Below are 221,965 nucleotides of genomic sequence, written 5' to 3'. Positions count from 1 at the left end.
ACCGCGCTCGGCGCGCTGCGCCCGATGACCAGCAACGGCGCCCCGATCGACTTCGAGGACCCGGCCGACGACGCGGTGTTCGGCGTCTCCCAGGTCGAGCACTTCTCCTGGAAGGGCATCCTCGACTTCTCCACCTGCACCGAGTGCGGCCGCTGCCAGTCGCAGTGCCCGGCCTGGAACACCGGCAAGCCGCTGTCGCCCAAGCTGCTGATCATGAGCCTGCGCGAGCACGCCTTCGCCAAGGCCCCGTACCTGCTCGCGGGCGGTGGCAAGGACATGGAGGGCGAGGAGAAGGCGAGCAGCGAGCAGCTCAAGGACGTCCCCGCGTCCGCGCTGGCCGAGGCCGAGCGCCCGTTGATCGGCACCGCCGAGGAGAACGGCGTCATCGACCCGGACGTGCTGTGGTCCTGCACCACCTGCGGCGCCTGCGTCGAGCAGTGCCCGGTCGACATCGAGCACATCGACCACATCGTCGACATGCGCCGCTACCAGGTGATGATCGAGAGCAGCTTCCCGACCGAGGCCGGGACGATGCTCAAGAACCTGGAGAACAAGGGCAACCCGTGGGGCCTGGCCACCAAGGCGCGCCTGGACTGGGTCAAGGAGCTGAAGAAGGAGACCGGCATCGAGGTGCCGGTGATCGGCGAGGACATCGACCCCGCCGAGGTCGAGTACCTGTACTGGGTCGGCTGCGCGGGCGCCCTGGAGGACCGGGCCAAGAAGACCACCAAGGCCTTCGCCGAGCTGCTGCACACCGCGGGCGTGAAGTTCGCGATCCTCGGCAAGGAGGAGACCTGCACCGGTGACTCCCCGCGCCGGCTGGGCAACGAGTTCCTGTTCCAGATGCTCGGCGCGCAGAACGTCGAGACCCTGAACGCCGCGCTGGAGGACGCGCCGACCAAGCGGATCGTCGCCACCTGCCCGCACTGCTTCAACACCATCGCCAACGAGTACCCGCAGCTCGGCGGCCACTTCGAGGTCATCCACCACACCCAGCTGCTGCAGCACCTGATCGACGAGGGCAAGCTGCTGCCGGTGAACCCGGTGGAGGGCCTGATCACCTACCACGACCCGTGCTACCTCGGCCGGCACAACAAGGTCTACACCCCGCCGCGCGAGATCATCGGCAAGGTGCCCGGCCTGCGCAACGAGGAGATGCACCGCCACAAGGAGCGCGGCTTCTGCTGCGGCGCCGGCGGCGCCCGGATGTGGATGGAGGAGCGGATCGGCAAGCGGATCAACACCGAGCGGGTGGACGAGGCGCTCTCCCTCAACCCGGACATCGTCTCCACCGCCTGCCCGTTCTGCCTGGTGATGCTCTCCGACTCGGTCAACGGCAAGAAGAACGAGGGCGCGGCCAAGGAGCACCTGAAGGTCGTCGACGTGGCCCAGCTGCTGCTGGAGTCGGTCAAGGCCATCCCCGCCGCCGACGCGGAGCCGGTGGACGCCTGACGCCCCCGCGCACCCCGGATCCCGGACCCCGGACGCCCGCCGCGGCTCCGGGGTCCGGGCGCGTCCGGGCCCGGATCGGGAGACGTATCCGGGCGCATCCGGGCAGATCGGCCCACTGCCGCCCGCCGGGCCGGGCGGCCGGGGCACGGCGCCGGACGCCGCCGCGGCACCGGTGCGCCGGGTCGCACGCCTGCTCGACCGGGGTGGTGGTACGGGGACGATATTCGAGCAAATAGAGTGTGCGGCGGAACCACGGGAAGGGCCGGTTCCGTCGGAGGCCATGGCACGCTGCCCCGGCCAGTTCATCGAGCGAGCGCACCGGACCCTGTCGTGCCGGGCCGCCGGATTCGACTACGGGAGACAACACCATGACCCAGGCGATCATGCTGGTCGGAGGCAAGGGCACCCGCCTCCGTCCGCTGACCACCCACACGCCGAAACCCATGCTGCCCGTGGCGGGGGTCCCGTTCATCGCGCACCAGCTCGCCCGGGCCGCCGCGGCCGGCGTCACCCGGGTGGTGCTCGCCACCTCGTACCTCGCCGAGGTCTTCGTCGACCACTTCCAGGACGGCAGCCCCTACGGCATCGAGCTGGTCTACCTCACCGAGGAGGAGCCGCTGGGCACCGGCGGCGCGATCCGCAACGCCGCCTCCGGCCTGACCTGCGGCCCGGACGAGCCGGTGCTGGTCTTCAACGGCGACATCCTGTCCGGCCTGGACATCGCCGCCCTGCGCGACGGGCACAGCGCCTCCGGCGCCGACGTCACCCTGCACCTCACCCGGGTGGCCGACCCGCGCGCCTTCGGCCTCGTCCCGACCGACCCGGACGGGCGGGTGCTGGCCTTCCTGGAGAAGCCCGAGACCCCCGAGCAGATCGTCACCGACCAGATCAACGCGGGCTGCTACGTCTTCACCCGCTCGGTGATCGACCGGATCCCGGCCGGCCGCGAGGTCTCGGTCGAGCGCGAGACCTTCCCCGAGCTGCTGGCCACCGGCGCGCTGCTGCGCGGCGTCGTCGACACCTCGTACTGGCTCGACCTGGGCACCCCCGGCGCGTTCGTCCGCGGCTCGGCCGACCTGGTGCTCGGCAAGGTCGACTCCCCGGCCGTCCCCGGCCCCACCGGCGAGGCGCTGCTGCTGCCCGGCTCGGTCGTCGACCCGGCCGCCGTGCTGAGCTCCGGCACCGTGGTCTCCGAGGGCGCCCGGATCGGGGCCGGTGCCATCGTCGAGGGCAGCGTGGTGCTGCCGGGCGCCCGGATCGAGGCCGGCGCGTACGTCAAGGACTCCATCGTCGGCGCCTACGCCGGGATCGGTGAGCGCTGCGCGCTGGACGGCGTGGTGATCGGCGACGGCGCCGTCCTGGAGGCCGAGAACGAGCTCCCGCCCGGCCTGCGGATCGCCTGCGGCACCCGGCTCCCGGTCGGCGCCGTGCGGCTGTCCGCCGGCCCCGGCGGCTGCGAGGCCGGCCTGAGCAACGCCGCCGCGGTGCACGCGCCCGGCGCCGGCGTCGTCGGCTGACCTCCCGCACCACTTCGCACGGCCTTCCGCGGGGCCGGGGCGCACCGTCACAGGACGGCTGCAATCCGGCCCCGCCGCCATGATCACCCGACGGGGGGTCAGCCGTTGCGGGTACCGTCGAGACGTGGCTGGCAATCGACACGACGACGGACGGGGCGCCGACCCCCGGCACGGCTGGGGCGCCCCGCAGGGCGACCCGTACCCGGGCGCGCCCACCGGGGTCCCCGAGTACTTCACCGCCCCGCACCCCGGCCCGGTCGGCCCGGGCGACCAGCCGGGCCACACCAGGGCCTTCGCGGTCGGCGAGCAGCCCTACGGCGAGGCCCCCTACGGCGAGGCCCCCTACGGCGAAGCCCCGTACGGCGACCAGCCGGCGTACCCGTACGGCGGCCAGGACGGCTACGGGTACGGCTACGACGACGGGTACGGCGGGGGCCACGGCGGCGGGCCGGGCCAGGACGGCTACGGCCAGGACGGCTACGGCCAGGCCCCCGGGCCGGCCGACAACGTGGCGGTCTACCGGGCCGGCGGCCAGGCCGCGCCGCACGCGGGCGGGCCCCGGCTGCCCTGGCGGCAGCTGCTGGTCGGGATGTACCGCAGCCCGAGCGCCACCTTCGACCGGATGCGCGACCACCAGGTGTGGCTGCCCGCGCTGTGCGTGTCGCTGCTGTACGGCGTGCTCGCGGTGTTCGCCCTCGACGCCACCTACGACCAGGTGGTGCACTCCGCCTTCGCGGTCGCCCTGTGGGCGATCGGCGGCGCCGCGCTCGGCTTCACGCTGGCCGGCGGGGTGCTCTCCGCGGTCACCTACGTGCTGGCCCGGCAGTTCGGCGGCGACGGCCCCTGGCAGTCCACGGTCGGCCTGGCCGCGCTGATCAGCTGGACCACCGACGCCCCGCGGCTGCTGCTCGCGCTCTTCCTGCCGATCGGCAACCCCGTGGTGCAGGCGGTCGGCTGGGCGACCTGGGTGGGCTGCGCGGTGCTGCTGACCGTCATGGTGCGGCGGATCCACGACCTGCCCTGGGGCAAGGCGGCCGGCGCCGCCGCGGTGCAGCTGCTGGCGCTGCTGGTGCTGATCAAACTGCCCACCCTGGGCTGACCGGAGCGGCCGTCCGGCTTTGTAGGGTGGGGTGTTCGGCCCACCCTCACTTCCCGTCCGGAGCCCGCGCATGAGCCTGCCCACCACCCACGTCAGCTTTCCGGCCGGGGAGGTGACCGGCGAGTCGCCGGTCCTCGCCGTGCACGACCTGCCGGACGGCCGCACCGCGGTGGTCACCGCGGCGACCCCGTTCCACCCGGTCGACCACACCTGGCCCGACCAGCCCGCCGACCTCGGCACCCTCGCCGTCGACGGCACCGTCCACCCCGTGGTCGACTGCCTGACCGGCGCGGCCGGGCCCGGCGGGGAGTTCGCGGTCGGCGCCGACATCCCGGTCCGGCGCGGCGACGAGGAGTGGTCCTGGCTGGTGCTGCACGTGCTGCCCGGCGGCGCGCTCGGGCCCGAGGCGGTCGGGCGCACCGCGGCGCTCGCCGTCGACGCCGAGCGCCGGGCCGGCCTGTCGGCCGCGCACACCGGCTGCCACCTGCTGGCCCTCGCCCTGAACGGTGCGCTCGCCGACCGCTGGCGCAAGGACCCGGGCCGCGCCGACGCCCTCGGCCACCCCGACTTCGACAGCCTCGCCATGGACAGCTCGGTGATGGACACCGCCGCCAGCACCGACACCTACCGGATCGGCAAGTCGCTGAAGAAGAAGGGCTTCACCGTCGACGCCACCGACACCCTCCCGGCACTCGCCGACGCCCTCCCCGCCCTCACCGCGGACGTCAACGCCCGGCTGGCCGCCTGGGTCGCCGCCGACGCCCCGATCGGCATCGACACCCCCGGCCCCGAGCTCACCGCCCGCCGCCGCTGGCACGCCGAACTCCCCGAGGGCCCCGCCGCCATCGCCTGCGGCGGCACCCACCTGCACCGCCTCGGCCGGCTCACCGCCCTGCGCGCCGAGCTGACCCTCTCCGCGGACGGCACCGAACTCGTCGCCGTCACCACCCCCGCCCGCGCCTGAGCGCGCGCACGCGGCGAGGGCCGGCCCCGTCCGCCGGGACCGGCCCTCGCCGCGTGCGCCCCGATCAGACCTCGGTGCGGTGGAAGTTCAGGTAGGAGCGGGACGGCGTCGGGCCGCGCTGGCCCTGGTAGCGCGAGCCGTAGCGCTCCGAGCCGTACGGGTGCTCGGCCGGGGAGGACAGCCGGAACAGGCACAGCTGCCCGATCTTCATCCCCGGGTACAGCTTGATCGGCAGCGTCGCCACGTTCGACAGCTCCAGCGTCACGTGCCCGCTGAAGCCCGGGTCGATGAAGCCCGCCGTCGAGTGCGTCAGCAGGCCGAGCCGGCCGAGGCTCGACTTGCCCTCCAGCCGGGAGGCCACGTCGTCCGGCAGCGTGATCACCTCGTAGGTGGAGGCCAGCACGAACTCGCCCGGGTGCAGGATGAACGCGTCGTCGTTCTCCGGCTCGACCAGCCGGGTCAGGTCGGGCTGCTCCTCGGAGGGGTCGATGTGCGGGTAGCGGTGGTTCTCGAAGACCCGGAAGAAGCGGTCCAGTCGGACGTCGATACTCGACGGCTGGACCATCGACGGCTCGAACGGGTCGATCACGACCCGCCCCTTGTCGATCTCGGCACGGATGTCGTTGTCGGAGAGCAGCACGCCCCCGAGGGTACGTGCCACGGGGCGGGCGCCCAAAAGCGCCCGCCCCGTGGACCGCTCCAGCTCACCCGCTACGCCAACGACTCCGCCGCCACCAGCCGCAGCCCGCGGGCCAGCTCGTCCGCCGACAGCTCCGAGACGTCCGCCGGCACCGAGCTCCGCAACCGCCCGCACCGGGGGCACCGCAACAGCCGCCCCGGGCCCAGCCGGCCCTCCTGCAAGTGCTGCATCGGAAACGCCGCCGTACTGAACACGTGCCCCTCGGCACAACGAACCACGGTGCGCTGCTCCATCGGTCCCCTTCCCACGCTTCCGCCGACAGCGTCACATTAGGGGATCTACCGGACGCCCTCCGCCCAGGCTCGCCGCCGCGGAAACCCTGCGCTCACCGCCCGGCGCCATGGGGTACAGTGGTCCTTGATCGGGCCGTCACTGACGGGCCGTCAGCTGCGGGCGTAGTTTAATGGTAGAACATGAGCTTCCCAAGCTTAGAGCGCGAGTTCGATTCTCGTCGCCCGCTCCGCAGAGAGCCCCCAGGCCACCGGCCCGGGGGCTCTCGTCGTTTCCGTACGGCGGTCGGCGGGCAGCGGGCGGTGGGTGCGGTCGGCGGGGCTCGTGGGTCCCGGGGGTGGTGTGGGGGCTGCTTATGCTGGAGGGTCAAGATTGTTCGGGGAGCGGCGAGTTAACGGCTGAGCGATTCCTGGAGGTCGCGGTGGGTGTCTGTGTGATCGGGGCGGGGCTGTCGGGGCTGGCGGCGGCGTACGCGCTGCGCGAGCGCGGGCTGGACTTCGTCTGCCTGGAGAAGTCGCCCGGGGTGGGCGGGATCTGGCGGCGGCCGTCGGCGGGGGAGCCGGGGCCGGCGTACCGGGCGCTGCACCTGAACAGTGCGAAGCAGCTGACCGGCTTCGAGTCCTTCCCGATGGGGGAGGAGATGCCGCTGTACCCGAGCCACCGGGACATGGCGGTGTACCTGCGGGAGTTCGCCGAGTGGGCGGGGCTGCTGCCGTACATCGAGTTCCGCACCGAGGTGGTGTCGATACGTCAGGACCCGCACGGCATATGGACGGTGGTGAGCCGGGACGCGCGGGGAGTGGAGAGCAGCCGGACCTTCGACCAGGTGGTGGTGGCGTCGGGGCACCACGACGTGCCGCTGCTGCCGAACCCGCTGCCGGCGGGCGCGGAGACGTTCACCGGCCGGGTGCTGCACTCGATGGACTACGTGGACGGCGCCGAGTTCGCCGGGCAGCGGGTGGTCGTGGTGGGCCTGGGGGCGTCGGCGGTGGACATCGCGGCGGACGTGTCGCGGCACGCGGAGCGCACCGTGCTCTCGGTGCGCAACGGCCAGCACGTGGTGCCCAAGCAGCTGTTCGGCATGTCGGTGGACATGATCGCGGTGGCGCCGTGGTTCAGCTCCAAGTCGCTGCCGGAGCAGCAGGAGTTCATCGAGGAGGCGCTGCGGGTGGCCCGCGGCCCGCTGACCGAGTACGGCCTGCCGGAGCCGCCGAACCGGATCTTCCAGTCGCCGGTGACGGTCTCGGACGAGATCCTGCAGCGGATCCGGCACGGCGCGGTCCGGCCGCGTCCGGGCATCGCGGAGCTGTCCGGGTCGACGGTCCGCTTCACGGACGGGAGCGCCGAGGAGGCGGACGCGCTGGTGTTCTGCACCGGCTTCGGCTGGACGATGCCGTTCCTGCCGGCGGACCACCCGGCGGGCGGGCGGGGCCCGGTGCGGCTGTACCGGCGGGTGGTGGACCCGGAGCGGCCGGGGCTGTACTTCCTGGGCCTGGTCCGCCCGGTGGGGTCGATCACCCGGCTGGTGGAGGCGCAGGCGCGCTGGGTGGTGCGGCTGGTGACCGGCGAGTCGCTGCTGCCGGGCGCCGACGTGATGGCCAAGGAGGTCGACGGCTACCTGGAGGGCATCGGCCGCCGGTACGGGCTGTCGGCGGGGGCCTCGGTCCAGGTCGACGTGAACGGCTACCTGCGCCAGCTGGCGGAGGCGTAGCGCCTGGGCCGCAGCGGAGGGTTCCTCGGGATGCCCGTGATACAGGGGGTCACGGGGTTTCCTCCGGCAGCTGCGGCCGTCGGCGGACGGCGGGGGAGCGGCGGTGCGGCGGGTCAGCGCACCGGCCGCGGTCCGCCCGGCCGTCCGCCGGGCGGGCGGACCTGGTACGCCTCGGAGGAGAGGTAGGCGGTCAGCCGGGCGGCGCGCCCCTCCTGGTGGACCATGGCCAGGTAGGCGATCAGGCCGACGCCGTCCTCCAGCCGTCGCGGGGTGAGGGCGCCCAACGAGTCGCGGAGCACGGCGGGGTCGATCCCGTACCGGGTCAGCAGGGTCTCGGCGCGGCCCAGCACCTCGCGGTCGTCGCGGGCGTAGTCGCGGACCGGGACGTGCAGGGTGAAGCCGCTGGGGCGGTCCGCCGCCGGGTCGGTGAAGGCGTGGCAGGTGAGCACGGGGCGGCGGTCGAAGACGCCGTCGCGGCCGGCCGGCAGCCCGGAGGCGGTGTGCAGGAAGGCTTCGGTCTCGGCGGGCGAGGGGCCGTGGGCCATCCGGTTGAGCGTGCTGACGGCGGAGGCCCGCAGCTCGTGGTGGGCGGTGTACAGCTTCAGCCGGGGGGTGTCCCAGTCGCCGAGGTCGAGGGCGAGGAAGACCAGCCGGTCGGCGGGCGGGAGGCTGTCGTACGCCCGGTGGTGGCCGAGCCGGCGCAGGGCCTCGCGCACGGTGGCGCCGGCCCGGTCGGGGCCGGACGCGGAGGGGTTGAGGTAGGCCTTCATCCGGGGGACGCCGCCGGGGGACAGCTCCAGGGCGATCCAGAGCGCGAAGCTCCCCTGCGGGTCGTCGGGGAGGAAGAGGTCCTGGATCAGGTCGAGTTGGTCGGTGGCGATGTCCCAGCGGCGGGCCAGTTCGTGCACCGCGCGCAGGGCGAGCCGGCCGCTCTCGCCCAGGGTGCCGAAGCCGCTGGCCGGTTCGAGCAGGATCCGCAGCGAGGGGGCGGTGCCGGCGGACAGCGAGAGCGAGAACTCGACGGGGGTGTGGTCGTCGGAGAGGAAGGTCCGGACGGCGGGCGGCAGGTCGAGCGGCCGGTGCACCACCGGGCCGAGCGCGTCGGTCAGGGCGCGGGCGTAGGCGGCGGAGTCACCCGCGTCCAGGCCCACCAGGGCGCACAGGTCGAGGAGTTGACGGGCCGTGTGGCCGCCGACGGTGCGTCCGGACGGTCTGGGCGGCAACAGAACTGTCCCCCGGCCCAGTGGCCGGGGGACGTCGGTGCGGAGAGGGCGGCCGCCGGGAGCGGTGGGCCCTGGGAGGAACGGGCTGCGGGTCTCGGCGGCGTCTTGGGATATGTGGTCCACGACACCCTCCTGTTCTCCGGTCATCGGCGCCATGGCATATGGCGCGGGCATTCGCGCTGATTACCCGGGTTTTTCAGGGTTCATGCCGGAATGACGGGGAGACAAGTGTTGTGAAGGTCACTTGGACAACCAGTTGAGGAACTGGCTCCAACGTCCACCCTTTCCGGCGGGTTGTGCGGCCGGGGCCGGCTTGGCGGACTCGGCGGGCTGCGGGCGCTGGGCCGACTCGCTCGGAGTGAACCGGACGGGCAGCGAGACCAGCGCGCGGTTGAACGGGCCGGGGCGCCAGCTCAACATCTGCTCCGGGACGGCGAGTTCGATGTCCGGCAGCTTGTTGAACAGGTTCTCCAGCGCGGTCATGGCGATCTGCCGGGCCGGGTCCTTGGACGGGCAGGCGTGCGGTCCGGCGCTCCAGGCCAGGTGGGCCCGGCTGCTGGCGCGGCGCTCGGCGGCCAGGATCGGGCTGCTGTTGGCGGCCGCGTAGCTGACCAGCAGCAGGTCGCCGGCCTGGACCTTCTCGCCGGCGAACTCCCCGTCGGCGGCGGGGTAGTGCGGGCCGAGGTTGGAGATCGGCGGGTTCTCCCACAGGGTGTCGTCGATCGCCTCGTCGATCAGACCGCCCTGGTGCGCGTAGGCGTCGTGGGTGAGCAGCCGGTGCAGGGTGTTGCCGAGCAGGTTGCCGAGCGGTTCGACGCCGGCGCCCAGCAGCAGCGAGAGCTGGTGGACCATCTCCTCGTCGGAGAGCTTGGCGTGGTGCTGCAGCAGCCAGGAGGTGACGTCCTCGCCGGGCCGGCTGCGCTTGAGCGCGATCAGCTCGCCGACCGCGCCGAACAGCACCTGGGCGGACTGCTCGGCGTTCACGCCGTCGAACATGCCGGAGATGCCGAACATCACCCGGTCGCCGATGTCGGCGGGGCAGCCGAACAGCTCGTTGAAGACGAACAGCGGCAGCTGCTTGGCGTAGGCGCTCAGCAGGTCCGCGGAGCCGCGGTAGCCGAACTGGGCGAGCAGGAAGTCGGAGACCTGCCGGGTGCTGCGGGCCAGCCGGCGCTGGTCGATCCGGGCCATGCTGTCGGTGATGGCCTGACGCAGCCGCAGGTGCTCGGCGCCGTCCGAGAACAGCGCGTTCGGGCGGTGCACCAGCAGGGGCAGCACCGGGCTGTCCATCGGGACCCGGCCCTCGTTGAGCTCCCGCCAGCGGCGGGAGTCACGACGGTAGGAGGTGGGGTCCTGCAGCAGTTGCAGGGCGGCCGAGTACTCGGTGACCAGGGTGGCGTTCACCCCGGGGGAGAGCTCGACCGGGGCGGTCGGGCCGTAGTGCCGGAGGTAGTCGTAGTACGACTGCGGGTCGGCGGCGAACTCCGGTCCGTACAGCGGCACTCGGCCGCCGTGGGCCGGGCACCCGGGCGGGGGTACCGGGGCGGAAGACTGAGCGTCCATGGCTGCGTGTTGCTCCTAGCTGGCGCGGTCCAGCAAATAGCGGACGAGAGTGGTGAGTGCGGCGGCCGACGATTTCTCGTTGCGCGCGTCGCAGGTGACGACCGGGGTTTCGTCGAGCAGGTCGAGGGCCTCCCGCAGCGCCCGCTCGGCGCGCTCCGGGTTTCCGTCGAAGTGGTTGACGGCGATGGCGTAGTCCAGCCCGTACTGCTCGATCAGGTCGATGACGGGGAAGGAGTCGGCGAGCCGTTCGGGGTCGACCAGGATCAGCGCGCCGAGGGCGCCGCGGGCCATGTCCTCCCACATCTGGACGAAGCGGGTCTGCCCGGGGGTGCCGAACAGGTAGAGCACCACGCGTTCGCTGATGGTGAGGCGGCCGAAGTCCAGGGCGACCGTGGTGGTGGTCTTGCCCCGGACGCCCTTGAGGTCGTCGACGGCCTCGGCGGCCTGGGTCATGGTCTCTTCGGTGGACAGCGGTTCGATCTCGGAGATCGAGCCGATGAAGGTGGTCTTGCCGACGGCGAAGTGTCCGACGACCAGGATCTTCACGGCGGTCTGGGTGGCACCTCCGGCGACGTAGTCGTCGGTGGTCAGCCCGCCCCGGTCATCCGAACTTGCGGTGAAGCCCATTGAGCACCTCCTCCAGAAGGTCCTTGTCGGCGTTCCGGGCCCTCGGGACCGGCGGACGGGTCATCAGGTGGCCGCTCTCGGTGAGCGCGGCCAGGACGATGCGGACCACGCCCAGCGGGAGCCGGGTGTGACCCGCGACCTCGGCGACCGAGAGGTAGCCGGCCGAGCAGATGTCCAGCAGGCGCTGCTCCTCCGGGGTGAGCCGGGTGGGGCGGCGGCCTTCCTCCGGGGTGGCGGTGACCAGGGTGATCAGGGACAGCTGCTGCTCGTCGGGCAGCTCCCGCCCCTTGGTGATGATGTAGGCGCGGACTAAGTCCACGGGCTCGAACTCGAAGTCCTCGCCGCTGCCCCTCACCGGCGGACCCCCAGGTCCTCGCGGGGCGGCGCGGCGAGGAACTTGCCGAGCTGGCCCACGAGTTGCTGCATCCGGAAGGTGATGTCCTGCATGTCGACGTCCGGCAGCGCGGAGACGCCCAGGTAGGCACCGTCACCGGCGGAGATCAGGAACACCCAGCCGCCGTCGAACTCGACCAGGGTCTGCTGCCAGCGCTGCGTCGGGTTGTCGCAGAAGAAGCCGAGCGAGCGGCTGAGCGACTGCACGCCGCTCATCGCGGCGGCCACCCGGTCGGCGTTGTCCTTGTCGATGTCCCTGGTGCGGGCCATCAGCAGGCCGTCGGCGGAGATCAGGACCGCGTGCAGGGCCCCGGGGATCTCCAGCGCGCTGTCGAGCATCCAAGACAGATCGTCGTTCACGAGAACTCATGCCCTTCACTGCTTGCACCGCGGGTGCTGGTCGTCTGGTTCGCGTCGTCCCGCTGGGTGGCGCGACCGGACCTGGTGCCGCGCTGGAAAGCCCCCAGCATCGCCGCGGTCTGCGCCCCGGAGCGGGACGCGGGGGCGGCGGGCGCTGCGGGCGCGCCGTAGGGGGCGGATTCGGCCGTCGGGACGATCGCCATCGGCCGCTTGCGGCGGCGGATGGGCAGGCCGTCGTCGGTGGAGCCGAACGACTCGATCGCCGCGGGAGGGACTGCGGCGGCGGGCAGCGGGACCGGCTGTGCCGCCGGTCGGGCGACGGGTGCGGGCGCCTGGCCCTGGACGGGTGCCTGGGGCTGGGCGGTGCCGGGGGCGGGCTGCTGGGGGCGCCGCTCCGGCATGTTGGTGAGCAGCTCGTGCGGCAGCAGCAGCACCGAGCGGACACCGCCGTACGGGGAGGAGGAGTCCACCGAGACCTCGAAGCCGAAGCGCTCGGAGAGCACGCCGATCACCGCGAGGCCGAACTGCGGCGGGTTGCCGAGGCCGCCGACGCCGGTGACCCGGTCGGTGGTCAGCAGCCGCTCCGCGCGGGCCCGTTCCTCGTCGTTCATGCCGACGCCGGCGTCGTCCACCACGACCACCACGCCCTTGGGCACGGTGCGGATGTTGACCTCCACCACGGTGTCGGGGCTGGAGTACGAGGTCGCGTTGTCGAACAGCTCGGCCAGCGCCAGGGCGACCGGCTCCACCGCGCGGCTGGAGATGCCGAAGTCCACCTGGGAGAGGATCTCCACCCGGCGGTAGTGGCGGATGCGGCCCTGCGCGGAGCGCACCACGTCGTACACCGAGGCGACGTCGCGGTGGCGGCCGAGCCAGCCGCCGCACAGGACGGCGATGGACTGGGCGCGGCGGCCGAACTGGGAGTTGGTGTGGTCGACCTCCAGGAGGTCCTGCAGGATCACCGACTCGCCGTACTTGACCTGCAGCCGGGAGAGGATCAACTGCTGTTCCGCCGCGAGGCCCTGGAGCGTCCGCATGGCGGACTTCAATACCGTTTTGGTTGCTTCGTCCGCTTGTTCCTGAGCGGAGGCGACCGACTGCGTATAGTGGTGTTCCAGGTCGGTGTAGTGCTCCCGGAGCCCGTCGATCTCCTGTCGGAGTGCCGCGGCTGCCTTGCGCTGGCGGACCACGACGAGGATCGCGGCGGCCAGGACGAGGAAGAGAACCCAGAGCAATGGGTTCGCTGTGTATTTCGTCATAAGACTCTCTTCAGGCGACTGGCGGCCGACTGCTGAATCCCCGTCATCGCAGGGTGAACCCGCCGCTCCCCCAAGCGGGATGATCGTATCATCGGGCGAACAGGTGAACGATCGTCCACATCGGCGTGAAGATGCGTCTGCACCGAAGTGGACAAGGGGAGTTGGAACCGCAGGTCAGCGCCCTGATCGATCGTCAGTACCCGGTCCGATCCGGCCCCGCGGCCGCTCCACCGCCTCCCACCGGGCCATTTATCACAGGGCGGGCCCCGATCGGGGGAGCAACGCGCGAGTTCCGGGTTTTTTCCGACGCGGCGTCAAGAAGTGCGCCACCATGCGGTCCGGCCGGTACCGGCCGGAGAACGCCACGCCGCGCAACCTGCCGTTAAGGTGCGGACACACGATCCACCCCTCCCGCCGCGGGGCCGGGGCCGCCCCCGACCGCCCCCGGGCGGCCGAGCACGAGGTCTCCATGGAATCCGTCACGTATGTGCACCTCGCGGGAATCGGCAACTCCGGCCCCGGGCACTGGCAGTACCGCTGGCACGCCGCCGACCCGCGCACCGTCTGGGTCGAGCACGACTCCTGGGACGACCCGGAACGCGACGCCTGGGTCGCCGACCTGGACGCCGCCCTGCGGCGCACCCCGGGACCCAAGCTGGTCGTCGCCCACAGCCTCGGCTGCAACACCCTGGTGGAGTGGGCCGCCGACCACACCGACCCGGACGTCGTCGGCGCGCTGCTGGTCGCCGCCCCCGACCCGCACGGCCCCGCCTTCCCCGCCGGGGCCACCGGCTACCACCGCCCGCGCCCCGCGCCGCTGCCCTTCCGCACCCTCGTGGTGGCCAGCGCCGACGACCCCTACGCCACCCTCGACCACGCCCGGGCCACCGCCGCCGCGCTCGGCGCCGAACTCGTCGAGGCCGGCCGGCTCGGCCACATCAACGCCGCCTCCGGCCTCGGCGACTGGCCCGACGGCCGCCGGCTGCTCGGCCGGCTGCTCCCGTCCGCGGGCTGACCGGTCGTCAACGGCAGTTTGCAGGAGCCCGGTTCAGCGGCCGGTGGACCCGGGCCCGTCGTCCGGGTCGGCGAGCAGGAACGGCAGCAGGCCGCGTTCCAGCAGGGTGCTGCGCCAGGCGGTGCGGGCGTCCGCGACCTGCTGCTCGTGCTGCGGGTCGCCGGCCGGGTCGGTGCGCCGCCAGACGGCGGTGAGCAGCAGGCCGAGCAGTCCGACCAGCGCGCCGGCCACCGCGACGGCGACGGTGGTCCAGGCGGCGGCGCGCAGTTCCCCGGCCGGTCCGGCGTGCGGGCGGGACAGGTCGAGGACGGCGCCGAGCAGGAAGAACACGGCGGCGGCGCTGCCGCTGACGATCGGCACGATCAGGGCCAGCGCGCCCAGCCAGCCGGTGAGCCGCTCGCGCGGGTCGGCGGTCCGGGCGGGCGGTTCGGGGACGGTGTCGCGGAGCTGCCGGTAGGCCAGGTACTCGGGTTCGGCGGCGGCCAGGATCCGGGCGGAGTGCTGCCGGGCCAGGGTGCGCAGCCGGGCGGTCCGCCGGGGGTCGTCGGCGAGCGCGGCGCGCACCGCCGGGTCGGCCAGGGCCCGGCCGAGGGCGTACTCGAAGTCGGCCCGGTCCTGTTGGGTGGGGCCGCTGCCGGTGTGCGGGTCCATCGCCGATGTCCCCCCGTGAGTGGTGGAGCGCCCGGCGGTCGGCGCGGGCGGGGTCGGTGCGGGTGCGCGGGTGCGCGGGTGCGGTCGCGGGCTCAGCCGTAGGTGAGGTCGGCGCAGGCGTCCTCGTCGGCGGAGCGGGCCTGGCTGACGCTGGTGGGCAGCGGGCCGGTGGGCACCGGCGGGGCGGCGGTGGTGCCGCCGGCGGCGTAGTCGGCGCCCAGGGTGAGGGAGATGCCGGCCTGGCCGCCGGCCTGCAGGACGGCGCCGGGGAAGAGCGCGGCGACCTTCTCGGCCTTGGCCTTCTCGCCGGCCCCGTACTCGACCAGGGTGCTGCGGTGGGTGCGGGAGGAGGCGTTGGCCCGGCCGGTGACGGTGAACCCGGACTCCTCCAGGGCCTGGGCGGCCCGGGTGGTCAGCCCGGCGGTCTCGGTGCCGTTGTAGACGGCGACCCGGACGCCGGCGCCGTCGACCTTGGCGGGCGCGGTGGTGGTGGGCGCGGCGGGGCTCGGGTCGGCGGCGGCGGGGCTCGGGGCGGTGTCCTGCCCGTCCAGGGTGCGGTCGGCCTTCAGCGCGGCCCACAGCTGGTCGGCGTCGGGGTGCAGCAGGGCGACCCGTTCGCCCTGGTAGCGCCAGGGGACGGTGAGGAACTTGATGTCGTGCAGGTCGACGTTCTTGAGCGACATGGCGAAGTCGACCAGCTTGCCGGCCGAGCCGAGGCCCTCGTCCACGGTGAGCGCCTTGGTGGCGGCGTCGGCCAGCGGCAGCAGCGTGGTGGGGTCCATGCCCTTCGCCTTGACCTGCTTGATCAGCGAGGAGAGGAAGGCCTGCTGGCGCTTGGTGCGGCCGATGTCGGAGCCGTCGCCGAGGCCGTGCCGGATCCGGACGTAGTCGAGCGCGGCCTGGCCGGAGATGGTCTGGTGGCCCTGCTTGAACAGCTCCTTGCCGCGGTGCCCGAGGTTGGGGTTGAGGTCGCCCTCGTAGACGGCCTTGGGCAGGCAGACGTCGACGCCGCCGACCGCGGTGGTCATGTCGGCGAAGCCCTGGAAGTTGACCACCATGGTGTGGTCGATGCGCAGCCCGGTGAGCTTCTCCACGGTGTTCTGGGTGCAGGCCGGGTTGCCCTGGTCGGTGTCGCCGACCGAGAAGGCGCTGTTGAACATGGCGCTGGGCTGGTCCTTGGTCCAGGTCTTGTTCGGCAGCATGCAGGGCGGGACCTCGACCAGCGAGTCGCGCGGGATGGACACCCCGACGGCGTGCCTGTGGTCGGCGTAGACGTGCAGCAGGATCGCGGTGTCCGAGCGGGCGCCGCCGTCCTGGCCGCCGCCGAGGTCCTTGTTGCTGCCCGCGCGGGAGTCGGAGCCGATCAGCAGCAGGTTGACGGGGGTGCGGCCCTCGGCGTCGGCGCTGGCGGCGGCCGGGCGCTCCTTGCTGAGGCCGTCGCTGCCGAAGGTGCTCAGGTTGCCGTTGAGCCGGTAGTACAGCAGCCCGCCGGCCAGCACGGTCAGCGAGACGGTGCCCGCGGTGGTCCACAGCGCGATCCGCCGCACCCGGTGGCCGCGGCCGCGCGTGCCGCCGTGACCGGTCCTCGCCCTGCGTGCGGACATGACGCCCCCTCACCCGTTGCCGCCGACCGAACTTCTACAAGGCTGTAGAAGTCGAGCGAAGCATACAAACCCGGACGGGTGAAGTCACACCCGTCCTCGCCCGGCCCCCGGCGGACCGGCCGGACGGGGCACCGCCACCCGCTCGGCCCAGTCCCGATCGTGGCGGCGGCCGAGCGTTCTCACACTCGGTGACGGGGGCGCCATCCACAGGAAGAGGGCATCATGCACACCGGTCTCCGTCGGATCGCCGTCGCGGTCACCGCGGCCTCGCTCGCCGCGGGCCTGGCCGCCTGCGGCAGTGCCAAGCAGTCGTCTGGCTCCTCGGGCTCCTCGGGCAGCGCGAACCAGGCGGTGAAGATCGGCCTGCTGCTGCCGGAGTCCAAGACCACCCGGTACGAGCAGTTCGACCGCCCGCTGATCGAGGCGAAGATCAAGTCGCTGGCGCCGAACGCGCAGATCGACTACTACAACGCCAACCAGGACGCGACGCAGCAGCAGACCCAGGTGGACACCGCGCTGACCAAGGGCGACCAGGTGCTGATCCTGGACGCGGTCGACTCCAAGGCGATCCAGTCCTCGGTGCAGAAGGCGCACGACGCGGGCGTCAAGGTGATCGCCTACGACCGGCTCGCCCAGGGCCCGGTGGACGCGTACGTCTCCTTCGACAACCACAAGGTCGGCGAACTGCAGGGCGAGGCGCTGGTCAAGGCGGTCGGAGACAAGGCGTCCAGCGGCCAGATCATCATGATCAACGGCTCGCCGACCGACCCGAACGCGGCCGACTTCAAGGCCGGCGCGCACAGCGCGATCGACGGCAAGCTGAAGATCGGCAAGGAGTACGACACCCCGCAGTGGGACCCGAACACCGCCAACCAGGAGGCCGCCGCCGCGATCACCGCGATCGGCGCCCCGAACGTGGTCGGCGTCTACTCCGCCAACGACGGCATGGCGGCCGGCATCGCCACCGCCCTCAAGGCGGCCAACCTGAGCGTCCCGCTGACCGGCCAGGACGCCCAGCTCGACGCGGTGCAGCGGATCCTGGCCGGGACGCAGACCATGTCGATCTACAAGCCGTACAAGCCGGAGGCGGACGCGGCCGGCGAGATGGCGGTGCAGCTGGCCCAGGGCAAGAGCCTGGGCGCCTCGCTGAAGCCCACCACCTCGACCAACGGCAGCGGCACCAAGGTCGACTCGCTGCTGATCGCCCCGACCGTGCTCACCAAGGACAACATCAAGTCCACCGTGATCGCCGACGGCCTGTACACCGCGCAGCAGATCTGCACCCCGGACTACGCCTCGGCCTGCCAGGCCGCCGGGATCCAGTGACCGCCTTCCACCGGAGAGGAGGTGGTCGCGGTGGCGGGTGAGACCGTACTGGCACTGCGGGGCATCTCGAAGCGGTTCGGCGCCGTCCAGGCGCTCACCGGCATCGAGCTGGAGGTGCGGGCCGGCGAGGTGGTCGCGCTGGTCGGCGACAACGGCGCCGGCAAGTCGACGCTGGTGAAGACCATCGCCGGGGTCAACCAGCCGGACGAGGGGGTCATCGAGTGGGAGGGCCGGCCGGTGTCCATCCACCGGCCGCAGGACGCCCAGCACCTGGGCATCGCCACCGTCTACCAGGACCTCGCGCTGTGCGACAACCTGGACGTGGTCGGCAACCTGTTCCTCGGCCGGGAGATCAAGCAGTTCGGGCTGGTCCTGGACGAGGTCGCCATGGAGAAGCGCTCCCGGCAGCTGCTGGACACCCTCTCCATCCGGATCCCCAGCGTGCGGATCCCGATCGCCTCGCTCTCCGGCGGACAGCGCCAGGTGGTGGCGATCGCCCGGGCGCTGATCGGCTCGCCCAAGGTGGTGATCCTGGACGAACCGACCGCCGCGCTCGGCGTCGAGCAGACCGCGCAGGTCCTCGACCTGGTCGAGCGGCTGCGCGACCAGCGCCTCGGGGTGATCCTGATCAGCCACAACATGGCCGACGTGATGGCGGTCGCGGACACCGTCGCGGTGCTGCGGCTGGGCCGCAACAACGGGGTCTTCGACAAGCACTCCACCAACCAGGAGCAGATCATCTCGGCCATCACCGGTGCCACGGACAACGCCGTGACCCGCCGGCAGGCCCGCGGTGAGGGAGGCGAGCGATGAGCGGGGACACCCCGGAGCCCGGGCACCGGCCGCTGCCCGAGGACTCCATGCCGGCCGGCGGCGTCAACGCGCCCGTGCCGGTCGCCGCGGAGGCCACCCCGGCCGTCGACCCGCGGCTGATCGTCCGGCAGGAGGGCCTCAAGGGCTACCTGATCGAGTTCAAGCGGCGGCTGACCAGCGGCGAGCTCGGCTCGGCCCCGGTGGTGGTCGCGCTGATCGTCATCTGGGCCGTGTTCGGCTCGCTGAACAGCAGCTTCCTGTCCGCGCAGAACCTCTCCAACCTCTCCCAGCAGATCGTCGGCACCGGCATGATCGCGCTCGGCGTGGTGTTCGTGCTGCTGCTCGGCGAGATCGACCTGTCGGTCGGCTCGGTCAGCGGCCTGTGCGCGGCGATCTTCGCGGTCATGAACGTCACCCACGGCGTCAACCAGTGGGTGGCGCTGCTGTCCGCGCTGGTCGGCGGCGCGGTGGTCGGCCTGGTGCAGGGCCTGTTCTTCGCCAAGGTCGGCGTCCCGGCGTTCGTCGTCACCCTGGCCGGCAACCTCGGCTGGAACGGCCTGATGCTGCAGATCCTGGGCGCCAGCGGCACCGTCAACCTGTCCGGCAAGGACATCGTCTCCCGGCTGTACTCCACCATCTACGGGCAGCAGATCGCCGCCTACGGACTGGCGGCGGCCGGCGTGGTGCTCTTCCTCGGCTCCTCGCTGCTGGACGCCCGGCGCCGCCGGGCCTCCGGCGTCCCGTACCGGACGCTCACCGACATCCTGGTGCGCAGCGCGGCGCTGGCCGTGGTCGGGTTCCTGGTGGCCTACACGCTCAACCAGTACAAGGGGCTGCCGCTGGCGCTGCTGGTGTTCGTGGTCTTCGTGGTGGTGCTGGAGTTCGTGCTGCGCCGCACCCCGTACGGGCGGAAGGTGTTCGCGCTGGGCGGGAACATCGAGGGCGCCCGGCGGGCCGGCATCAACGTCTCGCTGGTGCGGATCACGGTGTTCATGATCTGTTCCACCATGGCGGCGATCGGCGGCCTGTTCCTGGCCGCGCAGATCCAGTCGGCCTCGCAGACCTCCGGCGGCGGCAACCTGCTGATGAACGCCATCGCGGCGGCCGTCATCGGCGGCACCAGCCTGTTCGGCGGGCGGGGGTCGACCTGGTCGGCGCTGCTCGGTGCGCTGGTGATCGGCTCGATCCAGTCCGGGATGAACATCCAGGGACTGAGCAACGCGATCCAGTTCATGATCACCGGTGCGGTGCTGCTGGCCGCCGTGGTGATCGACTCGCTGGCGCGGCGGACCCAGAAGTCGGCCGGGCGGGCGTAGCGCCTCCGAGCGGTGAGATCCCCCGTCGGCCCGGTGGCCGGCGGGGGATCAGTGCGTGCGGAGCAGTCCCAGGTGGACCACGGTGACCTGGGCCAGGTCCAGGTCGGCGTCGCGGCGGTGGCGGCGGGCCTCGGCCGACTCGGCGCGCTCGATCGCCTCGCGGCGGGCGTCCTCCTCGGCGGCGGCGTCCACGATGAACAGGTGGCGGCCGGAGCGGATCTCGTTGGCGTGCGGAATCTCGACGCACCAGCGATGACGGCTCTGGGTGGCGTTCATCGGCCTTCCTCTCCCGGCGCGTCCTCGTACCGGCACATGAGGTACTACTGCTGCCCTAGACCATAGGTATAGGCCAATTCGTCCGTCAAGAGGACGAGCAGAACGTCAAATAATCCGTTCAACGGTGAAAATGGTCGGAGAGTCCGCTACCGTTCCGTGCATGACAGCCCCCGCCACCCCGGCCCCCTCGGCCCGCCGCCTGCGCACCCGGGCCGCCCTGCTCGCCGTCCTCGGCGAGCACGGCACGCTCAGCCGCACCGAGATCAGCCGGCTCACCGGGCTCTCCCGCTCCGCCGTCAGCAGCGCCGTCACCGACCTGCTCGACGAAGGGCTCGTCAGCGAGACCACCGCCACCGCGGCGACGACCGCCGGCCGCGGCCGCCGCGCCGCCGCCGTCACCCTGCGCCGCGCCCACGCCCTGGTGCTCGCCTTCGACTTCGGCCACACCCACGTCACCGCCGCCGTCGCCGACACCTCCGGCACCGTCCTCGGCGAAGCCACCGCCCACCTCGACGTCGACAACCACCCGCGCGAAGTCCTCGAAGCCGCCGAGACGCTCGCCCGCCAGGCCCTCGACGCCGCCGGGCACCGCCTCGACGAGATCACCGCCATCGCCGCCGGCATCCCCGGCGCCCTCGACACCCGCACCAACGTGGTCCGCGCCCCCTCCACCCTCTCCCAGTGGATCGGCATGGACCCCGCCGCCGAACTCGGCCGGGTCTTCGACCGGCCCGTCACCGTCGGCAACGACGCCGAGATGGGCGCCCGCGGGGAACGCGCCCACGGCACCGGCGGCACCGTCAACGACCTCGTCTACGTCAAGGCCTCCACCGGCATCGGCGCCGGACTCCTGCTCGACGGACGCATCTACCGCGGCGCCAGCGGCATCTCCGGCGAGATCGGCCACATCCAGCTCCCCGACACCGGCACCTGGTGCCGCTGCGGCAACCGCGGCTGCCTGGAGTCCGTCGCCTCCATCGTCGAGGTCCGCCGCCGCCTGGCCCACGTCCTCGCCCCCGGCGCCCGCCCCGGCGAACACGTCGACCTCCCGCCGCTCGACCGGCTCGCCGACATCCCGGCCGCCGCCCGCGTCATCGGCGAAGCCGGCCGCACCATCGGCCGCGTCCTCGCCGACCTGGTCAACTGCCTCAACCCCGCCGCCATCGTCATCGGCGGCGAACTCGGCCAGGCCGGCGCCCCGCTCGTCCACGGCATCCGCGAGTCGGTGGACCGCTACGCCCAGCCCGCCGTCGCCGAAGCCGTCGAGATCCGGACCAGCCGGCTCGGGCTGCGCTCGGAGCTGTACGGGGCGATCGACGCTGCGGTGGCGGTGGCGGTCGGGGGGTGAGGGCCGCTGCGCGGGGGCGGCGGGGGGAGGGGAAGAAGGGCTCCTGGGGTCGTTGAGGGCCGGGCAGGCCGCTTCGGTCGCGCTGCGGGTGGGGTCGGTGCTCCGGAGCCGACGGGGTGCGGCGGGGCTACTGAGGGAGGGCGTGGGCGCGTTCGGTGAGGTAGCGGCGTTCGGGGAGGCTGGGGGCCAGGGCCGCGGCGCGGTGGAAGGCGGTGGCGGCGGCGGGGGTGTCGCCGGTGCGGGAGAGGAGCTCGGCGCGGACCGCGTGGTAGCGGTGGTGGCGGTCCAACTCGGCTGAGAGCGCGTCGAGTTCGGCCAGGGCGGCGGCCGGGCCGCGGACCTCGGCCAGGGCCACGGCGCGGTTCAGCGCGGGCACCGGGCCCGGGGCGACCCGGAGCAGCAGGTCGTACAGGGCCAGGATCTGCGGCCAGTCGGTGGCGGTCACGTCCGGGGCCTCGTCGTGCAGCGCCGCGATCGCCGCCTGCAGCTGGTACGGGCCCACCCGGCCGGCCGGTAGGGCCCGTTCGACCAGGGCGGTGCCCTCCGCGACCGCCGCCGCGTCCCACCGGGTGCGGTCCTGCTCGGCCAGCGGCACCAGCTCGCCGTTCGGGCCGGTCCGGGCCGGGCGCCGGGCGTCCGTCAGCAGCATCAGCGCCAGCAGGCCCATCACCTCGGCGTCCCGCGGCAGCAGCCGGTGCAGCAGCCTGGTCAGCCGGATCGCCTCGTCGGACAGCCGGGGGGCCGTCAGGTCACCGCCCGCGGTGGACGTGTAGCCCTCGTTGAAGACCAGGTACAGCACCTGCAGCACCTCGCGCAGCCGGCCGTCCGCCTCGGCCGGGGCGGGCAGCGCGAACGGCAGGCCCGAGGAGCGGATGGTCTGCTTGGCCCGGCTGATCCGCTGCGCCATGGTGGCCTCGGGGACCAGGAACGCCGCCGCGATCTGCGCGGTGCTCAGGCCGCCCACCGCGCGCAGCGTCAGCGCGATCCGGCTCGGCGCGGTCAGCGCCGGGTGGCAGCACAGGAACAGCAGGGCCAGCGAGTCGTCCCGGTCGGCGTCCGGGTCGGCGTCCGCCGGGCGGCCGAGCAGCTCGGACTGCGGGGTGGCCAGGAACAGCCGCTCCTCCCGCTCCCGGCGGGCCCGGTCGGCCCGGACCAGGTCCACCAGCCGGCGCGAGGCGACCGTCACCAGCCAGCCGCGCGGATTGGCCGGCCGCCCCTCCCGCGGCCACTGCTCGGCCGCCGCGAGCAGCGCCTCCTGCACCGCGTCCTCGCAGGCGTCGAAGGCACCGGCGTGACGGCGCAGCAACGCCGCTAGGACCTGCGGCGCGAGTGCGCGCAGCAGGTCCTGGTCGGCGGCCGGGACGGTCGGGCTCACTTCGCCTCGTGCAGGATCGGCCACAGTTCCACCGGTTCGCGGTCGGCCCACGGCATGTCGGCGGCGATCGCCAGGGCGCGCTGCTCGTTCTCGCAGTCGAGCAGGTAGAAGCTCGCCATGTACTCCTTGGTCTCCAGGTAGGGGCCGTCGCTGACCGCGGGCAGGCCCTCCTGGCGGCGCACCAGGCGGCTGACCGCGGCGTCGCCGAGGCCGTAGGCGCCGATCAGCTCGCCGGTCTCCTGGTAGCGCTTGTTGAACGCGTCCTGCTGGGCGACCGCTTCGGTCCAGCCCTCGGTCGACAGGGCGGCCCACTTCTCCTGGTTGCCGTACGTCATCAGCAGGTACTTCACGGGGACCACTTCCTCGGTTCGTTCGGGCGGTTCGTGCTTGCGTCCATTGGTCGGAGCGGGGAGGAGGGTTCTCTACATGCTGCCGAAGATTTTCCGAGGAAGTTCTGACCGGCGGTGTTTCCGCAGGTCGGAGGGGTGTTCGTCGGGCCGGTCCGGCCGCGCGCAGCGCCCCCGCTGCTGCGCACCGGGTGGCGGGTCAGGCGGTGGGCGGGGTCCAGACGTACGGGGTGGTGGTGGTGACGGCGTGCATGCCCAGGCGGTTCAGGATGGGGGCGCTGTCGGGGGAGGCGTCGACCTGGAGGTAGCGGATGCCGTGGTCGAGGGCCCAGCGGGCGCGGTGGGCGACCAGGGAGCGGTAGATGCCGCGGCCGCGCCAGGCGGCGAGGGTGGAGCCGCCCCAGAGGCCGCCGAACTCGCTGCCGGGGGTGCGGTTGAGCCAGGCGGCGGAGACCACCTCGGGGCGGGGGGTGTCGGTCTCGGCGACCAGGACCAGGAAGTCCGCGGGGCCGTTCGCGCGGGTGGCGAGGTCGTCGGCGAGCCAGGACCAGTCCTCGCCCCAGACCTCGCTCTCCATCGCGGCGATCCGCCGCATGTCGGCGGGGGAGGTGACCCGGCGGACGGTGACGCCCTCGGGGGCGGGGGTGGGGGTGGCGAGTTCGGCGGCGAGGCCGACCAGGACGGTCTCGGGCTCCTCGCCGACGAAGCCGGCGGCGGTCAGCCGGGCCGGGAGGTCGGCGGGGAGGTCGTGGCCGCGGGTCTTCCACTCGACGCTCTCGCCGCGGGCGGCGAAGAACTCGCGCTGGCGGACGATGAGTTCGTCGAGCGCGTCGCCGCGCAGGCCGAGGTCGGGCCGGGGCGAGGTGACGAAGCCGCGGAAGCCGCCGTACTTGCGCAGCAGCGGGCCGTCGCTGTCGTGGGTCTCGTCCTCGGCGCGGACGCCGAGGCCGCGCATGTGCTCGTCGTAGGCCGCGAGCAGGGCCGTGGTCAGTTCGGTCATCAGGCGAGCCTAACGATCATCGTGGGGCGGCGGACAGCGGAAAAGGGGCTGGCGTTGACGTCGGGGTGAAGGTCTAGCGTCGTGGCATGCGGATCGGCGAGTTGGCGCAGCGGGCGGGGACCACCACCAGGGCGCTCCGGTACTACGAGTCGCGGGGGCTGCTGCCCGCGCGGCGCGGGGGGAACGGGTACCGGGCGTACGACGAGGAGGACCTGCGGCTGCTGCGGCAGATCCGGGTGCTCCAGGACTTCGGGTTCGAGCTGGAGGAGACCCGGCCGTTCGTGGAGTGCCTGCGGGCGGGCCACCCGGAGGGCGACTCGTGCCCGGCCTCGCTGGAGGTGTACCGGGCGAAGCTGGCCGAACTGGACGCCATGGTGGCCCGGTTGAGCGAGGTCCGGGAGACGGTGGCGGGGCAGTTGGCCCGGGCCGAGGCGGCCCGGGACGCGCTGGCCGGGGCCGGCGGCGGCGAGCCGCGCTGCGAGCTGGTCCGCACCGAGGAGTGACGACGACCGACGACAGGAGGACGCGATGGGTGGCGTGGACAGTGTGACGGACCGGGACTTCGCCGAGCGGGTGCTGGCGGCGCCGGGGCCGGTGCTGGTGGAGTTCACCGCCGACTGGTGCCCGCCGTGCCGGCAGCTGGCGCCGGTGCTGGCGGAGGTGGCGGCGGAGCAGGCCGGGCGGTTGGCGGTGGTCGCGCTGGACGTGGACGCGAACCCGGAGACCCGGAACGCGTACGGGGTGCTGTCGATGCCGACGCTGATGGTGTTCAAGGACGGCGAGCCGGTGCGCTCGCTGGTGGGAGCGCGGGCGAAGAGCCGCCTGCTGCGGGAGCTCGACGACCTGCTGTAGGCGGGTGAGGTGTGCCACAGGGCGGGGCCGGGGATGGCTGCGGAGGACTCTCGCGTTGTAAAGTGCAACTAAATAATAGTTGTACTTCCCAACCATGGAGTCGTGATGTCCTCGGTGTCAGCGGTGTCCCGCCCCGCCCTGCGGCACGTCCTCACCCACCTGGTCACACCGCTGCTGATGTGCCTCGGCATGGGGATCGCCTACCTGTCCGCCTTCCACGCCCCCGCCCCGCACCAGCTGCCGGTCGCGGTGGTCGGACAGGGACCGCAGGCCCAGGTGCTGGCGCAGACCCTCAAGGACAAGGCCGGCGACGGCCTGGACGTCACCACCGCGGCCGACTCCGACGCGGCCCGGCAGCGGCTGCTCGACCGCGACCTGGTCGCCGCGTACGTGCCGGACGCCGACGCGCCGACCCTGCTGGTGGCCACCGCGAACTCGGAGACCTCGGCGAGCGCCGCCGAGAAGGTGTTCACCCAGGTCGCCGCCCACCAGGGCAAGCCGCTGGCCGTCCAGGAACTGACCCCGCTGCCGGCCGGCGACCCGACCGGGCAGGGCCTGTTCTTCCTGCTGGTGGCGCTGAGCATCGGCTCCTACGGCTCGGTCGCGGTGCTCGGCGCGGCCGGCGCGGCCCTGGCGATGCGGGTGCGGGCCCTGCTCGGCCTCGGCGTCGCCCTGGTGGTCAGCCTGCTCGGCACGGCGCTGGCCGGACCGGTCTTCCACCTGGTCGACCACGGCCTGCTCGGCGTCTGGGCGATGAGCTGGCTGTACTCGGCGGGCATCGTCGCGATCGGCACCGCCCTGCACGCTTTCCTCGGCCGGTGGACCACGCTGACCATGATGGCGCTGTTCGTGATGCTCAACTTCACCAGCTCCGGCGGCATCTTCCAGCCCGAGCTGCAGAACGGCTTCTACCGCGCCCTGCACTCCTTCTGGAACGGCGCGGGCTTCCTGGAGGGCGTCCGCGACCACGTCTACTTCGGCGGCCGGGCCGGGCTCGGCGGCCACGTCGCCACCCTGTTCGGCTGGCTCGCGGCCGGTGCGGTGCTGCTCCTGGCGGCCGCCCGCACCGAGCGGAAGCGGGCCCTCGCCCCGGCCCTCGCCCCGGCCCCGGCCCCGGCGCCGGCCGTCGTGCCGGGCGCGGAACAGGCCGCCGAGCAGCCTGCCGATCGGTCCGTCGAGCAGCTTGCGGCGGAGGCCGCCGAGGAGGAGATGGAGGAGGCGGTCGGCGTCTGAGCGCGGCTACCCCTACCGTGGTCGGCAACACCGCACGACGAAGGAGCCACGCCATGCCCGACCGCGACGCCGCGCTGGAGACCATCCAGCGCGAGCTCACCGCGTTCGCCCGCCGGGCCCGCCACAAGGCAGCCCAGCTGCACCCCGAGCTCTCGCTGGTCACGTACAGCATGCTCGACCTGGTCAAGGAGCGGGGCTCGTGCCGGGCCGCCGACCTGGCGTCGCACTTCATGCTCGACAAGTCCACCGTCAGCCGGCAGGTCGGCGCGCTGGAGCGGCTCGGGCTGCTGGGCCGCCAGGCCGACCCGGACGACCAGCGCGGCCAGCTGCTGCACCTGACGGAGGCCGGCGAACAGCTGCTGGCGGAGGCGTACGAGCAGCGGCGGCGGGCCTTCACCGACCGCTTCACCTCCTGGGACGACGAGGACCTGGACCGGTTCGCCGCCTACCTGATCCGCTACGGCGAGTCCGAGTAGCCGCCCGCGGAAGGCGGTGGCCGGGGCCGGGCCCGAGCGGCTTGACCCTCACGTCGCGTCAGGCCCCAGGCTGGTCGCACAGCGGCGGGAAGGAGGGAAACGCGATGGACGAGGGCTACACGGTCGGACGGCTGGCGGCGATCGCCAGGGTCACGGTGCGCACCCTGCACCACTACGACCGGATCGGGCTGCTGTCGCCGAGCGACCGCACCCCGGCCGGCTACCGGCGCTACAGCGAGGCCGAGCTGGACCGGCTGCAGCAGATCCTGTTCTACCGCGAACTCGGCTTCCCGCTGGAGGAGATCGCGGCGATCCTGGACGACCGGACGGTCGGCCCGAGCGAGCACCTGCGCCGGCAGCGCGAGCTGATCGGCGACCGGATCCGCAAGCTCGAGGAACTCGCCGCGGCGGTCGAGCGAGCGATGGAGGCGAGGACCTTGGGGATCCAGTTGACCCCGGAGGAGAAGTTCGAGGTGTTCGGCAAGGACTACCAGGAGGACTGGGAGGACGAGGCCCAGCAGCGCTGGGGCGAGACCGACGCCTGGAAGCAGTCCCAGCAGCGCACCGCCCGCTACACCAAGGCGGACTGGGAGCGGATCAAGGCCGAGACCGACGGCATCAACGACGCCATGGTGGCGGCGCTCACCGCCGGCACCGCCCCGGACAGCGAGCAGGCGATGTCGGTCGCCGAGCAGCACCGGCGGCACATCGGCCTGAACTTCTACGACTGCGGCCCGCAGATGCACCGCTGCCTCGGCGACATGTACCTCGCCGACCCGCGGTTCACCGAGACGTACGAGAAGCTCGCCCCCGGCCTGGCCCAGTGGCTGCGGGACGCGATCCACGCCAACGCGGACCGGCTGGAGCGCGAGCAGCGGCAGGGCTGACGGCCGCCCGGCGTCGGGCGGCCGGTCCCCGGGTGGTTCGGCGCTCGGGCGGCCCGGCGTCAGGCGGCCCGGCCGAAGGTGCGCCGGTAGGCGGTCGGGGAGGTGCGCATGGTGCGGCCGAAGTGGTGGCGGAAGGTCGCCGCCGACTCGAAGCCCACCGCCGCGGCGATCTCCTCCACGCTGCCCTCCGGCGACTCCAGCAGCGGCAGGCTGGCCGCGATCCGCTGGATCGCCACCCACCGCATCGGGCTGACCCCGTTGCGGGCGGTGAAGTGCCGCAGGTACGAGCGGTCGGACATGCCGGCCGCCCGGGCCAGCAGCGGCACGGTCAGCGGCCGGGCGAGGTGGTCCAGCGCCCAGCGCATCGAGCGGGCCACCCCGTCCTCCGGCTCGTCCACCGGCCGCACCGCCGCCTCGATGAACTGCGCCTGCCCGCCGTCCCGGTGCGGCGGGACGACGAAGCGGCGGGCGACGGTGTTGGCGACCTTGGCGCCGTGGTCCTGGCGGACCAGGTGCAGGCACAGGTCGATGCCGGCGGCGCTGCCCGCGCTGGTCAGCACCTGGCCGTTGTCGACGTACAGCACGTCCGGGTCGACCCGGACGTGCGGGTAGCGGCGGCGCAGTTCCGGCGCGTACCGCCAGTGCGTGGTGGCGGGCAGGCCGTCCAGCAGGCCGGCGGCGGCCAGCGCGAAGGCGCCGGAGCAGATCGAGACCACCCGGGCGCCGCGGGCGTGCGCGGTGCGCAGCGCGGCCACCACGGCGGGCGGGACGTCGCCGTGCGGGTCGGGCACCCCGACCACCACGACGGTGTCGGCGGCGGCGAGTTCCTCCAGGCCGTGACGGGGCGTCAGGGAGAACCCGCCGACCGCCTCCAGCGGGTGGCCGGGGCGCTCGGCGCACACCCGGACGTCGTACCAGGGGGCGGCCAGCAGCCCGGCCAGCTCGGGCCGGGCGAGGGCGAACACCTCGACCACCACGCCGAGTTCGAACGGGGCCATGCCCGCGAAGGCGTACACCGCGACGGTGTGCACCGGCGCCGGGCGCCTTCCGATGGTGATGGGCACGGGCTCGGCCATGTGGTGCTCCCGGGGCGGCCGTCGGCGGTTTCGCGCCGAGTCTAGCCGTCCGGGACGCCGGCCCGCCGGGAGCGGCGGCGGGGTGGGCGGGTGCGCACGGACGGTGGCGCAGGCTGATCGGACGGGGGCGGACGGCGGCGGAAAACCTTTGGAATCGGGAGACAACCTCCCGGGAGGATGAGGAGTCATCACATCGGGGTCCGGTGCGGCCGTTCCCCGTCCTCTTCCACCACCATGTCCGGAGAGCGTCAGATGTCCATGTTCCGTCATGCCCGTTATGCGAAGAACCTCCCGACCTGCGCGGCCTGCTCCGGTTGGGGCCGACGCCACTGAGCACGACGGAGCCCCCGCCGGACCGGCCGGACGGGGGCTTCGGTACGTGCCGCGCGGGCGGTCAGGCGGTCAGGCCGGCCATCCAGGACTCGACCTCGTCGGCCTGCCGGGGCAGGGCCGCGGAGAGGTTCTCGTGGCCGTCGGCGGTGACCAGGATGTCGTCCTCGATCCGGACGCCGAGGCCGCGGTACTCCTCGGGGACGGTCAGGTCGTCGGCCTGGAAGTACAGGCCGGGCTCGACGGTCAGCACCATGCCGGGCTCCAGCAGCGCGTCCACGTACTGCTCGCGGCGGGCGTGCGCGCAGTCGTGCACGTCGAGGCCGAGCATGTGGCCGGTGCCGTGCAGCGTCCAGCGGCGCTGCAGGCCGAGCTCCAGGACCTTCTCCAGGTCGTACACCGAGGCGTCGATCAGGCCCCACTCCAGCAGGCGGGCGGCGAGCACCCGCTGCGCGGCGTCGTGGAAGTCGCGGAACCTCCCGCCCGGCCGGACCGCGGCGATGCCGGCCTCCTGGGCCTCGTACACCGCGTCGTAGACCTTGCGCTGCAGCGGGGAGAAGCGGCCGTTGATCGGCAGGGTGCGGGTGACGTCGGCGGTGTAGAGGGTGTGGGTCTCCACGCCCGCGTCCAGCAGCAGCAGTTCGCCGGGGCGGACGTCGCCGTCGTTGCGGACCCAGTGCAGGGTGGTGGCGTGCGGGCCGGCCGCGGCGATCGTGCCGTAGCCGACGTCGTTGCCCTCGACCCGGGCGCGGCGCCAGAAGGTGCCCTCGATCCAGCGCTCGGAGGAGGCGACGGCCCGGTCCAGCTCGCGCACCACGTCGGTGAAGCCGTTCACGGTGGCGTCGCAGGCGGCGCGCAGCTCGCCGATCTCCCACTCGTCCTTGACCAGGCGCAGCCCGGACAGGAACACCTTCAGCTCGTCGTCCTTCTCCTCGTCGAGCCGCTCGGCGAGGGCCTCCTCCAGCGCGGCGTCGTAGCCGCGCACGATCCGGGTCGGGACGTCGGCCGCGGCCAGCTCCTCGGCGGCCTTGCGGACGTCCCGCACCGGCAGGCCGTACAGCTGCTCGGACTCGGCCAGCGAGTGGCGGCGGCCGACCCACAGCTCGCCCTGGCCGCTCAGCCAGAACTCGCCGTTCTCCCGGTCGGAGCGCGGCAGCAGGTACAGCGCGAACGCGTGGCCGCCGTCGACCGGCTCGCCGACCAGGACGGCGTCCTCGGTCCGGTTGCCGGTCAGGTGGACGTACTCGCTGGCGGCGCGGAAGGCGTACTCGGTGTCGTTGGCCCGGGTGCGCAGGTTGCCCGCGGGGACGACCAGGCGCTCGCCGGGGAAGGCGGCGGACAGCTTGGCGCGGCGCTCGGCCGCGTACGGGGCCTGGACGTCCGGCTGCAGGCCGTGCAGCTCGGTGTCGGCCCAGCCGGAGCGCATGGACGCGGCGAGCTCGTCGGAGATCTCGCCGTACAGGCCGTTCTTGCGGCTCTTGACCGGCTTCTCGGCCTCCTCGCCCTCGACGGAACCCTCGGGGTTCTCGGACACCGCCGGGCTGCGGTCCTCGGTCACTACGTCGCCTCCTTGCGCGCGCTACCGCCCGCCCGTCCCCGGGTCGCGGGGCGTGCGGGCGGATGTCGCCCCCATGGTACGTAGGGCCGTTCGAACGGAGGAAGGGCGTCCGGGGTCCGGCCGGGGCTACTCGAAGCGGGCGGCCAGCAGCACCAGGTCGTCGGTGCCGGGCTCGCCGCCGCCGGCCTGCTCCAGCAGGTGGGCGCAGAGCCGGTCCGGGTCGAGCCGGACGTCCCGCGGGGCGTCGGCGGCGGCCCGGCGCAGCGCGCTCTGCCCGGCGTGCAGGGCGGGGGCGAAGCGGCGGGCCAGGCCCTCGGTGTACAGCACCAGCACGTCGCCGGGCTCCGCGGTGAGCTCCACCCCGGGGGCCTCCCAGCAGCTGAGCATGCCCAGCGGCGCGGACAGCGAGGTCTCCACGAAGTTGGCGCCGTAGCGGGTGAGCAGCACCGGCGGGCAGTTGGCGGCGCCGGCCAGCGCGATCCGGCGCTCGGCCGGGTCGACGCAGGCGTAGACCGCGGTGGCGGAGCGGGTCGGCTCGGTGGTCTTCAGCAGCAGTTCGAGGTCGCCGAGCACCGAGACCGGGTCCTCGCCCTCCAGCACCGCGTAGGCGCGCAGCGCGGCCCGCACCCGGCCCATCGCGGCGGCCGCGTCGGTGCCCGCGTGCGGGCGGCGCCCGGGCCGCCGCCGAGCACGCTGCCCACGGTCAGGCCCACGGTGTCGTCGGGCAGCGCGATCGCGTCGTACCAGTCGCTGCCGGCGGCCCGCTCCAGCGCGGCGGGGACGCAGCGGGCGGCCACCTTCAGGCCGGTGCGGGCGGGCAGGTGGCCGGGCAGCAGCGAGCGGCGCAGCGTCTCGGCGGCGCGCACCGCCCGGTCCGCGGCCAGCTGGCGGGCCAGCAGCGGGGCGGCGAACTCGCAGTAGCGGCGCACCAGGTGCTCGCGGCGCTCGTCGGGGCTGCCGGGCTCGTCGTAGAACCAGGCGGCCGCGCCGAGCACCTCCTCCGCGGGGCCGGTGGCCAGCGGCAGGGCGTAGCAGGCGCCGAGGCCGAGCTGCTCGGCGACCTCGCGGAAGCGGGGGCCGACCGCCGGGTCGGCGGCCAGGTCGGCGATCAGCAGCCGGCCCTCCGGGCCGGGGCGGCCGAGCAGCCCGGCGAACGGGCCGTGCTCGACCGGCACGGTCTCCAGCGTGCCGAGCGTCGCCCGGTCCAGGCCGAGCCCGACCGGGCGGGCCGGCTGGCCCTCGGAGCCGGGCGGCAGCGTCACCACCAGGCCGCGGCGGGCGCCGAGCAGGGCCGCGCCGGAGTCCAGCAGCGCGTCCAGGGTGCCGGCCAGGCCGTCGGCCCGGGCCAGCAGTTCGAGGTGCTCCTGGAGGCTGGTGAAATCGGACAGCCATCCGGCCAAACGGTCCTGCAGGTCGGCGGCGGGCACCTCGCCGAGCTCCGGGAGCAGCAGCGGGTCGGCCGCCGGGGCGGCCGGGGCGGGCGGCAGCGCCGTGGCGGCGGGCGCCGTGGACGTCAACGGGTGGACGTCGGTCATGTCGCAACTCCCCACAATCCGGAACGTGTCACGCAAGACCACCGAGACCGACCGAAACGATGTCTTTACTCACTACTCGGCATGTTTCCCCCACTTGTACACAGGCCGATCGGGGCATGTCCAGGAGTGCGGCGGCCGAACGTGCCAGGGATCGTATGCGCAGGCCGCCGGGGTGCCACCCGGGGCGACCCGCACTCACTCGTACGGTGGAACCGGGGGGCGCCCGGCCGCGTCCATCCGGACGTATGGGGGATTCTCGTTCCAGCAGCGGGTAGCCGAGACGCACACGCACCGCCCGCCACCCCGACCACGCCGATCCGAACGATCAGACGATCGCACCGACCGTGCCGTGCGCCCCGATGGACGCGGAAAGGAACGAGCCGCCATGCGCCCACCCCGCCGAGAGCTGCTGCCGGAGCGCGTCGGCCGGTGGTGGCCGGGCCGCCGGAGCCGTTCGCTGGCGCTCGCCGCCGCCCTGCAGGCCGCCGAGGGGTGCGGCTGGCCGGTGCTGCCGGGGGCCCGGGTGCCGCGCGGCGCGGCGGGACGCTGCTCGTGCGGCGACCGGGCCTGCGCGGTGCCGGGCGGGCACCCGGACGACCCGCCGCTGGAGGCGGCGACCACCGATCCGCGGATGGTGCGCTGGTGGTGGGAGCGGCGCGCGCCGGGCGCCCCGGTGCTGGCGGCGACCGGGCGGGCGCTGGGCGCGGTGAGCCTGCCGCGGCCGGCCGGGCCGTGGCTGCTGCGGCACCTGGAGGAGACCGGCGTCCCGTACGGGCCGGTGCTCGGCACGCCGGGCCGGTTCGTGCTGCTGACCGCGCCGTACACGCTGCCCGAGCTGGGCGGGCTGCTGGCCGAACGGCCTTGGGTGCCGGGGGTGTTGCGCTACCACGGGCCGGGCGGCTACCTGGTGCTGCCGCCGTCCCGGACGGGGGCGGGCGCGATGCACTGGGTGCGCCGGCCGGGGCCGGGGCGGCCGTGGCTGCCGGAGGTCGGGACGCTGCTGGGCGGGATGATCACGGCCAGCGCGGTGGCGCTGCCGCAGGGCTGAGCCGGGGCGTCGGGCCTGCTTTTTTGATGATGTCCCGTCAGCTATGGTGCCTGGTGAGGAAGTCGCAGCCCGGAAACGAGAAAAGTCCGACCGCTGGCGACGGGGGATGCACCAGCGGTCGGACCTTTCAAACAGTAACAAAGATCCGGCTCCGCGCCAATTTGTCCACGCGGAAAGGCCTTTGACCGGGCCGGAAATGTGACTCACATCACCTTGCGGCCAGTTCCGGTCAGTTCAGGGTGATCTGACGGCTCACCAGGTTCGCCCGGGCCCGGCGCTCCTCCGCGGTCAGCGGCGCGGGCGCGGCCAGCACCGCGGCCAGCTTCCCGGCGAACTCCACGGCCGGCTTCTCCACGTCCGCGGCGGTCATCTCCAGCGGCAGGTCCCACACCGGGACGGTCAGGCCGTGCGCCCGGAACGAGCCGACCAGCTTGGTGCCCTCGCCCAGCGAGCTGTCACCGGCCGCCGACAGCCGGGACAGCGCGTCCAGCAACTGCTCCTCGGGGACGTCCATCACCCAGCGCAGGTGGTTCTTGTCCGGGGTGCCGCACCAGTACGCGGAGTCCACCCCGGCCAGCTTCTCGGTCGGGATCGCCGAGGCGTTGGCCCGCTCCAGCGAGGCCGCCACCTCGCCGGTCGCCGACTCGGCGTCCTCCAGCCAGAACTCGAAGCCGGTGTGCACCTCGGGGACGAACGCGGCCGTGGTGTCCAGCAGTTCCTGCAGGCGGCGGCCGCCCGGGTTGGTCCGGCGGGCCGGCACCGGGGTGCCCGGCTCGGTGGCCAGCGCCAGCTCCAGCGCGTCCGCCAGGTCACGGCTCAGGTCGCCGGAGGAGGACTGGGTCTGCAGGCCCAGCAGGATCGAGCCGTCCGGACGGCGCAGCGCCGGCCAGGCCAGCGGCAGCACCGTCGCCAGCGTCACCGACGGGACCTCGCCGACCGCCTCGTCCGCCACCCCGGCGGCCAGCACCAGCGGCACCGTGGCGGCCGGGACCAGCTCGCGCAGCGCCACCCAGTCGGCCTCGCCCGGCAGGCCCTCGAACGGGCGGTGCACCAACTCCTGCACCGCGTGCGCCGCCTGGCGGCCGTGGCAGGCCTTGTACCGGCGGCCCGAGCCGCACGGGCAGGCCTCGCGCGCCCCGACGACCGGGACCTCGCCCTCGACGGCGGTGGACTGGCTGGGCTGCTTCTTCGCGGCCTTCTTGGCCATGGTGCGGCTCTCCCGGGGACGTCGGACGTTGCACCGGGCAGCCTACTTCGCCGGGAACCTCCCGTTCCGGCCGCTCAGGCGCTGCGCCGCCGCCCGCCGTCCGCGACCTGCCCGAACGCCGGGAGCTCCGCCCAGACCGTCACCTGACCGGGTGCGTGCCGCACGCCCCAGTCCTGCGCGAGCCGGCCCACGATGCTCAACCCGCGGCCGCCGTGCGCCGTCACCGACGGACGGGCCGGGACCGGCCGGGTGCTCGCCCCGCCGTCCGTCACCTCCAGGGTCAGCAGGCCGTCGCCGCGCATCTGCCAACTCACCAGCACCGTACCGCTCTCCGCGTCCTCCCCGGCGGCGCCCGCGGCCGCTTCCAGTGGTCTCGCGTGCCGACAGGAATTGCTGAGCAGTTCGGAGAGGATCAACACCGCGTCGTCAATCACCGCTTCCGGTATCGACCGGTCACCGAGATCGCCGCGCAGCCTGCGCCGCGCGGCCGAAACACTGGCCGGCCCGTGCGGAACCGCCATGGCCGATGAGGTCGACCCGGCCTGAACTGGCACAGCTCGCGCCACCATCAACGCCACCCCCGGACCTCCTTCAGCTTCTGCCGAGGGATGGATGCCCGCAGGTAATGCCCCGGAAACGGGCGTTCGACGATCCGATGGCGGTATTAACGACATCTGCCCGGCCGCGCGGGCAAAAGGTGAGGGGGGTCTCACGTTCCGCGGTGGTGATCGGCGGGAAACGGGCTCCGGAAATACCCCGTTCGGTATTTCTGTCACGCGATTGGCGGGCGAGTGCCACCGGAGCGGAAGTCGAGGCCACCGGGTTTCCGGGCGGGCGGGGTGGGCCGGGCGGACCGGGTGGGCCGGGCAGGCGGGCGGGGCAGGCCGGGTGGGCCGGGCAGGCCGGGCGATGGGACGGCGGGGTGGTCGAGGGCGGTCGGGGGCGGTCGGGAGTGGTCGGGGTTCCGGTTCAGCGGCCGAGTTGGGCCAGCACCTCGGCCGGGCGGTTGGTGATCAGCGCCTCCACGCCCAGTTCCAGGCAGAGTTCGACGTCCTCCGGGCGGTCCACCGTCCACACGTGCACCCGGTGCCCGGCCCGGCGCAGCGCCGTCACCAGGCCCGGGTCGCGCCGCACCAGCTCGATGCCCGGACCGGCGATCGCGGCGCCGCCCGGCAGCGACCTGGTCCGGCCCAGCACCGGCAGCCGGCGCTCCCACAGGTACACCCGGGGCACCGCCGGGGCGGCCCGCCGGACCCGGTGCAGGGCCAGCTCGGAGAAGCTCATCACCCGCACCGAGGACTCGGCCGGGTCGGCCGGCAGCAGCCCGAACCGGCCCAGCACCCGCAGCAGTTCGGACTCCACCCGGCCCGCGTAGCGCACCGGGTGCTTGGTCTCGATCGCCAGCTCCACCCGCCGCCCGGCGTCCGCGGTCAGCTCCAGCAGCCGCTCCAGGGTGAGCACCGGGCTGGGCTCCGGCCGCTCCGGGTGCTTCCACGAGCCGAAGTCCAGCGCGGACAGCTGAGCCAGCGTCATCGCCGACACCACGCCCTGCCCGTCCGAGGTCCGGCGCACCGTCCGGTCGTGCACGCACACCAACTGCCCGTCGGCGGTGACCCGGACGTCGCACTCCAGGCCGTCCGCCCCCTCCTCCAGCGCCCGCCGGTAGGCCGCCTCGGTGTGCTCCGGCAGCGCCGCCGAGGAGCCCCGGTGCGCGATCACCTTGACGGCGGTGCGGTCGGTCGGAGCGGCGGGCGAACCGGCCGCGCTGTGCTGGGTGTCCACGTGAACCACCGTACGCGGCACCGGATGTCGCCCGTCCTCCGGCACGGTGGCGGGCGGGTGAACAACCGGTCGGCGGGACGGGGCGGGGGTGGGTGGAGCGGGCTTGGGCTTGTGCGGGGCCTGGGCCGGGCGGGCGGGGCGGATGCGGGCGGACGCGGGCGGCCGGGTCAGCGCGGGCCGGCGAGGGACGCCGCCTCGGAGGCGTACAGCAGTTCGGCGTCGAGCTCCATGCCGGTGAAGTGCCCGGCCAGTTCGAGCGAGAGCACGCCGTGCAGCCTGGTCCAGAACACCAGCGCCCGGCGCAGCGCGTGCGACGGGGCCGGGTGGTCGCCGGCCCACTCGTGGTGGTGCGCCAGGTGCGTGTAGAGGCGGGCGTCGGCCGGGCCCGGGTCGACCGCCGGGGTCTGGTGGAGGACGGCGGCGTCCAGCAGCGTGGTCATGATCGAGGTGGCGATGGCGGTGGTCTCCGACGGGGCGTGGTAGCCCGGGACGGGGGTGCCGTACAGCAGGAAGTAGCGCTGCGGGTCGGCCAGCGCCCACTGCCGCAGGGCGGCCGCCAGCGCCGGCAGGTCGGCCCCCGCCTCGGCCGGGGCGCGCAGGGCCAGGGCGAGGCTGCGGTAGGCGTCGGTGACCAGGTCGGTGATCAGCTCGTCGCGGTTGGCGAAGTAGCGGTAGAGCGCCGGACCGCTCATGCCCATCCGCTTGGCGATCGCGTTCAGCGAGAGCGCGGAGGCGCCGGCCTCGGCGATCTGCTCGCGGGCGTGCCGCTTGACCTCCTCGCGGACCTGGGCGCGGTAGCGCTCCCGGGGGGTGCCGGTCTCGGTCTCCATGGGGGTTCCTCTCGTCCTGCCGCGCCGGGGGCGTCGTCGCGGTGCCGTGGCGGTGCCGCCGCGGTACCGCCACGGGACGCGTTGCACCCTCTTCCTTCCGTTAGACCCTATCGCGTTCGTTGTTGACTCTCACGGAAGCGTGGTGTTACAACGGTTCTTGTTAGAGGGTCTAACGCAAGTGAGTGGCTCTATCGAATGGGAGACCATCATGCGAGAAGAACAGCTCGTCGAGATCGTCCTGCCCGGCATCGTCGAGCCGGAGGGCCTGCGGATCCGCCGATCGCCGCTGCCGCAGCCCGGCCCCGGGCAGGTGCTGGTCGTGGTCGAGGCCACCGGCGTGTCCTTCGCCGAGCAGCAGATGCGCCGCGGCCGCTACTACGACCAGCCGCCGTTCCCGTTCGTCCCGGGCTACGACCTGGTCGGCACCGTGACGGCCACCGGGCCCGGCACCGACCCGGCGCTGGCGGGCCGCCGGGTCGCCGCGCTGGTGAAGACCGGCGGCTGGGCCAGCCACGTCCTGCTCGACCCCGCCGACACCGTCGACGTCCCGGACGGCCTGGAGCCCGCGGCGGCCGAGACCGCGGTCGTCAACGGCATCACCGCCCGGCAGCTGCTGCACCGGCACGCCGAGGTCCGCCCCGGGCAGACCGTCCTGGTGCACGGCGCGGGCGGCGGCGTCGGCCTGCTGCTCGCCCAACTCGCCCTGGCCGCCGGGGCGCAGGTGATCGGCACCGCCTCCGCCCGCCACCACGACGCGCTGCGCGCCCTCGGCGTCACCCCCGTCGACTACCGCACCGGCGACGTCCCGGCCCAGGTCCGCCGGCTCGCCCCCGGCGGCGTCGACGCCGTCTTCGACCATGTCGGCGGCCGCAGCGTCCTGGACTCCTGGCGCCTGCTCGCCCCCGGCGGCACCCTGGTCGCCTACGGCAGCGCCGCCACCCGCGACGACACCGGCTCCAAGCAGTGGCCGGTGCTCAAGGTGCTCGCCCGCACCTGGTGGTGGAACGCCCTGCCGAACGGCCGCCGCGCGCACTTCTACAACATCTGGGCCGGCCGGACCCTGCGCCCCGCCCGCTTCCGGGCCCGGCTGCGCGCCGACCTGACCGCCGTCCTGGACGCCCTGCGGCGCGGCGAGCTCACCGCGCCGATCGCCGCCCGCCTCCCGCTCACCGAGGCCGCCGAGGCGCTGCGCCTGGCCGAGTCCGGCACCGTCACCGGCAAGGTGGTGCTGGTCCCCTGAACGGGAGCGAACGGGAGCGAGCGGGCGTGAACGGGAGGCCGGCGCCGGACGCGGGTCAGCCCTGCTGCGGGCCCGCCGCCGTCTTCGGGCGCTCCAGCGCGGTCACCGCGAGGGTGGCCAACGCCGCGACCAGGAAGGAGAACAGCGAGGCCGAGGACCACGCCGCCGGGGTGAAGTGCACCAGCTGCTGGAGGTCCTCCCAGCGGCCGGTCCACCAGCCGCCGATCTTCGACGGGGCCAGGAACTGGTACACCGCGAAGCCCACCGCCCACGGCAGCAGCATCACCCAGCGCGCCGGGGCGTCCTGCGCCAGGTTCCAGCCGCGCCGGCCCGCACCGAGGAAGTAGTCCACCGCGAGCACCGCGAACAGCGGCACGAACACCGAGCCGATCAGGCCGAGGAACCCGTAGTACGAGTCGGTGAACTCCTTGATCCGCAGCGCCAGCACCGTCACCAGCACGCCGATCCCGCCGGTCAGCACCCGGCGGTCCACCCGCGGCCACAGGTTGTGGATCGACATCGCCGTCGAGTACACGTTCGCGAACGACTGGTCGGTCTCCCGCAGCACCAGCACCAGCAGGAACGCCCAGCCCGCGGCCACGCCGGTGAACGACTCGAAGATCCGGTTCGCGTCGCCGTCCGACTGCAGCAGCGCCACCACGCCCAGCACGTAGCACCACACCTGGGCCACCGTGTAGCCGGAGAACGTCCCCCAGAACGCCTTCGCCGAGCTGCGCGCGTGCCGGGTGTAGTCGGCGGCCAGCGGCACGAAGGAGATCGACACCGCGATCACCGCGTCCGTGGCGCCCAGGAAGCCGTCCCAGTTGCCCGCGCCCGGGTCGGGGAAGCCCACCCGGGCGAACTGCACCGTGAAGTAGACCATCGCCACGCCGACCGCCACCGCCACGTACTTGCGCAGCACCGCGATCGCGCCCAGCGGCCAGATCGTCAGCACCGTGGTCAGCACGCCCGCCAGCAGCACGAACAGCCACCGCCAGCCCGCGGTGCCCGACACGGTCTGCGCGCCCCAGGCGATCACCGTCAGCTCGTACACGCCCCAGCCGACGCACTGCACGATGTTCAGCACCGTCGGCACGTACGACAGCCGGGTGCCGAACAGGCCGCGCAGCACCGCCATCGCCGGTGCGCCGGTCCGGGCGCCCACCAGGGCGGCCACCGCCAGCATCGCGGTGCCGATCGCGGTGCCCGCGACGATCGCCGTCACCGCGGCGGTGAAGCCCAGTTCGTGGCCCTGCTCGCCGAGCACCGTCGCGGCGCTGGTGAAGCCGATCAGGCTGACCCCGAGGTTGGCCCACAGCGCGAACAGCGCCCGGAAGTCCAGGGTGCGCGGCGGCGCGGTGTCGAGGGTCAGCGGGGCCTCGGACCGCGCCTCGGCGGTACGGTCGGACAACTGGGCAGACGGAACAGCCGTCATGGCCGATACTCCCTACGCCGGCATTACCCGGACAGGTTCCGGCGGTCAGCGCCCCCTCGCCCGTGGTGGCGTCACCGCCATGCCCACGGTCGAACCGGCGCACTCTCAGCCTGGCTGGTCCAAGCTCCCGCGACGTTCTTCGGTTTACAGAAGCGACAGGCTAGCCTCCGGACGGAGGAACGCCAAGGCCAGGGGGAGGGGCGTCCGCATCGCGGGACCGCGCCGCGGGGACCATCGATGTGCATGTCAGGGCGGGCTAAGGCTTCTCATCATTTCTTCAGGGGCCCGCTTACGGTGTCCGAATCCGGTATAGGAAAAACTGTGCACCGAGGTTGCGAGCCGTGCCCCCAGCGCCGCGGTTCGCCACCGAAGGTTCTGTTCAGCGATGGAGGTCGTCCGTGAGCACCGAGCACGCGAGTGGTACCACCCCGCCGGAGACGGCCGCCGCGCCCGCCGGCACCGAGGCGGTGGCCGCCGGCTCCGGTACGCCCGCCCCCGCCCCTGCCTACCTGGACGCCCCGCCGCCGGTGCTGCCCCAGGCCCCGGCCGCCGCCCCGGCTCCGGCGCCGGTCGAGCAGACCATTCAGCTCGGCAAGGTGCCCGACCTGCCCCCGGCCGCCCCGGCCGCCCCGCTCGCCCCGGCGGCCCCCGCCGTTCCGGTGGACGCGCCGCCGCCCTTCCAGAACCCGTACGGCTCGGTCGCCGAACCGTCCGGCCCGTTCGTCGAACCGGCCGGCCCGTTCGCCCGCCCGGACGAGGCGCAGACCGCGGTCAACCCGGCCGTCGCCCCCGCGCCGCTGCTCCAGCAGGCCCCGGGCGCGCCCGGCGGCCCGGCCGGCCCCCAGCAGCCGCAGCACCCGTTCGGGGCCGGTCACCCGGTCGGCGGCTGGGGCCACCCGTCCGGCGGCGACACCGCCGGCGGCGCGGGCGGGCCCGGTGAGCCGTGGGGCGCGCCGCAGCCCGGCGACGGCGGCTCCGGCAAGCGCAAGCGCGGCTCGCTGGTCGCCCTGGTCGCGGCCGTTGCCCTGGTGGCGGGCCTGGCCGGCGGCGCGATCGGCGCCTCCGTCACCAACAACGACAAGAACGGCGGCGGCAGCAGCGCCAGCCGCAACAGCACCACCGTGGCGGTCGGCAACACCCACCAGAACCTGGACCGGGCCCCCGAGTCCGTCGCCGGGATCGCCGCGAAGGCGCTGCCGTCCACCGTCACCATCAAGGCCGAGGGCTCCAGCGAGTCCGGCACCGGCACCGGTTTCGTCTTCGACACCGAGGGCCACATCCTGACCAACAACCACGTGGTCGCCCCCGCCGCCAACGGCGGCAAGCTCACCGTCAAGTTCTCCGACGGCTCCTCGTACAGCGCCTCGGTGGTCGGCCAGGCCAAGGGCTACGACGTCGCGGTCGTCCGGCTGGACAACCCGCCCACCGACAAGCTCGTCCCGCTGCCGCTGGCCGACTCCGACAAGGTCGCCATCGGCGACGCGACCATCGCCATCGGCGCCCCCTACGGCCTCGAAGGCACCGTCACCACCGGCATCGTCTCGGCCAAGGACCGCCCGGTCGCCTCCGGCGACGAGAACAACTCCCAGACGTCCTACATGAACGCCCTGCAGACCGACGCCTCCATCAACCCCGGCAACTCCGGCGGCCCGCTGCTCGACGCCTCCGGTTCGGTGATCGGCATCAACTCGGCGATCCAGTCCAACACCAGCGGCAGCGGCCGGGCCGGCTCCATCGGCCTCGGCTTCGCCATCCCGATCAACCAGGCCAAGTGGGTCGCCCAGACCCTGATCAAGGACGGCACCCCCGTCTACGCGATCCTCGGCGTCCTGCGCGACGACAAGTACACCGGCGACGGCGCCCAGATCGCCACCAGCGGCCAGGGCGGCCAGCAGGCCGTCACCCCCGGCGGCCCCGCCGACCAGGCTGGCCTCAAGCCGGGCGACGTCATCACCAAGCTCGGCGGCATCGCCATCGACAGCGGCCCGACCCTGGTCAGCGAGATCTGGACGCACAAGCCCGGCGAGAAGGTCGAGGTCGAGTACAAGCGCGACGGCAAGACCGCCAAGACCACCGTCACCCTCGGCGAACGCAAGGGCGACAACTGACCCCTCCCCTCCGAAACGGTGTGCACCCAAGCGGCCCCGACCCGTTAGGCTGGCCTCCGCCGAGGAGGGTTGCCCGAGCGGCCTAAGGGACCAGTCTTGAAAACTGTCGTGGCTTCGCGCCACCGTGGGTTCAAATCCCACACCCTCCGCGCAGGTGGGTGAAACCCCAGATCAGGGCGGGTACCGGAGAGTCTCCGGTACCCGCCCTGAGTCGTTCCCGGATCCCGGCCCCGCGGTGCCGTGCTCGGGCGCGGGTCAGAACAGGGTCGGCGGGCCGTCCTGGGCGGGGAGGCCGGGGAGGGCGTCCTGCCACAGGGTGGCTTCGCTGAGCGGGAGTTGGCGCATGCTGCCGGTGCAGAGGCTGAGTGAGCGGCGGTCGCGCTTGTGGTCGTGGATGACGCCGTAGCCGGTGCGGCGGGTGGGCATCAGGGCGACCGGGCGGTCGCAGTCGGGGCACTGGATCCGGGGTGCGCGCATGGGTACCAGGGTGCCGGAGCGGACCGACAGTGCGACAGGGCCGGTGGGCGGTTGTCCGGCCGGGGGCGGGGGAGGGGAGGGGCGTGGGGACGAGGCGAGTGGAGGTTGCCGTGGGCGGGTTGGTCGAGCGGTTGCGGGCGGGGCTGCCGGAGGGGGCGGTCGCGGTGGATCCGGACGTGACGGCCGCGTACGCGCGGGACACGGCCGGGTTCTGTGCGGTGGGTGAGCCGGCGGTGCTGGTGTTCCCGGAGACGGTGGAGCAGGTGCGGTTCGTGCTGCGGACGGCGACCGAGCTGCGGGTGCCGGTGGTGCCGCAGGGGGCCCGGACGGGGCTCTCGGGCGGGGCGAACGCGGTGGACGGCTGCATCCTGCTGTCGCTGACCAGGATGAACCGGATCCTGCGTCTCGACCCGGTGGACCGGATCGCCGTGGTGCAGCCGGGGGTGGTCAACGCCGAGCTGTCCCGCGCCGCCGAGGCCCTCGGGCTCTCCTACCCGCCCGACCCGTCGAGTTGGGAGTCCTGCACCATCGGCGGCAACATCGGCACCGGCGCCGGCGGCCTGTGCTGCGTGAAGTACGGGGTGACCAGCGAGTACGTGCTCGGCCTGGAGGTGGTGCTGGCGGACGGGCAGCTGCTGCGGACCGGGCGGAGCACCGCGAAGGGCGTCGCCGGGTACGACCTGACCCGGCTGCTGGTCGGTTCGGAGGGCACCCTGGGCGTGGTGGTCGAGGCGGTGCTGGCGCTACGGCCCGCGCCGGGGCCGCAGTTGGTGCTGGCCGCGGAGTTCGACTCGGTGGACGCCGCCGGGCACGCGGTGTGCGAGGTGATGTCGGCCGGGCACGCGCCCTCGCTGATGGAGCTGATGGACGCCACCACCGTCCGGGCGGTGAACGCGATGGCGCGGATGGGCCTGCCGGAGTCGACCCGGGCGCTGCTGCTGGTCGCCTTCGACGGCTCGGACCGGCGTGAGCGGCTGGCCGAGGTGGCGGCGCTGTGCACCGCCGCCGGGGCCACCGCGGTGGTGCCGGCCGAGGACCGGGCCGAGTCCGAACTGCTGCTGCAGGCACGGCGGTTGTCGCTGCCGGCGCTGGAGCGCCTGGGCACCACGATGATCGACGACGTGGCGGTGCCGCGGAGCGCGCTGGCCGCGATGCTGAACGGCGTCGCCGAGATCGCCGACCGGCACCGGCTGACCATCGGCGTGGTCTCGCACGCGGGCGACGGCAATACCCACCCGGTGGTGATCTTCGACGCGAAGGACGAGGAGCAGGCGGCCCGGGCCCGCAGCTCCTTCGACGAGATCATGGCGCTCGGCCTGGAACTGGGCGGGACGGTGACGGGCGAGCACGGCATCGGCTTGCTGAAGCGCGAGTGGCTGGCCCGGGAGTTGGGCCCGGTCGGGCTGGAGCTGCAGCGCCGGATCAAGGCGGCGTTCGATCCGCTGGGCATCCTCAACCCGGGGAAGGTGCTCTGACCCGGGGCTCGGGGGCTCGGGGGGTTCGGGGGCTCGGGGGGTTCGAGGGCTCGGGACGCTCGGAAAGCCGGGGCCGGGAGGCCGGGAAGACCCAGGAGGGTGGTCACCGCCGAGCCGGGCGGGATATTGACCGATCGTCACAAGATGATGGTCGGGAAATTCTCCTGCCGTTGAACCGACCATCATCATGTGGCATCCGGATGGTATGAGGAATTTCGGAAGTGGCTGAATATCGACTTTGCGCGGTCACGCGACCCTGACGGGGCGTGGACGGACCGTTCGCACGCCCCGGGGATCGCGCGACTCGCCGGAAAGCGGCCCGTCACGCCCCCGCCCGGACGGGGGCCGGAACGCCGCCGTCCGGGCGAACAGCCAGCTCGCAGGCGGTGTGTCTGCCGACGAACCGATCGGACGGGGATTATGCGCCGATGCCACCGCGTCACGCTAATGGGGGAAAAGGCTCAGCGATGCTGGTGCTTTGTCGATTTGTTGCGGAAGTCTGTTCCTCGGCGTCGCAGCCCCCGGAGCCTCGTCTGGCCGCGAACTCCGGAAGCACTTTTTCCATCTCGCAATACCTGGCAAGAACCAACGGAGGGAATCCCCATGGCGCGCTTCCGCACCATCCGCTTGGCCGCGCTGGTCGCGTCCGTCCCGCTCGCAGCCGGTCTGCTGCTGGCCGGGGCGGGTGCCGCGGCGGCCGACAACGGTGCGGCTGCCGGCCACGGCTCGAACAGCAGCGTGGTCTCGGACTTCGGCAGCGGAAACATCTTCGGGTCGGTCGACGGCAACTACAACTCCACCCAGCAGACGGCGACCGGTGCCGGTGCGTCGAACCAGAACAACACCCTCGGGGTGAAGGGGAACACCGGGGTCGTCTACGCCGACCAGTCCAACAAGAACTTCAACTTCGTCTTCGCGCCGGTCTACTCGTACTGACCTCCCGGCGGGAGGTGCGGACGGACCGGCGGGGGCGCCGGACCGGACGGAGCACGGACCGCCGGAGCACCCGGGAGTGGAAAGGGTCACCGCCTCGGGGCGTACAGCGCACGACGATCGAAACCCCTCGGGGGCGCGGTGCCGCTACGGCGGCCGCCGCGCCCCCGAGGCGCGTTCCGGAAGATGAGGAAGGGGGCGGGGAAGGGGGCGGGGAAGGGAAAGGAGGCGGGGAAAGGCGGCCGGGTCAGCGGCGTGCGGTGAGCGTCGCCCCGACGCTCGCGGCGACCACGCAGCCGATGCCCAGCAGCTGCGGCAGCCCCAGCACCTGGCCGAGCACCAGCAGGCCGACCAGGGCGCTGACCGCCGGGTCGAGGCTGACGATCACGCTGAACACCCGCTGCGACATCCGGCGCAGCGCGGTCATCTCCAGCGCGTACGGCAGCACCGGGAAGAGCAGGGCGACCCCCGCGACGGCGAGCAGCAGCAGGGCGGGGGAGTCGGATCCGGACAGGCCGTGCACGGCCTCGGCGGCGCCGAACGGGGCGAGCACCACGGTGCCGATGGTGAACGAGACCGCCAGGCCCTCGAAGCCCTTGAAGGCCGCGCCGACCTTGTCGGTGAACAGGATGTAGCCCGCGTAGCAGGCGGCCGCGCCGAACGCGCAGGCCAGGCCGACCGGGTCGAGGCCGCCGGGGCCGGAGCCGCCGTCGCCGCCCAGCAGGGTGAGCAGCGCGACCCCGGTGGCGGCCAGTGCCGCCCACAGCACGTGGCCGGCCCGGCGGGCGAAGACCAGGGCGACGGCCAGCGGGCCGAGGAACTCGATGGTGGCGGCGGTGCCCATCGGCAGCCGGTCGACGGCGCCCGCGAACAGCAGGGTCATCCCGGCGGAGGCGACGCCGAGCAGCCCGGCCATCGCCAGGTCGCGCGGGCTGCGGCCGCGCAGCCGGGGCCGGGTGACGGCGAGCAGCACGACGGCGGCGAACGAGATCCGCAGGAAGGTCGCGCCCGCCACCCCCAACACCCCGAACAGCGGCTTGGACGCCGCCACCCCGAGCTGCACCGCGAGCATCGACACCAGGCACAGCACCGGGGCCGGAACGCGCCCCACCCGCTGCCGGACCCCGCGCACCCGCCGGGCGTCCGGTCGTCGCAGACCGCTCGCCCGGGCTCGACGGGAACCGGTATCGGCCTTCGAAACGGAGGCGACTGCCGGGAGTTCGATTGTGCTTTCAACGGTGAGGGGCGTGCCTGGCATGCGATCGAGTCTGTCGTAAGGAGTGCAAATGGTCAAAGCCGGTTACCGGCGGATGGCCCGGCGGGGCCACCCGGGTGACCCGGCGACGGCGACGGCGTGTCCTGCCGGGGCTCCTGACGGCCCGTCAGTAGTCCTGGAAGATGCGCTACCTCGGCCCGGCGGCCCTGACGGCCGCGTCACTCGTCCTGCTGCTCGCCACCGACCAGGCGGTCGTCGGAATGCCGACGGCCGGCCCGGCGGCCGCCCCCGCCCGGGTCCTGGCCCGAACCGCTCCCGGCCCTGCCCTCGATCCCGCCCTCGTCCCCGGCCCTGCCCGCGATCCCGTCTTCGACCCGGCCCCCACCGCCCAGCAACTCCCCGCCCAACAGCTCTCCGCCCAGCAGCTCCCCGCCCAGGCGGCGCCCGCCGTGGCCCACCAGGCCGCCGCGCTGACCGAGGGTCGGACGGCTGCCGGGGCGCCGCCCGTCCGCCTGCGCCGGAGGCTGCTGGCCGACCCGCTGCGTTCGCGCCGGGAGCCGCTGCCCGCCGAGGTGTTCACCGGTGCCGGGTTCGACGCCTGCTCCGCGCCGCCGGTGGAGACCATGCGCGCCTGGTGGGGCACCTCCCCGTACGGCGCGGTCGGGATCTACACCAGCGGGCGGCAGCGGGCCTGCGGCCAGTCCCGGCTGACCGCGGACTGGGTGCGCGAGGTCCGGGAGATGGGCTGGCAGTTGATCCCGACCCACGTCGGGCGGCAGGCCCCGTGCATGGCGGCCGGCGGCAAGACGCAGCGGATCGACCCGGCGCAGGCGGTGCAGCAGGGCCGGGAGGAGGCGGCCGAGGCGGTGCGCGCGGTGCAAGGCCTCGGGCTGCGCGTCGGCACCCCCGTGTACCTGGACGTCGAGGCGTACCCGCACGGCGACTCGGCGTGCAGCCAGGCGGTGATGGACTTCACCGTCGGCTGGACGCAGGCGCTGCACGGGGCGGGCTTCCGCTCCGGCTTCTACTCCTCCACCAACTCGGGCGTGGCCGACCTGGCCGCCGCCGCCCGGGCCGGCAGCGGGCCGCTGCCGGACGCGGTCTGGTACGCCAACTGGGACGACCGGGCCACCACCACCGACGGCGCGGGCCGGCTGGGCGACGACCTGTGGGCCGACCACGCCCGGATCCACCAGCACCACGGCAACGCCCAGGAGAGCTACGGCGGCGCCGCGCTGGCCGTCGACCGCAACCAGGTGGACGGTCCGGTCGCCCGCTGAGCGGGTAGGAAGCGAACAGTGGCACCGAACGGACGCACGAACGAACGGGCGAGCGGACGAACGAACGGGCGCGCGGCCGGGTGGACGCGCCCCACCGCGCCCCATCGCGCCCGCCGTGCCCTGCCACGCCCCGGACCCGGCCGGACACGCCCCGCGACCTGCGGGGGAGGGGTCGGTCTCATCTCGGTTGCGACTACTGACAGCGGGGGTGCGCCGGGGAAACAATCGGAGAAATCGCTTGCTACCTGCGGGTAGCAACGCGCCGGCCGGTCAAGGAGGACCCGCGTGTACAGCACGATGCAGGACGTTCCGCTCACGGTTGCCCGGATTCTGCAGCACGGCTCCACCATCCACGGCCGGTCCACCGTCACCACCTGGACCGAGAACGGCCCGGTGGTGCGGACCTTCGCCGAGATCGGCGCCCGCGCCGGACAGCTCGCGCACGCCCTCCGCGACGAGCTCGGGGTGACCGACGGCAGCGTCGTGGCGACGCTGATGTGGAACAACACCGAGCACCAGGAGGCGTACCTGGCGATACCGTCCATGGGTGCGGTGCTGCACACCCTGAACCTGCGGCTGCCCGCCCACCAGCTGGTCTACATCGTCAAGCACGCCGCGGACCGGGTGGTCATCGTCAACGGGACGGTGCTCCCGCTGCTGGCCGCCGTGCTGCCGCAGCTGGCCGGCACCGTCGAGCACATCGTGGTGTCCGGGGCGTACGACCCGGCGCTGCTGGCCGGGTTCGGCGGGACGGTGCACGACTACGAGGAGCTGATCGCGGGCCGGCCGGCCGACTACCCGTGGCAGACCGACATCGACGAGAAGCAGGCCGCCGCGCTCTGCTACACCTCCGGCACCACCGGCGACCCCAAGGGCGTCGTGTACAGCCACCGCTCGATCTACCTGCACTCGATGCAGATCATCGCCGCCTCCAGCTTCGGCCTGACCGCCCGCGACACCGTGCTGCCGGTCGTGCCGATGTTCCACGTCAACGCCTGGGGCATCCCGCACGCGGCGTTCATGACCGGCGCGAGCCTGCTGATGCCGGACCGCTTCCTGCAGCCCAAGCCGCTCGCCGAGATGATCGACCGGGTCAAGCCGACCTTCGGCGCCGCCGTCCCGACCATCTGGACCGGCCTGCTGGACGAGCTGGACGCGGGCGACTACGACACCTCCACCCTGGAGACCGTCGTCATCGGCGGCTCGGCCTGTCCGCCCGCCCTGATGCGGGCCTTCCAGGAGCGGCACGGCATCCGGGTGATCCACGCCTGGGGCATGACCGAGACCTCCCCGCTGGGCACCGTCGCCCACCCGCCGGCCGGCGTCACCGGCGAGGACGAGTGGGCCTACCGGGTCACCCAGGGCGTCTTCCCGTCCTCCGTGCAGGCCCGGCTGATCGGCCCCGGCGGCGAGGTGATGCCGCACGACGGCGTCGCCGAGGGCGAGCTGGAGGTGCGCGGCCCGTGGATCGCCGCGGCGTACTTCGGCGGCACGGGCAACGCGGCCGAGGCCCCCGAGGACAAGTTCAGCCCCGACGGCTGGCTGCGCACCGGCGACGTCGGCACCATCACCTCCGACGGCTACCTGACCCTCACCGACCGGGCCAAGGACGTGATCAAGTCCGGTGGCGAGTGGATCAGTTCGGTCGCGCTGGAGAACCACCTGATGGCGCACCCCGAGGTCGCCGAGGCCGCGGTGGTGGCCGTCCCGGACGAGAAGTGGGGCGAGCGTCCGCTGGCCACCGTGGTGCTGCGACCCGGCGCCACGGCCGGCCTCCCCGAGCTGCGGGCCTTCCTGGCCGAGCGGGTCGCCTCCTGGCAGCTGCCGGAGCGCTGGTCGCTGATCGAGGCGGTGCCGAAGACCTCGGTCGGCAAGTTCGACAAGAAGGTGATCCGCGCGGACTACGCGGCCGACCGCCTCGACGTGACGGTGATCGGCAAGACCGCCGACAAGGGCTGACGCGGACCGCCGGGCGGCCCTCCCCGGAAAGATCCCGAAAACCGGTTCGGAATACCCCAGGGGGGTATAACGTTCCGCAGGTGGCCGGGGGAATCCACCGGGTCGGACGAGGAGGGCCGTCATGGAGCACAGCGCGCACCAGGGGCACGAACACCCCGCGCAGCACGCGCACCACGAGCAGCAGCACGCACACCACCCGGACCACGCGCAGCACACCGGCCACAGCGAGCAGCACGCGCAGCACACCGGCCACGCGCACCAGCACCACGGCGGCGGCAGCAGTTGGCGCACCGCCGCGCAGGCGACGCTGCACTGCCTCACCGGCTGCGCGATCGGCGAGGTGCTCGGCCAGGTGATCGGCGTCGGCTTCGGCCTGCACAACGGTGCGACCGTGGTGCTGTCGATCGCGCTCGCCTTCGTGTTCGGCTACGCGCTGACCATGCGCGGCGTGCTGAAGGCCGGCCTGCCCTTCCGGGAGGCGCTGAAGGTCGCGCTGGCCGCCGACACCGTGTCGATCATCGTCATGGAGCTGATCGACAACGGCGTCATGGTGGCCGTCCCGGGGGCGATGGACGCGGGTCTCGGCCAGCTGCTGTTCTGGCTGTCGCTGGCCGGCTCCCTGGTGCTGGCCTTCCTGGTCACCGTCCCGGTCAACCGCTGGCTGATCGGCCGCGGCCGGGGCCACGCGGTGGTCCACGCCTACCACTGACCCCGGCCCGCACCGACTACGGTCCGCGCCGACCCCGACCTGCGCCGACTCCGACCCGAACCGACCCGCGCTGACCCCGACCCGCACCGACTCCGGCCGCGCCGCCGGGCGCCGACTCAGCGCCCGGCGGCGACGGTGTTCCCGGTGACCGACCCGTCGGTGCCGTCCACCGTCACCAGGTGGCGGACGCCGTCCGGGCCGAGCACCTCTACCGACCAGGAACTGCCGCCGCCCTCCCGGCCGACCACCGCGAGGGCGTCGACCTTGCCGTTCGGGACGGCCGCCGCGGCCTTGGCCACGGCCTGGTCGGCGGGGACGGCGGGCAGCGCGGCCGGGGCGAGGCCCTGGGCCGGGCCGTCGCCGCCCTGGAAGCCCTGGACACCCCGGAAGCCCTGCAAGCCCGGGAGACCGGCGGCGCCCTCCGGCAGCTGCCCGGCGCCGGGGAAGACCTGCACCGAGCCGTCCGCGCCGCGGACCACCACCTTGCCGGGCACGCCCGGCGCCTTCGGCGCACCGGGGGCGGCCAGCGGGCCCTTGCCGACGTAGGCCCGGTCGAACACCGGCACCCCGTGCTCGTGGTGGCGCTCCAGCGCGACGCCGGTGCCGACGGCCGCCACGCCCAGCACCACGACCACGGCGGCGCCGAGCACCCAGCGCACCCCGCGCCGCCCCGGCAGCCGCAGCGAACGCCGGGACGCCACCGGGGCCGGGGCGGGCCCGGCCGCCGCGTCCGACGGCTCCGGGGCGGGCAGCTTGGTCAGGTCGATCGACTCCGGCCCCGACTCCACGGGCTGCGGCTGCGGCTGGGACTGGGACTGGGACTGGGACTGGGACTGCGGGAACTGCGACTGGGATTCGGACATGCGGGTGGACCCCCTCCTGGGAACGCGGCCGGAACGGTTCCCGTCCGGCCGGGCGCCCAGCATGCCGCCGCCCTCCTGAAGCCAGGCTGAAGCCGCCCTCCCCGTTCCGCCGGACGCCTGCGACGCTGTCCCCCATGCGCGTACTGGTGGTGGAGGACGAACGGCGGCTCGCCGCCACACTGCAACGCGGGCTGCGGGCCGAGGGCTTCGCCGTCGACCTCGCCCACGACGGCGAGGAGGGCCTGTGGCTGGCCACCGAGCACGACTACGACGTGATCGTGCTCGACATCATGCTGCCCCGGCTGAACGGCTACCGGGTCTGCGCCCGGCTGCGCGCGGCCGGTGACGAGACCCCGATCCTGATGCTCACCGCCAAGGACGGCGAACTCGACGAGGCCGAGGCCCTGGACACCGGCGCCGACGACTTCCTCTCCAAGCCGTTCTCGTACGTGGTGCTGGTCGCCCGGCTGCGCGCCCTGGTCCGCCGCACCGGGCGCCGGCTGCCGCAGACCCTGGAGTTCGGCGACCTGGCGATCGACCCGGCCCGCCGCACCTGCACCCGGGCTGGCACCGAAGTCCGGCTCACCACACGGGAGTTCGCGGTGCTGGAGTGCCTGGCCCGGGCGTCCGGCGGGGTGGTGTCCAAACGGGAGATCCTGGAGAGCGTCTGGGACTCCGCGTTCGACGGCGACCCCAACATCGTCGAGGTGCACATCAGCGCCCTGCGCCGGAAGATCGACGCCCCGTTCGGCCGCAGCGCGGTCGGCACGGTGCGCGGCGCCGGCTACCGGCTGGCGGTGGACGGTGGCTGACCGGGCGATGGCTGACCGGGCGGAGGCTGACCGGGCGAAGGCTGAACAGACGGTTGCTGACCGGGCGGCGGCCGGCCGGAAGAGAACCCTGCGCCGCCTGGTGCCGCGCTCGGTGCGGGCCCGGGCGACCTTCGCCGCCACCGCCGTGGTGGCCCTCGCCCTGGGCGGCACCGCGCTGGCCCTGCTCAGCGTGCTGCACGCCAACCTGGCCCGCGACGTCCAGCAGACCGCCGTCCGGCAGGCCTCCAAGGTCGCCGCGATGGCGGAGCGCCAGCACCTGCCGCCGATCATCGGCGGGCCCGGCGGGTCGGTCCAGGTGGTCGACAGCACGGGCCGGCTGGTCGCCACCACGCCCGACCTGGCCGGCGAACTCGGCGCGGACGCCCCGGTACCGCCCGAGGTCCCGCTGCCCGCCCCGCCCTACAAGCGCCGACTCCTGGACGGGGAAGGCACGTTGTACGCCGGCGGGCCGACCGACGACCCGCGGCAGCGGGTGGTCTCGGTGTCCGTCACCGGCCCGGACGGGCAGCTCACCGTCTACGCGGCGGCCTCCCTGGGCACGGTGGACGCGGCGGGCCGGACCGCCGCCGCCGCGCTCGCCGTCGGACTGCCGCTGCTGGTGGCCCTGGTGGCACTGGTGACCTGGCGGGTCACCGGCCGGGCGCTGCGCCCGGTGGAGGCGATCCGCTCCGAGGTCGCCGAGATCACCGGCCACGACCTGCACCGCAGGGTCCCGGTGCCGCCCACCGGCGACGAGGTCTCCCGGCTCGCCGTCACCGTCAACTCCACCCTGGACCGGCTGGAGGACGCGGGGCAGCGCCAGCGCCGCTTCATCGCCGACGCCTCGCACGAACTGCGCAGCCCCATCGCCGTGCTGCGCACCCAACTGGAGGTCGCGCTGGCCCACCCGGACCCGGAGCTGTGGCCCGAACTGCTCGCCGACGCCCTCCAGGACACCGTCCGCCTGCAGGACCTCGCCACGGACCTGCTGCTGCTCGCCCGGCTGGACGCCGCCGACCCGGTCGCCACCCAACTCCTCGACCTGGACGTCCTGTTCGCCGACGTCCTGGACGCCCGGATCGCCGACCGGGTCCCGGTCCGGGCCGAACTCGCCGACGGGGCACGGGTGCTGGGCAGCCGCACCTGGCTGACCAGACTGCTCACCAACCTGGTCGACAACGCCCAGCGCTACGCCGCGAGCCGGGTGGAGGTCGAACTGTCCGTCGAGGCGGACGAGTTGGTGCTGGAGGTGCGCGACGACGGCCCGGGCATCCCGGAGCCGGACCGGGAGCGGGTGTTCGAGCGCTTCACCCGGCTCGACGACGCCCGCAGCCGCGAACTCGGCGGCGCCGGACTCGGGTTGGCCATCGCCCGGGACCTGGCCGAGCACCACGGCGGCACCCTGGTCGTCGCCGAACACCCGCACGGCGCCCGCCTGGTGGCCCGCCTCCCACTGGCCGGGCCACCTGCACAGGCGAGTTGACGGAGCGTCAGAACGAGGCGCCGCTGCCCGCCGTCACGACCTGGCCCAACGCGCCGATCCGGGCCAGCAGTTCGACGATCCGGCCCTGCACGTCCTCGGTGGTGGAGCGCTCGGCGAGGAACAGCACGTTCTCGCCGGTGCGCAGCCCGGCCCGGGCCTGCGGGTCCAGGTCGGCCGAGGTGTAGACGACCAGCGGGGTGCGGTGCAGGCGGTCGTTGGCGCGCAGCCAGTCGAGCAGGCCGAGGTGCTGCCGCTCGATCCGCTGCAGGTCCAGCACCACCAGGTTCGGCTGGAGGCTGCTGGCCCGGGCCACCGCCTCGTTCTCGTCGGCGGCGTGCTCGACGTGCATGCCGCGCCGCTCCAGGCTGGCCACCAGCGCCGCCGCGACCTCCGGGTCGGACTCCACCAGCAGCACCCGGGCCGCGTGGTTCTCGCCGTCCCGGGGCGCGAGCGCCCGCAGCAGCACCGCCGGGTCGGCGCCGTACGCGGCGTCCCGGGTGGCCTGGCCGAGGCCGGCGGCCAGCAGCACCGGCACCCGCCCGGCCAGCGCGGCGGTGCGCAGCGACTGCAGCGCGGTGCGGGTGATCGGCCCGGTCAGCGGGTCGACGAACAGCGCGGCGGGGGCCTGCGGCACCTGCGCGTCCACCTCCTCGCGGGAGGCGACGACGACCGGGCGGAAGCCCCGGACCTCCAGCGCGCCCCGGGTGGACGGGTCGGGCTCGGGCCACACCAGCAGCGGGCGCGGGCCGTCCGACGGGAGGTCCTTGGCGGGGGCGAGTTCGGCGACCGGCCGGGGCGGGGTGCGCCCCTCGACCGGGCCGCCGGACGCCACGGCCGCGGCGGGCAGCGCCAGGGCCGCCCCCGGTCCGCCGCCTTCGCCCTGCGGGGCGGCCCCGTTCAGGCGCTGGCCGTTCAGCAGCACCGGGTCGACCGCGGACGGGGTGCTCCCGCCGGCGGGCAGCGCGTTCGGCGCGGGCGCGGGCGCGGGGCCCGGCACCGGGGCGTTGGGGAACGCGGCCGGGAAGGCGGCCTGGAAGCCGCCCATCGGCCGCGGCGGCAGCAGTTCGCCGAGCCCGCTGCCGACCGGCTCGGGGGCCTGGGCGGCGGCGTCCGGGGCGGCGGGGGGCAGGGCCGGCGCGGCGGGCCGGGCGACCTCCAGCGCGCCGTTCGACGGCGCGGCCGGCGCGGCCCCGGCATCCGGGGCGGGCGCGGCCGGCGGGGCCGGGTCCAGGGCGGGGACGGGCGGCAGGACCGCCGTCACCTCCTCCGCGCTCTGCGCGGTGTCGGCGGGCAGCGCGAGCCGCCGCCGGCGCCCGGTGGGCTGGGCGGTCGGGGTGACCGGCTCCGGCGTCGAGGCGGCCAGCGCGCTCTCCAGGCCCGGGTACACGGGCGTCCCGGGGTCGGGCACGCCGGGGATGTGCAGCGCCCCGGAGCTGTCGCCGGACGCGGCCTGCGCGGCGGCCCGGCGGGCCCGCCGGCCGGAACGGGTGCCGCCCTCGGCACCCTCGGCCGGCCCGAGGGCGATCGCGCCGCCGCCGGAGGTGTCGTCCGCGGACGGCCCGGCGCCGAGCGCGATCGGCCCGCGCGGGGCCGGCTGCTCCGGCGCGTCCTGGCCGCCGCGCTCCGCGGCCGCCCGGGCCCGGCGCCGGCCGGACCCCTGGGTGTCGTCGGCGCGCGCCTCGGCCTCCGGCTTCGCGCCGGGGGCCTCGTCGCCGTCCGGCCGGGGCTCGACCGGCGCGGGCTGGCCGGGCAGGTCCGGGATCATCGCGGTGTCGGAGTCCTTGGGGACGTGCTGCTGCTTGTCCGGCCCGCCGGACGCGTCGCCGTCGGGGTCGAGCGGCAGTTCCACCACGTAGGTGGCGCCGGCCCCGTCGGGCAGGTCGTGGCGCTGGAGCACGCCGCCGTGCCGCTGGACGGCGGCCCGGGCGATCGGCAGGTGCACGGCGCTGGAGCCGCGGGCCGGGCCGCGCACCTCGACCCGGGCGACGTCCCCGCGCCGGGCGGCGGCCAGCACCACCATCGGGGGCTGCTCGCCGGCCGGCGCGGGCCCGGCGAACGGGACCCCGGCGGGGGCGGACTCGCCCTCGGCCCGGGCGGGTTCGGGCACCGGCGTGACCCCGCTGACGTCGGCCACCAGGTGGGCGAGCGCCTGGGCGAGCCGCTCGCGGTCGGCGAGCACCTTCACGGCGGCGGCGTGCACCGAGTAGCGGACCCGGCCGGGCCCGACGAGTTCCCCGGCCCGTTCGACGGCGAGCTGCACGACCTCGTCCAGGCCGACGCGTTCGCGGTCGAGGGCGGCCTTGCCGCGGTCGGCGGCGGCCTCGAAGCGCTGGTGCTCCAGGACGCCGTCGATCAGCTTCCCGAACCGGCGGCACTCGTCGGCGAGCCGGCGCAGCGTCCAGTTGGCCTCCGGCCAGAGCTGCCCGGCGGGGTCGGCGGCGAGCGCGTCGATCCGGCCGTGCAGCGCGGTGAGGGCCCCGCCGAGCTCGGTCTCCAGGACGGCGGTGAGGTGCTCGTTGCGGGCGGCGAGGGCGAGTTCGCGGGTGCGGTCGGTGAAGGTCATCACCGCGCCGACCAGTTGCTCGCCGTCCCGGACCGGGGCGGTGGTCAGGTCGACGGTGACCGGCCGGCCGTCCTTGCGCCACAGCACGGTGTTGCGGATCCGGTGCTTGCGGCCGGAGTGCAGGGTGTCCATCAGCGCGGAGCTCTCGGCGGCGAGCGGGCTGCCGTCGGGCTGCGAGTGCTGGATCAGCGGGTGCAGTTCGCGGCCGCCGAGCTCGCTGGCCCGGAAGTCCAGGATGTGCGCGGCGGCCGGGTTGACCAGCACCACGCGGCCCTCCAGGTCGACGCCGAGGACGCCCTCGGCGGCGGCGCGCAGGATCATCTCGGTCTGCTTGTGCTGGCGGCGCAGCTCGGACTCGACCCCGAGCCGGGCCGACATGTCGCGGACCAGGAGCAGCAGCAGCCCCTGGTCGTTGGTGCTGAAGGACAGGAAGCCGTGCGCCTCCCCGCCGCCCTCGTCGGTGAAGTCGTTGCCGGACACCTCGACGGTGAAGGCGGTGCCGTCGGTGCGGCGGGCGGTCATCCGGACCGGTCGGTCAAGGCTCTCGGTCTCGCTCGCGGGGGGCCGCATGGAACCCGGGATCCGACTAGGGTCGAACTCCGGCAGCAGGTCCAGCACGCCCATCCCGACCAACGAGGTGCCGGGTGCCTGCAGGCTTTCCACGGCGGCCTTGTTGACGTCGACCACGGTGCCGTTGCTGTTCACCAGCAGCAGCGGGTCGGGCAGTGCATCGAGTATCGCGGCGAGGCGAGCAGCGCCTCGGGTCGGCCTGCTGCTCACGTCGACAGGTCTCCTCACGGCTTCGGGCCGCCGCTGCGACGGGCGGCTCTGGCTCTCCTCGGAGAGGGAAGTATCTCATTCTTCTTTGCGCCGTGGACGACCCGGCCAGTATCGTTGTGGTGGTTGGTGCCGGGGCCGTCGGCTGTGGCATCATCGCAGTCGCACGGAACGCGCCGGAGTGCCGGTCGCGGTCCGGGTGTTGGAGGCGTCGCCTAGTCCGGTCTATGGCGCCGCACTGCTAATGCGGTTTGGGCTTTACCGTCCATCGAGGGTTCAAATCCCTCCGCCTCCGCTCACCGGGAGCCCCGTCGGTCACAGGCCGGCGGGGCTCCTGCGTTGTCGCCGGAAGTTCACCCGGGGGCCGCCCGGAGGGCCCCGGCCGGGGGCGACGGGGCCGGTGGCAATCGATTTCGTCCCAGGTCGCCGGTCATGTAATGTTGTCCCCGCACCGCCCAGGAGGCCAGTCCGCCGGGGCGAGCGCTCATAGCTCAACGGATAGAGCACTTGACTACGGATCAAGAGGTTGCAGGTTCGAATCCTGCTGAGCGCACCAATCTCCGCTCGCGGTTCCGCAAGGGGCCGTCCGAGCGCTCATAGCTCAACGGATAGAGCACTTGACTACGGATCAAGAGGTTGCAGGTTCGAATCCTGCTGAGCGCACCAGCCGAAGGCCCCGGGTTCCCGCCCGGGGCCTTCGTCGTGCTCCCGCCGGGTGTCGCCGGTCCTGCCGCCCCCCGTTGTGGTGGTCGGGGGGCGGCAGGACCGGCGTCAGCCGAGTTCGGTCCGGTTGATCCAGGGCACGTCGCGTTCTTCGAGGAACCACTCCGCGGGGGTGAGCGGGCGGCTGCGGTTGAAGGTGGGCGTGACCGGGTCGTGCCGGAGGAGGGTGGACTCGGCGCCCTGCTCGAGGAGTTGGGCGCCGACGGCGGGGACGAGGTCGGGCGGGCCGGACAGGTGGATGTCGTGCCCGGAGCAGTCGCCGTACTCGCGCAGGCCCTCGCGGAGCAGCCGGACGGCCTCGTTGCGGGAGGCGCCGCGGTCGGGTGCGGAGAGCACGGCGTGCAGCCAGGCGTGTTTCTGGACCATGGCGTGCACGGAGTCCAGGTCGTACAGGTCCCGGTCGCCGCGGGCGGCGATGAAGACCGTGGCGGGCCGTCCGCCGTCCTGGGCGAGCTGTTCCAGCAGGGCCCGGACCGGGGCCCAGCCGCTGCCGGCCGCGACCATCAGCAGCGGCCGGTCGGAGCCGGGCGCGAGCACGGCCTCGCCGAGCGGCGGGCCGAGCCGGAGCCGTTCGCCGAGCCGGACCTCGTCGACCAGGGCGGTGGACACCGTCCCGTCGGGGACCCGGCGGACGTGCAGTTCCAGGGTGTTGTCGGAACGGGGTGCGCAGGCGACGGAGTAGGGCCGCCAGACCTGGGGCCGGCGGTCGGAGCAGACCGTCAGGTACTGGCCCGCGGTGAACGGGTACGGCCGGTCGGGCCGCAGGGTGAGCACCGCGAGGTCGGAGGTGGCGCGGCGGTGGCCGGTGATCTCGGCGTTCCACCAGCGCGGGGTGGAGTCGGGGACGGCCGCGGCGGCGTCGATCATGGCCTGGGAGATGACGGTGTAGGCCTCGGTCCAGGCCTTCTCGATCTCGGGGGTCCAGTAGTGGCCGGAGAAGTGTTTGAGCGCGGCGATCAGGCTGGCGCCGACGGCGGGGTAGTGCTCGGGCGCGGCCTGGAACTTGCGGTGGTCGCGCCCGAGTGCCGCCAGGTAGCCGGTGAGTTTCTCCGGTTCCTCCAGCCGCAGCACGAGTTGGGTGAGTGCGGCGAAGAGGCGGTCGCGCTGTTCGGCGAGCCTGGCCGGGAAAAGCTCTTCGACACCGGGGTTGTTGGTGAAGAGGTGGGCGTAGAAGAACTTGGTCAGCTGATCGGCTCGGCGCTCGACGACGGCGAAGCTGGCGCGGATGACCGCGGGGTCGAAGGGCACCGGGGGGCTCTCAGCCCGCGGCTTCTTCGGTCATTGCCGCGCTCATGACATCCGTGATGACGCCGTAGAGCGCCGTCCAGGCGGCCTCGATCTCCGGGGTCCAGGCGTCGCCGGCGAAGTGCGCGAGGGAGGCGAGCAGGCTGCCGCCGACGGCGGGGAAGTGCTCGGGGAGGGCGCCGTAGCCGATGTGCCGGCGGCCCAGGCCCTGGAGCACGTTGACCACCGTGTCGGTGTCCTCGAGCCGGTTGACCAGGGTGCCTATCGCGGCCCAGAGGCGGTCCTGCTGGTCGTTCATGTGCTCGGCGAAGAGCTTGCGCACATCCGGGTTGTGCTCGAACAGGTGGGCGTAGAAGTAGGCGGTGACCTCGCTGCCGTGGGGCTCGACGACGGCGAAGCTGCTCTTGATGAGAGTGGGATCGATTGTCACGCCCGCCGACTCTACTGATAAACCCACCAATTCGAACAGGCCGGATTGACGGGAAGTCAACAACTGGGCGGTAGCACCCGATTGGTGCCTGTTCGTGGGAGTTGACGGTGAGTCGGGCGGGTATCCAGATGCTGCTGACCGAGTGGCCGCCAATCGGGTGGTGTCGGGGGAAATGAGCGGGTGTTGCGGTATGACCGAAACCAGATCGTGATTACCTTTTGTCGGATCGTCATGACCATTCGGGCGAAGGGCGATCGGACCGCGATGGTGATCGGACCGCGATTCCGGCGGACGACGACACCGAGAGGAGAGCCGGATGTGCCGACAGTTCCCGCACCGGGCCCCGGCCCTCGACGCCCGCCCGGCCGACCGTGACCGGCCGCACCCCCGCATCGGCCGGCGCACCGCCGCGCTGATCGCCACCGGGCTGCTCACCGGCCTCGGCATCCCGCCGGTGGCCGCCCAGCAGACCCCGGACAGCTGGTCCGCCGAGCGGCGCGCCGTCCTGCCCTCGGGCCTCACCGTCCAGTTCGACTACGCGGCCGTCCCCGGGGTGGGCGTCGACACCGCGCCCGGCAAGCTCGCCGACCGCACCGGCGGCGGAGCCGGCCCCTACACCGACGGCATCCGCCCCGGCGACCCGGCCGAGACCTTCCAGGCCGCCGAGCGCCGCCCCCGCGCCGACGGCTCCTGGCACACCCTCGGCACCCTCCAGCTCTCCTTCTCCCGCCCGGTCCGCAACCCCCGACTGCACGTCAGCGGCCTTGCCGGAACGGCCACTTCGAAGGACGGCAGCACCGGCACCAGCACCCGGCTGACCGTCACCGGCGGCAGCCCCGCCGCCCCCGCCCTGGTCGGCCGCACCGGCTGGCCCGGCTGGACGGTCGGCGCCGGCGAGCTCGCCCCCGCCCCCGACGCCGGGCCGGACGGCACCGCCGACGGCACCGGCACCCTCGAACTCGCCGGCACCGTCACGACCGTGTCGCTGCGCGTCGAGCAGCGCTCCACCGCCCGGGACGGCTCCACCACCCCGCCCGCCCCGCTCCGCCAGGCGTACACCGTCACCCTCGACGAGGGCCTCGGCAGCGCCCCGCAGGAGTACGGGAACGTCTCCCACCTGGTCTCCGACCTGTTCCTCGGGCAGGACGCCGCGACCTCCGCCACCCGGGCCCGCCCCGGCCTCGCCCAGTCCGTCGAGCAGCCGCTGCAGCCCGGCCCGCCCGCGAGCCCGCCCCCGCCGCCGCCCGACGCCGGGCCGGTCGCCCCCAGCGTGGAGATCGACGGCGGGGAGAGCCGCCGCAGCCCCTGGGCCAGCCCGCCCCCGCCGCTGCTGCAGCCCGGCCGCGCCGAGTACCAGGGCGCCGACCCGACGCTGAAGTTCCCCACCGAGGCCGCCGTCGGCCGCTACTACCACCTGGACGTGCCGGTCAACGCGGGCGGCGGCCCCGCCGTCCTGGCCGGCTGGATCGACTTCGACCACAACGGCCGCTTCGACCCGCTCGAGCGGGTGCAGGCCGACGTCCCCGCCGGCGCGGACCACGCCGCCCTGGAGTGGCAGGTCCCGCCCGGGGCGGCCGGCGGCGACACCTGGGTCCGGCTGCGGCTGGCCCGCAGCGGCTCCCAACTCGTCGCCCCCGGCGGCTTCGCCGACTCCGGGCAGGTCGTCGACCAGAAGGTCGGCATCTCGATCGGCGCCGCCAAACCCCAGGTCGGCCTGCCCGTCCCCGGCAGCACCACCCGGGAGCCCCGCCCCGAGTTCCGCGGCGACGGCGCGGTCGCCGGGGCGAGCATCGCCGTCCAGGAGAACGGCACCACCCTGTGCACCGCCAAGGCCGGCAACGACGGCTCCTGGAGCTGCCGCCCCGACCGGCCGCTCGCCGAGGGCACCCACACCCTCGTCCCGGTGGAGACCACCCGCACCGGCATGGTGCTGCGCGGCGACGAGTTCCGGCTGACCGTCCGGACCACGCCGCCCACCGCCCCCGTCCTCACCCTGCCCGCCTACACCAACGACCCCGGCCTGCTGCTCACCGGCCTCGGCGAACCCGGCTCCACCGTCACCGTCACCGCGGACGCCCCCGGCCAGGGCCGCGGCGACCTGTGCTCCACCGCCGTAGCCGCCGACGGCACCTGGTCCTGCCTGCCGGTCGAGAACCTCGCCGACGGCCGCTACCAGCTCACCCCGCGGGCCGACGACGGCGCCGGCAACCACGCGGACGGCAAGGCGGTCGCCCTCACCGTCGACACCGTCGCCCCCGACCGCCCCCAGTTCACCGCCCCCGGCAGCGGCGAACTCCTGCACACCGCCCGCCCCAAGCTCACCGGCCGCGCCGAACCCGGCACCACCGTCACCGTCACCGCCACCACCGGCCACGGCGACGAACGCACCACCGCCTGCAGCGCCGTCACCGCCCCCGACGGCACCTGGTCCTGCACCCCCGCCCACGACCTCGCCCCCGGCGACCTCACCCTCCTCGCCACCGCCACCGACCCGGCGGGCAACGGCACCCCGGGCGACCCGGTGCCGGTCCGCGTCGCGGCAGCGACGCCGGGCGCGAGCGCGAGCCCGAGCGCGAGTCCGAGTCAGGCTGTGACGCCGAGCCCGAGCCCGAGTGTGAGTGCGGCGCCGAGTGCGAGTGCCGAGGTGACGGTCAGTCCGAGCGCGAGCGCGAGTGCGAGCATGAGTGGGAGCATGAGTGGGAGCGCGTCGGCCTCCGCGTCCCCGTCCGGTTCGGCGTCGGCTTCGACGTCGGTGGTGGCTGTGCCCGATGCACCGTCAAGTGCCGTGCCCTCCGTGTCGATCCCGGCGGTTCCTACGCCGGTGGTACCGGTGGTGCCGGTGCCGCCCGACGTGCTGCCGATCGTGGTGCCGCCGACGGGTGGGCAGGACGACGTGCCCAGTGCGTCGCCGTCGCCGTCCACGGTGCCGTCCGCGTCCACGTCCGCAGCCCCGTCGCCGTCGCCGTCCGCGTCCGGATCGGCGTCGCCCGCCCCGTCCGTGTCGTCCTCGCCGTCCGGTGGGGCTTCCGAGCCCGAGCTGACGTTGCCGGTGCCGCCGGACGTGGTGCTGCCGATCGTGGTGCCGAGTGCGTCGCCTTCGCCGTCCGCATCCGCGTCGGAGTCTTCCGGTGGGGTGGCCGGGCCCGCGTTGACGTTGCCGGTGCCGTCGGACGTGGCACCGCCGGTTCCTCCCGCCCCGGTGGCCGTTCCGGCAGCCCCTGCGGTGCCGTCGACCGTCGGTCCGACGGGTGGTCAGCTCGCTGCGGCGCCCGCGCCGTCCGGGGTGCCGGGCCGTCCGGTGGAGCCTGCGGCGGTCGCGCCGACCCGAGGCACGCCGCCCGCGACCACGCCGCCGCCCGCCGCGACCCCGCCCGCCGCGACGTCTCCGGCCGGTACACCGTCGCCGGTGGTGCCGACGTCGACTCGGGGGGCCTCGGCCGCTGTGACGGTCCTGTCCGCTCCGCCGTCCGTTCCACCGTCCGTTCCGCCGTCCCAGGCCCCGTTGGCGTCGGTGTCGGCGTCGGCGTCGGCCCTGGTCCCGGCGTCCGACGACCCGGCAGTGGCCGCTCCCGATCCGGAGCCGCAGGACGACGAGGCGCAGGCGCAGCCGCAGTCGCGGACGCCGGCCGCGCCGCCGCCGGACGTGGTGGCGGCGGCGCACCGGGCGGCGGCCACCGGGTGGCGCGGGCTGGCCTGCGGGGCGCTGCTGATCGCGGCGGGCGTGGGGCTGCTGACCCGCCGGGTGTTCGGCCGGGGGAGTGGCACCCGGCGTCGCTGACGGCCCGTCCGTTCCGGTTCCGAGCTCCGGTCGGCCCGCTCGTTCCCGCAGCTCAGCGCGGGCGGGCCGTCCCGTGTCCGCTGAGCGGACAAACCGACACACCCCTTGGCAAATGTCGCATTTGATGACTTATCAACTTAGCCTGAGTCTGGCACTGCCCGTCAGATCCGGGCCGCCCGGTGCGCGACACTCTGACCCTTAGGACACGTGCATGGACGTCACCCGCGACTCGTCGCCGCGACCCAACTCCTGGCCCCCCGCCGCACCCGAGCCCCCGGTCGGTGCGACCCAACTGTCCAAGGCGGTCGCCAGAGCGGTGGCCAAGCCGCTGATCACCACCGCCCCGCCGGCCGAGGACGGTCTCGACCGGGGGCCGGCCACCCAGCCGCTCCCGGTGGTGAACCCGGCCGTCGACCCGGCCCGCCTGGTGCCGGTCGGCGCGGACGACCCGTCCGTGCTCCCGCCCGCGCCCCGGCCCGCCGTCGAGCCCGTCACCGTCGAGCCCGCCGGCGCCCCGTCCGGCAAACTGCGCCGGCTCAGCGCGGCCGGCGCCGAGCCGGTGGCGGCGCACCCGACCGCGGCCGAGGCCGCGACCCACCGCCGACCGCCGCGCGCGGACCAGTCGCTGCGCGAGCGGCGCGCGTTCGCCCTGCCGGGCTGGCTGCCGCTGCTGGTGCTGCTGGCCGGCGCGGCCGGGGTGCTGCTGGTGCTGGCCCGGGCCGGGGTGCTCCCGCAACTGCCCGGGGTGCCGGACCTGCGCGGCCCGGCCGCGCTGGACAGCGGGCGGGCCCAGGTCGGCGACGGCACGGTCGCCGCGGTCAGCGGGATCGGGCTGGTCATGCTGGCCGCGCTCGGCGGGATGCTCTCCAACCCGGGCGGCGAGACCCGGGTGCTGACCCGCTGGGGCCGCTACCGGGGCACCGTCCGCCGCACCGGCCTGCTCTGGGTGAACCCGCTGCTGCGCCGCCGCCGGGTGGACGTCCGGCTGCGGCACTGGCGCAGCGAGCCGGTGCACGTCACCGACCGGGCCGGGACGCCGCTGGTGGTGCGGCTGCTGATCGTCTGGCGGGTCAAGGACACCGCCCGGGTGACGCTGGGCATCGCCGAACACGAAACGTATCTGCGCGAGCAGGTGCAGGCCGTCCTTACCCGAACCGCCTCCCTGCTGCCGTGCGACTCCAACTCCGCACCCGGGCCCGCGCTGCGCGACGGCCAGTGGTTCGCCGACGAGCTGACCCGGGCGCTGGCCGCCGAGACCGCCCCGGCCGGGGTCGAGGTGTACTCGGTGCAGCCGCTGGCCCTGGACTACGCGCCGGAGGTCGCCGAGTCGATGCGCCGCCGCCGGCTCGCCGACCTGGACGCCGGGCTGCGGACCGTCCTGGTGGACGACGCGGTGGAGGCCGCCGCCCTCGCGGTGCGACGCCTGGAGCGCGCCACCGCCCACGAGTTGGACGACAGCGCGCGCAGCGCCCTGATGGAGCAGCTGCTGGTCGCGTTCGTCGCCCCGGCCGGGGTCACCGCCTCGGTGCCCGCCCCGGCCGCCCGCCCGCACCGCAAGGAAGGGAAACCCGCGTGACCACCGCGCTCGCCTCGATATCCACCGACCCCACCGACCTCCCGGGTTTCGCCGGGGCCCCGCTGCTGGGCTTCGCCGAATCCGACGGTGCGCCGGCCTGCCGCTGCGCCGCGTGCGCCCGGTCGGCCGTCCGCACCGGCGGGTCCGGCGCGGCCGAGCGGGTGGGCCGAATACACCGCGCCGTGCGGTCGGCCCTGCTGGCCGGCACCGTGCTGGCGGGCGCCGGAGCGGTCGGCCTCGGCCTCGACGCGGGCACCGCGCAGGCCATGCCCGCGCCGTCCGGCCCCGGCTGGGACGGCAAGGTCTACTGGTTCAAGAACGCGGCCGGCGAGTGGCGCTACACCAAGTGGCGCAACGTCTACCTGGACCGCACCGGCGGCGCGAAGAGCGCGCAGCCGCAGTCCCCGCCGGCGAAGTCCGCCCCCGCGCAGTCCTCCGGCGGGATCCGGCAGGGCTGGGACGGCCGGGTCTACTGGTTCAGGAACGCGGCCGGCGAGTGGCGCTACACCAGCCACCACGACGTCTACGTCGCCCGGACCGGCGACCGCGGCTCCTCCGGGCAGTCCGCCGGTTCGTCCGGCCAGTCCGGCCAGTCCGCCGCGAGCGGGGTGGAGGCGGCGGTGTCCTACGCGCTGGCGCAGGTCGGCAAGCCGTACGTGTGGGGCGGCAACGGGCCTAACGGGTTCGACTGCTCGGGCCTGGTCCAGCAGGCGTTCCGCCGGGCCGGGGTCTCCACCCCGCGGGTCGCCGACGACCAGTACCGGGCCGCCACCCCGATCGGCTCCGGGCAGCTGCAGCGCGGCGACCTGGTGTTCTGGTCCAGCAACGGCCGGATATCCGGCATCCACCACGTGGCCATCTACCTCGGCGACGGGACGTACGTGGAGGCCCCGCGCCCCGGCAAGGACGTCCGGGTCTCCCGCCTCAACAGCGGCTACTACCCGGACTTCTTCGGCCGCCCCTGAACGGCCGGGACAACCGGACGGCGGGGAAACCGACGGCGCCCCTCCCGCGTGCTGCGGGAGGGGCGCCGTCGTGCGGCCCGACGAGGCGTCAGGCGGACGCCTCGGAGAGCAGCTTGAGCTCCGCCCCGGTCAGCTCCAGCGAGGCGGCGGCCAGCAGCGGCGGCAGCTGCTCCACCGTGCGGGCGCTGGCCAGCGGGGCCGCCACCGTCGGCTGCGCGGCCAGCCAGGCCAGCGCCACCGCGGCGGGCTGCGCGCCGTGCGCCGCGGCCACCTCGTCCAGGGCGGCGAGCACCCGCAGGCCGCGCGGCTCCTCCAGGTAGCGGCCCGCGCCCTGGGCCCGGGCCGAGTCGACGGCCGCGCCCGGGCGGTACTTGCCGGTCAGGAAGCCCGAGGCCAGCGCGTAGTACGGGACGGCGGACAGGCCGTGCTCGGCGGCCACGTCCGCCAGCGGGCCCTCGTAGGTGTCGCGGGAGACCAGGTTGTAGTGCGGCTGCACCGCGACGTACTTGGCCAGGCCCTCGCGGGCGGCGAACTCCAGCGAGGCGGCCAGCCGCTCCGGGCCGATGTTGGACGCGGCGACCTCGCGCACCTTGCCCTCGCGGACCAGCGCGTCCAGCGTCGTGACGATCTCCTCGACCGGGGTCTCCGGGTCGTCCCGGTGGGTGTAGAACAGGTCGATCCGCTCCACGCCGAGCCGGCGCAGCGACTCCTCCGCGCCGCGCCGGATCGTCTCCGGGCGCAGGTTGTCCAGGCCCGACAGCATGCCGACCTTGGTGGCGACCACGATCTGCTCGCGGTTGCCGCGGCTGCGCAGCCACTCGCCGATCACCGTCTCCGACTCGCCGCCGGAATTGCCCGGCGCCCAGGCCGAGTAGACGTCCGCGGTGTCGAGGAAGTTGCCGCCCGCCGCCGCGTACGCGTCGAGCACGGCGAAGGACTGCGCGGTGTCGGCCGTCCAGCCGAACACGTTGCCGCCGAGGGCCAGCGGGGAGACGGCGAGGTCGGAGGGGCCGAGGGTCACCCGGGGGGCGTCACTGTTGGTCATGACGGGAGACAACCCGTTCGGGTCCGGCTTGATTCCGGCGGACCGTGCGTTCACCCCCCGGTCGCCCGAGGTGAGGGGAGCGTGCAGACCTGCCCGGGGACGGGGACCGGGGTGTCGTCGGGCTGCCCGGGCGGGCTAGAGTCCCGTCCATGGCTGACAACGACTACGACCCCGCCGGCTCCACCCAGATGTTCCGGGCGTTCGTCGACGAGGCCCCGGCCGCGCAGGCCCCGGGCACCGTCACCACCTACGGCAGCAGCTCCTCGTCGAGCCGCACCCCGATGGTCGTCATCGGGGCCATCGTGGTCCTGGCGGTCGTCGCCGGCGTGATCTGGCTGGCCGTCAAGTAGCACCCGGGAGCACCCGCACGGGGCCGACCGGACACCCCGGGCGGTCCCGCCGTCGGGCGTGCCTACACTGGCCGGGTCCGCCGCACCGCCGCGAGGAGGCACCCGTGACCGCGCCGTCCACCGAGACCGCCAGAAGCCTCGGCCTGGCCGCCGCCGCCAACGCCCGCGACCTCGGCGGCTACCGCACCGCGGACGGCCGCACCGTCCGCCCCGGCGCGCTGCTGCGCACCGAGGCGCTCAGCCGGCTCGGCGAGGACGACCGGGCGCTGCTCGGCGCGCTCGGGCTGCGGCACGTCGTCGACCTGCGCAGCCTCGACGAGGTCCGCCACCTCGGGGCCGACCTCGTCCCGGGCCTGCCCGCGGCCGTGCTGCCGCTGGACGCCGCGGCGACGCTCACCGTCGCGGCGGCCGACGGGCTCGGGCCGACCCTGCACCACCTGCCGGTGTTCTCCGCGGACTTCGACCTGTACGTGGAACTGCGCCGGGCGCTGGGCAGCGGCGACCCGGCGGCCGTGCACGCCGCCCTCGGGGACGGCCGGGCCGCCGCGATGATGACCTCGATGTACCGCTGGTTCGTCACCGACGCCGTCGCCCGCTCCCGCTTCGCCACCGTGCTGCGGCTGGCCGCCGAGGCGGGCGGCGCACCGGTGCTCTTCCACTGCACCGCCGGCAAGGACCGCACCGGCTGGACGGCGGCCCTGCTGCTCACCGCCCTGGGCGTGGACCGGGAGAGCGTCCGCGCGGACTACCTGCTCACCAACGAGCGCTCGGCGGCCCTGATCGCCCGGGTCGACCCGCTGATGCGGCCGCTGGCCCGCGCGGAGGAGGCCTACCTGGACGCGGCCTTCGAGGAACTCGCCCGCGGCTGGGACGACTTCGAGCACTTCTGGCACGACGGCCTGGGCCTCACCGCCGAGCACCTGGCGAGTCTCCGGGCCGGCTGCACCGTCTAGGCCCTGTCCGGCCGATCTTGCCGGGCGCACGACTCCCCCAGCCCCAAGGGGGGCTGGGAGGTGCCCCCTGGGCATCCCGCCTGGAAGCACCGGCCCAACACCCGAGTACATCCAGTACGAGGGCGTCGGGCCGGCACTCCCAGCCGGGCGCCCACCGCCGCGCGCTGATCCGACAAGATCGACCGGCCCGGGCCTAGATGGTTGATGCCAAGGGCACCTGAAGCGCATGAGATGAAGCGAGGGAGTCCAAAGGTCGGTTGTGACGCCTGACCTGGACTCCCTCGCGACCGCACTCTACGTGAAGACCGACGACCTGCTGAAGCAATCGCCGTATCTGGCCCCATGGCGGCCCGCGATCGGCCTCAAGCCGAGGCTGACGGACGCCGAGCTGGTGACCCTGGCGGTGATGCAGGCCCTGCTCGGCTTCACCTCCGAGCGCCGCTGGCTCCGCCACGCCACCACCCATCTGCGGCACCTGTTCCCGTACCTGCCCGGCCAGTCCGGCTACAACCGGCGCCTGCGCAAGGCCGCCGACCTGATCGCCCACGTCAACCGCCTGCTCGCGGCGGACACCTCGCTGTGGACGGACGATGTGTGGGTCGTCGACTCCACCCCGGTGGAATGCGGCCGCTCCCGTGAGACCGTGAAACGCTCCGAGCTGGCCGGATGGGCGGAGTACGGATACTGCGCCAGCCACTCGCGGTTCTTCTGGGGACTGCGGCTGCACCTGGTGTGCACACTACACGGCCTGCCGGTGGCCTTCTCCCTGACGGGCGCGAAGGCCGCGGAGCGCGAGGTCCTGCTTGACCTCCTCGCCACCGAGCAGGACCTCGTCCGCAACCGGCCCGACCAGGTCCTGCTCGCGGACATGAACTATTACGGGCGCGCGTTCGAGTGCGAGTTGGCCGCCACCGGCGTGCGACTACTGCGGCCCGCCCGCAGGGGCGAGCCCCCACGAGCCGGATCGGCGCTGTTCAAACCGCTGCGACAGGTCATCGAGTCGGTGAACCAGACCTTCAAGGCCCAACTTGACCTCGAACACCACCAAGGCCGCACCAAGAGCGGCGTGACAGTCCGGGTCCTGCAACGCGTCCTCGCCCTGACCAGCGCGATCTGGCACAACGACCACACCGGCCAGTCCGTCATGCGCTCCCTGACCGCCTACGACCACTAACCCTTCGCATCAACCATCTAGGGGCCCGGCTGCCGCCGGGCCCCCTCCACCCACTTGCCGCTACTCGGCGGTGAGGCCGTCGCGGAGGTGGGCGAGCGTCTTGGTGAGCAGCCGGGAGACGTGCATCTGGGAGATGCCGATCTCCTCGCCGATCTGGGACTGCGTCAGGTTCCCGAAGAATCGGAGCATGATGATCCGGCGCTCGCGGGGCGGGAGCTTGGCGAGCAGCGGCTTGAGGGACTCGCGGTACTCGACGCCTTCGAGGGCGAGGTCCTCGTAGCCGAGGCGGTCGGCGAGCGGGCCCTCGCCGCCGTCGTCCTCGGCCGGGCTGGAGTCGAGCGAGCTGGCGGTGTACGCGTTGCCGACGGCCAGGCCCTCCACCACGTCCTCCTCGGAGACGCCGAGGTAGCCGGCGAGCTCGGGGACGGTGGGGGAGCGGTCGAGGCGCTGGGAGAGCTCGTCGCCGGCCTTGGTGAGGGCCAGGCGCAGCTCCTGGAGGCGGCGCGGGACGCGCACGGACCAGCTGGTGTCCCGGAAGAAGCGCTTGATCTCGCCGACCACGGTGGGCATGGCGAAGGTCGGGAACTCGACGCCGCGGTCCGGGTCGAAGCGGTCGATGGCCTTGATCAGGCCGATGGTGCCGACCTGGACGATGTCCTCCATCGGCTCGTTGCGGCTGCGGAAGCGCGCGGACGCGTACCGGACCAGCGGCAGGTTGAGCTCGATCAGGGTGTCCCGGACGTAGGTGTGCTCCGCGCTGCCGGACTCCAGCCCGGCGAGCCGGCGGAACAGCGCCCGGGACAGCGTGCGGGTGTCGAGGGCCCGGTCGGGGGCCTCGGCGGGACCGGCCTGGGCCGGGATCTGTACGGCGACGGCTTCGGCTTCGATGACCGCACTGCCCGGTTCTGTGAACACGCGCCCACCCCCCTCGTGACTGTCTGTCGAACGGCCGCCACCGCGCGGTGGTTCCCGGTCGACGGGTCTTCCTGCTCAATACCGGCGCACCGGCCCCGGCAAACCCGAACGTGGTGACTCGTCATCCGGCGGTGACACGGGGCAACAGGAGGCGGCTCACTCCTCCCAGGAGTTGCCGGTGCGCAGCCGGGACAGGATCCGGGACAGCAGGCGGGAGACGTGCATCTGGGACATGCCGAGCTCGGTGGAGATCTGCGACTGGGTGAGGTTGGCGAAGAACCGGAGCATGATGATCCGCCGTTCCCGCTCGGGGAGTTGGACCAGCAGGTGGCGGACCATGTCGCGGTGCTCGACGTCGGTGAGGGCGGAGTCCTCGTAGCCGAGCCGGTCGAGCAGGGCGAGGCCGCCCTCGTGCTCCTGGGCGGCCTCCAGCGAGGCGGCGTTGTAGGCGCGGCCGGCGTCCAGGCAGGCCCGGACGTCCTCCTCGGGGATGCGCAGGTTCGCTGCGATCTCGGGGACCTTGGGGACCCGGCCGTGGGTGACCGTCAGCTCCTCCATGGCGCCGCTGACCTGCACCCAGAGCTCCTGGAGCCGGCGCGGGACGTGCATGGTGCGGACGTTGTCGCGGAAGTAGCGCTTGATCTCGCCGAGGATGGTGGGCAGCGCGTAGGTGGGGAACTGGACGCCGCGCTCGTGGTCGAAGCGGTCGATGGCGTTGATCAGGCCGATGGTGCCGACCTGGACGATGTCCTCCATCGGTTCGCTGCGGCTGCGGAAGCGGGTGGCGGCGTAGCGGACCAGCGGGATGTTGATCTCGATCAGGGCGGAGCGGACCCGGGCGCGTTCGGGGGCGCCCGGCGGGAGTTCGGCGAGCCGCTCGAACAGGACCCGGGTGAGGGTGCGGACGTCCACGGCGCCGCGTCCGCCGGAGCGTCGGGCGGCCAGCTCGACAGGGTCCGGCAGGTCCTCGATCCGGTCCTCCGGCGCACTGCCCTGCTGCGTCCGCACGGACACGTCACCCCTCCCTCGTGAACCACCTCGCCAATTTCCGGCAAAACCGGTCATAGCATCACAAGTCGCTCTGTGGCCGGGCAAGCACCCGGTAGAGGCGTGTTGACGGGCCGTCCAGCATTCGGCGGAGCGCGCCAGACCCCCCGCTCGCGTGCGGAGGGCGGGGGGAGGCGGGTCGTGCGTGTACGAGGGGTGGCCGGGAGGGGGTCAGACCTCCAGGTCGGCGATCACCCAGGTGGCGAACTCGCGCCACTGCGCGGCGGCGGCCTGATGGGCCGGGTGGCCGAGGTACGCGGCCAGCGCCGCGCGGTCCTCGACCAGGCTGTTGATGGCGAAGTCCTGGGCGATGTCCCGCTCGGTGAAGTTCCAGCCGCACTCCCACTCGCGCAGCTCGGGGATCAGCGCGCCGAGCTCGGCGAACGCCTTGGCGCCCGCGACGGCCCGCGGGTCCTCCTCGGTGACGCCTTCGTTGAGCTTGAACAGGACCAGGTGCCGGATCACGATGCCGCTCCTCGCGGGTGGGGGAGGGCGCGCGCGGTCACGGGTGCGCCCCCGACGGACGGACCCCGCAACGGTACTAGCGCACCAGTCCGGTCATGAACGAGCCGACCGCCTTGGCGGCGTCCGAGATGCCCACGAAGCCGGACTTCACCAGGTCCGCCGAGCGCTCCGGTGAGGTGATGATCGTGTAGATGACGAAGATGACCACGATCCACATGGCCACCTTCTTCGCCTGAGCCATCGAACGGGCCTGCCTCCCTGAGTCGGGCCGCCGCCCTCTCCCCGCACGGCCCTGCCACCCGCAGCTTATCCACCGGACGGCGCAAGGGGTGAGGGCCGTGTTCACCCGCCGGGACGAAGGTCCCGCGCGGACAGGGCTTTGTCCGGATGTCCCCACCGGGGAGGCGCGGCAGGATGGTTGATGTACCGAGGATCTGGCAGGAATCCCCGGTACGGCGATCCGGAGGTCCCCGCTGTGGGACCGGGCACCGCGGCTTCCCCCGAAGCGGACCCGGTTGTGGGACCTCCGCCGGGGCAGCAGCTCGTCCCCCCGGAGCTGCTGCCCCCACCGCTGGACCGCGAGGTTCCGGCCGGGCTCCGCACTCCCCTGGGCACGGTGGTCAACCGCCCGGGAGCGCGGGGCCCCTCGCCTTTTCCGGGGCGCGTCCCCGTCCCAACCGCCGGCCCCGCGGGGCCGGGGAACGCCGAAGGGCCCGACCGGTGAACCGGTCGGGCCCTTCGAGAAGCGGTAGCGGTGGGATTCGAACCCACGGTGGAGTTGCCCCCACACACGCTTTCGAGGCGTGCTCCTTTGGCCGCTCGGACACGCTACCGAGGGGAACTCTACCGGATCGGGGGGACGGGGCGAAATCCGTTCCGGGGCGGTCAGCGCTGGGTGTCGAAGAAGGCCAGCAGCTGGGCGGTGCACTCCTCGGCGAGGACGCCGCCGACCACTTCGGGGCGGTGGTTGAGGCGGTTGTCGCGGACCACGTCGAAGAGCGAGCCGGCCGCGCCGGCCTTGGGGTCGTAGGCGCCGAAGACGACCCGGGCGAGGCGGGAGAGGACGATCGCGCCCGCGCACATGGTGCAGGGTTCGAGGGTGACGACCAGGGTGCAGCCGGTCAGGCGCCACTCGCCGGCCCGGCGGGCGTCGCCGTCCTGGCCGGGGGTGCTCCGCGCGGCCTCGTTCAGGGCCCGGGCGGCCGCGCGGATCGCCACCACCTCGGCGTGGCCGGTCGGGTCGCCGTCCGCCTCGCGGACGTTGTGGCCGCGGCCGAGCACGGTGCCGTCCGGGGCGAGGACGAACGCCCCGACCGGAACGTCACCGGTGGCGGTGGCCAGTGCGGCCTCCTCGATGGCGAGGCGCATCCGGCCCCGCCACCGGTCGCGGACCGGATCGGGGCGTTCGGGGGCGGGCAGCGGGGCGATCCGCGGCCGCGCACCGGGGTCGGTGGTGGAAAGGGGGGCGGGCTGCATGGACCCAGTGTCGGGCACCGGGCCCGCCGCTACCGAACGGCCTCCAGGACCTCGCCGCAGCCCAGCGCCTCGGCGATCTCGCCCAGCGCGTCGCCCGGCGCGGAGCCCTCGCCGGCCAGCTCCAGCAGGTCGGCGGCGGTCATCCCGAACTCGGTCAGCAGCTCGGAGTCGCCGATCGGCCCGACCGGGCTCGCGGCCCGGCCGCCGGCCGGCTCCTCGTCGTCCTCGTCGGAGTCGTCCTCGGCGGTCGCGCCGTCCTCGTCGTCGAGCCCGGCGACGAGCCCGTCGAGGTCGTCGAAGTCGGCCTCCCCGTCCTGTTCGATCAACTCGTCGGTGAGCACCGAGCCGTACGAGCTGCGCGCCGCGGCGGCCGCGTCGGAGACGAAGATCCGCGGGTCGTCCTCACCGTCGATGCGCAGGACGGCGAACCACGCGTCCTCCTGCTCGATGAAGACCAGCACGGTGTCCTCGTCCTCGGCCGCTTCGCGGGCCAGGTCGGTCAGGTCGGCCAGGGTCTCTACGTCGTCGAGTTCGGTTTCGCTCACGTCCCACCCGGCACCGGTGCGAGCAAGCACTGCAGCGAAGTACGCCACCAGGGACACTCCCAAGATTGGTCTCGGCTGTCGGCGATCTCGGGCGGGTGCGGTCCGGCCGCCCCCGCGCCAGAAGGCGGTCCGCTGTTCGGACCGTCCCACCGCATCGTGACAGAAAGGCCGCCGCTGCGGGGGGTGTTCGGCAGCGCGTCTTCGCAGGTCGTGTCGGAATGGTCGGCTTCCGGCCGCTCCGGGTGCGGATCTTGACCGTCCGGCCTCTTGCGCGGGGGCGTTCGGGCACTCACGGGGGCGCAACTCGGCTGCGGGGCGCGGCTCGCGGTCAGATCCGGAAGGTGCGCATCCGCAGCGCTTCGCGCATCCGGCGCTCCTTGGTCCGTCTCGGCTGCACCCGGGCCCGCAGCTCCCGGGCCTCGGTCAACTCGCGGAGGAAGACGGCGCGGCGCTTGCGCCGCTCCGCGTCGGTCTCCGCGGTGCTCTCCGCTCCGCTCTCGGACGCCGGACGGGACTCGGCCGTCGAGCCTGACCCGCCCGCGCCGGCGGTGGACGCCCGCGTCGGGTTGCTCTTCATAGGTCCCGACTTTCCCAGATCAGCCGCGCCGATACCACAGGAGCGGCCCGACTTCCGTGATTGCGGACGGACTGCGGCGCATTTCGGCGGGTCGCCCCGGTCGTCCCGCTTCGTACGGAGTCGTACACACGTGCTCGCGCCCGTTACCGTTGGTCCCATGCGTCTCCACGTCGTCGACCACCCGCTGGTCGCCCACAAGCTGTCCACCCTGCGCGATGAGCGCACGGACTCGCCGACCTTCCGGCGGCTCACCGACGAGCTGGTCACCCTGCTCGCGTACGAGGCGACCAGGGACGTCCGCACCGACACGGTCGAGATCACCACCCCGGTCGCCGTCACCCAGGGCACCCGGCTCTCCTACCCGCGCCCGCTGGTCGTCCCGATCCTGCGGGCCGGGCTCGGCATGCTCGACGGCATGACCCGGCTGCTGCCCACCGCCGAGGTCGGCTTCCTCGGGATGGTGCGCAACGAGGAGACGCTGGAGGCGTCCACCTACGCGACCCGGATGCCGGACGACCTCTCCGGGCGGCAGATCTACGTCCTCGACCCGATGCTCGCCACCGGCGGCACCCTGGTCGCGGCGATCCGGATGCTGCTGGAGCGGGGCGCCACCGACGTCACCGCGGTGGTGCTGCTGGCCGCGCCGGAGGGCGTCGCGGTGATGGAGCGCGAGCTGGCGGGCCGGCCGGTCACGGTGGTCACCGCGGCGGTCGACGAGCGGCTCAACGAGCACGGGTACATCGTGCCGGGGCTGGGCGACGCGGGCGACCGGCTGTACGGCACGGCCGGCTGAGGCCGGTCCGCACGGTACGGAGAGTACGGACGGAACGAGGTCCGGCCGCCGACGGGAACTCCCGTCGGCGGCCGGACCTCGTCCGTGCGGGGCTCAGCAGTGGCCGGGCTCCGGGGTGGGAGAGGGCTTGGTGAGCTCGGCGAGCGCGGCGGCGGCCTGGGCCGGGTCGGCGAGGGCGCTGAAGGTGTCGCCGATGACGAAGTCGACGGTGGCGTCGGCCCGGGTGTCCTCGGTGGCGGTCGCGGCGGCGACCTGCGAGGTGAGCAGGGCGGCCGCGCCGAGGCCGCCGGGGCCGCTGAGGATCTGCGCGGTGCCGGGGACCTTCTTGTCGAGCGCGGCGGGCGCGTTGCCGACCTTGTCGACCACGAAGCCGCGCTTGCGGAGCTCGTCGGCGGTGCGGGCGGCCAGACCGGACTTGTCGGTGGCGTTGTAGACGTTCACCGTGACCGCGGCGGGCTGCGGCACCGCGGTGCTGCTCGGCACCGGCGCCGGGGCGCCGGACGCCTGGGCGGCGGCAGGGGCGCCGGCCGACGGGGAGCTCTCCGGGGCGGCCAGCGGCTTGCCGGAGGCCGAGGCGCACGCCTGGGCGGTGGCGTTCTTGCTGCTCTTGCCGGTGAAGACGTCGTACAGCTGGACGCCGCCGACCGAGACCAGGCCGAGCACGAGGACGCCGCCCAGCGCGACGGCGGCCTTCCGGCCGCGGCGCGAGGGGCGTCCGAGCCTGGGGTAGGCGTTTCCGGTGACGCGGTACTGCTTCCCCTTCAAACCCCGGGGAGTCAACATGCTCATGGTCTGTCTCCCCCTAGGTGCCAGGGTGGGGTGCCGGTGACCGCGGGGCGGCCGTGGGGAACGGACCGCGGAACCGCTGTAGTCAGCAGACTAATCCGACAACGGGTGCGCAGGTACTAAACGATCATCATCCGGGGGACGACGGCACTCGAAAGGACGTACCGGCACCGACGCCGGTTGCACCCGTTCCCGAGCGGTTCCGGCGCCTTCCGGACGCCCCGGCGGATGACGGGGCGTCAGTCCATCTCCAGCACGCGGGCGTGCAGGACCTGCCGCTGTTGGAGGGCGGCCCGGACGGCGCGGTGCAGCCCGTCCTCCAGGTACAGGTCGCCGCGCCACTTCACCACGTGGGCGAACAAGTCCCCGTAGAACGTGGAGTCCTCCGCGAGGAGGGTCTCCAGGTCCAACTGGCCCTTGGTGGTCACCAACTGGTCCAGCCGCACCGGACGCGGCGCGACGTCCGCCCACTGGCGGGTGCTGGTCCGGCCGTGATCCGGGTACGGCCGCCCGTTGCCGATGCGCTTGAAGATCACACGGAAAGCCTACCGTTCGGGACGCACCGGGCGCAGCAGGCGGGGCGAACGGTGCGTTGAGTCGGGGTGGGGACGGAGCGGACGTTATGTGTGCGAATGGTGCATTCCGGCCGCCCGGGGCGAGGGCCGGGGGTCAGCGCAGGGCCTGGCCGATGCGGTCCAGCGAGGAGAGCCGCATCAGACCGTAGTTGTAGAACTCGATCTCGGGAACCCCGAGTTCGCGCAGGGTGGCGATCTTGGCGGTGAGGTTGGCCGGGCCGTCGCAGTCGGAGGCCATCGGGCGCAGGATCACCGCCATCTCCCGCGGGCTCACGCCGTGCAGGGCGAAGGCGGCGACCTTCTCGCGGACCTCCTCGGGGGTCTTCGCGTAGCCGAGGGTCTCGATCTGGTGGGCGGCGCCCGCCAGGGCGGGCAGGTCGATGCCGGACAGCCAGCCGGTGCCCGGGCCGCCGCCGTCCATGAAGGTCAGCCGCATGCCGTGCTCGGCGGCGGTGGCGGCCAGCTCGGCGGCCAGCGAGGTCACGGTGCGGGCGGAGACGTCCACGTAGGCGGCGAACGCGCCGCCGGCCAGCTCGTCCAGCGGGGCGGGCGCCAGCGCCCGGGACTCGTCGGCGAGGCGGGCCCGCAGCTCGGCCCGGACGGTGTCGCGGACGTGCTCGGCCGGGACGCCGGCGGCCGTCGCGGCGGCCAGGCAGTGCGGGCAGAAGCAGACCGACAGCAGGGCCTCGGTGACCGGGCCGAGCTCCTCGAAGTAGCGCTCGTGGTGGTAGCCGTGCGCCAGGCCGTGGAAGTGCAGCGACTCGGCGCGGATCGCGTCCACGCCGTAGCGGGCGAGCTCCTCGACGATCGTCCGGCAGTACTCGCGGACCTCCGGGTTGGCCGGGCACAGCTCGGTCAGGTGCCGGTCGCCGAAGGCGTTGGCGGGGGCGCAGTCCGGGTGCGCGAAGCCGAGCCGGTCGTTGTGGCAGAAGACCGTCCAGGCGTGCAGCTTCAGGCCGCGGCGGCGGGTCTCCTCGGCGGCCTCGGCGAACGGGTCGCGGGAGCCGATCGCGGTGGACGGCAGCGGGGCGAGCCGACGGCCGGCCCAGCGGGCCCGGTCCGGGCGGAAGTACGCGGCGCCGGGCTCCAGGTAGCGCAGCACCCGGCGCGGGTTGTGCGGGAAGACGTCGCGCGCCTCGTGGTAGACGGACGCGAGCGTGACGCCGCCGACGCCCGCCCGGTCGGTAAGGTTGCCGAAGAAGGTGTCGGCCCCTTCGTCGAGCAGATCGGTGGCGAAGGCGAGGACGGACGTCTCCACGGGGCAACTCCGGAGAAGGAAGTACGGGGAAGTCACCACGCTAACCGGGCCCTCCCGTATTGGTCTATACCTTGTTGGGTGACCTGCCGGGGGCGGCCCCCTGGGGTGAGGGGAACGGCGGCATGGCGGTCTACCGGGGCTTCGACCAGCGGGAACTCGACCGGGAGTACTCGCCCAGCAGCAAGGTCGCCGACTTCGACGCCGAACTCGCGGCGTACGCCGACCAGAGCCGCCGGGCCCACCGGGAACTCGGCGGCCACCGGGAACTCCGGTACGGGGCCGCCGCCCCCGAACTCCTCGACTACTTCCCGGCCGGGCCCGGCGCCCCGCTGCACGTCTTCGTGCACGGCGGCTTCTGGCAGGAACTCGGCAAGGAGGACTCGGACTTCCCCGCACTCGACTTCGTCCCGCGCGGCACCGCGTTCGCCGCCGTCGGCTACGGGCTCGCGCCCGAGTGGACCGTGGAGCAGATCACCGAACAGGTCACGACCGCGGTGCTGTGGCTGGTCGAGCACGCGGCGGAACTCGGCGCCGACCCGGACCGCATCGTGCTCAGCGGCAGCTCCGCGGGAGCGCACCTGGCGGCGAGCGCCCTGCTCGACGAGAGGCTGCGCGGGCGGATCCGGGGCGCGGCCCTGCTCAGTGGCGTCTACGACCTGCAGCCCGTCATCCTCAGCTACGTCAACCAGCCGCTCGCCCTCGACGCCGACCGGGCCCGCCGGCTCAGCCCGCAGCACGCCGCGCCCGGGGCGCTGGCGGCGCTGCCGCCGGTGGTGCTCGCGCTGGCGGAGCACGAGACGGACGAGTTCGGGCGGCAGCAGGCCGAGTTCGCGGAGACGCTCCGGGAGAACGGGGTCCGGGTGCACGAGCTGCTGATCGGGGGGCGCAACCACTTCGACCTGGTCTTCGATCTGGGGAAGGTGGGGACGGTGCTGGGGGCGGCGGTCGAGGCGTTGTGGCGGAGTTGAAGGGGTGGGGAGGGGTGGGGTCGCCTGCGGCGGGCTGGGGAGAGGGGAGAAGGGGATGGGGGCAGCGGTTGAGATGTTGTGGCAGAGCTGGGGGAGGGGAGAAGGGGTCGGGTGGGGGCGGGTGTTGGGGGCGGTGGGGTGGGGGTGGGGTCCGTAGACTGCCGGGGAGGTTGGGACTGCTTCGATGGGGATGGTGAGTGATGGCCGCGCGCATTCCGCTTTCGTATGACTTCTTGCCGCCGGTGCCGGCGTTCGAGGTGCGCAGTGCGGATCTGGTGGACGGTGGGGTGATGCCGGACGCGCAGGTGTACGGGGTGGGGAACGTGTCGCCGGAGTTGTCGTGGGCGGGGGCTCCGGAGGGGACGCGGTCGTTCGCGGTGACGTGTTACGACCCGGACGCGCCGACGGGGGCGGGGTGGTGGCACTGGCTGGCGGTGGACCTGCCGGCGGAGACGGCGGGGTTGGCGCGGGGGGCGGGGGCCGATGACGAGGGGCTGCCGGGCGGGGCGTTCCACGTGCGCAACGACTTCCCGGGGCACCGGTACGACGGGGCGGCGCCGCCGCCCGGGCCGGCGCACCGGTACGTGTTCGTGGTGCACGCGCTGGACGTGCCGACGCTGGGGGTCGGGCCGGACACGCCGGCCGCGCAGGTGGGGTTCAACCTGACGGCGCACGCGCTGGGGCGGGCCGTGCTGACGGTGGAGTACCAGTCGGCGCCGTGAGGTGAGGGGGCGTCAGGCCAGGACCTGGCGGAGGAACGCCGTCAGGTTCGCGGTCGTCCGGGCGATCTGCTCTTCGAGCGGGAGGGACTCGTCCGGGCGGCTGGTGGTGGCGGTGCGGCGCAGGCCGCGGACGTAGAGCGAGCAGGCCAGGTCGGCGCAGAGGTAGGTGCCGACCGAGTTGCCGTCCCGGCCGGCGGCGCCGGCCCGGGGGGCGGTGAGCAGGGAGACGCCGCTGCCCGCGTGGGCGGTGATGCAGACCGAGCAGACGTTGGTGCGGGTCAGGCTGCGCTTCACGTTCGGTGAGCGCAGGGTGATGCCGACCGGCCGGTCGTCGAGCACGGCGACCAGGTAGGCCCGGTCGGGGGCGCCGAGGTCGCGCCAGCCGAGGAAGTCCAGGTCGGGCCAGCGGCGCTCGGCCAAGTCCCGCGGGACGGGGAGCCGCTTGGCCTCGCCCTTGGAGCAGTTGACGAAGGACGCGCGGATCTCGGACTCGGTCAGGGCACGCATGCCCCGACGGTAACCGGGTGGGGGCGGGGGTGTCGTCCGGTTTTCCGCCGGTATCGGCGGCGGCCAGCGCGTCCCCGGGCCGGGCCGTGCGCGGGCGGGCCACACTGGGGGGATGACGGAACAGCGGCGGTTGATCGTGCTGCGGCACGCCAAGGCGGACTGGCCGGACGTCCCGGACGAGCTGCGGCCGCTGGCCGAGCGCGGCCGGGCCGACGCGGTGGCGGCCGGGCGGTGGCTGGCCGAGCACGGGCTGGTGCCGGACCGGGTGCTGTGCTCCACCGCGGTGCGCACCCGGCAGACCTGGGAGCTGGCCGAGCCGGAGCTCGGCGGCGCGCCCGAACTCGTCCTGGAGCCGCGGGCGTACCGGGCCGAGGCGGGTGAACTCGTGGAGCTGCTGCGGGAGTTGCCGCCGGTGGTGCGCACCGTGATGCTGGTCGGGCACCGGCCCGAGGTGCAGGGGCTGGTGCTGGAGCTGGCCGGGGAGGGGGCGGGCGAGGCGCTGGAGCGGGTGCGGGAGAAGTTCTCGACGGCCGGGGTGGCGGTGCTGGAGGTGCCCGGTGAATGGGGGCAACTCGTGCCGGGACGGGCCGAGTTGGTCGATTTCGCGGTGCCGCGCGGCTGACCGGAGGGGCGTGATAGGGATGGGCCCATGCGCTTCGACATCGTTCCCAAGCCGCCCGCGGTGGCGGCCCGCCCGCGTGACGAGCGGGGCTACCCGGTGCCCGCGATCACCCCGTGGGAGGAGGGGAAGCCGCAGTTCGCGCTGACCGACCACGAGCGGTCCGCGGCCTGCGCCCGGGAGCGGCTGTGCTCGGTGTGCAACACGCGGATGCCGCGCGGGACGGTGTGGCGGGTGGTCGGCGGGACGGAGGCGGCGGCGATCGGCGAGGCGCTGGCGGCCGGCCGGCCCTACCGGAACATGGCGCCCACCCTGGAGGGGCCCGGCCACCGGGCGTGCATGCTGTACGCCTCGATGGTCTGCCCGTACCTGGCCCGGTCGAACGCCCGCCGCCGGGTGTCGGCCGCGCCGGGCGAGGAGGCGGACGGGCTCACCGCGCACGTGCTGCGCGGGGCGGCCCGGGGGGAGCTGGGCGCGGTGGTCGGCTTCGCCGAGTACGAGTACGCGATCACCCCGGACCGGGTGCTGTTCCGCTTCCTCGATCCGGTCGAGTGGCTGCCGCACGACAACGCCGACCAGCAACTGCCCAATTTGGAAGCAGAGTTGGCGCGGATCGTGGAGTAGTACAGAGGAGCCGGACCGGACGGCCGGGCCGTCCGGTCCGGCGGGTGGGAGTCCCGGTCCGCGGACCCTGAATGCGCGGACCGGGACGGTGCGGCGGGGTGGTCCGGCTCAGCCGCGGTAGGCGGGCAGGCCGGCGGTGTCGGAGACCTTGGTGGGGGTGCCGCCCTTGGCCGGGACGGTGTAGATGCCGTCGGGGGCGCGGAAGGCGACGGTCTTGCCGTCGGCGGAGAAGACCGGCTCGGTGTAGTCGGTGGTGGCCTTCGGGGTGAGGTCGTGCTCCGGGCCGTCGTAGCCGCCGGTCTTGGTGAACAGGTGGTCGTGGCCGTCGACGGAGCGGACGAACACCAGGTCGCCCTGGTCGGACAGGTCGGGCTGGGCGCCCTTGGTGACGGCGCCGCCCTGCTGGCGCAGGTAGTCGTCGCGGAGGTACACCTGGCCGTCGTTCCGGTTGGCGTAGGTCGAGGAGCCGTAGCGCCCGCCGCCGTTCGGCCACAGGTTGCCGGTCTCCGGGAGCGGCTTGGAGTCCTGGTCGCTGAAGACGCCCAGGGAGAGCTGCGCCGGGGTGCCGCCCTTGGAGGGGACGGTGAGCAGCCGCAGGGTGCCGTGGTCGTCGGCGGTGAACTGCAGGTTGTTCTTGGGCTGCAGGTACATGGCGGCGTCGTTCTCGCTGGGGACGAAGACCTGCCAGGTCGGGTGGGACCAGGTGACGCCGGAGGGGGCCTTGGCGACCAGGACCTTGTGGCTGCCGTCCGGGTCGGAGGTCTCCAGGTTGCCGTCGCCGTCGACGAAGGCGGCGCGCTTGCCGTCCGGGGACCAGGCCAGGTCGCGGACCACGGTGCCGAAGTCGACCGTCCGGCCGTCCATCACCACGTAGCGGGTGCCGTTGCTGATGGTCAGCCCGGTGCCCTTGGTGAGGTTGAGCGCGGCCTTGGTCGGCGTGGCCGACGGCTGCTTGGCGGGGGTGGTCGGGGCGGCGGTCGGGGTGGCCGCGGTGGAGGGGCTCGCGGGGGCCGACGGGGTGGCGGAGGTGCCCGGGGTGCCGGTCGCGGTCGGGGCGGCGGTCGGGGTGGCCGTGGCGGTGCGGCTCGGGGCGGTGGTGGTGGGCTGAGCGCCGGCGGTGTCGCCGGACGGGTCGCAGGCGGTCAGCAGCAGGGCCGAGCCGGCGGTGACCGCGGAGACGAGGGCGACGGCGGAGGAGCGGCGGAGGCGGGCGCGCACGGACATGGATGGTTCCCCCCAGGAACGGTGGTCGGTGGTGTGCGGTGGGTCGGCCCCCGCCGGTTCTTGCGTTCCGTCGTCCGGGGCGATGACTCAAGTTTGGCGGCCCAATGACCCCGCAGGGTGCGCGAATTGTCACTGCGGGGCAACAGGCGTTCGGGTACGGCCGAGCGCGTCGCCGGGCGTCCGCCGGGAGCACTGGTTAGCGTGGCAGGGAACGTGCTTTCCCCCGGGGCGGCGCCCCGGGGGCCGACGGCGGAGGGAGCCGCAGCATGGCAGCGCAACCCGAGGGCACACCCGTCTGGGCGGACGCGATGTTCGCCGACCCGAAGGGCGCCGAGGCGTTCTACGGCGCGGTGCTGGGCTGGACGTTCGGCGAGGCCGCGTCCGAGTTCGGCGGCTACACCCAGGCGTCGAAGGACGGCAAGGCGGTCGCCGCGATCGTCCCGCCGCCGCCCGGGCAGGAGGACCGCTCCGCGTGGGTGCTCTACCTGGCCACGGTCGACGCGGAGGCCGCCGCGGAGCGGATCCGGGCGGCCGGCGGCACGCTGCTGATGGAGCCGATGAAGGTCGGCGACTTCGGCTCGATGGCGATCGCCCGGGACCCGGCGGGCGTGCTGTTCGGCGTCTGGCAGGCCGACCGGCACCAGGGCTTCGAACTGCGCGACGCGCCCGGCAGTTACGGCTGGGCGGAGGTGTTCACCCGGGACACCGCCGCGGCCAACTCCTTCTTCCCGCAGGTGTTCCCGTACCGGGTGCGGAAGATCGTCGACGACAAGGTGGACTACAGCGTCCACACCCTCGGCGACACGCCCGCGCTCGGCGTGATGGGCATGGGGCCGGACGTGCCGTCCCAGGTGGCGCCGTTCGTCAGCGTCTACTTCGTGGTGGACGACTGCGACGCGGCGGCCGGGCGGGTCGCGCAGGCCGGCGGGCAGCTGGTGTTCGGGCCGATGACCAGCCCGTTCGGGCGGTTCGCGTCCTTCGTCGACCCGCAGGGCGCGGCGTTCTCGCTGATCGACCCGGGCGCTGCCGAGGGCGAACCGCCGAGCACGGTGGAGGTGGCCTGAACGATGGTCGTCCCGATCACCGACCTCACCGGCGAACGCGCGGACCTGCTGGCCGCGCTCGACAAGCAGCGCGGCTTCCTGCGCTACACCGTCCGCGGCCTCACCGACGAGCAGGCCCGGCAGCGCACCACCGTCAGCGAACTCACCCTCGGCGGGCTGGTCAAGCACGTCGCCGGGGTCGAGGAGCGCTGGCTGCGGTTCGCCGTCGGCGGCGCCGAGGCGATGCACGCCGAGGGCGCGCCGCACGACGCCGACAGCTGGGCCGAACAGTTCCGGATGCTGGACGGCGAGACGCTGGACGTGCTGCTGGAGCGCTACCGGGCCGTCGCCGAGCACACCGACAACCTGGTCGCCACCCTCGACCTGGACAGCGAGCAGGCGCTGCCCGCCGCGCCCTGGTTCGAGCCGGGCGCGGTCTGGAGCGTGCGCCGGGTGCTGCTGCACGTGGTCGCGGAGACCGCGCAGCACGCCGGGCACGCCGACATCCTGCGCGAGGCGCTGGACGGGCAGAAGACGATGGGCTGAGGCCCCCTCAGAGATCGGGCTCCAGGTGGGCCCAGGGGCGGGCCGACTCCAACTGGGCGGCGAGGGCGAGCAGGGTGCCCTCGCCGCCCAGCGGCGCCACGAACTGCACGCCCAGCGGCAGGCCGTCGGGGGTGCGGTGCAGCGGGACGCTGGCGGCGGGGCGGCCGGTGATGTTGGCGAGCTGGGTGAACGGGACCGGCGCCAGGTTGGCGATCACCGCGTCCTCGTACGCCTTCGTCCGGCTGAGCAGGCCCAGCAGGCCGAGCGGCAGCAGCAGCCGGGCCAGCGCCCGGACCGCCGGCGGGGTGTCCAACTCGCCGATCCGGACCGGGGGTTGCGCCAGGGTCGGGGTGAGCAGCAGGTCGTGCCGGGTGTGGAACGCGGCGAGTTGCCGGTTGTACCGGTTCCAGCGCTGGTGGGCGGCGTAGTAGGCGGGCGCGCGCAGCCGGCGGCCGGCGGCGGCCAGCACGTGGGTGTCGAGCTCGAAGCCCGCGTTCCCGGAGCCGGTCAGGCGCTTGACCTCGTCCACGGTGGCGGCGGTCTCGGTGGCCCACATGGCCAGGAAGTCCATCGCCAGGCCGCGTTCGTCGATGCCGGTGTCGGCCTCCTCGACGTGGTGGCCGAGCTCCTCCAGCAGGGCCGCCGTGTCCGCGACGGCGGCCACCGCCTGCGGGTGCACCTCGGTGCCCAGCGGGGAACGGGTGGTGAAGCCGATCCGCAGCGGGCCGGGCGCGCGGCGGGCCAGTTCGGCGAACGGCTCGGCGGAGCGGTGCGGCAGGTACGGGCCGGCCGGGTCGGGGGCGCCCGCCAGCACGTCCAGCATCGCGGCGGTGTCCCGGACGCTGCGCGAGACGACGCCGTCGGTGGCGGCCCCGTGCAGGTGCTCGGCCGCGGCCGGACCGGCCGGGACCAGGCCGCGGCCCGGCTTGAGGCCGAACAGGCCGCAGCAGGCCGCCGGTATCCGGATCGAGCCGCCGCCGTCGTTGGCGCCCGCCACCGGGACGACGCCCGCGGCGACGGCCGCCGCCGAACCGCCCGAGGAGCCGCCCGGGGTGCGGGCGGTGTCCCACGGGTTGCGGGCCGGGCCGGTGGCCGCCGGCTCGGTGACGCCCTTGCTGCCGAACTCCGGCGTGTTGGTCTTCCCGAACACCACCAGCCCGGCGTCCAGCCAGCGCCGCACCGACTCGCTGTGCGCGGCCGCCGGGACGTCCTGCAGCGCCCGGCAGCCGCTGCCGGTGGGCAGGCCCGCGTAGTCCTGGAGCAGGTCCTTGACCAGGAACGGCACCCCCGCGAACGGGCCGGACAGCTCCCCCGCCGCCCGCTCCCGGGCCTGCGCGTGCATCGGCCGGACCACCGCGTTCAGCCGCCCGCCGACCTGCTCGGCCCGACCGATCGCCACCTCCAGCAGCTCCCCGGCCGTCACCTCCCGGGCCGCCACCAGGGCGGCCAGCCCCACCGCGTCGTACCCCCGGTACTCGCCGTACTCCACCGCAACCTCCGAGATCACCCAGCCCGAGCGTGCGGCGACCCTACCGCCGGGTAGCTCCGCTGCCCAGGGGCCCGGCGACGAGGGCTCAGCCCTGGGCGAGGACGCCGCGGTAGTGGTCGATCTTGTCGCGGAGGTGGGTGCGTTGGCGCTCCAGCAGGGCGATGTGGTCGGTGACCGCGGTGTCGTGGCGTTCCAGGAGCTCGATGCGGCCGAGCAGGCTCTCGGGGCCCTCGGTGCGGGCGAGTTCGGCGTAGCGGCGCATGTCGGCGATCGGCATGCCGGTGTCGCGCAGGCAGCGCAGGATGCCGAGCCAGCCGATGTCCTCGGGGGTGAAGCGGCGGTGGCCGCTGGTGGCGCGGGTGATGGAGGTGAGCAGGCCGATCCGTTCGTAGTAGCGCAGGGTGTCCAGGCTGAACCCTGAGCGTTCGGCGGCCTCGGCGGGAGTGAGCAGCTGCGGTGTCGTCACCGGCCCGATTCTGCCCGCTCGTCGGGGCCGGTGCAGCGGGTGAAGCGTTCGCCCCAGGCGGCCAGCAGGGCGGCGAGTTCGGGCGGGGAGACGACCCGGAAGTCCACCTCCAGCGAACCGAGGGCCATCGCGGGCCACTCCAGGGCGTCGGCGTTCATCCGCACCCGGGTGCGGCCGGGGGCGATCTCCTCGATCTCGGACCAGGCGCCGATCTTCTGCCGGACCGCCGCGGCGGGGGCGTCCACCAGGACCTCGACCCGGTGCGGGCGGGGCTGGCCCTGGAGGCCGGCCCGGACGAACTCGGCGGCGTCCTCGGCCGGCAGGGTGCGGGGCAGGAAGCGGGCGCCGGTGGGCTCGGGGGCGGCGAGGCGGTCGAGGCGGAAGGTGCGCCACGCTTGCCGGGTGAGGTCGTAGGCGACCAGGTACCAGCGGCGGCCGAGCCGGACCAGGCCGTGCGGCTCGGTGTGCCGTTCGGTGGCGCTGCCGTCGGCGGCCCGGTAGCGGAAGTGCAGCCGCTCGGTGTCCCGGCAGGCCAGGGCGACGGCGGTCAGGGTGTCCGGGTCGATCCGGGCGGCGGTGTCGGTCTGCCACTGCGCGGGGACGGTGACCGACCGCAGCGCCTCCACCCGGCGGCGCAGCCGGGCCGGCATCACCTGGACCACCTTGGCCAGCGCCCGCACCGACGCCTCCGCGATGCCCTCCACCGAGCCGTCCGCCGCCGCCTGCAGGCCGACGGCCAGCGCGACCGCCTCCTCGTCGTCGATCACCAGCGGCGGCAGCGCGGCGCCCGCGGCCAGCTGGTAGCCGCCGTCGACGCCGCGCCGGGCCTCCACCGGGTAGCCCAGCTCGCGCAGCCGGTCGATGTCGCGGCGCAGGGTGCGGGCGGAGACGCCCAGCCGGGTGGAGAGCTCCTCGCCCGGCCAGTAGCGGTGGGACTGGAGCAGGGTGAGCAGCCGCAGGGTGCGGGCACTGGTGTCGGCCATGGTTCCCATCCTCCGGCAATTGCGGACGGAAAGTGGCCGCAATGGCCCGTAACGTGGAACACGAAGCGAGGGGGAACGCGCAGAGCACCCGCCTCGGAGCACCTCAACGCACCGCAACGGCACCGCACTTCGGAGAGGGCGACACCATGACCACCGAGACCGCTGAGACCACTGAGGCCACCCGGACCGCCGAGGCCGTCGAGACCGAGGACGGTCAGTACCCCGTCGCCACCGTCGAGGGGCCGACCCCCGAGCACGCCGACCTGATCGCGGAGCTCCACGCCATCCGGCACTTCCTGCGGCTGACCGCCCGCGGCCTCACCGACGAGCAGGCCCGGCAGCGCACCACCGTCAGCGAGCTGACCATCGGCGGCCTGATCAAGCACGTCACCTCGACGGAGCGGGCCTGGTCGGCGTTCATCGTCCAGGGCCCGTCCGCGATGCCGGACTTCAGCTCCTTCACCGAGGCCGACCTGCAGGCCCGGGCGGACGAGTTCCGGCTGCTGCCCGAGGAGACCCTGCTCGGCGTGCTCACCGCGTACGAGGCGGTGGCCCGCGGCACCGACGAACTGCTGCTCGGCCTGCCCGACCTGGGCGTCTCGCAGCCGCTGCCCGCGGCGCCCTGGTTCGCCCCCGGCGCGAGCTGGTCGGCCCGCCGCACCGTGCTGCACATCATCGCCGAGACCGCCCAGCACGCCGGGCACGCCGACATCATCCGGGAGTCCCTGGACGGGCAGAAGAGCATGGGCTGACGCCCCGGGCACCGTCGCGCAGAGGTCCGCGCCGCCGACAGCGGCGCGGACCTCTTCCGCGTTTCCTCCCGCCTCCGTGTCACACCCCGGGGCATCCGCCACTCTCGGGATGCAGCCGGAAGCGGAAAACGGAGGAGAGCGATGCGATGGACGAGGCCACCGAGGTGTTCACCGACCACCGGGAACTGCTGTTCTCGATGGTCTACAACCTGCTCGGCACCGTCACCGACACCGAGGACGTCCTGCAGGAGACCTGGCTCGCCTGGTCCGGCCGACACCGGTCCGCCGAAGCCGGACCGGTCCTCCACCCCCGCGCCTACCTGGTGCGCACCGCGGTCAACACCGCACTCGCCCGACGCACCGAGATCAGCCGGCGCCGCGAGAGCTACTTCGGGCCCTGGCTGCCCGAACCGCTCGTCGCCCCGGCCGAAGAGGACCCGGGCGAACGCGCCGAAGCCGTCTCGATCGCCCTGCTGGTCGTACTGGAGACGCTCACGCCGCTGGAACGCGCCGTGTTCGTGCTGCACGAAGTCTTCGGATACAGCCACCCGGAGACCGCCGAGATCCTCGGCCGCACCCCCGCCGCCGTCCGCCAACTCGCCCACCGGGCCCGCGAACACGTCCGCGCCCGGCGCCCCCGCTACCGGGCCGACCCGGCGGTCCGGCGCCAGGCCACCGAGCGCTTCGCCGCCGCCGTCGGCGGCGGGAACCTCGACGCGCTCCTGCAACTGCTCGCCCCCGACGTCACCCTCTGGGCCGACGGCGGCGGCAAGGCGACCGCCGCGGGGGCCCGCCCGGTGCACGGTCGCGAACAGATCGCCCGACTGCTCATCGGCGGCTCCACCCGGGCCCCGCAAGGCATCCGGGTCCAGTGGGCCACCACCAACGGCGACCCGTCAGCCGTCCTGTTCGTCGGCACGGCACCGTTCGCGGTGCTGGTGCTGGACCTGTCGGCGGACGGGGGACAGGTCACGGATATCTACTTCGTGACCAACCCGGACAAGCTCGCGCGGGTGGGGGAGGAGGGCTGAGGCCGATGGGCGGCGGAAGGGACGGAGGGGCGGAGGGGCGGGAGTGCGGCTGCGCCGCGGGCTCCGGCGGGAGGGGAGGAGGGCTGAGAGCGATGGGTTGTCGGAGGGATGAAGGTGCGGGAGTGCGGCTGCGATGCGGGCTCCGTGCGGGTGGGGGGAGGGGCGGGGGTTCGGCGGGTGGGCGGCGGAAGGGGCGAGGGGTGGGAGTGCGGCTGCGCCGCGGGCTCCGGTGAGGGGCGAGTGGGGGCGGTAACTGTGGTGTTCGGTAATGGAATTGACGAGTGATCGGGATGACGGGAGACGACGATGAAGCTGACTGTGGTGGCTGCCAGCGGGGGGATCGGGCGGCAGTTGTTGGAGCAGGCGGTGGGGGCCGGGCACGAGGTGACGGCGGTGGTGCGGGATCCGGGGAAGTTGGGGGACGTGGGGGTCCGGGTGGTGCGGGCGGATCTGGCGCGGGCCGGGGCGGGGGAGTTGCGGGAGGCGGTGGCGGGGGCGGACGCGGTGCTGTCCGGGCTGGGGGCGGTCGGGAAGGCGGGGGTCGGGGTCGCGGAGGCCGGGACGCGGACGGTGGTGGGGGCGATGCGGGAGGCCGGGGTGCGGCGGCTGCTGGTGGTGAGTGCCGCGCCGGTCGGGACGGTGGCCTCGCCGGACCGGCCGAACCCGCCGCGGCACGACCCGGGCGAGGGGCTGGTGATGCGGTACGTGCTGACGCCGGCGGTGAAGCGGGTGCTGCGCGCGCACTACGCGGACCTGGCCCGGATGGAGGACGTGGTGCTGGCCAGCGGCCTGGACTGGACGGTGGTGCGGCCGCCCCGGCTCACCGACGGCCCGCTGACCTGTGACTACCGGGTCGCGTACGGGCAGAACCTGCGCGGCGGGTCGAAGGTGTCGCGGGCGGACGTCGCGCACTGCATGCTGCGCGGCGTGTCCGACCCGGACACCGTCGGGCGGATCCTCGGCGTCGCCCACTGACCGGCCGGGGCGGGTGGCGGCGGCGCCTACCCTGAGGGGATGTCAGCTCCTCGTCTGCGCCGGGTGGCCGTGCTGGTCCTGGACGGCGCCAAGCCGCTCGACGTCGGGATCCCGGCGCAGGTGTTCTCGACCCGGGGCAGCATGCCGTACGAGGTGCGGGTGTGCGGGGCGGCGCCCGGGCTGGTCGCGGGCGGGGACGGCCTGTCGTACCACGTGGCGCACGGGCTGGAGGCGCTGGAGTGGGCCGAGTCGGTGTTCGTACCCGGCTACCGGCACCCCGACCGGGACGACCCGCCGCCCGCCGTGGTCGACGCGCTGTGCGCCGCGCACGCCCGCGGGGCCCGGCTGGCGGCGATCTCCACCGGGGCGTTCGCGCTGGCCGCGACCGGGCTGCTGGACGGCCGCCGGGCCACCACGCACTGGCACTACACCCGGGCGCTGGCCGCCAAGTACCCGAAGGTGCGGGTGGACGAGAACGTGCTGTTCGTCGACGAGGGCAGCGTGCTCACCTCGGCGGGCGCCGCCTCCGGCATCGACCTGTGCCTGCACGTGCTGCGCGGCGACCTCGGGGTGGCCGCCTCCAACCACACCGCGCGCCGGCTGGTCGCCGCGCCCTACCGCAGCGGCGGCCAGGCCCAGTACGTGCCGCGCAGCGTGCCCGAGCCGGTCGGCGAGCGGTTCGCGGCCACCCGGGAGTGGGCGCTGCACCGGCTGGACGGGCCGCTGACCGTCCGGACGCTGGCCCGGCACGCCGCCGTCTCGCCGCGCACCTTCTCCCGCCGCTTCGTCGAGGACACCGGCTACACGCCGATGCAGTGGGTGCTGCGGGCCCGCGTCGACCTGGCCCGTGAGCTGCTGGAACGCTCGGAGCACAGCGTCGAGCGGATCGCCGCCGAGACCGGCCTGGGCACCGGCGCGAACCTGCGCGCGCACTTCCAGCAGATCCTCGGGACCACGCCCAGCGAGTACCGGCGGACCTTCACCCGGGGGCAGTGACCGGCTGGCACGATCCTTGCGAACAGTGGCACGGGCGCCACTGCCGACCGCCCTTCCGGCGAGCGAGAGTGGAGGCAACACCACCCGGCGGGAACGCCGCAGGAGAGCCGCAGAGAAGGGCACCACCCATGACCCGCATCGCCGTCAACGGATTCGGCCGCATCGGACGCAACGTGCTGCGCGCCCTGCTGGAGCGCGACAGCAAGCTGGAGGTCGTCGCCGTCAACGACCTGACCGAGCCCACCGCGCTCGGCCGGCTGCTCGCCTACGACACCACCTCGGGCCGGCTCGGCCGCCCGGTCACCGTCGAGGGCGACACCCTGGTGGTCGACGGCCGCCGGATCAAGGTCCTCGCCGAGCGCAACCCGGCCGACCTGCCCTGGGCCGAGCTCGGCGTCGACATCGTGCTGGAGGCCACCGGCCGGTTCACCTCCGCCGACGCCGCCCGCGCCCACCTCACCGCCGGAGCGAAGAAGGTGCTGGTGTCCGCCCCCTCGGACGGCGCCGACGTGACGCTGGCCTACGGCGTCAACACCGACGCGTACGACCCGGCCGTGCACACGATCGTCTCCAACGCCTCCTGCACCACCAACGCGCTCGCCCCGCTGGCCGCCGTCCTCGACGAACTCGCGGGCATCGAGCACGGGTTCATGACCACCGTGCACGCCTACACCCAGGAGCAGAACCTCCAGGACGGCCCGCACCGCGACCCGCGCCGGGCCCGCGCCGCCGCCGTCAACATCGTCCCGACCACCACCGGCGCCGCCAAGGCGATCGGCCTGGTGCTGCCGCAGCTGGACGGCAAGCTGTCCGGCGACTCGATCCGGGTGCCGGTGCCGGTCGGCTCGATCGTCGAGCTGAACACCACCGTCGCCCGCGACGTCACCCGCGAGGAGGTGCTCGCCGCCTACCGCGAGGCCGCGGCCGGCAAGCTGGCGGGCGTGCTGGAGTACTCGGAGGACCCGCTGGTCTCCTCCGACATCACCGGCAACCCGGCCTCCTCGATCTTCGACTCGGAGCTGACCCGGGTCGACGGCCGCCACGTCAAGGTGGTCGCCTGGTACGACAACGAGTGGGGCTTCTCCAACCGGGTCATCGACACCCTGGAGCTGCTCGCCGCGAGCTGACGCCCCGGCGGACGGGGGCCCGGGCCGGTTCGCCGGCCCGGGACCCCGCGCGTTCACCTGCCGAGCAGGCCGACCGCGTTGCCGTCCGGGTCGGTGAACACCGCCAGGCGGTCGCCGCCCGGCACCGGGTGCGGCTCCAGGCGGCGGGCGCCGCCCAGCTCCACCGCCCGCTCCAGGGCCGCGTCCAGGTCGTCCACCCGGAAGTAGACGGCGAAACCGGTGTACGGGGCGTCCGGCCCGGCCTGGCCGATGCCGCCGGTCGGCTGCCCGGCGCCGTCGTCGCCGACCAGCGCGTACGTCCCGCTCCCGTCCAGGACGTGCACCGGCCAGCCGAACAGGCCGCCGTAGAAGGCGCGGGCGCGCGGGGCGTCGGGGGAGGACAGGTCGAACCAGGCGGCGGTGTGCGGAACGCTTGCCATCGTGGGCTCCTCGGGGTCGGGAACGGGAAAGCCGTTCGAGGAGGAGACCGGCGCGGTGCGGCAGAATCGTCGCCCATGAGCGAGGTTTCTCCGGAACCGGACGGACCGGACGGGCCGGGCGGAACGGACGGGGCCGCGGCGGACCTGGTGCTCGCCCGGGCCGGGGACGACGCGGCGTTCACCCGGCTGGTCGCGCCGCTGCGGCGCGAGCTGCACGCGCACTGCTACCGGATGCTCGGCTCGGTGCACGACGCCGACGACGCCCTGCAGGAGGCGCTGCTGCGGGCCTGGCGCGGGATCGGCCGGTTCGAGGGGCGCGGCTCGCTGCGCGGCTGGCTGTACACCGTGGCCACCCGCACCTGCCTGGACGCCGCCGAGCGGCGCGGCCGGCGCGCGCTGCCCGTCGACCTCGGACCGGCCTGCGAACGGGTCGTCCTGGACAGCGCGCCCGCCACCGAGGTGGCCTGGCTCGGCCCGTACCCCACCGGGGCCGGCGGCGACCCGGCCGAACGCTACGAGCGGTACGAGGCCGTCGAGTTGGCGTTCGTCGCGGCGCTCCAGCAGCTGCCCGGCAACCAGCGGGCCGCGCTGCTGCTGTTCGACGTGCTCGGGTTCTCCGCCGCCGAGATCGCCGGGCTGCTGGACACCACCCCCGGCTCGGTCAACTCGGCGCTCGCCCGGGCCCGCCGCCGACTCGCCGCCGCCCCGTCCGGCTTCCCGTCCGCGCCGGGGCCCGGCGAGGCGCGGGCCCGGGCGACGGTGGCCGCGTACCGCGGGGCGCTGGAGCGCGGCGACGCCGACGCCCTGGTCGCGCTGCTCACCGAGGACGTCACCTGGTCGATGCCGCCGCTGCCGCACTGGTACCGGGGCCGGGACGCCGTCATGGCGTTCGCCCGGGCCGTCCCGCTGACCCGCTGCCCCAGCTGGCGGACCGTCCCGGTGGAGGCCAACTCCCGTCCTGCCGTGGCCTGTTACCTCGGCTCCTCGGCCGACGCGGTGCACACCGCCTGGTCGATCACCGTCCTCGACCTGGCCGCGGACGGCCGGATCGCCGGGCTGGTCTCCTTCCTGGGCGCCGAGCACTTCGCCCCGTTCGGCCTGCCCGTCAACTACCTTGAAAACTAGGAACGTTCACCGCCCTGGTCCGGCGCCGGTCCGCGTGCAGGGCGCCGGCGGCCAGCAGGCCGAGGCCGGCCGCCAGCGGGGTCAGGTGCGCCGGGACCTCGTCGGTGCCGTACGAGGAGCCGTCGGTCAGGACGCAGGAGAAGCCGACCGCCGGCACCAGGTCGATCCGGTAGTCGATCACGTGCTCGGCGGGCTTCCCGGGGATCCGGCACGGCCGCATCGGCGAGGAGTCGGTGCCGCCCTCCTCCGCCGTGAAGACCGCGCCCGCGAGGTGCAGCAGCGCCAGGCCCAGCACCAGCAGGGCCGCCCCGGACAGCAGCAGCCCCAGCAGCCGCTCCCACCGCCGGTCGAACGCCGCGCGGCCGGAGCGCACCAGCAGCGCGACGAGCGTCCCGAAGAACACGGGCGTCAGCACGAGGAACAGCAGGAGCAGCACGGCACGGCCTCCGACCCGGTCGGCGGGACGGCCGGAACGCCGCCCCCTGTGGTCAACAGAGCTCCGACCGGGGTCGTTCGGTTCCGCACGGCCGGGCGCCGGTCGCGCGGAACCGGCGCCGGAAGCGGTGACAACCTTTCCACGGGGTCCGGCGTCTGGTCGGTGTGAGCCGAAAAACCGAGGACGACGCCTACGCCGATTTCGTCGGGACCGCCTGGCCCCGGCACCTGCGCACCGCGACGCTGATCACCGGCGACCGGCACCGGGGCGAAGAACTGCTCCAGGACTGCCTGGTCAAGTTGTACGTGCGCTGGGGGCGGATGAGGACCGAGGATCCGCACGCCTACCTGCGGCGGATGCTGGTCAACAACCACATCAGTTGGTGGCGGCGGCGCCGGAGGGAACTGCTCACCGCCGAGCCGCCGGACGCCCCCGCAGCAAGCGGGGCGTCGCCGGAGACGACCGACGAGCTGTACCGCGCCCTGCGTGAACTGCCGCCCCGGCAAAGGGCGGTGGTCGTGCTGCGGCACTTCGAGGACCTCTCGGAGAAGGACACCGCCGCGACTCTCGGCTGCTCGGTCGGCACCGTCAAGAGCCAGCACTTCCGGGCGATGGCCCGGTTGCGCACCGTGCTGTCCGGCAACCAGTCGAACCAGTCGAAGCAGTCGAAGAACCAGGAGAGCGTCATCCGATGAACGACACCGAAGACCAGGAGGTGTCCCGCGCCCTGCGGGACCTGGCGGACCGTCACGGACCGGCCGGACCGGCCCCGGTGGCCGAACTGCTGCACCGGGGGCGCCGCCGCCGGGGCCTGCGGCTCGCCGCCGTCACGGGCAGCGTCGCGGCCGTCGCCGCCGTCGCGGTGCTCGGCGCGACCGCCCTCGGGGGCGGGGCGTCGCCCGCCACCACCGCGGCCGGCCCGGCCGGCGGGGGCACGGCGTCCGCGTCGACGTCCGCGTCCGCGTCGACGTCCGCGTCCGCGTCGACGTCCGCGTCCGCGTCGACGTCCGCGTCGGCTTCCGCGTCGCCCGGTGCCACCCGCATCGGGCAGGTCACCGCCGGGCAGCTCGCCGAGCTGCTCAAGTCCCGGCTCCCGGCCGGGTACCACCCGGACGGCGGCCCGACGCTGATCGGCAACGGGGGTGTGGGCAGCAGCGACGAGGAGTTGCAGAAGCTGGCCGAGCAGCACAGCCGGGCCCCCGTGGCGGGCCGCACCGTGCGGGAGGAGGTCGGCGCGGGGTACACCGTCACCAACGGCACCAAGACCGGCACCGTGCAGATCACCGTCATGAAGGGGCCGGCCCCGGCCGAGCCCCTGACGTCCGACCTGTGCAACAAGCGGCCGGACTGCTCCGTCACCAAGCAGCCGGACGGCAGCACCGTGATGCTCTACCTGCCGAAGATGCCGCCGGACCTCCCGCAGGTGTGGCAGGCCGACCTGTACCGCCCCGACGGCGTCCAGGTGCTGGCCGAGTCCGGCAACGTTCCGCTGCCCGGCCACGGCCAGGACCTGTACGCCGGACCGCCGCCGATGACCGGCGAGGCGCTCACCGCACTCGTCCTCGACCCGGTCTGGACCCAGGGGGCCGCCGGACACTGAACCGCGGGACACCGAGGAGGGCGGACCACCGCCCCCGGGGCGGGCCATCGGCCGGAGCAGGACGCCGGCGGTGGCGGGCGATGACGCCCGACGCCCCTGCACGTGACTGAAGTCCGGCAGGACGCCACATCCTCCTGCCGCCCCGGAACGACGGCGCACACCGCCCGTTCCGGCCCTCCGCGACGGCCCGCCGGCGCCGCGCGGCAGCACCGCGACACGCGGAACCCCGGCGTTCGGGCGGTCGACCCCCGGCGCCGAAGCGCCACCCCGCCCCCACCCCCCACGGCACCTGCCGCGAACCGTCCCCGTGCCCGTCCGCGGCGGCGGCAGCGGGTGTGCGGGGCGCGCACGCGTACGCGGAACGGCCCTTCCGACGGTTCGTCACCACCTCCCCGCTGCGGTCAACTGCCGTTGCCGTGCGGGTGGTTCGACGTGCCGTCGGAAGGGCCGGGGCGGTGCGCGGGGCGGGTGGCGCGGGCTACTGCGGGTCGCGGTCGAACTGGGCGCGGGACCAGCGGTGGCCGAGGACGGTGAGGGCCGCGCACCAGAGGAGGGCGATCCACCAGTTGTTGCCGATGTGGGTGCCCAGGAGCAGGCCGCGCAGGGTTTCGATGGCGGGGGTGAAGGGCTGGTACTGGGCGACGGGCTGGAACCAGCCGGGCATGGAGTGCAGCGGGACGAAGGCGCTGGAGATCATCGGGAGCAGGATCAGCGGCATGGCGGCGTTGCTGGCGGCCTCGGCGTTGGGGCTGCCCAGGCCGAGGGCGACGGCGATCCAGGTGAAGGCGAGGGAGACCAGGGCGAGCAGGCCGAGGGCGGCCAGCCACTCCAGCGCGGTGGCGTGGTGGGGCCGGAAGCCGATGGCCAGGGCGACGGCGCCGACCAGCACCACCGAGGCGACGCACTGCAGGACGCTGCCCACGACCCGGCCGAACAGCACCGAGCTGCGGTGGATGGCCATGGTGCGGAAGCGGGCGACGATGCCCTCGTTCATGTCGGTGGCCATGGAGACGGCGGAGCCGATCACGGTCGAGCCGATGGTCATCATCAGGATGCCGGGCACGAGGTAGGCGAGGTAGGCGGTGCGGCCGGCGCCGCCGCTCATCGCGTTGCCGAAGACGTAGACGAACAGCAGGAGCAGCATCACCGGGGTGAGCAGCAGGTTGAGGGTGAGGGAGGGGTAGCGGCGGGCGTGCAGGAGGTTGCGGCGCAGCATGGTGGCGGAGTCGCGGAAGGCCAGGGCGGGGGTGCTCATCGGGCGTTCTCCGTTGCGGTGTCGGCGGTGTCGGCGGTGTTCTGGGCGGGGACGGTGGTGGTGGGGGCGCCGGTGAGGGCGAAGAAGACGTCGTCGAGGTCGGGGGTGTGGAGGGTGAGTTCGTCGGCTTCGAGCCCGGCGGCGTCCAGGTGGTCCAGGAGGGTGCGCAGGGCGCGCTGGCTGCCGTCGCTGGGGGCGCGCAGGGTGAGGGCGTCGTCGTCGTGGGCGGCGTGCGGCAGGGCGTGGGCGGCGGCGCGGTAGGCGGCGGGGTCGGTGAAGCGCAGGCGGACGTGGCCGCCGGGGACGAGGCGCTTGAGTTCCTCGGGGGTGCCCTGGGCGGCGATGGTGCCGTTGTGCAGGACGGCGATGCGGTCGGCGAGCTGGTCGGCTTCCTCCAGGTACTGGGTGGTGAGCAGGACGGTGGTGCCGCCGGTGACGAGCCGGCGGATGGTCTGCCACATCTGGTGCCGGCTGCGGGGGTCGAGTCCGGTGGTGGGCTCGTCGAGGAAGATGACCTGCGGGTCGCCGACCAGGGTCATGGCGATGTCCAGGCGGCGCTTCATGCCGCCGGAGTAGGTGGCGGCGGGCTTGTCGGCGGCGTCGGTGAGGTCGAAGCGGGCCAGCAGCTCGACGGCCCGGGCCCGGCCTTCGGCCTTGGACAGGTGGTGCAGGTCGGCCATCAGGTGCATGTTCTCCCGGCCGGTGATCAGGCCGTCCACGGCGGAGAACTGGCCGGTGACGCCGATCGCGGCCCGCACCCGCTGGGGGGCGGTGGCCACGTCGTGCCCGGCGATGCGGATCTGTCCGGCGTCCGGGCGGACCAGGGTGGAGAGGATCTTGACGGCGGTGGTCTTGCCGGCCCCGTTCTGGCCGAGCAGGGCGAAGACCGTGCCCGCGGGGACGGCCAGGTCGACGCCCTTCAGGACGTCCTTGTCGCCGTAGGACTTGCGCAGCCCGTCCGCCGCGATGGCCAAGCCGGTCATGAGGTGCTCCTTGGGAAGTGGGTGTGACGTGCGGGGCTTGCTGCGCCGGTGAGGTGACGGCGGGTCAGGCGGTGCGGGCGGAGATGTCGCCGTGCGAGGTGGTGGCGCGGATGGTGACGGCGGGGACGTCGTCGGCGTTGCGCAGCGCGTTGTGGATGCGGCCGTAACCGGTGCCGGCGTCCAGCGAGGCGGAGACGCCGCGGGCCACGCCGACCGAGATCGAGCCGGACACGGTGGTCAGGTCGAGCGTGCCGCGCACCGCCTCGGTGACGGTCAGGTCGCCGCGCTGGGTGCTGAACGCGGCGGGGCCGGTGAGGCGGCCGACCTCGATGTCGCCGTCCTGCAGGGTGAGCCGGGCGGCGGACGCCTCGTCGAGCTTGACGGTGCCCCGGGCGCTCTCGAAGGCGACGTCGCCGAGCCGGCCGACGCCCCGGAGCCGGGCGTCCGCGCTCTTCGCCTCGACCGCGGAGCCGGCGGGCAGCTGCACGGTGACCTCCAGGGCGCCGGACGAACCGAGCAGGCGGTGTGCGGCGGAGTCGGTGGTGATCCGCAGCACGCCGTCGGTGTAGGCGACCTCGGTCTGTTCGACGGCCTTGGTGTCGCGGCTCTTCGCCGGGTCGGCGGGGAGCAGTTCGACCACGGTGTCGGTGCGGTCGGCGGCGATGAACCGGACCAGGCCGGCCGGGATGTCCAGGGCGACGGTGATCGGGGCGGCGGTGTGGAACTTCTGCATGGCGGGCTCCCTGTTCGCGGGGCGGTGCCGGTGTGGCGCCGCTTCGTTTCTGACATTAGAAACGCTACGTTGCGTTCATGGATCGGGCAACAAGCTTGTTGCAATCGAATGGCATCTCTGCAGTTCAAGGCATATAAATCGTTGCAATGGCGCTGAAGCTAACGCAACGTCAGGGAGCATGTCCGTTGCAATGGACTGAGAGTGAACGCTATGCTGGGCGCGGTAACGTCACGCACCGCAGAAGGAGGCCCCCGATGCCGGGAGGCAGGCTCACCCAGCAGGAGCGCCAGCAGATCGCGCTGGGGCTGGCCGACGACCTCGCCTACGCGGAGATCGCCCGCCGGCTCGACCGTCCGACCTCCACCGTCACCCGCGAGGTCATGCGCAACGGCGGCCCGACCGGCTACCGGGCCGACCTCGCCCACCGGGCCACCGAGCACCGCGCCCACCGCCGGACCGCGCCGTCCCGCGACCCGCACCCGGCCGACCGCCCCGGCGACGGGCGCGACCCCGGCGCGATCGGGGCCTTCGAGGAGTCGATCACCACCGTCTTCATGCAGTCGGGACTGAGCCGGATGCCCGCCCGGGTGCTGGCCGCGCTGCTGATCACCGACTCCGGCAGCCTGACCGCCGGCGAACTCGCCCAGCGCCTCCAGGTCAGCCCGGCGTCGGTGTCCAAGGCGGTGGCCTTCCTGGACGAGCAGTCGATGGTCCGCCGGGAGCGCGACGAGCGCCGCCGCGAGCGCTACGTGGTGGACGACGAGATCTGGTACCAGTCCGCGGTGGCCAGCGCCCACGCCAACTCCGCGGTGGCCGCCGCCGCCCGCCGGGGCGTGCCGCTCCTCGGCTCGTCCAGCCCCGCCGGGACGCGGCTGGAGAACGTCGCCCGGTTCCTCGACCACCTCTCCGAGATGCTGCTGCGCGCCGCCGAACAGGGCCGCGACGTGCTGCTCGCCAAGCCCGCGCCGGAGCCTGACGGACCCGGCGCGCCTGACGAGCGCTCGGCCTGACGCCGGGGCTGAGCGGCGCCCCGGAAACGGCGGGGCCCCGACCGCGTGGTGCTGCGGTCGGGGCCCCGGGGTGTCGGGCGGGCGGTGATCAGCCGGGCATCAGCCGGGCATCAGCGGTGCGCCGGCGGCGTGTCAGCAGGGGAAGGTGCCGCTGTAGAGCGCGTGGCCGTAGGAGGAGCTGCCGGAGCCGAAGCCGTAGATGCCGTCGTCGCTCCAGACCGCCTCGCGGAAGCCGCCCGTGCAGGTGGAGGCCGGGGCGAGGGCGAAGCCCTCCAGGTTGTCGACCGGCATGACGGCGGGGTTGGTGTAGGTCACGTCGGGGACGATCGCGCCGGAGGCGTTGACCTTCAGGAAGGTGTGGGTCTCGCCGCAGGTGTTGTCGCAGGTGGCGACGATGCGCTGGGTGCCGGCGTCGAAGGTCACGTCCATCACGCCCGGCTTGCCGGTGGAGACGGTGCCGAAGGTGGTGAAGCTGCCGTCCGAGTTGAGGCCGTAGACGTGCAGGGTGCCGTCGTACTCCAGGCCGGCGAAGAACAGGCCGGCGCCGTGCAGCGGGTAGTTCGCCGGGTCGTAGGCGGCGCCGGTGAGCGGGTCGGTCCAGCCGTTGGCGGTCAGCCAGCTGTCCGGGACGTAGCCGACGCCCTCGAAGCCGAGGTTGGCGTCGTCCTTGCTGCCGGTGTTCAGCTGCGGGAACTGCGCGGTCATGTCCCACTGGTGCAGCGGGGTGAGGGTGCTGCCGGTGGCGGCCGGGTCGAACTCCATGACGGTGTCCTTCGGCACGGTGTTGTTGGCGTTGTCGCGCTCGGAGGTCACGTAGAGGTGGCCGTTGCCGCCGACGGTCAGGCCCTCGGAGTCGGGCTGGCCGGTGCCGCCCGCGAAGCGGATCTGCTTGCCGGTGGCGCTCCAGGTGGCGTCCGGGACCCACTTGCCGTTGCTCTTGACCAGCTTGTACAGCCAGTTCTTGTTCTTGGCGGCCCACAGCACGGACGGGTTCGCCGGGTCGAAGGCCAGCCCGCTGACGTCCCGGCCCTCGGGGCCGGTGGAGGTGGTGAACGCGCAGACGTTGTCGGCGATGGTGACGTCGAGGCCGCCGGGCCAGGACCGGGTGCCGGACGGGGCGGAACCGGTGCCGCTGGGGGCCTCCGGGGTGCAGCCGCTGGTCAACGCTCCGCCACCGCCCAGCAGTTGGCCGGTGGTGCCGCCGCCGGTGCCGCCGCCGGGGGTGCTGCCCGCGCAGGAGTTCACCGTGCCGAAGGTCGCACTCGCGGAGGTCTGGAAGCCGGTGGCGCAGCGCTCGTCCGAGGGCGAGGCGCCGGACGCGGCCCAGCTGACCGAGTCGACGGTGTTGCCGCTGCCGTCGAGCAGGAACAGCGAGTCGCTGCCGCCCAGGCCGATGGTCGAGCCGAACGTGACGTAGCCGCCCGCGGGGATGCTGGTCGCGCTCGGGGCGGAGGACGAGATCGAGGCGGCGGAGTGCGCGGTGTCGCTGTCGACGTACTTCCACGAGCCGATGCTGACCGCGCTGGTGCCGCCGTTGTACAGCTCGACGGTGTCCGAGCCGTCCGAGCTGACCTCGTTGATCCGGACCCGGCTCGCGGCGGGCGGCGACGCCGGGCAGCCGGCGGCGTTCGCCGAACCGAAGGTGGTCGTGCCGGTGCCGGTCACCCAGCTGCCGGTGCCGTCGCCGCCGCAGCGGGCCATCGCGGGCTTGGCCCTGCCGGTGGCCCAGTCGACCCGGTCGACCACGGTGCCGTCGGCGGTGTAGATCACCACCTTGTCCGAATCGCCCAGCCCCTTGGGCGAGTCGAAGGTGACGAAGCCGCCGGCCGGGATGCTGCTCGCGGACGGGCTGAAGGACTGCGGGGAGAAGCCGTCGTCGGACATCTTCCAGCCGCTGAGGCTCACCGCCGTCGAACCGCTGTTGTAGAGCTCCACCGTGTCGCTGTTGGCGGAGCTCACCTCGTTGATGCGCACGTTCTGGTAGCCGGCCGGGTCGGCGGCCGCGGCGGGCTGCGCGGCGAGCAGCCCGGTGACGACCAGCCCGGAGAAGGTCAGGGACGCGGCGCACAGGGAGGCGACGCCGACACGCGAGTGTGAGTTAGGCACGGGGCGGAACTCTGGCGACCCCACGTGGAAACAGCGTGTACGCGGGTTGAATCCCGGGCTCTTCCCGCCGGAACGCCAGGTTGGCGGGCCGCCGGTCCGACCGGATCCGGCCAACCGGCCGGGGCGGTCACCGCACAACTGGCGGTTGACCACGTGGAGGGTTTTTCCGCAGCTCACCCCGCCTTCTACCGCCTACGGAACAACTCGTGGTTGTTCGGTAGGGTGGGCGTCATGGACCTCGAAGCCGTACGCACCTACGTCGCCGTCGCGGAGGCGGGCCAGTTCCAGAAGGCCGCCACCGACCTGGCGGTCACCCAGCAGGCCGTCTCCAAGCGGATCGCCGGGCTCGAACGCGACCTCGGCGTCCGGCTGTTCGCCCGCACCCCGCGCGGCGCCGAACCCACCATCGACGGCCTGGCGTTCCTGCCGCACGCCCGCGAACTGCTGCGGGTCGCCGACCGGGCCGCCGCCTCCGTCCGCGCCGGCCGCCGCCCGCTGCGGGTCGACGTGATCAACTCGCGCGGGGCGGCCGCCCGGCTGATGCGCGACTTCCACCGGGCCCACCCGGACGTCGAGTTGGACATCGTGATGCTGCTCGACATCGAGGCCGCCGTCGCCGCGATCCGCTCCGGCAGCGTCGACGCCTCGTTCCGGGCCGTCGCCATGCCCGGCCGGCCGCTGCCCGAGGACCTCACCGCCGTCCGGGTCGTCGACGAGCCGCTGCACCTGCTCACCGGCCCCGCGCACGCCCTCGCCGCCGCCCGCACGGTGCCGCTCGCCGAACTGGCCGGGCACCGGATCTGGATGCCCGGCATCCTCCCCGGCAGCGAGTGGGGCGCCTACTACGAGGCGCTGGCGGGCGAGTTCGGCCTGACCGTCGAGTCGACCGGCCCCAACTTCGGCTCCGACGCGCTGCTCGACACCATCGCCGACACCCCCGCCCTGGCCACCTTCATGGGCGAGGACACCCGCCTGGTCTGGCCCACCGGGTACGGCCTGCGCCGCATCCCGGTCACCGACCCCGTCCCGGTCTACCCGCACTCGCTGCTGCACCGCCGGGACGACCCGCACCCCGCCCTCCCGGCGCTGCGCGCCCACCTCGCCGCCGCCACCGCCGCCACGGCCCCCGTCGTCGGCGGCTGGATCCCGTCCTGGGCCCGCTGAGTCGTCGGCGGCTGGATCCCGTCCCGGGCCCGCTGAACCGCCGCTACCCGGCGCTCCCTCCGCCCGCGCGCAGCGTCAGCAGGGTGATCTCGCTCGGCGCGAACACCCGGAACGGCGGCCCCCAGAAGCCGGTGCCCCGGCTGGTGTAGAGCTGGGTGCGCTCCCCGTGCCGGCTCAGGCCCTGCACCACCGGCTGGTCCAGCCGGACCAGGTAGCGGAACGGCCAGATCTGGCCGCCGTGGGTGTGCCCGGAGACCTGCAGGTCGACCCCGGCCGCCACCGCCTGCGGCACGTACTTGGGCTGGTGGGCGACCAGCAGCACCGGCAGCTGCGGGTCCGCCCCGGCCAGCGCGCCGGACAGGTCGGCCCGGTGCCCGGCCTCGCCGGAGGACGCCGCGGTGACGTCGTCCACCCCGGCCAGCACCAGGGCGTCCCCGCCGCGCTCCACCACCACGTGCCGGTTGTGCAGCGCCTCCCAGCCCAGCTCGGCCATCCGGTCCAGCCAGCCCTGGGCCTCGCCGCCGTACTCGTGGTTGCCCGTCACGTACACCCGGGCCAGGGCGGCCCGGACCGCGCCCAGCGGCGCGGACTGCGCGCGGCGCTGGGCCGGGGTGCCGTCCGCGATGTCGCCGGCGTGCACCACCACGTCCGCCGCCAGCGCGTTGACCGCCTCGGTGACCTTCGCCGACCAGGCCGCCCGGTCGATCGGCCCGTAGTGGGTGTCGGCCAGCACCACGACCCGGGTGCCGTCCAGACCGGCGCCGAGCCGCGGCAGGCGGACGTCCAGCCGCCGCACCCGGGGCACCCGCATCGCCTCGTGGTGCCCCCAGGCCAGCAGGACGGCCGACACCAGCAGGACGGCCGCCGCGACGAGCCGGGCCCGGCCGGTGCCACCGACGCCGAACCCGGCCAGCAGCAGGTCCACCAGGCCGCCCAGCACCGACCAGGTGAACAGCACCCACACCACGCCCAGGCTGGTGTCCGCGATCCGGGCCGCCCGGTCGTCGCGGGACCGCGAGCGGTGGCCCGCGACCATCAGGAACGGGAAGCCGACCATCCAGGCCAGCAGCACGGCGGTGCCCGCCAGGACCACCGGCAGCGGCCAGTCGGCGCCGGAGGCGAGCAGCGTCCACCACGGCGGCAGGCAGAGCAGCACCAGGGCGAGCACCAGCACGCCCAGCCGCCGCAGCACCGTCCGCCGGGGCGTCCGGCCGCCGCTGCTGTCGCCGTCGCCGTCGCCGTCGCCGTCGCCGGGTTCGCGCGGTCCGGGGACGTGCGCGCTGCCCGCCCCGTCCTCGGACCCGTCCTCGGTGTCCGTCCCGTCCAGGGTTCCGCTGTCCGCCACCGCGCCGCCTCCCGTGCGTGCCCCTCCGGCACGTGCCCGGTCAGCAGGCGATCCGGGCCGGCTCCGTGCGGGAGGTGATGCCGAGTTTCGCGCACGCGCGGGAGCGGTGGTAGCCCGAGGTGCGCCCCGGCGCCCGTGACACCCGCCCACCGGCCGGGGAGACTTGGCCCCCGCGGGCCCCGCGGGCCCCACGGGCTCGTACGGACGGAAGGGCGGGGCGGGACGTGGCACTGGCGAAGAAGGGCTCCCGGCGGATCGTCGTCGACGGCGTCGAGTACCGCTGGCGGGTGAGCAGCAAGCACTGGTGCTGCGACCCCGACCCGCGCTCCCTGGGCTACGCGGTGCAGCACGCCGCCCGCCCCGGCACGACGCTGGTCGTGGACACCGGGCGGCCCGCCGTCTTCCCCCCGGAGGCGGTGCCGGACCAGCTCGTCCTGCCGGGCGAGGTCGCCGCGGGCATCCGGGCCGCCCTGGCGGACGGCTGGACGCCCGACGCCGACGGCCCGCCGTTCGCCCTCTGCCTCTCCGCGCCCCAGTCGGTCGGTCGGTCGGCCGCCCGGCCCGGTACCGGCCTGAGACCGGTACCGGGGTGCTGACTTGACGGTCTGTCAGCCACCGCCGTAGGTGGCCTGGGTGACCGCGAAGACGTTCCGGTTGTTCGCGGGCTCCTGGAGGGACCACAGCAGGTCGGGCCCGGTGGCGTCCTCCCAGTAGGAGATGCTCTCGCCGCCGCTGACCCAGGCGAAGGAGGAGGACCCGGCGGTCGGGGTCCAGTAGTAGAGCTTCTTCTGGTTCGACGAGTTGAACCACCAGCGGCCGTTGTGCGAGGCCACGCCGTTGAGGTTGTACCAGGGCAGTTGGAGCGCCTGGCTGGCGGTGGTGGTCGCGGCGAACGTGGTGGCTCCGGAGGCGAACGGGAAGCGGACCGCCCGCGGCGCCCGGTTGGGGTAGGCGGTGCAGCCCGACTGGCAGGTGTACTCCGTCATCACGATCGACTTGCTGACCCGGTCGAGGGAGATCGACGACCACACCAGCTTGTCCGCGGCGGAGGTCTGCGCGGTGACGGTGCCGATCTGGGGCAGCACGTAGGCGTAGTTGTGCGCGTAGTAGACGGACCCGGACTGGCGGCCGATCTGGTCGGCGGTGCCGCCGGTGTCGGTGTTGAGGATCTTGCGCATGTCGAAGACCCGCATGCCGCGCCCGGTGTCGGCGACGTACAGGTAGTCGCCGTACCAGGAGACGCCGCCGGCGTGGACCGGGATGTCCTTGAAGCTCGGTGCGGCCGTGGTGCCGGTCGGCTCCACCAGGAGGATCTTGCGGTACTTGTTGGGGTAGGTGGCGTCCCAGTCGACCAGGGTGATCCGGCTGCGCTGCTGGGCGCCGTCGCAGCCGTCCTTGGTGTACCAGCTGACCAGCACCAGCTGGTGGCCGTCGTAGTTGCCGCTGTTCGCGGTGCCGATCGCGTCCCGGCTGGTGGTGATGCCCTGCGGGTAGCTCTGGCAGTCGCCGTCGTCACCGTCGTCGAACCGGAAGCCGCCGGACAGGCCGGCGACCGAGAAGGACGACGCCAGCCCCTGCCGGTCGTGGTTCGCGTTGTCCATCACGGTGTGCACCGCGCTGGTCCCGAGCGTCGAGACCAGCGCGGTGTTGAGCGCGTCGTACTGGTGGTAGTCCGCGCTGAGCGTGTAGTCGGACGTGTCGAGCGCGGTCGGCGCGGTGGCCGCGGCCGCCGGGGGAGCGGCGGTGAGCGCGCCGGTGACCAGCAGTCCGGCGGCGAGCACCGCCCTTGCCATGGTTCTGACTTGATGGATCATCAGGTCTTGCCTCTCCATGTGAACGGATCACCTCTGGATCAACGGCGACTCACGCTAGGCGCGATCCGGACGTGTGCGCAACACCCCCGCCGCGCCTGCCCTCATCCCGTCGCGCCCGCGCCTGCCGTCACCCCGTCGCGCCCGCGCTCACCCCTCCTCCCGGCGGGAGCAGTGCTCGGCGACGGTGTCCGCGAAGGCCCGGGCCAGCGGCGAGAGGGCGTCCCAGCGGCGGACCGCCCAGCCCGCGGTGAGCGGCGGCAGCGCGGGGATCGGCACCAGCCGCAGGTCCGGGTGCCCCGGCCCGCTCCACTCGGGCAGCGCCGGGACGACCGCCCGGCCGAGCCCGAGCCCGGCCAGCAGGATCGCGGTGTCCCAGTCCGTGACGCTGGTGTCGAAGACCGGCCGGATCCCCGCCCCGGCGAGCCAGGTGCCGAGCTGGGTCCGCGCGGTCGAGTTCTCGGGCAGCCCGATCAGCCGGACGTCCTGCAGGTCCGCGGGCTCGACGGACTCCCGTCCGGCCAGCGGGTCCCCGGCCGCCACCGCCAGCGACCAGGGCAGGTGCACGACCGGACGCTGCTCCACCTCCCCGCCCGCCGGCCGCAGCGTGATCCACGCCAGGTCCACCGCCCCGGCGGCGAGCGCGTCGAAGCAGCCCCGGCTGGACGTCTCGGTCTGGAACTCCAGGCTGGCCCGCGGGAACCGCCGCCGGAAGTCCACCACCGCCGCGGCCATGAAGTGCCGGACGGTCGTCGCCCCGGTGGTGACCCGCACCGACCCGCCCTCCGCCCGGGCGAGCTCCTCGATCCGCCGCACCGCCTGGTCGATCCGCCCCAGCCCCTCGGTCACCGCCCCCCACAGCACCCGCCCGGCCGGCGTCGGCACCACCCCGCGCGGCTGCCGCTCCAGCAGGCTCAGCCCCAGCTCCCGCTCCAGCCGCTTCACGTGCTGGCTCACCGCCGACTGCGTGCAGCCCAGCTCCCGGCCCGCCGCGCTGAGCGACCCGGCCCGGCAGACCGCCCCGAACACCCGCAGATCATCAAGAGTCACGACCCCCAAGCCTAAGCTCGGCCCACCCCCAGCAAACCCATGGATTGACTTGGGCCGCACCAGGTTTGACCATCGTTCAGGGCCCAGGGCGGCAACCCGCCCGCGTCACCCCCGCGCTCCGGACGCGGCCCGACGCGGGCGGGTGTCGACCCGCCACCACGCACCCGCCCTCCCCACCCAGGAGCACCCATGAGCACCAGCAGGCAGACCGTGGCCGTCCTCGGCCCGGGCGGCGTCGGCGGCCTGATCGCCGCCCTGCTCGCCCGCGCCGGACACCGGGTCCGCTGCCTGGCCGGCGACCGCACCGCCGCCGCGCTGCGCGAACACGGACTGCACGTCGACAGCGTCCACCACGGCGAGTTCACGGTGCCGGTCGAGGCCGGCACCGTGCTGCGCGAACCGGTGGACACCCTCTTCGTCACGGTCAAGCAGACCTCGCTCCCCGAAGCCCTCGACCGCGTCCCGGCCGACGTGCTCGGCCGGGCCACCGTGATCCCGCTGCTCAACGGCCTCGACCACGTCGCCCTGCTGCGCGCCCGCTTCCCCGCGGCCCGGGTCCTCGCGGGCACCGTCAAGGTCGAGGCGACCCGCACCGCACCCGGCCGGATCGCCCACACCAGCCCCTTCACCGACCTCGAACTCGCCGCGCCCGAAGCCGAGTTCGCCCCCCTCGCGGAACTCCTGCGCGAAGCCGGACTCGGCGTCCGGCTGCGCGACGACGAGAACGCGGTGCTCTGGGACAAGCTCTCCTTCCTCGCCCCGTTCGCCCTGCTGACCACCCGCCACCGCGCCGACACCGGCACCGTCCGCACCCGGCACCGCGACGAACTGCTCACCGTCCTCGCCGAGACCGCCGCCGTGGCCCGCGCAGCCGGAGCCCCCGTCGAAGCCGAAACCCTGCTCGCCGTCTTCGACCGCTTCCCGCCCACCGCCAAGTCCTCGATGCAACGCGACGCCGAAGCCGCCCGCCCCCTCGAACTCGACGCCATCGCCGGCGCCGTCCTGCGCACCGCCCGGACCCACGGCATCCCCACCCCCGCCACCGCCCGCCTACTCGCCGCCATCCCGGTCCCCGCCCCCTGATCGAGTGAACGGGCGGAGCCGGAAGGTTCGCCGGATCGTTACCCGGGAAGGCGTTGCGAATATTTCGAATACTTCGGATGCTGCGACTACACTCGAAACCGGGAGGTCCGACTATGGCAACCACCGCGGAAGGCCGGAAGATCGCGCCGGGCACCGTCGACGCCCGGAGCGCCGAACGAGCCCTGCGCAGGATCCGCGACTACCTCGCTCACAACACCGACGCCACCACGGACGTCACCATCCTCGGCGAGGTCGGCTCCGACGACCCCCTCGTCCTGCCGCGGCCCACCGTGGAGATGTTCGCCGCGATGCTCGCCGCCCTGGCGAACGGGCAGGGCGTGCAGGTCATGCCCGTCAACGCCATCGTGTCCACCCAGGTCGCCGCCGACATGCTCAACGTCTCCAGGCCCTACCTGATCGGTCTCCTGGAACGGGGCGACATCCCTTTCGATCGGGTCGGACGCCACCGCCGGATCAAGTTCAACGACGTCATGGAGTACAAGCGGAGGGACGACCGCGAACGCAAGGACGCCGCCGACGCCCTCACCGCCCTCGACGAGGAGCTGGGGCTGCTCTGACATGGCCTTCATCGTCCTGTACGACTCGAACGTGCTTTACCCGAACACGGTCCGGGACCTGCTCGTCCGGCTGGCCAGGCACGGAATTGTCCAGGCCAAGTGGACCGAGCAGATCCTCGACGAGGTGGAAGCCGCACTCCGCCGCAACGGCGTCGGGAACGACGGGAAGCGCGCGGAGCTGCGGCGCCGGATGAACGCGGCGGTGCGGGACTGCCTCGTCACCGGGTACGAGCCCCTGATCGAGGGGCTCAAGCTCCCCGACCCGGACGATCGCCACGTGCTCGCGGCAGCGATCAAAGCCGGTGCGCAGGTGATCGTCACCGACAACGCCAAGCACTTCCCGGTCGAGTGCACGGCGGAGTGGGGGATCGAACAGAAGAGCGCCGACGACTTCGTCATGGACTTGATCGACCTGGACGACCGCGTGGTCTACGGCTGCGTCATGGAGATCGTCGGCAGCCGACGGCGCGAACCGGTCACGTTCGACGACGTGCTGAACCAACTGGAGCGGTCCCGACTGATCGGCTCGGTGAGCATGCTCCGGGGCCGACCCGTCGAAAGCACCTGAGCCCGCCTGACCCCGTACGCCGATCGCCCCGCCGGTACCCGCCCCCTGGTCACCCCGGCCGGGCGGTGCGATCATCCACCGGACGTCCGCCAGCCGCCCGGGGGGAGCCGAAGTGCCCAGCATCGAACTGCACCACAGCTACGAGGTGGGGGCGCCGCCCGCCGACGTCCTCGCCCATCTCGCGGACCCCGCCCACTACATCGGCCTCTCCCCGCTCCTCGTCGACGTGCGCGAGGTCCGGCACGGGGACGACGGGACGACCCGCTACGTGGCGGTCGAACGCTTCCGCTTCCTCGGCCTGTTCACCCACGACAACCGCATCGAGGTCACCCTCCGCGCCGACCCGTCCCGCCTCCCGGCCGAGGCGACCGTCAGCGGCGACGTGGTCAGCCCCGGCGGCGTCCGGATGTCCTACCGCTTCACCATCACCCCCGGCAGCGGCGCCACCTCCCGCCTCTCCGACACCCTCCACCTGCACGCCCCGTTCGGCCTGCTCCGCTTCGCCGCCCGCCAGGCCGCCGCCGTCCAGCAGTCCCGCGCCCGCGTCCTCGCCACCCGCCTGGCCCCCGCCCCCTGAAGGCTGGTCGGGCATGCCCGTCAGGACGGTTCGGAGAGCGGGTGCTCGGCGAGCCGCCCGGCGGCGAAGGCGAAGACCGGGTCGAAGAAGGGCTCCGGGCTGGAGGTACCGCGGCTCGGCTCGACGGCTCGGCCCGCGGAGCCCTCGGCGGCCTCAGCGGTCGAGGGCCGCGCCCAGTGCGTCCAGCCCGTCGGCGTAGATGCTGGTGAACAGGTCGACGGCCTCCTGCTCGGTGGTGCCGTCCGTCGGGCTGAACCGCCCGGACCACTGCACCTCGGCGAGGTCCGCCCGGCCGGGGACGGTGTGCACCCGGAGCGTGGAGACGTACCCGTCGACCGGGAAGGGGGCCTGCAGGATGGCGTAACTGTAGTGCCGTTCGGCCTCGTTGAAGTCGACCAGCCGTTCGACGATGACCTCCCCGGCGGGGTTGGCCAGGCGGCGCACCCGGCCGCCTTCGAGCGTGGTGCTCGCGGGGACGTAGGGCAGCCAGTCGGGCAGCGAGTCGAAGCCGCCGACGAGGCTCCAGACCCGCTCGGGGGTGGCGTGGACGGTGCGGCTGACGGAGGTGGAAGCCATGGGGGGTCTACTCCTGGTGAAGGGACGCGGGGGAGGCGCGGGTCAGGCGCCCTGCGGCAGCGGTGCGGTGGGGCTGACCAGTCCGGCGGCGCGCAGGTCGTGCCAGAACGCGGCGGGGACGGCCTCGGCCAGCGCGGCGGTGTCCTCGGCGATCCGGTCGGGCCGGGTCGCGCCGGGGACGGCGGCGGCCGCCACCGGGTGGGCGAGCGAGAACTGCAGGGCGGCGGCCTTGATGCCGACGCCGTGCCGGTCGGCGAGGGCCTTCAGCCGGGCGACCTTCCCGACGATCTCCGCGGGGGCCTGCCGGTACTCGAAGTGCGTGCCGCCGGCCAGCACGCCGGAGCTGTAGGGGCCGCCGACGACCATCTCGACGCCCTGCTCCTGGGCGGTGGGCAGCAGGCGCTGGAGGGCGTGCTCGTGGTCGAGCAGGGTGTAGCGGCCGGCCAGCAGGAAGCCGTCGGGCTGCGGCTCGTCGAGGGCGAGGGCCAGTTCGATCGGCTCGGTCCGGTTGACGCCCAGGCCCCAGGCCCGGATCACGCCCTCCTCGCGCAGCCGGGACAGCACCCGGAAGGCGCCGGTGCGGGCCTCCTCGAACGTGCCGAGCCAGGCGTCGCCGTGGAAGTCCTGGGCGATGTCGTGCACCCAGACGATGTCCAGACGGTCGGTGCCGAGCCGCTTCAGGCTGCCCTCGATGGAGCGCTCGGTGGCGTCGGCGGTCCACTCGTGGACGATCCGGTTCGGGTTGCCGTGCTCGAACAGGCCGCCCTTCTCGCCGAGTTCGTGGGCACCGGGCTCGTGCTCGTCGAGGATCACCCGGCCGACCTTGGTGGACAGCACGTAGGAGTCGCGCGGCTTGCCGGAGAGCACCTCGCCGAGGCGCTCCTCGGCCAGGCCCGCGCCGTACAGCGGGGCGGTGTCGTAGTAGCGGACGCCCTGGTCCCAGGCGGCCTCGACGGTGGCGCGGGCCTGCTCGTCGGGGATCGCCCGGAACATGTTGCCGAGCGGGGCGGTGCCGAAGCCGAGCTTGCCGGGGAGGAGGTTCTTGAGGGTCATGGCGGTGCCTTTGCGGAGCGGCCGGCGGGCGGCGGCCCGGGGGAGGGCCGGGGCCCGCCAGGCGGTGCGGGCGCGAACATTCGATGCAGGCGACCCTTACTTGCATCGACAATAATTGCACACGCCGACTAATGCAAACGGGCGCCCCGCACCCCGCCGCACCTTCCGCGCCCTGCCGACCCTCGCCGCGCCCTGCCGACCCTCGCCGCGCCCCGCCGACCCCTGACGGGCCGCACCGAAAAGCCGCCCCGAACCGTGTGTACCTGTGCGAGGTCCTGAACCGAGTCACGACGGGAGTGGTTCCGATGGCCGTGGGATACCTGACGACCGTGCTGCTGGCCACCGCGGTCACGGTGTTCTGCCTGGTGCCCGTCCGCGGGCCGAGCGTGCTCTTCTGGTTCAGCTACCGCCTCGGCCTGGTCTTCAACGAACTGCCCTTCCTCGCCCTCTACGCCCTCGCCGCCTCGACCGCGCTCGCCTTCGCCGAGGGCGACATCACCACCACCGCCGACCGGCTGGCCGTCGCCCTCGCCGCCGTCACCGCCACCGGCCTCGCCGTCGTCGCCCGCCGCGGCATCCGCACCGCCCCCGTGGTCCGCCGCGCCCTCGCCGAGGCACTCGGCCCCGACGCCAACACCCCGCACCGGCCGCCCCTGACCCGCATCCTGCTCCACCCCTTCCTCCGCCGCCGCCGCGAGGTCGTCCGCGTCCCCGACCTCCGCTACGGCGACGCCGGCCCCCGCAACCTGCTGGACGTCTACCACCACCGCGCCCGCCCGCAGGGCGGCCCCGTCCTCATCCACTTCCACGGCGGCCACTACGACCAGGGCCGCAAGAACACCCAGTCCCTCCCCCTCCTGCACCGCTTCGCGGCCCGGGGCTGGGTCTGCATCAGCGCCAACTACCGCCTGCGCCCCGCCTTCTCCCACCCCCACCACCTGATCGACGCCAAGAAGGTCATCGCCTGGGCCCGCGCCCACGCCCACGAGTACGGCGCCCACCCCGACGCCCCGGTCTTCGTCTCCGGCAGCTCCGCCGGCGGCCACCTCGCCGCCCTCGCCGCCCTCACCCCCGACGACCCCGCCTACCAGCCCGGCTTCGAATCCGCCGACACCACCGTCACCGCCGCCATCTGCCTCAACGGCTTCCTCGGCACCTACTTCGACGGCGACCCCGCCACCTCCCCCGTCAACCTCGCCCGCCCCGACGCCCCGCCCTTCCTCATCGCCCACGGCGACCTCGACGAACTCGTCGACCTGGACAACCCCCGCGCCCTCGTCCACGCCCTCCGCACCACCTCCACCTCCCCCGTCGTCTCCGTCGAACTCCCCGGCGCCCACCACGCCTTCGACCTCTTCCACTCCTTCCGCTTCGAAGCCCTCATCGACGGCATCGAAGACTTCACCACCTGGACCACCACCCACCCCGCCCCGCCCCGCCCACCCATGAACGCCGAACCCTGAACCGCAGTCGCCCTTCAGGCCGAGGAACGTTCGTCCATGCGGCGCTGGTGCCGCTCGATGACGGATTCGCGCCGGAGGTGCCACGACGTTCCGAGATGGGAGCTCAGGAGTGCGGAGAAATCGTCGCCGGAGATGAGCTCCAGCCGGGGCTCTCCGGCGGCGAGCATGACCGCCCCCCGCGTGAACCGCCCGCAGGTGACCAGGACGCCTTTGTTCGCACGCTCGGCCGCGACCACGCCGAGCAGGGCCCGGACGACCTCCACGCCGACCGGGGCGGAGTACCCCTTGCACTCGACCAGCACGAGTTCGCGCTGCCCGGGACCTTCCTTCACCGCCACGACGTCACGGCCGCCGTCCCGCTGGGGCGGGGTGAGCGTCGCCCGGTAGCCCATGGCTTCGTACAGCGCACCGGTCAGTTGCTCCAACTCCCGGGGGCTCAGGGAGAAGAGCAGCTCCCGCCCCTGGGCATCCGGACCCAGCCACCGCGCCCGGATGATCGCCATGGCGTCGCCCAGACCGTCGATCCTCCCGTCCGGGAGCACCCAGAAGTGCGCGGCCAGATAGCCGTGAATCACGTCGATCGCCGCCTTCGGGGCGAAGGGCAGAAGATCGAGGCACCAGCGGACTCCGGGGTGCGGCCTGCGCTTCTTTCCCATCCAGAGGCGCAGCCTGCGCACGTATTCGGGAGGGGCGGTGCCGCGGGCGGCCGCGTCCCCGTCGCACAGGATGGCCCGGAACGCGCGGAAGTCCGCATCGAATGCGGCGTCCTCGAAGAGGAACCGGCGCAGGAGCCGGAGCACGGAATCCTCGGATCGTGACCCTACGGACGTGAGGTACTCGTCCCGCAACGCGTCCGTGGGGAAGGACCAGTCCTGGATCGCGCCGGACGGTTCGTCCTGCCCGCCGTTCCCGACGTCCCCCGGTGGGTCGGAACCTGCGATCGTCTCCAGCCACTCATCGAGGCGCTCGTCCCAGAAGTCTCCGACGCGGGGTTCGGCGTCGGGGGCCTCGTCCGCCGCTCCGCTGTTCGTCATGCGCGCCATTCTGGCGGTGCCCTACGACAGGGGAGGACCCGTCACACTGCCTCGACCTGTGACGTCCCCGCCCGAGGGGCCGGGCGATGTCCGCGCCGTGGTGCACGGCTCCCCGCGGCCCGCTCCGGACGGAGGTCCGGTGCGGCGTTCCCGGTGGGGCCGTGTGACGCTTTTCGGCGCCGGAGCCAAGTAGAGGCGTAAGCAGTCACCCGCCCGTCCCAAGGAGCGTCCGTGCCCACGGAGCACCCCGCCGTCCCACCCGTGCCGGATCCGGCCGGGTTCGCCGAGTTCTACCGGCAGAACTTCGCCGCGGTCCTCGGCTTCGTCACCCGGCGCACCGACAGCGTGCACCTGGCGGCCGACCTGACCGCCGACGTCTTCCTGACCGCGCTGGAACAGGCGGACGGCTACGACGCCCGGCGGGGGACGCCCGCCGCCTGGCTGTACGGCATCGCCCGGAACGTGCTGGCCGCGCACTTCCGCGGCAGTGCCCGGGAGCGGCACGCCGTCTCCCGGATCGCCGGCCGCCGGATGCTCGACGAGCAGGACGCCGCCGTGATCGAGGCCCGGATCGACGCGGACCGCGCCGCCCGGCAGCTGGCCGGGCGGCACGCGGCGCTGTCCGAGCCGCTGCGCGCCGTGCTGGACCTGGTGGCGCTCGACGGGCTGACCGTCCGCGAGGCCGCCCGGGCGCTGGGGATCGGCGCCGCCACCGCGCGGATGCGCCTGCACCGGGCCCGCAAGGCGCTGAAGGGCGTCGCCCCGCAGACCGGCCCGTCCCTGAACACCCTTCTGGAGGTCGCCTCGTGAACACCCCCCTGGACATCCCCACGGACATCCCCGCGGACACCCCCGTCAACTTCCGGCAGCGCCTCGAGGACGAGCTGACCGCCCGTGCCGCCGCCGCCCGCCCCGTGCTCGTCCCGCTGCCCGTCCGGCGGCGCCGCACCGGGCGGATCGCGGTCACCTCGCTGGGCCTGGCCGCGGCCGTCGCCGCCGTCCTGCTGGGCGCCCAGGCCGGCAGCGGCCCCGCCACCCGCCAGGAGGCGGTCCCTCCGGCGGTGGAGGGCGGCGCCCTCGACGAGGTCGGCTACACCGTGACGGTCCGCCCCGACCGCCTCGTCGCCGTGGAGATCATCGGCACCGAGCTCTCCGGGCTGCAGGACGCGCTGCGCCGGGCGGGGCTGCCCGCCGTCGTCCTGTCCCCGTCGGATTCCTGCTCCGCGAAGGTCACCCCGGTCGACACCGGCCACCTCGGCCGGGCGATGTCCCTGGACCCGGAGAACGGCCGCGTCGCCCTGCTCGACCCCGGCGCGGTCCCGGCCGGCGACACCCTGCTGGTCGTCGACGAGGCCCCGCCGGGCGCGCTCCGCAAGTCCGTCGGGAGCCTGGCCGTCATGCTGACCAACCCGGCCCCGGCCTGCTTCCCCGCCGCCCAGGTCGGCGTCGGCCAGGGCTGACGGACCCGCCCCGTCAGGCCCGGCGGTGCGGCCCCCGCAGGGTGGCGCGGGCGGGGACCCAGGTGCCGAGGGCGGCCAGGGCGGCCGCGCCGAGCAGCACCAGGGCGAGCTCGGTGCCGGGGACGGCGACCCCGGCGGTGCCGCGGGTGATGCCCTCGGCGTAGGTGGTGAGCACCGCGAGGGCGACGGCCAGGCCCAGCGCGGTGGCGAGGACGACGGCGACGGCGGTCTCCCAGCCGAGCATCCGCCGGATCTGGCGGCGGGTGGCGCCGGCCAGGGCCAGCGCGGCGAACTCGTGGCGGCGGTCGGCGATGCCCATGGCCAGGGTGTTCAGGACGGCGATGGCCACGAAGGTGATGATCAGCCCGAGCATGACGTAGCCGATCTGCGCGCCGGTCCGGTTCGCCGCGGCGGCGGCGGACGCGGAGGCCCGGTCGAGCACCCCGAGCCCGGGCTCGCCCCGCAGGGCGGCGGTGAGCGACTGCCGGGTCAGGCCGTCGCCGCGGACCAGCAGTTCGTCGTCCAGCGGCACGTCGACGTGGGCGGCGACCAGGCCGTGCGCGAGGGTCAGGTCGCCGAAGCCCAGGCCGCGGCCGTAGAGCGCGACCACCGTCACCTCCGCCGGGGTGCCATCGGCGAGGGTCAGCCGGACCCGCTGGCCGAGCCGGTAGCCCAGCCCGTCCGCGGCCGCCGCCGTGTCGTCCGCCAGCCGGCCGGGGTCGCCGGCGGTGACGCCGAGGTCGAGGGTGTCGGCCAGCCGCTCGGGGGTGACGGCCTGCACGCTGCGCCGGGTGAGCCCGTCCCGGACCTGGCTGTGCAGGACCCGGGTCACCGTCCGGACGCCCGGCACCGCGGCCAGCGCCTCGGCGGCGGAGGCCGGGGCGTGCGGGCCGACCACGAAGTCGGCGGTGCTGCCGCGTTCGCGCTGGGCGGCGGCCGCGTGCCCGGTGGTGGTCTGGGTGAACAGGATGGTGCAGGCCATGGCGATCAGCAGGGTCAGCGGCACCACCACCGACGCCAGCCGGTGCGCCCCGGCCCGCAGGTGCCGGACGGCCAGCCAGCCGCCGATCCGGGACGCCCGCAGCGGCAGGCCCAGGACGGCCGTCCCGGCCCGGGCCACCAGCGGGCCGAGCAGGGAGAGCGCGGTGCACCACAGCAGGACGGCGAGGAAGCAGACCGGTGTCGCGGCCTGGTCGCTGTGCAGGGCGGTCAGCAGGACGGTCAGCACCACCGCGCCGGCGGCGGCCAGCGCCCCGAGGACGATCCGGGCCGCGGCCGGGCGGGCCGGCTCCACCTCCGCCTCGCCGAGCGCCTCGACCGGCTTGACCGCGGTCGCCCGCCGGGCCGAGATCCGGGCCGCCGCCCAGCCGGCCAGCAGGGTGGTGGCCGCGGCGGCCAGCGCCGGGAAGGGCGAGAGCACCACCGGCAGGTTCGCCGGGGCCACGCCCAGGGCGACGAATCGGCCGTGCAGCCAACTGCCCAGCGGCAGACCGGCGGTGGCGCCCAGGATCCCGGCGGACAGGCCGAGCAGCAGCGCCTCGCCGCCGATCATCCTGCGGACCTGCCGCCCGGTCGCGGCCACTGCCCGCAGCACCGCGATCTCCCGCTGCCGCTGCTGGACCGACAGGCCGAAGGTGCCGACCACGATCAGCAGGGCCACCAGCAGCGAGGTGCCGGCCAGGACGGCGCCCGTGCTGACCAGGCGCACCCCGGCCCCGGCGGCGTCCGGGAACTCCGCGCCGCCGCGGTCGTCGCCGGTGCGGACCACCGCGCCGGGGGTGCCGGCCAGCAGCGCCCGGACGTCGGCGGCGGCCGACGGCGCGGCCGGGAAGACGCCGATCGCGCCGACCAGGCCGTCGTGGCCGGCGAGCGCCCGGGCCCGGCCGGTGGCGAAGAAGACCGCGGACTGGTCGGCGAAGCCCTGCGCGGTGACCCCGACCACCCGCACGCCCAGCGTCCCCGAGGGCGTCCGGACGGCCGTCGCGGAGCCGGGCGACAGGCGCGCCCGGGCCGCGGTGGCCGCGTCCACGACCACCTCGTCGTCGGCGGCGGGCGCCCGGCCGGCGGCCAGGACGAGGCCGCCAGCGGCGCCGACTCCCAGCCGTGGCCCCACGCACCGCGGTCCGGCCCGCCGGGCAGCAGCGCCGGGAAGGTCACCTCGGTGGCGACGGCCCGCACCGACGGCAGGGCCGCGACCCGGTCGGCGAGGGCGGCCGGGACCCAGGCGCGGTCCGCGATCGGCTTGGACTTCTCCTTGACCTTCCCCTTCCCCTTGTCGACGGTGGCGTGCACCTCCTGGTCGCCGGAGACGACGATCGGCGCGGCCGCGTACCGCTCCGGCCGGACGGTGCCGACCAGGCCGGTGACCAGCAGCGTCCCGCAGCCGCAGACCAGGGCGGCGGCGCAGAACAGGGCGACGAAGGCGCCGGCGAACCCGGCCCGGCGGTGCCGGAGGGTGGCGAGGGCGAGTCCCAGCATCATCGGTTCCACGCTCCCAGCCGGATCATGCGGTCGGCGACCGCGGCGGCGGTCGGCCCGGTCAGGGTGTCGACGACCCGGCCGTCGGCCAGGAACAGCACCTCGTCGGCGTAGGACGCGGCGACCGGGTCGTGGGTGACCATGACCAGGGTCTGGCCGAGCTCGTCGACGGTCTGCCGCAGCAGGACGAGCACCTCACGGGCCGTCATGGTGTCCAGCGCGCCGGTGGGTTCGTCGGCGAACACCACCTCCGGGTCCGCGACCAGCGCCCGCGCGATCGCCACCCGCTGCTGCTGGCCGCCGGACAGCTGGCCCGGCCGGTGCCCGGTGCGGTCCTGCAGGCCCACCCGGCGGACGAGTTCCGCCAGCCGCCCCGGATCGGCCCGCCGCCCGGCCAGCCGCAGCGGCAGCGTGACGTTCTGCTCGACGGTCAGCGCGGAGACCAGGTTGAACGACTGGAACACGAACCCGGCCCGGTCGCGCCGCAGTTCGGTCAGTTCCCGCTCGCCCAGCCGGGACAGGTCGGTGCCGCCGAGCCGGACCGTCCCGGCGGTCGGCCGGTCCAGGCCCGCCGCGCAGTGCAGGAAGGTGCTCTTGCCCGAACCGGACGGCCCCATCACCGCGGTGAAGCCGCCCTTCGGCAGCCGCACCGTCACCTCCCGCAGCGCGGCGACTGCGCCCCGCCCCTTGCCGTGGACCTTGCTCACGGCGTCCAAAGTGATCGCATCGCTCATGCCCTCCAGCCTCCCGGCCCGCGAACTCCCTTCCCAGGGACGGGAACACGCGCCACCCGTGACCTCGTCACGGGTAGGGTCGGGCCATGATCAGACTCCTGCTGGCCGAGGACCAGCACGTGGTGCGCGGCGCCCTGGTGGCCCTCCTCGGGCTGGAACCCGACCTGGAGGTCGTCGCGGAGGCGGACTCGGCGGACGACGTGCTGCCCCGGGCCCTGGTCTTCCACCCCGACGTGGCGGTCCTGGACATCGAGATGCCCGGCCGGACGGACGGACTCCAAGCGGCCGCCGCGCTCAAGGAGCGGCTGCCCGCCTGCCGGACGCTGATGCTCACCTCGCTCGGCCGCCCCGGACTGCTCCGCCGCGCCCTGGACGCCAAGGTCGACGGCTTCCTGCTGAAGACCGCACCGCCCGCCGACCTGGTCGCGGCCATCCGCCGGGTGGCCGCCGGCGGAAGGGTGCTGGACCCGGCCCTGGCCGTCGCCGCCTGGGACCTGGCGGACAACCCGCTCACCCCCCGCGAGAACGACGTCCTGCGCGAACTGGCGGGCGGCGCCGAACCGCCCGAGATCGCCGCCCGCCTCCACCTGTCCACCGGCACCGTGCGCAACGTGCTGACCGCGGTCGTCGGCAAACTGAACGCCCGCAACCGCACCGACGCCGTCCGGATCGCCCGCGAGGCCGGCTGGCTCTGACCCGCTCCGACCTGCCGGTTCCGACCTGCCGGTTCCGACCCGCCGGACCCGGCTCAGCGCAGCGGCACTTCGGCCCGCAGCAGGTACCACCCGTCGTCCGGCCCGGCGGCCAGCGTGCCGCCCGCCCCGGCCAGCCGGACCGTCAGCCCGCCGATCCCGGAGCCGGGCGCGGTGACGTCCGCCCCGACGCCGTCGTTCTCCACCTCCAGCCGCACCGCCCCGCCGGCCGTCGAGACGGCGATCCGCGCGTGCCGGGCCCGGCTGTGCCGCAGGACGTTGGTGACGGCCTCGCGCAGCACCACGCCCAGCACCGCCCCCGCCGCGTCCGGCACCGGCCCGTCCTCCAGCTCCACCGCGATCCCGGCGGCCTCCAACACCGCCGCCGCCGAAGCCAGTTCGGCGGTGAAGGACAGCCGGGGCCCGTCGTCCGCCAGCGCCCCCAGCTCGGCCCGGCCGCGCTCGGCCAGCCGCGCGATGCCCGCCAGCTCGGCCCGGCAGCGGGCCGGATCGCCGTCCGCCAGCCGCCGGGCCAGCTCCGCCTTGAGCAGGATCGCGGTCAGACCGTGCCCGAGCAGGTCGTGCAGGTCCCGGGCGGCCCGCAGCCGCTCGGTGACGACGGCCGCCGCCCGCCGCCCGGCCGCCGCCCGCTGCAACTCCCGCACCAGCCGGACCAGGCGCAGCACCGCGTACACCACCACGCAGGTGACCAGCGCGCTGACCGCGGTCAGCAGCACCGGCACCGGGCCGTGGCCGCCGACCACCCCGGCGGCCGCCACCACCGCGACGGCCGACGCCGCGCCCGCGCGCAGCGGCAGGGCGATCAGCAGCGAGCCTGCCAGGATGCCGGCCGCGCCGATCCAGTTCCGGCCCAGCCAGGGCAGCGGCAGCAGGGCGAGCACCGCCGAGGCGAGCAGCGCGGCGCGGGCGTGCCGGGTCGCGTCCCGGATCGAGAAGCGGACCTGGAAGGCGCAGAAGACCGCCACGCACCCCGCTCCGAGCCAGAGCCGGGACGGGGGGACGAACATCAGCGCCTTCGCGCAGAACACCGCGAGCAGGAACCAGTACAGGCCGAGCGCGGTCCGCAGCTCGGGCGGGTCGACGGCGACCGGGGCCGGCGCCACCGCCACCGACGCCTCCACCGCGAAGCGCCCGTCCGGCTCCAGCCCCGCCGCCAGGTGCCCGCCGACGGCCCGCACCCGCTCCGCCAGGTCGTCCAGGACGTCCGCGCCGAGCGCCGCCGTCGGCACCCCGTCGCTGACCACCCGCAGCACCACCCGCCCGGCCCGCTCCTCGGTGGAGACCTCGCACCGCCGGGCGTCCCCGACCCGCACCACCGCGGTCACCGCCTCCCGCAGCACCACCGCCAGCACCGTCCCGGCCGGCCCGAGCGGCTCGCGGTGCCCGATCCGCAGGTCGGCCGCGATGCCCGCCGAACCCAGCAGGGCGCGGGCGCTCGCCGCCTCCGGGGCCAGCGAGAGGCTGCGCAGCTCGGCGGCGGCGGCCCGGACCGCCCCCAGCGTCCGCCGCGCCGTGTCGATCAACCCGTCCAGCACCGCCGGGTCCCGGCGCTCCGCGGCCTCCCGGATCCGGGCCATGCCCGCGTCCAGCCCGCTCCCCAGCGCGGACGCGATGCGCAGCCGCTCGTCGGTGACCGCGGAGGCCGCCAGCTCCAGCCGGGCCCCGTGGACCCGGCCCGCCAGCAGCGCCAGCGCGGTCACGGCGTAGAGCATGGCGCCGCCCAGCGCGATCGTCAGCAGCAGGTCGACGGCCTCCCGCGGCTCCGCGGCCCGGCCCGCCTCCACCGCCGTCGCCCCCGCCACCAGCAGGGCCAGCAGCACCCGGCGCCGCTCCAGCAGCAGCGAAGCCGCGGGCAGGCACAGCAGCCCGACCGACACCCCGAGCGGACCGACCGCGAGGAACCCGACCCCCACCTCCACGGCCGCCCACCCGCCCCACCCGGCCGCCCCCCGGGTGTGCCGCAGCTGCAGCCCCGCCAGCACCAGGCAGGCCGCCACGACCGCGACCCCCGCGGCAGGCTCCGCCACGACCCGCCCGGCCCCCCGCACCAGGTGCACCAGCACCAGCGCCACGGCCACTGCCGCCGCCAACCGCCGTCCCCCGGCCCGCGTTCCCCCTCCACCCGGCGCATCGTACGCGGCCCCCGACACGACGGAGGCCCGGACCGCGACTGCGGTCCGGGCCTCCGGTCGGGACGACGGCTAGTGCCGGGACGCGGCGCCGCCCGAGCCGCCGGCGGCCGACCGGTTGCGGGCGGGGGCGGGGCGGCGGGGCCGGCCGGCGGCGGACCGGTTGCGGCGGGGGCGCTCGACGACGGGGTCGGGGACGGTGACGGGCACGCCGGTGGGGACGCGGGCGCCGGTGATCCGGACGAGCTTCTCGTCGCCGGCCCGGACCTCGGTGCTGACGGGGGTGACGCCGGCCGTGGCCATCATCCGGGCCGTCCGGCGGCGCTGGTGGGGGAGGACCAGGGTGACGACGGTGCCGGACTCGCCGGCCCGGGCGGTGCGGCCGCCGCGGTGCAGGTAGTCCTTGTGGTCGGTGGGCGGGTCCAGGTTGACGACCAGGTCGAGGCCGTCGACGTGGATGCCGCGGGCGGCGACGTCGGTGGCGACGAGCGCGGCGACCTCGCCGCTGCGGAACTGCTCCAGGGTGCGGGTGCGCTGCGGCTGGGACTTGTCCCCGTGCAGGGCCGCGGCCTTCACGCCGCTCGCCAGCAGCGTCTCGACCAGGCGGTCCGCGCCGTTCTTGGTGTCGGTGAACATGATCACCCGGCCGTCGCGGGCGGCGATGTGGGCGATCGTGGCGTCCTTGTCGGCGTTCCGGACGTGCAGCACGTGGTGCTCCATCGTGCCGACCGCCCCCGCGGACGGGTCCACCGAGTGGGTGACCGGGTCCTTCAGGAAGCGCCGCACCAGGCCGTCGACCTTGCGGTCGAGGGTGGCGGAGAACAGCAGCGTCTGGCCGCCCCCGGGGACCTGTTCGAGGAACGCGGTGACCTCGGGCAGGAAGCCCATGTCGGCCATCCGGTCGGCCTCGTCGAGGACGGTGACGGCGACCCGGTCCAGGCGGCAGAGCCTGCGCTCGACCAGGTCCTTCAGCCGGCCGGGCGTGGCCACCACGATCTCCGCGCCGCGGTTCAGCACCTGCGCCTGGCGGCGCACCGGCACCCCGCCGACCACGGTGGCCATCCGCAGCCGCGCCGCGTGGGCGTACGGGGTGAGGACCTCGGCGACCTGCTGCGCGAGCTCACGGGTGGGGACCAGGACCAGCGCGACCGGGCAGCGCGGTTCGGCCTGCTGCCCGGCGGTGCGGGCCAGCACGGCGAGGCCGAACGCGAGCGTCTTGCCGGAGCCGGTGCGGCCCCGCCCCAGCACGTCCCGGCCGGCCAGCGAGCTCGGCAGCGTCGCGGCCTGGATCGGGAAGGGGGTGGTGAGGCCCCGGCGCGCCAGGATCGTCAGCAGTTCTCCCGGCAGGTCCAGTTCCTCGAAGGAAGTGACGGCGGGCAGGCTCATGCGGGAGGCCCCTCTCGGACGGCGGCACGGAAGCGGCACGGAAGCGGCGCGGGGGCGGTGGAAAAGCCGAGGGGCCCGCACCGGGCACCAGGTGCGCGGCGCGGGCCCCTCGCTGCCAGGCGGTTGCCGTGGCAGTGGGAACTACAGCGGGCGAATGTTCTCCGCCTGCGGGCCCTTCTGGCCCTGCGTGACGTCGAACTCGACCTTCTGGCCCTCGAGCAGCTCGCGGAAGCCGCTGGCGTTGATGTTCGAGTAGTGGGCGAACACGTCCGGGCCGCCACCCTCCTGCTCGATGAAGCCGAAGCCCTTTTCCGCGTTGAACCACTTCACGGTGCCGTTAGCCATGTAAAAAAATCTCCTTCAAGGCACTTTCCGGGACCCGCACGTTACGGGAGCCGAGTCACTGCGATGAGTACCCGTCCGGAGAATGTCCGGAAAACAGAAATGCGCCCGCGATACATCAGCAGGCGCACACAAAGTTCATGGGAACCACTACTGCAACTCCTTCGACTGTAGCAGCCCCGGGCCCGAAACGGGGGGACATTTCTCCCCGGTTCCGGAGCGGGTCCCCCGGCGCGGGCGGGCCGGGCCCGCCCCCGCCCGCCAACACCCGCACCGGTCGGGGCGGTTGACCGGGCCGGTGGGGGCGCTCGCGGCGCTCCCCCCGCCCCGCGGCGTCCCCGGCCCGGACCCCCGGCGGGAGTGCCGTTCGACACACCCGGCATTTCGGGCATCCAGAATTCGCCCCGTCAGAAAGGGGCGCCGCCCGCGCTCCACGGCGCATACTGGCTTGGATGAAAAAGCCTGAAGCAGTCCGCCGACACCTGCCCACCAGCCCCTTCAAGGCCAAGGCCGAAGCCCCGCGCAAGCACTTCGCCGTCGGCGACCGCGTCACCCACGACGCCTACGGCCTCGGCCGGGTCGTCGCCGTCGAGGGCGACACCGCGGTCCTGGTCGACTTCGGCTCCCACCAGGAACGCATCGCCGAGCCCTACCGCGGAATGTTCAACCTCTGACCACCCTGAACCCCCTCCCGCCCCGCCACCGACGGCTCACCCGCACAAGCGCCAACGACGAAGGCCCGGACCGCAGTTGCGGTCCGGGCCTTCGAGCGTGGCGGAGGGTGCGGGACCCGGACCCGTGAGGGCCCGCCGCCGCCCCCGGCTCGCCGCCGCCCCCGGCCCGCCGCCTCCCCGGGCCCCGCCGCCTCCCCCGGGCGGCGGGGAGCGTCAGCCGCCGAGGCTGACGTTGTTCTCGCCGTCGGTGCACACGATGCGGATGGTGAGGTCCGCGGGCCTCGGCTCGCCCTTCGCGCCCTCCGGCGGGCAGTCGTTCCTGCGCACGGCGACGATCCAGCCGGTGGCCTCGTCGTTGGGGCGGCTCTCCAGCACGTCGGTCGGCCACCGGTCGAGCTGCCGGTTCTCGCCGGGGGTGATGCTGAACCCGCCGCCGTAGACGCTCTCGTCCGGCGGGCAGAGCAGCTCGTGCGGCTTCCCGTCGGCGCCGCCCGGGATGGTGGGGCCGGTCACCGCCTGCGGCGCGAGGAGGCTCGTGGTCGCTGCCGCGCTGCCGCTCGTGGCGGCGAGGACGGCGGCTCCCGCGGCGAGGGCCGTGGCGATCCTGGTCTTGCTGGACACGTGTCACTCCTGGGGTCCGGTGGGGGTGTGCGGACATTCCAGCACGGGGGTGACGGACCGTCAGGTCGACACGCACAGTGACGCTGTGCCGGTAGTCGATCTTGTGAATGCTGGAGTGTCTGCAAACGAACCACTACGCAGCGTGCTCTACTGGCGGCGAATCGCTGTCCCCCGTGTGGCTGCCCCGCAGCCTCGACCAGCACGCCGTGAGGACCCCCATGACACGCAGAAGACTGAGGGCAGTACTGGCGGCCACCGCCGTCACCGCCGCCCTGTCGACCACCACGATCCTGACCGCCCCCGCTCCGGCGGCCTCCGCCACGACCGACCCCTTCGCGGGGAACCGCGGACTGCGCATCACCGGCGAGCAGCTGCGGGCCGAGGTCCGCGCCGACGAGGTGGCCGCGTTCGGACGCCCGGCCGCCGAGTCGATGGCCCGGGACCGGATCGGCCTGCGGGCCGTCCAGACCGACTATCCGCAGACCACCCGCACCAACCGGTTCACCATGCTGACCAGGACCCAGCGGGAGTTCAACAGCACCTTCGATCCCGCGAAGTTCGGGCAGTTCAAGCAGTACATCCCCTCTCCCGAGTTCGCCGACCACATCGCGCTGCTGCCCACCGGCAAGGTGCTGATGTTCTCCTTCGAGTCCGTCGAGGACAACCCGCAGAAGGAGACCGCGCCCACCGACGTCATCGGCAAGCAGAACGCCGGCCGCGCCTACCTCTGGACGCCGCCCGCGAACGACACCGACCCGGGCGAGTTCAAGGCCGTCCCGCCACCGGTCGTCGACATGCCGGACGGCCTGGACGAGCCGCGCCCCGCGCCGTTCTTCTGCGCCGGGCACTCCTACCTGCCCAACGGCATGGTCGGCGTCTTCGGCGGCAACCTCGGCGGCAACGGCGGCACCGGAGCCAAGCTGGCCCTGGTCTTCGACCCGTGGACCGAGACCTGGCACCGGGAGCAGGACATGTCGGTCGGCCGCTGGTACCCGAGCGTGGTCACCGGGGCCGACGGCCGGCAGACCATCATGTCCGGCCAGTCCGAACTCGGCTTCGGCACCCCGACCCCGGTGATCGAACGCTTCCCGGCCAAGGGCACCGACGTCCCCTACGCCAGGTCGGCGGCGCCCGACGGCGTCGCGCTGGACCGGTGGAAGGCGGACGCCCCGTACCGGATGGACTACCCGCACCTGTTCTCGCTCCGGGACGGCAAGATCTACGGCTTCGGCCGCAGCTCCGACCAGCAGTTCGTCTTCGACCCGGCGAACGAGACCCGCAGTCCGCTGCCCAACCGGCCCGACGGCTTCCCCCGCCTGTACGGATCGGCCGTCGCCCTGCCCAACGGCACCGCCGGCCCGGACTCGGTGCTCGTCCTCGGCGGCAACTACAAGGACCCCGACACCTTCAGGTTCTCGGGCGGCCGGTGGACCAAGGACAAGCCGCGCAACCTCGGCCGCGCCCAGGACGACACGCTGATCTTCCCCGACGGCAACCTGTTCACCGTCAACGGGGCCGTCGGCATCCGGGACTACGGCCTCGGCGACTACAACCCGAACGTCCCCGACGACCGGTTCCGCCAGGTCGAACTGCGGGACGCCGACGGCAACTGGACCCTCGGCCCGAAGCAGCGGCTGCCGCGCGGCTACCACTCCAACGCGGTCGTCCTGCCCGACGGCCGGATCATGGTCACCGGGGACGAGCTCCAGCAGATCGCCAACAACCCGGACATCAAGTCCGGCAACAACGGCACCATCGAGATCTACGAACCGCCGTACCTGCACCAGGGCGGCCCCCGCCCGGACATCAGGACCGCACCGACCGACCCGGTGGGCTACGACAAGGCGTTCCGGATCAACACCAACTCGCCGACCCAGGCGGCCCGCGCCGTCCTGCTCGCCCCCATCACCTCCACGCACTCGGTCGACACCAGCCAGCGCCGCCTCGAACTCAAGCTCGTCAGCCGGGCCGGCAGCCAGCTCGTGCTCCAGACCCCGGCCTCGTCCGCCGACGCCCCTCCCGGCTGGTACATGCTCTTCCTGCTCAACGACGCCGGGGTGCCCAGCGTGGCCAAGTGGATCCAGCTGAGCCCGAACGCCTGACCCCACCCCCCGACACCCCGGGTGGCCGGGCCCGCGACCGGCGGGCCCGGGACGGGCGCCCGGGAGCCTCCCCACCAGCCGGAGCCGACGAACGGATCCCCTCCATGGCCGACCTGAGCCTGCGTCAAGACCGCGAGATCCAGGGCGACATCATCGCCGGATTCAAAAAAGACCACATGACACTCCTGCTCCTCCAGTTCAGCGACGCCCCGGCGGCCCGGAGCTGGCTGGAGAAGATCACCCCCAAGATCGCCACCACCAAGGCGGTCGCCGAGTTCAACGAGGACTACAGCCAGGCCCGCCAGGCGTCCGGCGGCGACGACCCGGCGGCACTGAAAGCCACCTGGCTGGGCCTCGGCTTCACCTACCAGGGCCTGCAGTTCATCACCGGCCGGCCCGACCTGCTGAAGGACCGGGCCAGGACCGGCGACACGCTGGAGGCGTTCATCCAGGGCCCGGCCGACCCGGGACGGTCGATCGCGCTCGGCGACACCGACGACAACGACCCGAAGCACTGGGTGTTCGGCTGCGCCACCAAGCCCACCGTCCACGCGGTGCTGACCGTCGCCTCCGACACCGCGAACGGCCTCGCCGGGGCGCTGGAGGAGCAGAAGGCCGCCGCCACCCAGGCCGGTGCGGTCGTCGTCTACGAGCAGAAGGGCGCCGCCCTGCCCGGCGAGAAGAAGGGCAAGGAGCACTTCGGCTTCAAGGACGGCGTCAGCGAGCCGGAGGTCGAGGGCTTCGACGAACCGGACCCCGACAAGTTCACCGGCGAGGGCCCCGACCGGGTCTTCTACTCGAAGAAGCACCCCGGCACCCGGATCCTCCCGGCCGGCGAGTTCGTCGTCGGGAGGAAGCTCACCGCGGCGCACGACCGGGGCACCGCCGCGGTCGAGACCGTCCCCGACTGGATGCGCGACGGCTCCTTCCAGGTGGTGCGCCGCCTGGAGCAGGACGTCGCCGGCTGGTGGGCGCAGGTGGACGCCCAACTGCGGCGGCTGAAGGACCTCAAGGCCGTGCCGGAGGACACCAAGCGGGACTGGTTCGCCGCTCGGCTGGTGGGCCGCTGGCGCGACGGCTCCCCGGTGTGCAAGCACCCCGACCGGGCCGGCGGCACGGCTGCCGGGTCCGACAACGACTTCAAGTACCTCGGCGACCCGGAGGACCCCGACGGCCTGATCACCCCGCTCTTCTCCCACCTGCGCAAGACCAACCCGCGGGCCGGGCTGGTCGACGGCACCCCGGTCGACGAGGCGTTCATCGACGCCCGCCGGATCATCCGCCGCGGCGCCCCCTACGGCCAGCCCTTCGACCCCACCAGCGGCGACGAACTGAACGGCCCCGACGCCGAGCGCGGCCTGCTCTTCGTCTGCTACCAGTCCGACCTGGTCGGCCAGTTCGAGTTCATCCAGGCCAACTGGATCAACGACCCCGACTTCCCGCCCGGCCGCAAGGCCAAGCCCGGCCCCGACCCGCTGGTCAGCGGCCAGCTCGCCACCGTGAACGACGGCCGGACCAGCTGGGAGGGCACGTCCCCGGCGGGCGAACGGCAGACCACCGTCCTGGACTTCCGCCCGTTCGTCCAGACCCGCGGCGCGCTCTACTGCTTCACCCCCTCCATCACCACGCTGCGCCGGCTCGCCCAGGGCCGCCTCACCGGCGAACTCGAGGAGGAGACCGGCCACGGGGCCGTGGCGCAGGACCTGCCGGTGGACTGCGTCCTGCCGCTGCCCGACGCGCCGGGCCGCTACTGGACGTTCCAGCAGGGCACGATCCGCCTGATCGGCACCGGCGACACCGAGGTCCGCCGGCTCACCACCGGAACGGTCGACGACCGCACCGGGGTCGTCGTCAAGGACGTGGGGCCGTACTCGTCCTGGCCCGCCCTGAAGGGCGTCACCCAGGTCGACACCATCCTGCCCGTCTTCGACGAGCAGCGGGTCGACGGGAAGAGCGCGTACTGGGTCTTCCACACCGTGGGCGGCAACCAGTTCTACCGCTACGTCACGATCGGGGCCTCCGAGCCCTACGCCAGCCAACTGGTGGCCGACGACCAGCCGGTGAGCAGGTGGAGGTCGTTCGGCGGAGCCACCCCCGTCACCCGCGTCGACGCCTTCCTGCCGGTGCCCGACCAGCGGCCGGCCGGCGACGGCTCGTTCTGGTACTGGATGTTCCACAACACCCCGGTGGGCCAGCGCTACCGGCTGATCTCCATCGGCCGCTCCGGCAACGCCCACCCCGACCGCCTCCAGCGGGACGACCGGCAGCTCAGCCAGTGGCGCTCCCTCGAAGGCGTCACCAGGGTCGACGCCTTCCTCCCCGTCCCCGGCAAGGACGACCCCGGCGGCGGCCAGCACTGGTACTGGGTGTTCCACCAGGACGAGTACCGAGTGATCATGGTCGACCACGGCGGCAACCACCAGGACGACCTCCTGCGGGAGGACCGCCCGACCGCAGTCTGGTGCCGCAAGCCGTAACCCCCCCCGCCCAGCCACGGCCACAGAACGCCGAAGGCCCGGACCGCAGCCGCGGCCCGGGCCTTCGCACGAGACGGAGGAGACGGGACTCGAACGCGCGGGGGTGCCCCAATACGCTTGCCCGTTCCCCTCGGCACCGTCCGCGGGGCCCGCGTCTGTGGTCCTGGCCTGCGGCTGAACCCGCCCGGACGGGGCTGAGCGGGACCAGAACCGAGACCTGCCGCCCCGCCCGTCCACGGTGCTGCTCCTGTTCCGGGCTACGCGGGCATCACGCCGTGGATGCGGGAAATGGTGAACACGCGCTCGTCGTCCCGCAGGTGGCACCAGGCGTGGAGGTAGGGGGCGTCGAGTTCGAGGCGGCTGAGGGTGCGGACGGTGGTGCTGCCCGAGGTGGCGACGTACTCGATGGTGACCGATCGCCCTTCGTCGACGGCATGGGCCAGCTGGCGGGCATCGGTGAAGGAGAGGTTCCGGGCGGTCTCGGCGATGATCTCCTCGGTGTCGCTCGCGTACGGGCGGCCGTCGTACGGGTCGGGCACCGGAAGGTCCTGCGGGGCGTCCCGGAGCCGGCAGGCGAGGGCGTGCAGGTCGACGGCCGTCCCCGTGTCCGCGGTGCGGGCGTCCGTCCGCTGGGAGCGGGTCCTGCCGCCGGGACGACGAGGGGGCGGGACCGGGCTCGCCGCGCGGTGGTGCCGGGCCCGTTCGATCCGGACGGAGCCGTCGGGCTTCTCCGCGACCGGGGCGTAGCCCGCGGCGCGCAGCGCGGCGAGGGTCTTGTCCGCCGGGGTCCGGCTGATCAGCACCGTCGGTGCCAGCTGCCGCAGGCCGAGGTGCACGAGCTTGCGATGGGCGACCAGTTCGGCCAGGAGGGCGGGCTCCTGGCCGTGGACCACGCAGGCCGCGGAGACGACCCGTACCCGGCCGTGGCCGCGCGCGGTGTCGTGGATCAGGTACGAGAGCGGTTGGGGAAGCGGCTCGACGGCGACGGCGGCCAGATCGGTGGTGAGGGCGTCCGCGGTGCGGCCGGCGTCGAGGGCGCGGCGGACGCTGCCCGGGCTGAACCGCCACACGGACGCCGCACCGGCGCTCTCCCGGTCCGCGACGGAGTCCAGCAGCTCGAAGAGGTGCGCCGACGGCGTACCGGCGACCACGGCCGTGAGGTCGCTGCCGAAGCGGGCGGTCCCGCTGGCGGCGGGCAGCAGGCGCCGGCAGGCGTCGGTCAGCGCTTCGGCGTCGTCGGCGAGCAGGGCGACCCCGATCGGGGACACGGCCCCGAGGGCGAGTGCGCCGAGCAGTTCCGCCTCTTTGACCAGGGTGGCGAACGGCGTGGCGTCCTGGGGGAGTTCGTCGGCGAGCGGGCGGAGCCACACCAGCAGCGCCCCGAGGTCCGCCGACGCTGCCGCGCCTTCGCCGGCCGGCAGCAGCGACGCGGCCGTGAGCAGCCCGTGCCGGGCCTGGACGCAGCCCCCGCAGGGCGGTGCCCCGGCGAGGGCCGGCAGCGCCTTCCCGTCCTCGTCGCGGCTCCCGCCAGGGGTGAGCGGGAGTGCCCACCAGGCCCGGAGCAGCACCGCGAACTGGTCGGCGGGCTCCTTCCCGGCCCAGGTGTCGTAGGCAGCGGTCGCCGTGACCCGGTCGCCGTCCCGGGCCAGCAGCCCGGCCGCGCTCGCCGTCTCCAGCACGAGGCGCACCGGGATCTCGTCGCACTGCGCCGCTCTCCCGATCCGGGACAACTCGCGGGCGCCGATCCCACCGGCCTTGAGCCGGGCCGGTGGGTCGGCGGCGCACACCCCCAGGACGGACACGGCGTGGGCGGCGAACGTCATGGAGGCGGCCACGGCTTCCCGTTCGACGTCCGAGCCGGTGACGGGGACGGAGCGCACCTCGGGCGGGACGGGTGTGAACGGGGCGTGCCAGTCGGAGCCGCGCAGGGCGAGCGCCACCTCCGCGGGCATCCGGGCGGGCCCGTAGCGGTGCCGGTCCCGGACCAGCAGCCCTCGCTCGACCGCCCACTGCTCGCCGGGCCCGGCGTCGGCCTGCGGCGTCCCGAACAGGACGAAGCCCGGTCGCTCCGGAGCCTTCAGCGCGTGCCGATCGAGGAGTTCGCGGGTGGCCGCGGGCGCCTCGGCCACCAACGCGGCGACCCGAGCCGGATCGCCGTGCTGCTCGACCAGCGCTGCCAGCCGGTGCTCCTTCCGGTTGGAGGCAGGTTTGACGCCGAGCTTCGCCAGCATCCGGCCCAACTCGTCGGAGCTCGATCCCGCGAGCAGCTGCCCGAGCGGCGCGTCGAGCCCCAGCGGCGAGGCCCACGCGTTCCGCAGGGGCGCCGCCATGTGCAGCCGGTCGTCGCCGTCCGGCCACACCAGGGCGTGGTCCAACAGCCCCGTCAGCGCGGCGGCGAATCCGCCGGCGCGTTCACCGTGCGTCGCCCCCACCAGGAATGCCAGTTCGTCTAGCGACGCGACCGTCACCGCGGCGAGGGCCTCCGCCAACTGCAGGCACGGCAGTGCGAGTCGGGGCAGGACCAGCGCCACCGACGCCGGGCGCTGAAGACGGTCCGCCAACTCACCGACCGACCGCGGCTCCGGAGCCGACACGGCATCAGGACGCGCCGCCAGGATCCGCTCCAACTCGGCAGCATCGAGACCACGCAGCCACGAGGCCAGTGCCGATCCACTCTTCTTCCCGATGGGACACCTCACCGCGTAGAAGGACGCCAACACCCTGCCGAAGCCGTCCGGAAACACCAGGATGGCGTACCACCGGAAGGCGGTAACGCCGAAGGCCCGGACCGCAGTTGCGGTCCGGGCCTTCGATCAGGCGGAAGGGTACGGGATTCGAACTCGCGAGGGGTAGCCCCGAACGCGCTTTCCAATCCTCCTCGGCGCTGTCCACCGGGGTTCACGGCTGTCCCGACCTGCAGCGGAGCGAAGCGTCGGACGGTGCTTGAATCCGGCTGGACCAGGGTGAACGAAGCCAGGAACGAGACCGCGGGCCCCGTGTCTCACTTGCCGTAGTGGTAGCGACAGGCGATGACGCACAAAGTGTCGGCCTGCTCGTCCAGGACGTAGATCAAACGGTGCTCCTGGTCGATTCTGCGCGACCAGGCATCGGCGAGTTCGTGCCGCAGGGGTTCGGGCTTGCCGATGCCCTCGTTGCCGTTTCGACGGATGTCGTCGATCAACAGGTTGACGCGCTTGAGGAGCCGGCGGTCGTCCGCCTGCCAGGACAGGTAGTCGGCCCAGCCATGCTCGGTGAACCGGACTTTCACGCGCTCTGCTCGGCGAGGTCCTCGGGGTCGATCAGTTCGCGGGTCGCCGCACGGCCTTCCCGGTACTCCTGCAGGGAACGGCGAAGGTGTTCGGCGTTGGCCGGGGACCGCAGCAGGTAATCGGTCTCACGGAGCGAGGCGTACTCGGCCAGCGAGACGACGACCAGCGGCTCGTGGCCGGCACGTGTGATGACGAGCTCTTCGGCGTCACTCTCGACGGCGTCCAGCGCGGCGGCAAGGTTGCCGCGGAGCTCGGTGGCACTCATCGTCTTCATGACGTACAGAATAACGTACATCCAATGGGCGGGCCAGGGGGCCGCTGTTGCGGCCGAGAAGCCGGAAGCGGTGGTGCTCGACGGCCGCACTGCCAGAGGTAGGCAAACGCCGAAGGCCCGGACCGCAGTTGCGGTCCGGGCCTTCGATCAGGCGGAGGATACGAGATTCGAACTCGTGAGGGGTTGCCCCCAACACGCTTTCCAATTCTCCTCAGCACTGTCCGCCGGAGTTCACGTCCGTCCTGACCTGCGGCGGAGCACATGATCGGGCGGCGGCTGAACCTGCCCGGACGGGGCTGGATGAGACCAGAACTGAGACCACGTCGCCTGGTGCCCACAGCCGGACCGATCCGCCCTGTTGGCGATCAGCTGTCCGTGTCCTTGGGATGCCGGGGTGAGGCGTAGACGAGGTGGACGGTCCGGCCCGGCTCGTCGACGAGGTAGCGCACGCGCCCGCCGGCGGTCACCTCGTACTCCCACTGCGGTAGTTCGTCCCCGCCGAGAACGCGCGTCGAAAGGCGGCCGCGTAGCCGGTGCTGCCGATCGGGGTCACTCGCGGACAGGGGGTCGGTGCGGAGGGCTTCGAAGCAGCGTCGGGTGTTCCCCGGCGCTTCCGCGCAGAGGCCGCCCCATCCTTTGGCGGCCTCGCTGGTGGCGAACCGCAGTCGCCACTCGTCACCGACTGGTGGCGGCGGGACGTCGTCCCCGCGCTTGGGACTCATGGAGCGAGTACCTCGCCGTGGTCCTCGCCCGAGAGCGGTCCGGTGAGCTGGGCGCTCAGTTCGGGGTCCGCCAGGATCCTCGCGGTTGCCCGCCACTCGACGATCACCCGGTGCAGGTTGGCGTGGACGTCCAGCTCCGCCACGTCGCGGGTGGCGTTCACGAGGTCGACGACGAACTCGCGTACCTCCTCGGCCGACAGGTGTCGGGTCCAGGGGAAGACCTCGGGGAGGGCGAGGAGGACCGCGCGCGCACCCTCGTCGCTGGTGATCAGGGCCGCGAACAGTCGCGCGGTGACATCGGCGGTCTCCTCGCGCTGGCGGTCGTGACGTTCGGTGGTGAGGTACAGGTCCTCACCGTCACGCCGGGTGACGTGGACGCGCTGCGCCTGCTCGACGGTGTCCGCGACGCGCTTCGAGTTCTTCGACAGGTCGGAGAACGACACGGTGAGAGTGGACATGCGGCCACGCTACTTCGGAATACGTTCCGAAGTCAATGCGTAAATGTACCTGGTCACGTACAGACTTCCGCGTCGCCGGCCTGGAGCATGGGGCGGGCGTTCGGGAGGCTGATGTGTGGCGATCTGCAGCTGAGTGGGGCGGTGCCGTGCTGGGCGCCATGGCGTTCGCTGCGGCACTGCTTCGATCGGTGCTGACGGTCCTGCGGCTGACTGCCGACGTGGTGCGCTCCTGGCGAGATCTGCGGCGCGCCATGTCGAGCGGCTGCCCTGGGGAACGCCGAAGGCCCGGACCGCAGTTGCGGTCCGGGCCTTCGATCAGGCGGAGGATACGAGATTCGAACTCGTGAGGGGTTGCCCCCCAACACGCTTTCCAATTCTCACGAACGGCATCCGCCGGGGTTCACACCCGTCCTGACCTGCGGCGGTGTGAAGCGCTGGACGGCGGTTGAACCGGGCCGGACGGGGGTGAATGAGACCAGAACTGAGACCACGATCTGGTGCTGTCGGTGCTACTCGTCGACAGAGCCGCGGCCTGGCTGCGGCACCACGAAGAACTCCGTCACGAAGCCGGTGACCGTGCCGTCGACGCTTCGGCCGACCCAGGTGGGGTAGTGGCCGTCGCCCCAACCCGAGGAGAAGGCAACGAGGCTGTGGCCGTTCTCGGGGTCAGTGAGAACGGCCGGGGCGCGCACCATGGAGTTCTCCTCACCGAACAGGGCCGCCTCCAGGAGCTCATAGTCCTCAGCGAGCAGGTCGCCGAGCGGGGCGCCGGCGGTGGCGTCGACGAAACAGCCGGTCCCGGCGTCGACGCCGTAGCCGAAGAACTCCGTGTCGCCGAGGTCATCGAGGGCTTGGCCGTCACTCAGGGCGAGCGTCCACTTCGCGGTCAGTTTGTCGCTCATCTGCAGCCAGGCGGCGGCGACACGTTCATCCACAACCTCGCGGACTTCGCCTCGGGCGATCTCGACGACCGAGAGAACGACCGGGTAGGTGCCCGGATCCACTTCAGCAGTGAAGGGCTCCAGGTCGTCGCCGAGGCCAATGAACGGATCGCAGGCCGCGACCTTGCCCGAGGGCAGGACGAGCGCGGTCTCGGGCAGTGCGGTCACTGTGGCCGTCATGCCTTGGCTGCAGTCGTACGTACTGCCAGCTGTGAACAGGCGCACCACATCAGGGGCAGCAAGCGGCATTGGGGCTCAACCCTCGCGGTAGGGGAACAGATGGCTGGGCGGCCGGTGCCTCAACAGGATTGATCCCTTGAACATCGGCCTGGCTTTGTTGCCCAGACGGTAGCCCGTCGCCCGGACAGGTGGGGCAGTAGGCCGCTTCGTGAGGTCACCTTCACGGCGAGCTGACGCCGAGCGTGCCGGATCCGGCGCTGCAGGTTCAGGGCCACGGAAAACGATGGGCATCCGAGCAGCGGGCGGCCAGGGCGCGTCATGAGATTCGTCGAGCGTCGCCGGTGACAGACCCTCCACCCGAGGGTAGTGTCTACATTATGTCCACATCGGGAGTATGGAGCGCCATCGCTAGCCAGCCTCAGCCTCATGAGCGTCTGGATCACTCCCCCCTAGCTCTCGTGGCCGCCCAGGTGCATTTCGAGGATGTTGGTGACGTTTCCCGCCAGGACGCGCGAGCGCTACAGAACGTGCTCGGACGGCAGGCGTGGCCGGAGATCCAAGGTCAACAACTTCTCGTAGGAGTGATCGGCCCGACCGGCATCGGCCAGCAGCCGCCACGGCTTGCATGGCAGATCGCGCAGCCTGACCGCACCAAGGTGGTCAGTTTGAACCCAGACAGCGTGGCCATGGAGACCGGGTCATACGCTGGCTGGCAAGACTATTCGCAAAACCTGACAAAGCTGATCGCTGCCGTCGCCGACGTGATCGCACCCACCCAGGTGCGCCGTGTAGGACTCCGGTACGTCAACCAGATCACCTTGCCCGACGGGCACGAGACCTGGGATGGCTTGATCCCGGACCACGTTCTCGGGCTTGCAGCAAAGGACAGCCCCGTTGCGCAGGCCATCTGGGCCACGGAGCAGCGGGTCGCACTTAAGGTCGACGACGAGATCCAATGCATCTTCCGTCATGGCCTCTTCTCTGACACCGAAGGCAGTAAGAAGTACCTTCTCGACTATGACATCTACCGTGAATCTCAGCGCGGGTTCGATGTGACAGAGATCAGTCAGACCGCCAATGCGCTTCATGAGCGAGTGTGGTTGCTCTTCCGCGCCACCGTGACGGAAGATCTCTTCAAGTACTTCTCGTAGGGGGCAGTTCCTTGCAGACAGTCCCGGTCTATGAGACTTCGGTTGCTCGCGACGTCGTCCAAGACCTTTTCCCGCGCCGACACACGCACTTCGGCGCATACCGTGTGCCCTGCGCGCTTGAGATGCTCCGAGTAGCGCGCGCAACCTTCGCAGAGCCCGTAAAGGCGATGCCATGGGTAGACACGGGAGTCGAGAGACCGACTGCATGGCCTTTGGTCGAAGAGACGTCGCTGGTTCACACGGGATCGAGGCACAGCGGGCAACGTCTGGATGCTTCCCCGACTCATCCTGTCGTTGTGCAGGAGCCCCCGCCAAGTCTCGCTTACGTGTGTGGAGAAGAGCTCAGTCGATGGCTCTCCGTCAGCATTGTGGAGCTGACAGATGCCCTCGGCCTGTCTCGGGCAACCTACTACTCCTGGAAGAACCGCAACTCGCCACGGCATGGCACCACGCGCCAGCTCTACAAGGTCCACGCGTTGGTCCGCCTGATGGTCGACGCTTTGAGCGAGCGGGGCGCTCAGGGATGGCTGAACATCGGCACGCCGACGTGGCGCGAGCGCATCCTCGCAGCGGCCGATGACCGTTCAGCGCTTGATGAGCTGCTGGACGAAGTCCGCCGCACCTTTAGCCCAGTCACGCCTCAGGCAGTTGACCGGACGCCGGCCGTGCAGGTCGGCGGAGCGAGTGCACCCGTGCCAGATGCAACGCCCGAAGGCTGGTGACAACGACGTCTAGCGAAGAGCCCGTCCACGTGCCTGATCCGCTGGGGGCGACCTCTTGGGAGGATAGTTACAAGGCCTCTTTCAACAGGTTCCGCCAAGGACATATCTTGGAGGAGATCCCTCTCCTCTATATGGGTGCACCGACGTCCCTCTGGCGTGGACCAAGTCGAACACTCGGTGTCTTCGAAGGCGCGTTGGAAGCCCGCACGGAGGATGCCGCAATCCTTCGAAGGGGCATGATCACCACCCAGGGCTGCGACATCTGCAAGGAGAAGCACCCTTGGATCGGTGTGGTGCCCGTGTATGACGCGTCGGTGCACTTTGACTCGTCACGGATCGGCAATGTGGCCAATGGCAAGGTGGAATACCTTCTTCCGCTGACTCCCCCGTGGCGTTCAGAAGGAGAGAAGTGGGTTGCCGACCTACGAGTCGAGATTCCAGTCGAAAAATCGATTCTCTTGCACCGGGAACCCCTTCCGTCGTATCAAGACGAGAAGGACTACGGAAATGTCGCGCGACGTCTCGCATTCCTGCGCCAACGTCCCGATGTAGCAGAGGCTTGTCTGGATCATGTTGCCAAGCCTCTGTTTGCCTTCTTGCGCGAGAAGGTCCAGGAGGATCCCGAGTTCGCCGAAGTGCTTGATCATGTTCGCATCTTTCAAGACAGCCCGATGCAACCCACGCAAGCCCAGGTGATTTTGGTATTGCGCCACGCGAAGGATCGGGACGAGTGGGCTGGCGTCTGGGACGAGGCCAACGAAGTCGTGTACGAGTCGGGTGCGCAGGTCGGGCTGATAGTGATCCCGATTAAGGCCGCCACCATGTTCGAGCTGACAGCCGCGGAATACGTGAGCAGTCACGAGGTGACGGACAGCGAGAGCTCATAGAGCGTGACCTACAAGGGTGGGCAGCTGCACCTCTACGATCGGGAAGCGTCGGCGTGGTGATCATGAGAGTGCAGGCGACCTGCTGACATCGCTGACCGTGAGCGCTCAGCGCGAGCTGTACTGGCGCTCACTGCCGGTAGGACCACGCTTGGCCTGTTTGCCGGTACTGCTCGGCAGGGATGGGCTCGACGCCAGCGGCCATGCGTGCGGTGTAGAGCAGGCCGTCGAGGTGATCGACTTCGTGATGGATCAGGCGGGCGAGTCCGCGTTCGTAGGTGGTGGTGGCCACCTGGCCGTCCAGGGTGGTGGCCTCCACGGTGATCCGCAGCGGCCGGGGTACCAAGCCGCGAACGTCGAAGAACGACAGGCAGCCCTCGAAGTGCTCGTCCGCCTCGACGGAGCGGTCAATGATCCGGGGATCGCCGGAGCCTCCGGAGAAGCGGGCTGGACGATGGCGGCGGCCCGGCCGATCCCGATCTGCGGTGCCGCGATGCCCATGTCCCTGGCAAAGGGGTGGATCTGCCGATGCGCTCCAGCGCGGTGAACAGCTTCTCGATGACCTGCTCGGCGGCCTCGCGCTCGGTGGGCAGGTCGAAGGGGTGAGCGGGCATGGCGAGGATGGGCGTGCCCTCCTGGATGACGCCGAGGGACTGCATCTGCTGGCTGGGCCGGACATCGGTCACCTGACCTCCTTGGATTGCTGCGGGTCGTTGGCGATGGCGGTCCAGGCGCCGACCAACGTCGGTTCGGGCCGGAGGTTGATCCCGGTCGCGATCTCGACCTGGGCCGAGAGCTCGGTGAGGGCCTGGGCGAAGCCCGTCGCGGTCGCTCCGTCGTGGGTGGTAAGGGTGAGGGTGCGGCGTTCCGAGCAGCGGATGCCGTCCGCGATCTTGTAGCCGGGGCGGTAGCCGATGTGCTCCAGTAGCCAGCCGGCGCTGGCCCGCAGCTGCCCGTCGCTGTCGGTGTGGACCGGACAGCCAGCAGCCGACCAGCGGGCGGCCTGGGCGGCGGAGACCAGCGGATTGAGGAAGACCGATCCGGCCTGGCGGGCGTCGGGACCGTGGGGGTCGAGGAGGAGTCCACGGTGGTGACGGTTGGCGAGGACGGCGGCAGCCACCTCGGCGACGGGCGGTCGGGCACCGACGTGGACGCCGAGTTCGTCGGCAAGCGGCTGGTAGGTGATCGGGGCAGCCGTTGAGCGGGTGAGGTGGAACGTCGTGGTGAGGATGGTCCAGCGGCCGGGGTCGTTCTTGAATCGGCTGTCGCGGTGGCGAAGGCGGCATGCCTGGGCGGGCAGGGTCCGCAGTCGGCCCATGTCCCAGTCCCAGGCGGCGAGGTGGTCGAGGGTGTCGGAGATCTGCTGGCCGTAGGCGCCGGCGTTCTGTACGGGGGCGGCGCCGACAGTGCCAGGTATGCCGGCCAGGCACTCGATTCCGGTGAGGTGTTCGGCTGCGGCCCACTGAACGAGGTCGGCGAGCGGGTGGCCGGCCTGGACGGTCGCGGCCACCGTGTCGTCGGCCACCCGCTTCACGGTGATGCCTCGGGTGTTCATCACGGCGACGGTGCCCTCGTGGCCGGTGTCAGAGGCGATGACGTTGCTGCCGTGGCCGAGGGTGAGGGGTGCGTCCTCCTGCCGGTCGCCGATCGTCCGGACCAGTTCGAACCAGTCGTCGGGGTCGGCGACCTGCAGGACGTTGCTGGCGGGGCCACCGAGCCGCAGGGTGGTGAGGGACGCGAGCGTGGTGCTGGGCACGGGTGGCCCTCCTAGGGTTCGTCGGTGATGGCCTTGAGGGCGAGGGCCCGCAGCGGGGCGAGGCGGGTGCGGTTGTCCTGGTGGTGGTAGACGGCGTTGGTGCAGATGGCCAGGTAGCGGCCGGTGGCCGGGTCGAGGTAGAGGCTGGTTCCGGTGAAGCCGTGGTGGTAGGCGATCCGGCCCTCGTCGGCGAGGATCCAGGCCAGGCCACGGTCGAGGCCCGGCTCGATCTCGGCCTGCGGCTGCATGCTGTGGACGAGCCAGCGGCCCAGGGGCCCATCGGTGGAGTGCGAGGTCAGCAGGTGGGTGGCGAAGGTGGCGAGGTCGGCCGGGGTGGTGAACACCCCGGCGTGGCCGGCGACGCCGCCGAGCAGGGCGGCGTTGTCGTCGTGCGGCATCCCCCACAGTCGGGGCCCGCCGGTCAACCGCTGCTCGGTAGGGGCCACGCGGGCAGAGCGGGCGACCGGCCCATAGGTGGTGGCGGTCATGCCGAGGCGCTGCCAGAGCTCGGCCGCCAGCTCGTCCAGGCGCTGGCAGCGGTAGTGGGCCAGGGCCAGTCCGAGGAGGATGAAACCGCGGTTGATGTAGCGGTGACCCGCTCCGGGGTCGGCGATCAGCGGCTCTCCGCAGATCAGGTCAGCCAACGGCTCGGCGCGATGCCGGTACTGGTCGAGGCGGGTGTCGGCCCGCAGGCCGGAGGTGTGGGCCAGGACCTGGCGCACCGTCACCCGGCCTCCGGGTGCCTCGGTCGGGATGCCGGTCAGCAATTCGCGGATCGGGGTGTCCAGGGTGAAGCGATCCATGAGGGAGGTACCGACCAGCGGCCAGGTGGCCAGGACCTTGGTCAGCGAGGCCACGTCGTACACCGTGTCCGGCCCCGGCCGGGCGTCGCCGCACTCGGGAGCGACGATGCCGGAGGCCAGGTAGTCGGGCGGGGTGTCGAAGGTGCCGTGGGCGATGACGCCGCCGGGTACGGTGCCGTCTGTGGTCATCAGGTCCAGGCACTCGCGCAGGTCGGCGAGCGCGTTCGGGGTCCACGGCACGGTGTTGGTCACGGCTACTCCTGATCGATCGTCAAGTCGGCTCCGAGCGCGGCCAACTTCGGCAGCAGGCTGCCGTATCCGCGCCGCAGGTGGTACATCCCTCGGATCGTAGAGGTGCCCTCGGCGGCCAGGGCGGCGATCACGAGAGCGGTCACCGCCCGGATGTCCTCCCCGGCCACGCCGGTGCCCGTGAGTGCGGACCGGCCCCGGACGGTGATCACCGAGCCGGTCGCGTTGACGGCGGCGCCGAACGCGGCCAGGGCCGACAGGTGGGTGTCGCGCTGGGTGTAGATCCGCTCGTCGATGCGGGAGGCGCCCTCGGCCTGGGTGAGGAAGGCGGTCAGCTGCGGCTGCACATCGGTCGGGAAGCCCGGGTGAGGGCCGGTGGCCATCTGGACCGGCCGCGGCCCGGCCGGGGTGCTGACGGCCGTTCCGCCGTCCAGCGGGTCGAGCTGGATTCCGGCGTCGGCGAACACCGACACGAGCCCGTCCGGGAACGCGGCCGACGGGAAACGGTCCAGGTGGACGCCGCCGCCGGTGATGGCGGCGGCCAGCGCGAGGGTGGCGGCCTCCAGCCGGTCCGGCGGAACGGTGAACACCCCGCCCCGGATGCGGTCGGTGCCAGTGACGTTCAGGGCCGTCCTGCCCCGCCACTCGATGCCGACGCCGGCCTGCGAGAGCAGGGCGGCGGTGTGGGTGACCTCGGGCTCCACACTGGGGTTGAGGATCGCGGAGGTGCCCGGGGTACGGGCGGCCAGCAGCATCGCGGTGACCGTCGCACCCAGGCTCGGCCCCCACGAGCGGGTCTCGGCGTCGGTGATGAACGGCAGCCGCTTGCCGGTGAAGCGGGCCCGCACCCGGCCCCGGCTCACCTCGACCTCGGCCCCGGCGGCTTCCATCGCGGCCAGGTGCCGGTCGATGTAGCGGGCGCAGAAGGCGTCCCCGCCAGGGGTGGGGAAGGTGACCTTGCCGACGCGGGTCAGCAGAGCTCCGCCCATCACTGCGGTGGTGCGGATGCGCCGTCCGAGGTCGTCCGGGATGACCGGGAAGTAGGAGTCGGCCGGACGGGTGGCGAACTCGTCCCCGGTCACCGTCACACGGGTGCCGGTGTGGTGCAGGATGTCTGCGACCACCCCCGTGTCCAGGATCTCCGGAGCGCCGATCAGGGTCAGCGGGTCGTCGGCGAGGATCGTGGCGGCGTACAGGTGGAGGGCGGTGTTCTTGCTGCCCTGCACGGTGGCAGTGCCGACCAGGCGCTGACCGCCGGTGATCCGCACGGCCCGCTCGTCGAGCACGGTGGTGTCGGTGGTGGGCACGGTCACCTTCCTTGGCTTCCGGCGGGGAAGAAGCCACCGACCTGGGTCTTCGGATAGAGCAGGGTGTGCGCGCCGATCAGAGTGGCGGGCTGGAGCACGGTGCCGGCGGGAACGATCACGCCGTCGCCGATCACCGCGCCGAACTTCGTCTGTCCGGTGGCGATCCGGTGGCCGTCGAGGCGCGCGCAGACCTCCTCGGTGGCCGGTTCGGTGACCGGCCCGGAGGTGACCCGCAGGCCCGTGGTGGAGACGAACGCGCCGATGTTGACGCCGAGGCCGAGCACGGAGTCCCCGACGAAGCTGGTGTGCTTCATGAAGACGCCGCCTGCCAGCAGGGAACGGGTGACTTCGGCGCCGAAGCCGATCCGGCAGCCGGGGCCGATGACCGTGTTGTCCCGGACCCGGGCGCCGGCCTCGACCACCGCGCCGGAACAGACCAGTACCGGGCCGGTGACGAACGCGCCTTCCGCGATGACGGCTCCCGCCGCCACGATCACCCGGCCGCGGACGACGGCGCCGGGCTCGATGACTCCGACGGGCTCGGGCAGAGCGATGTCCAGTTGCTCGGTCAGCAGGTCGGAGACGGCCTTCTTGAGACCGAAGACGGTCGGGCAGCAGCTCAACAGTTGCAGGATCACGGGATCGGTGACCTGCTCGGTGTCGATGTAGTACTCGGGGGTGGTGCGGTAGTCGACGCGCGCCAGCGAGGCGTTGATCGTGGGCGCTTCGGGCAGCCGGTGCATGGCTGGTTCTCCTCTCGGACGGGCGAGTGGAAGAGGGCGCGGGGTCGTCGCGACGACCCGTGGGACCTATGAGACGGGCAGGTCGGGGGCGGTCGCGACCACCGGGGAACCGGCCTCGGCCTGGTGGTGCGCCGAGAGGCCGAGCAGGACGATGACGGGCAGGTGCAGAGCGGTCCAAGAAGCCGTCAGGAAGGCACTGAGCCGGTCACGGCCGGGCGGAGCGGCGTGCCGGGGACCGACAACGGGCAGGGGAGTGCTGTGCGTTGGCATGGGAAGGCCTCTGGCAGCATGAGCGGGGGTGGACGTTCCCCAGTGAACTGCTCGGCTGAAGACCGGATCCGTAGCCGGATTACGGGTCGTAGTCCGGTTACGGGTCAGATGATCTGCACACCTGCGCGGGCGGCGAAGTCCCGGACACCCGGCAGCTTGCGGTCGTGCCGCAGCAACCCGGAGGCGAGGTCGCGAACGGCGCCGCGGCGGACCTCCTGCGGGGCGGCCTCCTCGGCGGCCATCAGGGCCTTGAAGCACTGCTCGGGCTTGCCCCACTGGTCGAACGCGCGGGCCACGTCGATGAAGAACCGGGCCTGCCGTTCGGCAGTCGGCAGCGAGGTGGGATCGATCGTGCGGGCCAACTCGATCGCACGGCCGGCGTCACCGAGCTCGTAGTGCACCGACAACTCGTGCAGGGCGACGCCCTGTGCACCCTCGACCAGTCCGGAGATCCGGCCCGAGGCAGCGGCACTGTCTACGGCTTCCCGGATCAGGGCGTGCGCGTAGGAGCGGTCTCCGCTCTTCGCGGCGGTGTAGGCGGCAGTGGCGTAGAGGTCGCCGCGGGTGGCGAGGCGGGAAACCTCCGGTACGGAGGTGTCGGCGAGGAGTTCCTCGGCCGCGACCACCACGATGTCGGTCGCCCGCGCCAGGCTGCCCTGGCGCCGCCAAGCGCTGGACACCATGCGCTGTGCCTCGGCGACGACCAGCGGATCTCCTCCAGCTCGGGCGGAGGTCAGCGCCCGGTCGGCGGTGATGGCCACCAGGTTGTTGTCGCCGGCCTTGATGCACAGTCGGACGGCGACGTTGTAGAGCTGGGCCACGTTGCGGCCGCGTTCTTCGGACGTGCCGAGCAACTGCGCAGCCGCGATCCGACCAGGCAGGGCTTCGGCGAGGACGTCGTACCGAGCCGCCTTGAACTCCCGGCGGGACGCCACCAGGGAGGCTGCCACGGTTGCCGAGGTGGGCTCGCGGCGGGGGGACGGTACCCGGTCCGTCCCGTACAGGAGAAGGTCCTCCAGCCCGCCCAGCGACGTCGTCGCCTCGGCGTGCGCGGCCGGTTCTCCAACGGCCGGAGCGAACAGGGCGGCAGCCGCCAGGGCCATGAACGGGCGGCGACGCACATCGTCCTCCTCGGCAGCGGAAGTGCTCGTCAGCGTAGCCGAGGTGGGCTTCCGCGGGCGTGATCTCGGTCGGTCAGCAGCCGGTTGCGGCAAGGCGATCAGCTCGGCAAGGCCGACCTCCAGGACGTCGGCGAAGCGCTGGAGGAGTGTCAGGTCCTTGACCTGCTGCATGTCCCGCTCGACCAGGGACATCCAGTCCTCACTGCGACCGACCTCGGCAGCCAGTCGCAGCTGGGTCCACCCCAGCGTCGACCGCCTGAGCGAGATGAACGCCCCGAACGTCCTGCCGTTGTCCCCCACCGCAGACCCCCGCGGATCGTGTTCGACCAGCTACAGACCGCTACCGTATCGAGCTTCGTGGGAGCGGGCACCAGAAAAGTGAGCACATCCGTCGTTCGGCAGCCAGATGCGACGTCGTCGGGAGCCCAGGAGCGGTTGCTCGAAGGCCGGGTTCATCCGTCCCCGAGGCCGATAGGCTCTTCTCTTGCTTGTTGCCCCGCTCTGGAGGAGCTGGCGTGACACGGCGAACTGCCGAAGACCGTGCGGGGATTGCTGCTGCGATCGTGGTCCGAGAAGGCCGCCTCCTGATGGTCCGGCGGCGGATCAGCGAAGGCCAGCTCTCGTGGCAGTTTCCGGCGGGCGAGATCGAGTTCGGCGAATCGCCCGAGCAGGCGGCCGTCCGTGAGACCGCGGAAGAGACCGGGCTCGGAGTGGTGGCGGTCAGGCTCCTCGGCGAGCGCGTCCACCCGAAGACCGGCCGGCTGATGTCCTACACGGCCTGCGAGGTTGTCAGCGGTATCGCCGAGGTGGTGGACACCGAGGAGTTGGACGCGCTCGCCTGGGTGGCCCTTGCCGAGATCCCCGAGTACGTGCCGTACGGACTCTTCGATCCGGTGCAGGAGTACCTGAACATCACGCTCCCTTCATGACCACGCTGAACCGAAGGGCGCCTGATTCGTGGATCCGGTCCATCTGTCCGGCTCGCGCTTGGCACTTCGGGAAGTCGAATCCGATGACCAGAGTGCGCTGTTGGCCATCTACGGAGATCCCGAGGCCACCCGGCCCCTCAGCTTCGAACCCCGCACCGTCGAGCAGGTCCAGACGATCATCGACCGCTCCATCGCCTCCGCGGCCGAAACACCGAGAACCGAGTACTGCCTCGCCATCACCCACCCCGGCGACCAACGGCTCATCGGCTACGCGTGGTTGGCGACCGAGCCGCAGCAGGCGGCCACGATCGGGTTCGCCCTCCACCCGGCCGAGCGGGAGAGGGGCGTGGAGACCGTCCACCTGCTCTGCGCGCTCGGCTTCGACATCCTCGGCCTGCACCGCATCTGGGCCGCCCGCTCGCCCCTCAACGAGGCATCCGCCCGCACTCTCCTGCGGGCGGGCATGACCGAGGACGGTCGGATCCGCGACCACGTCTTCGTCCGCGGCGCCTGGCGCGACTCGATCACCCACTCGATCCTTGAGCGCGCGTGGGAGCCGCCCGATGGGCTGGGGGGCGTTGCCAACGAGCGCTGAGATTGGAGCTCGGAAAAAAGAAACAGGTCGAGACTGTGAACGCCGAAGGCCCGGACCGCTGTGCGGTCCGGGCCTTCGGTCAGGCGGAGGATACGAGATTCGAACTCGTGAGTGGTTGCCCCCAACACGCTTTCCAATTCTCCTGAACCCCGTCCACCGACGTTCAGGGCCATCCTGACCTGCGGCGGAGTGATTCGTCGGGCAGAGGCTGAACCCGGTTGGATCGAGGTGAATGAGACCAGAGCCGAGATCACGGCGGTGCAGCACGGCAGACGATGAAGTGACTGCCGCCTGGATCCGCCGCCGCAGGGTCACCATCGCGCGCATGGCGGTAATCGCATGTTCTGTGTCGGCGCAGTTCGGCGTCCCCCGTGGCGTCGGGTGGAACGGCGTAGCTGAGGCGGCGGGGTGCCTCGATCCGAGCGGAACGGGAAGTCGATCTGTTGCCCGCGGTTCTACTTGCGGCCCGGAGTCCACTTCATGCCGAGCCGGTACGCCCGGGAAATCACGTCCTGGATCCCCGGGCCGTCCTTCGGGGTGAACCACCTGACCTCGCGTCCGACGACGAGTTCGCCCTTCTGCCGCTTGATCAGGGCGATCGCGCACGCGTGCGCTTGCGGTGGGCACTCGTCGAGGCGCACCTCGAAGCGGTCACCGCGGTCGGAGGTGAGGGTCACCACCGCGTCGAGGCCGCGGAAGTCCCCGGATCCCTCGTAGATGTAGACGAAGAGGAGGAGTTTCGAGAACTCGGCCTGGTGATCCAGGTTGATCACGAGGTTCTCGCCGGTAGCCCGCGCACCGGTCCGGTCGTCCGCGTCGAGCGCGACGTACGGGAAGCGGTCCACCGAGCCGAACGAGTTGCCCAGTGCCTGGACGACGGTCTTGCGGCCGTTACTGAACCTGATCATGCATCCGAGGTCGAGGTCCACGTCCTTGACCGCCGAGGCCTGCAACGAGGCCCGCATCTTCCGGAAGATGCCGCGTACCTCTCCGGCCTTCTGCTGAGCGGCGGCCTGGGCCGACGTCCAGTTCAGGTTGACCCGGATGAGACCTGACGTCACGCCGTGCTTGTCCAGGGAGACGGTGGGGGACGCCTTCGTCAGGACGACTGGGGTGGGGACCATATGGACGGCACGCTCCTGGACGGTGGATCGAGGTGAAGCAGGTGTAGCCGACATCGAAGCCTCGGCCCGAGTCCTCGGGACGGGTGTTCGCTGATCCGTGACTGCTTCGACACTGGATCGCTGTCCATGGAACCGGCGGAGTGCGGTGCCGCGACCGGGAAGGGCCGGAGGGTCAGACCTTCAGCACCACGACGTGGTCCGGCAACAGTCTCTCTAGGTCCTCCGGATCGGAGGTGAAGACCGTCACCTGGCCCCGCTGCCGCAGCGCCACCACCGCGAGCACGGCGTCGATCGCGTACTTGTGCCCGTGCAGGCCGGCGTCCGCCAACAACCGACGGGCCTGTCGTGCCTCGTCCTTGCCCAGTTCCGCGACGTTCACCCGGGACAGCACCCAGTCCCAGCGCTGCTCCGTGGTGCGCGCGTCGTACGCCTCGACCAAGGTCATCGGCGAGGTGACGATCTCCGCCTCGCCGCGGGCGGCGAGGTCGAGGCGGGCGATCATCATCCGATCACCGCGGACCGCCAGCGACAGTGCCTCGCTGTCCAGCACGAAGACGCGCAGCCGCCGGACCTCCTCGGCGCGCTTCTTCACGCAGCCGCCCCGCTGCTCTTGCCTCGGGCCGCCCGGCGCCGGTCGTGCTCCGCGTCGAGGTCGTCCAACTCCGCGTAGGCGGCAGCCCGTTCGTCACTGCGGGCCGGCCCGTGCTCTTCCTCCAACCAGACGACCAGTTCCTGCAGACGGTCACGGTCGCGCTTGGCCCGGAGGGCGTCGGCGACGTAGGCGGAGAGGCCGCGCTCGGCACTGTCCGCGCGGATCTCGTCCAGCAGTTCCTCGGGAAGGGTGACGGTGACCTTCTTGGATGCCATACAAGCCACCATACTCGCCATACAGCAGGGGGGTCTGGCTTCTCGGGAAACGCCGAAGGCCCGGACCGCTGAGCGGTCCGGGCCTTCGATCAGGCGGAGGATACGAGATTCGAACTCGTGAGGGGTTGCCCCCAACACGCTTTCCAAGCGTGCGCCCTAGGCCTCTAGGCGAATCCTCCGTGGGAGAGCTTAGTACATGGAGAGGGGTGGTTGCGACCACGGTCTCGCAGGTGGGGGTGGGGGTGGCCTGGGGATCGGAGATCGGGGGGTGTTCGGGGGTGGGTGGGGGGAGTGGGGGCCGGGATCCGCTACTCTTGGGGCAGCCCCTCGTGTGGCGTCATCTCTCTGAACCCCCCCAGGGCCGGAAGGCAGCAAGGGTAGGAGGGCTCTGGCGGGTGCGCGAGGGGTCCTTGCGTTTGCGGGGTGTTGGTGGGTGGGCGGCCACGTTTGTCGGCCGGTCCCGATATCTTCGGGGGTGTGTCCCTAGCCCTGTACCGCCGCTACCGCCCCGAGACCTTCGCGGAGGTCATCGGGCAGGAGCACGTGACCGTCCCGCTCCAGCAGGCCCTGCGCAACAACCGGGTCAACCACGCGTACCTGTTCAGCGGGCCGCGCGGGTGTGGAAAGACGACGAGCGCCCGCATCCTGGCCCGCTGCCTGAACTGCGAGCAGGGCCCGACCCCCGATCCGTGCGGGGAGTGCCAGTCCTGCCGTGACCTGGCGACGGGCGGTCCGGGCTCGATCGACGTGATCGAGATCGACGCCGCCTCGCACGGTGGTGTGGACGACGCGCGCGAGCTGCGCGAGCGGGCGTTCTTCGCGCCGGTGCACAGCCGGTACAAGATCTTCATCCTGGACGAGGCGCACATGGTGACCTCGGCCGGCTTCAACGCGCTGCTGAAGGTGGTGGAGGAGCCGCCGGAGCACCTGAAGTTCATCTTCGCCACCACGGAGCCGGAGAAGGTGATCGGGACGATCCGGTCCCGCACCCACCACTACCCGTTCCGGCTCGTGCCGCCGGGCACGCTGCGCGACTACCTGGCGCAGGTCTGCGGCCGGGAGGAGATCCAGGTCGAGGACTCGGTGTTCCCGCTGGTGGTGCGGGCCGGCGCGGGTTCGGTGCGTGATTCGATGTCGGTGATGGACCAGTTGCTGGCGGGCGCCGGCGAGGCCGGTGTGACGTACCAGATGGCGACGGCGCTGCTGGGGTACACCGACGCGGCGCTGCTGGACGAGGTGGTGGACGCGTTCGCGGCGCAGGACGGCGCGACGGTGTTCCAGGTGGTCGACCGGGTGGTCGAGGGCGGGCACGACCCGCGGCGGTTCGTGACGGACCTGCTGGAGCGGCTGAGGGACCTGGTGATCCTGGCCACCGTGCCGGACGCGGGGGAGAAGAGCCTGATCGACGCTCCGGCCGACCGGATCGCGGTGATGCAGGCGCAGGCCGACCGCTTCGGCCCGGCCGAGCTGAGCCGCGCCGCGGACCTGGTGAACACCGGCCTGACCGAGATGCGCGGAAACGCCGCGCCCAGGCTGCAGTTGGAGCTGATCTGCGCCCGGGTGATGCTGCCCGGCGCGTACGGCGACGAGCTCTCGGTGCAGGCCCGGCTGGACAAGCTGGAGCGCCGGGCCGCCACGGGCGGTTTCGCCGCCCCGGTGGCGTTCCAGCCGATGGCCGCCGCGCCCGAACCCCCGGTGCAGCAGGCCCCCGCGCCGGCCCCCGCCCCCGTTCCCGCCCCTGCGCCGGTGCAGACCCCGGCCCAGGCCCCGGCCCCGGTTCCAGCTTCGGCTCCGGCCGGTGCCACCCCGGGCGCCTGGCCGATCCCGCGCAGCTTCTCGGCCGGCGAGCAGCCGCCCGCCGAGCCGGCTGCGCCGGAGGCCCCCGCCGCCCCCGTCCAGCAGATCCAACAAGTCCAGCAAGTCCAACAAGTCCAACAGGCCCCCGCGCAGCCGCAGTCGCAGCCGCAGCCGCCCGTCGGTGCGCAGCCCTCGGTGGCGGCGCAGCAGGGCGCCGGGCAGATCCGGCAGATGTGGCCGCAGATCCTGGAGGCGGTGAAGAACCGCCGCCGGTTCACCTGGATCCTGCTGAGCCAGAACGGCCAGGTGGCCGGGTTCGACGGCAGCACGCTGCAGGTGTCGTTCGTCAACGCGGGCGCCCGGGACAGCTTCGTCGGCAGTCACAGCGACGAGGTGCTGAAGCAGGCGCTGTCGGACGCGCTGGGCGTGGACTGGCGGGTGGAGTGCATCGTCGACCCGTCCGGTGCGACGAACCCGCCGTCCGCCCAGTCCTCGGCCCCCCGGCGCCCGCGGCCGGCGGTTGGGGCGCTCCGGCGGCCCCGCGCCCGGCCCCGCAGGCACCGGCGCCGCAGTATCAGCAGCCGGCCCCGGCGGCCCAGCCGGCGCCTGCCCCCGCCGCCGCCCCGGTCCCGCCGCCCGCCCCTTCCCCGCAGCCGCCGCAACAACAGCAGCCGCAGCAGCAACAGCGGCCGCAGCCGGTGCAGGCCCCGCCCGCGGTGGCGCCGGAGGACGACGTCCCGGAGGAGGACGACCCGGACTTGAACGAGGACGTCTTCTCCGCCCAGGAGTTGATCGTCCGCGAGCTGGGCGCGACGGTGCTGGAGGAGATCCACCACCGTCCGAGCTGATCCCCGCCGCCCGTGCCCCCGCCCCCACCGCGGCGGGGGAGCGGGCGGAACTGACGTGGGGCCGACGGGCGGCCGCGTAGGCTCGGGGGCGAGGTGCCGGTGCGGGCGGTTTCGGCCGGGCGCGCGCCGGTGTGTGCAGTGTCGACGGATCGAGGAGAGTTCCGTGTTCCCTGGTGGGCAGCCGAACATGCAGCAGCTGTTGAAGCAGGCGCAGAAGATGCAGGAGGACCTCGCCCGGGCGCAGCAGGAGCTGGCCGAGGCGCGGGTGTCGGGTTCCGCGGGCGGTGGCCTGGTGGAGGCGACCACGACGGGCGCGGGCGAGCTGGTCGCGCTGACCATCTCCCCGGAGGCGGTCGACCCGGAGGACACCGAGACCCTGGCCGACCTGGTGGTGGCCGCGGTGCGCGACGCCGCCGCGGCGGCGCAGAAGCTGCAGGCCGAGCGGATGGGCCCGCTGACCCAGGGCCTGGGCGGCGGCGGTGGCATTCCCGGCCTGCCGTTCTGACCCCCAGGCCGAACCCCGCGCCGTGCGCCCGGCCCGGCCCGGCCCGCCCGGCCTGCCCGGCCCGCCCGTCCCGTCCCGTCCCGTTCGAGCGACCAGCACCGGAGCACCGGATGCACCGGGCACCCCGCACGCACCGGGCACCCCGCACGCGCCGGGCACGCCGCACGCGCCGGGCACGCCGGGCGCACGGCGCGGAACCCCGGGTAACGGGCGATGTGATTTATGGCCAGTAGGGCGTCGGGCGGTGTGTCCGGCGCCCGATTCGTTGGATGATGGCACCGGAGACGGCACCGGGGCGCGAGCCCCGGTCGAAGGAAGGCGTGGCGGTGTACGAGGGCGTGGTGCAGGACCTGATCGACGAGCTGGGCAGGCTGCCCGGAGTCGGTCCGAAGAGCGCCCAGCGGATCGCCTTCCACATCCTGCAGGCCGATCCGGTGGACGTGCGCCGGCTGGCGCACGCGCTGCAGCAGGTGAAGGAGAAGGTCCGGTTCTGCGCGGTCTGCGGCAACGTCGCGGAGGCCGAGCACTGCCGGGTCTGCCTGGACCCGCGCCGGGACCTCGCGGTGATCTGCGTGGTGGAGGAGCCCAAGGACGTGGTGGCGATCGAGCGGACCCGCGAGTTCCGCGGCCGCTACCACGTGCTGGGCGGGGCGATCAGCCCGATCGAGGGGGTCGGTCCGGACGACCTGCGGATCCGCGAGCTGATGACCCGGCTCGCGGACGGCACGGTCACCGAGCTGATCCTGGCCACCGACCCCAACCTGGAGGGGGAGGCGACCGCGACCTACCTGGCCCGGCTGTGCAAGCCGATGGGCCTCAAGGTCACCCGGCTGGCGAGCGGACTGCCCGTCGGCGGGGACTTGGAGTACGCCGACGAGGTCACCCTCGGCCGGGCGTTCGAAGGGAGACGACTGCTCGATGTCTGACCGAACCGACACCACTGACCTGACGGACGGACTGCCGGGCCCGCTGGGCCGCACCGAGGCCCCGGACGACTTCGCGGTGCAGATCGCGGACTCGGTGGAGAGCTTCGTGCTGGCCGTCACCGAGGTCGCCAAGGGCGACGAACCGGGCAGCGCGATCTCGCTGCTGCTGCTGGAGGTCTCCCAGCTGCTGCTGGCGGGCGGCCGGCTGGGCGCGATCGAGGACGTGCTGCCGGATGACCGCTTCGAGCCGGACGCCGGCCCGGAGCCGGACGGGGTGGAGCTGCGCGAGCGGCTCGCCGAGCTGCTGGCGCCGATCGACGTCTACCACGAGGTCTTCGACCCGTACGGGCCGCCGGAGAAGCCCAGCGCGTTCCGGATCTCGGACGACCTGGCGGGGGTGGTCAGCGAGCTGCGGCACGGGCTGACGCACTACCGCGAGGGCCGGGTCTCGGAGGCGCTGTGGTGGTGGCAGTTCTCGTACCTGTCCAACTGGGGTTCGACCTGCTCGGCGGTGCTGCGCGCGCTGCAGTCGCTGATCGCGCACGTGCGGCTGGACTCGCCGCTGGGCGCGGTGCCGGACGGCGCGGACACCGACGACGACGGGCTGACGGACGAGCAGCTGGAGCAGCAGGCGGGCGACCTGATGGCGGCCGAGCTCGGGCTGTAGACGTGCCCAGGGGCTCCGCGGAGCTGCCGGAGGGGTTCCCGCGCCGGGGTGTGACGCATCCGTCATCCGCGGCGCGGAGGCGAAGATTCCGGGTGGCGGGCGGGGCCCGGGCGGCGATTCTTCGGGACGGGCGGCCGGGGCCCGCAGACCTGCCGGTCGGCGGTGACCAGAGTGCGATATTCGCATCTCACCATGTGGAAAGCGTCGGCCGGAGAACCCCTGCTCGTTAGACTGGCCGCGACCTACCACCCCGAGTCGAGGAGCCCCCGTGGGCCTTGTCGTGCAGAAGTACGGCGGCTCATCCGTCGCGGATGCCGAAGGCATCAAGCGCGTCGCCCGCCGCATCGTGGACACCAGGAAGGCCGGCCACGAGGTCGTCGTCGTGGTCTCCGCGATGGGTGACACCACGGACGAGCTCATCGAGCTGGCGGAACAGGTGACCCCTATTCCGTCCGGCCGTGAGTTCGACATGCTGCTGACCGCCGGAGAGCGCATCTCGATGGCGCTGCTGGCGATGGCGATCCGGACGCTGGGCTTCGACGCCCAGTCGTTCACCGGCAGCCAGGCCGGCGTGATCACCGACTCGACCCACAACAAGGCGCGCATCATCGATGTCACGCCGGGCCGCATCCGGGCCGCCCTGGACGAGGGCAACATCGCCATCGTGGCGGGCTTCCAGGGCGTGTCGCAGGTCTCGAAGGACATCACCACGCTGGGCCGCGGCGGCTCGGACACCACCGCGGTGGCCCTGGCGGCCGCGCTGGGCGCCGAGGTCTGCGAGATCTACACCGACGTGGACGGCGTGTTCACCGCCGACCCGCGGGTGGTCAAGAAGGCCCGCAAGATCGACTGGATCGCCTTCGAGGACATGCTGGAGCTGGCCTCGTCCGGCTCGAAGGTGCTGCTCGACCGCTGCGTGGAGTACGCGCGGCGCTACAACATCCCGATTCACGTACGATCGTCGTTCTCCGGTCTGCCGGGGACGATCGTCAGCGGCACCAACCCGAACCAGAAGCCCGAAGGGGGCGAGATGGAGCAGGCCATCATCTCCGGAGTCGCCCACGACACGTCGGAGGCCAAGGTCACCGTCGTCGGCGTGCCCGACAAGCCGGGCGAGGCGGCCCGGATCTTCCGCGCGATCGCGGATGCCGAGGTCAACATCGACATGGTCGTGCAGAACGTGTCGGCCGCGGCCACCGGCCTGACCGACATCTCCTTCACGCTGCCCACCAACGAGGGCCAGAAGGCGATCGACGCGCTGAACCGGGTCAAGGAGGGCATCGGCTACGAGTCGCTGCGCTTCGACGACGCGATCGGCAAGATCTCGCTGGTCGGCGCCGGCATGCGCTCCAACCCGGGCGTCACCGCGACGTTCTTCGAGGCGCTCTCCGAGGCGGGCGTGAACATCGAGCTGATCTCCACCTCGGAGATCCGGATCTCGGTGGTCACCCGCGCCGAGGACGTGCCGGAGGCGGTCCGGGCCGTGCACACCGCGTTCGGCCTGGACAGCGACAGCGACGAGGCGGTCGTCTACGGCGGCACCGGCCGCTGAGGCGGCGCGGCCCGTCCGGGTCCGCCGGATACCCACACCGCAACGGTTGTGTGCGGGACGGGTGAAGCGGACCCGGCCCGTCCGCCGGGTCTGCCAGAATCCCCCTTCGGAGCCAGTGCGCTCGGGAGGGGGATTCCCCTTCTCGCAAGAATGCCCCCGGGCCGGGGCAACCAGGACAGGGGATCGTGTGTCCAACCATCGTGATGAACGTGACCGGGGCGGCGGTGGCGGTCGCCCTGCCCGGGGCGGCCCGGCGGGGCGGTAGTCGGATGGGCTTTGCTGCGGCGGCAGCGGACGCGACCGGGGCCAGCGTCGACCAGCTCACCGACACCTACCGGGCCCACTACCGATCCCTGTTGCGGCTGGCCGCGCTGCTGCTCGACGACCTCTCCTCCTGCGAGGACGTCGTGCAGGAGGCGTTCATCCGGGTGCACGCCGCCCGGCGCCGGGTCCGCGACCCCGAGAAGACGCTCGCCTACCTGCGGCAGACCGTGGTCAACCTGTCCCGGTCGACCCTGCGCCGCCGCCTGCTCGGCCTCCGACTGCTGCCCAAGCCCATGCCTGACATGGCCAGTGCAGAAGAGGGGGCTTACGATGCGCTGGAGCGCGACGAACTCAAGGCCGCGCTACGGGGGTTGCAACGCCGTCAGCGGGAGGTACTGGTGCTGCGCTACTACGCGGACCTGACGGAGGCTCAGGTCGCGGAGGTGCTCGGCATTTCCATCGGCTCGGTGAAGGCGTACGGATCGCGCGGGCTCGCCGCCCTGCGGGTGCGGATGGAGCACGCCGATGACTGAGGGCAGGCCCCCCCGCCCGGACGACGCGCTTACCGAGGACCGGCTCCGCGAACGGCTGCACCGCGCCGTCGCCACCGTCGAACCCGGGCCCGGCGCGCTGCCCCGGCTGCGCGCCGCCGTGCCGCGCCGCCGCGCCGTGCGCCGACGGGCCCTGGGCGGAGCCGTGGTGCTGGCCGCCGCCATCGCCGCGCTGCCCGTGGTGGACGTCACCCAGCCGTTCAGCCTCTCCGGCGACTCCACCGGCGGACAGGCCGCGCCCGGCCCCGGCAGCAGCCCCGCCAAGACGCCCGGCCCCCACCCCGGCCACCCGCACACCGCCGCCGCCCTGCCCACCGCCGGACCGACCGGCACCGGCCCCGAGACGCTCCCCAACCCGTCCGCCGACCCCGACCCCGCCGCCCCGTCCGCCGCCGTCCCGCCCTGCGCCCGCACCGACCTCGGCCGGGCCGACGTCCAGCAGGCCGCCGCCGACCCGGCCGACGGCAAGGTGTACGGCTGGTTCCGGCTGACCAACACCGGCCCCCGCCCCTGCCGGGTCCCCGGCCCCGGGGCGCTCGCGCTGGGCGGCGGGGCGGCCGGCGTCCGCCTGCTCGCGCACACCGCCGGCGACCCGGCCGGCTCGCTGTCCGACCCGGCGGCGCTGCCCGCCGCCGTCCTGCTCGACGCGGGCGGCTCGTACCTGGTGCGCTTCGCCTGGGTGCCGGCGGGCTGCGCCACCGCCTCCGGCACGCCCACCGGTCCGGCCGGGCCGCCGCCGGCCACCCCGGCGGCCAGCGGCGCCGCGGCGCCCGCCGGCACCGGCGCCGACCCCGCGGCCGCCGCCGGTCCGACCCCGGACCGACCCGGGTCGCGGCCGGGACCGACCCGTCCCCGACCGCCGCCCCGACCGGCGGCGCGACCGCCACCCCCCGCCGGCCGCCGCCTTCACGCTCGGCTACACCCCCGACCCGGCCGCCTCCGCGGACCCACCGGTCGGCACCACCCTGCCGGTCGGCTGCGGCGGCACGGTCTACTGGACCGGCCCGGAGCCCGCCCCCGCCCCGGCCCAGGGCGCCTCCCCGAGCGCCACCCCGTAGGCCCTGTCCGGCCGATCTTGCCGGGCGCGCGACGCCGGGCATCCCGCCTGGAAGCACCGGCCCAACACCCAAGTACATCCAGTACGAGGGCGTCGGGCCGGCACTCCCAGCCCAGGGGGCACCTCCCAGCCCCCCTCGGGGCTGGGGGAGCCCGACGCCGCGCGCTGATCCGACAAGACCGACCGGACCGGGCCTGGGCGGCGCTCAGGCCTGCCGGGTCGGCAGCACCACCAGCTGGCGCAGGTTCACGTGCCGGGGGCGGCTGGTCGCGTAGGCGACCAGGTCGGCGACGTCCGCGGCGGCCAGCGGGCCGATCGCGTCGAACATCGCGCCGAGCTGCCCGTCCGGGCCGAGCGCCGGGTTGTCGATGTGGCTGCCCAACTCGGTGTCGGTCAGGCCGGGTTCGATGTTGGTGACCCGCACGTCGCGCGGGCCGTACTCGCTGCGCAGCGCGGCCGACAGCTGGGTCAGCGCGGCCTTGGTGGCGCCGTACACCGCGTAGTTGGGGAAGACCACGTGCGCGCCGATCGAGGAGACGTCGACCAGGTCGGCGGTGCCGCCGGCCGCCGCGGCGGCGACCAGGTCGGGGCCGAAGGCGCGGATGATCCGCAGCGCGCCGGTCAGGTTGGTGTCGATCATGCGGGACCACTCGTCGATCCGGCCGTCGTCGACCGGGTTGGGCAGCATCACGCCGGCCGCGTTGACCAGCAGGTCGACCCGGCCGAAGGTCTCGTGGACCAGCTCGGCCGCCGCGTCCACCGCGGCCCGGTCGGTGACGTCGGCGGCCACCGCGAGCGCGTTCGGGCCGAGTTCGGCGGCCAGCGCGGCGAGCCGGTCGGCCCGGCGGGCCAGCAGCGCGACCCGGGCGCCGTCCGCGACCAGCTGCCGGGCGACCGCCTCGCCCATGCCGCTGGCGGCTCCGGTGACGACCGCGGTCCGACCGTTCAGTGCGGGGTAGCCCATGGGAATCGCTCTCCTCGTCCGTTCCTGCGTCCTGCTGACGGGACGAGTCTGGCCGCGGGCGGCGGCGCCACCCAGGGCCGTGGTTTTCCTGGGTCCGCGAGAACCACCTTCGCGGCGGCCGACGTATCGTCTGGGCATGAGCGAACTGGGGGAGTTCCTGCGGCAGCGCCGGGCCCGGATCCAGCCGTCCGACGTGGGCCTGCCGGAGCTGGGGCGCCGACGCCGGGTGCCGGGGCTGCGCCGCGAGGAGGTGGCGCAGCTGGCCGGGGTGAGCGTCGACTACTACGTGCGGCTCGAACAGGGCCGGGGCGACGGCGTCTCCGCGGAGGTGCTGGACGCGGTGGCCCGGGTGCTGCGGCTGGACGCCACCGAGCGCGGCCACCTGCACACCCTGGCCCGCCCGCCGCGCGGCACCCACCGGCGCACGCCCCGGCAGCTCCGGCCGGGGCTGCGGCTGGTGCTGGACGCGCTGGCGACCCCGGCGTTCGTGCTCGGCCGCTGCATGGACGTACTGGCCTGGAACGCCCCGGCGGACGCGGTGGTCGGGTTCTCCGCGCTGCCGCCGGGCGAGCGCAACATGGCCCGGCACGCCTTCCTCACCGAGGCCGGCGGCCGGCTGTACCCGGAGTTCGAGCGGGTCGCCGCCGAGACCGTCGCCCACCTGCGGCTGGACGCGGCCCGGCACCCCGACGACCCCGAGCTGGCCGCGCTGCTGGCCGAACTGGCCGCCGGGAGCCCGCTGTTCGCCGAGCTGTGGGCCCGGCACGGCGTCCGGGAGAAGGCGTCCGGGCGCAAGCTGCTGCTGCACCCGCGGGCCGGGGAGCTGGACTTCGGGTACGAGACGCTGGCCCCGCCCGGCGAGCCGGGGCTGCTGCTGGTCGTCTACACCGTCGAGCCGGGTTCGGTGACCGCCGGGCGGCTGGCGGGGCTCACCGCCGCCGCGGCGCGCTGAGCCGGGGAGCGGCGGGTCCGGGCTCAGATCCCGAGGGAGAGCGCGCGGGCCCCGGCCCGTTCCAGCAGCGCGTGCACCTCGGCCTGGCGGCGGCCCGGGCGGTCGTTCCACACGTCGGGGGAGGGCACCGGGCGGCCGGTGGCGTGCAGCACCTCCATCACCTGGGCGCGGGCCCGGCGCACCGTGTGCGCGGTGCCGTAGCCGTGCGCCAGGACGGCGGTCTGCGCGCCCAGCAGGCAGACCCGGCCCCGGGCGTCCCACAGCGCGCCCTGCGTCCAGCCCGCCTCGGCGAGGTAGCGGGAGGTCAGCCGCAGGTGCCCGGCGACGGTGACCTCGGCCGGGCGGGCCGGGCGGCGGGCCAGCCGGTCCAGCAGCGAGCGGCCGGGCAGCGGGTGGCCGTGGTTCCAGGGCTGCCGGACGCTGCCGTGCGGGGCGGCCGGTGGCGCGGGCGGGAGGACGGGCCCGGGGGCGGGCAGTCCGGCCAGGTACTGCTCGATCTCCTCGACCAGGCCCAGCTCCAGGGCGAGGTCGTGGGCGTCGAGCCGGTCGAACGGGGGCGCGGGGACGGTCACGGCGAGACTCCTCCGGTCGATATGTCCGTGTTTGTCACGGTACCGTTGATAGTCCGTCAGGAACCGCACCGCACCAGCTCCGTGTCCGAACCGATCCCGTCCGCCCCGCCGACCCGTTCCGATCACCCCCCGGCATCGGGTTGGATGAGTGCATGAACGAGCAGACGAACGTCGTTCCGGCGTGGGAGCAGCGGTTCCGGGCGGCGCGGGTCTCCCTGCCCGACTGGGCGGACGAGGCACCCGACCGGGCGCTGTACGTGTCCAACGCGACCGGCACCTACGAGGTGTACGCGTGGGACCGCTCCACCGACGAGCACCGCCGGGTCACCGACCGCCCCAACGGCACCACCGACGCCGAACTCGCCCCCGACGGCCAGTGGATCTGGTGGTTCGACGACACCGACGGCGACGAGTTCGGCGTCTGGCGCCGCCAGCCCTTCGCCGGCGGCCCCGACGAGGAGGCCGTCCCGGGCGTGCCCGCCGCCTACTCGGCGGGCCTGGCGCTCGGCCGCGACGGCACCGTGGTGGTCGGCACCTCCACCGACGACGAGGGCACCACCCTGTACCTGCGCCGCCCCGGCGCCGACGGGCCCGAGGTGGTCTACCGGCACGCCGAGTACGGCGGCGTCGGCGACCTCTCGCACGACAGCACCCTGCTGGCCGTCGACCACACCGAGCACGGCGACGCGATGCACTCGGCGATCCGGGTGCTGCGCCTGGCCGACGGCGCCACCGTCGCCGAACTCGACGAGGTCACCGGCCGCACCGAGCCGCGCGGCGTCGCCTGCCTGGGCTTCGCGCCCGCCCCCGGCGACACCCGGCTGCTGGTCGCCCACCAGCGCAGCGGCCGCTGGGAGCCGATGCTGTGGGACGTCGCGGCCGACACCGAGACCGAGCTGAAGCTCCGCGACGAACAGGGCCGCCCGTTCCCCGGCGACCTGTCCGCCCAGTGGCGCCCGGACGCCCGCTCGCTGCTGATCGAGCACGAGTACGAGGCCCGCTCCGAGCTGTTCTCCTACGACCTGGACACCGCCGAGCTGACCCGGCTGGACACCCCGCGCGGCACCGTCGCCGGGGCCACCGCCCGCCCCGACGGCACGGTGGAGTTCCTGTGGTCCTCGGCCGCCGAGCCGTCCGCGGTGCGCTCCACCTCCGGCGCGGTGGTGCTGCGCGCCCCCGGCGCCGTCCCGCCCGGCTCGGCGCCGGTCGAGGACGTCTGGGTGGACGGCCCCGGCGGCCGGGTGCACGCCCTGGTGCAGCGCCCGGCGGGCGACGGCCCGCACCCCACGGTGTTCGAGGTGCACGGCGGCCCGACCCACCACGACAGCGACTCCTTCGCGGCCGGGCCCGCCGCCTGGCTCGACCACGGCTTCGCCGTCGTCCGGGTCAACTACCGCGGCTCCACCGGCTACGGGCAGGCCTGGACCGACGCCCTCACCGAACGCGTCGGCCTGATCGAGCTGGAGGACATCGGCGCCGTCCGCGACTGGGCGGTGGCCTCCGGCCTGGCCGACCCGGACCGGCTGGTGCTCTCCGGCGGCTCCTGGGGCGGCTACCTCACCCTCCTCGGCCTCGGCACCCAGCCCGACCACTGGACGCTCGGCCTGGCCGCCGTCCCGGTCGCCGACTACCTCACCGCGTACGCCGACGAGATGGAGGCGCTCAAGTCGCTGGACCGGACGCTGTTCGGCGGCACGCCCGAGGAGGTCCCGGAACGCTGGCACGCCTCCTCCCCGCTCACCCACGTCGAGCGGGTCAAGGCCCCGGTGTACATCAGCGCCGGCGTCAACGACCCGCGCTGCCCGATCCGGCAGATCGACAACTACGTCCGCAGGCTGGAGGAGCTCGGCAAGGTCCACGAGGTGTACCGCTACGATGCCGGGCACGGTTCGCTGGTCGTCGACGAGCGGATCAAGCAGCTCCGGCTGGAGATCGACTTCGTCCGGCGCCACCTGGCGCCCGGCACCGTCCGGTGACCTGCGGGCCGATCGACGCCGACAAGGGGGACGACTGATGGGTGGACGCGCCGCGCTGGCCGTCGTCGCGGCCGGCGCCGTGCTGCTGACCGCGGCCGGCTGCTCCTCGGGCAGCGGGGACCACGGCTGCGTCCGGGCGGCCGGTGCCGTCGCCGCCGACACCGGCCTCACCCTCGCCGACGCGGTGTCGGCCGGGAACGGCGGCGGCAACGTCGTGCTGGCCAAGAGCGGCAGCAGCGGCGGCGGCCGCAGCTCGAAGGGCGGCTCCGGCAGCCGGGGTTCGAAGGGCTCCAAGAGCTCCGGCAGCAAGGGCTCCGGCTCCGGCGGCTCCGGCAGCAAGGGCTCGGGCTCCAGCGGCTCGGGCATCACGCACTACGGCGGAGGCGGCACCACGGTGGTGCACCACTACCACCACCGCACCGCGGGCTCCACCCGCACCGACGACTACGTCGACGACTGCGGCAACCCGTCGCCCGCGCCCGGCGTCGTGGGCGGCGACTTCCACGAGGGCTGCGCCACCCCCGGCGCGCTGCCCGCGGCGAGCCCGGCCACCGGCACGCCGGCACCGGCGCCGACCGGCACCGGGGCGAGCGCCGCGGCTCCGCCGGTGCCGTGCGGCAGCCCGAGCGCTTCCGCGCCGGGCGCCCTGCCGTCGAAGTCGCCCTCCCCGCTGCGGACGCCGTCCCCGTCGCCGTCGAAGTCCGGCTGAGCGGGCAACCGGCAGTGGGTCAGTCCAGGACCGGGTCCAGCCCGAGGGCCCGGTCCTGGGCGGCCTCCGCCTCGCGGCGCACCAGCCGGAACCACATGAACACCACGAACCCGGCGAAGACGAACCACTCCAGGGTGTAGCCCAGGTTCTGGAACGCCCGCAGGCTCAGCCCGTCCCCGCCCTCCGGCTGCACCGTGGGCACCGCCGTCAGCCCGGACGGGACGTCGTCGGCCGCGACCCAGCCGTCGTACACGGGGTACGGCAGCACGTTCACCAGCGTCGCCGGACTGATCGTGCCCAGCTGCCCGGCGGGCAGGCCGCCCGCCACCGCACCGCCGCTGCCGCTGTTCTCCGGGGCCTGCAGCCGGCCGGTCACGCTGACCTGCCCGGCCGGCACGTCCGGCGCCGCCCCGGGCTCGCCCGCCGCCCAGCCGCGCACCACGGCCACCGCCCGGCCGCCGTCGGTGAGCAGCGGCGTCAGCACGTAGTAGCCCTGCTTGCCGTCCACCGTCCGGCTCGGCACCAGCAGTTGGTGCGCGCCGTCGTACGCGCCGGTGACGCGCACCGTCCGGCCGACGGTGTCGGTGCCGACCTTCGCCGCGCCGTCCGGCAGCACCGCCGCCAGCGGCTGCGCGTCGGCCTGCGCGGACGCGGCCGCGGCCCGCCCGTTCTCCTGGTGGGTCGAGACCCGGGACTCGAAGCGGTCCAGCTGCCAGGTGCCCAGCATCAGGCAGACCACGATCGCCGCCACCGCGACGACCGTGCCGACGAGCCACCGCGGGCTGAGCAGGAACCGGTACACCCCACCACGGTAACCATTCCTGACATCCCCGATGAGCGCGGGTCGCCGGCTCCCCGCCGCCGACCCCGTTCCCCGATCTCTCCATTTCGGGATACTGTCCCTGATGTGAGAAACGACGACCTCCCGGGCGAGGAGGACCACCGCCTGGCCGCCCGCCTCGCCGCCCTGCGCGCCGACCGCGGCTGGTCACTGGACGAACTCGCCCGCCGCAGCGGCATCAGCCGCTCCACGCTGTCCCGGCTGGAACGCGCCGAACTCAGCCCGACGGCCGCCCAGCTCGGCCGGCTCTGCTCCGCCCACGGCCGCACCGTCTCCCGGCTGCTGGCCGAGGTCGAGGCCGAACCGCCCGGCCTGCTGCGCGCCGCCGACCAGCCGCGCTGGCACGACCCGGCCACCGGCTTCGCCCGCCGCTCCGTCTCGCCCCCGCACCCCGGGCTGCGCGCCGAACTGGTCGAGGGCACCCTCCCGCCCGGCGCGGCCATCCGCTACGACGCCCCGCCCGTCCCCGGCCTGGAACAGCACCTGTGGGTGCTCGACGGCGAACTGCACCTGGAACTCGACGGCACCGTGCACCACCTCGCCGCGGGCGACTGCCTCCGCTACCGCCTGCACGGCACCTCCGGCTTCCACTGCCCCGGCCCCCACCCCGCCCGCTACCTGATCGCCCTGGTGCTGCCATGACCCCGCCCCCGCTGCTGCTCACCCCCGAGGGCCTGGACGCCCGCCGCGACACCCTCGCCGACCTGCTGCTGGACGCGGTCGCCGACGGCGCCTCGGTCGGCTTCCTGGCCGGCACCACCCACGCCGAGGCCGCCGCCTGGTGGGACACCCTCCGCCCCTCCGTCGCCGACGGCACCCGCCTGCTCTGGACCGCCGAGGACCCCGCCGGCCGAGCCCTGGGCACCGTCTCCCTGCTCCGCGAACAGAAGCCGAACGGCCGCCACCGCGCCGAGATCGCCAAACTCCTGGTCCACCGCACCGCCCGCGGCGCGGGCCTCGGCCGCCACCTGCTGACCCACGCCGAACAGGCCGCCCGCACCGCCGGCGCCACCCTCCTCCTGCTCGACACCCAGACCGGCAGCCCCGCCGAACGCCTCTACCGCACCGCCCACTGGACCCCCTTCGGCACCGTCCCCGCCCACGCCGCCACCCCGGACGGCACCCTCGCCGACACCACCTACTACTACAAACACCTCGCCTGACCCCCTGGCCGGCCCGGGCCACCTCCCCGCCCGCCCCGGCTCTTCCCGCTGCCCGACGGCCCCCGCCCCGGATCCCCTGACTCCCTTGCCCGCAGGGCCTCCTCACCCCACCCCGGCCCTTCCCCACCGCCCCACCCGATGGCAGAAAAAGTGGGGTCCGTGTCCTTGCTGCCACCACCCCCGCCCGCCAGGCTGGGAGCATGTCGACCCGCAGTGTGCTGATGGTCCTGTTCGACGGGGTGCAGAGCCTCGACGTCAGCGGCCCGCTGGAGGTGTTCCACGCGGGCGGCTACGCCGTCACCACCGCCTCGCCGGGCGGCCGCCCGGTGCGCACCAGCAGCGGTCTCACCCTGCTGCCCGACACCGATCTCGACCTGGCCGCCCCCGCGCACACCCTGCTGGTGCCGGGCGGTGCCGGTACCCGGGAAGTGGTCGATCCCGGGCTGCTGGTCCGGATCGCCGCCCTCGCGGCCGAGGCCCGGCGGGTCGTCTCGGTCTGCACCGGCACCTTCCTGCTGGCCGCGGCCGGCCTGCTGGCGGGCCGCCGGGTCACCACGCACTGGCGGCACTGCGCGACGCTGGCCGCCCAGTACCCCGAGCTGACCGTCGACCCGGAGCCGATCTACGTCCGGGACGGGCGGTTCCTGTCCTCGGCGGGCGTCACCGCCGGCATCGACCTGGCACTGCACCTGGTCGAGGAGGACCTCGGCCGGGACGCCGCGCTGGCGATCGCCCGCGAGCTGGTGGTGTTCCTGCGCCGTCCGGGCGGCCAGGCCCAGTTCTCCGCGCAGCTGTCGGCGCAGCTCGCCGAGCGGGACCCGGTGCGCGAGGTGCAGCGCTGGATCACCGAGCACCCCGAGGACGACCTGTCGGTGGAGTCGCTGGCCCGCCGCGCCGCGCTGTCGCCGCGCCAGTTCGCCCGGGTCTTCACCGCGGACGTCGGCGTCACCCCGGGCCGCTACGTGGCCGGGGCCCGACTGGAGGCGGCCCGCCGCCGGCTGGAGGACACCCGGGACGGCGTCGAGCAGATCGCCCGGGCCTGCGGCTACGGCTCGGCCGAGGCGATGCGCCGGGCCTTCGCCCGCACCCTGGCCACCACCCCGGCCGACTACCGCCGCCGCACCCGCTGAGGCCCGCCGCCGCGGACCGCGCTCACCGCCGCGTCCGAGCCGCGCTCACCGCCGCGACCGGCCCGCGTTCATCATCGCGTCCGGCCCGCGGTCACCACTGCGACCAGGGCATGGTCCAGCCGCTGAGGCCGTTGGAGGGGTCGAGCGGCTCCTGCTTGACGGAGTTCCGGACGATCACCACGTCGCCGATCTTCGAAGCGGCGTAGACCTTTCCGGCGGTCGAGTCCTCGTCGCCCTGCGGGGTGTCGACCATGCCGATGCAGCCGTGGCTGATGTTCGCCCGCCCGACCGACCCGGCGGCCTGCGGGTTGCCGTGCAGGTAGGTGCCGGAGGAGGTCAGGCGCATCGCGTGCGGTTCCATCGCCTCGTAGCCGGGGCCCTTGAGGTTGGTCTGGCCCTCGGAGGTCATCTTCTCCATCCGGCTCTTGGCCGAGATGGTCATGGTGCCGTTCCAGGAGGGGTTGTCGTTGGTGCCCGCGACGATCGGGATGGTCTGGTCGGGCTTGCCGTCCTCCTTGACCACCATCTGGTGGGTGCGGGCGTCGACCTCGCTGATCCGGGAGCGGGCGATGGTGAAGTGCTCGTCGCGCTGGGTCGCGCCGTACACGCCGGGCGCCAGTTCCACGCTCTTGGTGCGCAGGTGGACCTGCACGGTGGTGCCGGGCTTCCAGTACTCGGCGGGGCGCAGGTCGAGCCGGGTGTCGTTCTCGAACCAGTGCCCCTTGACCTGGGTGCCGTCCGAGGCTTCGACGACGACGGCCCGCTCGGCCGCCTCCTTGTTTTTGACCTTCACGCCGAAGTCCACCGAGATGATCATGCCGACGCCGAAGCTGTCGCCGGTCACCACGTTGTCCTCGACCTTGGCGGTCCGCTTGGGGACGAGGGTGGTGAAGGTGCTGGTGGCGGTGGTGGCCACGCCGTCGGCGTCGGCGGCCTTGGCGTTCACCCGGTAGGTCGCGCCGACCGCGAGGCCGCCCGTGACCGGGACCCAGCTGAGGCTGTCGGCGGCGATGGCGCCCTCGACCGGCCTGCCGTCCTGGTCGGTGACGGTCACCTCGGTCAGCTTGCCGGTCGCCACCGAGACCTTGACCGCGCCCGGGGCCACGTCCTGCGCGCCGTCCCCGGGCTCGATCGACAGCACGGCCGCGGACGCCTTGGGCGCCGCCGGGCTGCTCTCCCCGCCCCGGGCCGGCCCCCGGCGCCCGCGCCGCCCCCGGTGCCGCCGCCCCCGCACGCGGCCAGCAGCAGCACCCCGCCCAGTACCCCGCCCACCATCGAAATCCGTCGCACGACGGCCCCCTCCGTTCGATCTTTCCGGAAGAGGTACACGCACGAAGGGGCGGCCGGGTTTCGGCCCCGGGCCCGGAGAAGTGTCACGATTCCGCACGGCCGCGGCGCGGTGTCCGGACGGGGTCAGCCCGCCCCGCCCGGGCGCTGGAACTCCGGCTGGTCCAGCAGCCGCAGCCAGCTGCCGTCGGGCTGCTGCCGCACCACCTGGGCGCGGGCCCCGGCGCCGTCCTTCGGCGGGGTGGCGGTCAGCGCGATGCCGTCCGCGGCCAGCGTGGGCAGCGGCGGTTCGGGCGTGAACTGCGGCCGGTGGGCCAGTACTTGCTCCCACAGCTGCTGGATCGCGGCCCGGCCGACCGTGAACTGCCCCGGCGGGTAGGCCATCACGGCGTGCTCCTCGTACAGCGCGGCGACCCCGGCGGCGTCGCCCGCGTTGGAGCGCTCCACGAACAGCCGGGTCAGGTCCTCGGGCCGCATCGCCTTCTCGTACTCGCCCATCATCGGCTCCTTCGCTCGTCGTCCTGCCCTGTGCCCTCCACCCTCCTCCCGCCCCGGCCAGAAGTCCAACAGCTGGTTGTGCTCCCTACTAGAATCAGTACTCATGGAACTGAGGCAGCTGGAGTACTTCGTCGCGGTCGCCGAGGAGCGCAACTTCACCCGGGCCGCCGAGCGGGTGCACATCAGCCAGTCCGGGGTGAGCGCCCAGGTCCGGCAGCTGGAACGGGAGTTGGGCGCCGAACTGTTCGACCGCTCGGCCCGCGCCGTGACCCTCACCGTCGCCGGGAAGGCCGCCCTGGAGCACGCCCGGCAGGCCCTGGCCGCCGCCCGCGCGGTCGAGCAGGCGGTCGGCGAGGTCACCGGCCTGGTCCGCGGCAGCCTGCGGCTGGGCATGGTCGCGGGCTGCACCCTCACCCCGCTCTTCGACGGCCTGGCCGCCTTCCACCGGGCCCACCCGGGCGTCGAACTCGCCCTGCTGGAGGACGACTCCGATCACCTCACCGAGGCCGTCCGCACCGGCGCCCTCGACCTCGCCCTGATCGGCCGCCCCGCCCCCGCCCCCGAGGGCCTGGACGCGCACGTGGTGGTCGGCGAGCCGCTGGTCGCCGCCGTCCCGCCCGGCCACCCGCTGCTGGACGTCCCCGCCCCCGCCCTCGCCGACCTGCTCGCCCACCCGCTGATCTGCATGCCCCGCGGCACCGGCCTGCGCGCCGTCCTGGACCGCGACTGCGCCGCCCGCGGCCTCACCCCGCGCATCGCCCTGGAGGCCGGCGCCGCCGCCGCGATCGCCGACCTGGCCGCCCGCGGCCTCGGCGTGGCCGTGCTCAGCCGCTCGATGGCCGCGGCCTTCCCGGCCCTCACCCCCGTCCCGGTCGCCGACCTGACCACCCCGGCCCTGCTCGCCCTGGTCAACCGCCCGTCCCCGCCCCCGGCCCTGGCCGCCCTGCTCTCCGCCCTGCGCCGGGCCTTCCACCTCCCGGCACCCCCGGCATGACGAAGGGCCGCCACCGGGCGGCCCTTCCCCGTTCCCCGATGCCTAGTTCACGAACGCCAGCTCGTGCGGCGTCCCGTTGAACCGCAGCCCGCCGTCCTCGGTGACGGTCACGATGTCCTCGATCCGGACGCCGAACCTCCCCGGCAGGTAGATCCCCGGCTCGATCGAGAAGCACATCCCGGGCACCAGCGGCTGGGTCTCGCCCTCGACCATGTACGGCGGCTCGTGCGTGGTGAGCCCGATGCCGTGGCCGACCCGGTGGATGAAGTACTCGCCGTACCCGCCGTCGGTGATCACCTTGCGGGCCACCCGGTCGATGTCCTGGCAGGTCACCCCGGGCGCGACGGCGTCGAACGCGGCCTGCTGGGCGCGCCGCACCAGGTCGTGCACGGCCAGCACCTCCTCCGGCGGCTCGGTGCCGACGAACACGGTCCGGGTGGTGTCGGAGCCGTAGCCGTCCTTCAGCCCGCCGAAGTCCAGCACCACGGTGTCGCCCTGCCGGATCAGCCGGTCCCCGGCCTCGTGGTGCGGGTTCGCCCCGTTCGGCCCCGAGCCGACCACGGTGAAGTCGACCTGGCTGTGCCCGTGCTTGATCAGCAGCGCGGCCAGGTCGGCGGCCACCTGGTTCTCGGTCCGCCCGACGAAGGGCATCCCCAGGATCTCCCCGTACGCCAGGTCCGCCGCCGCCCCGGCCGCGGCCAGCCGCTCCAGCTCGTCGTGGTCCTTCACCGCCCGCAGCATCGGCAGCACCGCCGTCAGCGCCGCGTACGAGCTGCCCGGCAGCGCCTGCTGCAGCCCGAGCAGGTGCATCGCCCAGGCGTTGTCGGAGATCCCGTACCGGCCGCCGCCGTCCAGGTTCGGCGCGAGCGCCGCGTACGGGTCGCTGCCGTCCGTCCAGTCGGCCATCCGGACGGCCTCCGCGCCCGGCGCCTGTTCGGCGTCCGGGCGCTCCAACTTCGGCACCAGCAGCACCGGTTCGGCCCCCGCCGCGATCACCAGGGCGGTCAGCCGCTCGGTCGTCGCGGTGGGCTGGTAGCCCGTCAGGTAGGCCAGGTCGGGGCCGGGGGTGACGACCAGTCCGGCCAGGCCGGCGTCCGCGGCGGCGGTCGCGGCGCGGGCCATCCGGGCCTGGAAGTCGGCGGTGGTGAACGGCGCGGGCATGGGCTCCCTCTCGAATCAGCGGCGGTCGGCGGCGGTCAGTGCCGGTCAGTGGCGGTCAGCGGCCGTCAGCGGTGGTGGGCGGCCGCGTAGTGGCGCAGGAACAGCGCCTCCACGGTGGCCATGTGCTCGATCTCGGACGGGTCCACGCTCTCGTTGGGCGCGTGGATCAGGCAGCGCGGCTCCTCCACGCCCATCAGGATGATCTCCGACTCCGGGTACTGCGCCGCCAGCACGTTGCACAGCGGGATCGACCCGCCCTGCCCGAGGAAGGACAGCGGCTTCCCGTAGACCTCCTGCGCGGCCGCGTCCAGCGCCGCGTACGCCGGGCCGTCGGTGGCGGCCCGGAACGGCGAGCCCTTCGACTCCGGCTCCACCGTGACCCGCGCGCCCCACGGCGCCGCGGCCACCAGGTGCGCGGTCAGCGCGTCCTGCGCGGTGCCCGGGTCCATGCCGGGCGGCACCCGCAGGCTGACCCGGGCCCGGGCGGTGCCGGGGATCGCCGCCGCCGAGCCGACCACCGGCGCGCAGTCGATGCCCAGCACCGTCACCGCCGGGCGCGCCCACAGCCGGTCCGCGACCGTCCCCGACCCGGTCAGGCCGACGCCCTCCAGCACGCCCGCGTCCACCCGGAACTGCTGCTCGTCGTACCCGACGCCCTCCCAGGTGCCCTCGTTGTCCAGCCCGTCGATCCGGGTCCCGCCCTCGGCGTCGCGCAGCGAGTCGAGGATCCGGACCAGCGCGGCCAGCGCGTCCGGGGCGGGGCCGCCGAACATCCCGGAGTGCATGTCCGACTCCAGCGTCCGCACCGTCACCACGACGTTCGCCAGGCCGCGCAGCGAGGTGGTCGCGGTCGGCACCCCGACCGCCGCGTTGCCGGTGTCGCAGACCAGCAGCACGTCCGCGTGCAGGTCCTCGGGGTGCTGCGGGACGTACGCCTCCAGGCCGCCGGTGCCCTGCTCCTCCGAGCCCTCCGCGACCAGCTTGATCCCCACCGGCAGGTCGTCGCCGAGCGCCCGCAGCGCGGTGAGGTGCATGACGATGTTGCCCTTGCAGTCCGCGGCGCCGCGCCCGTACCAGCGCCCGTCCCGCTCGGTCAGCTCGAACGGGGGCGTGGTCCAGGCGGCGTCGTCCAGCGGCGGCTGCACGTCGTAGTGGCAGTACAGCAGCACGGTCGGCGCGCCGGGCGGCGGCGGGCGGTGCCCGAGGACGGCGTGGCTGCCGTCCGGGGTCTCGGCCAGCCGGACGTCCCGCAGGCCCGCGCCGGTGAACGCGGCAGCCACCCACTCGGCGGCCTGCCGGCACTTCTCCGGCGGCTGCTGCCGCGGGTCGGCGACCGAGGGGATGGCGACCAGCTCGGCCAGGTCCCGCTCGGCCTGCGGCATCAACGCCGCGACGCGGGCGGCGAGTTCGGTGTCTGTGCTCATGGGCGCTCCTCGGCGGTGATCATCGTTGTCCGTCAACTCCTGACCGTGTCATCGGTCTTGATGTCCTTGATCTTGTCCTGGTAGTCGTCCAGCTGGTCCGGGCAGTAGACGCTGAGCACCAGCGCCTCCGCCTGCACCGTCCGGGCGGCGACGATGACCGGCCGCTGCCCGGGCCCGGCGGCCCCGTTCGACATCTGCACCCGCTGCAGCCCGGTCCTCAGCGCGCTCGCCGGGTCCGCGCACACCGGCCCGCCGTCCGTCCCCAGCGTCCGGGCCACCTGGCCCCGGTCCGGCGTCGGGTAGCCGTCCGCCTGGAGCTTGGAGATCAGCTCGTCCGCCTTCCGGTACGACTCGTTGGTGGCGTGCTGCTGGGTGAACGTCAGCAGGCCGACCACCACCATGGCGACCAGCACCACGACCGCCCCGACGTAGATCCACCTGTGCTCGGAGGCCATCCGGGTGCTCATGCGCAGCTCCCGGTGGTCCGCCCGCTCCTGCTGGTCCGCTCGCTCACGCCGTCTCCTCCTCGATGGCCGCGGCCGCCGCGGGGTCGCGCCACTCGGGTTTGCTGGCCTTCAGGAAACCGAACGGGATGACCACGCCGAGCAGCAGCAGACCGCCGCCGACGATCCCGATGTACGCCCAGACGCTGCCGTTGCCGAACTGCGAGGACGGCACGAACCCGATCACCATCGCCGCCGCCGACGCCAGCAGGCCCACCACGCACAGCACCCCCAGCGCCGGGGCGCGGTAGCCGCGCGGATGGTCCGGCTGGAGCTTCCGCAGCCGCATCGCGGCCACGAACATCAGCAGGTAGACGATCAGGTACACCTGCGTGGTGATCACCGAGAAGATCCAGTACACGCTGGAGACGTTCGGGATCAGCGCGTACATCAGCGCGATCGCCGTGGTCACCACGCCCTGCGCGACCAGGATGTTCTGCTGCACCCCGTGGCTGTTCAGCTTCTGCAGCGACGGCGGCAGGTAGCCCTCCTGCCGGGAGATCATCAGCAGGCCCTTCGACGGGCCGGCCAGCCAGGTCAGCATGCCGCCCAGCGAGGCCGCGACCAGGCCCACCGCGATCAGCGGCGTCAGCCAGCCGATGTGGAAGTACTGGAAGAACGCGTCGAACGCCTGCATCACGCCCGCCGTCAGCGACAGTTGGTCGGCCGGCACCACCCAGCTGATCGCCAGCGCCGGCAGGATGAAGATCAGCAGCACCATGCCGACCGCCAGGAACATCGAGCGCGGGAACTCCTTGCCCGGGTTCTTCAGCGAGGAGACGTGCACCGCGTTCATCTCCATGCCCGAGTAGCTCAGGAAGTTGTTGACGATCAGCACCAGGCTCGCCAGGCCCGTCCAGGCCGGCAGCAGGTGGTCCGCCGTCATCGGCGCCGCCGAGTCGTTGCCCTGCCCCAGGAACACGAAGCCCAGCACCACCAGCAGCGCGCCCGGGACCAGCGTCCCGATGATCAGCCCCCAGGACGCCAGGCCCGCCACCGCGTTCGTCCCGCGCGCGGACACCCACACGCCGGTCCAGTACAGCACCATGATCACGATCGCCGTGTACAGCCCGTTGCTGGCCAGCCTCGGATCCACCACGTACGCGATCGTGCTCGCCACGTACGCCAGCAGGCTCGGGTAGTAGAAGATCGTCATGGCGAACTGGCACCACACCGCCAGGAACCCCAGCGGCTTCGACAGCCCCTGGGCCACCCAGTTGTACACGCCGCCCTCCCACCCCGACGCCAGCTCCGCCGAGACCAGCGCCGTCGGCAGCAGGAACACGATCGCCGGCACCACGTACAGGAACACGCACGCCAGCCCGTACACCGCCATCGTCGGCGACGACCGCAGGCTGGCCACCGAACTGGTCGTCATCAGCGCCAGCGTCACCCAGGTCATCCTGGGCGCCGCCACCGCCTTCACCCTCCCCGCCGCCGACGCCACCGCCGCCGACGCCCCCTCCGGACCCGGCACCTCCGCCGTGCTCATCCACCACCACCTCCCGACAGCCCCGCCCACCGGAGCCCACCCCCACCCTCAGCCCCCGACCCCCACCCCGCATCCGATAACCCGTCACCCCCGCCCCACCCCTCACCGGAACAGCCCAACGCCCCACCTGACGCCCCCTCACCCGCGTCCGCCCCCGCCCCGCCCGGACGGCCGACGAAAAACAGCTAGTAGGGCTTGGTCAGGTCGGCAGAGCAGCGGCGTGTTCCCAGGTGCCTCGACCACGGCAGGTGCCAGGCGAGGGAACCTTACGGGGTCCGGTGAGGCCGGAGCGGGTGCTCCCTCCTACGCTTGCAGCACTGATGAGGGAGGACAGTGAAGCTCACCACGCCGGTTCCGGAGCGAAAGCTTGGACCGTATCCGTTGGACGAGGACGGAATCGCGTCCCTGCTTGCCCGCTATGCCTTCGGTGACTCCTGCCTGCGCCGCGTCATCCTTGATCAGGAGTACGGTGCCCGGGCAACACGTGGCCGGGTCGTCCGGCTCGTGATCGATGCCAGGGTTGTCAGCGATGAGCTGCGCTGGGAGCCCGTGTGCCTGGATCTTGTGGACGTGCGGCGGTTTCGCATCGACGAGAGCGTTGGGTTCAGCTGGGTGCTGTACGACCCACCGCAGTTCACGCACTTCGATGGGCTGTTGCAGGTTGATCTTTGCGCCGAACGCTTCGACGGCCCACCACCCGTGAGCTCCGAACAAGTCTTCGAGGGGTTGGAGTTGGTCTTCGCGGCAGCTGGCGGTACCTGGAGTGCCCTGCATCCGTGGGTTCAGTGAGGCTGCCCTGTAGGGCCTGCGTCGGGTATACGACGTTGCCCGGACGCTGGCCACGATCCAAGCGTGCGGCCGCGTCCAGGGATGTCGCGGTGGCAGGTGGGGCAGGCGCCGGCCCAGGTGGCGAGGAGTAACTGCAGCTCGCGGACGACTTGGTAGAGACTCAGGCCAGCGCCGCGTCTTTGGGGCGGTGGCCAGTCTGCGCAGGGTGCAGAACGCGTGGGCGAGGGAGACCAGGGTGACATGGTGGTGCCAGCCGTTGAACGTGCGGCCCTCGAAGTGCGCCAGCCCCAGGGCCTGCTTCATCTCTCGGTAGTCGTGCTCGATCCGCCAGCGCAGTTTGGCCAACCGGACCAGGGTGGTCAGCGGGGTGGTAGCGGGCAGGTCGGACAGCCAGAACTGGACCGGCTCGTCCTCGGCGGCGGGCCATTCGGCCAGCACCCAGCACTCGGCGAGTTCCACGCCCTTGGTGGCCTCGCGGATCTCCCGCCCGGCGGGGACGGACCCGCAGGGCCACGAAACGCGAGTACATCCGCTTGTAGCCGGTGCGGCCCTTGCCCGGACGTGGGTCCTCACGCCACTGCACGGGACGGGCCGCGTTCCGCCCGGCCTCGATAACCAGGGCTTTGACCGAGCGTGCCGGGTCGGGGTACTTGGGTACCGGTGGCCGACCGGTGCCGCTGTAGGGCGGCGTGACCGGGCGGGCATCGGCGGGGTGGGCGGTGGGTGTGGTGGAGATCCCGACCACGTAGTGCAGGCCGCGCTGGTTCAGCCCGAGCCGGAACGCGATGCTGTCGCCGTAGCCCGCGTTCGCCAGGACCAGCGGGACGTCCACGCCCCACGAGCGGGTCTCGTCGATCATGTCGAGCGCGAGCTGCCACTTCTCGACATGGCCCAAGTCGGCTGGGATGCCGCAGCGTTCCCTGCGGGTGACCTTGACCGGGTCGGCCAGATCTGAGCCGGGATCCCAGGACTTGGGCAGGAACAGGCGTCAGTTGACCGGCGCGGAGGCGTGGTCGCGGGCCAGGTGCACCGACACTCCCACCTGGCAGTTGGTGACCTTGCCCGCGGTGCCGGTGTGCTGCCGCGACACACACGCGGAGGCGTCACCGTCCTTGAGGAACCCGGTGTCGTCCACGACCAGCACGGTCGGGTCGATCGCCTCGTGCATCCGCCACGCCAGCCTCGCCCGCACATGGGTCCAGTCCCACGGGCTGGAGGTCACGAAGTGGGCCAGGGCCTGCCGGTTGCCGTCCTCGCCGAGTTGGGCGGCTATCGGCTCCACCGACTTGCGCCGCCCGTCCAGCAGCAGCCCGCGCACATACGCCTGCCCCCAGCGGTGCTGATCGGTGCGTGTGAAAGCCTCGAACATCTCCGCCGTGAACGCCACCAGATCCTCCCGGACCTGATCCAAGTCCCCAGGTGTCACACACCATCAACGCGCAAAACCCCGCCAGGACACGCCACCAGCGCGTACACCTGGCCAAGCCCTACTAGGTGTTCTGTCCTGTGAGGTTGGGGACGCGGCCGGCGGGTGGTTGGCCTGCGAGTGCGGTGTGTCCGCGGTGGTGATTGTAGGTGTGGAGCCGGGAGGGGTGGGCGTCTCGGCGTTCCTGTTCGGTGCGGTAGGGCTTGGCGTAGGCCCATTCGTCGAGCAGGGTGCGGTGGAAGCGTTCGACCTTGCCGCCAGGGGCGGGTGTGGCGTGGGCTGATGCCCAGGTCGTGGCAGGTCTGGCACCAGGTGTTCTTGGTGTAGGCCCAGGCGTTGTCGGTCAGGATCCGTTCGACGGTGATCCCGCGGGCGGCGAACCAGGCGGTGGCCCGTCGCAGGAAGCCGGCGCAGGTCGGGGCGGTCTTGTCGTGCAGGTCCTCGGTGTGGGTCAGACGTGTGTGGTCGTCGAGCACGGTGTGGAGGTAGGCGTATTCGACGCCGCCTCGGGCTGCCGGCGGCCTGGCCGAGGACTCTGTGGCCGCCTCCGTCGGGGATACGGCCGAGTTTTTTGACGTCGATGTGGACGAGTTCGCCGGGGCGGGCGCGTTCGTAACGGCGTACGGGTTCTCCTGTGGCCAGGTCCAGGGCGGCCGGGGTGGCTGGCTGTGTCGTCGCAGGACGCGGTGGGTGGTAGCGGGCGGCGGTGGTGTGGCTGACCTGGAAGCGTTCCGCGGCACGGTGCACCGGCCAGCTGTCGTCCACGACACAGCGGGCGAGCCGAAGCCGCCCGGTCTCGGTCAGCGGGGCATTACGGTGGGGCATGAAGGCCTCCGGGCCTGGTGGAGATGTCGCAATCCACACCGAAACCAGAGGCCCTCACCCGTTCAAGAATCCAACACGCATGGCACCAGCGTCCCGGGAAAACATACCTGGCTGGTGTTAAGAAGTCGGGGTAGCGGGATTTGAACCCACGGCCTCTTCGTCTCGAGACGGTTCAGATGCCCACCTGGTTTGGATCAGATTGCTGCTGACCTCCGTATACGGTCACTGAATGTCTGTGGACGTTCACCGAGATACGGCTCCGTCACAGGGAAGTCAGAAATTCGGTCACGGCCAGTCAGTTGAGCAGTGTCTCTTCCGGGCGGCGGTTGAGAACCTCTATCGTCCGATTGTTCAAAAGGTGATCGACGCAGGCCAGCAGGTCGCCTCCGTGGTCTTCCCGGGCGATCTCACGGAGTTCCTTCACGAGATCCTGTCCGTTGATGAGGACGATCGGGTACTGGTCCTCGACCATCTCCAGCTGTGCGGCCTCCGAGTATGCGCCGGTGGTGACGTACACCCCGATCCAGCCGCGGCGAAGTCGAGCAACTACCCGGGCGATCTGCTCGGCCGACACCAGACTGTCCGGCTTGATGCACTTGGCCTGCCCGAGGACCACCAGCTTGGTGCCGGCCAGCCCGCTTCCCAGATCCAGTCGGCCCACAAAGTCGGCACCGCCATCGCCCGACCGTCGGGTGAGCCACTCTTCGATGTAGTTGTGTCCGGAAGCGCGCAGCACTCGTGCGGCAATCGCGGAAGCCAGAGCTTCGAACGCGTGCTTGTCTCCATCGAACCGTTTGTAGACCTCAAGGAGTTCTCTCTCCAGAGGGCTGTTCTCGGCCGGTCGTTGGTCCTTCACCTTGACCACCCGGCTACGGGCCACGCGCCGGCGTACCCGTGGCAGTGCTGAGTGTCCGTGCTCGACCCACTCCCGCCACGTTGCCGGAGCCAGGTCGAGTGCATCGTCATCGGAGTATCCAGGATCGCGACGGGCCGAGATCCAGTCCCAGTCCAACTTGTCGGCCTCGGCGGAGAGGTCTATCACTGCGAGGTCGAAGACGTAGTTTGTGAAGGTCGCGGCGGCCTGTCCCGTCCATTGGACCACCCGTTCCGCACGCTCGATCAGACCGACGCCGCAGGACTCGACGTGCCCTTTGACCCTGCCGTTCCGCGACACGGAGCGGAACAACAGCAATGGGGCCGCGGCTGCTCGGCCCGCGACCGTTGGTGCCTGGTGCCTGTCGAACGCCTCCAGCAGGGCTGCGTTTCCCGTGGTGCTTCCGAGCGGTTTCGTCGTCTCGGCCTTGTGATCGCCGAAGTAGCGCACATGGCCGTTGTCCAGGTCGAACACGTCGTGCCACGGTGTCTGTTCCGATCCGGCCTTCCATGGGCTGGACCGAATCATCACCGCCGGCCGCCGCACATCATCGCCCGCTCCGACCTTGGCCATCGCGTTTATCCCTGCTTCGAGCAAGGCCCGCTTCCGGCCGGGGCTGTCCGTGACGAAGTAGAAGTTGGCGAACCCGTCGATGGTGGCCGGTGTTGCGTCCTTCGAGGCGGTGTACCTCAGTACTTCTCCCACACCCAGCGAATTTCCCACAGCGTCCCCTCCGACGAACAGACTGCTCCGCCCGTGATCCCGGCACGACTGTACGACCCGTTGAGTACCCCGCCTCTCCTGTCGGCCTGGCGGTGTCGGCTCCCGCGGGCTGTCCGGGCCGGCCCGGCGACGCTGCCTCGTGCCTCCACCGGATGATCCAGACCGGGGCCACGGTGATGGACGACGTCTTCGGACACGCGCCGGAGTCGTAGCCGCTCGGACGAACGGCTGTGCAGGCGACATCCAGAAGCTTCCGTAGCCGTTCTTTCGCATCGAATGCGGCCATCCCATGACGGGTGGACCGTCGTGGTCGATCTACGAGACCTCGGAGGCGGTGCCGCCTCCGGGATGTTCCTGCTCTCCGGTGTTTATTCCTCTGTTTCCTGATTGATGCGCGGCGCCTCGCACGGCGGATCGCCCGGTTCCCATATCCCGTACCGGGTCCCGCCGATGACGGCCGATCGACGCGGGCTGTGGTCGTCGAGCACCGTCAGCTTTGCCGATACCCAGAAGCCTTTGTCCGGCCTGGGCAGGCCCAATTGGTCTGCAATCTGAGGAGAGGGCTTCGTGTGGCCGAGCACGATGATGCCATCGGGTTTGAGGTGGGTCCGCGCATCGCGGACCCGCTTGGGGCTGTCTTGCTGTGTGGCCACGGTGACCACGGTGGTGCGATCGACCAGGCGTCCGCGGACACGGCGGAAGAGTTCGTTCACCCGCAACTGGCCACCGTTCCCTGAGCCGTGATAGTCCTTCGAGGCGCGGAAGATCGCATCGACAGTCCCGGGGGATTCTTTTTTCAAGCTGAGGAGGAGATTCTTCGGGAGCTCCCCGTTCTGGATGATCCAACGAATTTTTGATTTACCGAACGCCGAAACGCTCCACTTCTGATCGCCGTTCGTACTCGTGGTCAGGACTTCGGGAGTTATGCGGAGCAGGCCGACTTGGAATGCGCTGGCCTTGTCGTCGGCGCGCATCAGGAGGCAGATGTGGCTCATTGCCTCCTTCGGGATCATCCATGTGGTACCCATGGTGAACTTGGCGTCGACGTGCTGTCCGGAGATGACGTAGTCCATGGGACTCCCGTAGCCGAGATCGAATTCGGCCCGGGTGACGATCTCCACCTTTGTTCCGAGGTACGTTTTCTCCGTGCTTTCGACCCGCCCTTGCCCCGTTTTGATGTAAAGGTCGTACCGGCCGGTCCGCTGGCCGTCCAGGACTTCGTCTATGGATCTACGAAACACTTGACCGAAGCGCTTCTCGAGATCCCGCTGATCGAATATCCATCCTTCGACGGCATCGAGTCCGGGATCCTCGCTGTGGTTCGGTTCGAACGGCTGGTCGGCGTCGATATGGAAGAGTGGTGATTCGTAGGTCATGGCCCGACTCTATGGGTATGCAGGACGAGCCGGAAGGCGCTCTGCACGCGCTGACGTACTTGGGCCTTGTACGGTCAACTTTGCTGACGGCAGCCCGCGAGGTCGGCTGCGGTGGGTCTGCCGGCTAGATGATTGATGCGAAGGGTTGGTGGTTGTAGGCGGTCAGGGAGCGCATGACGGGTTGGCCGGTGTGGTCGTTGTGCCAGATCGCGCTGGTCAGGGCGAGGATGCGTTGCAGGACCCGGACTGTCACGCCGCTCTTGGTGCGGCCTTGGTGGTGTTCGAGGTCGAGTTGGGCCTTGAAGGTCTGGTTGACGGAATCGATCACCTGCCGCAGTGGCTTGAACAGGCCGGATCCGGCCCGTGGGGGGCTCGCCCTTGCGGGCCGGCGGCAGCAGGTGGAGTCCCCACTCGGCCAGTTCGTGCTCGAACGCGGCGCCGTAGTAGTGCCGGTCGGCGATGAGGGTCTGTCCCGGGCGGGTGTGGACGAGGCCGGGTTCGGCGTGGAGCATGCCGAGCAGGGTCTGGCGTTCGTCGGCCTTGGCTCCGGTGAGGGCGAAGGTGACGGGCAGGCCGTGCAGGGTGCACACCAGGTGCAGGCGAAGGCCCCAGAAGTAGCGGGAGTGGTTGGCGCAGTAGCCGTACTCGGTCCATCCGGCCAGGTCGGAGCGCTTCGCGGTCTCGCGTGAGCGGCCGCATTCCACCGGGGTGGAGTCCACGACCCACACGCTGTCGCTCCACAGCGAGGTGTCCGTCGCGAGCAGGCGGTTGATGTGGGCGATGAGGTCGGCGGCCTTGCGCAGCCGCCTGTTGTGGCCGGACTGCCCGGGCAGGTACGGGAACAGGTGCCGTAGGTGTGCGGTGGCGTGGCGGAGCCAGCGGCGCTCGGGGGTGAAGCCGAGCAGGGCCTGCATCACCGCGAGGGTGACCAGTTCGTCGTCCGTGAGCCGGGGCTCGAGGCCGACCGCGGGCAGCCAGGGCGCCAGGTGCGGCGATTGTTCAGCAGGTCGTCGGTCTTCACGTAGAGTGCGGTCGCGAGGGAGTCCAGGTCAGGCGTCACAACCGACCTTTGGACTTCCCCGCTTCATCTCATGCGCGCCAGCGAGCCCTTCGCATCAATCATCTAGAGCGTCTTGAGGTACGCCACAAGGTCGTCGTAGTCGCGCAGGCGGCGCTGGTCCACCATGCGGCGGAAGGTGTCGCGGGTCTTCAGATGGCTCTTCGTCTTGGTGTAGTACTCGTCCACTGCGGCTGTGAGTGCCGGGAGGTGGAGGTGATAGACGCAGTCGAGATCCCCGGTGCCCTGCCCCAGCCGAGCCAGGAAATACGGTCGCGGCTCCATCGTGACCGCCGCAAAATGGGGCATGCGTCCACGCCTCAACGAGGCCATCTTGGCGCCGTGGGTGCGGGGGTCCTGAAGTCGGTCGGTCCTGAGCGACCACTTGAGTGAGAAGCCGGCGACGAGGTGCAGTCCGTTGGCCGGCGACGCCGGATCCAGGGGGCGGTGGACGGATATGTCCAGCTTCGGGAGGGACTCGTCGCCCAGGGCGTCGAGCAGCGGTCGGCGCTGGGCCCTGGATTCTCCGAGGGCATCGACCAGGGCCTTGACCAACCCGGACGTCTCACTTTCAACATCCTCAGCATCGGTCAGATGGTCCTGCAGGGTCTTCATGGCGCTGTCGATGCGTGACGATTCGTCATCGGCCAGCTTGAGAAAGGCTTCGAGGTGAGCGTACTGCTCGAAGATGTGGGCGGGCTGCTCCCGGTTCACAACGAGGTGTGCGGCAGTGGGTTCCAGGGCTTCTGTGAGATCGGCGACCATGGCATGACTCCATGTGTGGTCTGTCTTGTCGTTCACCTGGCCCTCAGGTACCCCGACCTTCTCGAAGAAGATCTGGCCCAACTCGACGGAAGCCGCGCTGCTCTTGTCACTGGTGTTCGGCTTGCCGTTCCGGTAGCCGCACAGGTTGACGGCGAAGGACGCCGGCATGGTTTCCCCTCCGTGATCGAAGATCGTGTGTTCCTGGTCGATCGCCCGGGGTACCGACATGCGACTGGGTCTCTTGTGGCCCGAGTTCAGGGCTGCCGGTTCTCCTCTGCTGTTCTGTCTGCGGGAGCGGGCTGCTGGGCCGAGGGCGAGGCCCATGAAGTGAGCTTCTGGAGAAGCGCATCGGTCGGTGAGGGCCAACCGAAGGCGGCGGAAAGGACGTGCATGGCGAGCCGGGGTGGCACGGCGTTGCCGATCTGCTGGCCGACGTCCCGCCCGGACCATGGGTAGTCGGCCGGGAAGGTCTGAAGGCGTCCGGCCTCGGAGGGGGAGAAGCGTTCCAACTCGGAGCCGTCCAGACCGACGACGCGATTGCGGGAGATCTTCCCGGTGACCGTGGCGGACGGTTCTCCAGATCCCCTTCGTCCACGGGCCTTCGGGTTGCCTCCGGTGCCGTAGTTCGAGATCACCTCAAAGGCATCCGTCCGGCCGACCGCGTCGGCCATCGTCCTCCACGGCAGCAAGCTCGTATCGCCCGCGTCCCGGGCGACTCCCTTGCGATAGACCCGGTGGGTCGGGGTGGGGAGCTTCACCGGATCCTTCCCGTACCGGGCGATCAGGACGGCCCGGCGGCGGGTCTGCGGCACACCGAACGCTTCGGTGTGCAGGATGCCGCACTCTGCTTCGTAACCTTCGTCGAGGAGCGCTTTCCTGTACGCCTTCCACACCGGCAGGACAGCAGGGACCTGCTCGAGGACGATCGCCTTGTAGGGCCGGTCGAGCTTGTCGATGGCGTCGAGCGCCCACATGAGAGGTCGCAGCACCAGCCCCGTCCGTTCATCGTCGAGCTTGGAGAGATCCTTTTCGATCTCTTCCCGGTCCTCGCGTGCGACGATCCGTTCGACGAAGTTCAGTACCTCGTCGAGCGCCTTGCGACCGGCCCCCGTACCGGCAACGGTGAACGTTTGGCACGGGGGCCCTCCGGCCAGCACATCGGCCTCGGGGAAGTCGGCCGGCCCGTACAGGCGGACGTCGCCCTCCACCGTCTCCAGGCCCGCGGCACGGCGCGTGGTGCAGGCGGCAGAGTCCCATTCGACACCCACTGTGGGAATGCCGAGCTTCTCCGCCGCCACGTCGAGCCCACCGGGGCCGGCGAACAGGTCCACGATCTTGGTGGGCTGCACTTGGATCTCCTGGTTGTCGTAACGGGGCGATGGCACGAGAGCCCGCGAGCTCGGTTGCCCCCTCTGACGGCCGATTGTTGGCGACCATGCAGCGTACCGCGGTGCACGGACAACGGAAGTCGTGTGCCATGGGCGCGGTACCAGGTGGCGTGCCTGCTTGGCGTCGTCCCCATGAGTGGGCGGTCATCGGCTTGCTGCGACGGCCGGTTGTTCCGGGTGGCGGACCCGGGGATGGCCAGGAGCCGCCCAAAGCCAAGGTCTTTTCCCGGGAACCTTCCGAGAGCGGGGTGAGAACCAGTCAGGCCCGGCCTCCCTGAGGGAGGCCGGGCCTGACTGCTGCTACGAAGTCGGGGTAGCGGGATTTGAACCCACGGCCTCTTCGTCCCGAACGAAGCGCGCTACCAAGCTGCGCTATACCCCGGTCTTGCGTTGTTGCCTTCCGTGTCCGGCGCAACGAGTAGAACTCTACAGGAGGTGGGGCCAGAGACGAAATCCGGTTTCGGGGCTGGTCAGCGCAGGGTGGGGGTGAGGGTGAGGAGGGTGGCTTCGGGGGGGCAGGCGAAGCGGACAGGGGTGTAGCGGTTGGTGCCGCAGCCGGCGGAGACGTGGAGGTGGGAGCGGCGGCCGGCGGCGGTGTGGATGGAGAGGCCCTTGACGCGGTCGGCGTCGAGGTCGCAGTTGGTGACGAGGGCGCCGTAGAAGGGGATGCAGAGCTGGCCGCCGTGGGTGTGGCCGGCCAGGATCAGGGGGTAGCCGTCGGCGGTGAAGGCGTCGAGGGTGCGGAGGTAGGGGGCGTGGACGACGGCGAGGGAGAGGTCGGCGTCGGAGGAGGGGCCGCCGGCGACGGCGGCGTAGCGGTCGTGGCGGATGTGCGGGTCGTCGAGGCCGGTGAACTCGATGTCGAGGCCGGCGACGGCGAGACGGCCGCGGGCGTTGTTGAGGTCGAGCCAGCCGGCCTGGTCGAAGCCGTCGCGGAGTTTCTGCCAGGGGTTGTGGACGGCGCCGCTGATGCCGCGGCGGCCGGTGCCGTCGGGGTTGTTGAGGCCGTGGACGCCGCTGCGCAGGGCCTTGAGGTAGCGGGTGGGGCTCTTGCGGGCGGGGCCGTAGTAGTCGTTGGAGCCGAAGACGTAGACGCCGGGGAAGTCCATCAGCGGTCCGAGGGCGTCCAGGACGGCGGGGACCGCGAGCGGGTCGGAGAGGTTGTCGCCGGTGTTGACGACCAGGTCGGGGCGGAGCCCGGCGAGGCTCTTCAGCCAGCGCTGCTTCTTGGCCTGGCCGTTGACCATGTGGATGTCCGAGACCTGGAGGATCCGGACGGGCCGGGCGCCGGCGGGCAGGATCGGGACCTCGACGCGGCGCAGGCGGAACGAGCGGACCTCGTACCCGGCGGCGTAGACGAGACAGGCGGCGCCGGTGGCGGCGACACCGAGCGGGACGGAGTACAGCGGTCGCATCGGTCCATGGTCGCAGACGGGTCGAACGGGCCGACGGGGACCCGGGGCCGGGAGGCCCTGACGGGACGTCAGGGGCGGGGCGGGAGGGGCGGCGGGCGGTAAAGGAGCGGCGTCGGGGCGGGGCAGGTGCCAGGATCGGCGGCAGGACGACAGCCGAGCGACGCTCGGACACGTGAACGCGCTTCGGAAGGCATCGACCGGGAGCGTCGGATCCGGTCGGACTCATGGCGCTGTCGTACGGGCTTGTCCACGCAGGCGAACCTTGGCCGTACTGTCCGCTGGCAGGCGATCTTGGTCGACGCCGGGTTCCTGTCGCCGACGTGCGGACGGAGCGACGGGGTTTTCGTAGACTGCGGCGGTGTCCAACGATGTTCAGCCCGTGCTGCGGATTCGAGCGCCGGAAGCCGGAACCGAGTGTGAAACCCTGACAGGGCTGCTTGATTTCCTCCGCGCCACGGTCATCAACAAGGTCGCCGGCCTCAGCGACGAGCAAGCATTTGCTCAGCCCGTTCCGCCGTCCACCCTGACGCCCGCCGGTGTCGTCAAACACCTTGCCGGCACCGAACGGTTCTGGTTCAGCATCGACTTCGCTGACCAAGACCTCGCCTGGCCGTGGACCGAGGAGGATCCACACGGGAACTTCCGCCTCACCCCGGAGGACACTCTCGCGCGGATCGTGGCGGACTACGCCGAGGAATGCAAGCGTTCCCGGCAGGTGGTCGCCGACGCCGTGCTGGACGACGTCGCTCGCGGGCCCGGTATGACGTTCTCGCTGCGGTACGCCCTGGCGCACATGATCGAGGAGACCGCGCGTCACTGCGGTCACCTCGACCTCCTCCGCGAAAGCATCGACGGAGTCGTCGGCGAGTAGAGCCGGCCGAACCCATCGGCGAGCCGGGATCGCCGCTGGTGGAGTGGTGGCGGCTGTTGCCCGATCCGCTTCGCCGCCGAGCCGTTCACCCGCCCGCTCGGCGCCGGTGATGCTGCGGCGGCCGCTGCCGTCGGGGTTGTTGGTGCCGCGGGCGCCGCTGCGGAGGGTCTTGAGGTAGCGGGCGGGGCCGCAGTAGTCGTCGGAGCCGAAGACGCGGACGCCGGGGAGGGGTGGCGGGCGGTAAAGGAGCGGCGTCGGGGCGGGGCAGGTGCCAGAATCGGCGGCATGACGACGCTCAAGGAGCAGCTGCAGGAGGACCTCACGGCTGCGATCAAGGCACGGGACGAGCTGCGCTCGTCCACCCTCCGGCTGACGCTGTCCGCGGTCACCAGCGCGGAGGTGGCGGGCAAGCAGAAGAAGGCGCTGTCCGACGCCGAGGTGCTGCAGGTGATCGGCAAGGAGGCGAAGAAGCGCCGGGAGGCCGCGGACGCGTTCGAGGGCGCGGGCCGGGCCGACCAGGCCGCCCGGGAGCGCTCCGAGGGCGAGGTGCTGGACGCCTACCTGCCGAAGCAGCTGACGGACGAGGAGCTGGCCGCGGTGGTGGCCGCCGCGGTGGCGGAGTCCGGGGCGAGCGGGCCGCAGGGCATGGGCGCGGTGATGAAGCTGGTGCGGCCGCAGGTGGAGGGGAAGGCGGACGGCGGCCGGGTGGCCGCCGCGGTGAAGGCCGCGCTGGCCGGCTGAGGACCGAACACAGGGCCGGCAAGGGCTAGCAAGGAACGGCCGGAACGCGGAACCGCCCGCGGGGAGATGTTCTCCTCGCGGGCGGTTCCGCGTGCTGGGCCGGTCAGTGGCGGCCGGGCTTGCCGGTGTTGCCGCCGATGACGTTCGGCGGGAGGGTGAAGCCGCCGTTGACGGCACCTCCGTTGCCGCCGCCGGTGGGCCAGCCGTTGCCGCCGCCCTGGGCGTTGTCGCCGGAGGGGGTGGAGGGGCTGTCGCCGGGGTTGGGGGTGGCCGGGGGCTGGGTGGGCTGCGGGATGTCGACCTTCTGGAAGCTGGCCGCCGGGCTGCCGTCCAGGGCGTCGTTCATGGCCTTCTGCCAGATCGGGCCGGGGCCGTCGGAGCCGTAGACCGCGTCGAAGTAGTGGCCGCCGATGCGGACGTTGCGCATCGAGACGTTGCCGCCGACGCCGCCGAGCCAGACCGAGGTGGCCAGGTTCGGGGTGTAGCCGGTGAACCAGGCCGCGTAGCGCTTGTCGGTGGTGCCGGTCTTGCCGGCGATCTGGCGGCCGTCGTCGAGGCCGAGGGCGGAGCCGGTGCCCTTCTCGGTCACGCCGAGCAGCAGGGTGTTGATGCCGTCCGCGGTGGTCTGGGTCATCGCCTGGTTGCAGTTGGCGCCCGGGACGTGGATCTCCTTGCCGTCGCCGCCGGTGACCGAGTTGATGGCGATCGGCGAGCAGTAGAGGCCGCGGGCGGCGAACGCCGCGTAGGCGGTGGCCATCTGCAGCGGGCTGACCTCCTGGGTGCCCAGGGTCATCGAGGCGACCTGCTGGATCTTGGTGCCGTTGGCCAGGGTGCCGAGGCCGAGCTTGTCGGTCATCTGCTTCACCGGGCAGAGGCCGACCTGCTGCTCGAGCTGGATGAAGTAGGTGTTGACCGACTTCTGCATGGCGACCTGGAGGCTGTAGGGACCCTGCTCGCCGGCGGCCTCGTTGGTCAGCGTCTGCGGGTCGTGGGTGGTGCCGTCGCAGGTGGTCATCTTGGGGTACTCCATGCTGTAGGGCGAGGGGTACTCCTGGGTGATCGGGATGCCGGACTCCAGGGCGGCCGCGGCCACGATCGGCTTGAAGGTCGAGCCGGGGGAGAAGCCGTTGCCGCCGCCCATCGACGCGCCGACGTTGAGGTTCAGCACGGTCTGGTTCTTCGAGGTGTCCAGGCCGTACGGGCGGGTCTGGGCCATGGCGAGGATCTTGCCGGTGCCGGGCTCGATCATGGTGCCGGCGGCGGACACCGGGTCGGTCACGTAGACCTTCTTGGTGACCGCGTTGTACATGGCGTTCTGCTTGTCCGGGTCGATGGTCGTGTTGATCTTCAACCCGCCCTGGGACCACAGCTTCTGACGGTCCGCCGCGGTCGCGCCGAACGCCGGGTCCTGCTTGATCACGTGGCGCACGTAGTCGCAGAAGAAGCCCATGCCCTTGTCCGCGGTGATGCAGCCGTTCTGCGGCTCGGAGTACTTGATGCCGAGCGGGGCGGCCAGGGCGTCCTTGGCCTGCTCGGGGGTGATGTGCTTGTACTCGAGCAGCTTGTTGATCACCGTGTTGCGGCGGGTCTGCGCGGCCTGCGGGTGGGCGATCGGGTCGTACGCCGTGGGGTTCTGCACCAGGCCGGCCAGCATCGCGGCCTCGGGGACGGTGAGGTCCTTGGCGCTCTTGCTGAAGTACCGGTTGGCGGCGGCCTCGACGCCGTACGCCTGGTGGCCGTAGAACGTGATGTTCAGGTAGTTGGTGAGGATCTGGTCCTTGCTCAGGTCCTCTTCCAGCTTGATCGCGTACTTGAGCTCCTGGATCTTGCGGCCCAGGCTCTTCTTGGTGGCCTCCAGGAAGGCGGCCTGGTCGTCGCCGGCCTGCTCGACGAAGACGTTCTTCACGTACTGCTGGGTGAGCGTGGAGGCGCCCTGCGCGGTGGTGCCGGACTCGGCGTTCTTGGTGACGGCGCGGAGCACGCCCTTGAGGTCGATGGCGCCGTGCTCGTAGAAGCGGGCGTCCTCGATGTCGACCTGGGCCTGGCGCATCACCGGGGCCATCTGCTCGGCGGTGAGGATGGTGCGGTCGCGGTCGTACACCTTGGCGATCAGGCCGCCCTTGGCGTCGTAGATCATCGACACCTGGGAGAGCGGGGGCTGCTTGAAGTCGTCCGGGATGTTGTCGAACGACTCGGCGGTGTCCTTGGCGGTCAGGCCGAACGCGCCGACGGCGGGCAGGGCCATGCCGGCGACCAGGACGCCGGCCAGGATCGAGCCGCCGAGGAACTTGACGCCGTGCCCTGCCTTGTCCAAGAGGGAGCCGGTGGATCGCGTAGGTGCCATGGGGAGAACCCTACGTCTCGGAATCCCGTACAAGGGGGCAGGTGTTCGCCTACGCTTGTCACAGAACTGCGACAGCTTCGCTCTGTTCATCGTCATCACTCTTGTGAGTGATGAGCTTTGTCCGATTCGCGGGATTATGTCCGCGATCCGGGCGGATGTGCAGCGGGCCGCCGTCGCGCACCGTGACGAAAAGGCCCCTTTCCGCCCCCGGCAAGGCCCCCGACCTGCAATCACTCCAACGAGTGAGCTACTGGACACCCATAGTCCGATCGGGTCATTCGAGATTGGGCACACAGGGGCTGTTGCGCTGTGCCGTTCTTCCGTAACGTCCTCAACTGGCAACGGTGAATATGCCGTTGCCGCCGTGGGGGAGCCCCGAATCGGGAGAGGACGGCGCCGGGATGGGCTGGGTGGACGACTGGAGCGCGCAGGCGGCGTGCCGCACGAGCGATCCGGATGAACTGTTCGTGCAGGGGGCGGCGCAGAACCGCGCCAAGGCGGTGTGCAGCGGGTGCCCCGTGCGCACCGAGTGCCTCGCGGACGCGCTCGACAACCGGGTCGAGTTCGGCGTCTGGGGCGGGATGACGGAGCGCGAGCGGCGGGCGCTGCTGCGCCGGCGGCCGACCGTGGACTCCTGGCGCCGGCTGCTGGAGACCGCGCGCACCGAGTACGAGGAGTCGCTGGCGACTGGGGTGGTCCTGCGGGACTACGCCCAGGCCGGCTGACGCGACGTCAGGAAGCTTCGTCGGGCGGGCCGTCGGCCCTCCCGCGGGTCCACCGGGTCAGGCGGGGGCGCCGGGCCCGGCGGGTCAGGCGGGGGAGCCGAGCCGGTCGCCGATGGACCGGAGGCCGTCCAGGTCGTGGACGTCGCCGGGGAGGGCGGGCACCTCGACGATCGGCACGTCCGGGTAGACCGAGGCGAAGCGGTTGCGGGTGCGCCGCTCCCTCGTCATGATCTGCATCCGTTCGGCGTGCAGCCGCAGCAGCCCGGCGGCCAGGGTCTCGGCCTCCGCGGTGGCGTGCGGGGTGCCGTTCTCCTCCAGGGCCTCGGCGGCGGCCAGCGCGCGCTCGGCGGTGAGCTGCGGGGCGCCGGTGGAGTGCACCCGGTTGAGCACCAGGCCGGCCAGCGGCATGTCGTCGTCGGCCAGCCGGTCGACGAAGTAGGCGGCCTCGCGCAGCGCGTCCCGCTCCGGGGCGGCGACCACCAGGAACGCGGTGCCCTCGGCCTTCAGCAGCTGGTAGGTGCGGTCGGCGCGCTCCCGGAAGCCGCCGAACATCGAGTCCGTCGCGGAGACGAACGTCTGGATGTCGGTGAGCAGTTGGGCGCCGAAGATCTTGCCGAGGGTGCCGCTGATCAGCCCCATGCCGACGTTCAGGAACTTCATCGCGGACCGGCCGCCGACCTTGGCGGGGGCGGTCAGCAGCCGGATCACCCGGCCGTCCAGGAAGGACCCGAGGCGGCTCGGGGCGTCCAGGAAGTCCAGCGCGGAGCGGGACGGCGGGGTGTCGACGACGATCAGGTCCCAGCGGTCCTCGGCGCGGAGCTGGCCGAGCTTCTCCATCGCCATGTACTCCTGGGTGCCCGCGAAACCGGCCGACAGCGACTGGTAGAACGGGTTGTCCATGATCGCCTTGGCGCGGTCGGGCTCCGCGTGGGCCAGCACGACCTCGTCGAAGGTCCGCTTCATGTCCAGCATCATGGCCTGGAGTTCGCCCTTGCCGCGGGTGCCCTCGACCACCCGCGGGGTGTTGTCCAGCTCGCTCAGGCCCATCGACTGGGCCAGCCGGCGGGCCGGGTCGATGGTCAGCACCACGACGCGGCGGCCGCGCTCGGCGGCGCGCAGGCCGATCGCGGCGGCGGTGGTGGTCTTGCCGACGCCGCCGGAGCCGCAGCAGACCACGATCCTGGTCCGCGGGTCGTCGATCAGGGTGTCGATGTCCAGCCCGGTCATGCCGCTCCCCGTCGTCGCGGTCGTCGCGTCGCCCGCTGCGGGCGCGCCGCCTGCCGTGCCCGCGCCGTTCCCCGGGCTCACGCCGCTCCCTGCCGCTTCAGCTCGCCCGCCAGCCGGTACAGCCCGGCCAGGTCCATGCCCTCGCCGATCAGCGGCAACTCGTAGGTGGGGAGCCGCAGTTGCTGGAGGTCGGCGCGCTGGGCGCGCTCCAGCTCGACCCGCTCGGCGTGCTCCCTGGCCTGTTCGAGCAGCGGGTCGAGCAGCGGCTCGACGTGCGCCCGGACGGTCTCCGGCTTGCGCGAGCGCCCGCCCAGGCCGGCCTCGCCGAGGGCCAGCGCGACCTCCTCGCGGTGGTCGCCGTCGGCCGCCGCCACCGCCGCCGCGTCCAGTATCGGCGGGCGCACCATGTTGACCAGCACGCCGCCGACCGGCAGGCCGGACTCGCGCAGGTCGGCGATGCCGTCCACGGTCTCCTGCACCGGCATCTCCTCCAGCAGAGTGGTGAAGTGCACCGCCGTCTCGGGGGAGCGCAGCACCCGCATCACCGCCTGCGCCTGGGAGTGGATCGGCCCTATCCGGGCCAGGCCCGCGACCTCGGAGTTGACGTTCAGGAAGCGGGTCAGCCGGCCGGTCGGCGGGGCGTCCATCACCACCGCGTCGTAGCGGCGGCGCCCGTCCGGGCCCTTGCGGCGGGCCGCCTCGCAGGCCTTGCCGGTGAGCAGCACGTCGCGCACGCCCGGGGCGACGGTGGTGGCGAAGTCCACGAAGCCGACCTTCTGCAGGGCCTTCCCGGCCCGGCCCAGCTTGTAGAACATGTCGAGGTACTCCAGCAGCGCCTGCTCGGTGTCGATGGCCAGCGCGTGCACCTCGCCGTGGCCCCGGCCGGGCAGGCCGAGCTGGGCGGGCGTCACGGTGGCGACCCGGCGCTCCTCGTACGGCAACGCGGCGATCTGGAACAGCTCGGCGATGCCCTGGCGGCCCTCCACCTCGATCAGCAGGGTGCGGCCCCCGTCGGCGGCCAGCGCCAGGGCCAACGCGGCGGCCAGCGTGGTCTTGCCGGTGCCGCCCTTGCCGCTGACCACGTGCAGCCGGACGCCCTCCCAGTCCGGCTCGCGCGGCGGTGCCTGCTCGGTCGGCCCCGCCGTACCGCTGGTGCCCGCCACGCCCGCTCTCCGTCCGTCGCTCTCGTCCGGGGGCCCGCGGCGCCCCTCACCGCGAGGGTAACCAGCGAGCGCTCCGGATGCCGGGAGCATCCCGGTGGCCCCGGCGAATCATGCCCGCTTTGTGTCCCACCTCACACCGGCCCGGGCGGCTAGAGTCACCCCCATGACCAAGTGGGAATACGTCACCGTGCCGCTGCTCGTGCACGCCACCAAGCAGATCCTCGACACCTGGGGCCAGGACGGCTGGGAGCTCGTCCAGGTCGTCCCCGGGCCGAACCCGGAGCAGCTGGTCGCGTACCTCAAGCGCGAGAAGGAGTAGTCATGGGCCAGGTCGAGCAGAGGCTCGCCGAGCTCGGGCTGACGCTGCCCGAGGTCGCCGCCCCGGTCGCCGCGTACGTCCCGGCGGTGCGCGACGGCGTGCACGTGCTGACCTCCGGTCAGCTGCCGATGGTGTCCGGGAAGCTCCAGCTGACCGGCAAGGTCGGCGCCGAGGTCACCGCGGAGGAGGCCAAGGAGCTGGCGCAGGTCTGCGCGTTGAACGCGCTGGCCGCGGTCAAGTCCGTGGTCGGCGACCTGGACCGGGTCGAGCAGGTCGTCAAGGTGGTCGGCTTCGTGGCCTCCGCCCCCGACTTCACCGGCCAGCCCGGCGTGGTCAACGGCACCAGCGAACTGCTGGGCAAGGTCTTCGGCGAGCGCGGCGTGCACGCCCGCAGCGCGGTCGGCGTGGCGGTGCTGCCGCTGGACGCGCCGGTCGAGGTCGAGCTGATGGTCCGGGTCCGGGACTGACCGGAACCGAGCGGAACTGACCGGAACCGGTCGGTGCTGACCGGTGCTGACCGGTGCTGGTCGGTCACCGGCCGGGAGGTTCGGGCGGGGCCCGTCGCCGTGCGCGGTGGCGGGCCCTTCGCGTGCGCGGTGACGGGGCCGGCGGCCGCACTGCGGTACGCCTCGGTGAGGCGGGCCCTTCGCGTGCGCGGTGACGGCGGTTAACATCCGTGAACATGCTGGAGATGCCGCCGTCCTGGCCCGACCGAATCCGCGCCCTGGCCGCCGGGGAGCTCGTCCCCGCCCCGCCCCGGGCCTCCGCCACCGTGGTGCTGCTGCGCGAGGGTGCGGCCGGGCCGGAGGCGTACCTGCTGCGCCGGCGCACCACGATGGCCTTCGCCGGCGGGATGTACGCCTACCCGGGCGGCGGGGTCGACCCGCGGGACCGGGAGGTGCGCCCGCCCTGGGCCGGGCCGACGGTCGAGGAGTGGGCCGAGCGGCTCGGAGTGGACGGGGAGACCGCCTGCGCGGTGCTGTGCGCGGCCGTCCGGGAGACCTTCGAGGAGGCCGGGGTGCTGCTGGCCGGACCGGACGCGGGGACGCTGGTCGAGCCCCGGGACTGGGCGGCCGAGCGGGGTGCGCTGGAGCGCCACGAGCTCTCGCTGGCCGAGTTCCTGACCGAGCACCGGCTGGTGCTGCGCAGCGACCTGCTGGCGCCCTGGGCCCGCTGGGTGACCCCGGAGTTCGAGGAGCGCCGCTTCGACACCTGGTTCTTCGTGGCCGCGCTGCCGCCCGGGCAGGCCGCCGCGGACACCGTCGGGGAGGCCGACCGGGTCGCCTGGCTGACCCCGGCCGCGGCGGTGGCCGGGTTCGAGGCGGGCGAGTTCGGGATGCTGCCGCCGACCGTCACCGTGCTGCGCGAACTGCTGCCGCTGCGCACCGCGGCCGAGGCGCCGGCCGCCGCGGCGGGCCGGACGGTGGACCGGGTGCTGGGGCGCGCCGAGGTGGTCGGGAACCGCATGACGGTGCGCTGGGACGGGTATGACGAGCTGACTATCGACGGCGTGTTCCCGGCGTGAGAACCTTCCCCCGGAACGATCACCCGGCCCCGTGCCGGACCGTACCGTTGCCGGAAACCGCACCCACCGTCCCGACGCTCTGACGTTCTGACCTCGGAAGGAGACTCCGATGACCCACAACGACGTGGCTCGCCGGACCTCGGCCACCCCCGCCCGCACCGTCACCCCCCGCGCCGCCGCCTGCGACGGAACGACGCCCTGGGAGACCGCCCGCCCGCTCACCCGCCCCCTGCCCGGCCGGGCCCTGGTCCGCCCGCTGCCGGCCCGCCGGCTCAGCCGCGCCGAACGGGACTCCGAGTGAGCGCGGCGCGGGCCGCCGCGAACGACCCCGAGGACACCGCGTGAGCGGCCTGCTCCCGGGCGACCCCGCCGACGCCGTCGGCGGGGTCGCCACCCCGCGCGCCCAGTGCGTGCTGGCCCCCAACCCGTCCCCGATGACGCTGGACGGCACCAACACCTGGCTGCTCTCCGAACCCGGCTCCGACCTCGCCGCCGTCATCGACCCCGGCCCGCTCGACGAGACCCACCTGCGCCGGATCGTCGACACCGCCGAGCAGCAGGGCAAGCGGATCGCCCTCACCCTGCTCACCCACGGCCACGCCGACCACGCCGAGGGCGCCGCGCGGTTCGCCGAACTCACCGGCACGCCCGTCCGCGCCCTCGACCCGGCGCTGCGGCTCGGCGAGGAGGGCCTGCACGGCGGGCAGCGCCTCGACGTCGGCGGCCTCGACCTGCGGGTCGTCGCCACCCCCGGGCACACCTCCGACTCGCTGACCTTCCACCTGCCCGCGGACGGCGCGATCCTCACCGGCGACACCGTCCTGGGCCGCGGCACCACGATGGTCGCCCACCCCGACGGGCGCCTCGGCGACTACCTCGACTCGCTGCGCCGCCTGCACACGATGGCCTCCGAGTACGGCGTCCGCACCGTCCTGCCCGGCCACGGCCCCGTCCTCGCGGACGCGCTGGGCGCCGTCGACTACTACCTGGCGCACCGGGCGGCCCGGCTCGCCCAGGTCGAGACCGCGGTCGAGGCCGGCTGCCGGACGGCCGCCGAGGTGGTCGCCCGGGTGTACGCCGACGTCGACCCGGCGCTGTGGCCCGCGGCGGAGCTCTCGGTGCGCGCGCAGCTCACGTACCTGGAGGACCGGGGCCTGATCTGAGGCGGCCGCGGCCCGCGGCCCGCGGCCCGCGGCCCGCGGCCCCGGAACGCGGAACCGCGCCCGGGGGCACCTGGCGGTGCGGTCGGGCGCGGTTCGGTCGGGCGCGGTGGCCGGGCGCGGTGCGGGCGGCCGGGTTCAGCGCGAGCGGCGGGAGAGGCGTTCGACGTCGAGCAGGACGACCGCGCGGGCCTCCAGCTTGAGCCAGCCGCGGCCGGCGAAGTCGGCGAGGGCCTTGTTGACCGTCTCGCGGGAGGCGCCGACCAGCTGGGCGAGCTCCTCCTGGGTGAGGTCGTGCGCGACGTGGATGCCCTCGTCGGACTGGACGCCGAAGCGGCGGGAGAGGTCGAGCAGGGCCTTGGCGACGCGGCCGGGCACGTCGGAGAAGACCAGGTCGGACATCACGTCGTTGGTGCGGCGCAGGCGGCGGGCGATGGCGCGCAGCAGGGCGATGGAGACCTCGGGGCGGGCGTGCAGCAGCGGCAGCAGGTCGCCGTGGCCGAGGCCGAGGAGCTTGACCTCGGTGAGGGCGGTGGCGGTGGCGGTGCGCGGGCCCGGGTCGAAGAGCGAGAGCTCGCCGATCATCTCGGAGGGGCCGAGCACGGCGAGCATGTTCTCGCGGCCGTCGGGGGAGGCCCGGTGCAGCTTGACCTTGCCCTCGACCACGACGTAGAGCCGGTCGCCCGGGTCGCCCTCGTGGAACAGCGACTCACCGCGGGCGAGCGTCACCTCGGTCATGGAAGCGCGGAGCTCGGCAGCCTGGTCGTCGTCGAGTGCCGCGAACAGCGCGGCGCGCCGCAGAACGTCGTCCACGAGCTTCCTCCTGCTGGTGTCTGGGCAGTGCTACTCACCACCAAGGATGACGCATGTCGCTCCGATCATATGAGGAGGGGGTGTGCCGGGGTGGGGCCTACGCGGCCATTCGCGCAGTTCGGGTAGGCGTTTCGCGCCACCGGGGAGCTACTCGCCGAGGGCCTGCCGGGCGAAGGCGCGGGTGCCGGCGACGTGGTGGCGGGCGAGGGCGGCGGCGGTCTCGGGGTCGCGGGCCTTGATGGCGTCGAGCAGCTGCTGGTGCTCGGTGCACATCGGGAGGCTGGTCTCGGCGTCGGAGGTGAGCCGGAACAGGCGGCGCAGCCGGCCGTCGAGCGGGGCCATCATGTCGCGCAGCAGCGGGTTGCCGGAGAGCTCGACGATCTCGCGGTGGAAGTCGGCGTTCAGGCTGACCGTCTCGCGCAGCCGGCCGGCCTCGGCGGCCTTGCGGGTGCGGGCCAGGATGCGTTCGAGGCCGCGGATGCCGGCGGGGGTCGCGTGCCGGGCGGCGAGGCTGGCGGCCAGGGCCTCCAGGGACTCGCGGACGGCGAAGAAGTGCTCGGCCTCGGCGGGGCCGAAGTCGGCGACGACGGCGCCGCGGCGGGCCTGGACGGAGAGGAAGCCCTCGCGTTCGAGGCGCTGCATGGCCTCGCGGACCGGGATCCGGGAGACGCCCATGCCGTCGGCGAGTTCGCGTTCGACCAGACGCTGCCCGGCGGGGTACTCGCCCTCGATGATCCGTTCGCGCAACTGGACGTAGACGAGGTCCGCCAGCGACTGGTGGGCGTCGCCGAGGGTGTCGGTCATCGGGGGGCTCCAGGCGGAAGCGGGCGGGCGGAGCGGGCAGTAGATCAGATCATTCCAGATCGGTGCGGACCGCCCTCTTGTTTGGTATTCGGTATACCGGATAGCTTGGCCGCCCGGCCGGTGCGGACCGGACGGCCCCCGCGTCGGCCGCCCGCACCCCCTACCCCTCAGGAGGCCCCCGTGACCGCCCTCCCGCCGCCAGGCCCGCACCTGCTGCTGGACGCCGCCCTCCCGGACGGCTCCCGGGCCGACCTGCGGATCGCGGACGGCCGGATCGCCGCGCTCACCCCCGTCCCGGCCGGGCGCGAACGGGCCGAACCGGGCCCGGGCGAGGCCGCACTGGACGGGGCGCTGCTGCTGCCCGCGCTGGTCGACGGGCACGCCCACCTCGACAAGACCTTCCTCGGCGCGCCCTGGCAGCCGCACCGCGCCACGGCGGACCTGCGCGAGCAGATCGCCTCCGAGCGGGCGCTGCGCCGCGAGGTCGCCGCGCAGGCCCCGGTGGCGGAGCGGGCGGAGGCGCTGGCCCGCCGGATGGCCGCGCTGGGCACCGGCTTCGTCCGCTCGCACGTCGACGTCGACCCGGACACCGGGCTGGACCACCTGCACGCCGTGCTGGAGGCGCGCGAACGGGTGCGGGAGCTGATCGACGTGCAGCTGGTGGCCTTCCCGCAGAGCGGCGTGGTGGCCGAGCCCGGGGTGGCCGGGCTGCTGGACGCGGCGCTCCGCGAGGGCGCCCAACTGATCGGCGGACTGGACCCGTTCGGCTTCGACAACGACGTGGACGGCCAGCTCGACGTGGTCTTCGGCCTCGCCGAACGGCACGGCGCGGGCATCGACATCCACCTGCACGACGGCGGCGAGGCCGGCGCGGCGCAGCTGCGGGCGATCGCCGGGCGGACCGCGGCGCTGGGCCTGGGCGGGAAGGTCGCGGTCAGCCACGCGTACTGTCTGGGGCAGCTGGCCGAACCCGAACTCACCCGCACCGCCTCGGCGTTGGCGGCGGCCGGGGTGGCCGTGATGACCAACGGCCCGGCCCGGACCATGCCGCCGGTGAAGCTGCTGCACGAGCTGGGCGTGCTGGTGTTCGCCGGCTCCGACAACATCCGCGACGCGTGGTGGCCGTACGGCACCGGCGACATGCTGGAGCGGACCACCGTCATCGGCCTGCAGGGCGACCTGATGACCGATCAGGACCTCGTGCTGGCAGCCGAGTTCGCCACCGGTCACGCCGCCCGGGCGCTGGGCGTCGAGGAGTACGGGATCGCCGTCGGGCGGCCCGCGAACCTGGTGGCCGTCGCCGCGCACTCGGTGCCCGAGGCCGTCGCCGCGCACCCCGAGCGGCTGCTGGTGCTGCACCGCGGCCGCACCGTGCTGGACCGGCTCAACAGCCCGCTGCGGTAAGGCAGTTCAGGGCGCCGCGCACACATCCGCAGTACCCCGGAAGGATCCCCCGCGCCCTGACCCCTCGGCTCCACCGATGACCGGGCACCCGCCCCGGCCGAACCGCCCGACTCACGGTTCCAGCGAGCCGTGCTCGGCGACCACCCGGCCGGCCTTCACCACCAGTTCGCGCGGCGGCAGGTCGACCACCACCTGCGGGGTGCACTCGCCGTCCACCAGCAGGAAGTCGGCGGGCGAGCCGGGCGTCAGGTCGGCCCGGGGCAGGCCGAGCAGCTCGGCGCCGCCGTGCGCGGCCAGCTCCAGGCAGTCGGTCAGCTCCTGGTCGGTGCGGGCGTCGGTGGTCCAGCCGAGCAGGTGCGCCCGGTGCAGCATGTCGGCGTTGCCGTACGGGCTCCAGGAGTCCCGGACGCCGTCCGAACCGAGGCCGATCCGCAGGCCGCGGGCCTGCAGCTCGCGGAACGGCAGCACCTGGTGCGCGGACGGGGCGACCGTGGTCAGTGCGATCCCGGCGTCCGCCAACACGTCTGCGGTACGGGCGAGTTCGGCGGCGGGCAGCCCGGGCAGGCAGAACACGTGGCTGGCCGTCACCCGGCCCTGCAGGCCGGCCGCGACCGTCCGGGCGGCGAGTTCGCGCAGCGGGCCGAGGCCGGCCGCGCCGCGGTCGTGCAGGTGCACGTCCAGCAGCACGCCGTACCGTTCGGCCAGGCCGAACAGCAGGTCGAACTGCTCGCGGCCGTCCGCGCTGCCGCCGTCGAAACCGGCCGGGTCGATGCCGCCGACCGCGTCCACCAGGTGCTCGCGGGCCGCCTCGGTCAGCAGCTCCGCCACGCCCGGGGTGCGCACCACGCCGTGCTGCGGGAACGCCACCGACTGCACGTCCAGCTTCCCGGCCAGCCGCCCGGCGGCCTCGCGCAGGCCGGTGGCGCCGGCCAGGCCGTACGCGGGGGCGACGTCCACGTGCGCGCGGACGGCGCGGGTGCCGCGGGTCACCGCGTGGGCCAGCAGGCGGTGCGCGCGCTCGCCGATCGGGGCCCGCTGGTGCTCGTACAGCTCGACGTCGCCGACCACGTACTCCGGGAGGCTGTGCGCCGGACGGCGGCTGTACCAGGGCTCGCCCCAGCTGGTCTTGTCCGGGTGGATGTGCGCGTCCACCAGCGTCGGCAGCGCGATCCGGCCGCCGCCCTCCAGCACGGACGACGGGTGCGCGCCCGGCGGGAGTTCGGCGGCCAGGACGCCGTCCACGGCGACCAGGTCGGTGACCGGGCCGCCGAACGGGCGGACCTGGCGGAACAGCGTGACGTGCATGGTGTCGCTCCCGGGGCGGTGCTGAAGGCTCTGTCCGGAACCAATCAAACCGCTTCTGGGGTTTCAGTCAACTCGCTTGCACTGCAAGTGAGTTGACGATTCAAGCTGCCCGGGCTGGGGTGTGCGGCGCGGCCTGCGGGCCCGAGTGTGGGACGGGCGGGTCGGCGGGGACGCACAGCACCGGGCAGCGGGCGTGGGCGCGGCAGTGGTGCTCGGTGCGCGCGCCGCGCAGGTGCGGCAGGCCGGGACGGCGGTGGCCGTCGGAGCCGAGCAGCAGCAGGTCCTCCGGGCCGCCGACCGCCGCCACCAGCGCGGGCCCGGCCGGTCCGGCCGCCACCACCGGGCGGACCACCACCCCGCCCGGCCAGCCCCCGACCGCGTGCCGCAGCGCCGCGTCCAGCAGCCGCCGGGCCGCCGCGTCGGACGGGCACCCGGCCAGCAGCGGCACCAGCACCGCGCCCCGGGCCGCCGCCTCCGGCACCGCCCGCCGCAGCGCGGCCAGACTGCCCGGCGAACCGTCCACGCCGACCACCACCAGGGGCTCCCGCGCCATGACGGCCACCTCCTCGTTCTCCTCCCCGTTCCCTCCTCGTTCCCCTCCTCCAGTGAACGCCCGTCAGGGGCGGCCGGGCGTCAAGGCGGCGTCGGGAAACCGGCGGTGGGCGTCAGGGAGGCGTCAAGGCGCGGCCCGGGGCCCGTCCGGGCCGGTCTGCTGGTGGGACGCGGGCCCCGGCGACCGGAAGGCCGGGGCCCGCGCACCCGGCGGCACGAGCCGGGACGCATCGCGGGACGGGCCGGAGCGGTTCGGAAGGGGACGGAGGGCGTGATGGCGGAGCCGGTGCGCGTCGTGGTCGGAGTCAGCGGGTCGCTCGGCAGCCTGGCCGCCCTGCACCGCGCCGTCGCCGAGGCCCGGCGGGCGGGCGGCGGTGCGGGCGGCGGTGCGGGTGGCGGCGCGGAGGTGCTGGTGCTGCACGCCTGGGAGCCGCCCGGCGGCGAGTTCGGGTACCGGCGCTCGCCCTGCCAGCCGCTGCTGTCCGCCGTCCGGGCCGCCGCCGAGGAGCGGCTGGCCGGGGCGCTGGCGGAGGCGTTCGGCGGGGCCGATCCCGGCGTGCCCGTCACCGCCCGGACGGTGCGCGGCGAGCCCGCCGCCGTCCTGCTCGCCGCCGCGGACCGGCCCGGCGACCTGCTGGTGCTCGGCCCGTCCGGCCCCTGGTGGCACCGCGGCCTGCGCCGCCCCGTCCCCACCCGCTGCGTGCGCGCGGCCCGCTGCCCGGTGCTGGTGGTGCCGCGGCCCGAACTCGCCCTGGTGCTGGACGGGTTGAGCGGGCGCGGGGTGGACGCGGAGCTGCGCGGGCTGGTCGGTTCGGGTCGGCGGACGGGTGGGCGGGGATGAGCGCGGCGACGGTGCCGGGGCGGCTGCCGGCCGACCTGTCGGCGGTGCTGGCGCTGCTCACGGGGGCCGGGCTGGCCGCCGGGCTCGGCCTGCTGGGGGAGCTGCGGCCCGGCTGGTTCGCACTGACGGTGTTCACCGCCGGGTGCGCGGCCCTCGGCGGGTGGTCGAGGCCGGTGGCGGCGCCGCTGATCGGCCTGGCGGTCTGGCTGTTCCACAACGGTTTCGCGGAGCACCGGCACGCCGAGCTCGGCTGGTCCCGGCCGGCCGTCGAGGCCGGGCACCTCGCGCTGCTCACGGGCGCGGCCCTGCTCGCCGCCCTGGTGGGCGGGGTGTCGGCCCGGTGGCGGGCGACGGGCCGGGCGGCGGGCCGGACGACGGGGTGACGGCGCGGTGAGCGGCGGCGGCCGGGGTTGTGGGGCCCGGCCGCCGTGAACGGGAGCGGCCCGGACGGTGCGTGGGGGCATCGTCCGGGCCGCGGCCGGTCCTGGCGTCGCGGGGCGGGAGGGGGCGCGGGCGGTGCCCGGGAGGGGCTCGGGTGGCGTCCGGCGTGCGGCGGTTTCGTGGAAGCGCTCCCAAGAAAGGTCAGTACGCGTCTTCTGCCCGGGTGGTGAATCGAAGTACAAAGGAGCCAGCGGAAGTTCGGGCTGTGGGGGCCGGAACGGCCGCACCCGGGGCGGCCTGGGCGGTGCGTGGGGGTACTGCCTGGGCCGCCGGGTTTCCGCCCGGTTCCCGCCGGGGTTCCTGCCCGGGCCCGCCGGTTCCGCGCGGGGCGTTCCACAATGGACGGCATGAGCGCGCACGAGGACGGACTTCCCGCGGTGGCCCGGCTGCTGGCCGGGGGCGGGGTGGTGGTGCTGAGCGGGGCCGGGCTGTCGACCGAGTCCGGGATTCCGGACTACCGGGGGCCGGACGGGGTCCGCCGGAACCGGGCGCCGATGACGTACCAGGAGTTCGTGGCGGGGGAGCCGGCCCGGCGGCGGTACTGGGCGCGCAGCCACGCGGGGCGGGCGGTGATCGCCGGGGCGCGGCCGAACGCGGGGCACCTCGCGGTGGCCCGGCTGCGGGAGGCGGGCCGGGTGGCGGCGGTGATCACCCAGAACGTGGACGGCCTGCACCGGGCCGCGGGCACCGCCGACGCGGTCGAGCTGCACGGCGGCCTGGACCGGGTGGTCTGCCTGGACTGCGGCGCCCGCAGCCCCCGCGCCGAGCTGGACGAGCGCCTCGCCGCCCTCAACCCGGCCTTCCGGGACGCCGGTTCGCGGATCAACCCGGACGGCGACGTCGAGCTGCCGGACGACCTGGTGGCCTCGTTCGCCGTCGCGCCGTGCGCCTCCTGCGGCGGCGTGCTCAAGCCGGACGTGGTGTTCTTCGGCGAGAGCGTCCCCAAGGAGCGGGTCGAGCACTGCTACCGGCTGGTGGACGAGGGCCGGGCCCTGCTGGTGCTCGGGTCCTCGCTGGCGGTGCTGTCCGGCCTGCGCTTCGTGCGGCACGCCGCGAAGGCCGGCAAGCCGGTCGCCATCGTCACCCGCGGCACCACCCGCGGCGACGACCTGGCGGCGGTCCGGGTGGACCGTCCGCTCGGCGAGGCCCTGACCGCTCTGGCCGCGCCCTTCGCGCGGTAACCGCGCAGGTCGCCGCGCAGGCCGCGTAGGTCGCCGCGCAGGCTGCGGCGGGGGTCCGTCAAGGGGGCGTCAAGGTCGCGCGGGCGGCCGTATGGGGGGCGTCAGGGAGCGCGGGGACGGCCGGTTCCGCTGCTTGGCTCGGGGGTGCCGGGAAAAGCACCGGTTCCGTTCCGAGCCACCTTGGTGGATGCCATGTCAGACCTGCTCTACGTCGGTGTCACGGTCGCCGTGTTCGCCGTCATCGCCCTGATCGCGCGGGGGGTGGAGAAGCTGTGAGCGCCGCGCACATAGCCGGTCTCCTCGTCGCCGCCGCGCTGGTCGGGTACCTCGTCCTCGCGCTGATCCACCCGGAGAAGTTCTGACATGGGTCCGACTCTCGCCGGGTGGCTGCAGGCCGTCGCCCTGGTCGGCGCACTGGCCCTGTGCTACCGCCCACTGGGTGACTACATCGCCCACCTGCTGACCTCCGCCAAGCACCTGAGAGCCGAGCGCGGTCTCTACAAGGTGGTCGGCGTCGACGCGGGCGCCGACCAGCGCTGGCCGGTGTACCTGCGGTCGGTGCTGGCGTTCTCCGCGCTCTCCGTGCTGTTCCTGTACGGGCTGATCCGGCTGCAGACCCACCTGTTGCTGTCGCTCGGGGTGCCGGAGATGGAGGCGCACCAGGCGTGGAACACCGCGATCTCGTTCACCACCAACACCAACTGGCAGTCGTACAGCGGTGAGTCCGCGATGGGGCACCTGGTGCAGATGGCCGGGTTGGCGGTGCAGAACTTCGTCTCGGCGGCGGTCGGCATCGCGGTGGTGGCGGCGCTGATCCGCGGGTTCACCCGCAACCGCACCGACCGGGTCGGAAACTTCTGGGTCGACCTGACCCGGATCGTGCTGCGGCTGCTGCTGCCGATCTCGATCGTCTTCGCCCTCGTGCTGGTCGCCAGTGGCGTGGTGCAGAACTTCCACGGCTTCGAGCAGGTGACCACCCTCGGCGGTGGCACCCAGTCGGTCCCGGGTGGGCCGGTGGCCTCGCAGGAGGTCATCAAGCTGCTGGGCACCAACGGCGGCGGCTTCTACAACGCCAACTCGGCGCACCCGTTCGAGAACCCGACCGGTTTCACCAACCTGCTGGAGGTGTTCCTGCTGCTGGTGATCGCCTTCGCCCTGCCGCGGACCTTCGGCAAGATGGTCGGCGACCACCGCCAGGGCTACGCGATCGTCGCGGTGATGGGCCTGTTCTGGGTGGCCTCGGCGGCGCTGATCACCTTCTTCGAACACCAGCACTCCGGCAGCGCGCTGCAGGCGGCCGGCGCGGCAATGGAGGGCAAGGAGCAGCGCTTCGGCGTCGCGGCCAGCTCGCTGTTCGCGGCGTCCACCACGCTGACCTCGACCGGTGCGGTGAACTCCTTCCACGACTCGTTCACGCCGTTGGGCGGCGGGCTGACGGTGTTCGACATGATGCTCGGCGAGATCGCGCCCGGCGGCACCGGCTCCGGCCTGTACGGGATGCTGATCCTCGCGATCGTCGCCGTCTTCGTGGCGGGCCTGATGGTCGGCCGCACCCCCGAGTACCTGGGCAAGAAGCTCGGCGGGCGGGAGATGAAGTTCGCCTCGCTGTACATCCTCACCACCCCCGCCATCGTGCTGATCGGCGCGGGTACCGCGATCGCGCTGCCCGGCGAGCGGGCCGGGATGCTGAACGACGGCGCGCACGGCTTCTCCGAGGTGCTGTACGCGTTCACCTCGGCGGCGAACAACAACGGTTCGGCGTTCGCGGGCATCACGGTGAACACCACCTGGTACGACACGGCGCTGGGCCTGGCGATGGTGTGCGGCCGGTTCCTGCCGATGGTGTTCGTCCTCGCGCTGGCCGGTTCGCTCGCCCGGCAGCGGCCGGTCCCCGCGAGCGCGGGCACCCTGCCCACGCACCGGCCGCTGTTCGTCGGCCTGCTGTCGGGCGTCGTGCTGATCGTCGTCGGCCTCACCTACTTCCCGGCCCTGGCCCTCGGGCCGATCGCAGAAGGTCTCCACTGATGTCCACCACCGTCCCTGAAGTTCCGCAGCGGGCCGCGGGCGGCCTGCTCGATCCGAAACTGCTGCTCGCCTCGCTGCCCGACGCGGTGCGCAAGCTCGACCCCCGGGTGATGGTGAAGAACCCGGTGATGTTCGTGGTCGAGGTCGGCTCGGTGGTCACCACCGTCGCCGCGGTCGCCCACCCGTCGGTGTTCGGCTGGGCGATCACGCTCTGGCTGTGGCTGACCACGGTCTTCGCCAACCTGGCGGAGGCGGTCGCCGAGGGCCGCGGCAAGGCCCAGGCCGACACGCTGCGCAGGGCCAGGACCGAGTCGGTCGCGCGCCGCCTGACCGGCTGGCCCGCCTCGCCGGCCGAGGAGGAAGTCCCGGGCACCGCACTGCGGTTGGGCGACCACGTGGTAGTCGAGGCCGGGCAGGTGATCCCGGGCGACGGCGACGTGGTCGAGGGTGTCGCGTCGGTGGACGAGTCGGCGATCACCGGCGAGTCCGCGCCGGTGATCCGGGAGTCCGGCGGCGACCGCAGCGCGGTGACCGGCGGCACCAAGGTGCTGTCCGACCGGATCGTCGTCAAGATCACCTCCGAGCCGGGCAAGACCTTCATCGACCGGATGATCGCCCTGGTGGAGGGTGCGGCCCGGCAGAAGACGCCGAACGAGATCGCGCTGAACATCCTGCTGGCCTCGCTGACCGTGGTCTTCCTGATCGCCGTGGTGACGCTGCAGCCGATGGCCGCCTACGCGGGCGCCCCGCAGCCGACGATCGTGCTGGTCGCGCTGATCGTGGCGCTGATCCCCACCACGATCGGCGCGCTGCTCTCGGCGATCGGCATCGCCGGCATGGACCGCCTCGTGCAGCGCAACGTGCTCGCCATGTCGGGCCGGGCGGTGGAGGCTGCGGGCGACGTCAACACGCTGCTGCTGGACAAGACCGGCACCATCACGCTCGGCAACCGGCAGGCCGCCGAGTTCCTGCCCGCGTCCGGGGTCACGGTCGAGGAGCTGGCGGACGCCGCGCAGCTGTCCTCGCTGGCGGACGAGACACCCGAGGGCCGTTCGATCGTCGTCCTCGCCAAGACCGGGTACGGACTGCGGGCCCGTGCCCAGGGCGAGTTGGCGCACGCCGCCTGGGTGCCGTTCACCGCGCAGACCCGGATGTCGGGCGTGGACCTGGACGGCCGGCAGGTCCGCAAGGGCGCGGCCGGGTCGGTCGCCAACTGGGTGACGGGCAGCGGTGGTTCGGTCGGCGCGGACGTGTCCTCGCTGGTCGACGGGATCTCCGCGGCGGGCGGCACCCCGCTGGTGGTGGCCGAGCGCGAGGGCGGCGGCGTGCCGCGGGTGCTCGGTGTGATCCACCTCAAGGACGTGGTGAAGGAGGGCATGCGGGAGCGCTTCGAGGAGCTCCGCCGGATGGGCATCAAGACCGTGATGATCACCGGCGACAACCCGCTGACCGCCCGGGCGATCGCCGAGGAGGCGGGCGTCGACGACTTCCTCGCCGAGGCCACGCCCGAGGACAAGATGGCGCTGATCAAGCAGGAGCAGGAGGGCGGCAAGCTGGTCGCCATGACCGGCGACGGCACCAACGACGCCCCGGCGCTCGCCCAGGCCGACGTGGGCGTGGCGATGAACACCGGCACCATGGCGGCCAAGGAGGCCGGCAACATGGTGGACCTCGACTCCAACCCCACCAAGCTGATCGAGATCGTCGAGATCGGCAAGCAACTGCTGATCACCCGGGGCGCGTTGACGACCTTCTCGATCGCCAACGACGTCGCCAAGTACTTCGCGATCATCCCGGCGATGTTCGCGGGCGTCTACCCGGGCCTGCGGCACCTCAACGTCATGGGCCTGCACAGCCCGACCTCCGCGATCACCTCGGCGGTCGTCTTCAACGCCCTGGTCATCGTCGGCCTGATCCCGCTCGCCCTGCGCGGCGTCAAGTACCGCCCCACCGACGCGAGTTCGCTGCTGTCCCGGAACATCGGGATCTACGGGATCGGCGGCCTGATCGTGCCGTTCGTCGGCATCAAGGCGATCGACCTGGTCGTCCAGTTCGTCCCCGGCCTCAACTGACAAGAGAGGAGAACGAGACATGCCCACCTTCCTGCGCACCCACCTCACCGCGCTGCGGATGCTGCTGGTGATGACCGTGATCCTCGGCATCGCCTACCCGCTGCTGGTCACCGGAGTCAGCCAACTCGCCTTCCGGCAAAGGGCGAACGGCTCGATCGTCGAGGTCGACGGCAAGCCGGTCGGCTCCAGCCTGCTCGGCCAGCGCTTCGACCTGCCGCAGTCCGACCCGAGCGCACCGGCCCGGCCCGACCCGAAGTGGTTCCAGCCCCGCCCCTCCGCGGGCGGCTACGACCCGGCCGCCTCCGGCGCCTCCAACCTCGGCCCGAACAGCGCCGACCTGCTGAAGGCCGTGCAGGAGCGCCGGGCCGCGATCGCCGCCTTCGACGGCGTCGACCCGGCCACCGTCCCGCCGGACGCGCTGACCGCCTCCGGCTCCGGCCTCGACCCGCACATCTCCGTCGCCTACGCCAAGGAACAGATCGACCGCGTCGCCCGGGAACGCGGCCTCCCCGCCGCACAGCTCGACCGGCTGGTCGAGGAGCACACCGACGGCCGCTCGCTCGGCTTCCTCGGCCAGCCCGGCGTCAACGTCCTCGAACTCAACCAGGCTGTCGCCGAACTCAAGTGACGGACCGTCAATTCCCTGCGCAGGCCGTCCCGGACGCTCCCCCGTCCGGGACGGCCGACCGTATGCCAGGCCGACTCCCGTGCCGTGCAGCCGAGAAGAGTCGCCATGCCCGCCGACGACGGGCCCGCCGTCAGGGCCGGTCGCACCCCGCGCCCGGGCCGGGCACCCACGCGTCCAGGCCCGCGACCACGCTGCCCGCGACCGTGCCCAGCAGCGCGCCCGCGACGACGTCGCCCGGGTAGTGGACGCCGGTGTGGACCCGGGAGTAGCCGACCGTCGCGGCCAGCAGCCCGAGCGGCGCCGCCGCCCACGGCAGCTGGGAGGAGACCCCGGTGGCGAAGGCGAACGCCGACGCGGTGTGCCCGGACGGAAAGGACGCCGACTCGGGCATCGGCACGTGCCGGGCCTCGGGGACCTTCCCGCCGACCCGGTCCGGCCGCGGGCGGCGGGCCAGCGTCTTGCCGAGCAGGTTCGCCGCCGCCGAGGCCACCGCCACCGACCCGAGGCCCACCAGCGCGGCCCGGCGCGGCCGCCCCGGCAGCAGGGCCAGCCCGCAGGCCACCGCGATCGAGACCTTCGAGTTGTTCGCGGCCGTGGACAACTGCCGCAGCCGCTCGTCCAGGGTCGGTGTCGGGGTCGCCGCCACCGCGACGTACACCGCCTCGTCCACCGCCGAGAAGTCCGCCACCACGCGCTGTCCCGCCAGCACCCACCGCGTCAACGCCCGCACTACGCACCGCCGTTCGGATCGGTCCGGCCCGACGCCAGGTGCGCCAGCCGGCTCCACTTCAGGGCCGGTACCGGGGCCACCGTGCCCGGCCGGTCGCGCGGGACCCGCACCCGCAGCGCACCGGGCCGGATCGTGCAGCGCACCGGCACGTCCAGTTCCAGGGCCTCGCCGTCCACCGCGACCGGGATGCTCGCCACGTCCGCCGTGACCAGCACCTCGCGGCCGACCAGGACCGTCACCGCCTCCGCACTCGTACCACGCAGCGCCAGGTCGGCGGCCTGCGCCGCGCCGTCCACCCGCACCCCGAGGACGCCGAGCGCACCGCGGTCCATCCGCGAACGCCGCCCCGGGTCGAGCAGGTCGCCCGCGTCGTACGGGTTGTTGCTGACCAGGACGGCCTGCGGGCGCTCCAGCCGCTGCCCGCCGGCCTCCGCGGCGAGCTGCGCGCCCGCGTAGCCGACCAGCAGGTCCGGCAGCATGGCCAGGATGGTGGCGGCCTTCGCGTCCCGGTACTCGGGGTTCTGCACCACCTCCGCGTAGGTGCCGAACGAGACGTTGTTGACGAAGGCCCGGCCCGCGACCTCGCCGAGGTCGACCCGCAGTTCGACGCCGTCGGCAAGCGCGTCCAGGCAGCGGGCCGGGTCGTCGCGGTCCAGGCCCAGGTCGAGCGCGAAGTGGTTGCGGGTGCCCGCCGAGACCACCAGGAACGGCAGCCCGTGCCGGGCCGCGACCTGCGCCACCAGCGCCTGGGTGCCGTCACCGCCCGCCACGCCCAGCAGGTCGGCGCCGTCCGCGACGGCCCGCTCGGCCAGCTCGGTGACGTCCTGCTGCGCGTCCGGGTCCAGCAGCACCACCTCCGCACCCAACTCCCGGGCCCGCTCCGCCAGGTGGAACTTCTCCACCTTCCCGCCGCCGGACTTCGGATTCATGATCAGGACGGCCTTGCGCGGCGGATCGACCTCCCGCTCCGGCATCTCCCGGGACCGCCCGGCCGCGCGCAGCGCCGCCCGGGCCAGCCACAGGCCCGCCGCCCACAGCGCCACCGCGCCCAGCACCCACGGCCACGTCCCGCCGCCCACGTACAGCACCACCGCGCCCACCGGGGCCGCCACCGCCAGCAGCACCCCCAGCCAGCGCACCGGCCCGCGCCGCGACAGCGCCCACCACCCGCCGACCGCCATCAGCGCCAGCGCGGCCACCCCGACCGCCACCACCAGCGCCCCGCGCAGCCCGGCCCCGGCGGCCAGCAGCAGCACCGCCGCCAGCCCGCACCCGATCGCCGCCCGCGCCGACCACACCGCCCTCGCCGGCCACACCGACCTCGCCGCCTCTCCCATCCGTCGACCGTAACGCCCTGTCAGCTACCCCGCCCGGCACGCCGCATCCCTGTGGCAGAATCCGCCGGGTGACCATCCGGGTGCTGATCGCCGACGACCAGGAGATGGTGCGGCGGGGGCTGCGGCGCATCCTGGAGACCCAGCCGGACCTCACCGTGGTCGGCGAGGCCGGCGACGGGGTCGCCACCGTCGAGGCGGCCCGCGCGCTGCGCCCGGACGTCGCCCTGGTGGACGTCCGGATGCCCCGGATGGACGGCCTGGAGGTGGTCCGGCAGCTGTGCGGGCCGGGCGCCGACCCGCAGGTCCGGGTGGTCGTGGTGACCACCTTCGACCTGGACGAGTACGTGTACCCGGCGCTGCGCGGCGGCGCGTCCGGCTTCCTGCTCAAGCGCTCCGGACCGGCGCTGCTGATCGAGGCGGTGCGCGCCGCGGTGGCCGGGGACAGCCTGATCAGCCCGTCCGTCACGGTCCGGCTGCTGCGCCACGTCACCGGGCGCCGCCCCGGCGCGGACCCGCTGGCGGAGCCGCTGACCCCGCGCGAGACGGAGATCGCCCGGGAGGTCGCCGAGGGCCGCACCAACGCCGACATCGCGGCCGCGCTGTTCATCTCGGCGGGCACCGTCAAGACCCATGTCGCGCACATCCAGCGCAAGTTGGGCGTCCGCAACCGGGTCGGCATCGCCATGCGGGCGTTCGAGCTCGGCTACCTCACCGACCTGCCGGGCGGCCCGGCGTGAGCACCGGCCGGGCGGCGGCGAGCACCGGCCGGATGGCGGCGAGCACCGGCCGGATGGCGGCGAGCGCCCGCTGGGCGGCGGTGAGTGCCCGCCGGATGGCGGCGACGGCCGCCGCCGCGCTGCTGCTGCTCGTCCCCGCGCCGTTCGGCCCGTGGCCGGTCTGGCTCCCGGCGCTCACCGCCGCCGCGGTGCTCGCCCTCACCGCGCTGGGCGGCCCGGCGGCGGTGTGCTGGGCCGCCGTGCTCTCGCTGGCCGTCGACCTCGGCCAGGTCGGCGAGAACGGGCCGGCGCTGCTCTGGATGCCGGTCGAGTACGCGCTGCTGCTGGTGCTCACGGTGCGCGCCGTGCGGCGGCTGCCCGGCCGCCGGGCCTGGTGGGGCGGGGCGCTCGGCGCGCTGGCCGGGCTGGCCCTGCCGCTGCGCTTCGCGCTCCGGCAGCCGCATCCGCTGGACGCCTCGGTCGCCGGACTGCTCATCGCCGCCCTGCCGGTCGCCGCGGCCGTCGGCACCGGCCTGTACCTGCGCCGGCAGGACGAGCGGCGGACCCGCGCGGTCGACGACGCCCGCCGCGCACAGCGCCTGGCCGTCGCCGGGGACCTGCACGACTACGTCGCCCACGAGCTGACCGGCATCCTGCTGGAGGTGCAGGCCGCGCGGCTCGGCGGCCACGACGAGGCGGAGAACGCCCGGCTGCTGGCCCGGCTGGAGGCCGCCGGGCAGCGCGCGCTGGCCTCCATGGACCACACCCTGGACGCCCTGCGGGCCCCCGACGGCGCCGCGCCCCGCCGCCACACCCTGGCCGAACTCCCGGCGCTGCTCGGCCACTTCCCGACCCCGCCCGCCCTGCACGGCCTGGCCGGACTGCCCGCCCTGCCGCCCGCCGTCGAGGACGCCGCCTACCGGGCGGTGCTGGAGGCGCTCACCAACGTCCGCCGCCACGCCCCCGCCGCGGACCGGGTCACCGTCACGCTCGCCCACGCCCCCGGCAGCGGCCTCACCGCCACCGTCACCGACGGCGGACCCGCCCACCCGCACCCCCGCCCGGGCGGCGGCAGCGGCCTCGACGCGCTGCGCACCCGGCTCGCCGCGCTCGGCGGCGAACTGGCGGCCGGCCCGCTCGGCCCGGCCGGCCCCGGCTGGCGGGTCGAGGCCCGGATCCCGACCGGCGACTGACCCCGCGGCCGACGGTCCCGAACGCGGTGGCGGCCCCGAACGCGCTGGCGGCCCCGAACACGCCGGTGGCGCCGAACGCGCCCACGGCCCCGACCGTGCTGGTGGAACCGACCGTGCCGGTGGCCCCGAACACGCCGGTGGCGCACGGCAGTTCGCCGTACGCCACCGTCACCGCCACCTCCCGCGTTCCTACTCCTCGACGGGCGTGCCGTCGGCCGCGATCCGGGCGAAGCCCAGGTACGGGCGCAGCGCCTTCGGCAGCAGCACCGAGCCGTCGGCCTGCTGGTGCTGCTCCAGCACCGCCGCGATGGTCCGGCCCAGCGGCAGGCCCGAGCCGTTGACGGTGGCGGCCGGGGTCGGCTTGCCCTTCTCGTCCCGGGTGCGGATGCCGGCCCGGCGGCCCTGGAAGGTGCCGAAGTCCGAGACCGAGGAGATCTCCCGGTAGGTGTCCTGGCTGGGCAGCCACACCTCCAGGTCGTACGTCAAGCGCGACGAGAAGCCGGTGTCGCCGGCCGCCAACGTGACGACGCGGTAGGCGAGTTCGAGCTCCTGCAGGCAGGTCTCGGCGTGCGAGACCATCAGCAGCATCTGCTCCCTGGCCTGTTCGGCGGCGCAGATCCGGACCATCTCGACCTTCGAGAACTGGTGCAGCCGGATCAGCCCGCGGGTGTCGCGCCCGTACGAGCCTGCCTCCGAGCGGAAGCACGGGGTGTGCGCGGTGAGCGCCAGCGGCAGTTCGGCGGGCGGGACGATCTCGTCCGCGTACAGGTTGGTCAGCGGCACCTCGGCGGTCGGGATCAGGAACAGGTCCCGGTCCGCGACGCCGGTCCGGAACAGGTCCTCCTCGAACTTCGGCAGCTGCCCGGTGCCGGTCATGGTGCGCCGGTTGACCAGGTACGGCACCGCGTGCTCGACGTACCCGTGCCGGCGGGTGTGCACGTCCAGCAGCAGGGCGACGATCGCCCGCTCCAGGGCGGCACCGGCGCCGCGCAGCACGCTGAAGCGCGAGCCCGACAGCTTGGTGGCCCGGCCGAAGTCCATGATGCCCATGGTCTCGCCGAGGTCGACGTGGTCCTTGGGCGTGAAGTCGAAGTGCTGGGGCTCGCCGACCCGGCGCAGCTCGCGGGCGTCCTCGTCGGAGAAGCCGTCGGGGGCCTCGTCGTCGGGCAGGTTGGGGATGGTCAGCAGTAGGTCGGTCAGCTCCTGCTGGACCTGCTCCAGCTCCGCCTCGTTCTGCTGCACCTGCTCCTTGAGCGCGCGGGCGGTCTCCTTCAGCTCGGTGACGTCCCCGCCCTGCTTCGCGGTGCGCTGCACCTCCTGGGCGACCTGCTTCGAGCGGGCCCGCAGCTCGTCGCCGGCCTGGATGCCGCTGTTGCGGCGGGACTGCAGCGCCTCCAGCGCGGACAGGTCGAGCCGGTAGCCACGACGTGCCAGAAGCCGGACGGCTTCGTCCCCCAGGTCGATCAGGACGCGGGCATCATGCATCGGAGTCGGTTCTCCTCTGAGTACGGCGGTTGCAGCGGGTGGATTCGCCCCGACCGTAGCAGGGGCGGGGAAGCCGCTGCAGCGCCTTTCGGGCCCGCCGCACGCGGGGCGCGCCCTCCCTTGCGGAGATAATCTCTGCGGAGATAATCTCTGCAGAGATGAAACCGGATGGAACACCGACCGCAGGGGGAACCGCCATGTGGCAGCACGAGTACACCGCCGAGACCGCCGCCGCGCCGAGCGCCGTCTGGGCCGTGCTCAGCGACCTCGACCACTGGACCGACTGGGACACCTCGATGGAGGCCGTCACCCTGGAGGGCCCGTTCGAGGTCGGCGGCCGGGTCTCGATGACCCCGACCGGGCAGGAGCCGATCGTCTCCGTCATCACCCGGATCGAGGCGGACCGCGCCTACGCCGACCGCACCGAGTTCGGCGGCGCCGTACTGGACTTCTCGCACACCCTCACCGCCCTCCCCGCCGGCGGCACCCGGGTGGTCCACCGCCTGGAGATCACCGGCCCCGAGGCCGACCAACTCGGCCCCGAACTCGGCCCGATGATCACCGAGGACTTCCCGGACGCGATGGCCGCCCTGCTGGCCCGCGCCGAACGGACTGCCTGACCATCCGACCGCCTGACCACCTGACCGGGGTGACTGCCCGACCGGGTCGACCGTCCGACCGTGTTGGATGGTCCGGCCGACCGGAAACGCCGGAGACGCACGAAGGAGGACGGGACGATGGACGGACTGGTCGAGGGCCCGGCGAACAGCCCCGGCTTCTGGCTCTGGCACGCCACCCTGCGCTGGCAGCGCGAGGTCGCCGCCGCCCTCGCCCCGTACGACCTGACGCACCCCCAGTTCGTGCTGCTCTCCTGCGCCTGGTGGCTCAACGAGCAGGGCGCCACCCCCAACCAGCAGGAGCTCTCCGCCCAGGCCGGCACCGACGTCCGCACCACCTCCCAGGTGGTGCGGAAACTGGAGGCCAAGGGCCTGCTCGACCGCACCACCGACCCCGACGACACCCGGGCCCGCCGCCTGCGCATCACCCCCCGCGGCACCGCCCTCGCCCGCGCCGCGATCCCGGCCGTCGAGGCGGTCGACCGCACCTTCTTCACCCCGGCCGCCCACGGCTCCCCGTCCCTCGCCCCGGACGCCCTCAGCCACCTGCTCCGCCGCCTGACCGAAGCCCCGTAACCCCCGGCCCGGACAGCCCCGGCCCCGCGCAGCCTCAGCTCCGGCTCCGCGCGGCCTCAGCTCCGGGCGACGAACTCCGCCACCACCGGCCCCAGCACCTCCGGCGCGACCTCGTGGGTCTGCCCCGCCAGGGTGCGGTACTCGGCGCCCGCGGCGGCGGCCGTCGCGGTGGCGGCGTCGCGCAGCATCGCGGGGCTGAACTCGCCGTCGGCGACCAGCACCGGCACCGGCAGCCCGGCCAGCAGCGCGGTCGGCACCGGCGCGCCCGCCGCCCCGTCCAGCACCTCCGCGTCGTTGACCAGGGTCGGCGCCACCGCCACGAAGGCCGGCCACACCGGCGACTGCCGCAACTGCTCGACCATCGGCTCGGGGGAGCCGACGAAGACCATGAACCGGGCCACCGCGTCGCCCGGCTCGCCCGCCAGGACGTCCTTCTCGACGCCCGCCCGGTACTCCGCGAACCGGGCGCGCTGCTCCTCGGAGGTGCTGAACGGCGGCTCGTACGCCACCACCCGCTCCACCCCGATGCCCGCCCCCGCCGCCCGCAGCGCGAGCGCCGCCCCGGAGGACAGGCCCAGCAGCGTCGCCCGGCCGCCCGCCGCCGCGACGACCGCCGCCAGGTCCTCCACCTCCCGCTCCACGGCGTACGGCCCGCCCGCACCGCTCTCCCCGCGCCCGCGCCGGTCGTAGCTGAACACCCGGTGCGCCCCGGCGAGTTCGGCCGCGAGACCGCCCGACGGCCCGAACGCGCGGTGGCACAGCGCGCCGTCCACGATCACCACGGCCGGACCGCTGTCACCCGCCACCTGGTGGGCGATCCGGGTGCCGTCGGCGGAGGTCACGTACTCGGTCATGCCAACTCCCTGTTGAATGGCTCTGGTTGCTCTGGTTGCTCTGGTTGCTCTGGTTGCTCTGGTTGTGCTGATTGCTCTGGTTTTCCGACCGGCCGCGCCCGACCCCGCCCGACCCCGTCCCGCTCACCTGCCGGCGTCGGCCAGGGTGTGCGCGACCAGCGCGTTGGCGTGCCCGTGGCCCAGCCCGTGCTCGGACTTCAGCCAGGCCACCAGCTCCATGTGCTTGGTCAGCGGCGAATCGGTGATCAACTGCTGCCACTCGGCGATCGGACGCCCGTACTTCTGCTCGATCGAGGGGAAGTAGCTGGCCGGTCCCTTGACGCTCATCTGCTCGCTCCGTCCATGTCCGTGTTCCGCGCGCCGCGTTCCGTGTTCCGCGCGCCGCGTTCCGTGTTCCGCGCGCCGCCGTCACAGGAAGAGACGCGACGCCCCGGCGGAACTCATCGGTCCTCGCCAAAGTTTTTTCCGGACCGTACGGTTCGGGCCATGGCACGCATCGACGACAGCACGATCGACCGGGCGGCCGGCTACCTGTGGACGGCGGGCCGGGTCCTCGAACAGCGGCGCTTCACCCACCTGTTCGGCGAAGACCCCGACCCGGCGGGCGTCCTGGCCGCCCTGGACGCCTACCGCGCCCCCGGCGGCGGCTGGGCGTACGGCCTGGAGCCGGACGTCCGCGGGCCCGCCGCCCAGCCGCTGGCAGCCGGCGCAGCCGCCCGGATCCTGGCCGAGGCGGACGCCCTGAACGGCCCGCGCGGCACCGAACTCTGCGACTGGGCCGCCACGTTGACCACCGACGAGGGCGGCGTCCCGGCCGTCCTGCCCAGCCTGCGCCGCTACCCGCACCCGCCCTTCCTGCCGATCGCCGACGACCCTCCCGCCGAACTGCTCTCCACCGGCCAGATCGCCGCCCCGCTGCTCCGGGCCGGACTGCGGCACCCCTGGCTGACCGGCGCGGCGGAGTTCTGCCGCCGCGCGATCGAGGCGATCGGGACGACCCACCCGTACGAGGTGATCACCGCCGTCGGCTTCCTGGACGCCGCCCCGGACCGCGCCTGGGCCGGGCAACAGGCCGACCGGCTGGGGGAGTTGGTGCGCGAGCAGCAGCTGGTGCTGCTCGACCCGGCCCACCCCGAGCAGGTCCGGCTGGCGCCCGGCTACGCGCCCGGCGAGTTCCACTTCCCGCACGACTTCGCGCCCACCCCGGACAGCCTGGCCCGGTCCTGGTTCACCGACGCCGAGACCGAGCGCGGCCTCGACCACCTGGCCGCCGCCCAACTCCCGGACGGCGGCTGGCCGATCACCTGGGCCCGCTGGTCCGCCGCCACCGAGCACGAGGCCCGCCCGGGCGTCACCCTGGCCGCCCTGCGCACCCTCCGCGCCTACGCGGGCTGAGCCCCCCGCCGTCCACCGGCACCGCGCCCTACGGCAGCGCCGCCAGCCACCCGTCCGCGACGGCGGTCCGGGCGTACAGCACGAAGCGCCCCGCCCGGTGCGAGGAGACCAGCCCCGCGGTGCGCAGCGCGGTGAGGTGCTGGGAGGCCGCCGGGGCGGTGATGCCGCAGCGGGCGGCGAGTTCGGTGGTGGAGGCGGGGACGTCCAGTTCGGCCAGCAGCCGGGTGCGGGTGCGGCCGAGCACGGGCGCGAGCGCCTCGGCGCGGGGGGCCGGCCGGTGTTCCCAGACGGTCGCGGCGCCCAGCGCGGGGTAGCAGAGCTGCGGCGGGTCGGGGGAGACGGTGCGGGTCAGCAGCCGGGGCCAGGCGAACACCGAGGGCACCAGCAGCAGTCCGGCACCGGTCGGGATCCGGGTGACGGCGCAGTGCCGCTCCGACAGGTGCAGGGTGCCGTCCGCCCAGCGCACCGTCCCGTGCAGTTCGCCGAGCACGGCCGCGCTGCCCCGTTCGGCGGCCCGCCGGGCGCGCCGCAGGACGTCCGCCTCCAGCACCGCGCCGATCCGCGACCAGTACGGGGCGAGGGCGAGCTGCCAGAACGCCTCGATCTCGGCGGTGATCCGCCGCAGCGCCTGCTCGGGTTCGCGTTCCAGCGCCCGCAGCCGGGGTCCGCTCCGGCCGCCACGACCGCCACGACCGTCGCGGCCGTCATAGCCGCCACGACCGTCACGGTTGCCGCGGTCGGCGTGCAGGCAGTCCAGGTCGTGCCGGAGCAGCGCGGGGCCGGTGGCCCGGATCGCGGCCAGCTCGGCGGCCAGATCGGTGACCGGCCGGTCCGGGACGGGGTTGAGGAAGTCCGGCAGGTGCCCGTGCGGCGGGACCAGTTCGGCCAGCCAGCCGCGGTCCAGCCCGGCGGCGGCCAGCCGGGGCCGGACCTGCGCGGCCCAGCGGCGGTGCGGCACGGGCACCGGGTCGGCGGCCAGCGCGCGGCAGGCGGCGACCACCTCCCACATCGGCGAGACCGCGAACCTGGTCAGCGCGAGGTCGTCCGCCGTCAGCGGCAGCCCGGTCCGCACCCCGCCACCCCCGCATCCGCCGCCGTCGATTAGGCCGCAGCTTAATCGGTCGGCGCGGCCCCGCCCGGCCGGGCAGGATCGGTTCCGACCACCGTGCCCACCCCGCACCGGAAGCGAGCCCCGCATGTCGAACCGCACCCTCCCCGCCCGTTCCGCCGAGCACGCCGCCACCCTCCGTTCCCTCGCCGCCGCCGACGCGCCGCTGCTGCTCCCGAACGCCTGGGACGCGGGCAGCGCGGCGGTGATCGCCGCGGCCGGCGCCGCCGCGATCGCCACCACCAGCGGCGGCGTCTCCTGGTCGGCGGGCCGCGGCGACGGCCAGGGCCTGGACCGGGCGACGATGGCCGAGGCGGTGCGCCGGATCGCCGCCGCCGTGGACGTCCCGGTGACCGCCGACGTCGAGGGCGGCTACGGCCCGGCGCCCGAGGACGTGGCCGAGACCGTCCGCGCGGTGGTCGCGGCGGGCGCGGTCGGCGTCAACCTGGAGGACTCGGCCGCCCCGGGCGGCCCGCTGTTCACCGTCGCCGAGCAGTCCGCCCGGCTGCGCGCCGCCCGGACGGCCGCCGCCGAGGCGGGCCTGCCCGGGCTGCTGGTCAACGCCCGTACCGACGTTCACCTGTTCGGGGTCGGCCCGGCGGACGGCCGCCCGGCCGAGGTGCTGCGCCGCGCCGAGGCGTACGCGGCGGCCGGGGCCGACTCGCTGTTCGTCCCCGGCCTGCTCGACCTCGCCGCACTGAAGGAGCTGACCGCCGCGTCCCCGCTGCCGGTCAACGCGATGGCCGTCCCGGGCGGCCCGACCGTCGCGGAACTTGCCGCCGCCGGGGTCCGCCGGATCAGCCTGGGCACCGCACTCGCCCAGGCCGCGTACACCGCCGCGCACCGGGCCGCCACCGAACTGCTCGGCACCGGCACGTACGGCGCGCTGGGCGGCGCGCTCGACTACGGCACCCTGAACGGCCTGCTCGCCGACCGCTGACCCGACCACTGATCCGGTGATCCGGATGCCGACCCGACCGCAAACCCGGCCGCCACCCCAGCCGCTGACCCGGCGTCAGGACACCGCGCGCTTCACCAGCTCGGCGACCCGGGCCGCCTCCGCGTCGCCCAGCTCGGCGACGGCGAAGTAGGTCGGCCACAGCGCGCCGTCGTCCAGCTTGGCGCTGTCGCTGAAACCGATCATCGCGTACCGGGACTTGAACTTGGCCGCGCTCTGGAAGAAGCACACCGGCTTGCCGTCCGCGTTGTTGTACGCGGGCATGCCGTACCAGGTCTTCGGGGCCAGCTGCGGCGCCACCTCGGCGACGATCGCGTGGAAGCGCCGGGCGAGCACCCGGTCCTCCTCCGGCATCTCCTCGATCTTCGCCAGCAGGTCCTGCTCGGCCTCGGCCGCCTTCGCCGCGGCCGAGGCCCGCTTGGACTCCGCCTTCAGCTCCTTGGCGCGCTCCTTCATCGCCGCGCGCTCGTCCGCCGTGAAACCCTCGTGCTTCTCCGCCATGGCCGGTCCTCCCGTTTCCGTTCTCCGTCGTCACCGATCCTAGGAACCGGGCGGCCCTCCCGGCTTCTCGGAAACTGACCGGCTCGACCGGCCGCGCCAAAAGCCCAAGCCCCAAGCCCCAAGCCTCAAGCCCAAGGCCCAAAGCCCGAGCCCAAAGCAGTGGAGCCCGGCCCCGGGCCGGACTCCACTGCGGCGTCGACGGCCTCAGCGGGCCTTGAAGGTCCGCAGCCGCAGGCTGTTGCCGACCACGAACACCGAGGAGAAGGCCATCGCCGCCCCCGCGATCATCGGGTTCAGCAGCCCGCTCGCCGCCAGCGGCAGGGCGGCCACGTTGTAGGCGAAGGCCCAGAACAGGTTGCCCTTGATGGTGGCCAGCGTCCGCCGCGACAGCCGGATCGCATCCGCCGCCGAGCGCAGGTCGCCGCGGACCAGGGTCAGGTCGGCGGCCTCGATCGCCGCGTCGGTGCCGGTGCCGATCGCCAGCCCCAGGTCGGCCTGGGCCAGGGCGGCCGCGTCGTTGACGCCGTCGCCGACCATCGCCACCGTCCGGCCCTCGGCCTGCAGCCGCTGGACGGTCGCCACCTTGTCCTCGGGCAGCACCTCGGCGATCACGTCCTCGGCCGGGATGCCGACCTCGGCCGCCACCGACTCCGCCACCAGCCGGTTGTCACCGGTCAGCAGCACCGGCCGCAGGCCCAGCGCGCGCAGTTCGGCGATCGCCTCGGCACTGGTCGGCTTCACCGCGTCGGCGACCTCCAGCACGGCCCGGGCCGCCCCGTCCCAGCCCACCGCGATCGCGGTCCGCCCGGCCCGCTCGGCCGCGGCCTTCGCCGCGAGCAGCCCGGCCGGCAGGTGCTGCGACCAGTCGGCCAGCAGCGCCTCGCGCCCGGCGACCACCGCGTGCCCGTCGACCACGCCCTGCACGCCCAGGCCGGGGAGGTTCTCGAAACCCTCGACGGCCGCCAGGTCGCCGAACCGCTCCTGCGCGGCGGTGGCCACGGCCTGCGCGATCGGGTGCTCGGAGGCGTGCTCCAGGGCGCCGGCCAGGCGCAGCGCCTCGTCCTCGGTGGTGCCCTCGGCGGTGTGCACGCCCAGCAGCGCCATCCGGCCGGTGGTCACGGTGCCGGTCTTGTCGAGCACGATGGTGTCGACCCGGCGGGTGTTCTCCAGCACCTCCGGGCCCTTGATCAGGATGCCGAGCTGGGCGCCGCGCCCGGTGCCGACCAGCAGCGCGGTGGGGGTGGCCAGGCCGAGGGCGCACGGGCAGGCGATGATCAGCACCGCGACGGCTGCAGTGAACGCCGCGCTCCAGCCCTCGCCGGTGCCCAGCCAGTAGCCCAGGGTGGCCAGCGCCAGGGTGATCACGATCGGCACGAACACGCCGGAGATCCGGTCGGCCAGGCGCTGCGCGGCGGCCTTGCCGTTCTGCGCGTCCTCCACCAGCTTGGCCATCCGGGCCAGTTGGGTGTCCGCGCCGACCCGGGTCGCCTCGACGACCAGGCGGCCGCCCGCGTTGACGGTCGCGCCGGTCACGCTGTCGCCGGGCCCGACCTCCACCGGCACCGACTCGCCGGTCAGCATCGACGCGTCCACCGCGGAGCTGCCCTCGACCACCGTGCCGTCGGTGGCGACCTTCTCGCCGGGCCGCACCACGAACCGGTCCCCGACCGCGAGTTGACCGACCGGGACGCGGACCTCGCGCCCGTCCCGCAGTACGGTGACGTCCTTGGCGCCCAGTTCCAGCAGCGCCTTCAGCGCGGCGCCCGCGGTCCGCTTCGAGCGGGCCTCGAAGTACCGTCCGGCCAGGATGAACGCGGTGACGCCGGCCGCCGCCTCCAGGTAGATGTTCGAGGAGCCGTCCGAACGGGCGATGGTGAATTCGAAGCCGTGCCGCATCCCCGGCATGCCCGCGTCCCCGAAGAACAGCGCCCACAGTGACCACAGGAACGCGGCGCCGGTGCCCAGCGAGACCAGGGTGTCCATGGTCGCCGCGCCGTGCTTCGCGTTGGTCCAGGCGGCCTTGTGGAACGGCCAGGCGGCGTACGTCACCACCGGCGCGGCCAGGGTCAGCGACAGCCACTGCCAGTTGTCGAACTGCAGGGCCGGCACCATCGCCATGGCGATCACCGGCACCGCCAGCGCGACGGCCGCGACCAGCCGCTGCCGCAGCGGCGCCAGCTCGTCGGCCCGCCCGTCCGCTCCGGCCGCCTCCCGCTGCTCCGCCGGGGGCTCCGGCAGCGCGGCGGTGTAGCCGGTGGCCTCGACGGTGGCGATCAGGTCGGCGACCTCCACGGGCCCCTCGACGACCACCCGGGCCTTCTCGGTGGCGTAGTTGACGCTGGCCCGGACGCCGTCCATGCGGTTGAGCTTCTTCTCGATCCGCGCGGCGCAGGACGCGCACGTCATGCCGCCGATGCGGAGTTCCACCTCGGTGGAGGCGGGTGCTGCCTGGGTGGTCATCAGGGCTCCTCGTGGTCTCTCCCGGCCGTGGCCGGGTTCCTGCGGTCGGTCTCTCAGGCCCGGCCGGTCAGTTCGTAACCGGCCTCGTCGATCGCGGCGCGCACCGCCTCGTCGGCCAACCCGGCGGCCGAGTCGACGCTCACCAGCCCGCCCTTGACGTCGACCCGCACGGCCTGCACGCCCTCCAGCGCGCCGACCGCCTTCCCGACGGCCTGCTCGCAGTGGCCGCAGGTCATCCCGGCGACGGTGAACACGGTGGTGACGGCGGCCGGCGCGGCCGCGGTCGCGGTGGTGGAGCAGGTGCCTTCGTTGGAGCAGCAGGACATGGGAGCCTCCGGTGTGGTCCGCGATACCCAGTGGGGGTATCGACTTCATGTCCTCATTTATACCCCTGGGGGGTATGCATCGCAAGCGTCCGCCCGAGAAAAACCGCCCACCCCTCCGCCGCCGCTCCTCCGCCCTGGAAATTTCGGCCCCTCCCGTCCGGTCCACCGCCACCCTCTCGACCTGCGGAAACGCCGCCCCGTCCGGCCGTAGCGACCCCCGCCCACCCTCCCGACCCTGGTTGACACATACCCCTGGGGGGTATCTACTCGCTGCCGTCGGAACGCCCCGGAGTCCCGGGAGCGACCCCGACCCCCTCTCGCACCACCACCCAGGAGCCCGCCATGAACACCGCCCTCAAGGTCACCGCCTTCGCCGCCGGCCTCGCCGCCACCTTCACCGCCGCGTACGGCGTCGGCCACGCCGTCGGCCCCGCTCCCGCCCAGCCGCACCCCGCCGCCCACGGCGGGCACGCCGCCCACCCGGCCGACGACGCGGGCGCCACCGCCCACGCCGACCACCAGGTCGGCGGCCTGCAGGCCGCCGAACGCGGCTACACCCTCAGCCTGGACCGCACCGTCGTCCCGGCCGGGGGGCCGACCGAACTGAGCTTCCGGGTGCTGGCCCCCGACGGGCACCCGCTCACCGCCTACCGGCCCGCGCACGAGAAGGAACTCCACCTGATCGTCGCCAACCGCGACCTGACGGACTTCCAGCACCTGCACCCGGTCCGCGCCGCCGACGACACCTGGGCCGCCCCGGCGAACATCGCCGCGGCCGGCGACTACCGGGTCTTCGCCGACTTCACCCCGGCCGCCGAGACCGACCCGCTCACCCTCGGCGCCGACCTGCACGCCGCCGGCGACTACCGCCCGGCCGCCCTCCCGCAGACCGGCCGCACCGTCACCGTCGACGGCTACACCCTCACCCTCGCCGGCGACCTCGCCCCGGGACGGCCCGGCCGCCTCGCCTTCACCGTGACCAAGGACGGCCGCCCGGTCACCGACCTCGACCCGTACCTCGCCGCCTACGGCCACCTGGTGGTCCTACGGGCCGGCGACCTCGGCTACCTGCACGTCCACCCGGACGGCGAACCCGGCGACGGCACCACCGCCCCCGGCCCGGAGATCGACTTCACCGCGACCGCCCCGAGCCCGGGCGACTACCGCCTCTTCCTGGACTTCCAGCACCAGGGCACCGTCCACACCGCGGCCTTCACCCTCACCGCCGAAACCGCCGCTCCCGAACCCCACCAGCACTGACCCCACCCGTCCCCCCGCCCCGCGCACCCATCCGTCCCCCACATACCCCCACCCGGTATATCCCAGAGGAGCTCCCAGCCATGTCCGACCCCAGCGCACCACCCGCACCGCGCCGTTGGACGGCGCTCACCCTGATCGCCCTCGCCCAGTTCATGGTCATCATGGACACCTCGATCATCGGCGTGGCCCTGCCCGAGATGCGCTCCGCGCTCGACTTCTCGCCGGAGGGCCTGTCCTGGGTGTTCAACGCCTACGTGATCGCCTTCGGCGGCCTGCTGCTGCTCGGCGGACGGCTCTCCGACCTGCTCGGCGCCAAGCGCGTCTTCGCGGCCGGCTGGACGGTCCTCGCCGCCGGCTCCCTGCTGGCCGGCCTGGCCGGCACCGCCTGGGTCGAACTGGTCGGCCGCGCCGTGCAGGGCGCGGGCTCGGCCCTGATCGCCCCGGCGGCGCTCACCCTGCTGATGACGCTCTTCGGCCCCCGCCCGGCCGAACTGCCCAAGGCGTTCGCCCTGTACGGGGCGGCCGCCCCGGCCGGCGGCACCGCGGGCGTGTTCCTCGGCGGCCTGATCACCCAGTACGCCAGCTGGGAGTGGGTGTTCTGGATCAACATCCCGGTGGCGCTGGCCGTGCTCGCCGCCACCCCGTCCGTGATGCCCGCCGCCGCGGCCCGCCGCGGTTCGATCGACTGGCTCGGCGCGGCCACTGTCACCGCTGGCCTCGCCGTCACCGTCCTCGCCGTCGTCCGCGCTCCGGAAGCGGGTTGGGGCTCGGCGCAGACCTGGCTCGCCCTCGCCGCCGGCCTGCTGCTGATCGCCGCGTTCGTGCTGCTGCAGTCCCGCCGCCGCGAACCGCTGATGCGGCTCGGCATCTGGCGCAGCCCGAACCTGGCCGGGGCCAACCTGGCCCAACTGCTGATGGCGGCGGCCTGGATCCCGATGTGGTTCTTCCTCAACCTCTACCTGCAGCAGGTCCTCGGCCTCGGGGCGTTCGCCTCGGGCGCGGCACTGCTCCCGATGACCGCCGCGATCATGCTGATGATGATCGTCCTGGCGCCCCGGCTGATCGCCCGCTTCGGCCCCAAGCCGCTGATCGTCACCGGCCTCGCCGCCCTCGCGGCCGGCATGTACTGGCTCTCGCTGGCCCGCCCGGACGGCAGCTTCGCGGTCGACGTGCTGCCCGCCTCCCTGCTCGCCGCGATCGGCATGTCGCTGGCCTTCATCCCCTCCCTCGGCACCGCCCTCGCCGTCCCCGACCCCGCCGAGGGCGGCCTCGCCTCCGGCATCGTCAACACCTCCTACCAGGTCGGCTCCGCCCTCGGCCTGGCCGCCATGACCGCCGTCGCCGCCGCCAACGGCTCCCGCCGACTCACCGACCCCACCGCCCTCACCCACGGCTTCTCCACCGCCTTCCTCGGCGCCGCCCTCCTCGCCCTCCTCGGCGCCCTCACCTCCCTCCTCACCCTCCGCACCCGCACCCCCTGACCCCGCCCCCCGGCCGCGGCCGGCCCACGGCCCAACCCCGGCCGCTCCGGCATTCCCCCCGGAGAGGAACCGCGGCCCGCCCCCCCCCGCACCCCTCCCTCCACTGCCCGCCCTGCAGCGAGCCGACCCCGGCCACAGCCCGCCCGCTCCGGCATAGCCTTCGGCCGTCCCCGTCCCCTCCTCCCTCCCCTCGACCACTCTCAGTAGCAGCCCCGGCCGATTCCCGGCCACAGCCCGCCCGCTTCGGCATAGCCGTCCCCGTCCCCGTCCGCTTCCCTCCATCCCCCCTCCCTCCCCCCTCCAATTCCCCCGCAGTAGCAGCCCCGGCCGATTCCCGGCCATGGCCCGCCCGCTGCGGCGTAGCCTTCGTGCATGGCAGAGAGCAAGGTGGCGAAGGTCGGGCGGAAGAAGCCCGAGACGCATCTGGGGATGGTGCGGCGGGCCCGGCGGATCAACCGCGAGCTGGCGGAGCTGTACCCGTACGCGCACCCGGAGTTGGACTTCGACGGGCCGTTCCAGCTGCTGGTGGCGACCGTGCTGTCGGCGCAGACCACCGACCTGCGGGTGAACCAGACCACGCCGGCGCTGTTCGCGAAGTACCCGGCGCCGGAGGACCTCGCGGCGGCGGTTCCCGAGGAGCTGGAGCAGATCATCCGGCCGACGGGTTTCTTCCGGGCCAAGGCGAAGTCGCTGATCGGCCTGTCGATCGCGCTGCGCGACCGTTTCGGCGGCGAGGTGCCGCGCAAGCTGGAGGACCTGGTCACGCTGCCGGGCGTGGGCCGCAAGACCGCCAACGTGGTGATCGGGAACGCGTTCGGAGGGGCGGGCATCACCGTCGACACCCACTTCGGACGGCTGGCCCGCCGCTTCGGCTGGACGGCCGAGGAGGACCCGGAGAAGGTCGAGGCCGACGTGATGGCGATCTTCCCGAAGTCGGAGTGGACGATGCTCTCGCACCGGGTGGTGTTCCACGGCCGCCGGGTCTGCCACGCCCGCCGCCCCGCCTGCGGGGCGTGCCCGATCGCGCCGCTCTGCCCGTCGTACGGGGTCGGCGAGACCGACCCGGAGCAGGCCCGCAAGCTGCTCAAGTACGAGCTGGCCGGGCAGCCCGGCCAGCGCCTGCGCCCCCCGGCGGACTTCCCGGGCGAGGCCGCGGCCCGCGCCGAACTGGCCGCCGGCCACCCGCTGCCGGACACCGATCCGCAGGCCCTGCCGACCGCGGAGGAGGCTTCGTGACGACGTTCCCGACCCCGCCGGTGCTGCACCGGGACGGCCTGCCGCAGTGGCTGCTGCCGGTGCGGGAGGCCGCCGAGCGGGCGGTGCCCGAGCAGCTGAGCCGGTTCCTGCCGCCCGCCGAGGGCGGCCGCCCGTCGGCGGTGCTGATGCTGTTCGGCGAGGGCCCGGCGGGGCCGGACCTGCTGCTGATCGAGCGGGCCCGCAGCCTGCGCTCGCACGCGGGCCAGCCGTCCTTCCCGGGCGGCGCGCTGGACCCGGAGGACGGCGACCCGGCGGGCAGCGGCCCGCTGGCGGCGGCGCTGCGCGAGGCGGTCGAGGAGACCGGTCTGGACGCGGCGGGCGTGCAGCTGTTCGCCCGGCTGCCGGCCCTGTACATCCCGGTCAGCGGGTTCGTGGTGACGCCGGTGCTGGGCTGGTGGCGGGAGGAGTCGCCGGTCGCGGTGGTCGACCCGGCGGAGACCGGCGCGGTGTTCCGGGTGCCGCTGGCCGAGCTGACCGATCCGGCGAACCGGGCGAAGCTGCGCCACCCGTCGGGCTTCACCGGTCCCGCGTTCCAGGTGGCCGGCCGCCTGGTGTGGGGCTTCACCGCCGGGGTGATCGACCGGGTG

General features: G+C 73.5%; 212 protein-coding genes, 8 tRNA genes, 1 other RNA gene and 5 pseudogenes (2 of these 226 cut by a window edge). 111 read left to right on the top strand and 115 right to left on the bottom strand.

All coding sequences use genetic code 11. The features are described 5' to 3' along the window. The 4 genes and pseudogenes from OU787_RS15575 to OU787_RS15560 form a co-directional block, all read left to right on the top strand. Positions 1 to 1,452, top strand: the 3' portion of a protein-coding gene (locus OU787_RS15575; protein WP_268659690.1) for a (Fe-S)-binding protein. 762 nt of this gene lie to the left of the window's left edge; the window shows 1,452 of its 2,214 coding nt (coding positions 763-2,214); its start codon lies off the left edge, out of view; it ends in the stop codon at positions 1,450 to 1,452. A 368-nt stretch (positions 1,453 to 1,820) separates the two neighbouring features. Beyond that, positions 1,821 to 2,894: pseudogene (locus OU787_RS15570) on the top strand (sugar phosphate nucleotidyltransferase); the annotation flags it as partial. Between the two features lie 199 nt (positions 2,895 to 3,093). Then, on the top strand, positions 3,094 to 4,068 hold the full coding sequence (locus OU787_RS15565) for a Yip1 family protein (RefSeq protein WP_268659689.1): 975 nt from the start codon (positions 3,094 to 3,096) through the stop codon (positions 4,066 to 4,068). A 70-nt stretch (positions 4,069 to 4,138) separates the two neighbouring features. Next, a complete protein-coding gene (locus tag OU787_RS15560) occupies positions 4,139 to 5,032 on the top strand; it encodes a metal-dependent hydrolase (RefSeq protein WP_030457524.1) in 894 nt (297 codons plus the stop codon). Between the two features lie 64 nt (positions 5,033 to 5,096). Here OU787_RS15560 and dcd read toward each other — a convergent pair whose 3' ends face one another. Beyond that, positions 5,097 to 5,672: a dCTP deaminase gene (gene dcd, locus OU787_RS15555; RefSeq protein ID WP_030457523.1), complete on the bottom strand. Its 576-nt coding sequence runs from the start codon at positions 5,670 to 5,672 to the stop codon at positions 5,097 to 5,099. Positions 5,673 to 6,121: 449 nt separating this feature from the next. Between dcd and OU787_RS15550 the strand changes: the two genes are divergently transcribed. Together OU787_RS15550 and OU787_RS15545 are read left to right on the top strand one after the other, a co-directional pair. Next, positions 6,122 to 6,192: transfer RNA gene (locus OU787_RS15550), tRNA-Gly, on the top strand. Positions 6,193 to 6,384: 192 nt separating this feature from the next. Continuing rightward, the gene (locus tag OU787_RS15545; RefSeq protein ID WP_030457522.1) at positions 6,385 to 7,674 is read left to right on the top strand and encodes a flavin-containing monooxygenase; all 1,290 of its coding nucleotides are present in this window, start codon (positions 6,385 to 6,387) and stop codon (positions 7,672 to 7,674) included. A 113-nt stretch (positions 7,675 to 7,787) separates the two neighbouring features. Here OU787_RS15545 and OU787_RS15540 read toward each other — a convergent pair whose 3' ends face one another. The 6 genes from OU787_RS15540 to OU787_RS15515 all read right to left on the bottom strand — a co-directional run bounded on the left by OU787_RS15540 (position 7,788) and on the right by OU787_RS15515 (position 13,099). Then, positions 7,788 to 8,897, bottom strand: coding sequence for a tryptophan dimethylallyltransferase family protein (locus tag OU787_RS15540; protein WP_232794781.1), 1,110 nt, complete (start codon positions 8,895 to 8,897; stop codon positions 7,788 to 7,790). Positions 8,898 to 9,137: 240 nt separating this feature from the next. Further along, entirely contained in the window at positions 9,138 to 10,460 is a 1,323-nt protein-coding gene (locus OU787_RS15535; RefSeq protein WP_268659688.1) for a cytochrome P450, read from the bottom strand. A gap of 15 nt (positions 10,461 to 10,475) precedes the next feature. Then, a complete protein-coding gene (locus tag OU787_RS15530; protein WP_030457519.1) occupies positions 10,476 to 11,087 on the bottom strand; it encodes a GTP-binding protein in 612 nt (203 codons plus the stop codon). Then, positions 11,062 to 11,442 carry a DUF742 domain-containing protein gene (locus tag OU787_RS15525; RefSeq protein ID WP_030457518.1) on the bottom strand — a complete coding sequence of 127 codons (381 nt, stop codon included), beginning with the start codon at positions 11,440 to 11,442 and terminating at the stop codon, positions 11,062 to 11,064. The genes OU787_RS15530 and OU787_RS15525 overlap by 26 nt, the downstream gene beginning before the upstream one ends. Beyond that, on the bottom strand, positions 11,439 to 11,840 hold the full coding sequence (locus tag OU787_RS15520; protein ID WP_030457517.1) for a roadblock/LC7 domain-containing protein: 402 nt from the start codon (positions 11,838 to 11,840) through the stop codon (positions 11,439 to 11,441). The genes OU787_RS15525 and OU787_RS15520 overlap by 4 nt, the downstream gene beginning before the upstream one ends. Continuing rightward, on the bottom strand, positions 11,837 to 13,099 hold the full coding sequence (locus tag OU787_RS15515; protein ID WP_268659687.1) for an ATP-binding protein: 1,263 nt from the start codon (positions 13,097 to 13,099) through the stop codon (positions 11,837 to 11,839). The genes OU787_RS15520 and OU787_RS15515 overlap by 4 nt, the downstream gene beginning before the upstream one ends. A gap of 469 nt (positions 13,100 to 13,568) precedes the next feature. On the opposite strand from OU787_RS15515, the gene OU787_RS15510 reads away from it, so the two are divergent. Further along, positions 13,569 to 14,114, top strand: coding sequence for an RBBP9/YdeN family alpha/beta hydrolase (locus OU787_RS15510; protein WP_268659686.1), 546 nt, complete (start codon positions 13,569 to 13,571; stop codon positions 14,112 to 14,114). A 33-nt stretch (positions 14,115 to 14,147) separates the two neighbouring features. Here the strand turns inward: OU787_RS15510 and OU787_RS15505 are convergent, their stop codons facing one another. Then, positions 14,148 to 14,765 carry a hypothetical protein gene (locus tag OU787_RS15505; RefSeq protein WP_268659685.1) on the bottom strand — a complete coding sequence of 206 codons (618 nt, stop codon included), beginning with the start codon at positions 14,763 to 14,765 and terminating at the stop codon, positions 14,148 to 14,150. Between the two features lie 92 nt (positions 14,766 to 14,857). Next, positions 14,858 to 16,369 carry an LCP family protein gene (locus tag OU787_RS15500; protein WP_268659684.1) on the bottom strand — a complete coding sequence of 504 codons (1,512 nt, stop codon included), beginning with the start codon at positions 16,367 to 16,369 and terminating at the stop codon, positions 14,858 to 14,860. 222 nt (positions 16,370 to 16,591) lie between these two features. Here OU787_RS15500 and OU787_RS15495 point away from each other — a divergent pair, with 222 nt between their 5' ends. From OU787_RS15495 to OU787_RS15485, 3 genes are read left to right on the top strand one after another with little or no spacing between them, the layout of a single operon-like run. Next, entirely contained in the window at positions 16,592 to 17,695 is a 1,104-nt protein-coding gene (locus OU787_RS15495; protein WP_268659683.1) for a sugar ABC transporter substrate-binding protein, read from the top strand. A 30-nt stretch (positions 17,696 to 17,725) separates the two neighbouring features. Further along, positions 17,726 to 18,508 (top strand): ATP-binding cassette domain-containing protein, encoded by a 783-nt coding sequence (locus tag OU787_RS15490; RefSeq protein WP_369794874.1) that lies wholly within the window; start codon positions 17,726 to 17,728, stop codon positions 18,506 to 18,508. Then, the gene (locus OU787_RS15485; RefSeq protein ID WP_051816429.1) at positions 18,505 to 19,824 is read left to right on the top strand and encodes a sugar ABC transporter permease; all 1,320 of its coding nucleotides are present in this window, start codon (positions 18,505 to 18,507) and stop codon (positions 19,822 to 19,824) included. The genes OU787_RS15490 and OU787_RS15485 overlap by 4 nt, the downstream gene beginning before the upstream one ends. Positions 19,825 to 19,872: 48 nt before the next feature. On the opposite strand, the gene OU787_RS15480 is transcribed toward OU787_RS15485, so the two are convergent. Further along, complete coding sequence (locus OU787_RS15480; RefSeq protein ID WP_030457509.1) at positions 19,873 to 20,100, bottom strand: hypothetical protein; 228 nt, start codon at positions 20,098 to 20,100, stop codon at positions 19,873 to 19,875. A 160-nt stretch (positions 20,101 to 20,260) separates the two neighbouring features. Here OU787_RS15480 and OU787_RS15475 point away from each other — a divergent pair, with 160 nt between their 5' ends. Continuing rightward, positions 20,261 to 21,448, top strand: coding sequence for an ROK family transcriptional regulator (locus OU787_RS15475; protein WP_035953543.1), 1,188 nt, complete (start codon positions 20,261 to 20,263; stop codon positions 21,446 to 21,448). A gap of 127 nt (positions 21,449 to 21,575) precedes the next feature. Here the strand turns inward: OU787_RS15475 and OU787_RS15470 are convergent, their stop codons facing one another. The 3 genes from OU787_RS15470 to OU787_RS15460 form a co-directional block, all read right to left on the bottom strand. Beyond that, positions 21,576 to 22,823: an RNA polymerase sigma factor gene (locus OU787_RS15470; RefSeq protein ID WP_268659682.1), complete on the bottom strand. Its 1,248-nt coding sequence runs from the start codon at positions 22,821 to 22,823 to the stop codon at positions 21,576 to 21,578. Continuing rightward, positions 22,820 to 23,173, bottom strand: a complete 354-nt coding sequence (locus OU787_RS15465) for a YciI family protein (RefSeq protein ID WP_268659681.1) — start codon at positions 23,171 to 23,173, stop codon at positions 22,820 to 22,822. The genes OU787_RS15470 and OU787_RS15465 overlap by 4 nt, the downstream gene beginning before the upstream one ends. A 196-nt stretch (positions 23,174 to 23,369) precedes the next feature. Then, the gene (locus OU787_RS15460) at positions 23,370 to 24,170 is read right to left on the bottom strand and encodes a GNAT family N-acetyltransferase (protein ID WP_030457504.1); all 801 of its coding nucleotides are present in this window, start codon (positions 24,168 to 24,170) and stop codon (positions 23,370 to 23,372) included. 86 nt (positions 24,171 to 24,256) lie between these two features. Between OU787_RS15460 and OU787_RS15455 the strand changes: the two genes are divergently transcribed. The 5 genes from OU787_RS15455 to OU787_RS15435 all read left to right on the top strand — a co-directional run bounded on the left by OU787_RS15455 (position 24,257) and on the right by OU787_RS15435 (position 27,618). Further along, the gene (locus OU787_RS15455; protein WP_268659680.1) at positions 24,257 to 24,673 is read left to right on the top strand and encodes a MerR family transcriptional regulator; all 417 of its coding nucleotides are present in this window, start codon (positions 24,257 to 24,259) and stop codon (positions 24,671 to 24,673) included. 25 nt (positions 24,674 to 24,698) lie between these two features. Next, a complete protein-coding gene (trxA, locus tag OU787_RS15450) occupies positions 24,699 to 25,022 on the top strand; it encodes a thioredoxin (RefSeq protein ID WP_327059387.1) in 324 nt (107 codons plus the stop codon). A gap of 105 nt (positions 25,023 to 25,127) precedes the next feature. Then, entirely contained in the window at positions 25,128 to 26,255 is a 1,128-nt protein-coding gene (locus tag OU787_RS15445; RefSeq protein WP_268659678.1) for a hypothetical protein, read from the top strand. A gap of 53 nt (positions 26,256 to 26,308) precedes the next feature. Continuing rightward, on the top strand, positions 26,309 to 26,731 hold the full coding sequence (locus OU787_RS15440; RefSeq protein ID WP_030457500.1) for a MarR family winged helix-turn-helix transcriptional regulator: 423 nt from the start codon (positions 26,309 to 26,311) through the stop codon (positions 26,729 to 26,731). 104 nt (positions 26,732 to 26,835) lie between these two features. Beyond that, positions 26,836 to 27,618, top strand: coding sequence for a MerR family transcriptional regulator (locus OU787_RS15435; protein ID WP_268659677.1), 783 nt, complete (start codon positions 26,836 to 26,838; stop codon positions 27,616 to 27,618). Between the two features lie 59 nt (positions 27,619 to 27,677). Here the strand turns inward: OU787_RS15435 and OU787_RS15430 are convergent, their stop codons facing one another. The 4 genes from OU787_RS15430 to OU787_RS15415 all read right to left on the bottom strand — a co-directional run bounded on the left by OU787_RS15430 (position 27,678) and on the right by OU787_RS15415 (position 32,117). Next, positions 27,678 to 28,694: a helix-turn-helix domain-containing protein gene (locus OU787_RS15430; RefSeq protein ID WP_030457498.1), complete on the bottom strand. Its 1,017-nt coding sequence runs from the start codon at positions 28,692 to 28,694 to the stop codon at positions 27,678 to 27,680. Between the two features lie 394 nt (positions 28,695 to 29,088). Next, the gene (locus OU787_RS15425) at positions 29,089 to 30,582 is read right to left on the bottom strand and encodes an aminopeptidase P family protein (RefSeq protein ID WP_268659676.1); all 1,494 of its coding nucleotides are present in this window, start codon (positions 30,580 to 30,582) and stop codon (positions 29,089 to 29,091) included. Between the two features lie 126 nt (positions 30,583 to 30,708). Continuing rightward, positions 30,709 to 31,209 (bottom strand): PP2C family protein-serine/threonine phosphatase, encoded by a 501-nt coding sequence (locus OU787_RS15420; RefSeq protein ID WP_268659675.1) that lies wholly within the window; start codon positions 31,207 to 31,209, stop codon positions 30,709 to 30,711. Beyond that, positions 31,128 to 32,117, bottom strand: a complete 990-nt coding sequence (locus OU787_RS15415) for a hypothetical protein (RefSeq protein WP_268659674.1) — start codon at positions 32,115 to 32,117, stop codon at positions 31,128 to 31,130. The genes OU787_RS15420 and OU787_RS15415 overlap by 82 nt, the downstream gene beginning before the upstream one ends. Positions 32,118 to 32,502: 385 nt before the next feature. On the opposite strand from OU787_RS15415, the gene OU787_RS15410 reads away from it, so the two are divergent. After that, positions 32,503 to 33,165 (top strand): bifunctional DNA primase/polymerase, encoded by a 663-nt coding sequence (locus OU787_RS15410; protein WP_268659673.1) that lies wholly within the window; start codon positions 32,503 to 32,505, stop codon positions 33,163 to 33,165. A 229-nt stretch (positions 33,166 to 33,394) separates the two neighbouring features. Here the strand turns inward: OU787_RS15410 and OU787_RS15405 are convergent, their stop codons facing one another. From OU787_RS15405 to OU787_RS15390, 4 genes are all read right to left on the bottom strand, one after another. Then, positions 33,395 to 34,372: a DUF5926 family protein gene (locus tag OU787_RS15405; protein ID WP_030457494.1), complete on the bottom strand. Its 978-nt coding sequence runs from the start codon at positions 34,370 to 34,372 to the stop codon at positions 33,395 to 33,397. A gap of 74 nt (positions 34,373 to 34,446) precedes the next feature. Next, complete coding sequence (locus OU787_RS15400) at positions 34,447 to 34,941, bottom strand: ATP-binding protein (protein WP_268661870.1); 495 nt, start codon at positions 34,939 to 34,941, stop codon at positions 34,447 to 34,449. 400 nt (positions 34,942 to 35,341) lie between these two features. After that, on the bottom strand, positions 35,342 to 36,154 hold the full coding sequence (locus tag OU787_RS15395; RefSeq protein WP_051816428.1) for a glycerophosphodiester phosphodiesterase family protein: 813 nt from the start codon (positions 36,152 to 36,154) through the stop codon (positions 35,342 to 35,344). Positions 36,155 to 36,321: 167 nt separating this feature from the next. Continuing rightward, entirely contained in the window at positions 36,322 to 36,984 is a 663-nt protein-coding gene (locus OU787_RS15390; protein ID WP_268659672.1) for a TetR/AcrR family transcriptional regulator, read from the bottom strand. A gap of 208 nt (positions 36,985 to 37,192) precedes the next feature. On the opposite strand from OU787_RS15390, the gene OU787_RS15385 reads away from it, so the two are divergent. Further along, positions 37,193 to 38,224 carry a medium chain dehydrogenase/reductase family protein gene (locus OU787_RS15385; protein ID WP_268659671.1) on the top strand — a complete coding sequence of 344 codons (1,032 nt, stop codon included), beginning with the start codon at positions 37,193 to 37,195 and terminating at the stop codon, positions 38,222 to 38,224. A 55-nt stretch (positions 38,225 to 38,279) separates the two neighbouring features. Here OU787_RS15385 and OU787_RS15380 read toward each other — a convergent pair whose 3' ends face one another. Continuing rightward, entirely contained in the window at positions 38,280 to 39,659 is a 1,380-nt protein-coding gene (locus OU787_RS15380; protein WP_268659670.1) for a purine-cytosine permease family protein, read from the bottom strand. 398 nt (positions 39,660 to 40,057) lie between these two features. On the opposite strand from OU787_RS15380, the gene OU787_RS15375 reads away from it, so the two are divergent. Together OU787_RS15375 and OU787_RS15370 are read left to right on the top strand one after the other, a co-directional pair. After that, positions 40,058 to 41,767 carry a S1C family serine protease gene (locus OU787_RS15375; protein WP_268659669.1) on the top strand — a complete coding sequence of 570 codons (1,710 nt, stop codon included), beginning with the start codon at positions 40,058 to 40,060 and terminating at the stop codon, positions 41,765 to 41,767. 63 nt (positions 41,768 to 41,830) lie between these two features. Further along, a tRNA-Ser gene (locus OU787_RS15370) sits at positions 41,831 to 41,916 on the top strand. A 106-nt stretch (positions 41,917 to 42,022) separates the two neighbouring features. Here OU787_RS15370 and OU787_RS15365 read toward each other — a convergent pair. Then, positions 42,023 to 42,244, bottom strand: a complete 222-nt coding sequence (locus OU787_RS15365) for a hypothetical protein (protein ID WP_268659668.1) — start codon at positions 42,242 to 42,244, stop codon at positions 42,023 to 42,025. Between the two features lie 110 nt (positions 42,245 to 42,354). On the opposite strand from OU787_RS15365, the gene OU787_RS15360 reads away from it, so the two are divergent. Continuing rightward, entirely contained in the window at positions 42,355 to 43,719 is a 1,365-nt protein-coding gene (locus OU787_RS15360; protein WP_268659667.1) for an FAD-binding oxidoreductase, read from the top strand. A gap of 603 nt (positions 43,720 to 44,322) precedes the next feature. Beyond that, a complete protein-coding gene (locus OU787_RS15355) occupies positions 44,323 to 44,655 on the top strand; it encodes a hypothetical protein (protein WP_030457484.1) in 333 nt (110 codons plus the stop codon). A 244-nt stretch (positions 44,656 to 44,899) separates the two neighbouring features. Here the strand turns inward: OU787_RS15355 and OU787_RS15350 are convergent, their stop codons facing one another. Further along, positions 44,900 to 45,763 (bottom strand): EamA family transporter, encoded by an 864-nt coding sequence (locus OU787_RS15350; protein WP_268659666.1) that lies wholly within the window; start codon positions 45,761 to 45,763, stop codon positions 44,900 to 44,902. 287 nt (positions 45,764 to 46,050) lie between these two features. Between OU787_RS15350 and OU787_RS15345 the strand changes: the two genes are divergently transcribed. The 3 genes from OU787_RS15345 (at position 46,051) to OU787_RS15335 (ending at position 49,816) form a co-directional block, all read left to right on the top strand. Beyond that, on the top strand, positions 46,051 to 47,148 hold the full coding sequence (locus OU787_RS15345) for a DUF1906 domain-containing protein (protein WP_268659665.1): 1,098 nt from the start codon (positions 46,051 to 46,053) through the stop codon (positions 47,146 to 47,148). A 285-nt stretch (positions 47,149 to 47,433) separates the two neighbouring features. Beyond that, complete coding sequence (locus tag OU787_RS15340; protein ID WP_268659664.1) at positions 47,434 to 49,107, top strand: long-chain fatty acid--CoA ligase; 1,674 nt, start codon at positions 47,434 to 47,436, stop codon at positions 49,105 to 49,107. A gap of 121 nt (positions 49,108 to 49,228) precedes the next feature. Next, complete coding sequence (locus tag OU787_RS15335; RefSeq protein WP_268659663.1) at positions 49,229 to 49,816, top strand: DUF4396 domain-containing protein; 588 nt, start codon at positions 49,229 to 49,231, stop codon at positions 49,814 to 49,816. A 116-nt stretch (positions 49,817 to 49,932) separates the two neighbouring features. Here the strand turns inward: OU787_RS15335 and OU787_RS15330 are convergent, their stop codons facing one another. Then, positions 49,933 to 50,679 carry a hypothetical protein gene (locus tag OU787_RS15330; RefSeq protein WP_268659662.1) on the bottom strand — a complete coding sequence of 249 codons (747 nt, stop codon included), beginning with the start codon at positions 50,677 to 50,679 and terminating at the stop codon, positions 49,933 to 49,935. A 134-nt stretch (positions 50,680 to 50,813) separates the two neighbouring features. Between OU787_RS15330 and OU787_RS15325 the strand changes: the two genes are divergently transcribed. Together OU787_RS15325 and OU787_RS15320 are read left to right on the top strand one after the other, a co-directional pair. Further along, positions 50,814 to 51,491, top strand: a complete 678-nt coding sequence (locus OU787_RS15325) for a response regulator transcription factor (RefSeq protein ID WP_030457479.1) — start codon at positions 50,814 to 50,816, stop codon at positions 51,489 to 51,491. Between the two features lie 7 nt (positions 51,492 to 51,498). Further along, positions 51,499 to 52,974 (top strand): sensor histidine kinase, encoded by a 1,476-nt coding sequence (locus tag OU787_RS15320; protein ID WP_268659661.1) that lies wholly within the window; start codon positions 51,499 to 51,501, stop codon positions 52,972 to 52,974. 7 nt (positions 52,975 to 52,981) lie between these two features. On the opposite strand, the gene OU787_RS15315 is transcribed toward OU787_RS15320, so the two are convergent. Further along, on the bottom strand, positions 52,982 to 56,317 hold the full coding sequence (locus OU787_RS15315; RefSeq protein WP_268659660.1) for a PAS domain-containing protein: 3,336 nt from the start codon (positions 56,315 to 56,317) through the stop codon (positions 52,982 to 52,984). A gap of 201 nt (positions 56,318 to 56,518) precedes the next feature. On the opposite strand from OU787_RS15315, the gene OU787_RS15310 reads away from it, so the two are divergent. From OU787_RS15310 to OU787_RS15300, 3 genes are all read left to right on the top strand, one after another. Next, positions 56,519 to 56,609, top strand: a tRNA-Ser gene (locus OU787_RS15310). Between the two features lie 185 nt (positions 56,610 to 56,794). Beyond that, positions 56,795 to 56,870 (top strand) — tRNA-Arg (locus tag OU787_RS15305). A gap of 34 nt (positions 56,871 to 56,904) precedes the next feature. Then, a tRNA-Arg gene (locus OU787_RS15300) sits at positions 56,905 to 56,980 on the top strand. 105 nt (positions 56,981 to 57,085) lie between these two features. Here the strand turns inward: OU787_RS15300 and OU787_RS15295 are convergent. Then, positions 57,086 to 58,285, bottom strand: a complete 1,200-nt coding sequence (locus tag OU787_RS15295) for a globin domain-containing protein (RefSeq protein ID WP_268659659.1) — start codon at positions 58,283 to 58,285, stop codon at positions 57,086 to 57,088. A 10-nt stretch (positions 58,286 to 58,295) separates the two neighbouring features. Then, positions 58,296 to 58,712: a globin family protein gene (locus tag OU787_RS15290; protein WP_030457475.1), complete on the bottom strand. Its 417-nt coding sequence runs from the start codon at positions 58,710 to 58,712 to the stop codon at positions 58,296 to 58,298. A gap of 316 nt (positions 58,713 to 59,028) precedes the next feature. Between OU787_RS15290 and OU787_RS15285 the strand changes: the two genes are divergently transcribed. The 3 genes from OU787_RS15285 (at position 59,029) to OU787_RS15275 (ending at position 65,031) form a co-directional block, all read left to right on the top strand. Continuing rightward, a complete protein-coding gene (locus OU787_RS15285; RefSeq protein WP_268659658.1) occupies positions 59,029 to 62,490 on the top strand; it encodes an Ig-like domain-containing protein in 3,462 nt (1,153 codons plus the stop codon). Positions 62,491 to 62,701: 211 nt separating this feature from the next. Beyond that, a complete protein-coding gene (locus OU787_RS15280; protein ID WP_051816424.1) occupies positions 62,702 to 64,066 on the top strand; it encodes an SPFH domain-containing protein in 1,365 nt (454 codons plus the stop codon). Further along, positions 64,063 to 65,031, top strand: a complete 969-nt coding sequence (locus OU787_RS15275; RefSeq protein WP_051816423.1) for a C40 family peptidase — start codon at positions 64,063 to 64,065, stop codon at positions 65,029 to 65,031. Before OU787_RS15280 ends, OU787_RS15275 begins: the two co-directional genes overlap by 4 nt. 88 nt (positions 65,032 to 65,119) lie before the next feature. Here OU787_RS15275 and OU787_RS15270 read toward each other — a convergent pair whose 3' ends face one another. Further along, positions 65,120 to 66,076, bottom strand: coding sequence for an aldo/keto reductase (locus OU787_RS15270; RefSeq protein WP_030457471.1), 957 nt, complete (start codon positions 66,074 to 66,076; stop codon positions 65,120 to 65,122). 149 nt (positions 66,077 to 66,225) lie between these two features. Here OU787_RS15270 and OU787_RS15265 point away from each other — a divergent pair, with 149 nt between their 5' ends. The 3 genes from OU787_RS15265 (at position 66,226) to OU787_RS15255 (ending at position 68,553) form a co-directional block, all read left to right on the top strand. Continuing rightward, positions 66,226 to 66,426: a hypothetical protein gene (locus tag OU787_RS15265; RefSeq protein ID WP_030457470.1), complete on the top strand. Its 201-nt coding sequence runs from the start codon at positions 66,226 to 66,228 to the stop codon at positions 66,424 to 66,426. Positions 66,427 to 66,530: 104 nt separating this feature from the next. Then, positions 66,531 to 67,379: a tyrosine-protein phosphatase gene (locus OU787_RS15260; RefSeq protein WP_051816422.1), complete on the top strand. Its 849-nt coding sequence runs from the start codon at positions 66,531 to 66,533 to the stop codon at positions 67,377 to 67,379. Between the two features lie 259 nt (positions 67,380 to 67,638). Further along, positions 67,639 to 68,553, top strand: coding sequence for an IS982 family transposase (locus OU787_RS15255; protein ID WP_030464759.1), 915 nt, complete (start codon positions 67,639 to 67,641; stop codon positions 68,551 to 68,553). A gap of 60 nt (positions 68,554 to 68,613) precedes the next feature. On the opposite strand, the gene OU787_RS15250 is transcribed toward OU787_RS15255, so the two are convergent. The 8 genes from OU787_RS15250 to OU787_RS15215 form a co-directional block, all read right to left on the bottom strand. After that, positions 68,614 to 69,468, bottom strand: coding sequence for an RNA polymerase sigma factor SigF (locus tag OU787_RS15250; protein WP_030457468.1), 855 nt, complete (start codon positions 69,466 to 69,468; stop codon positions 68,614 to 68,616). A gap of 156 nt (positions 69,469 to 69,624) precedes the next feature. Next, positions 69,625 to 70,482 carry an RNA polymerase sigma factor SigF gene (locus OU787_RS15245; RefSeq protein ID WP_030457467.1) on the bottom strand — a complete coding sequence of 286 codons (858 nt, stop codon included), beginning with the start codon at positions 70,480 to 70,482 and terminating at the stop codon, positions 69,625 to 69,627. Positions 70,483 to 70,686: 204 nt separating this feature from the next. Then, positions 70,687 to 70,980 (bottom strand): Dabb family protein, encoded by a 294-nt coding sequence (locus OU787_RS15240; RefSeq protein WP_030457466.1) that lies wholly within the window; start codon positions 70,978 to 70,980, stop codon positions 70,687 to 70,689. A gap of 76 nt (positions 70,981 to 71,056) precedes the next feature. After that, the gene (locus tag OU787_RS15235; protein ID WP_162871565.1) at positions 71,057 to 71,221 is read right to left on the bottom strand and encodes a hypothetical protein; all 165 of its coding nucleotides are present in this window, start codon (positions 71,219 to 71,221) and stop codon (positions 71,057 to 71,059) included. A gap of 505 nt (positions 71,222 to 71,726) precedes the next feature. Next, positions 71,727 to 71,813: transfer RNA gene (locus tag OU787_RS15230), tRNA-Ser, on the bottom strand. A 52-nt stretch (positions 71,814 to 71,865) separates the two neighbouring features. Then, positions 71,866 to 72,456 (bottom strand): nucleoside deaminase, encoded by a 591-nt coding sequence (locus OU787_RS15225; protein ID WP_081966668.1) that lies wholly within the window; start codon positions 72,454 to 72,456, stop codon positions 71,866 to 71,868. A gap of 29 nt (positions 72,457 to 72,485) precedes the next feature. Continuing rightward, positions 72,486 to 73,049 carry a tRNA adenosine deaminase-associated protein gene (locus tag OU787_RS15220; protein WP_030457464.1) on the bottom strand — a complete coding sequence of 188 codons (564 nt, stop codon included), beginning with the start codon at positions 73,047 to 73,049 and terminating at the stop codon, positions 72,486 to 72,488. A gap of 280 nt (positions 73,050 to 73,329) precedes the next feature. Beyond that, positions 73,330 to 73,578: a hypothetical protein gene (locus OU787_RS15215; protein WP_030457463.1), complete on the bottom strand. Its 249-nt coding sequence runs from the start codon at positions 73,576 to 73,578 to the stop codon at positions 73,330 to 73,332. A gap of 157 nt (positions 73,579 to 73,735) precedes the next feature. Between OU787_RS15215 and upp the strand changes: the two genes are divergently transcribed. Continuing rightward, on the top strand, positions 73,736 to 74,371 hold the full coding sequence (gene upp / locus OU787_RS15210; RefSeq protein WP_268659657.1) for a uracil phosphoribosyltransferase: 636 nt from the start codon (positions 73,736 to 73,738) through the stop codon (positions 74,369 to 74,371). Positions 74,372 to 74,464: 93 nt separating this feature from the next. Here upp and OU787_RS15205 read toward each other — a convergent pair whose 3' ends face one another. The 3 genes from OU787_RS15205 to OU787_RS15195 form a co-directional block, all read right to left on the bottom strand. Then, positions 74,465 to 75,160, bottom strand: coding sequence for a LytR C-terminal domain-containing protein (locus OU787_RS15205; RefSeq protein ID WP_030457461.1), 696 nt, complete (start codon positions 75,158 to 75,160; stop codon positions 74,465 to 74,467). A 236-nt stretch (positions 75,161 to 75,396) separates the two neighbouring features. After that, positions 75,397 to 75,693, bottom strand: a complete 297-nt coding sequence (locus tag OU787_RS15200; protein WP_014136828.1) for a type II toxin-antitoxin system VapB family antitoxin — start codon at positions 75,691 to 75,693, stop codon at positions 75,397 to 75,399. A gap of 133 nt (positions 75,694 to 75,826) precedes the next feature. Next, positions 75,827 to 76,990, bottom strand: a complete 1,164-nt coding sequence (locus OU787_RS15195; protein WP_268659656.1) for a hypothetical protein — start codon at positions 76,988 to 76,990, stop codon at positions 75,827 to 75,829. Between the two features lie 122 nt (positions 76,991 to 77,112). Between OU787_RS15195 and OU787_RS15190 the strand changes: the two genes are divergently transcribed. After that, complete coding sequence (locus OU787_RS15190; protein WP_268659655.1) at positions 77,113 to 77,958, top strand: alpha/beta hydrolase; 846 nt, start codon at positions 77,113 to 77,115, stop codon at positions 77,956 to 77,958. Between the two features lie 200 nt (positions 77,959 to 78,158). Further along, the gene (locus OU787_RS15185) at positions 78,159 to 78,680 is read left to right on the top strand and encodes a YbhB/YbcL family Raf kinase inhibitor-like protein (RefSeq protein ID WP_030464203.1); all 522 of its coding nucleotides are present in this window, start codon (positions 78,159 to 78,161) and stop codon (positions 78,678 to 78,680) included. A gap of 12 nt (positions 78,681 to 78,692) precedes the next feature. Here the strand turns inward: OU787_RS15185 and OU787_RS15180 are convergent, their stop codons facing one another. Further along, positions 78,693 to 79,187, bottom strand: a complete 495-nt coding sequence (locus OU787_RS15180) for an FBP domain-containing protein (protein WP_030464204.1) — start codon at positions 79,185 to 79,187, stop codon at positions 78,693 to 78,695. 112 nt (positions 79,188 to 79,299) lie between these two features. Between OU787_RS15180 and OU787_RS15175 the strand changes: the two genes are divergently transcribed. Both OU787_RS15175 and OU787_RS15170 read left to right on the top strand, forming a co-directional pair. Then, on the top strand, positions 79,300 to 79,809 hold the full coding sequence (locus OU787_RS15175) for a SixA phosphatase family protein (protein ID WP_030464205.1): 510 nt from the start codon (positions 79,300 to 79,302) through the stop codon (positions 79,807 to 79,809). Positions 79,810 to 79,836: 27 nt separating this feature from the next. Further along, on the top strand, positions 79,837 to 80,430 hold the full coding sequence (locus tag OU787_RS15170; RefSeq protein WP_268659654.1) for a hypothetical protein: 594 nt from the start codon (positions 79,837 to 79,839) through the stop codon (positions 80,428 to 80,430). Between the two features lie 108 nt (positions 80,431 to 80,538). Here OU787_RS15170 and OU787_RS15165 read toward each other — a convergent pair whose 3' ends face one another. Continuing rightward, complete coding sequence (locus tag OU787_RS15165; protein WP_268659653.1) at positions 80,539 to 81,654, bottom strand: hypothetical protein; 1,116 nt, start codon at positions 81,652 to 81,654, stop codon at positions 80,539 to 80,541. Between the two features lie 266 nt (positions 81,655 to 81,920). On the opposite strand from OU787_RS15165, the gene OU787_RS15160 reads away from it, so the two are divergent. Both OU787_RS15160 and OU787_RS15155 read left to right on the top strand, forming a co-directional pair. Further along, positions 81,921 to 82,718 carry a VOC family protein gene (locus OU787_RS15160; protein WP_030464208.1) on the top strand — a complete coding sequence of 266 codons (798 nt, stop codon included), beginning with the start codon at positions 81,921 to 81,923 and terminating at the stop codon, positions 82,716 to 82,718. A gap of 3 nt (positions 82,719 to 82,721) precedes the next feature. Next, on the top strand, positions 82,722 to 83,243 hold the full coding sequence (locus OU787_RS15155) for a DinB family protein (protein ID WP_030464209.1): 522 nt from the start codon (positions 82,722 to 82,724) through the stop codon (positions 83,241 to 83,243). Positions 83,244 to 83,250: 7 nt separating this feature from the next. On the opposite strand, the gene OU787_RS15150 is transcribed toward OU787_RS15155, so the two are convergent. From OU787_RS15150 to OU787_RS15140, 3 genes are all read right to left on the bottom strand, one after another. Further along, positions 83,251 to 84,750, bottom strand: coding sequence for an amidase (locus OU787_RS15150; RefSeq protein ID WP_268659652.1), 1,500 nt, complete (start codon positions 84,748 to 84,750; stop codon positions 83,251 to 83,253). Between the two features lie 67 nt (positions 84,751 to 84,817). After that, a complete protein-coding gene (locus tag OU787_RS15145) occupies positions 84,818 to 85,198 on the bottom strand; it encodes a MerR family transcriptional regulator (RefSeq protein ID WP_035957462.1) in 381 nt (126 codons plus the stop codon). Beyond that, positions 85,195 to 86,181, bottom strand: a complete 987-nt coding sequence (locus OU787_RS15140) for a helix-turn-helix transcriptional regulator (protein WP_268659651.1) — start codon at positions 86,179 to 86,181, stop codon at positions 85,195 to 85,197. The genes OU787_RS15145 and OU787_RS15140 overlap by 4 nt, the downstream gene beginning before the upstream one ends. 146 nt (positions 86,182 to 86,327) lie before the next feature. On the opposite strand from OU787_RS15140, the gene OU787_RS15135 reads away from it, so the two are divergent. The 5 genes from OU787_RS15135 to gap all read left to right on the top strand — a co-directional run bounded on the left by OU787_RS15135 (position 86,328) and on the right by gap (position 91,062). Next, entirely contained in the window at positions 86,328 to 86,933 is a 606-nt protein-coding gene (locus tag OU787_RS15135; RefSeq protein ID WP_268659650.1) for a DinB family protein, read from the top strand. Positions 86,934 to 87,079: 146 nt separating this feature from the next. Further along, entirely contained in the window at positions 87,080 to 87,964 is an 885-nt protein-coding gene (locus tag OU787_RS15130) for a sigma-70 family RNA polymerase sigma factor (RefSeq protein ID WP_268659649.1), read from the top strand. Between the two features lie 306 nt (positions 87,965 to 88,270). Next, a complete protein-coding gene (locus OU787_RS15125; protein WP_268659648.1) occupies positions 88,271 to 88,939 on the top strand; it encodes an NAD(P)-dependent oxidoreductase in 669 nt (222 codons plus the stop codon). Positions 88,940 to 88,978: 39 nt separating this feature from the next. Then, positions 88,979 to 89,935, top strand: coding sequence for a GlxA family transcriptional regulator (locus tag OU787_RS15120; protein WP_268659647.1), 957 nt, complete (start codon positions 88,979 to 88,981; stop codon positions 89,933 to 89,935). 128 nt (positions 89,936 to 90,063) lie between these two features. Next, positions 90,064 to 91,062, top strand: coding sequence for a type I glyceraldehyde-3-phosphate dehydrogenase (gene gap, locus OU787_RS15115; RefSeq protein ID WP_268659646.1), 999 nt, complete (start codon positions 90,064 to 90,066; stop codon positions 91,060 to 91,062). A 53-nt stretch (positions 91,063 to 91,115) separates the two neighbouring features. Here the strand turns inward: gap and OU787_RS15110 are convergent, their stop codons facing one another. After that, positions 91,116 to 91,481, bottom strand: a complete 366-nt coding sequence (locus tag OU787_RS15110; protein ID WP_268659645.1) for a VOC family protein — start codon at positions 91,479 to 91,481, stop codon at positions 91,116 to 91,118. Positions 91,482 to 91,556: 75 nt separating this feature from the next. On the opposite strand from OU787_RS15110, the gene OU787_RS15105 reads away from it, so the two are divergent. Beyond that, positions 91,557 to 92,606: a sigma-70 family RNA polymerase sigma factor gene (locus tag OU787_RS15105; protein WP_268659644.1), complete on the top strand. Its 1,050-nt coding sequence runs from the start codon at positions 91,557 to 91,559 to the stop codon at positions 92,604 to 92,606. On the opposite strand, the gene OU787_RS15100 is transcribed toward OU787_RS15105, so the two are convergent. Next, positions 92,587 to 93,042 carry a hypothetical protein gene (locus tag OU787_RS15100; protein WP_268659643.1) on the bottom strand — a complete coding sequence of 152 codons (456 nt, stop codon included), beginning with the start codon at positions 93,040 to 93,042 and terminating at the stop codon, positions 92,587 to 92,589. The two genes, OU787_RS15105 and OU787_RS15100, sit on opposite strands and share 20 nt — an antisense overlap. A 164-nt stretch (positions 93,043 to 93,206) precedes the next feature. Here OU787_RS15100 and OU787_RS15095 point away from each other — a divergent pair, with 164 nt between their 5' ends. Both OU787_RS15095 and OU787_RS15090 read left to right on the top strand, forming a co-directional pair. After that, a complete protein-coding gene (locus tag OU787_RS15095) occupies positions 93,207 to 93,737 on the top strand; it encodes a SigE family RNA polymerase sigma factor (protein ID WP_268659642.1) in 531 nt (176 codons plus the stop codon). Further along, positions 93,734 to 94,642 carry a hypothetical protein gene (locus OU787_RS15090; RefSeq protein ID WP_268659641.1) on the top strand — a complete coding sequence of 303 codons (909 nt, stop codon included), beginning with the start codon at positions 93,734 to 93,736 and terminating at the stop codon, positions 94,640 to 94,642. The genes OU787_RS15095 and OU787_RS15090 overlap by 4 nt, the downstream gene beginning before the upstream one ends. A gap of 478 nt (positions 94,643 to 95,120) precedes the next feature. Here OU787_RS15090 and OU787_RS15085 read toward each other — a convergent pair whose 3' ends face one another. The 3 genes from OU787_RS15085 to OU787_RS15075 form a co-directional block, all read right to left on the bottom strand. Further along, entirely contained in the window at positions 95,121 to 95,897 is a 777-nt protein-coding gene (locus OU787_RS15085; protein WP_030463207.1) for an ABC transporter permease, read from the bottom strand. Further along, on the bottom strand, positions 95,894 to 96,880 hold the full coding sequence (locus OU787_RS15080; protein WP_268659640.1) for an ATP-binding cassette domain-containing protein: 987 nt from the start codon (positions 96,878 to 96,880) through the stop codon (positions 95,894 to 95,896). Before OU787_RS15080 ends, OU787_RS15085 begins: the two co-directional genes overlap by 4 nt. 64 nt (positions 96,881 to 96,944) lie before the next feature. Then, positions 96,945 to 97,613 (bottom strand): DUF4097 family beta strand repeat-containing protein, encoded by a 669-nt coding sequence (locus OU787_RS15075; protein WP_268659639.1) that lies wholly within the window; start codon positions 97,611 to 97,613, stop codon positions 96,945 to 96,947. 254 nt (positions 97,614 to 97,867) lie between these two features. On the opposite strand from OU787_RS15075, the gene OU787_RS15070 reads away from it, so the two are divergent. Then, complete coding sequence (locus OU787_RS15070) at positions 97,868 to 98,623, top strand: helix-turn-helix domain-containing protein (RefSeq protein ID WP_268659638.1); 756 nt, start codon at positions 97,868 to 97,870, stop codon at positions 98,621 to 98,623. A 132-nt stretch (positions 98,624 to 98,755) separates the two neighbouring features. On the opposite strand, the gene OU787_RS15065 is transcribed toward OU787_RS15070, so the two are convergent. Next, positions 98,756 to 100,729, bottom strand: coding sequence for a lamin tail domain-containing protein (locus tag OU787_RS15065; RefSeq protein ID WP_268659637.1), 1,974 nt, complete (start codon positions 100,727 to 100,729; stop codon positions 98,756 to 98,758). 231 nt (positions 100,730 to 100,960) lie between these two features. Here OU787_RS15065 and OU787_RS15060 point away from each other — a divergent pair, with 231 nt between their 5' ends. Further along, on the top strand, positions 100,961 to 101,893 hold the full coding sequence (locus tag OU787_RS15060) for a LysR family transcriptional regulator (RefSeq protein ID WP_030463202.1): 933 nt from the start codon (positions 100,961 to 100,963) through the stop codon (positions 101,891 to 101,893). A gap of 43 nt (positions 101,894 to 101,936) precedes the next feature. Here the strand turns inward: OU787_RS15060 and OU787_RS15055 are convergent, their stop codons facing one another. Then, entirely contained in the window at positions 101,937 to 103,085 is a 1,149-nt protein-coding gene (locus OU787_RS15055) for a metallophosphoesterase (protein ID WP_268661869.1), read from the bottom strand. Between the two features lie 377 nt (positions 103,086 to 103,462). On the opposite strand from OU787_RS15055, the gene OU787_RS15050 reads away from it, so the two are divergent. Next, positions 103,463 to 103,834 carry a hypothetical protein gene (locus OU787_RS15050; protein WP_268659636.1) on the top strand — a complete coding sequence of 124 codons (372 nt, stop codon included), beginning with the start codon at positions 103,463 to 103,465 and terminating at the stop codon, positions 103,832 to 103,834. Between the two features lie 12 nt (positions 103,835 to 103,846). Here the strand turns inward: OU787_RS15050 and OU787_RS15045 are convergent, their stop codons facing one another. Together OU787_RS15045 and OU787_RS15040 are read right to left on the bottom strand one after the other, a co-directional pair. Next, positions 103,847 to 105,031, bottom strand: a complete 1,185-nt coding sequence (locus OU787_RS15045; RefSeq protein ID WP_268659635.1) for a hypothetical protein — start codon at positions 105,029 to 105,031, stop codon at positions 103,847 to 103,849. A 168-nt stretch (positions 105,032 to 105,199) separates the two neighbouring features. Then, positions 105,200 to 106,099, bottom strand: a complete 900-nt coding sequence (locus OU787_RS15040) for a LysR family transcriptional regulator (RefSeq protein WP_268659634.1) — start codon at positions 106,097 to 106,099, stop codon at positions 105,200 to 105,202. 189 nt (positions 106,100 to 106,288) lie between these two features. Between OU787_RS15040 and OU787_RS15035 the strand changes: the two genes are divergently transcribed. The 4 genes from OU787_RS15035 (at position 106,289) to OU787_RS15020 (ending at position 108,905) form a co-directional block, all read left to right on the top strand. Continuing rightward, positions 106,289 to 107,182 carry a ketopantoate reductase family protein gene (locus tag OU787_RS15035; protein WP_268659633.1) on the top strand — a complete coding sequence of 298 codons (894 nt, stop codon included), beginning with the start codon at positions 106,289 to 106,291 and terminating at the stop codon, positions 107,180 to 107,182. A 113-nt stretch (positions 107,183 to 107,295) separates the two neighbouring features. After that, positions 107,296 to 107,760 carry an excisionase family DNA-binding protein gene (locus OU787_RS15030; protein ID WP_268659632.1) on the top strand — a complete coding sequence of 155 codons (465 nt, stop codon included), beginning with the start codon at positions 107,296 to 107,298 and terminating at the stop codon, positions 107,758 to 107,760. A gap of 1 nt (position 107,761) precedes the next feature. Continuing rightward, positions 107,762 to 108,328, top strand: coding sequence for a PIN domain-containing protein (locus OU787_RS15025; protein WP_030463195.1), 567 nt, complete (start codon positions 107,762 to 107,764; stop codon positions 108,326 to 108,328). Positions 108,329 to 108,440: 112 nt separating this feature from the next. Beyond that, positions 108,441 to 108,905, top strand: a complete 465-nt coding sequence (locus tag OU787_RS15020) for an SRPBCC family protein (RefSeq protein WP_268659631.1) — start codon at positions 108,441 to 108,443, stop codon at positions 108,903 to 108,905. A gap of 153 nt (positions 108,906 to 109,058) precedes the next feature. Here OU787_RS15020 and OU787_RS15015 read toward each other — a convergent pair whose 3' ends face one another. After that, entirely contained in the window at positions 109,059 to 109,481 is a 423-nt protein-coding gene (locus tag OU787_RS15015; RefSeq protein WP_030463193.1) for an SRPBCC family protein, read from the bottom strand. Positions 109,482 to 109,523: 42 nt separating this feature from the next. Continuing rightward, positions 109,524 to 110,534 (bottom strand): aldo/keto reductase, encoded by a 1,011-nt coding sequence (locus OU787_RS15010; RefSeq protein ID WP_268659630.1) that lies wholly within the window; start codon positions 110,532 to 110,534, stop codon positions 109,524 to 109,526. Positions 110,535 to 110,839: 305 nt separating this feature from the next. Here OU787_RS15010 and OU787_RS15005 point away from each other — a divergent pair, with 305 nt between their 5' ends. Next, the gene (locus tag OU787_RS15005) at positions 110,840 to 111,997 is read left to right on the top strand and encodes an alpha/beta hydrolase (protein ID WP_268659629.1); all 1,158 of its coding nucleotides are present in this window, start codon (positions 110,840 to 110,842) and stop codon (positions 111,995 to 111,997) included. 14 nt (positions 111,998 to 112,011) lie between these two features. Here the strand turns inward: OU787_RS15005 and OU787_RS15000 are convergent, their stop codons facing one another. After that, on the bottom strand, positions 112,012 to 113,031 hold the full coding sequence (locus OU787_RS15000) for a restriction endonuclease (RefSeq protein WP_268659628.1): 1,020 nt from the start codon (positions 113,029 to 113,031) through the stop codon (positions 112,012 to 112,014). 231 nt (positions 113,032 to 113,262) lie between these two features. On the opposite strand from OU787_RS15000, the gene OU787_RS14995 reads away from it, so the two are divergent. Together OU787_RS14995 and OU787_RS14990 are read left to right on the top strand one after the other, a co-directional pair. Continuing rightward, positions 113,263 to 113,841 (top strand): RNA polymerase sigma factor, encoded by a 579-nt coding sequence (locus OU787_RS14995; RefSeq protein ID WP_268659627.1) that lies wholly within the window; start codon positions 113,263 to 113,265, stop codon positions 113,839 to 113,841. Beyond that, a complete protein-coding gene (locus tag OU787_RS14990) occupies positions 113,838 to 114,491 on the top strand; it encodes a hypothetical protein (protein WP_268659626.1) in 654 nt (217 codons plus the stop codon). Before OU787_RS14995 ends, OU787_RS14990 begins: the two co-directional genes overlap by 4 nt. A gap of 13 nt (positions 114,492 to 114,504) precedes the next feature. On the opposite strand, the gene OU787_RS14985 is transcribed toward OU787_RS14990, so the two are convergent. Further along, positions 114,505 to 116,604, bottom strand: coding sequence for an ABC transporter permease (locus OU787_RS14985; protein WP_327059386.1), 2,100 nt, complete (start codon positions 116,602 to 116,604; stop codon positions 114,505 to 114,507). 364 nt (positions 116,605 to 116,968) lie between these two features. After that, positions 116,969 to 117,703 carry an ABC transporter ATP-binding protein gene (locus OU787_RS14980; protein ID WP_030464378.1) on the bottom strand — a complete coding sequence of 245 codons (735 nt, stop codon included), beginning with the start codon at positions 117,701 to 117,703 and terminating at the stop codon, positions 116,969 to 116,971. A gap of 86 nt (positions 117,704 to 117,789) precedes the next feature. Here OU787_RS14980 and OU787_RS14975 point away from each other — a divergent pair, with 86 nt between their 5' ends. Continuing rightward, positions 117,790 to 118,398, top strand: coding sequence for a response regulator transcription factor (locus tag OU787_RS14975; RefSeq protein WP_268659625.1), 609 nt, complete (start codon positions 117,790 to 117,792; stop codon positions 118,396 to 118,398). A gap of 53 nt (positions 118,399 to 118,451) precedes the next feature. Here the strand turns inward: OU787_RS14975 and OU787_RS14970 are convergent, their stop codons facing one another. The 3 genes from OU787_RS14970 to OU787_RS14960 all read right to left on the bottom strand — a co-directional run bounded on the left by OU787_RS14970 (position 118,452) and on the right by OU787_RS14960 (position 122,276). Then, positions 118,452 to 120,506: a sensor histidine kinase gene (locus tag OU787_RS14970; protein ID WP_268659624.1), complete on the bottom strand. Its 2,055-nt coding sequence runs from the start codon at positions 120,504 to 120,506 to the stop codon at positions 118,452 to 118,454. A 111-nt stretch (positions 120,507 to 120,617) separates the two neighbouring features. After that, positions 120,618 to 122,066 carry a DEAD/DEAH box helicase gene (locus OU787_RS14965; RefSeq protein WP_380375710.1) on the bottom strand — a complete coding sequence of 483 codons (1,449 nt, stop codon included), beginning with the start codon at positions 122,064 to 122,066 and terminating at the stop codon, positions 120,618 to 120,620. Positions 122,067 to 122,072: 6 nt separating this feature from the next. Then, positions 122,073 to 122,276, bottom strand: coding sequence for a cold-shock protein (locus tag OU787_RS14960; protein ID WP_030916923.1), 204 nt, complete (start codon positions 122,274 to 122,276; stop codon positions 122,073 to 122,075). Positions 122,277 to 122,725: 449 nt separating this feature from the next. Here OU787_RS14960 and OU787_RS14955 point away from each other — a divergent pair, with 449 nt between their 5' ends. Continuing rightward, positions 122,726 to 122,947, top strand: a complete 222-nt coding sequence (locus tag OU787_RS14955) for a hypothetical protein (protein WP_030464383.1) — start codon at positions 122,726 to 122,728, stop codon at positions 122,945 to 122,947. A 213-nt stretch (positions 122,948 to 123,160) separates the two neighbouring features. On the opposite strand, the gene OU787_RS14950 is transcribed toward OU787_RS14955, so the two are convergent. Next, positions 123,161 to 123,568, bottom strand: a complete 408-nt coding sequence (locus tag OU787_RS14950; protein ID WP_268659622.1) for a hypothetical protein — start codon at positions 123,566 to 123,568, stop codon at positions 123,161 to 123,163. Between the two features lie 218 nt (positions 123,569 to 123,786). Here OU787_RS14950 and OU787_RS14945 point away from each other — a divergent pair, with 218 nt between their 5' ends. Together OU787_RS14945 and OU787_RS14940 are read left to right on the top strand one after the other, a co-directional pair. After that, a complete protein-coding gene (locus OU787_RS14945) occupies positions 123,787 to 125,670 on the top strand; it encodes a galactose oxidase early set domain-containing protein (protein ID WP_268659621.1) in 1,884 nt (627 codons plus the stop codon). 104 nt (positions 125,671 to 125,774) lie between these two features. Next, positions 125,775 to 128,147 (top strand): Dyp-type peroxidase, encoded by a 2,373-nt coding sequence (locus OU787_RS14940; protein WP_268659620.1) that lies wholly within the window; start codon positions 125,775 to 125,777, stop codon positions 128,145 to 128,147. Between the two features lie 257 nt (positions 128,148 to 128,404). Here the strand turns inward: OU787_RS14940 and OU787_RS14935 are convergent, their stop codons facing one another. The 6 genes from OU787_RS14935 to OU787_RS14910 all read right to left on the bottom strand — a co-directional run bounded on the left by OU787_RS14935 (position 128,405) and on the right by OU787_RS14910 (position 133,979). After that, positions 128,405 to 130,708 carry a helicase C-terminal domain-containing protein gene (locus tag OU787_RS14935; RefSeq protein ID WP_327059385.1) on the bottom strand — a complete coding sequence of 768 codons (2,304 nt, stop codon included), beginning with the start codon at positions 130,706 to 130,708 and terminating at the stop codon, positions 128,405 to 128,407. A 440-nt stretch (positions 130,709 to 131,148) separates the two neighbouring features. Further along, complete coding sequence (locus OU787_RS14930) at positions 131,149 to 131,415, bottom strand: Txe/YoeB family addiction module toxin (RefSeq protein ID WP_268659618.1); 267 nt, start codon at positions 131,413 to 131,415, stop codon at positions 131,149 to 131,151. After that, positions 131,412 to 131,690 (bottom strand): type II toxin-antitoxin system Phd/YefM family antitoxin, encoded by a 279-nt coding sequence (locus OU787_RS14925; protein WP_014136782.1) that lies wholly within the window; start codon positions 131,688 to 131,690, stop codon positions 131,412 to 131,414. The genes OU787_RS14930 and OU787_RS14925 overlap by 4 nt, the downstream gene beginning before the upstream one ends. Positions 131,691 to 132,055: 365 nt before the next feature. Continuing rightward, positions 132,056 to 132,412, bottom strand: a complete 357-nt coding sequence (locus OU787_RS14920) for a hypothetical protein (protein WP_268659617.1) — start codon at positions 132,410 to 132,412, stop codon at positions 132,056 to 132,058. Then, positions 132,409 to 132,870, bottom strand: a complete 462-nt coding sequence (locus OU787_RS14915; RefSeq protein WP_268659616.1) for a prevent-host-death family protein — start codon at positions 132,868 to 132,870, stop codon at positions 132,409 to 132,411. Before OU787_RS14915 ends, OU787_RS14920 begins: the two co-directional genes overlap by 4 nt. 509 nt (positions 132,871 to 133,379) lie before the next feature. Beyond that, on the bottom strand, positions 133,380 to 133,979 hold the full coding sequence (locus OU787_RS14910; protein ID WP_268659615.1) for a DUF4241 domain-containing protein: 600 nt from the start codon (positions 133,977 to 133,979) through the stop codon (positions 133,380 to 133,382). Between the two features lie 389 nt (positions 133,980 to 134,368). Here OU787_RS14910 and OU787_RS14905 point away from each other — a divergent pair, with 389 nt between their 5' ends. From OU787_RS14905 to OU787_RS14895, 3 genes are all read left to right on the top strand, one after another. Beyond that, on the top strand, positions 134,369 to 135,142 hold the full coding sequence (locus OU787_RS14905; protein WP_268659614.1) for a TIGR04255 family protein: 774 nt from the start codon (positions 134,369 to 134,371) through the stop codon (positions 135,140 to 135,142). 368 nt (positions 135,143 to 135,510) lie between these two features. Next, a complete protein-coding gene (locus OU787_RS14900; RefSeq protein WP_268659613.1) occupies positions 135,511 to 135,864 on the top strand; it encodes a hypothetical protein in 354 nt (117 codons plus the stop codon). A gap of 236 nt (positions 135,865 to 136,100) precedes the next feature. Beyond that, positions 136,101 to 136,751 carry a hypothetical protein gene (locus tag OU787_RS14895; RefSeq protein WP_268659612.1) on the top strand — a complete coding sequence of 217 codons (651 nt, stop codon included), beginning with the start codon at positions 136,101 to 136,103 and terminating at the stop codon, positions 136,749 to 136,751. Between the two features lie 127 nt (positions 136,752 to 136,878). Here the strand turns inward: OU787_RS14895 and OU787_RS14890 are convergent, their stop codons facing one another. From OU787_RS14890 to OU787_RS14855, 8 genes are all read right to left on the bottom strand, one after another. Further along, positions 136,879 to 137,118 carry a peptide deformylase gene (locus OU787_RS14890; protein ID WP_268661868.1) on the bottom strand — a complete coding sequence of 80 codons (240 nt, stop codon included), beginning with the start codon at positions 137,116 to 137,118 and terminating at the stop codon, positions 136,879 to 136,881. A 37-nt stretch (positions 137,119 to 137,155) separates the two neighbouring features. Then, entirely contained in the window at positions 137,156 to 137,434 is a 279-nt protein-coding gene (locus tag OU787_RS14885; RefSeq protein WP_268661980.1) for a hypothetical protein, read from the bottom strand. Continuing rightward, positions 137,431 to 138,504, bottom strand: coding sequence for a UDP-N-acetylmuramate dehydrogenase (locus tag OU787_RS14880; protein WP_268659611.1), 1,074 nt, complete (start codon positions 138,502 to 138,504; stop codon positions 137,431 to 137,433). Before OU787_RS14880 ends, OU787_RS14885 begins: the two co-directional genes overlap by 4 nt. 11 nt (positions 138,505 to 138,515) lie before the next feature. Continuing rightward, positions 138,516 to 139,559: a serine hydrolase domain-containing protein gene (locus OU787_RS14875; RefSeq protein WP_268659610.1), complete on the bottom strand. Its 1,044-nt coding sequence runs from the start codon at positions 139,557 to 139,559 to the stop codon at positions 138,516 to 138,518. Between the two features lie 2 nt (positions 139,560 to 139,561). Beyond that, positions 139,562 to 140,863 carry a UDP-N-acetylglucosamine 1-carboxyvinyltransferase gene (locus tag OU787_RS14870; protein WP_268659609.1) on the bottom strand — a complete coding sequence of 434 codons (1,302 nt, stop codon included), beginning with the start codon at positions 140,861 to 140,863 and terminating at the stop codon, positions 139,562 to 139,564. Positions 140,864 to 140,865: 2 nt separating this feature from the next. Further along, positions 140,866 to 141,606, bottom strand: a complete 741-nt coding sequence (locus OU787_RS14865) for a hypothetical protein (RefSeq protein WP_268659608.1) — start codon at positions 141,604 to 141,606, stop codon at positions 140,866 to 140,868. A 66-nt stretch (positions 141,607 to 141,672) separates the two neighbouring features. Continuing rightward, the gene (locus tag OU787_RS14860; protein ID WP_268659607.1) at positions 141,673 to 141,876 is read right to left on the bottom strand and encodes a hypothetical protein; all 204 of its coding nucleotides are present in this window, start codon (positions 141,874 to 141,876) and stop codon (positions 141,673 to 141,675) included. Between the two features lie 104 nt (positions 141,877 to 141,980). After that, positions 141,981 to 143,189, bottom strand: coding sequence for an XRE family transcriptional regulator (locus tag OU787_RS14855; protein ID WP_268659606.1), 1,209 nt, complete (start codon positions 143,187 to 143,189; stop codon positions 141,981 to 141,983). 323 nt (positions 143,190 to 143,512) lie between these two features. Here OU787_RS14855 and OU787_RS14850 point away from each other — a divergent pair, with 323 nt between their 5' ends. Together OU787_RS14850 and OU787_RS14845 are read left to right on the top strand one after the other, a co-directional pair. After that, positions 143,513 to 143,926: an NUDIX hydrolase gene (locus OU787_RS14850; protein WP_268659605.1), complete on the top strand. Its 414-nt coding sequence runs from the start codon at positions 143,513 to 143,515 to the stop codon at positions 143,924 to 143,926. Positions 143,927 to 143,954: 28 nt separating this feature from the next. Beyond that, positions 143,955 to 144,521: a GNAT family N-acetyltransferase gene (locus tag OU787_RS14845; protein ID WP_268659604.1), complete on the top strand. Its 567-nt coding sequence runs from the start codon at positions 143,955 to 143,957 to the stop codon at positions 144,519 to 144,521. Positions 144,522 to 144,976: 455 nt separating this feature from the next. On the opposite strand, the gene OU787_RS14840 is transcribed toward OU787_RS14845, so the two are convergent. The 4 genes from OU787_RS14840 to OU787_RS14825 form a co-directional block, all read right to left on the bottom strand. Continuing rightward, positions 144,977 to 145,645, bottom strand: a complete 669-nt coding sequence (locus OU787_RS14840; RefSeq protein WP_030464708.1) for a hypothetical protein — start codon at positions 145,643 to 145,645, stop codon at positions 144,977 to 144,979. A gap of 172 nt (positions 145,646 to 145,817) precedes the next feature. Next, entirely contained in the window at positions 145,818 to 146,237 is a 420-nt protein-coding gene (locus tag OU787_RS14835; protein WP_268659603.1) for a PIN domain-containing protein, read from the bottom strand. Continuing rightward, on the bottom strand, positions 146,234 to 146,512 hold the full coding sequence (locus tag OU787_RS14830) for a CopG family transcriptional regulator (protein ID WP_268659602.1): 279 nt from the start codon (positions 146,510 to 146,512) through the stop codon (positions 146,234 to 146,236). Before OU787_RS14830 ends, OU787_RS14835 begins: the two co-directional genes overlap by 4 nt. Before the next feature lie 94 nt (positions 146,513 to 146,606). Further along, positions 146,607 to 146,691 (bottom strand) — tRNA-Ser (locus tag OU787_RS14825). A 139-nt stretch (positions 146,692 to 146,830) separates the two neighbouring features. On the opposite strand from OU787_RS14825, the gene ffs reads away from it, so the two are divergent. From ffs to OU787_RS14790, 7 genes and pseudogenes are all read left to right on the top strand, one after another. After that, positions 146,831 to 146,927, top strand: an RNA gene (gene ffs, locus OU787_RS14820) — signal recognition particle sRNA small type. Positions 146,928 to 146,989: 62 nt separating this feature from the next. Beyond that, positions 146,990 to 149,157: pseudogene (locus OU787_RS14815) on the top strand (DNA polymerase III subunit gamma and tau). Positions 149,158 to 149,344: 187 nt separating this feature from the next. Beyond that, complete coding sequence (locus OU787_RS14810; RefSeq protein ID WP_030463237.1) at positions 149,345 to 149,662, top strand: YbaB/EbfC family nucleoid-associated protein; 318 nt, start codon at positions 149,345 to 149,347, stop codon at positions 149,660 to 149,662. A 326-nt stretch (positions 149,663 to 149,988) separates the two neighbouring features. Next, positions 149,989 to 150,588, top strand: a complete 600-nt coding sequence (gene recR, locus OU787_RS14805; protein WP_030463236.1) for a recombination mediator RecR — start codon at positions 149,989 to 149,991, stop codon at positions 150,586 to 150,588. Then, positions 150,581 to 151,255 (top strand): DUF5063 domain-containing protein, encoded by a 675-nt coding sequence (locus tag OU787_RS14800; protein ID WP_030463235.1) that lies wholly within the window; start codon positions 150,581 to 150,583, stop codon positions 151,253 to 151,255. Before recR ends, OU787_RS14800 begins: the two co-directional genes overlap by 8 nt. Positions 151,256 to 151,523: 268 nt before the next feature. Then, entirely contained in the window at positions 151,524 to 152,807 is a 1,284-nt protein-coding gene (locus tag OU787_RS14795) for an aspartate kinase (RefSeq protein ID WP_030463234.1), read from the top strand. Between the two features lie 269 nt (positions 152,808 to 153,076). Further along, positions 153,077 to 153,604, top strand: a complete 528-nt coding sequence (locus OU787_RS14790; protein WP_081967245.1) for a SigE family RNA polymerase sigma factor — start codon at positions 153,077 to 153,079, stop codon at positions 153,602 to 153,604. A 1,280-nt stretch (positions 153,605 to 154,884) separates the two neighbouring features. Here OU787_RS14790 and OU787_RS14785 read toward each other — a convergent pair. Further along, positions 154,885 to 155,643 carry an SDR family oxidoreductase gene (locus OU787_RS14785; protein ID WP_268659601.1) on the bottom strand — a complete coding sequence of 253 codons (759 nt, stop codon included), beginning with the start codon at positions 155,641 to 155,643 and terminating at the stop codon, positions 154,885 to 154,887. A gap of 136 nt (positions 155,644 to 155,779) precedes the next feature. On the opposite strand from OU787_RS14785, the gene OU787_RS14780 reads away from it, so the two are divergent. Then, positions 155,780 to 156,595, top strand: coding sequence for a helix-turn-helix transcriptional regulator (locus tag OU787_RS14780; RefSeq protein ID WP_268659600.1), 816 nt, complete (start codon positions 155,780 to 155,782; stop codon positions 156,593 to 156,595). Between the two features lie 23 nt (positions 156,596 to 156,618). Here the strand turns inward: OU787_RS14780 and OU787_RS14775 are convergent, their stop codons facing one another. After that, on the bottom strand, positions 156,619 to 157,167 hold the full coding sequence (locus OU787_RS14775; protein ID WP_268659599.1) for a DUF6197 family protein: 549 nt from the start codon (positions 157,165 to 157,167) through the stop codon (positions 156,619 to 156,621). A gap of 152 nt (positions 157,168 to 157,319) precedes the next feature. Between OU787_RS14775 and OU787_RS14770 the strand changes: the two genes are divergently transcribed. Then, complete coding sequence (locus OU787_RS14770; protein ID WP_268659598.1) at positions 157,320 to 159,143, top strand: S9 family peptidase; 1,824 nt, start codon at positions 157,320 to 157,322, stop codon at positions 159,141 to 159,143. 37 nt (positions 159,144 to 159,180) lie between these two features. After that, positions 159,181 to 159,852 (top strand): hypothetical protein, encoded by a 672-nt coding sequence (locus OU787_RS14765; RefSeq protein WP_268659597.1) that lies wholly within the window; start codon positions 159,181 to 159,183, stop codon positions 159,850 to 159,852. A 19-nt stretch (positions 159,853 to 159,871) separates the two neighbouring features. On the opposite strand, the gene OU787_RS14760 is transcribed toward OU787_RS14765, so the two are convergent. After that, complete coding sequence (locus tag OU787_RS14760; RefSeq protein WP_268659596.1) at positions 159,872 to 160,654, bottom strand: SURF1 family protein; 783 nt, start codon at positions 160,652 to 160,654, stop codon at positions 159,872 to 159,874. A 105-nt stretch (positions 160,655 to 160,759) separates the two neighbouring features. On the opposite strand from OU787_RS14760, the gene OU787_RS14755 reads away from it, so the two are divergent. The 3 genes from OU787_RS14755 (at position 160,760) to OU787_RS14745 (ending at position 162,986) form a co-directional block, all read left to right on the top strand. Then, entirely contained in the window at positions 160,760 to 161,335 is a 576-nt protein-coding gene (locus tag OU787_RS14755; RefSeq protein ID WP_030463225.1) for a helix-turn-helix domain-containing protein, read from the top strand. Beyond that, positions 161,332 to 161,856: a GNAT family N-acetyltransferase gene (locus OU787_RS14750; RefSeq protein WP_268659595.1), complete on the top strand. Its 525-nt coding sequence runs from the start codon at positions 161,332 to 161,334 to the stop codon at positions 161,854 to 161,856. The genes OU787_RS14755 and OU787_RS14750 overlap by 4 nt, the downstream gene beginning before the upstream one ends. Before the next feature lie 200 nt (positions 161,857 to 162,056). Next, a complete protein-coding gene (locus OU787_RS14745) occupies positions 162,057 to 162,986 on the top strand; it encodes a GlxA family transcriptional regulator (RefSeq protein ID WP_268659594.1) in 930 nt (309 codons plus the stop codon). A gap of 91 nt (positions 162,987 to 163,077) precedes the next feature. Here the strand turns inward: OU787_RS14745 and OU787_RS14740 are convergent, their stop codons facing one another. Beyond that, positions 163,078 to 164,127, bottom strand: a complete 1,050-nt coding sequence (locus OU787_RS14740; protein ID WP_268659593.1) for a L,D-transpeptidase — start codon at positions 164,125 to 164,127, stop codon at positions 163,078 to 163,080. 272 nt (positions 164,128 to 164,399) lie between these two features. Next, positions 164,400 to 164,771, bottom strand: a complete 372-nt coding sequence (locus OU787_RS14735) for a YybH family protein (RefSeq protein ID WP_030463221.1) — start codon at positions 164,769 to 164,771, stop codon at positions 164,400 to 164,402. Positions 164,772 to 164,874: 103 nt separating this feature from the next. Between OU787_RS14735 and OU787_RS14730 the strand changes: the two genes are divergently transcribed. Then, positions 164,875 to 165,765, top strand: a complete 891-nt coding sequence (locus OU787_RS14730; protein ID WP_268659592.1) for a LysR family transcriptional regulator — start codon at positions 164,875 to 164,877, stop codon at positions 165,763 to 165,765. A gap of 42 nt (positions 165,766 to 165,807) precedes the next feature. Here the strand turns inward: OU787_RS14730 and OU787_RS14725 are convergent, their stop codons facing one another. The 4 genes from OU787_RS14725 to OU787_RS14710 all read right to left on the bottom strand — a co-directional run bounded on the left by OU787_RS14725 (position 165,808) and on the right by OU787_RS14710 (position 170,345). After that, positions 165,808 to 166,926: an aminopeptidase P family protein gene (locus OU787_RS14725; RefSeq protein WP_268659591.1), complete on the bottom strand. Its 1,119-nt coding sequence runs from the start codon at positions 166,924 to 166,926 to the stop codon at positions 165,808 to 165,810. 65 nt (positions 166,927 to 166,991) lie between these two features. Then, positions 166,992 to 168,350, bottom strand: coding sequence for a dipeptidase (locus tag OU787_RS14720; RefSeq protein WP_268659590.1), 1,359 nt, complete (start codon positions 168,348 to 168,350; stop codon positions 166,992 to 166,994). A gap of 32 nt (positions 168,351 to 168,382) precedes the next feature. Further along, complete coding sequence (locus tag OU787_RS14715; RefSeq protein ID WP_268659589.1) at positions 168,383 to 168,817, bottom strand: hypothetical protein; 435 nt, start codon at positions 168,815 to 168,817, stop codon at positions 168,383 to 168,385. A 43-nt stretch (positions 168,818 to 168,860) separates the two neighbouring features. Beyond that, the gene (locus OU787_RS14710; protein ID WP_268659588.1) at positions 168,861 to 170,345 is read right to left on the bottom strand and encodes an APC family permease; all 1,485 of its coding nucleotides are present in this window, start codon (positions 170,343 to 170,345) and stop codon (positions 168,861 to 168,863) included. A 333-nt stretch (positions 170,346 to 170,678) separates the two neighbouring features. On the opposite strand from OU787_RS14710, the gene OU787_RS14705 reads away from it, so the two are divergent. Beyond that, a complete protein-coding gene (locus tag OU787_RS14705) occupies positions 170,679 to 171,134 on the top strand; it encodes a hypothetical protein (RefSeq protein WP_268661979.1) in 456 nt (151 codons plus the stop codon). Between the two features lie 177 nt (positions 171,135 to 171,311). Here OU787_RS14705 and OU787_RS14700 read toward each other — a convergent pair. From OU787_RS14700 to OU787_RS14660, 9 genes and pseudogenes are all read right to left on the bottom strand, one after another. Next, positions 171,312 to 172,560, bottom strand: a pseudogene (locus OU787_RS14700) (IS701 family transposase); the annotation flags it as partial. Positions 172,561 to 172,624: 64 nt separating this feature from the next. Next, positions 172,625 to 173,385, bottom strand: a pseudogene (locus tag OU787_RS14695) (DDE-type integrase/transposase/recombinase). A gap of 295 nt (positions 173,386 to 173,680) precedes the next feature. Next, positions 173,681 to 174,964 carry a restriction endonuclease gene (locus tag OU787_RS14690; RefSeq protein ID WP_268659587.1) on the bottom strand — a complete coding sequence of 428 codons (1,284 nt, stop codon included), beginning with the start codon at positions 174,962 to 174,964 and terminating at the stop codon, positions 173,681 to 173,683. A gap of 386 nt (positions 174,965 to 175,350) precedes the next feature. Beyond that, positions 175,351 to 176,358 (bottom strand): NaeI family type II restriction endonuclease, encoded by a 1,008-nt coding sequence (locus OU787_RS14685; RefSeq protein WP_268659586.1) that lies wholly within the window; start codon positions 176,356 to 176,358, stop codon positions 175,351 to 175,353. Positions 176,359 to 176,482: 124 nt separating this feature from the next. Then, a pseudogene (locus tag OU787_RS14680) lies at positions 176,483 to 177,418 on the bottom strand (IS982 family transposase). Positions 177,419 to 177,481: 63 nt separating this feature from the next. After that, a complete protein-coding gene (locus OU787_RS14675) occupies positions 177,482 to 178,408 on the bottom strand; it encodes an NgoMIV family type II restriction endonuclease (protein ID WP_268659584.1) in 927 nt (308 codons plus the stop codon). Between the two features lie 26 nt (positions 178,409 to 178,434). Next, positions 178,435 to 179,529, bottom strand: a complete 1,095-nt coding sequence (locus tag OU787_RS14670; protein ID WP_268659583.1) for a DNA cytosine methyltransferase — start codon at positions 179,527 to 179,529, stop codon at positions 178,435 to 178,437. 347 nt (positions 179,530 to 179,876) lie between these two features. Then, a tRNA-Pro gene (locus OU787_RS14665) sits at positions 179,877 to 179,950 on the bottom strand. Positions 179,951 to 180,038: 88 nt separating this feature from the next. Continuing rightward, a complete protein-coding gene (locus tag OU787_RS14660) occupies positions 180,039 to 180,983 on the bottom strand; it encodes a metallophosphoesterase (protein WP_268659582.1) in 945 nt (314 codons plus the stop codon). A gap of 358 nt (positions 180,984 to 181,341) precedes the next feature. Between OU787_RS14660 and OU787_RS14655 the strand changes: the two genes are divergently transcribed. Together OU787_RS14655 and OU787_RS14650 are read left to right on the top strand one after the other, a co-directional pair. Then, entirely contained in the window at positions 181,342 to 181,854 is a 513-nt protein-coding gene (locus OU787_RS14655; protein ID WP_268659581.1) for a DinB family protein, read from the top strand. Between the two features lie 285 nt (positions 181,855 to 182,139). Continuing rightward, positions 182,140 to 182,595: a GatB/YqeY domain-containing protein gene (locus tag OU787_RS14650; RefSeq protein ID WP_030461871.1), complete on the top strand. Its 456-nt coding sequence runs from the start codon at positions 182,140 to 182,142 to the stop codon at positions 182,593 to 182,595. 103 nt (positions 182,596 to 182,698) lie between these two features. Here OU787_RS14650 and OU787_RS14645 read toward each other — a convergent pair whose 3' ends face one another. Then, positions 182,699 to 184,939, bottom strand: a complete 2,241-nt coding sequence (locus tag OU787_RS14645) for a transglycosylase domain-containing protein (protein ID WP_268659580.1) — start codon at positions 184,937 to 184,939, stop codon at positions 182,699 to 182,701. 401 nt (positions 184,940 to 185,340) lie between these two features. Here OU787_RS14645 and OU787_RS14640 point away from each other — a divergent pair, with 401 nt between their 5' ends. Beyond that, positions 185,341 to 185,664 (top strand): WhiB family transcriptional regulator, encoded by a 324-nt coding sequence (locus tag OU787_RS14640; RefSeq protein ID WP_030461873.1) that lies wholly within the window; start codon positions 185,341 to 185,343, stop codon positions 185,662 to 185,664. 84 nt (positions 185,665 to 185,748) lie between these two features. Here the strand turns inward: OU787_RS14640 and OU787_RS14635 are convergent, their stop codons facing one another. Both OU787_RS14635 and OU787_RS14630 read right to left on the bottom strand, forming a co-directional pair. Beyond that, complete coding sequence (locus tag OU787_RS14635) at positions 185,749 to 186,972, bottom strand: ArsA family ATPase (protein ID WP_442788470.1); 1,224 nt, start codon at positions 186,970 to 186,972, stop codon at positions 185,749 to 185,751. Then, entirely contained in the window at positions 186,969 to 188,054 is a 1,086-nt protein-coding gene (locus tag OU787_RS14630; protein WP_369794987.1) for an ArsA-related P-loop ATPase, read from the bottom strand. Before OU787_RS14630 ends, OU787_RS14635 begins: the two co-directional genes overlap by 4 nt. Before the next feature lie 163 nt (positions 188,055 to 188,217). Between OU787_RS14630 and OU787_RS14625 the strand changes: the two genes are divergently transcribed. From OU787_RS14625 to OU787_RS14605, 5 genes are all read left to right on the top strand, one after another. Next, positions 188,218 to 188,373: a DUF4177 domain-containing protein gene (locus tag OU787_RS14625; RefSeq protein WP_014136749.1), complete on the top strand. Its 156-nt coding sequence runs from the start codon at positions 188,218 to 188,220 to the stop codon at positions 188,371 to 188,373. A 2-nt stretch (positions 188,374 to 188,375) separates the two neighbouring features. After that, positions 188,376 to 188,840, top strand: a complete 465-nt coding sequence (locus OU787_RS14620; RefSeq protein ID WP_030461876.1) for a RidA family protein — start codon at positions 188,376 to 188,378, stop codon at positions 188,838 to 188,840. Between the two features lie 215 nt (positions 188,841 to 189,055). Further along, positions 189,056 to 189,898 (top strand): NUDIX hydrolase, encoded by an 843-nt coding sequence (locus tag OU787_RS14615; RefSeq protein WP_051817278.1) that lies wholly within the window; start codon positions 189,056 to 189,058, stop codon positions 189,896 to 189,898. A gap of 109 nt (positions 189,899 to 190,007) precedes the next feature. Then, positions 190,008 to 190,199 carry a hypothetical protein gene (locus OU787_RS14610; RefSeq protein WP_268659578.1) on the top strand — a complete coding sequence of 64 codons (192 nt, stop codon included), beginning with the start codon at positions 190,008 to 190,010 and terminating at the stop codon, positions 190,197 to 190,199. Positions 190,200 to 190,239: 40 nt separating this feature from the next. Beyond that, the gene (locus OU787_RS14605; protein WP_030461879.1) at positions 190,240 to 191,061 is read left to right on the top strand and encodes an MBL fold metallo-hydrolase; all 822 of its coding nucleotides are present in this window, start codon (positions 190,240 to 190,242) and stop codon (positions 191,059 to 191,061) included. 135 nt (positions 191,062 to 191,196) lie between these two features. On the opposite strand, the gene OU787_RS14600 is transcribed toward OU787_RS14605, so the two are convergent. Beyond that, a complete protein-coding gene (locus OU787_RS14600; protein WP_014136744.1) occupies positions 191,197 to 191,871 on the bottom strand; it encodes a Crp/Fnr family transcriptional regulator in 675 nt (224 codons plus the stop codon). A gap of 147 nt (positions 191,872 to 192,018) precedes the next feature. Next, on the bottom strand, positions 192,019 to 192,675 hold the full coding sequence (locus tag OU787_RS14595; RefSeq protein ID WP_268659577.1) for a GntR family transcriptional regulator: 657 nt from the start codon (positions 192,673 to 192,675) through the stop codon (positions 192,019 to 192,021). Between the two features lie 180 nt (positions 192,676 to 192,855). Here OU787_RS14595 and OU787_RS14590 point away from each other — a divergent pair, with 180 nt between their 5' ends. Continuing rightward, on the top strand, positions 192,856 to 194,079 hold the full coding sequence (locus tag OU787_RS14590) for an amidohydrolase (protein ID WP_268659576.1): 1,224 nt from the start codon (positions 192,856 to 192,858) through the stop codon (positions 194,077 to 194,079). A gap of 111 nt (positions 194,080 to 194,190) precedes the next feature. Here OU787_RS14590 and OU787_RS14585 read toward each other — a convergent pair whose 3' ends face one another. Both OU787_RS14585 and OU787_RS14580 read right to left on the bottom strand, forming a co-directional pair. Next, a complete protein-coding gene (locus OU787_RS14585) occupies positions 194,191 to 195,384 on the bottom strand; it encodes an amidohydrolase (protein WP_268659575.1) in 1,194 nt (397 codons plus the stop codon). Positions 195,385 to 195,484: 100 nt separating this feature from the next. Continuing rightward, positions 195,485 to 195,937 (bottom strand): universal stress protein, encoded by a 453-nt coding sequence (locus tag OU787_RS14580; RefSeq protein ID WP_268659574.1) that lies wholly within the window; start codon positions 195,935 to 195,937, stop codon positions 195,485 to 195,487. Positions 195,938 to 196,210: 273 nt separating this feature from the next. On the opposite strand from OU787_RS14580, the gene OU787_RS14575 reads away from it, so the two are divergent. The 7 genes from OU787_RS14575 (at position 196,211) to kdpC (ending at position 203,124) form a co-directional block, all read left to right on the top strand. Beyond that, the gene (locus OU787_RS14575; protein ID WP_268659573.1) at positions 196,211 to 196,777 is read left to right on the top strand and encodes a universal stress protein; all 567 of its coding nucleotides are present in this window, start codon (positions 196,211 to 196,213) and stop codon (positions 196,775 to 196,777) included. After that, positions 196,774 to 197,160, top strand: a complete 387-nt coding sequence (locus OU787_RS14570; RefSeq protein WP_268659572.1) for a hypothetical protein — start codon at positions 196,774 to 196,776, stop codon at positions 197,158 to 197,160. Before OU787_RS14575 ends, OU787_RS14570 begins: the two co-directional genes overlap by 4 nt. Before the next feature lie 396 nt (positions 197,161 to 197,556). Beyond that, positions 197,557 to 198,399, top strand: coding sequence for an NAD-dependent protein deacetylase (locus OU787_RS14565; protein WP_030461886.1), 843 nt, complete (start codon positions 197,557 to 197,559; stop codon positions 198,397 to 198,399). Between the two features lie 272 nt (positions 198,400 to 198,671). Further along, the gene (kdpF, locus tag OU787_RS14560; RefSeq protein WP_035956252.1) at positions 198,672 to 198,761 is read left to right on the top strand and encodes a K(+)-transporting ATPase subunit F; all 90 of its coding nucleotides are present in this window, start codon (positions 198,672 to 198,674) and stop codon (positions 198,759 to 198,761) included. A 1-nt stretch (position 198,762) separates the two neighbouring features. Continuing rightward, positions 198,763 to 200,424 (top strand): potassium-transporting ATPase subunit KdpA, encoded by a 1,662-nt coding sequence (kdpA, locus tag OU787_RS14555; protein ID WP_268659571.1) that lies wholly within the window; start codon positions 198,763 to 198,765, stop codon positions 200,422 to 200,424. Further along, entirely contained in the window at positions 200,424 to 202,496 is a 2,073-nt protein-coding gene (kdpB, locus tag OU787_RS14550; protein ID WP_268659570.1) for a potassium-transporting ATPase subunit KdpB, read from the top strand. Before kdpA ends, kdpB begins: the two co-directional genes overlap by 1 nt. 19 nt (positions 202,497 to 202,515) lie before the next feature. Continuing rightward, a complete protein-coding gene (kdpC, locus tag OU787_RS14545; RefSeq protein WP_268659569.1) occupies positions 202,516 to 203,124 on the top strand; it encodes a potassium-transporting ATPase subunit KdpC in 609 nt (202 codons plus the stop codon). A gap of 130 nt (positions 203,125 to 203,254) precedes the next feature. On the opposite strand, the gene OU787_RS14540 is transcribed toward kdpC, so the two are convergent. Both OU787_RS14540 and OU787_RS14535 read right to left on the bottom strand, forming a co-directional pair. After that, on the bottom strand, positions 203,255 to 203,854 hold the full coding sequence (locus tag OU787_RS14540) for a phosphatase PAP2 family protein (protein ID WP_030461890.1): 600 nt from the start codon (positions 203,852 to 203,854) through the stop codon (positions 203,255 to 203,257). Further along, positions 203,854 to 205,191, bottom strand: a complete 1,338-nt coding sequence (locus tag OU787_RS14535; protein ID WP_268659568.1) for a diacylglycerol/lipid kinase family protein — start codon at positions 205,189 to 205,191, stop codon at positions 203,854 to 203,856. The genes OU787_RS14540 and OU787_RS14535 overlap by 1 nt, the downstream gene beginning before the upstream one ends. Positions 205,192 to 205,259: 68 nt before the next feature. On the opposite strand from OU787_RS14535, the gene OU787_RS14530 reads away from it, so the two are divergent. Together OU787_RS14530 and OU787_RS14525 are read left to right on the top strand one after the other, a co-directional pair. Then, a complete protein-coding gene (locus OU787_RS14530; RefSeq protein WP_030461892.1) occupies positions 205,260 to 205,928 on the top strand; it encodes a response regulator in 669 nt (222 codons plus the stop codon). Then, entirely contained in the window at positions 205,925 to 207,100 is a 1,176-nt protein-coding gene (locus OU787_RS14525) for a sensor histidine kinase (protein WP_268659567.1), read from the top strand. Before OU787_RS14530 ends, OU787_RS14525 begins: the two co-directional genes overlap by 4 nt. Positions 207,101 to 207,289: 189 nt before the next feature. On the opposite strand, the gene serS is transcribed toward OU787_RS14525, so the two are convergent. Then, positions 207,290 to 208,585 carry a serine--tRNA ligase gene (gene serS / locus OU787_RS14520; RefSeq protein WP_030461894.1) on the bottom strand — a complete coding sequence of 432 codons (1,296 nt, stop codon included), beginning with the start codon at positions 208,583 to 208,585 and terminating at the stop codon, positions 207,290 to 207,292. Positions 208,586 to 208,782: 197 nt separating this feature from the next. Here serS and OU787_RS14515 point away from each other — a divergent pair, with 197 nt between their 5' ends. Both OU787_RS14515 and OU787_RS14510 read left to right on the top strand, forming a co-directional pair. After that, positions 208,783 to 209,205 carry an SRPBCC family protein gene (locus OU787_RS14515; RefSeq protein ID WP_268659566.1) on the top strand — a complete coding sequence of 141 codons (423 nt, stop codon included), beginning with the start codon at positions 208,783 to 208,785 and terminating at the stop codon, positions 209,203 to 209,205. A 117-nt stretch (positions 209,206 to 209,322) separates the two neighbouring features. Then, positions 209,323 to 209,778, top strand: a complete 456-nt coding sequence (locus OU787_RS14510; protein ID WP_030461896.1) for a MarR family winged helix-turn-helix transcriptional regulator — start codon at positions 209,323 to 209,325, stop codon at positions 209,776 to 209,778. Between the two features lie 56 nt (positions 209,779 to 209,834). Here the strand turns inward: OU787_RS14510 and OU787_RS14505 are convergent, their stop codons facing one another. Together OU787_RS14505 and OU787_RS14500 are read right to left on the bottom strand one after the other, a co-directional pair. After that, the gene (locus tag OU787_RS14505) at positions 209,835 to 210,632 is read right to left on the bottom strand and encodes an alpha/beta fold hydrolase (RefSeq protein WP_268659565.1); all 798 of its coding nucleotides are present in this window, start codon (positions 210,630 to 210,632) and stop codon (positions 209,835 to 209,837) included. Between the two features lie 123 nt (positions 210,633 to 210,755). Beyond that, complete coding sequence (locus OU787_RS14500; RefSeq protein WP_030461898.1) at positions 210,756 to 210,959, bottom strand: DUF4287 domain-containing protein; 204 nt, start codon at positions 210,957 to 210,959, stop codon at positions 210,756 to 210,758. Positions 210,960 to 211,118: 159 nt separating this feature from the next. Between OU787_RS14500 and OU787_RS14495 the strand changes: the two genes are divergently transcribed. Then, complete coding sequence (locus OU787_RS14495) at positions 211,119 to 212,027, top strand: hypothetical protein (RefSeq protein ID WP_268659564.1); 909 nt, start codon at positions 211,119 to 211,121, stop codon at positions 212,025 to 212,027. 28 nt (positions 212,028 to 212,055) lie between these two features. Here the strand turns inward: OU787_RS14495 and OU787_RS14490 are convergent, their stop codons facing one another. Further along, on the bottom strand, positions 212,056 to 213,099 hold the full coding sequence (locus tag OU787_RS14490; protein WP_268659563.1) for an ArsR/SmtB family transcription factor: 1,044 nt from the start codon (positions 213,097 to 213,099) through the stop codon (positions 212,056 to 212,058). Between the two features lie 124 nt (positions 213,100 to 213,223). On the opposite strand from OU787_RS14490, the gene OU787_RS14485 reads away from it, so the two are divergent. Further along, the gene (locus tag OU787_RS14485; RefSeq protein ID WP_268659562.1) at positions 213,224 to 214,075 is read left to right on the top strand and encodes an isocitrate lyase/phosphoenolpyruvate mutase family protein; all 852 of its coding nucleotides are present in this window, start codon (positions 213,224 to 213,226) and stop codon (positions 214,073 to 214,075) included. Positions 214,076 to 214,150: 75 nt separating this feature from the next. On the opposite strand, the gene OU787_RS14480 is transcribed toward OU787_RS14485, so the two are convergent. The 3 genes from OU787_RS14480 to OU787_RS14470 all read right to left on the bottom strand — a co-directional run bounded on the left by OU787_RS14480 (position 214,151) and on the right by OU787_RS14470 (position 217,380). Continuing rightward, complete coding sequence (locus tag OU787_RS14480; RefSeq protein ID WP_030461902.1) at positions 214,151 to 214,594, bottom strand: iron chaperone; 444 nt, start codon at positions 214,592 to 214,594, stop codon at positions 214,151 to 214,153. A 204-nt stretch (positions 214,595 to 214,798) separates the two neighbouring features. Then, entirely contained in the window at positions 214,799 to 217,054 is a 2,256-nt protein-coding gene (locus OU787_RS14475) for a heavy metal translocating P-type ATPase (protein WP_268659561.1), read from the bottom strand. Positions 217,055 to 217,107: 53 nt separating this feature from the next. Then, positions 217,108 to 217,380, bottom strand: a complete 273-nt coding sequence (locus OU787_RS14470; protein WP_268659560.1) for a heavy-metal-associated domain-containing protein — start codon at positions 217,378 to 217,380, stop codon at positions 217,108 to 217,110. Positions 217,381 to 217,722: 342 nt separating this feature from the next. Between OU787_RS14470 and OU787_RS14465 the strand changes: the two genes are divergently transcribed. The 4 genes from OU787_RS14465 to OU787_RS14450 form a co-directional block, all read left to right on the top strand. Next, positions 217,723 to 218,640, top strand: coding sequence for a hypothetical protein (locus tag OU787_RS14465; RefSeq protein WP_268659559.1), 918 nt, complete (start codon positions 217,723 to 217,725; stop codon positions 218,638 to 218,640). 80 nt (positions 218,641 to 218,720) lie between these two features. Next, positions 218,721 to 220,121, top strand: a complete 1,401-nt coding sequence (locus OU787_RS14460; RefSeq protein ID WP_268659558.1) for an MFS transporter — start codon at positions 218,721 to 218,723, stop codon at positions 220,119 to 220,121. A gap of 372 nt (positions 220,122 to 220,493) precedes the next feature. Then, complete coding sequence (nth, locus tag OU787_RS14455) at positions 220,494 to 221,357, top strand: endonuclease III (RefSeq protein WP_051817176.1); 864 nt, start codon at positions 220,494 to 220,496, stop codon at positions 221,355 to 221,357. Then, a protein-coding gene (locus OU787_RS14450; RefSeq protein ID WP_035956017.1) for an NUDIX hydrolase crosses the window boundary here: on the top strand, positions 221,354 to 221,965 show its 5' portion. The gene runs 96 nt beyond the window's last position; only the first 612 of its 708 coding nucleotides appear in the window; its start codon is at positions 221,354 to 221,356; its stop codon lies beyond the right edge, outside the window. Before nth ends, OU787_RS14450 begins: the two co-directional genes overlap by 4 nt.

Source organism: Kitasatospora sp. YST-16 (assembly GCF_026802215.1).
Classification (GTDB): Bacteria; Actinomycetota; Actinomycetes; order Streptomycetales; family Streptomycetaceae; genus Kitasatospora; species Kitasatospora cineracea.
Note: the sequence above shows the minus strand (reverse complement) of the source record. Positions and strands in the feature narration are given on the sequence as shown.

What these genes read in the sequence shown, in the direction of transcription:
- OU787_RS14830 (WP_268659602.1), bottom strand. Translation starts at nt 146,512, where the DNA reads ATGGCATCCAAGAAGGTCACCGTCACCCTTCCCGAGGAACTGCTGGAC.
- OU787_RS15155 (WP_030464209.1), top strand. Translation starts at nt 82,722, where the DNA reads ATGGTCGTCCCGATCACCGACCTCACCGGCGAACGCGCGGACCTGCTG.
- OU787_RS14640 (WP_030461873.1), top strand. Translation starts at nt 185,341, where the DNA reads ATGGGCTGGGTGGACGACTGGAGCGCGCAGGCGGCGTGCCGCACGAGC.
- OU787_RS14780 (WP_268659600.1), top strand. Translation starts at nt 155,780, where the DNA reads ATGAGCGAACTGGGGGAGTTCCTGCGGCAGCGCCGGGCCCGGATCCAG.
- OU787_RS15440 (WP_030457500.1), top strand. Translation starts at nt 26,309, where the DNA reads ATGCCCGACCGCGACGCCGCGCTGGAGACCATCCAGCGCGAGCTCACC.
- kdpA (WP_268659571.1), top strand. Translation starts at nt 198,763, where the DNA reads ATGGGTCCGACTCTCGCCGGGTGGCTGCAGGCCGTCGCCCTGGTCGGC.
- OU787_RS15080 (WP_268659640.1), bottom strand. Translation starts at nt 96,880, where the DNA reads ATGACCGGCTTGGCCATCGCGGCGGACGGGCTGCGCAAGTCCTACGGC.
- OU787_RS14515 (WP_268659566.1), top strand. Translation starts at nt 208,783, where the DNA reads ATGTGGCAGCACGAGTACACCGCCGAGACCGCCGCCGCGCCGAGCGCC.
- OU787_RS14735 (WP_030463221.1), bottom strand. Translation starts at nt 164,771, where the DNA reads ATGGGCGAGTACGAGAAGGCGATGCGGCCCGAGGACCTGACCCGGCTG.
- OU787_RS14585 (WP_268659575.1), bottom strand. Translation starts at nt 195,384, where the DNA reads ATGCACGTCACGCTGTTCCGCCAGGTCCGCCCGTTCGGCGGCCCGGTC.
- OU787_RS14610 (WP_268659578.1), top strand. Translation starts at nt 190,008, where the DNA reads ATGACCCACAACGACGTGGCTCGCCGGACCTCGGCCACCCCCGCCCGC.
- OU787_RS14725 (WP_268659591.1), bottom strand. Translation starts at nt 166,926, where the DNA reads ATGCCCGCGCCGTTCACCACCGCCGACTTCCAGGCCCGGATGGCCCGC.
- OU787_RS14510 (WP_030461896.1), top strand. Translation starts at nt 209,323, where the DNA reads ATGGACGGACTGGTCGAGGGCCCGGCGAACAGCCCCGGCTTCTGGCTC.
- OU787_RS14770 (WP_268659598.1), top strand. Translation starts at nt 157,320, where the DNA reads ATGAACGAGCAGACGAACGTCGTTCCGGCGTGGGAGCAGCGGTTCCGG.
- OU787_RS15480 (WP_030457509.1), bottom strand. Translation starts at nt 20,100, where the DNA reads ATGAACGCCACCCAGAGCCGTCATCGCTGGTGCGTCGAGATTCCGCAC.
- OU787_RS15105 (WP_268659644.1), top strand. Translation starts at nt 91,557, where the DNA reads ATGAGCGAGGTTTCTCCGGAACCGGACGGACCGGACGGGCCGGGCGGA.
- OU787_RS15430 (WP_030457498.1), bottom strand. Translation starts at nt 28,694, where the DNA reads ATGGCCGAGCCCGTGCCCATCACCATCGGAAGGCGCCCGGCGCCGGTG.
- OU787_RS14570 (WP_268659572.1), top strand. Translation starts at nt 196,774, where the DNA reads ATGAGCGCGGCGACGGTGCCGGGGCGGCTGCCGGCCGACCTGTCGGCG.
- OU787_RS14625 (WP_014136749.1), top strand. Translation starts at nt 188,218, where the DNA reads ATGACCAAGTGGGAATACGTCACCGTGCCGCTGCTCGTGCACGCCACC.
- OU787_RS14595 (WP_268659577.1), bottom strand. Translation starts at nt 192,675, where the DNA reads ATGACCGACACCCTCGGCGACGCCCACCAGTCGCTGGCGGACCTCGTC.
- OU787_RS15085 (WP_030463207.1), bottom strand. Translation starts at nt 95,897, where the DNA reads ATGAGCACCCCCGCCCTGGCCTTCCGCGACTCCGCCACCATGCTGCGC.
- OU787_RS14840 (WP_030464708.1), bottom strand. Translation starts at nt 145,645, where the DNA reads ATGGTCCCCACCCCAGTCGTCCTGACGAAGGCGTCCCCCACCGTCTCC.
- OU787_RS15410 (WP_268659673.1), top strand. Translation starts at nt 32,503, where the DNA reads ATGCGCCCACCCCGCCGAGAGCTGCTGCCGGAGCGCGTCGGCCGGTGG.
- OU787_RS14980 (WP_030464378.1), bottom strand. Translation starts at nt 117,703, where the DNA reads ATGAGCGATGCGATCACTTTGGACGCCGTGAGCAAGGTCCACGGCAAG.
- OU787_RS15405 (WP_030457494.1), bottom strand. Translation starts at nt 34,372, where the DNA reads ATGGCCAAGAAGGCCGCGAAGAAGCAGCCCAGCCAGTCCACCGCCGTC.
- OU787_RS15120 (WP_268659647.1), top strand. Translation starts at nt 88,979, where the DNA reads ATGTCAGCTCCTCGTCTGCGCCGGGTGGCCGTGCTGGTCCTGGACGGC.
- OU787_RS14650 (WP_030461871.1), top strand. Translation starts at nt 182,140, where the DNA reads ATGACGACGCTCAAGGAGCAGCTGCAGGAGGACCTCACGGCTGCGATC.
- OU787_RS15205 (WP_030457461.1), bottom strand. Translation starts at nt 75,160, where the DNA reads ATGAGCATGTTGACTCCCCGGGGTTTGAAGGGGAAGCAGTACCGCGTC.
- OU787_RS15445 (WP_268659678.1), top strand. Translation starts at nt 25,128, where the DNA reads ATGTCCTCGGTGTCAGCGGTGTCCCGCCCCGCCCTGCGGCACGTCCTC.
- OU787_RS14460 (WP_268659558.1), top strand. Translation starts at nt 218,721, where the DNA reads ATGTCCGACCCCAGCGCACCACCCGCACCGCGCCGTTGGACGGCGCTC.
- OU787_RS14865 (WP_268659608.1), bottom strand. Translation starts at nt 141,606, where the DNA reads ATGCACCGGCTGCCCGAAGCGCCCACGATCAACGCCTCGCTGGCGCGC.
- OU787_RS15330 (WP_268659662.1), bottom strand. Translation starts at nt 50,679, where the DNA reads ATGTCCGAATCCCAGTCGCAGTTCCCGCAGTCCCAGTCCCAGTCCCAG.
- OU787_RS14580 (WP_268659574.1), bottom strand. Translation starts at nt 195,937, where the DNA reads ATGGCGCGGGAGCCCCTGGTGGTGGTCGGCGTGGACGGTTCGCCGGGC.
- OU787_RS14855 (WP_268659606.1), bottom strand. Translation starts at nt 143,189, where the DNA reads ATGTCCCTGGTCGAGCGGGACATGCAGCAGGTCAAGGACCTGACACTC.
- OU787_RS14915 (WP_268659616.1), bottom strand. Translation starts at nt 132,870, where the DNA reads ATGTCCACTCTCACCGTGTCGTTCTCCGACCTGTCGAAGAACTCGAAG.
- OU787_RS15215 (WP_030457463.1), bottom strand. Translation starts at nt 73,578, where the DNA reads ATGAAGAGCAACCCGACGCGGGCGTCCACCGCCGGCGCGGGCGGGTCA.
- OU787_RS15355 (WP_030457484.1), top strand. Translation starts at nt 44,323, where the DNA reads ATGGCGCGCTTCCGCACCATCCGCTTGGCCGCGCTGGTCGCGTCCGTC.
- OU787_RS15185 (WP_030464203.1), top strand. Translation starts at nt 78,159, where the DNA reads ATGGCCGCGCGCATTCCGCTTTCGTATGACTTCTTGCCGCCGGTGCCG.
- OU787_RS14785 (WP_268659601.1), bottom strand. Translation starts at nt 155,643, where the DNA reads ATGGGCTACCCCGCACTGAACGGTCGGACCGCGGTCGTCACCGGAGCC.
- OU787_RS14465 (WP_268659559.1), top strand. Translation starts at nt 217,723, where the DNA reads ATGAACACCGCCCTCAAGGTCACCGCCTTCGCCGCCGGCCTCGCCGCC.
- OU787_RS15385 (WP_268659671.1), top strand. Translation starts at nt 37,193, where the DNA reads ATGCGAGAAGAACAGCTCGTCGAGATCGTCCTGCCCGGCATCGTCGAG.
- OU787_RS15180 (WP_030464204.1), bottom strand. Translation starts at nt 79,187, where the DNA reads ATGCGTGCCCTGACCGAGTCCGAGATCCGCGCGTCCTTCGTCAACTGC.
- OU787_RS15265 (WP_030457470.1), top strand. Translation starts at nt 66,226, where the DNA reads ATGGCTGACAACGACTACGACCCCGCCGGCTCCACCCAGATGTTCCGG.
- OU787_RS14800 (WP_030463235.1), top strand. Translation starts at nt 150,581, where the DNA reads ATGTCTGACCGAACCGACACCACTGACCTGACGGACGGACTGCCGGGC.
- OU787_RS15415 (WP_268659674.1), bottom strand. Translation starts at nt 32,117, where the DNA reads ATGACCGACGTCCACCCGTTGACGTCCACGGCGCCCGCCGCCACGGCG.
- OU787_RS15000 (WP_268659628.1), bottom strand. Translation starts at nt 113,031, where the DNA reads ATGACGAACAGCGGAGCGGCGGACGAGGCCCCCGACGCCGAACCCCGC.
- OU787_RS15285 (WP_268659658.1), top strand. Translation starts at nt 59,029, where the DNA reads ATGTGCCGACAGTTCCCGCACCGGGCCCCGGCCCTCGACGCCCGCCCG.
- OU787_RS15070 (WP_268659638.1), top strand. Translation starts at nt 97,868, where the DNA reads ATGCCGGGAGGCAGGCTCACCCAGCAGGAGCGCCAGCAGATCGCGCTG.
- OU787_RS14750 (WP_268659595.1), top strand. Translation starts at nt 161,332, where the DNA reads ATGACCCCGCCCCCGCTGCTGCTCACCCCCGAGGGCCTGGACGCCCGC.
- OU787_RS15010 (WP_268659630.1), bottom strand. Translation starts at nt 110,534, where the DNA reads ATGACCCTCAAGAACCTCCTCCCCGGCAAGCTCGGCTTCGGCACCGCC.
- kdpC (WP_268659569.1), top strand. Translation starts at nt 202,516, where the DNA reads ATGCCCACCTTCCTGCGCACCCACCTCACCGCGCTGCGGATGCTGCTG.
- OU787_RS15435 (WP_268659677.1), top strand. Translation starts at nt 26,836, where the DNA reads ATGGACGAGGGCTACACGGTCGGACGGCTGGCGGCGATCGCCAGGGTC.
- OU787_RS15045 (WP_268659635.1), bottom strand. Translation starts at nt 105,031, where the DNA reads ATGGCAAGGGCGGTGCTCGCCGCCGGACTGCTGGTCACCGGCGCGCTC.
- OU787_RS14485 (WP_268659562.1), top strand. Translation starts at nt 213,224, where the DNA reads ATGTCGAACCGCACCCTCCCCGCCCGTTCCGCCGAGCACGCCGCCACC.
- OU787_RS15140 (WP_268659651.1), bottom strand. Translation starts at nt 86,181, where the DNA reads ATGGCCGACACCAGTGCCCGCACCCTGCGGCTGCTCACCCTGCTCCAG.
- OU787_RS14945 (WP_268659621.1), top strand. Translation starts at nt 123,787, where the DNA reads ATGACACGCAGAAGACTGAGGGCAGTACTGGCGGCCACCGCCGTCACC.
- OU787_RS14565 (WP_030461886.1), top strand. Translation starts at nt 197,557, where the DNA reads ATGGACGGCATGAGCGCGCACGAGGACGGACTTCCCGCGGTGGCCCGG.
- OU787_RS15225 (WP_081966668.1), bottom strand. Translation starts at nt 72,456, where the DNA reads ATGCAGCCCGCCCCCCTTTCCACCACCGACCCCGGTGCGCGGCCGCGG.
- OU787_RS15335 (WP_268659663.1), top strand. Translation starts at nt 49,229, where the DNA reads ATGGAGCACAGCGCGCACCAGGGGCACGAACACCCCGCGCAGCACGCG.
- OU787_RS15380 (WP_268659670.1), bottom strand. Translation starts at nt 39,659, where the DNA reads ATGACGGCTGTTCCGTCTGCCCAGTTGTCCGACCGTACCGCCGAGGCG.
- OU787_RS14660 (WP_268659582.1), bottom strand. Translation starts at nt 180,983, where the DNA reads ATGCGACCGCTGTACTCCGTCCCGCTCGGTGTCGCCGCCACCGGCGCC.
- OU787_RS15535 (WP_268659688.1), bottom strand. Translation starts at nt 10,460, where the DNA reads ATGGACGCTCAGTCTTCCGCCCCGGTACCCCCGCCCGGGTGCCCGGCC.
- OU787_RS14620 (WP_030461876.1), top strand. Translation starts at nt 188,376, where the DNA reads ATGGGCCAGGTCGAGCAGAGGCTCGCCGAGCTCGGGCTGACGCTGCCC.
- OU787_RS14745 (WP_268659594.1), top strand. Translation starts at nt 162,057, where the DNA reads ATGTCGACCCGCAGTGTGCTGATGGTCCTGTTCGACGGGGTGCAGAGC.
- OU787_RS14575 (WP_268659573.1), top strand. Translation starts at nt 196,211, where the DNA reads ATGGCGGAGCCGGTGCGCGTCGTGGTCGGAGTCAGCGGGTCGCTCGGC.
- gap (WP_268659646.1), top strand. Translation starts at nt 90,064, where the DNA reads ATGACCCGCATCGCCGTCAACGGATTCGGCCGCATCGGACGCAACGTG.
- OU787_RS14905 (WP_268659614.1), top strand. Translation starts at nt 134,369, where the DNA reads ATGTCCACATCGGGAGTATGGAGCGCCATCGCTAGCCAGCCTCAGCCT.
- trxA (WP_327059387.1), top strand. Translation starts at nt 24,699, where the DNA reads ATGGGTGGCGTGGACAGTGTGACGGACCGGGACTTCGCCGAGCGGGTG.
- OU787_RS15160 (WP_030464208.1), top strand. Translation starts at nt 81,921, where the DNA reads ATGGCAGCGCAACCCGAGGGCACACCCGTCTGGGCGGACGCGATGTTC.
- OU787_RS14675 (WP_268659584.1), bottom strand. Translation starts at nt 178,408, where the DNA reads ATGTCGGTACCCCGGGCGATCGACCAGGAACACACGATCTTCGATCAC.
- OU787_RS15500 (WP_268659684.1), bottom strand. Translation starts at nt 16,369, where the DNA reads ATGTCCGCACGCAGGGCGAGGACCGGTCACGGCGGCACGCGCGGCCGC.
- OU787_RS14480 (WP_030461902.1), bottom strand. Translation starts at nt 214,594, where the DNA reads ATGGCGGAGAAGCACGAGGGTTTCACGGCGGACGAGCGCGCGGCGATG.
- OU787_RS15235 (WP_162871565.1), bottom strand. Translation starts at nt 71,221, where the DNA reads ATGGCTCAGGCGAAGAAGGTGGCCATGTGGATCGTGGTCATCTTCGTC.
- OU787_RS14495 (WP_268659564.1), top strand. Translation starts at nt 211,119, where the DNA reads ATGGCACGCATCGACGACAGCACGATCGACCGGGCGGCCGGCTACCTG.
- OU787_RS15015 (WP_030463193.1), bottom strand. Translation starts at nt 109,481, where the DNA reads ATGGCTTCCACCTCCGTCAGCCGCACCGTCCACGCCACCCCCGAGCGG.
- OU787_RS14615 (WP_051817278.1), top strand. Translation starts at nt 189,056, where the DNA reads ATGCTGGAGATGCCGCCGTCCTGGCCCGACCGAATCCGCGCCCTGGCC.
- OU787_RS15325 (WP_030457479.1), top strand. Translation starts at nt 50,814, where the DNA reads ATGCGCGTACTGGTGGTGGAGGACGAACGGCGGCTCGCCGCCACACTG.
- OU787_RS15495 (WP_268659683.1), top strand. Translation starts at nt 16,592, where the DNA reads ATGCACACCGGTCTCCGTCGGATCGCCGTCGCGGTCACCGCGGCCTCG.
- OU787_RS14940 (WP_268659620.1), top strand. Translation starts at nt 125,775, where the DNA reads ATGGCCGACCTGAGCCTGCGTCAAGACCGCGAGATCCAGGGCGACATC.
- OU787_RS15125 (WP_268659648.1), top strand. Translation starts at nt 88,271, where the DNA reads ATGAAGCTGACTGTGGTGGCTGCCAGCGGGGGGATCGGGCGGCAGTTG.
- OU787_RS15560 (WP_030457524.1), top strand. Translation starts at nt 4,139, where the DNA reads ATGAGCCTGCCCACCACCCACGTCAGCTTTCCGGCCGGGGAGGTGACC.
- OU787_RS15365 (WP_268659668.1), bottom strand. Translation starts at nt 42,244, where the DNA reads ATGCGCGCACCCCGGATCCAGTGCCCCGACTGCGACCGCCCGGTCGCC.
- OU787_RS15190 (WP_268659655.1), top strand. Translation starts at nt 77,113, where the DNA reads ATGGCGGTCTACCGGGGCTTCGACCAGCGGGAACTCGACCGGGAGTAC.
- OU787_RS15075 (WP_268659639.1), bottom strand. Translation starts at nt 97,613, where the DNA reads ATGCAGAAGTTCCACACCGCCGCCCCGATCACCGTCGCCCTGGACATC.
- OU787_RS14505 (WP_268659565.1), bottom strand. Translation starts at nt 210,632, where the DNA reads ATGACCGAGTACGTGACCTCCGCCGACGGCACCCGGATCGCCCACCAG.
- OU787_RS15270 (WP_030457471.1), bottom strand. Translation starts at nt 66,076, where the DNA reads ATGACCAACAGTGACGCCCCCCGGGTGACCCTCGGCCCCTCCGACCTC.
- OU787_RS15485 (WP_051816429.1), top strand. Translation starts at nt 18,505, where the DNA reads ATGAGCGGGGACACCCCGGAGCCCGGGCACCGGCCGCTGCCCGAGGAC.
- OU787_RS14710 (WP_268659588.1), bottom strand. Translation starts at nt 170,345, where the DNA reads ATGAGCACGGCGGAGGTGCCGGGTCCGGAGGGGGCGTCGGCGGCGGTG.
- OU787_RS15025 (WP_030463195.1), top strand. Translation starts at nt 107,762, where the DNA reads ATGGCCTTCATCGTCCTGTACGACTCGAACGTGCTTTACCCGAACACG.
- OU787_RS14475 (WP_268659561.1), bottom strand. Translation starts at nt 217,054, where the DNA reads ATGACCACCCAGGCAGCACCCGCCTCCACCGAGGTGGAACTCCGCATC.
- OU787_RS15345 (WP_268659665.1), top strand. Translation starts at nt 46,051, where the DNA reads ATGCGCTACCTCGGCCCGGCGGCCCTGACGGCCGCGTCACTCGTCCTG.
- OU787_RS14810 (WP_030463237.1), top strand. Translation starts at nt 149,345, where the DNA reads ATGCAGCAGCTGTTGAAGCAGGCGCAGAAGATGCAGGAGGACCTCGCC.
- OU787_RS14720 (WP_268659590.1), bottom strand. Translation starts at nt 168,350, where the DNA reads ATGAGCACAGACACCGAACTCGCCGCCCGCGTCGCGGCGTTGATGCCG.
- OU787_RS14730 (WP_268659592.1), top strand. Translation starts at nt 164,875, where the DNA reads ATGGAACTGAGGCAGCTGGAGTACTTCGTCGCGGTCGCCGAGGAGCGC.
- OU787_RS14685 (WP_268659586.1), bottom strand. Translation starts at nt 176,358, where the DNA reads ATGACCTACGAATCACCACTCTTCCATATCGACGCCGACCAGCCGTTC.
- OU787_RS15165 (WP_268659653.1), bottom strand. Translation starts at nt 81,654, where the DNA reads ATGTCCGTGCGCGCCCGCCTCCGCCGCTCCTCCGCCGTCGCCCTCGTC.
- OU787_RS14790 (WP_081967245.1), top strand. Translation starts at nt 153,077, where the DNA reads ATGGGCTTTGCTGCGGCGGCAGCGGACGCGACCGGGGCCAGCGTCGAC.
- OU787_RS14960 (WP_030916923.1), bottom strand. Translation starts at nt 122,276, where the DNA reads ATGGCTAACGGCACCGTGAAGTGGTTCAACGCGGAAAAGGGCTTCGGC.
- OU787_RS15515 (WP_268659687.1), bottom strand. Translation starts at nt 13,099, where the DNA reads ATGACGAAATACACAGCGAACCCATTGCTCTGGGTTCTCTTCCTCGTC.
- serS (WP_030461894.1), bottom strand. Translation starts at nt 208,585, where the DNA reads ATGCATGATGCCCGCGTCCTGATCGACCTGGGGGACGAAGCCGTCCGG.
- OU787_RS14925 (WP_014136782.1), bottom strand. Translation starts at nt 131,690, where the DNA reads ATGAAGACGATGAGTGCCACCGAGCTCCGCGGCAACCTTGCCGCCGCG.
- nth (WP_051817176.1), top strand. Translation starts at nt 220,494, where the DNA reads ATGGCAGAGAGCAAGGTGGCGAAGGTCGGGCGGAAGAAGCCCGAGACG.
- OU787_RS15280 (WP_051816424.1), top strand. Translation starts at nt 62,702, where the DNA reads ATGGACGTCACCCGCGACTCGTCGCCGCGACCCAACTCCTGGCCCCCC.
- OU787_RS14765 (WP_268659597.1), top strand. Translation starts at nt 159,181, where the DNA reads ATGGGTGGACGCGCCGCGCTGGCCGTCGTCGCGGCCGGCGCCGTGCTG.
- OU787_RS14500 (WP_030461898.1), bottom strand. Translation starts at nt 210,959, where the DNA reads ATGAGCGTCAAGGGACCGGCCAGCTACTTCCCCTCGATCGAGCAGAAG.
- OU787_RS15400 (WP_268661870.1), bottom strand. Translation starts at nt 34,941, where the DNA reads ATGGTGGCGCGAGCTGTGCCAGTTCAGGCCGGGTCGACCTCATCGGCC.
- OU787_RS15030 (WP_268659632.1), top strand. Translation starts at nt 107,296, where the DNA reads ATGGCAACCACCGCGGAAGGCCGGAAGATCGCGCCGGGCACCGTCGAC.
- OU787_RS14470 (WP_268659560.1), bottom strand. Translation starts at nt 217,380, where the DNA reads ATGTCCTGCTGCTCCAACGAAGGCACCTGCTCCACCACCGCGACCGCG.
- OU787_RS14715 (WP_268659589.1), bottom strand. Translation starts at nt 168,817, where the DNA reads ATGAGCACCCGGATGGCCTCCGAGCACAGGTGGATCTACGTCGGGGCG.
- OU787_RS14895 (WP_268659612.1), top strand. Translation starts at nt 136,101, where the DNA reads ATGATCACCACCCAGGGCTGCGACATCTGCAAGGAGAAGCACCCTTGG.
- OU787_RS15130 (WP_268659649.1), top strand. Translation starts at nt 87,080, where the DNA reads ATGGACGAGGCCACCGAGGTGTTCACCGACCACCGGGAACTGCTGTTC.
- OU787_RS15035 (WP_268659633.1), top strand. Translation starts at nt 106,289, where the DNA reads ATGAGCACCAGCAGGCAGACCGTGGCCGTCCTCGGCCCGGGCGGCGTC.
- OU787_RS14920 (WP_268659617.1), bottom strand. Translation starts at nt 132,412, where the DNA reads ATGAGTCCCAAGCGCGGGGACGACGTCCCGCCGCCACCAGTCGGTGAC.
- OU787_RS15005 (WP_268659629.1), top strand. Translation starts at nt 110,840, where the DNA reads ATGGCCGTGGGATACCTGACGACCGTGCTGCTGGCCACCGCGGTCACG.
- OU787_RS15475 (WP_035953543.1), top strand. Translation starts at nt 20,261, where the DNA reads ATGACAGCCCCCGCCACCCCGGCCCCCTCGGCCCGCCGCCTGCGCACC.
- OU787_RS14860 (WP_268659607.1), bottom strand. Translation starts at nt 141,876, where the DNA reads ATGCCAACGCACAGCACTCCCCTGCCCGTTGTCGGTCCCCGGCACGCC.
- upp (WP_268659657.1), top strand. Translation starts at nt 73,736, where the DNA reads ATGCGTCTCCACGTCGTCGACCACCCGCTGGTCGCCCACAAGCTGTCC.
- OU787_RS15090 (WP_268659641.1), top strand. Translation starts at nt 93,734, where the DNA reads ATGAACGACACCGAAGACCAGGAGGTGTCCCGCGCCCTGCGGGACCTG.
- OU787_RS14975 (WP_268659625.1), top strand. Translation starts at nt 117,790, where the DNA reads ATGATCAGACTCCTGCTGGCCGAGGACCAGCACGTGGTGCGCGGCGCC.
- kdpB (WP_268659570.1), top strand. Translation starts at nt 200,424, where the DNA reads ATGTCCACCACCGTCCCTGAAGTTCCGCAGCGGGCCGCGGGCGGCCTG.
- OU787_RS15505 (WP_268659685.1), bottom strand. Translation starts at nt 14,765, where the DNA reads ATGGACCCGCACACCGGCAGCGGCCCCACCCAACAGGACCGGGCCGAC.
- OU787_RS15530 (WP_030457519.1), bottom strand. Translation starts at nt 11,087, where the DNA reads ATGGGCTTCACCGCAAGTTCGGATGACCGGGGCGGGCTGACCACCGAC.
- OU787_RS15060 (WP_030463202.1), top strand. Translation starts at nt 100,961, where the DNA reads ATGGACCTCGAAGCCGTACGCACCTACGTCGCCGTCGCGGAGGCGGGC.
- OU787_RS15175 (WP_030464205.1), top strand. Translation starts at nt 79,300, where the DNA reads ATGACGGAACAGCGGCGGTTGATCGTGCTGCGGCACGCCAAGGCGGAC.
- OU787_RS15510 (WP_268659686.1), top strand. Translation starts at nt 13,569, where the DNA reads ATGGAATCCGTCACGTATGTGCACCTCGCGGGAATCGGCAACTCCGGC.
- OU787_RS14535 (WP_268659568.1), bottom strand. Translation starts at nt 205,191, where the DNA reads ATGGGAGAGGCGGCGAGGTCGGTGTGGCCGGCGAGGGCGGTGTGGTCG.
- OU787_RS15135 (WP_268659650.1), top strand. Translation starts at nt 86,328, where the DNA reads ATGACCACCGAGACCGCTGAGACCACTGAGGCCACCCGGACCGCCGAG.
- OU787_RS14645 (WP_268659580.1), bottom strand. Translation starts at nt 184,939, where the DNA reads ATGGCACCTACGCGATCCACCGGCTCCCTCTTGGACAAGGCAGGGCAC.
- OU787_RS15455 (WP_268659680.1), top strand. Translation starts at nt 24,257, where the DNA reads ATGCGGATCGGCGAGTTGGCGCAGCGGGCGGGGACCACCACCAGGGCG.
- OU787_RS14955 (WP_030464383.1), top strand. Translation starts at nt 122,726, where the DNA reads ATGAAAAAGCCTGAAGCAGTCCGCCGACACCTGCCCACCAGCCCCTTC.
- OU787_RS15170 (WP_268659654.1), top strand. Translation starts at nt 79,837, where the DNA reads ATGCGCTTCGACATCGTTCCCAAGCCGCCCGCGGTGGCGGCCCGCCCG.
- OU787_RS15390 (WP_268659672.1), bottom strand. Translation starts at nt 36,984, where the DNA reads ATGGAGACCGAGACCGGCACCCCCCGGGAGCGCTACCGCGCCCAGGTC.
- OU787_RS15110 (WP_268659645.1), bottom strand. Translation starts at nt 91,481, where the DNA reads ATGGCAAGCGTTCCGCACACCGCCGCCTGGTTCGACCTGTCCTCCCCC.
- OU787_RS15320 (WP_268659661.1), top strand. Translation starts at nt 51,499, where the DNA reads ATGGCTGACCGGGCGGAGGCTGACCGGGCGAAGGCTGAACAGACGGTT.
- OU787_RS15460 (WP_030457504.1), bottom strand. Translation starts at nt 24,170, where the DNA reads ATGACCGAACTGACCACGGCCCTGCTCGCGGCCTACGACGAGCACATG.